This is a genomic window from Paraburkholderia fungorum (assembly GCF_046026025.1).
In the GTDB taxonomy this organism is placed as follows: domain Bacteria; phylum Pseudomonadota; class Gammaproteobacteria; order Burkholderiales; family Burkholderiaceae; genus Paraburkholderia; species Paraburkholderia fungorum_E.
In genome coordinates this window covers 1-228253 of record NZ_JAQQFL010000003.1, presented here as the reverse complement: position 1 = coordinate 228253, position 228253 = coordinate 1, and the positions used below count along the sequence as shown (strand labels likewise).

General features: G+C 60.7%; 211 protein-coding genes and 4 pseudogenes. 90 read left to right on the top strand and 125 right to left on the bottom strand.

Annotated features, from left to right (window positions below):
- Positions 1 to 50 precede the first annotated feature (50 nt).
- Positions 51 to 683, bottom strand: a complete 633-nt coding sequence (locus PQR67_RS05230) for an ankyrin repeat domain-containing protein (RefSeq protein ID WP_408455417.1) — start codon at positions 681 to 683, stop codon at positions 51 to 53.
- A gap of 458 nt (positions 684 to 1141) precedes the next feature.
- On the opposite strand from PQR67_RS05230, the gene PQR67_RS05225 reads away from it, so the two are divergent.
- From PQR67_RS05225 to xylB, 7 genes are all read left to right on the top strand, one after another.
- Positions 1142 to 2362, top strand: a complete 1221-nt coding sequence (locus tag PQR67_RS05225) for an ABC transporter substrate-binding protein (RefSeq protein ID WP_408455875.1) — start codon at positions 1142 to 1144, stop codon at positions 2360 to 2362.
- 107 nt (positions 2363 to 2469) lie between these two features.
- Positions 2470 to 3348 (top strand): carbohydrate ABC transporter permease, encoded by an 879-nt coding sequence (locus PQR67_RS05220; protein WP_408455414.1) that lies wholly within the window; start codon positions 2470 to 2472, stop codon positions 3346 to 3348.
- Positions 3336 to 4148 (top strand): carbohydrate ABC transporter permease, encoded by an 813-nt coding sequence (locus PQR67_RS05215; RefSeq protein ID WP_408455411.1) that lies wholly within the window; start codon positions 3336 to 3338, stop codon positions 4146 to 4148. The genes PQR67_RS05220 and PQR67_RS05215 overlap by 13 nt, the downstream gene beginning before the upstream one ends.
- 10 nt (positions 4149 to 4158) lie before the next feature.
- The gene (locus PQR67_RS05210) at positions 4159 to 5193 is read left to right on the top strand and encodes an NAD(P)-dependent alcohol dehydrogenase (RefSeq protein ID WP_408455408.1); all 1035 of its coding nucleotides are present in this window, start codon (positions 4159 to 4161) and stop codon (positions 5191 to 5193) included.
- A 3-nt stretch (positions 5194 to 5196) separates the two neighbouring features.
- Positions 5197 to 6372, top strand: coding sequence for an ABC transporter ATP-binding protein (locus PQR67_RS05205; RefSeq protein ID WP_408455405.1), 1176 nt, complete (start codon positions 5197 to 5199; stop codon positions 6370 to 6372).
- Between the two features lie 43 nt (positions 6373 to 6415).
- Positions 6416 to 7294: an AraC family transcriptional regulator gene (locus PQR67_RS05200; RefSeq protein ID WP_408455403.1), complete on the top strand. Its 879-nt coding sequence runs from the start codon at positions 6416 to 6418 to the stop codon at positions 7292 to 7294.
- Positions 7295 to 7343: 49 nt separating this feature from the next.
- Entirely contained in the window at positions 7344 to 8804 is a 1461-nt protein-coding gene (gene xylB, locus PQR67_RS05195) for a xylulokinase (protein ID WP_408455400.1), read from the top strand.
- A gap of 180 nt (positions 8805 to 8984) precedes the next feature.
- Here xylB and PQR67_RS05190 read toward each other — a convergent pair whose 3' ends face one another.
- The 4 genes from PQR67_RS05190 to PQR67_RS05175 all read right to left on the bottom strand — a co-directional run bounded on the left by PQR67_RS05190 (position 8985) and on the right by PQR67_RS05175 (position 11636).
- Positions 8985 to 9449 carry a hypothetical protein gene (locus tag PQR67_RS05190; protein ID WP_408455397.1) on the bottom strand — a complete coding sequence of 155 codons (465 nt, stop codon included), beginning with the start codon at positions 9447 to 9449 and terminating at the stop codon, positions 8985 to 8987.
- Positions 9450 to 10012: 563 nt separating this feature from the next.
- Positions 10013 to 10471: a hypothetical protein gene (locus PQR67_RS05185; protein WP_408455394.1), complete on the bottom strand. Its 459-nt coding sequence runs from the start codon at positions 10469 to 10471 to the stop codon at positions 10013 to 10015.
- A 157-nt stretch (positions 10472 to 10628) separates the two neighbouring features.
- Entirely contained in the window at positions 10629 to 10745 is a 117-nt protein-coding gene (locus tag PQR67_RS05180; RefSeq protein WP_408455391.1) for a TetR family transcriptional regulator, read from the bottom strand.
- Positions 10746 to 11636: a LysR family transcriptional regulator gene (locus tag PQR67_RS05175; RefSeq protein ID WP_408455388.1), complete on the bottom strand. Its 891-nt coding sequence runs from the start codon at positions 11634 to 11636 to the stop codon at positions 10746 to 10748.
- Positions 11637 to 11740: 104 nt separating this feature from the next.
- Here PQR67_RS05175 and PQR67_RS05170 point away from each other — a divergent pair, with 104 nt between their 5' ends.
- Entirely contained in the window at positions 11741 to 12535 is a 795-nt protein-coding gene (locus PQR67_RS05170; RefSeq protein ID WP_408455385.1) for an SDR family NAD(P)-dependent oxidoreductase, read from the top strand.
- A 279-nt stretch (positions 12536 to 12814) separates the two neighbouring features.
- Here PQR67_RS05170 and PQR67_RS05165 read toward each other — a convergent pair whose 3' ends face one another.
- On the bottom strand, positions 12815 to 13615 hold the full coding sequence (locus PQR67_RS05165; RefSeq protein ID WP_408455383.1) for a PhzF family phenazine biosynthesis protein: 801 nt from the start codon (positions 13613 to 13615) through the stop codon (positions 12815 to 12817).
- A 519-nt stretch (positions 13616 to 14134) separates the two neighbouring features.
- Between PQR67_RS05165 and PQR67_RS05160 the strand changes: the two genes are divergently transcribed.
- Positions 14135 to 14830 (top strand): nucleotide-binding protein, encoded by a 696-nt coding sequence (locus PQR67_RS05160; RefSeq protein ID WP_408455380.1) that lies wholly within the window; start codon positions 14135 to 14137, stop codon positions 14828 to 14830.
- Positions 14831 to 15465: 635 nt separating this feature from the next.
- Here PQR67_RS05160 and PQR67_RS05155 read toward each other — a convergent pair.
- Positions 15466 to 16392, bottom strand: coding sequence for a LysR family transcriptional regulator (locus PQR67_RS05155; RefSeq protein ID WP_408455377.1), 927 nt, complete (start codon positions 16390 to 16392; stop codon positions 15466 to 15468).
- 117 nt (positions 16393 to 16509) lie between these two features.
- On the opposite strand from PQR67_RS05155, the gene PQR67_RS05150 reads away from it, so the two are divergent.
- The 3 genes from PQR67_RS05150 to PQR67_RS05140 all read left to right on the top strand — a co-directional run bounded on the left by PQR67_RS05150 (position 16510) and on the right by PQR67_RS05140 (position 18593).
- Positions 16510 to 16905 (top strand): DoxX family protein, encoded by a 396-nt coding sequence (locus tag PQR67_RS05150; protein WP_408455374.1) that lies wholly within the window; start codon positions 16510 to 16512, stop codon positions 16903 to 16905.
- A 45-nt stretch (positions 16906 to 16950) separates the two neighbouring features.
- Complete coding sequence (locus tag PQR67_RS05145; protein WP_408455371.1) at positions 16951 to 17823, top strand: NmrA family NAD(P)-binding protein; 873 nt, start codon at positions 16951 to 16953, stop codon at positions 17821 to 17823.
- Between the two features lie 140 nt (positions 17824 to 17963).
- Positions 17964 to 18593, top strand: coding sequence for an NAD(P)-dependent oxidoreductase (locus PQR67_RS05140; protein ID WP_408455368.1), 630 nt, complete (start codon positions 17964 to 17966; stop codon positions 18591 to 18593).
- A gap of 490 nt (positions 18594 to 19083) precedes the next feature.
- On the opposite strand, the gene PQR67_RS05135 is transcribed toward PQR67_RS05140, so the two are convergent.
- The gene (locus PQR67_RS05135; protein ID WP_408455872.1) at positions 19084 to 19974 is read right to left on the bottom strand and encodes a LysR family transcriptional regulator; all 891 of its coding nucleotides are present in this window, start codon (positions 19972 to 19974) and stop codon (positions 19084 to 19086) included.
- 121 nt (positions 19975 to 20095) lie between these two features.
- Here PQR67_RS05135 and PQR67_RS05130 point away from each other — a divergent pair, with 121 nt between their 5' ends.
- Positions 20096 to 20836, top strand: a complete 741-nt coding sequence (locus tag PQR67_RS05130) for an SDR family NAD(P)-dependent oxidoreductase (protein WP_408455366.1) — start codon at positions 20096 to 20098, stop codon at positions 20834 to 20836.
- 86 nt (positions 20837 to 20922) lie between these two features.
- Here the strand turns inward: PQR67_RS05130 and PQR67_RS05125 are convergent, their stop codons facing one another.
- Entirely contained in the window at positions 20923 to 21771 is an 849-nt protein-coding gene (locus PQR67_RS05125; protein WP_408455363.1) for an oxidoreductase, read from the bottom strand.
- Positions 21772 to 21883: 112 nt separating this feature from the next.
- On the opposite strand from PQR67_RS05125, the gene PQR67_RS05120 reads away from it, so the two are divergent.
- Positions 21884 to 22792, top strand: coding sequence for a LysR family transcriptional regulator (locus tag PQR67_RS05120; protein WP_408455360.1), 909 nt, complete (start codon positions 21884 to 21886; stop codon positions 22790 to 22792).
- Positions 22793 to 23456: 664 nt separating this feature from the next.
- Here PQR67_RS05120 and PQR67_RS05115 read toward each other — a convergent pair.
- Together PQR67_RS05115 and PQR67_RS05110 are read right to left on the bottom strand one after the other, a co-directional pair.
- Positions 23457 to 23930, bottom strand: coding sequence for a YybH family protein (locus PQR67_RS05115; protein WP_408455357.1), 474 nt, complete (start codon positions 23928 to 23930; stop codon positions 23457 to 23459).
- Positions 23931 to 24248: 318 nt separating this feature from the next.
- Positions 24249 to 25220, bottom strand: a complete 972-nt coding sequence (locus tag PQR67_RS05110; protein ID WP_408455354.1) for a quinone oxidoreductase family protein — start codon at positions 25218 to 25220, stop codon at positions 24249 to 24251.
- Positions 25221 to 25312: 92 nt separating this feature from the next.
- Here PQR67_RS05110 and PQR67_RS05105 point away from each other — a divergent pair, with 92 nt between their 5' ends.
- Both PQR67_RS05105 and PQR67_RS05100 read left to right on the top strand, forming a co-directional pair.
- Positions 25313 to 26167 carry a LysR family transcriptional regulator gene (locus PQR67_RS05105; RefSeq protein ID WP_408455351.1) on the top strand — a complete coding sequence of 285 codons (855 nt, stop codon included), beginning with the start codon at positions 25313 to 25315 and terminating at the stop codon, positions 26165 to 26167.
- Positions 26168 to 26452: 285 nt separating this feature from the next.
- Positions 26453 to 26680 carry a hypothetical protein gene (locus PQR67_RS05100; RefSeq protein WP_408455348.1) on the top strand — a complete coding sequence of 76 codons (228 nt, stop codon included), beginning with the start codon at positions 26453 to 26455 and terminating at the stop codon, positions 26678 to 26680.
- Between the two features lie 134 nt (positions 26681 to 26814).
- Here the strand turns inward: PQR67_RS05100 and lhpH are convergent, their stop codons facing one another.
- The 3 genes from lhpH to lhpI all read right to left on the bottom strand — a co-directional run bounded on the left by lhpH (position 26815) and on the right by lhpI (position 30059).
- A complete protein-coding gene (gene lhpH, locus PQR67_RS05095; protein ID WP_408455345.1) occupies positions 26815 to 27822 on the bottom strand; it encodes a trans-3-hydroxy-L-proline dehydratase in 1008 nt (335 codons plus the stop codon).
- Positions 27823 to 27855: 33 nt separating this feature from the next.
- Positions 27856 to 28977 carry a branched-chain amino acid ABC transporter substrate-binding protein gene (locus PQR67_RS05090; protein ID WP_408455342.1) on the bottom strand — a complete coding sequence of 374 codons (1122 nt, stop codon included), beginning with the start codon at positions 28975 to 28977 and terminating at the stop codon, positions 27856 to 27858.
- Positions 28978 to 29135: 158 nt separating this feature from the next.
- A complete protein-coding gene (gene lhpI / locus PQR67_RS05085) occupies positions 29136 to 30059 on the bottom strand; it encodes a bifunctional Delta(1)-pyrroline-2-carboxylate/Delta(1)-piperideine-2-carboxylate reductase (protein ID WP_408455339.1) in 924 nt (307 codons plus the stop codon).
- A gap of 370 nt (positions 30060 to 30429) precedes the next feature.
- Between lhpI and PQR67_RS05080 the strand changes: the two genes are divergently transcribed.
- The gene (locus PQR67_RS05080) at positions 30430 to 31173 is read left to right on the top strand and encodes a FadR/GntR family transcriptional regulator (RefSeq protein WP_408455336.1); all 744 of its coding nucleotides are present in this window, start codon (positions 30430 to 30432) and stop codon (positions 31171 to 31173) included.
- Between the two features lie 121 nt (positions 31174 to 31294).
- On the opposite strand, the gene PQR67_RS05075 is transcribed toward PQR67_RS05080, so the two are convergent.
- Both PQR67_RS05075 and PQR67_RS05070 read right to left on the bottom strand, forming a co-directional pair.
- Complete coding sequence (locus PQR67_RS05075) at positions 31295 to 33568, bottom strand: xanthine dehydrogenase family protein molybdopterin-binding subunit (RefSeq protein ID WP_408455333.1); 2274 nt, start codon at positions 33566 to 33568, stop codon at positions 31295 to 31297.
- Position 33569: 1 nt separating this feature from the next.
- Positions 33570 to 34100: a (2Fe-2S)-binding protein gene (locus tag PQR67_RS05070; RefSeq protein WP_408455330.1), complete on the bottom strand. Its 531-nt coding sequence runs from the start codon at positions 34098 to 34100 to the stop codon at positions 33570 to 33572.
- A 149-nt stretch (positions 34101 to 34249) separates the two neighbouring features.
- Here PQR67_RS05070 and PQR67_RS05065 point away from each other — a divergent pair, with 149 nt between their 5' ends.
- Positions 34250 to 35140 (top strand): LysR substrate-binding domain-containing protein, encoded by an 891-nt coding sequence (locus PQR67_RS05065; protein ID WP_408455327.1) that lies wholly within the window; start codon positions 34250 to 34252, stop codon positions 35138 to 35140.
- A gap of 2 nt (positions 35141 to 35142) precedes the next feature.
- On the opposite strand, the gene PQR67_RS05060 is transcribed toward PQR67_RS05065, so the two are convergent.
- Positions 35143 to 36054, bottom strand: a complete 912-nt coding sequence (locus tag PQR67_RS05060) for a LysR substrate-binding domain-containing protein (RefSeq protein WP_408455324.1) — start codon at positions 36052 to 36054, stop codon at positions 35143 to 35145.
- A 242-nt stretch (positions 36055 to 36296) separates the two neighbouring features.
- Between PQR67_RS05060 and PQR67_RS05055 the strand changes: the two genes are divergently transcribed.
- From PQR67_RS05055 to PQR67_RS05020, 8 genes are all read left to right on the top strand, one after another.
- On the top strand, positions 36297 to 37262 hold the full coding sequence (locus tag PQR67_RS05055) for an amidohydrolase family protein (protein WP_120349119.1): 966 nt from the start codon (positions 36297 to 36299) through the stop codon (positions 37260 to 37262).
- On the top strand, positions 37262 to 38188 hold the full coding sequence (locus PQR67_RS05050) for an amidohydrolase family protein (RefSeq protein ID WP_408455320.1): 927 nt from the start codon (positions 37262 to 37264) through the stop codon (positions 38186 to 38188). The genes PQR67_RS05055 and PQR67_RS05050 overlap by 1 nt, the downstream gene beginning before the upstream one ends.
- Positions 38189 to 38299: 111 nt before the next feature.
- Positions 38300 to 39697 (top strand): UbiD family decarboxylase, encoded by a 1398-nt coding sequence (locus tag PQR67_RS05045; RefSeq protein ID WP_408455317.1) that lies wholly within the window; start codon positions 38300 to 38302, stop codon positions 39695 to 39697.
- A complete protein-coding gene (locus tag PQR67_RS05040) occupies positions 39694 to 40308 on the top strand; it encodes a UbiX family flavin prenyltransferase (protein ID WP_408455314.1) in 615 nt (204 codons plus the stop codon). The genes PQR67_RS05045 and PQR67_RS05040 overlap by 4 nt, the downstream gene beginning before the upstream one ends.
- A gap of 64 nt (positions 40309 to 40372) precedes the next feature.
- Positions 40373 to 41482, top strand: a complete 1110-nt coding sequence (locus PQR67_RS05035) for a CobW family GTP-binding protein (RefSeq protein ID WP_408455312.1) — start codon at positions 40373 to 40375, stop codon at positions 41480 to 41482.
- A gap of 198 nt (positions 41483 to 41680) precedes the next feature.
- Positions 41681 to 43030 (top strand): nucleobase:cation symporter-2 family protein, encoded by a 1350-nt coding sequence (locus PQR67_RS05030; RefSeq protein WP_408455309.1) that lies wholly within the window; start codon positions 41681 to 41683, stop codon positions 43028 to 43030.
- A gap of 101 nt (positions 43031 to 43131) precedes the next feature.
- A complete protein-coding gene (locus PQR67_RS05025) occupies positions 43132 to 44511 on the top strand; it encodes an isoxanthopterin deaminase (RefSeq protein WP_408455869.1) in 1380 nt (459 codons plus the stop codon).
- A 37-nt stretch (positions 44512 to 44548) separates the two neighbouring features.
- Entirely contained in the window at positions 44549 to 45280 is a 732-nt protein-coding gene (locus PQR67_RS05020; RefSeq protein ID WP_408455307.1) for a maleate cis-trans isomerase family protein, read from the top strand.
- Between the two features lie 75 nt (positions 45281 to 45355).
- Here PQR67_RS05020 and cyoD read toward each other — a convergent pair whose 3' ends face one another.
- The 7 genes from cyoD to PQR67_RS04985 form a co-directional block, all read right to left on the bottom strand.
- Positions 45356 to 45688, bottom strand: coding sequence for a cytochrome o ubiquinol oxidase subunit IV (cyoD, locus tag PQR67_RS05015; RefSeq protein WP_408455305.1), 333 nt, complete (start codon positions 45686 to 45688; stop codon positions 45356 to 45358).
- Positions 45689 to 46297, bottom strand: coding sequence for a cytochrome o ubiquinol oxidase subunit III (cyoC, locus tag PQR67_RS05010; RefSeq protein WP_408455302.1), 609 nt, complete (start codon positions 46295 to 46297; stop codon positions 45689 to 45691).
- Entirely contained in the window at positions 46297 to 48306 is a 2010-nt protein-coding gene (gene cyoB, locus PQR67_RS05005) for a cytochrome o ubiquinol oxidase subunit I (protein WP_408455299.1), read from the bottom strand. The genes cyoC and cyoB overlap by 1 nt, the downstream gene beginning before the upstream one ends.
- Positions 48307 to 48309: 3 nt before the next feature.
- On the bottom strand, positions 48310 to 49203 hold the full coding sequence (gene cyoA, locus PQR67_RS05000; RefSeq protein ID WP_408455296.1) for a ubiquinol oxidase subunit II: 894 nt from the start codon (positions 49201 to 49203) through the stop codon (positions 48310 to 48312).
- A 300-nt stretch (positions 49204 to 49503) separates the two neighbouring features.
- Positions 49504 to 49950, bottom strand: coding sequence for a PPC domain-containing DNA-binding protein (locus PQR67_RS04995; RefSeq protein WP_408455293.1), 447 nt, complete (start codon positions 49948 to 49950; stop codon positions 49504 to 49506).
- Positions 49947 to 50480 (bottom strand): PCC domain-containing protein, encoded by a 534-nt coding sequence (locus tag PQR67_RS04990; protein ID WP_408455290.1) that lies wholly within the window; start codon positions 50478 to 50480, stop codon positions 49947 to 49949. The genes PQR67_RS04995 and PQR67_RS04990 overlap by 4 nt, the downstream gene beginning before the upstream one ends.
- A 178-nt stretch (positions 50481 to 50658) precedes the next feature.
- Positions 50659 to 51558, bottom strand: a complete 900-nt coding sequence (locus PQR67_RS04985) for a LysR family transcriptional regulator (RefSeq protein ID WP_408455287.1) — start codon at positions 51556 to 51558, stop codon at positions 50659 to 50661.
- Between the two features lie 192 nt (positions 51559 to 51750).
- Between PQR67_RS04985 and PQR67_RS04980 the strand changes: the two genes are divergently transcribed.
- Positions 51751 to 52893, top strand: coding sequence for a sigma-54-dependent Fis family transcriptional regulator (locus PQR67_RS04980; protein ID WP_408455284.1), 1143 nt, complete (start codon positions 51751 to 51753; stop codon positions 52891 to 52893).
- A 66-nt stretch (positions 52894 to 52959) separates the two neighbouring features.
- Here PQR67_RS04980 and PQR67_RS04975 read toward each other — a convergent pair whose 3' ends face one another.
- The gene (locus tag PQR67_RS04975) at positions 52960 to 53865 is read right to left on the bottom strand and encodes a DMT family transporter (protein WP_408455282.1); all 906 of its coding nucleotides are present in this window, start codon (positions 53863 to 53865) and stop codon (positions 52960 to 52962) included.
- 145 nt (positions 53866 to 54010) lie between these two features.
- Here PQR67_RS04975 and PQR67_RS04970 point away from each other — a divergent pair, with 145 nt between their 5' ends.
- Positions 54011 to 54823 carry an AraC family transcriptional regulator gene (locus tag PQR67_RS04970; RefSeq protein ID WP_408455279.1) on the top strand — a complete coding sequence of 271 codons (813 nt, stop codon included), beginning with the start codon at positions 54011 to 54013 and terminating at the stop codon, positions 54821 to 54823.
- A 66-nt stretch (positions 54824 to 54889) separates the two neighbouring features.
- Here PQR67_RS04970 and PQR67_RS04965 read toward each other — a convergent pair whose 3' ends face one another.
- Together PQR67_RS04965 and PQR67_RS04960 are read right to left on the bottom strand one after the other, a co-directional pair.
- Complete coding sequence (locus PQR67_RS04965) at positions 54890 to 56488, bottom strand: acyl-CoA synthetase (protein WP_408455276.1); 1599 nt, start codon at positions 56486 to 56488, stop codon at positions 54890 to 54892.
- A 67-nt stretch (positions 56489 to 56555) separates the two neighbouring features.
- Positions 56556 to 57722: an acetyl-CoA acetyltransferase gene (locus tag PQR67_RS04960; protein WP_408455273.1), complete on the bottom strand. Its 1167-nt coding sequence runs from the start codon at positions 57720 to 57722 to the stop codon at positions 56556 to 56558.
- Between the two features lie 384 nt (positions 57723 to 58106).
- Between PQR67_RS04960 and PQR67_RS04955 the strand changes: the two genes are divergently transcribed.
- From PQR67_RS04955 to PQR67_RS04945, 3 genes are all read left to right on the top strand, one after another.
- Positions 58107 to 59126: a TRAP transporter substrate-binding protein gene (locus tag PQR67_RS04955; RefSeq protein ID WP_408455270.1), complete on the top strand. Its 1020-nt coding sequence runs from the start codon at positions 58107 to 58109 to the stop codon at positions 59124 to 59126.
- A 6-nt stretch (positions 59127 to 59132) separates the two neighbouring features.
- The gene (locus PQR67_RS04950; RefSeq protein ID WP_408455267.1) at positions 59133 to 61013 is read left to right on the top strand and encodes a TRAP transporter large permease; all 1881 of its coding nucleotides are present in this window, start codon (positions 59133 to 59135) and stop codon (positions 61011 to 61013) included.
- A 107-nt stretch (positions 61014 to 61120) separates the two neighbouring features.
- The gene (locus PQR67_RS04945) at positions 61121 to 61921 is read left to right on the top strand and encodes an SDR family NAD(P)-dependent oxidoreductase (RefSeq protein ID WP_408455264.1); all 801 of its coding nucleotides are present in this window, start codon (positions 61121 to 61123) and stop codon (positions 61919 to 61921) included.
- Between the two features lie 64 nt (positions 61922 to 61985).
- Here PQR67_RS04945 and thrS read toward each other — a convergent pair whose 3' ends face one another.
- Positions 61986 to 63191, bottom strand: a complete 1206-nt coding sequence (thrS, locus tag PQR67_RS04940; protein WP_408455261.1) for a threonine--tRNA ligase — start codon at positions 63189 to 63191, stop codon at positions 61986 to 61988.
- 285 nt (positions 63192 to 63476) lie between these two features.
- Positions 63477 to 63917 (bottom strand): DMT family transporter, encoded by a 441-nt coding sequence (locus PQR67_RS04935; RefSeq protein ID WP_408455259.1) that lies wholly within the window; start codon positions 63915 to 63917, stop codon positions 63477 to 63479.
- 196 nt (positions 63918 to 64113) lie between these two features.
- Between PQR67_RS04935 and punR the strand changes: the two genes are divergently transcribed.
- Complete coding sequence (gene punR, locus PQR67_RS04930) at positions 64114 to 65016, top strand: DNA-binding transcriptional activator PunR (RefSeq protein ID WP_408455256.1); 903 nt, start codon at positions 64114 to 64116, stop codon at positions 65014 to 65016.
- A 117-nt stretch (positions 65017 to 65133) separates the two neighbouring features.
- Positions 65134 to 65619: a GNAT family N-acetyltransferase gene (locus PQR67_RS04925; protein WP_408455253.1), complete on the top strand. Its 486-nt coding sequence runs from the start codon at positions 65134 to 65136 to the stop codon at positions 65617 to 65619.
- 77 nt (positions 65620 to 65696) lie between these two features.
- Here the strand turns inward: PQR67_RS04925 and PQR67_RS04920 are convergent, their stop codons facing one another.
- Positions 65697 to 66281 carry a flavin reductase family protein gene (locus tag PQR67_RS04920; protein WP_408455250.1) on the bottom strand — a complete coding sequence of 195 codons (585 nt, stop codon included), beginning with the start codon at positions 66279 to 66281 and terminating at the stop codon, positions 65697 to 65699.
- A 188-nt stretch (positions 66282 to 66469) separates the two neighbouring features.
- Here PQR67_RS04920 and PQR67_RS04915 point away from each other — a divergent pair, with 188 nt between their 5' ends.
- Together PQR67_RS04915 and PQR67_RS04910 are read left to right on the top strand one after the other, a co-directional pair.
- Entirely contained in the window at positions 66470 to 67126 is a 657-nt protein-coding gene (locus PQR67_RS04915; RefSeq protein ID WP_408455247.1) for an aspartate/glutamate racemase family protein, read from the top strand.
- A gap of 6 nt (positions 67127 to 67132) precedes the next feature.
- Positions 67133 to 67939: an aminoglycoside phosphotransferase family protein gene (locus PQR67_RS04910; protein WP_408455245.1), complete on the top strand. Its 807-nt coding sequence runs from the start codon at positions 67133 to 67135 to the stop codon at positions 67937 to 67939.
- 128 nt (positions 67940 to 68067) lie between these two features.
- On the opposite strand, the gene PQR67_RS04905 is transcribed toward PQR67_RS04910, so the two are convergent.
- The 3 genes from PQR67_RS04905 to pdxR (PQR67_RS04895) all read right to left on the bottom strand — a co-directional run bounded on the left by PQR67_RS04905 (position 68068) and on the right by pdxR (PQR67_RS04895) (position 70193).
- Positions 68068 to 68400: a hypothetical protein gene (locus tag PQR67_RS04905; protein WP_408455242.1), complete on the bottom strand. Its 333-nt coding sequence runs from the start codon at positions 68398 to 68400 to the stop codon at positions 68068 to 68070.
- A complete protein-coding gene (locus PQR67_RS04900) occupies positions 68369 to 68578 on the bottom strand; it encodes a hypothetical protein (RefSeq protein ID WP_408455239.1) in 210 nt (69 codons plus the stop codon). Before PQR67_RS04900 ends, PQR67_RS04905 begins: the two co-directional genes overlap by 32 nt.
- 79 nt (positions 68579 to 68657) lie before the next feature.
- On the bottom strand, positions 68658 to 70193 hold the full coding sequence (gene pdxR, locus PQR67_RS04895; protein ID WP_408455237.1) for a MocR-like pyridoxine biosynthesis transcription factor PdxR: 1536 nt from the start codon (positions 70191 to 70193) through the stop codon (positions 68658 to 68660).
- A gap of 107 nt (positions 70194 to 70300) precedes the next feature.
- On the opposite strand from pdxR (PQR67_RS04895), the gene PQR67_RS04890 reads away from it, so the two are divergent.
- Positions 70301 to 71038, top strand: coding sequence for a GNAT family N-acetyltransferase (locus PQR67_RS04890; protein WP_408455234.1), 738 nt, complete (start codon positions 70301 to 70303; stop codon positions 71036 to 71038).
- Positions 71039 to 71059: 21 nt separating this feature from the next.
- Here PQR67_RS04890 and PQR67_RS04885 read toward each other — a convergent pair whose 3' ends face one another.
- Together PQR67_RS04885 and PQR67_RS04880 are read right to left on the bottom strand one after the other, a co-directional pair.
- Positions 71060 to 71596, bottom strand: coding sequence for a GNAT family N-acetyltransferase (locus PQR67_RS04885; protein ID WP_408455231.1), 537 nt, complete (start codon positions 71594 to 71596; stop codon positions 71060 to 71062).
- 190 nt (positions 71597 to 71786) lie between these two features.
- Complete coding sequence (locus PQR67_RS04880; RefSeq protein WP_408455228.1) at positions 71787 to 72653, bottom strand: LysR family transcriptional regulator; 867 nt, start codon at positions 72651 to 72653, stop codon at positions 71787 to 71789.
- Positions 72654 to 72780: 127 nt separating this feature from the next.
- Between PQR67_RS04880 and PQR67_RS04875 the strand changes: the two genes are divergently transcribed.
- The 6 genes from PQR67_RS04875 (at position 72781) to PQR67_RS04850 (ending at position 77529) form a co-directional block, all read left to right on the top strand.
- On the top strand, positions 72781 to 73728 hold the full coding sequence (locus tag PQR67_RS04875; protein ID WP_408455867.1) for an AEC family transporter: 948 nt from the start codon (positions 72781 to 72783) through the stop codon (positions 73726 to 73728).
- A gap of 116 nt (positions 73729 to 73844) precedes the next feature.
- Positions 73845 to 74684: an AraC family transcriptional regulator gene (locus PQR67_RS04870; RefSeq protein ID WP_408455225.1), complete on the top strand. Its 840-nt coding sequence runs from the start codon at positions 73845 to 73847 to the stop codon at positions 74682 to 74684.
- Between the two features lie 171 nt (positions 74685 to 74855).
- Positions 74856 to 75821, top strand: a complete 966-nt coding sequence (locus PQR67_RS04865; RefSeq protein WP_408455222.1) for a quinone oxidoreductase family protein — start codon at positions 74856 to 74858, stop codon at positions 75819 to 75821.
- 55 nt (positions 75822 to 75876) lie between these two features.
- Positions 75877 to 76053, top strand: a complete 177-nt coding sequence (locus PQR67_RS04860) for a DUF1427 family protein (protein WP_408455219.1) — start codon at positions 75877 to 75879, stop codon at positions 76051 to 76053.
- Positions 76054 to 76236: 183 nt separating this feature from the next.
- Positions 76237 to 76815 (top strand): DUF4337 domain-containing protein, encoded by a 579-nt coding sequence (locus PQR67_RS04855; RefSeq protein WP_408455215.1) that lies wholly within the window; start codon positions 76237 to 76239, stop codon positions 76813 to 76815.
- 96 nt (positions 76816 to 76911) lie between these two features.
- Entirely contained in the window at positions 76912 to 77529 is a 618-nt protein-coding gene (locus PQR67_RS04850; protein WP_408455212.1) for a LysE family translocator, read from the top strand.
- A gap of 27 nt (positions 77530 to 77556) precedes the next feature.
- Here the strand turns inward: PQR67_RS04850 and PQR67_RS04845 are convergent, their stop codons facing one another.
- The 5 genes from PQR67_RS04845 to PQR67_RS04825 all read right to left on the bottom strand — a co-directional run bounded on the left by PQR67_RS04845 (position 77557) and on the right by PQR67_RS04825 (position 80832).
- A complete protein-coding gene (locus tag PQR67_RS04845) occupies positions 77557 to 78834 on the bottom strand; it encodes an RNA polymerase sigma factor (RefSeq protein ID WP_408455210.1) in 1278 nt (425 codons plus the stop codon).
- 4 nt (positions 78835 to 78838) lie between these two features.
- Complete coding sequence (locus PQR67_RS04840) at positions 78839 to 79246, bottom strand: VOC family protein (protein ID WP_408455207.1); 408 nt, start codon at positions 79244 to 79246, stop codon at positions 78839 to 78841.
- Between the two features lie 64 nt (positions 79247 to 79310).
- Entirely contained in the window at positions 79311 to 79838 is a 528-nt protein-coding gene (locus tag PQR67_RS04835) for an SRPBCC family protein (RefSeq protein WP_408455204.1), read from the bottom strand.
- Positions 79839 to 79906: 68 nt separating this feature from the next.
- Positions 79907 to 80320, bottom strand: coding sequence for a YciI family protein (locus tag PQR67_RS04830; protein ID WP_408455201.1), 414 nt, complete (start codon positions 80318 to 80320; stop codon positions 79907 to 79909).
- A gap of 164 nt (positions 80321 to 80484) precedes the next feature.
- Complete coding sequence (locus PQR67_RS04825) at positions 80485 to 80832, bottom strand: YciI family protein (RefSeq protein ID WP_408455198.1); 348 nt, start codon at positions 80830 to 80832, stop codon at positions 80485 to 80487.
- Positions 80833 to 81063: 231 nt separating this feature from the next.
- Between PQR67_RS04825 and PQR67_RS04820 the strand changes: the two genes are divergently transcribed.
- Positions 81064 to 81252 carry a glycine zipper 2TM domain-containing protein gene (locus PQR67_RS04820; protein WP_408455195.1) on the top strand — a complete coding sequence of 63 codons (189 nt, stop codon included), beginning with the start codon at positions 81064 to 81066 and terminating at the stop codon, positions 81250 to 81252.
- 264 nt (positions 81253 to 81516) lie between these two features.
- A complete protein-coding gene (locus PQR67_RS04815; protein ID WP_408455192.1) occupies positions 81517 to 83478 on the top strand; it encodes a hypothetical protein in 1962 nt (653 codons plus the stop codon).
- 53 nt (positions 83479 to 83531) lie between these two features.
- Here the strand turns inward: PQR67_RS04815 and PQR67_RS04810 are convergent, their stop codons facing one another.
- From PQR67_RS04810 to PQR67_RS04775, 8 genes are all read right to left on the bottom strand, one after another.
- Positions 83532 to 84671 carry a branched-chain amino acid ABC transporter substrate-binding protein gene (locus PQR67_RS04810; RefSeq protein ID WP_408455190.1) on the bottom strand — a complete coding sequence of 380 codons (1140 nt, stop codon included), beginning with the start codon at positions 84669 to 84671 and terminating at the stop codon, positions 83532 to 83534.
- 70 nt (positions 84672 to 84741) lie between these two features.
- Positions 84742 to 85275: a hypothetical protein gene (locus PQR67_RS04805; RefSeq protein WP_408455187.1), complete on the bottom strand. Its 534-nt coding sequence runs from the start codon at positions 85273 to 85275 to the stop codon at positions 84742 to 84744.
- Positions 85276 to 85313: 38 nt separating this feature from the next.
- Complete coding sequence (locus tag PQR67_RS04800; RefSeq protein ID WP_408455184.1) at positions 85314 to 86141, bottom strand: quaternary amine ABC transporter ATP-binding protein; 828 nt, start codon at positions 86139 to 86141, stop codon at positions 85314 to 85316.
- The gene (locus PQR67_RS04795; RefSeq protein WP_408455182.1) at positions 86138 to 87067 is read right to left on the bottom strand and encodes an ABC transporter permease; all 930 of its coding nucleotides are present in this window, start codon (positions 87065 to 87067) and stop codon (positions 86138 to 86140) included. Before PQR67_RS04795 ends, PQR67_RS04800 begins: the two co-directional genes overlap by 4 nt.
- A gap of 60 nt (positions 87068 to 87127) precedes the next feature.
- Positions 87128 to 88171, bottom strand: a complete 1044-nt coding sequence (locus PQR67_RS04790) for a glycine betaine ABC transporter substrate-binding protein (protein WP_408455179.1) — start codon at positions 88169 to 88171, stop codon at positions 87128 to 87130.
- 86 nt (positions 88172 to 88257) lie between these two features.
- Positions 88258 to 89205, bottom strand: a complete 948-nt coding sequence (locus PQR67_RS04785) for an electron transfer flavoprotein subunit alpha/FixB family protein (protein WP_408455176.1) — start codon at positions 89203 to 89205, stop codon at positions 88258 to 88260.
- 10 nt (positions 89206 to 89215) lie between these two features.
- The gene (locus PQR67_RS04780) at positions 89216 to 89965 is read right to left on the bottom strand and encodes an electron transfer flavoprotein subunit beta/FixA family protein (protein WP_408455173.1); all 750 of its coding nucleotides are present in this window, start codon (positions 89963 to 89965) and stop codon (positions 89216 to 89218) included.
- A gap of 27 nt (positions 89966 to 89992) precedes the next feature.
- Positions 89993 to 92416 (bottom strand): GcvT family protein, encoded by a 2424-nt coding sequence (locus tag PQR67_RS04775; protein WP_408455170.1) that lies wholly within the window; start codon positions 92414 to 92416, stop codon positions 89993 to 89995.
- Positions 92417 to 92750: 334 nt separating this feature from the next.
- Here PQR67_RS04775 and PQR67_RS04770 point away from each other — a divergent pair, with 334 nt between their 5' ends.
- Positions 92751 to 93683, top strand: coding sequence for a LysR substrate-binding domain-containing protein (locus PQR67_RS04770; RefSeq protein ID WP_408455167.1), 933 nt, complete (start codon positions 92751 to 92753; stop codon positions 93681 to 93683).
- Positions 93684 to 93693: 10 nt separating this feature from the next.
- Here the strand turns inward: PQR67_RS04770 and PQR67_RS04765 are convergent, their stop codons facing one another.
- The 5 genes and pseudogenes from PQR67_RS04765 to folD all read right to left on the bottom strand — a co-directional run bounded on the left by PQR67_RS04765 (position 93694) and on the right by folD (position 98528).
- Complete coding sequence (locus PQR67_RS04765; protein WP_408455164.1) at positions 93694 to 94725, bottom strand: flavin reductase family protein; 1032 nt, start codon at positions 94723 to 94725, stop codon at positions 93694 to 93696.
- Positions 94722 to 95969 (bottom strand): aromatic ring-hydroxylating oxygenase subunit alpha, encoded by a 1248-nt coding sequence (locus PQR67_RS04760; protein WP_408455161.1) that lies wholly within the window; start codon positions 95967 to 95969, stop codon positions 94722 to 94724. The genes PQR67_RS04765 and PQR67_RS04760 overlap by 4 nt, the downstream gene beginning before the upstream one ends.
- 152 nt (positions 95970 to 96121) lie before the next feature.
- Positions 96122 to 96220 (bottom strand): annotated as a pseudogene (locus tag PQR67_RS04755) (4Fe-4S dicluster domain-containing protein); the annotation flags it as partial.
- A gap of 124 nt (positions 96221 to 96344) precedes the next feature.
- Entirely contained in the window at positions 96345 to 97493 is a 1149-nt protein-coding gene (locus tag PQR67_RS04750) for a porin (protein WP_408455159.1), read from the bottom strand.
- 177 nt (positions 97494 to 97670) lie between these two features.
- On the bottom strand, positions 97671 to 98528 hold the full coding sequence (folD, locus tag PQR67_RS04745; RefSeq protein ID WP_408455156.1) for a bifunctional methylenetetrahydrofolate dehydrogenase/methenyltetrahydrofolate cyclohydrolase FolD: 858 nt from the start codon (positions 98526 to 98528) through the stop codon (positions 97671 to 97673).
- Between the two features lie 527 nt (positions 98529 to 99055).
- On the opposite strand from folD, the gene PQR67_RS04740 reads away from it, so the two are divergent.
- Positions 99056 to 100246 (top strand): amino acid aminotransferase, encoded by a 1191-nt coding sequence (locus PQR67_RS04740; RefSeq protein WP_408455154.1) that lies wholly within the window; start codon positions 99056 to 99058, stop codon positions 100244 to 100246.
- A 74-nt stretch (positions 100247 to 100320) separates the two neighbouring features.
- Here the strand turns inward: PQR67_RS04740 and PQR67_RS04735 are convergent, their stop codons facing one another.
- Entirely contained in the window at positions 100321 to 100986 is a 666-nt protein-coding gene (locus tag PQR67_RS04735; protein WP_408455151.1) for a TetR/AcrR family transcriptional regulator, read from the bottom strand.
- Positions 100987 to 101620: 634 nt separating this feature from the next.
- On the opposite strand from PQR67_RS04735, the gene PQR67_RS04730 reads away from it, so the two are divergent.
- The gene (locus PQR67_RS04730; protein ID WP_408455148.1) at positions 101621 to 102709 is read left to right on the top strand and encodes a branched-chain amino acid ABC transporter substrate-binding protein; all 1089 of its coding nucleotides are present in this window, start codon (positions 101621 to 101623) and stop codon (positions 102707 to 102709) included.
- A 132-nt stretch (positions 102710 to 102841) separates the two neighbouring features.
- On the opposite strand, the gene PQR67_RS04725 is transcribed toward PQR67_RS04730, so the two are convergent.
- From PQR67_RS04725 to purU, 5 genes are read right to left on the bottom strand one after another with little or no spacing between them, the layout of a single operon-like run.
- Positions 102842 to 103447 carry a sarcosine oxidase subunit gamma gene (locus PQR67_RS04725; protein WP_408455145.1) on the bottom strand — a complete coding sequence of 202 codons (606 nt, stop codon included), beginning with the start codon at positions 103445 to 103447 and terminating at the stop codon, positions 102842 to 102844.
- Complete coding sequence (locus PQR67_RS04720) at positions 103440 to 106439, bottom strand: sarcosine oxidase subunit alpha family protein (protein WP_408455142.1); 3000 nt, start codon at positions 106437 to 106439, stop codon at positions 103440 to 103442. Before PQR67_RS04720 ends, PQR67_RS04725 begins: the two co-directional genes overlap by 8 nt.
- Complete coding sequence (locus PQR67_RS04715; RefSeq protein WP_408455139.1) at positions 106426 to 106746, bottom strand: sarcosine oxidase subunit delta; 321 nt, start codon at positions 106744 to 106746, stop codon at positions 106426 to 106428. Before PQR67_RS04715 ends, PQR67_RS04720 begins: the two co-directional genes overlap by 14 nt.
- 12 nt (positions 106747 to 106758) lie before the next feature.
- Positions 106759 to 108009, bottom strand: coding sequence for a sarcosine oxidase subunit beta family protein (locus PQR67_RS04710; RefSeq protein WP_408455864.1), 1251 nt, complete (start codon positions 108007 to 108009; stop codon positions 106759 to 106761).
- 22 nt (positions 108010 to 108031) lie between these two features.
- A complete protein-coding gene (gene purU, locus PQR67_RS04705) occupies positions 108032 to 108904 on the bottom strand; it encodes a formyltetrahydrofolate deformylase (protein WP_408455136.1) in 873 nt (290 codons plus the stop codon).
- Between the two features lie 448 nt (positions 108905 to 109352).
- Between purU and PQR67_RS04700 the strand changes: the two genes are divergently transcribed.
- Positions 109353 to 109997 (top strand): TetR/AcrR family transcriptional regulator, encoded by a 645-nt coding sequence (locus tag PQR67_RS04700; protein ID WP_408455133.1) that lies wholly within the window; start codon positions 109353 to 109355, stop codon positions 109995 to 109997.
- 13 nt (positions 109998 to 110010) lie between these two features.
- On the opposite strand, the gene PQR67_RS04695 is transcribed toward PQR67_RS04700, so the two are convergent.
- Positions 110011 to 110631 (bottom strand): rhomboid family intramembrane serine protease, encoded by a 621-nt coding sequence (locus PQR67_RS04695; RefSeq protein WP_408455130.1) that lies wholly within the window; start codon positions 110629 to 110631, stop codon positions 110011 to 110013.
- Between the two features lie 191 nt (positions 110632 to 110822).
- On the opposite strand from PQR67_RS04695, the gene PQR67_RS04690 reads away from it, so the two are divergent.
- The 4 genes from PQR67_RS04690 (at position 110823) to aspA (ending at position 116177) form a co-directional block, all read left to right on the top strand.
- The gene (locus PQR67_RS04690; RefSeq protein WP_408455127.1) at positions 110823 to 111731 is read left to right on the top strand and encodes a LysR substrate-binding domain-containing protein; all 909 of its coding nucleotides are present in this window, start codon (positions 110823 to 110825) and stop codon (positions 111729 to 111731) included.
- Between the two features lie 177 nt (positions 111732 to 111908).
- Entirely contained in the window at positions 111909 to 113198 is a 1290-nt protein-coding gene (locus PQR67_RS04685) for a dicarboxylate/amino acid:cation symporter (protein WP_408455124.1), read from the top strand.
- On the top strand, positions 113195 to 114664 hold the full coding sequence (cuyB, locus tag PQR67_RS04680) for a cysteate racemase (RefSeq protein ID WP_408455121.1): 1470 nt from the start codon (positions 113195 to 113197) through the stop codon (positions 114662 to 114664). The genes PQR67_RS04685 and cuyB overlap by 4 nt, the downstream gene beginning before the upstream one ends.
- Positions 114665 to 114758: 94 nt before the next feature.
- Positions 114759 to 116177: an aspartate ammonia-lyase gene (aspA, locus tag PQR67_RS04675; RefSeq protein ID WP_408455118.1), complete on the top strand. Its 1419-nt coding sequence runs from the start codon at positions 114759 to 114761 to the stop codon at positions 116175 to 116177.
- Positions 116178 to 116245: 68 nt separating this feature from the next.
- Here the strand turns inward: aspA and PQR67_RS04670 are convergent, their stop codons facing one another.
- The 3 genes from PQR67_RS04670 to PQR67_RS04660 all read right to left on the bottom strand — a co-directional run bounded on the left by PQR67_RS04670 (position 116246) and on the right by PQR67_RS04660 (position 119178).
- Positions 116246 to 117955 carry a hybrid sensor histidine kinase/response regulator gene (locus tag PQR67_RS04670; RefSeq protein WP_408455115.1) on the bottom strand — a complete coding sequence of 570 codons (1710 nt, stop codon included), beginning with the start codon at positions 117953 to 117955 and terminating at the stop codon, positions 116246 to 116248.
- Positions 117956 to 118301: 346 nt separating this feature from the next.
- Positions 118302 to 118520, bottom strand: coding sequence for a hypothetical protein (locus PQR67_RS04665; RefSeq protein ID WP_408455113.1), 219 nt, complete (start codon positions 118518 to 118520; stop codon positions 118302 to 118304).
- Positions 118521 to 118863: 343 nt separating this feature from the next.
- Positions 118864 to 119178, bottom strand: coding sequence for a hypothetical protein (locus PQR67_RS04660; protein WP_408455110.1), 315 nt, complete (start codon positions 119176 to 119178; stop codon positions 118864 to 118866).
- Between the two features lie 231 nt (positions 119179 to 119409).
- On the opposite strand from PQR67_RS04660, the gene PQR67_RS04655 reads away from it, so the two are divergent.
- The 4 genes from PQR67_RS04655 to phoU all read left to right on the top strand — a co-directional run bounded on the left by PQR67_RS04655 (position 119410) and on the right by phoU (position 123347).
- Positions 119410 to 119781 (top strand): lysozyme inhibitor LprI family protein, encoded by a 372-nt coding sequence (locus PQR67_RS04655; RefSeq protein ID WP_408455107.1) that lies wholly within the window; start codon positions 119410 to 119412, stop codon positions 119779 to 119781.
- A 190-nt stretch (positions 119782 to 119971) separates the two neighbouring features.
- Positions 119972 to 120988, top strand: a complete 1017-nt coding sequence (trpS, locus tag PQR67_RS04650) for a tryptophan--tRNA ligase (protein ID WP_408455104.1) — start codon at positions 119972 to 119974, stop codon at positions 120986 to 120988.
- A 315-nt stretch (positions 120989 to 121303) separates the two neighbouring features.
- The gene (locus tag PQR67_RS04645) at positions 121304 to 122221 is read left to right on the top strand and encodes a CHAD domain-containing protein (protein ID WP_408455101.1); all 918 of its coding nucleotides are present in this window, start codon (positions 121304 to 121306) and stop codon (positions 122219 to 122221) included.
- 427 nt (positions 122222 to 122648) lie between these two features.
- Positions 122649 to 123347: a phosphate signaling complex protein PhoU gene (gene phoU / locus PQR67_RS04640; RefSeq protein WP_408455099.1), complete on the top strand. Its 699-nt coding sequence runs from the start codon at positions 122649 to 122651 to the stop codon at positions 123345 to 123347.
- Positions 123348 to 123408: 61 nt separating this feature from the next.
- Here the strand turns inward: phoU and PQR67_RS04635 are convergent, their stop codons facing one another.
- From PQR67_RS04635 to PQR67_RS04610, 6 genes are all read right to left on the bottom strand, one after another.
- A complete protein-coding gene (locus PQR67_RS04635) occupies positions 123409 to 123768 on the bottom strand; it encodes a copper-binding protein (protein ID WP_408455096.1) in 360 nt (119 codons plus the stop codon).
- Positions 123768 to 126971 (bottom strand): efflux RND transporter permease subunit, encoded by a 3204-nt coding sequence (locus PQR67_RS04630; protein WP_408455093.1) that lies wholly within the window; start codon positions 126969 to 126971, stop codon positions 123768 to 123770. The genes PQR67_RS04635 and PQR67_RS04630 overlap by 1 nt, the downstream gene beginning before the upstream one ends.
- Positions 126968 to 128512: an efflux RND transporter periplasmic adaptor subunit gene (locus PQR67_RS04625; RefSeq protein ID WP_408455090.1), complete on the bottom strand. Its 1545-nt coding sequence runs from the start codon at positions 128510 to 128512 to the stop codon at positions 126968 to 126970. Before PQR67_RS04625 ends, PQR67_RS04630 begins: the two co-directional genes overlap by 4 nt.
- Positions 128513 to 128523: 11 nt before the next feature.
- Positions 128524 to 129819 carry a TolC family protein gene (locus PQR67_RS04620; RefSeq protein ID WP_408455087.1) on the bottom strand — a complete coding sequence of 432 codons (1296 nt, stop codon included), beginning with the start codon at positions 129817 to 129819 and terminating at the stop codon, positions 128524 to 128526.
- A 92-nt stretch (positions 129820 to 129911) separates the two neighbouring features.
- A complete protein-coding gene (locus tag PQR67_RS04615; RefSeq protein ID WP_408455084.1) occupies positions 129912 to 130274 on the bottom strand; it encodes a hypothetical protein in 363 nt (120 codons plus the stop codon).
- Between the two features lie 151 nt (positions 130275 to 130425).
- Positions 130426 to 130899, bottom strand: a complete 474-nt coding sequence (locus PQR67_RS04610) for a hypothetical protein (protein WP_408455081.1) — start codon at positions 130897 to 130899, stop codon at positions 130426 to 130428.
- Between the two features lie 856 nt (positions 130900 to 131755).
- Here PQR67_RS04610 and PQR67_RS04605 point away from each other — a divergent pair.
- Together PQR67_RS04605 and PQR67_RS04600 are read left to right on the top strand one after the other, a co-directional pair.
- Positions 131756 to 132226: pseudogene (locus tag PQR67_RS04605) on the top strand (GNAT family N-acetyltransferase); the annotation flags it as partial.
- Between the two features lie 39 nt (positions 132227 to 132265).
- On the top strand, positions 132266 to 132616 hold the full coding sequence (locus PQR67_RS04600) for a DOPA 4,5-dioxygenase family protein (protein ID WP_408455861.1): 351 nt from the start codon (positions 132266 to 132268) through the stop codon (positions 132614 to 132616).
- Between the two features lie 52 nt (positions 132617 to 132668).
- Here the strand turns inward: PQR67_RS04600 and PQR67_RS04595 are convergent, their stop codons facing one another.
- The 5 genes from PQR67_RS04595 to PQR67_RS04575 all read right to left on the bottom strand — a co-directional run bounded on the left by PQR67_RS04595 (position 132669) and on the right by PQR67_RS04575 (position 137528).
- Entirely contained in the window at positions 132669 to 132980 is a 312-nt protein-coding gene (locus tag PQR67_RS04595) for a high-potential iron-sulfur protein (protein ID WP_408455078.1), read from the bottom strand.
- 39 nt (positions 132981 to 133019) lie between these two features.
- The gene (locus tag PQR67_RS04590) at positions 133020 to 133709 is read right to left on the bottom strand and encodes a nitroreductase (RefSeq protein ID WP_408455075.1); all 690 of its coding nucleotides are present in this window, start codon (positions 133707 to 133709) and stop codon (positions 133020 to 133022) included.
- Positions 133710 to 133830: 121 nt separating this feature from the next.
- The gene (locus tag PQR67_RS04585) at positions 133831 to 134553 is read right to left on the bottom strand and encodes a PepSY-associated TM helix domain-containing protein (RefSeq protein ID WP_408455072.1); all 723 of its coding nucleotides are present in this window, start codon (positions 134551 to 134553) and stop codon (positions 133831 to 133833) included.
- Positions 134550 to 135233 carry a Fe2+-dependent dioxygenase gene (locus PQR67_RS04580; protein ID WP_408455069.1) on the bottom strand — a complete coding sequence of 228 codons (684 nt, stop codon included), beginning with the start codon at positions 135231 to 135233 and terminating at the stop codon, positions 134550 to 134552. Before PQR67_RS04580 ends, PQR67_RS04585 begins: the two co-directional genes overlap by 4 nt.
- 102 nt (positions 135234 to 135335) lie before the next feature.
- Positions 135336 to 137528: a TonB-dependent receptor gene (locus tag PQR67_RS04575; RefSeq protein WP_408455066.1), complete on the bottom strand. Its 2193-nt coding sequence runs from the start codon at positions 137526 to 137528 to the stop codon at positions 135336 to 135338.
- A 455-nt stretch (positions 137529 to 137983) separates the two neighbouring features.
- Between PQR67_RS04575 and PQR67_RS04570 the strand changes: the two genes are divergently transcribed.
- Positions 137984 to 138979: an aldo/keto reductase gene (locus tag PQR67_RS04570; protein WP_408455063.1), complete on the top strand. Its 996-nt coding sequence runs from the start codon at positions 137984 to 137986 to the stop codon at positions 138977 to 138979.
- A gap of 50 nt (positions 138980 to 139029) precedes the next feature.
- Here the strand turns inward: PQR67_RS04570 and PQR67_RS04565 are convergent, their stop codons facing one another.
- From PQR67_RS04565 to PQR67_RS04550, 4 genes are all read right to left on the bottom strand, one after another.
- Positions 139030 to 139830 carry an ROK family protein gene (locus tag PQR67_RS04565; protein WP_408455859.1) on the bottom strand — a complete coding sequence of 267 codons (801 nt, stop codon included), beginning with the start codon at positions 139828 to 139830 and terminating at the stop codon, positions 139030 to 139032.
- Between the two features lie 33 nt (positions 139831 to 139863).
- Complete coding sequence (gene zwf, locus PQR67_RS04560; RefSeq protein WP_408455060.1) at positions 139864 to 141459, bottom strand: glucose-6-phosphate dehydrogenase; 1596 nt, start codon at positions 141457 to 141459, stop codon at positions 139864 to 139866.
- A 171-nt stretch (positions 141460 to 141630) separates the two neighbouring features.
- On the bottom strand, positions 141631 to 144447 hold the full coding sequence (locus PQR67_RS04555) for an MGH1-like glycoside hydrolase domain-containing protein (RefSeq protein ID WP_408455057.1): 2817 nt from the start codon (positions 144445 to 144447) through the stop codon (positions 141631 to 141633).
- Between the two features lie 51 nt (positions 144448 to 144498).
- On the bottom strand, positions 144499 to 146493 hold the full coding sequence (locus PQR67_RS04550; protein ID WP_408455053.1) for an amylo-alpha-1,6-glucosidase: 1995 nt from the start codon (positions 146491 to 146493) through the stop codon (positions 144499 to 144501).
- 210 nt (positions 146494 to 146703) lie between these two features.
- Between PQR67_RS04550 and PQR67_RS04545 the strand changes: the two genes are divergently transcribed.
- Together PQR67_RS04545 and PQR67_RS04540 are read left to right on the top strand one after the other, a co-directional pair.
- Complete coding sequence (locus PQR67_RS04545; protein ID WP_408455050.1) at positions 146704 to 147018, top strand: hypothetical protein; 315 nt, start codon at positions 146704 to 146706, stop codon at positions 147016 to 147018.
- A 62-nt stretch (positions 147019 to 147080) separates the two neighbouring features.
- On the top strand, positions 147081 to 149234 hold the full coding sequence (locus tag PQR67_RS04540; protein WP_408455047.1) for a phosphocholine-specific phospholipase C: 2154 nt from the start codon (positions 147081 to 147083) through the stop codon (positions 149232 to 149234).
- 546 nt (positions 149235 to 149780) lie between these two features.
- Here the strand turns inward: PQR67_RS04540 and PQR67_RS04535 are convergent.
- A complete protein-coding gene (locus tag PQR67_RS04535; protein WP_408455044.1) occupies positions 149781 to 150899 on the bottom strand; it encodes a succinylglutamate desuccinylase/aspartoacylase family protein in 1119 nt (372 codons plus the stop codon).
- A gap of 39 nt (positions 150900 to 150938) precedes the next feature.
- A complete protein-coding gene (locus tag PQR67_RS04530; RefSeq protein ID WP_408455041.1) occupies positions 150939 to 151706 on the bottom strand; it encodes a transporter substrate-binding domain-containing protein in 768 nt (255 codons plus the stop codon).
- Between the two features lie 134 nt (positions 151707 to 151840).
- Here PQR67_RS04530 and PQR67_RS04525 point away from each other — a divergent pair, with 134 nt between their 5' ends.
- Positions 151841 to 152761, top strand: coding sequence for a LysR substrate-binding domain-containing protein (locus PQR67_RS04525; protein WP_408455038.1), 921 nt, complete (start codon positions 151841 to 151843; stop codon positions 152759 to 152761).
- Positions 152762 to 152892: 131 nt separating this feature from the next.
- Here the strand turns inward: PQR67_RS04525 and lysA are convergent, their stop codons facing one another.
- Positions 152893 to 154134, bottom strand: a complete 1242-nt coding sequence (lysA, locus tag PQR67_RS04520; protein ID WP_408455035.1) for a diaminopimelate decarboxylase — start codon at positions 154132 to 154134, stop codon at positions 152893 to 152895.
- A 113-nt stretch (positions 154135 to 154247) separates the two neighbouring features.
- Here lysA and PQR67_RS04515 point away from each other — a divergent pair, with 113 nt between their 5' ends.
- Entirely contained in the window at positions 154248 to 155177 is a 930-nt protein-coding gene (locus tag PQR67_RS04515) for a LysR family transcriptional regulator (protein WP_408455032.1), read from the top strand.
- 104 nt (positions 155178 to 155281) lie between these two features.
- Here PQR67_RS04515 and PQR67_RS04510 read toward each other — a convergent pair whose 3' ends face one another.
- From PQR67_RS04510 to PQR67_RS04475, 8 genes are all read right to left on the bottom strand, one after another.
- Positions 155282 to 155698 carry a rubredoxin gene (locus PQR67_RS04510; RefSeq protein ID WP_408455028.1) on the bottom strand — a complete coding sequence of 139 codons (417 nt, stop codon included), beginning with the start codon at positions 155696 to 155698 and terminating at the stop codon, positions 155282 to 155284.
- 371 nt (positions 155699 to 156069) lie between these two features.
- Positions 156070 to 157059 carry an alpha/beta hydrolase gene (locus PQR67_RS04505; protein ID WP_408455025.1) on the bottom strand — a complete coding sequence of 330 codons (990 nt, stop codon included), beginning with the start codon at positions 157057 to 157059 and terminating at the stop codon, positions 156070 to 156072.
- 141 nt (positions 157060 to 157200) lie between these two features.
- On the bottom strand, positions 157201 to 158439 hold the full coding sequence (locus tag PQR67_RS04500; protein ID WP_408455022.1) for a Rieske 2Fe-2S domain-containing protein: 1239 nt from the start codon (positions 158437 to 158439) through the stop codon (positions 157201 to 157203).
- Positions 158440 to 158631: 192 nt separating this feature from the next.
- Positions 158632 to 160086, bottom strand: coding sequence for a glycosyltransferase family 2 protein (locus tag PQR67_RS04495; RefSeq protein ID WP_408455019.1), 1455 nt, complete (start codon positions 160084 to 160086; stop codon positions 158632 to 158634).
- A gap of 54 nt (positions 160087 to 160140) precedes the next feature.
- Positions 160141 to 160740 carry a cytochrome b gene (locus PQR67_RS04490; RefSeq protein ID WP_408455016.1) on the bottom strand — a complete coding sequence of 200 codons (600 nt, stop codon included), beginning with the start codon at positions 160738 to 160740 and terminating at the stop codon, positions 160141 to 160143.
- Between the two features lie 168 nt (positions 160741 to 160908).
- On the bottom strand, positions 160909 to 161508 hold the full coding sequence (locus tag PQR67_RS04485) for a uracil-DNA glycosylase family protein (RefSeq protein ID WP_408455013.1): 600 nt from the start codon (positions 161506 to 161508) through the stop codon (positions 160909 to 160911).
- A 24-nt stretch (positions 161509 to 161532) separates the two neighbouring features.
- Positions 161533 to 162636: an SAM-dependent methyltransferase gene (locus PQR67_RS04480; protein ID WP_408455010.1), complete on the bottom strand. Its 1104-nt coding sequence runs from the start codon at positions 162634 to 162636 to the stop codon at positions 161533 to 161535.
- A 71-nt stretch (positions 162637 to 162707) separates the two neighbouring features.
- A complete protein-coding gene (locus PQR67_RS04475) occupies positions 162708 to 163484 on the bottom strand; it encodes a DUF1295 domain-containing protein (RefSeq protein WP_408455008.1) in 777 nt (258 codons plus the stop codon).
- Positions 163485 to 163646: 162 nt separating this feature from the next.
- On the opposite strand from PQR67_RS04475, the gene PQR67_RS04470 reads away from it, so the two are divergent.
- The 3 genes from PQR67_RS04470 (at position 163647) to PQR67_RS04460 (ending at position 166350) form a co-directional block, all read left to right on the top strand.
- Positions 163647 to 164711 carry a DMT family transporter gene (locus tag PQR67_RS04470; protein ID WP_408455005.1) on the top strand — a complete coding sequence of 355 codons (1065 nt, stop codon included), beginning with the start codon at positions 163647 to 163649 and terminating at the stop codon, positions 164709 to 164711.
- A gap of 185 nt (positions 164712 to 164896) precedes the next feature.
- Positions 164897 to 165100: a DUF3562 domain-containing protein gene (locus tag PQR67_RS04465; protein WP_408455002.1), complete on the top strand. Its 204-nt coding sequence runs from the start codon at positions 164897 to 164899 to the stop codon at positions 165098 to 165100.
- Positions 165101 to 165246: 146 nt separating this feature from the next.
- Positions 165247 to 166350, top strand: coding sequence for an NAD(P)/FAD-dependent oxidoreductase (locus tag PQR67_RS04460; protein WP_408455001.1), 1104 nt, complete (start codon positions 165247 to 165249; stop codon positions 166348 to 166350).
- Here the strand turns inward: PQR67_RS04460 and pdxR (PQR67_RS04455) are convergent.
- Entirely contained in the window at positions 166347 to 167852 is a 1506-nt protein-coding gene (gene pdxR / locus PQR67_RS04455; RefSeq protein ID WP_408454998.1) for a MocR-like pyridoxine biosynthesis transcription factor PdxR, read from the bottom strand. The two genes, PQR67_RS04460 and pdxR (PQR67_RS04455), sit on opposite strands and share 4 nt — an antisense overlap.
- A gap of 110 nt (positions 167853 to 167962) precedes the next feature.
- Between pdxR (PQR67_RS04455) and PQR67_RS04450 the strand changes: the two genes are divergently transcribed.
- The 4 genes from PQR67_RS04450 (at position 167963) to PQR67_RS04435 (ending at position 172455) form a co-directional block, all read left to right on the top strand.
- Positions 167963 to 168229, top strand: a complete 267-nt coding sequence (locus PQR67_RS04450) for a hypothetical protein (RefSeq protein WP_408454995.1) — start codon at positions 167963 to 167965, stop codon at positions 168227 to 168229.
- Between the two features lie 50 nt (positions 168230 to 168279).
- Positions 168280 to 168741: a GNAT family N-acetyltransferase gene (locus PQR67_RS04445; protein WP_408454992.1), complete on the top strand. Its 462-nt coding sequence runs from the start codon at positions 168280 to 168282 to the stop codon at positions 168739 to 168741.
- 285 nt (positions 168742 to 169026) lie between these two features.
- Positions 169027 to 170736 carry a molecular chaperone HscC gene (locus PQR67_RS04440; RefSeq protein ID WP_408454989.1) on the top strand — a complete coding sequence of 570 codons (1710 nt, stop codon included), beginning with the start codon at positions 169027 to 169029 and terminating at the stop codon, positions 170734 to 170736.
- A gap of 6 nt (positions 170737 to 170742) precedes the next feature.
- A complete protein-coding gene (locus PQR67_RS04435) occupies positions 170743 to 172455 on the top strand; it encodes a J domain-containing protein (protein ID WP_408454986.1) in 1713 nt (570 codons plus the stop codon).
- Between the two features lie 143 nt (positions 172456 to 172598).
- On the opposite strand, the gene PQR67_RS04430 is transcribed toward PQR67_RS04435, so the two are convergent.
- Genes PQR67_RS04430 through PQR67_RS04365 form a run of 14 tightly spaced genes read right to left on the bottom strand, consistent with a single transcriptional unit; the run spans position 172599 to position 186035 of the window.
- On the bottom strand, positions 172599 to 174002 hold the full coding sequence (locus PQR67_RS04430) for an MFS transporter (RefSeq protein WP_408454983.1): 1404 nt from the start codon (positions 174000 to 174002) through the stop codon (positions 172599 to 172601).
- Between the two features lie 25 nt (positions 174003 to 174027).
- Complete coding sequence (locus PQR67_RS04425; RefSeq protein WP_408454980.1) at positions 174028 to 175293, bottom strand: NAD(P)/FAD-dependent oxidoreductase; 1266 nt, start codon at positions 175291 to 175293, stop codon at positions 174028 to 174030.
- On the bottom strand, positions 175286 to 176251 hold the full coding sequence (locus tag PQR67_RS04420; RefSeq protein ID WP_408454977.1) for a VOC family protein: 966 nt from the start codon (positions 176249 to 176251) through the stop codon (positions 175286 to 175288). Before PQR67_RS04420 ends, PQR67_RS04425 begins: the two co-directional genes overlap by 8 nt.
- A gap of 26 nt (positions 176252 to 176277) precedes the next feature.
- Positions 176278 to 177768: an aldehyde dehydrogenase gene (locus tag PQR67_RS04415; RefSeq protein ID WP_408455856.1), complete on the bottom strand. Its 1491-nt coding sequence runs from the start codon at positions 177766 to 177768 to the stop codon at positions 176278 to 176280.
- A gap of 40 nt (positions 177769 to 177808) precedes the next feature.
- Entirely contained in the window at positions 177809 to 178639 is an 831-nt protein-coding gene (locus PQR67_RS04410) for an aspartate dehydrogenase (protein ID WP_408454975.1), read from the bottom strand.
- Positions 178632 to 180290, bottom strand: coding sequence for a thiamine pyrophosphate-binding protein (locus PQR67_RS04405; protein ID WP_408454972.1), 1659 nt, complete (start codon positions 180288 to 180290; stop codon positions 178632 to 178634). The genes PQR67_RS04410 and PQR67_RS04405 overlap by 8 nt, the downstream gene beginning before the upstream one ends.
- Positions 180283 to 181080 (bottom strand): SDR family oxidoreductase, encoded by a 798-nt coding sequence (locus PQR67_RS04400; protein WP_408454969.1) that lies wholly within the window; start codon positions 181078 to 181080, stop codon positions 180283 to 180285. The genes PQR67_RS04405 and PQR67_RS04400 overlap by 8 nt, the downstream gene beginning before the upstream one ends.
- Positions 181077 to 181991, bottom strand: coding sequence for an IclR family transcriptional regulator (locus PQR67_RS04395; protein WP_408454967.1), 915 nt, complete (start codon positions 181989 to 181991; stop codon positions 181077 to 181079). Before PQR67_RS04395 ends, PQR67_RS04400 begins: the two co-directional genes overlap by 4 nt.
- A complete protein-coding gene (locus PQR67_RS04390) occupies positions 181992 to 182882 on the bottom strand; it encodes an alpha/beta fold hydrolase (RefSeq protein ID WP_408454964.1) in 891 nt (296 codons plus the stop codon).
- A 46-nt stretch (positions 182883 to 182928) separates the two neighbouring features.
- Complete coding sequence (locus PQR67_RS04385; RefSeq protein ID WP_408454961.1) at positions 182929 to 183456, bottom strand: cupin domain-containing protein; 528 nt, start codon at positions 183454 to 183456, stop codon at positions 182929 to 182931.
- A gap of 26 nt (positions 183457 to 183482) precedes the next feature.
- Complete coding sequence (locus PQR67_RS04380) at positions 183483 to 184259, bottom strand: SDR family oxidoreductase (protein WP_408454958.1); 777 nt, start codon at positions 184257 to 184259, stop codon at positions 183483 to 183485.
- On the bottom strand, positions 184252 to 185358 hold the full coding sequence (locus PQR67_RS04375; protein WP_408454955.1) for an aromatic ring-hydroxylating dioxygenase subunit alpha: 1107 nt from the start codon (positions 185356 to 185358) through the stop codon (positions 184252 to 184254). The genes PQR67_RS04380 and PQR67_RS04375 overlap by 8 nt, the downstream gene beginning before the upstream one ends.
- 49 nt (positions 185359 to 185407) lie before the next feature.
- Positions 185408 to 185719 carry a recombinase-like helix-turn-helix domain-containing protein gene (locus PQR67_RS04370; protein WP_408454952.1) on the bottom strand — a complete coding sequence of 104 codons (312 nt, stop codon included), beginning with the start codon at positions 185717 to 185719 and terminating at the stop codon, positions 185408 to 185410.
- A 1-nt stretch (position 185720) separates the two neighbouring features.
- Positions 185721 to 186035 (bottom strand): non-heme iron oxygenase ferredoxin subunit, encoded by a 315-nt coding sequence (locus PQR67_RS04365; protein WP_020068683.1) that lies wholly within the window; start codon positions 186033 to 186035, stop codon positions 185721 to 185723.
- Positions 186036 to 186476: 441 nt separating this feature from the next.
- On the opposite strand from PQR67_RS04365, the gene PQR67_RS04360 reads away from it, so the two are divergent.
- The gene (locus PQR67_RS04360; RefSeq protein ID WP_408454949.1) at positions 186477 to 187553 is read left to right on the top strand and encodes a porin; all 1077 of its coding nucleotides are present in this window, start codon (positions 186477 to 186479) and stop codon (positions 187551 to 187553) included.
- A 2-nt stretch (positions 187554 to 187555) separates the two neighbouring features.
- Here PQR67_RS04360 and PQR67_RS04355 read toward each other — a convergent pair whose 3' ends face one another.
- A complete protein-coding gene (locus tag PQR67_RS04355; protein ID WP_408454946.1) occupies positions 187556 to 188527 on the bottom strand; it encodes an IclR family transcriptional regulator in 972 nt (323 codons plus the stop codon).
- Between the two features lie 226 nt (positions 188528 to 188753).
- Here PQR67_RS04355 and PQR67_RS04350 point away from each other — a divergent pair, with 226 nt between their 5' ends.
- Together PQR67_RS04350 and PQR67_RS04345 are read left to right on the top strand one after the other, a co-directional pair.
- Positions 188754 to 189041, top strand: a complete 288-nt coding sequence (locus PQR67_RS04350) for a hypothetical protein (protein ID WP_408454943.1) — start codon at positions 188754 to 188756, stop codon at positions 189039 to 189041.
- A gap of 115 nt (positions 189042 to 189156) precedes the next feature.
- A complete protein-coding gene (locus PQR67_RS04345) occupies positions 189157 to 190842 on the top strand; it encodes an acid phosphatase (protein ID WP_408454940.1) in 1686 nt (561 codons plus the stop codon).
- 42 nt (positions 190843 to 190884) lie between these two features.
- On the opposite strand, the gene PQR67_RS04340 is transcribed toward PQR67_RS04345, so the two are convergent.
- The gene (locus PQR67_RS04340; RefSeq protein ID WP_408454937.1) at positions 190885 to 191559 is read right to left on the bottom strand and encodes a DUF4410 domain-containing protein; all 675 of its coding nucleotides are present in this window, start codon (positions 191557 to 191559) and stop codon (positions 190885 to 190887) included.
- A gap of 160 nt (positions 191560 to 191719) precedes the next feature.
- Here PQR67_RS04340 and PQR67_RS04335 point away from each other — a divergent pair, with 160 nt between their 5' ends.
- The 3 genes from PQR67_RS04335 to PQR67_RS04325 all read left to right on the top strand — a co-directional run bounded on the left by PQR67_RS04335 (position 191720) and on the right by PQR67_RS04325 (position 193429).
- Positions 191720 to 192079: a DUF3564 domain-containing protein gene (locus tag PQR67_RS04335; protein WP_408454934.1), complete on the top strand. Its 360-nt coding sequence runs from the start codon at positions 191720 to 191722 to the stop codon at positions 192077 to 192079.
- A gap of 347 nt (positions 192080 to 192426) precedes the next feature.
- Positions 192427 to 193176: a DNA/RNA non-specific endonuclease gene (locus PQR67_RS04330; RefSeq protein WP_408454931.1), complete on the top strand. Its 750-nt coding sequence runs from the start codon at positions 192427 to 192429 to the stop codon at positions 193174 to 193176.
- Positions 193169 to 193429, top strand: coding sequence for a hypothetical protein (locus PQR67_RS04325; protein ID WP_408454928.1), 261 nt, complete (start codon positions 193169 to 193171; stop codon positions 193427 to 193429). Before PQR67_RS04330 ends, PQR67_RS04325 begins: the two co-directional genes overlap by 8 nt.
- 46 nt (positions 193430 to 193475) lie before the next feature.
- Here PQR67_RS04325 and PQR67_RS04320 read toward each other — a convergent pair whose 3' ends face one another.
- A complete protein-coding gene (locus tag PQR67_RS04320) occupies positions 193476 to 194228 on the bottom strand; it encodes an SDR family oxidoreductase (protein ID WP_408454925.1) in 753 nt (250 codons plus the stop codon).
- Between the two features lie 189 nt (positions 194229 to 194417).
- Between PQR67_RS04320 and pdxR (PQR67_RS04315) the strand changes: the two genes are divergently transcribed.
- The gene (pdxR, locus tag PQR67_RS04315; RefSeq protein WP_408454922.1) at positions 194418 to 195938 is read left to right on the top strand and encodes a MocR-like pyridoxine biosynthesis transcription factor PdxR; all 1521 of its coding nucleotides are present in this window, start codon (positions 194418 to 194420) and stop codon (positions 195936 to 195938) included.
- 108 nt (positions 195939 to 196046) lie between these two features.
- Here the strand turns inward: pdxR (PQR67_RS04315) and PQR67_RS04310 are convergent, their stop codons facing one another.
- Complete coding sequence (locus PQR67_RS04310) at positions 196047 to 196520, bottom strand: GNAT family N-acetyltransferase (protein WP_408454919.1); 474 nt, start codon at positions 196518 to 196520, stop codon at positions 196047 to 196049.
- Positions 196521 to 196680: 160 nt separating this feature from the next.
- Positions 196681 to 197680: pseudogene (locus PQR67_RS04305) on the bottom strand (bestrophin family protein).
- A gap of 414 nt (positions 197681 to 198094) precedes the next feature.
- Between PQR67_RS04305 and PQR67_RS04300 the strand changes: the two are divergent.
- The 3 genes from PQR67_RS04300 to PQR67_RS04290 all read left to right on the top strand — a co-directional run bounded on the left by PQR67_RS04300 (position 198095) and on the right by PQR67_RS04290 (position 200113).
- Positions 198095 to 198976 carry an RNA polymerase sigma-70 factor gene (locus tag PQR67_RS04300; RefSeq protein ID WP_408454916.1) on the top strand — a complete coding sequence of 294 codons (882 nt, stop codon included), beginning with the start codon at positions 198095 to 198097 and terminating at the stop codon, positions 198974 to 198976.
- A gap of 178 nt (positions 198977 to 199154) precedes the next feature.
- Entirely contained in the window at positions 199155 to 199634 is a 480-nt protein-coding gene (locus tag PQR67_RS04295) for a carboxymuconolactone decarboxylase family protein (RefSeq protein ID WP_408454913.1), read from the top strand.
- A gap of 71 nt (positions 199635 to 199705) precedes the next feature.
- Positions 199706 to 200113, top strand: coding sequence for a cupin domain-containing protein (locus PQR67_RS04290; RefSeq protein WP_408454910.1), 408 nt, complete (start codon positions 199706 to 199708; stop codon positions 200111 to 200113).
- 69 nt (positions 200114 to 200182) lie between these two features.
- Here the strand turns inward: PQR67_RS04290 and pdxR (PQR67_RS04285) are convergent, their stop codons facing one another.
- Positions 200183 to 201721, bottom strand: coding sequence for a MocR-like pyridoxine biosynthesis transcription factor PdxR (pdxR, locus tag PQR67_RS04285; RefSeq protein ID WP_408454908.1), 1539 nt, complete (start codon positions 201719 to 201721; stop codon positions 200183 to 200185).
- 297 nt (positions 201722 to 202018) lie between these two features.
- Between pdxR (PQR67_RS04285) and PQR67_RS04280 the strand changes: the two genes are divergently transcribed.
- Both PQR67_RS04280 and flgE read left to right on the top strand, forming a co-directional pair.
- A complete protein-coding gene (locus tag PQR67_RS04280) occupies positions 202019 to 202723 on the top strand; it encodes a hypothetical protein (RefSeq protein WP_408454906.1) in 705 nt (234 codons plus the stop codon).
- A gap of 11 nt (positions 202724 to 202734) precedes the next feature.
- Complete coding sequence (gene flgE, locus PQR67_RS04275) at positions 202735 to 203970, top strand: flagellar hook protein FlgE (protein WP_408454903.1); 1236 nt, start codon at positions 202735 to 202737, stop codon at positions 203968 to 203970.
- A 199-nt stretch (positions 203971 to 204169) separates the two neighbouring features.
- Here the strand turns inward: flgE and PQR67_RS04270 are convergent, their stop codons facing one another.
- Positions 204170 to 204925 (bottom strand): SDR family oxidoreductase, encoded by a 756-nt coding sequence (locus PQR67_RS04270; RefSeq protein ID WP_408454900.1) that lies wholly within the window; start codon positions 204923 to 204925, stop codon positions 204170 to 204172.
- Positions 204926 to 205738: 813 nt separating this feature from the next.
- On the opposite strand from PQR67_RS04270, the gene PQR67_RS04265 reads away from it, so the two are divergent.
- Positions 205739 to 206947 carry an NAD(P)/FAD-dependent oxidoreductase gene (locus PQR67_RS04265; RefSeq protein ID WP_408454897.1) on the top strand — a complete coding sequence of 403 codons (1209 nt, stop codon included), beginning with the start codon at positions 205739 to 205741 and terminating at the stop codon, positions 206945 to 206947.
- Positions 206948 to 207063: 116 nt separating this feature from the next.
- Here PQR67_RS04265 and PQR67_RS04260 read toward each other — a convergent pair whose 3' ends face one another.
- The gene (locus PQR67_RS04260; protein WP_408454894.1) at positions 207064 to 207564 is read right to left on the bottom strand and encodes an Ohr family peroxiredoxin; all 501 of its coding nucleotides are present in this window, start codon (positions 207562 to 207564) and stop codon (positions 207064 to 207066) included.
- 749 nt (positions 207565 to 208313) lie between these two features.
- Here PQR67_RS04260 and PQR67_RS04255 point away from each other — a divergent pair.
- The 6 genes from PQR67_RS04255 to PQR67_RS04230 all read left to right on the top strand — a co-directional run bounded on the left by PQR67_RS04255 (position 208314) and on the right by PQR67_RS04230 (position 215855).
- A complete protein-coding gene (locus PQR67_RS04255; RefSeq protein WP_408454891.1) occupies positions 208314 to 209339 on the top strand; it encodes a LysR family transcriptional regulator in 1026 nt (341 codons plus the stop codon).
- Between the two features lie 760 nt (positions 209340 to 210099).
- Positions 210100 to 210600 carry a lecithin retinol acyltransferase family protein gene (locus PQR67_RS04250; RefSeq protein WP_408454888.1) on the top strand — a complete coding sequence of 167 codons (501 nt, stop codon included), beginning with the start codon at positions 210100 to 210102 and terminating at the stop codon, positions 210598 to 210600.
- Positions 210601 to 210690: 90 nt separating this feature from the next.
- Positions 210691 to 212208 (top strand): efflux transporter outer membrane subunit, encoded by a 1518-nt coding sequence (locus PQR67_RS04245; RefSeq protein ID WP_408454885.1) that lies wholly within the window; start codon positions 210691 to 210693, stop codon positions 212206 to 212208.
- A 34-nt stretch (positions 212209 to 212242) separates the two neighbouring features.
- Positions 212243 to 213556 (top strand): HlyD family secretion protein, encoded by a 1314-nt coding sequence (locus PQR67_RS04240; RefSeq protein WP_408454882.1) that lies wholly within the window; start codon positions 212243 to 212245, stop codon positions 213554 to 213556.
- 105 nt (positions 213557 to 213661) lie between these two features.
- Positions 213662 to 215212, top strand: coding sequence for a DHA2 family efflux MFS transporter permease subunit (locus PQR67_RS04235; protein WP_408454880.1), 1551 nt, complete (start codon positions 213662 to 213664; stop codon positions 215210 to 215212).
- A 31-nt stretch (positions 215213 to 215243) separates the two neighbouring features.
- A complete protein-coding gene (locus tag PQR67_RS04230; RefSeq protein WP_408454877.1) occupies positions 215244 to 215855 on the top strand; it encodes a YbhB/YbcL family Raf kinase inhibitor-like protein in 612 nt (203 codons plus the stop codon).
- A gap of 27 nt (positions 215856 to 215882) precedes the next feature.
- Here PQR67_RS04230 and PQR67_RS04225 read toward each other — a convergent pair whose 3' ends face one another.
- The 12 genes and pseudogenes from PQR67_RS04225 to PQR67_RS04170 all read right to left on the bottom strand — a co-directional run bounded on the left by PQR67_RS04225 (position 215883) and on the right by PQR67_RS04170 (position 226337).
- The gene (locus PQR67_RS04225; protein WP_408454874.1) at positions 215883 to 216398 is read right to left on the bottom strand and encodes an Ohr family peroxiredoxin; all 516 of its coding nucleotides are present in this window, start codon (positions 216396 to 216398) and stop codon (positions 215883 to 215885) included.
- A 167-nt stretch (positions 216399 to 216565) separates the two neighbouring features.
- Positions 216566 to 217597, bottom strand: coding sequence for a LysR family transcriptional regulator (locus tag PQR67_RS04220; protein WP_408454871.1), 1032 nt, complete (start codon positions 217595 to 217597; stop codon positions 216566 to 216568).
- A gap of 123 nt (positions 217598 to 217720) precedes the next feature.
- Positions 217721 to 218725, bottom strand: coding sequence for a DedA family protein/thiosulfate sulfurtransferase GlpE (locus PQR67_RS04215; protein WP_408454868.1), 1005 nt, complete (start codon positions 218723 to 218725; stop codon positions 217721 to 217723).
- 55 nt (positions 218726 to 218780) lie between these two features.
- Complete coding sequence (locus PQR67_RS04210; protein WP_408454865.1) at positions 218781 to 219353, bottom strand: carboxymuconolactone decarboxylase family protein; 573 nt, start codon at positions 219351 to 219353, stop codon at positions 218781 to 218783.
- A 51-nt stretch (positions 219354 to 219404) separates the two neighbouring features.
- Complete coding sequence (locus tag PQR67_RS04205) at positions 219405 to 220676, bottom strand: DUF3734 domain-containing protein (protein WP_408454863.1); 1272 nt, start codon at positions 220674 to 220676, stop codon at positions 219405 to 219407.
- 10 nt (positions 220677 to 220686) lie between these two features.
- Positions 220687 to 221469: a 3-hydroxybutyrate dehydrogenase gene (locus tag PQR67_RS04200; RefSeq protein ID WP_408454860.1), complete on the bottom strand. Its 783-nt coding sequence runs from the start codon at positions 221467 to 221469 to the stop codon at positions 220687 to 220689.
- A 15-nt stretch (positions 221470 to 221484) separates the two neighbouring features.
- Positions 221485 to 222264: an acetoacetate decarboxylase gene (locus tag PQR67_RS04195; protein ID WP_408454857.1), complete on the bottom strand. Its 780-nt coding sequence runs from the start codon at positions 222262 to 222264 to the stop codon at positions 221485 to 221487.
- Positions 222265 to 222538: 274 nt separating this feature from the next.
- Positions 222539 to 222694, bottom strand: a pseudogene (locus tag PQR67_RS04190) (IS256 family transposase); the annotation flags it as partial.
- Positions 222695 to 222726: 32 nt separating this feature from the next.
- A complete protein-coding gene (argE, locus tag PQR67_RS04185; protein WP_408454855.1) occupies positions 222727 to 223890 on the bottom strand; it encodes an acetylornithine deacetylase in 1164 nt (387 codons plus the stop codon).
- Positions 223883 to 224560, bottom strand: a complete 678-nt coding sequence (locus tag PQR67_RS04180) for a DUF1028 domain-containing protein (RefSeq protein WP_408454852.1) — start codon at positions 224558 to 224560, stop codon at positions 223883 to 223885. Before PQR67_RS04180 ends, argE begins: the two co-directional genes overlap by 8 nt.
- 10 nt (positions 224561 to 224570) lie before the next feature.
- Positions 224571 to 225008 (bottom strand): RidA family protein, encoded by a 438-nt coding sequence (locus PQR67_RS04175; RefSeq protein WP_408454849.1) that lies wholly within the window; start codon positions 225006 to 225008, stop codon positions 224571 to 224573.
- Between the two features lie 12 nt (positions 225009 to 225020).
- Positions 225021 to 226337: a flavin-containing monooxygenase gene (locus PQR67_RS04170; RefSeq protein WP_408454846.1), complete on the bottom strand. Its 1317-nt coding sequence runs from the start codon at positions 226335 to 226337 to the stop codon at positions 225021 to 225023.
- Positions 226338 to 226517: 180 nt separating this feature from the next.
- On the opposite strand from PQR67_RS04170, the gene PQR67_RS04165 reads away from it, so the two are divergent.
- Positions 226518 to 227444: a LysR family transcriptional regulator gene (locus tag PQR67_RS04165; RefSeq protein ID WP_408454843.1), complete on the top strand. Its 927-nt coding sequence runs from the start codon at positions 226518 to 226520 to the stop codon at positions 227442 to 227444.
- A 55-nt stretch (positions 227445 to 227499) separates the two neighbouring features.
- Here PQR67_RS04165 and PQR67_RS04160 read toward each other — a convergent pair.
- Positions 227500 to 228253 (bottom strand): DUF3138 family protein (locus PQR67_RS04160; RefSeq protein WP_408454840.1); only part of this gene is annotated, 754 nt, incomplete at its 5' end.

The following is a 228253-nucleotide window of genomic DNA, read 5'->3' as shown; positions in this document are numbered from 1 at the left end:
TGTGTCCGCGGGACCTTCCGGCAGTGGTCACTGAGCCGATGAGTCTGCCTTTACCTCGAGCTGGTCTCTCTCAGGTCCTCCAGGCGCTTGATCAATTGCTCCGGCAAGCGTCGCGCTCGTGCGATGTCGACTGCGTCACGACCATTGAAGTCGGCAATAGAAGAGTTCGCCCCGGCTTTAATCAGGAGTTCCAGTGTCTTGAGCCGCTTGAGCCTCGCCGCGTAGAAAATAGGAGTTTCGCCGTGCGCGCGCAAGTTGAGTTCGGGTTTTGCCTTGAGCAAGGTCCGGCACATCTTGTCGTCATCGCGCCATACCGCTGCCCATAGTGAGTAGCTTGCGTTCGCGCCACGCGCCACAAGGAACTTGGCCAGAGGTACATTCTCGCCGCGTGCGACTGCGTACCAGAGGGGCGTTGCGCGAAAATCACCCTCATCCTCGTCCATTGGCACCACGCCCTCAAGGTCACACCCAGCTCGAAGAAGCGTAGCCACTGTTTTGAGTCCGTGCGATTCAGCGAGCTCGATGCTGCCGGGCGTTACGCTGCAGGCAAGGTGCAGCGCAGTGCGACCCTTGGGGTCGCTCGCGCGAACCAACTCAGGCGCCTCGGCCAAAATCGCCACAACTGAAGCTTCGTCCCAGCGCTTCGCCGCAGCGAAAAGTGATGTCTTGGACGGCTGGCGCATGTGTGTCTCCTTTGGTTGATTTCCATCACCCGGCAGCGCTGTGACCCGAGCGGTCGGGCGTCAGGGCGAATGTCCGAAACTGGCCGCGTGCTGTGTGATGTAGTAGGCGTGACCGCCAGACCAAACACCGCCAATCTCGGCAACATGACGAACTTCCGCACCCTCGTCACAAAAACTTCGCGGCGCTTCCACTAAAAACATCATCTTACGGGGCCCCCCGCTCACTGACACATTTTGTGCACTGCACCCAAAGCGCGAGCAAAAAGTATCAGCGGTTTCCGCCTTTTGCAGTGGCTGGCCATTGGCCGTGACCACTACAGTTCTCCTCACCGTACGCTTGCTCTGCTCCCAATCGCAGCGCCCGTATGGCGATGCCAAAGAACATTCCAAAAGCGGAGACGAGCGTGAAACCCTTTCAATTGTTGACAGCTTGCGCATTTCTAAGCGCAAGTTTTCCGATGCTGGCGACGGCACAGACCTGCAACGTTCCCGTGCTCAAGGTGCTCGCCCAGAAGAGCCTCGGCCTGACCGTCATGGAGAAGTCGCTACCCGACTATGAAAAGCGCAGCGGCACCAAAATTGAAATCAACTACTTTGGCGAAAACGACCGTCGCTCGAAATCACGACTCGACGCATCCACGGGTGCAGGTTCCTATCAGATCTATTACGTCGATGAAGCGAACGTCGCCGAGTTTGCCTCAGCGGGCTGGGTCGTTCCGCTGCTGAAGTACTACCCGAAAGACGCCGACTACGACGACTTCCTGCCGGGCCGCCGCGCTGTAGCAAGCTACAAAGGCGTCGCCTATTTCGCCCCGCTGATCGGCGGAGGTGATTTCCTGTTCTACCGTCGTGACCTTCTCGAGAAAGCGCATCTGCCGGTGCCGAAAACACTCGACGAACTCGTTGCGGACATCAAGAAGCTCAATGCGCCGCCCAACATGTACGGCTGGGTTGCACGCGGACAACGCGGCTCGGGCATGAACGTGTGGCGCTGGGCGCCGTTCATGCTCGCCGAGGGCGGCACCTGGACCGACAAGAGCCAGGCGCCGGATTTCAATTCGCCGGCCGCGGTGAAAGCCACGCTGCTGTATCGGGATCTCTTCAAATACGCGCCGCCGGGCGCGGCAACGTACGACTGGAGCAATGCGCTCGAAGCGTTCCGTTCCGGCAAGGTCGCGTTCATGATCGAATCAACGCCGTTCGCCGACTGGATGGAAGATCCGACCAAGTCTAGTGTCGCTGACAAGGTGGGCTACGTCAGGCCGCCGGCACCGTTGCCCTCGGCCGCCTATGGCCATGGTCTCGCGATTTCTTCTGTCGGCGCCAAGGACGAATGCACACGTCAGGCGGCAGGAAAGTTCATTGCCTGGGCGACGGGCAAGGATCAGGAACAGGCCCGCCTTCGTGACAACGTCTTTAGCGACTACAACCGCTCGAGCACGATCAAGAGCGATTACTTCCAGAAGCACGTCAAGCCGCAGATTCTCGCCGGCCTGAACGATACCAACCCGGTGACGAAGGTCACGATCTGGTCAAGCCCGCAGTGGCCGGACATCGGCGACAACCTCGGTATCGCGCTGGAGGAAGTGTTCACGGGTACGCAACCGGATGTTCAGGCGACGTTGAACGACGCCGTTCAATACGCTCAGGATGCGATGGAACACGGCGGGAAGAAGTAGCGTAAGCGCCCCTTGCTGCACGACCTGTGCACCAAGGGGCAATGCAGATCCGGTCGTGGTCTCACGGGAATACCAAGTTCGCGGACGCTACGCTGTTGGAGAAGTCAATGTTCAATCGGGGCAAAACCAGCCTTCCGTTCGTATTTCTTGGGCCGCCTCTTGCCGTGATGGCGATCCTCGGCCTGGTGCCGACCATCGCGGCAATCAACCTCGCGTTGAAGAATCGCGTGCTGCGCTACCCGGACAGCGAGTACGTCTGGCTGCGCAACTTTTCCCGGTTGCTCTCGGATAGACGGTTCCTCAATTCCATCGAAGTGTCAGCGATCTGGGAATTTGTCACGGTGGTCGGCGCGGTCGCGGTCGGCATTCTGATCGCGATCTATCTGTTCGAGCAGATTCATGGCCGGATGCGTAGCGTCATTTCGCTGTTGCTGATCGTGCCCGTGCTTCTGCCGCGCGTGTCGGCGGCCTTCATCTGGAAGTTCATGTATTCGCCGCTCACGGGCATTCTTAGCTGGTTTCTTGGACTGCTGGGAATCGAGAACACGGCGTTTCTATCCGATCCGCACCTGGCGCTGTACGCGGTGGCGCTCGTCGACATCTGGCAGTGGGGGCTGTTCTTCGCGGTCGTCGTACTGAAACTACTTGAGACGTTGCCGCCCGAACCACTCGAAGCCGCTCGGCTGGACTATGCACGCACGTGGCAGGTCTACGCGTATATCGCGCTGCCAATGCTCAAGGTGCCGATCATGAGCCTGGTGTTCATCAAGATGGTCGAATCGTTGCGCTCGTTCGATCTGGTCTACGTGATGACCAAAGGCGGCCCTGGGATCACGACTGAAACCCTCGATATGTACGCCTATTCGCAAGGTATCGGGTTGTCCGGAAAGGTCTCCTATGCGTCGAGTATGGCGGTACTGATGATGGTTGCGACCACGCTGATTTTCACTTTCATCTGGAAGCGGGTGAACAAATGGGAAGACTGATTTCGCGCAGCGCCGCATGGTCGTTCGGCGCGGCGCTCGCCATCGTGGCTGTGTTTCCGATCTTCTGGGCATTTCTCAATTCGCTGAAAAACCTGCTCGATATCGTCACGCCGACGCCGCGTTTCATTTTTACGCCGACACTCGACAACTACCGGCAAGTCGTGTCGAGCCCCGAGGTTCTGATTGGACTCGCCAATAGTCTTTCTATCGTCGGTTGTGCTGTCTTACTGGGCGCGTTGCTCGGCGTACCCGCGGCTTATGTGATCGCGCGCTATCACGTGCCGGGCAAGCGCGACATCCAGTTCTTTCTATTGTCGCTGCGGTTCCTGCCGCCGGTCGCCGTCGCCATCCCCTTGATCGCGATCTGGGTCGACCTCGGCCTCTACGACACGAAGCTGTCGATGGTGGTGACCTATCTGCTGGTCACGTTGTCGACCATCACGTGGTTGTCCATTCCGGTATTTCAGCGTCTGCCACGCGAAATCGAAGAAGCCGCCACGCTGGATGGTTACGGCCCGTACGGCGTGTTCTGGCGCATTGCCTTGCCGATCAGCGCCACCACGCTGATGGGAGGCATCGTGTTCAGCTTCGTACTGGTCTGGAATGAACTGATGATCGCGCTCGCCTTGACGTCGTCGAACAGCGCGACGCTGCCGGTCGTCGCCTCCGCGTTCACTTCGCTCGGGCAGGAGGTGCCGTGGGGCGTGATCAACGCGTCCACCGTCCTGCTCGCGCTTCCTCCGATCATTTTCGTCGGCGTCCTGAGCCGGCTGTTGAATTCAATGCTCAAAGGCAAGTAAGGAGATCGTTTTGAAAGCCCTCGTACTCGAAGAAGCGCGCCAACTCGCGCTGCGCGATATCGACCTGCCGCTCGAAGCCGGTCCTCGCGACGTCAAGATCAAGATTCATACGGTTGGCGTTTGCGGTAGCGACATCCACTACTACACGCATGGGCGCATCGGACCGTTCAAGGTCGATGCACCGATGGTGCTAGGTCACGAAGCGTCCGGCACCGTGGTCGAAACGGGCAGCGAGGTCACGCATCTGCATGTGGGCGACCGCGTTTGCATGGAGCCAGGCATTCCGCAATTCGACTCACCGGCAACGATGCGCGGCCTGTACAACCTGGACCCTGCAGTGCGTTTCTGGGCAACGCCACCCATTCACGGTTGCCTCACGCCGTACGTCGTGCATCCGGCGGCATTCACCTTCCGGCTTCCCGACAATGTGTCCTTCGCCGAGGGCGCGATCGTCGAGCCGCTATCCATCGGACTGCAGGCCGCCAAGAAAGCCGCGATGAAACCCGGCGACGTCGCCGTCGTGATCGGCGCGGGGACGATCGGTGCGATGACCGCCCTGGCCGCACTGGCGGGCGGCGCATCGCGCGTCATTCTGGCCGACATGGTCAAGGAAAAACTGGCGCTCTTCGCCGACAACCCGGCAGTAACAACGGTGGATGTGCGCGAGCAACGGCTCACCGATGTCGTTCGGGAAGTCACCACGGGCTGGGGTGCCGACGTCGTATTCGAAGCGAGCGGCAGCGCGAAGGTCTACGACGACCTATTCGATCTGCTTTGCCCGGGCGGCTGCGCGGTCCTTGTCGGCATGCCGGTCGACCGCGTGCCGCTCGACGTCGTCGCCATGCAGGCGAAGGAGGCGCGCCTCGAATCCGTGTTCCGCTACGCGAATGTATTCCCGCGCGCGCTGGCGCTGATCAGCTCGGGCATGATCGATGTAAAACCGTTCATCTCGCGCAAGTTCGCATTCGCCGACGGTCTCAAGGCGTTCGAAGAGGCCGCAGCAGGCCACCCGACCGATGTCAAAATCCAGATCGAGATGGACTGAGCCATGGCCAAAATCGTCTGCAAAGGTCTCACGAAACGTTACGACGGCGGCCCGCCGGTGCTGCACCCACTCGATATGGAAATCACCAACGGCGAGTTCGTGGTGTTGCTCGGGCCATCCGGATGTGGCAAGTCCACGATGCTTCGCATGATCGCGGGTCTCGAAGGGATTAGCGGCGGGGACCTTGCGATCGGTGACACCATCGTGAACGACCTGCCGGCACGCGAGCGCAACGTCGCGATGGTGTTCCAGAACTACGCCCTGTATCCGCACATGACGGTGTACGACAACGTTGCGTTCGGCTTGCGTCGGTTGAAGGTACCGGCTGCGGAGATCGATCGTCGCGTGCGGGAAGTCGCTGCGATGCTAAACCTCGACGCGTTGCTCGATCGCAAACCGCGCGCCATGTCCGGCGGACAGCAGCAGCGCGCGGCAATCGCCCGGGCAATGATCAAGACACCTGAGGTATTCCTCTTCGACGAGCCGCTGTCCAACCTCGACGCGAAACTGCGCGCCCAGTTACGAGGCGATATCAAGCGGCTACACCTGCGCCTGAAGACCACGACCGTGTACGTAACGCACGACCAGCTCGAGGCCATGACGCTCGCCGACCGCGTGATCCTGATGCGAGGCGGACGGATCGAACAGGCCGGCACGCCATCTGATCTCTACCATTTCCCGCATACGCTGTTCGCCGCGGGGTTCATCGGCACACCCGCCATGAATTTCCTGTCCGCAACGGTCGAGCGAACCGGTGAAGCGTGCTTCGTCCAGGTGCAGGACCAGCGCTGGGCGCTTGCCGGGCCGCGTTTCGCAGGGCTGCAGGCCGGCCAGGCGGTGAAGCTGGCGATCCGGCCGAACTATCTGAAGGTGGCGTCCGCAGACGACGAGTTCGGCTCGCTAAAGCTTCGCGGCAAGGTGGAACTGATCGAACTACTGGGTGCGGAGGCGCTTGTCACATTCGAGTTCGCCGGCGAACGCCTGGCCGCCCTGGTGCCGGCGGGTAATCTGCCCGTACTGGATAGCGTGGTAACGTTTCAGTTCAAAACCGCTGACCTGCACGTTTTCGATGCCCAGACGGAGCACAACGTTTCATTGCCCGTCCCTCAGAACGACCGAGCAGCGCTCGCCAGCCCGCCGCATCAAGACACCGGCGTAGAGGGCACGGCTTTGCATTAACACAGAAGACGCGGCGTCGAGACGGCCGAGAAGGAGAAGCGGTATGAATCCAGACCTGGAGTTAGTGCACACGCGACGGGACGAGTCGTTCCGTGCCTGGGTGCACGACTATCCGCATACGGTAGCGAAATGGCACTTTCATCCGGAGTATGAGATTCACGTCATCCGGGCGTCGACCGGCAAGTTTTTTGTCGGCGATTTTATCGGCGACTTCGCGCCGGGTAACCTGGTAATCACCGGGCCGAATTTGCCGCACAACTGGATCAGCGAAGTCGGCGAGCGCGACACCGTGCCGTCACGCGACGTCGTTCTCCAGTTTTCGCGTGACGCGGTCGAACGCATGGCGGCCGCGTTCACCGAACTGCATTCGATCGTCGGCCTCGTCGACGATGCGGCGCGCGGCATCCAGTTTCCGGATGCGGTGGGTCTCGCCATTGCGCCAATGATGCTGGAGCTTGCTGTTTCCCACGGTTGCCGCCGCGTCGAATTGTTGATGGCGATCTTCGACAAGCTGTCGTCGTGCACGGAGCGCACCCTGCTGGCGGGACCCGCATACGACGTCAACGCGCAGCGTTACATGCAGTCCACGATCAATCAGGTGCTCTCGTACATTCAGCAGAACCTCCCGGGCACGTTGCGCGAAGCGGATGTTGCCGAGCTTGCCGGCATGAGCGTGAGCACGTTCACACGTTTTTTCCGACGGCATACCGGGTGTACGTTTGTGCAGTACCAGAACCGGCTGAGGATCAACGAAGCGTGTGAACTGCTGATGTGTTCGACGCTTAGCGTGACGGAGATCTGCTACCGCGTTGGCTTTAACAATCTGTCGAACTTCAATCGTCAATTCCTTTCAACGAAGGCGATGCCGCCATCGAAGTTTCGCGCGCTGCATCAGCTTAACGAACACATGATCGCGGCTTGACGTTTTGCTTCGGCGAGACGAGCCGGCCGCACGAACCAGGACGACACTCTTGACCTTCCTTGGAATCGACCTTGGGACCTCCGAGGTAAAAGCGTTACTCACAGACGACGAATCGCACACGATCGCCACCGGCAGTGCACGGCTCGAAGTCGAGAAAATTCACCCCCACTGGTCCGAACAGAGTCCGCAGGCGTGGTGGCACGCCACGCTGGATGCCATCGCGCAGATACGGGTGGCCAATCCAGCCGGCTTTTCGGCGTTGCGCGGGATTGGCCTATCCGGACAGATGCATGGCGCGACGCTGCTCGATCGCGCCGGACAGGTGTTACGTCCGGCGATCCTGTGGAACGACACGCGGGCGTTTGCCGAATGTGTGGAGCTCGAAGCGCTGGTTCCGGAATCGCGCTCGATTACCGGCAACCTTGCGATGCCGGGTTTCACCGCGCCGAAACTGCTCTGGCTGTCTAAATATGAACCGGCTGTGTTCCGCGCCGCGCATAAGGTCCTGTTGCCGAAGGACTACGTGGCGTGGCGGCTGACTGGTGAGTTCGTCTCTGATATGTCCGATGCGTCGGGCACGCTGTGGCTCGATGTCGGGAAGCGTGACTGGTCGGACAGGATGCTCTCCGCGACCGGTCTCTCGCGTGAGCATATGCCGAGGTTGGTGGAAGGCAGCGAGGCAGCGGCGCAGTTGAACGATACGTTGCGGCGCGAATGGGGGATTGCGGGTCCTGTGCTGCTGTGTGGTGGTGCGGGGGATAACGCGGCGAGTGCGATCGGTATGGGCGTCGCCGAGGCCGGTAGCGCGTTTCTGTCGCTAGGAACGTCTGGCGTGCTGTTTGCCGGGACGGACCGGTTTGCACCGAATCCCGCGCAGGCGGTGCATGCGTTCTGCCATTGCTTGCCGGATCGGTGGCATCAGATGAGTGTGATCCTGTCGGCGGCGTCGAGTCTCGCGTGGCTGTCCGACGTGCTTAAGAAGGATGTTGCTGAGCTTGCGGGCGTGGCCGAGAAAGTCGATGTGCGGGACGCGCCGCTGTTTTTGCCGTATCTGAGCGGTGAGCGTACGCCTCACAATGACGCGAATGCCAAGGGTGTGTTCTGGGGGCTAACGGGCGCTCACGGTGAGGCCGAGCTTGCGTACAGTGTGATGGAAGGCGTGGCTTTCGCGATGGCCGATGGTTACGCGGCGCTGCAAGGTGCAGGCACGACGCTGGACACGGCTTCTTTCATTGGAGGTGGTTCGCGTAGCCGGTTCTGGGCGAAGCTTTGTGCGACCGCGACTGGCGTTGCAATGCGCCGCCATGATGGTGGCGATGTCGGTGCGGCTTTGGGCGCCGCACGGCTTGCGCGGTTGGCTGTGACGAACGAGAACGTTACGGAGGTGTGTGCGGCTCCGGCAACGATTGAGGTGTGCGAGCCGGATGCGGGGCAGCGGGCCGTGATTGGGGATCGGCTCGCGCGGTATCGCAGGATATATGGGGCGCTTAAGGACGAGTTTTCCAGATGAGTGCCGCTGTCTGGGTTGTGGGTTGATGCGGACGTTCGAATGTTCGAGTCACTCTGTGGATGAGTGGCCGCGAATGGCCGCTCATGTTGGCACTGAGACGGAGGAAAACCGTCTCAGTGCGCGGATCGTTGAGCGATTCGGATGCAGCACGCTGCCACTTAGCGATCTCTCCCTTATCGCCTAGTGTGACGTGACAACGTGTTCCTGCAATGCTTCGGCTCTTAACTCCGCAGCGTGTTTCTCTGGCGAAGTTTCGCGCTCCAGGGCGTTTGCGGCGGCTACAGGTCCTTTCGCTCTCTGCGATGCCTCTGCAAGCAGGTTTGCCGCCTGACGTGCCGTGATGCGGCTGTGCGCAACGCCCTTCGCATCGAGCGCGATCACCTGGTACAACTCGCGGTCGCATTCGAGTTCCTGCTGATACTGCTCCATTGTGTCCACCAGCAATTCAAGCAGCGTCTGACGATGTCGCCTTTCCTCACTTGTGATTGCAGGATTCCTACATATCGAGGACGCAAATGTGATCAAGGTGTCCAGTTGATCCCGATGCCGGTCGGATAAATGGAATGCCGACAGGGCAAGCTTTTCGTACTGGAGGGCGTCGACAGGCGGACGTGAAGCGAGTTGATTTTTGGTGGACTTGCTCATGGTGCGATCTCCCTGTTACTTCTCGGATCGCCCGACACTCGCTGGAAACGTGGGTGAGCGGGCACGAAGTAGGGTTAGCAGACCGGCGTTCCAACGAACCGGCGAGCCTTGCGGCTCCCCTACCAAGGCCCGCCCATTGAAATATAGACGTGCAGAGGTAGACGCACTACCCGCCGGAGCGGGTGTGCGGTTGGAACGTCAGGCTGCTAAACCTGGTCGCCGGGTGTCTCCCGACGACTTGATAATTATAAATCAGGCGACCTAGGTTGCATTCAACCTTGAAAGCTAAATGTTTAATTTGGCCGAATGGATAAGGGCATGTGAGACGAGGGGGCACGTGTTGGGTCGCGTCAAGCGATTGGTATCGGCTGCGCTCAGGCTCACAAGAGCCACGCACAGCGTCGTAAAGCGGCCGCTCACATCCTGCGATCTCTTAGCTCGCTTGGAGCTTCTGTGCACAAAACCCATAGTCCGATGACGTAGTGCACAGCTTCAAGTGCCTTCCTCGGGCGCCACCGCTATGACGCCCGGCGTACGGAATACATTAGAGCGTCTCTGGTGTCTCAGTGCACCGGTTCGATCTTGAAATCATCGACCGCTACGCCAAGGTCCACGCCCTCACCGCTGCCGCTCAACGCCATCGATGTCGTTCCCTTGGTCAGCACCTGGGCAGTACCGCTCTTCCCCGCGCCGGCCGAAGCGCCGGCCTGCACATAACTGCCGTACACATCCCTGATGCTGTAGACATGGGTGATATCGCCGTGGCCGTTGACGTGAAACTTGCCAGCCGTCAGGCCGCCGCCGTGCACGCTGATCGTGACTCTGGCCTTTTGCCCATTGTCGCAAGTTACTCTGCCGCGTCCTTCGGCGTGCTGATAAATCGCCGACCATCCGGACATGCTGAAGGTCAGATGGCATTTCACCGGCGCGCCGCCTGCCTGAGCCGGGGCGGCGGTCAAGCCCGTCAGGGCACCCACGCACAGCAACGTGGCGGCAGTCGATACAAGGGTATGCTTGCTCATAGAAGTCTCCTGGCACCTGAACATAGGGTAACCAGTGTAACCGTCATTCGCAGTGGGTCGGCTGACGGCCACCCAAATGTCCATGCGGCAATGCGGACTGCCGAGCCAGAGAGCCTGGGAAACATCAGTCAGCCGCCGACGCCATTCGCGCTTGTTCTCATTTGCGACAACATGTCCCGGATGCGAAGCTGCGATACAGGCTGATCTTGGCGACGTTCGCCTGCTTCACGATTTCCTCCACACCCACCGCTCGAAGGTTCTGTCGCAAGAACATCTAAATGCGCTGCGGTATGGCTTCTGCGAAAAAATCGGTGACCCGTCGCACACGCGCCGGTACAAACCGGCGTCTCGGCCAGACGAGGCTTATGTCTCTGGCGTCGCCTATAAATTCGTCGAGAATAGTGAGGACGTCCGGATGCCGGAGATCATCAGTAAGAGAGACCTTGGCAAACCGGCCGATTCCCACGCCGGCTAGAACACCAGCCCGGATCGTTTCGACACTGTTGGACGTGAGATTTCCGCGCACGGACACGCTAAATTGACCTTCTGGTCCTACAAAAGACCAATGCGTTGACTCCGCCAGGCCGCGATATACAAGGCAATTGTGACCAACGAGCTCGGCGGGGGTCTTTGGCATTCCGCGTTGCTCGAAGTAGCGACGGGATCCAACGCATACGAGGGGCGTGCTGGCCACGCGTCTGGCAATCGCGTCGGGATCGTTGACGGGCCCCACCCGGATCGCCAGATCGATCCCGTCCTCCACCATATCTCGCACGAAGTCCGAGAGAATGAGATCGACCTGAAGGCCAGGGTTGAGCGACAACAGGTCGGGGATAAGCGGCAAAATATGAAGACGGCCGAAAGTACCTGATGCAGCGATCCTGATCAGACCCGAGACATTGTGCGTGCTGCTGGTCAGTTCGCTGTCGGCGTCATCCATCTCGTCAAGCAGCGGTTTTGCCCGATCGTAGTATCTCTGCCCTTGATCCGTCAGGGTCACGCTGCGCGTACTTCGGTTAAATAACGCCACCCCGAGGCGTCTCTCGAGCGCGCCGATAGCCTTGCTGATGACCGACTGTGAGTCGCCGGTTCGACGCGCGGCGGCGGTAAAACCGCCTGCTTCAACCACGGCTACGAAGGCGTTTAATTCGTGAAATCGATCCATATTAATTCCCCCTTGGAATTAATATTATTATAATTATCACTATTATCATAGGATCAGGCATCACCCACAATCCAGCTTTCTCCACACGTTGAAGGACTGGTGTCATGAATATCGATCTCACTGGCCGCAGGGCCGTCGTTACCGGGTCAACGGCGGGTATCGGCCGAGCCATTGCAGAAGGGCTGGGGCGCGCAGGCGCCGCGGTCGTGATCAACGGCCGCACAGAGAAGCGCGTCGCCACGGCGCTTCGGGAGCTTCGCGAACTCTTGCCAAAGACGGAGTTCACTGGCGTCATCGCCGATCTTGCGACCCCGGAAGGCGCGGCGGAGTTATTCGCTCAGGCGCCGGATGCGGACATTCTCGTCAACAACGTGGGTACTGGGCGTCCGAAGTCCTTCTTCGAAATTGAGGACAGCGAGTGGATCAATCTCTTCGAACTTAACGTCATGAGCGGCATTCGCGCCTCCCGCCACTATGTGCCGAACATGACGAAGCGCGGCTGGGGGCGCGTCGTCTTCATCAGCAGTGAGTCCGCGCTTGCCATCCCCAAGGACATGATCGACTACGCCACGACCAAGACCGCTCAGCTCGCCATTGCGAGGGGCTTGGCCGAGGTGGTTGGCGGAACGGGCGTCACCGTTAATTCGGTTCTGCCTGGTCCGACGAATTCGGAGATCATGGGTGGTTGGGCGCAGGCGAACGCAGATGCGCAAGGCATTACGCGTGAGGAAGCCGAGCAGCAGTTCCTGAAAACGAATCGCCCGACCACGCTCCTCAATCGCTTCGCGACAACCGAAGAAGTCGCAAACCTGGTCGTCTATGTCTGCTCGGAGCAGGCGTCGGCGACAACCGGTACTTCCTTGCGTGTCGACGGCGGTGTCGTTCGGACAATTGCATAGGGCGCACGCTTTTTCACTCGTTCAACGCGGCTTCGGGAAGGGACCACACCATCGGTTCCCTCCCGGAGTAGACGACAGCCCAATTCAAATGCTCCTACATTCGTACGAGCATTTCCACTCCAACCATCAACCCGGCATATCTCATGAGCGATGCGATCATAGGTTTTGGCGCCATCGGCCAAGCACTTGCTCGGGCGTTCCTGCAGTCGTGTTGGCCGACGTGCGTGATCGGACCGCAGGACTGCGGCGAACGACACTACGGATTGCGAACTTTATATCCTACGCTTCAGGAACATCGATTGTCCCTTCAAGATATTGAACGGCCTGGCCGGAGATATACACCCGGTCGTTCAGTACACGGCAATGGAGCAGCCCGCTGCGGCGTGACGCCTGCAAGGCCACGAGTTCGGACTTGCCCAAACGCTCGGACCAGAATGGTGCAAGCGCTGCGTGAATGGATCCGGTCACCGGGTCTTCATCGCCGCCATTGGCAGGCCAGAAGTAGCGGGACACAAAATCGTGGTCATCGCCGCGCGCCGTCACGACCACATCGAGCGGAGCCAGTGTTGACAGCAGCTTGAGTTCGGGTACGACGGAACGCACTTCGTGTTCGGTTTCGTAGACGGCGACGTAGGCTTGCTGATTGACCAGTATTTCTTGAGGCCGTATCGAAAGCCCCATCGTCAAGTTGTCGGGTATCTCGTTCAATCGCTCAGGCCGACGCTGTGGGAAACTCATTTCAATCAGACCGTCATCCATACGGCGAACAGTAAGCCGACCGACTGCCTTCGCAACAAATTCGATGACTTCCAGATCGTCACATCGCTTGAAGATCACATAGGCACTTGCCAGCGTGGCATGTCCACAAAATGCGATTTCGGTGAGAGGCGAAAACCAGCGCACGTCGAACGCGCCGCCAGCATTTTTCACGAAGAATGCTGTTTCAGACAGATTGTTCTCGGTAGCGATCGCCTGCATCAAGCTATCGGGCAGCCAGTGTTCGAGCGGCACCACCGCAGCGTAGTTACCCTTAAAGACCTTGTCCGCAAATGCATCGATCTGATAGATCGGGAGTTTCATGAAATGCTCCTGTTCAAAGCGATAGGTTTGTCAGCAACCTGCAGTCCAAATCGTTGAACACGATATCAGCCCGTTCGGCTGGCCAACATGTACAGTTTTCGATGCCGGGGACAAAATGCAACCGTGGTCAGTGACCATCCGCCAGAGCCGACGACGCGAGGTATAGGCCGAGTGTGAAGGTCCGTTGTCTGGCTAATGCCGACGCCCGAATGTCCGCGTGAGCGAGCGGTCGAATGTACGTAGATGGCCGGACACGGTCCGACAGCAAGCCTCCGTGGCCGGCCCGTTTCAGCCTACGCGTTGCCCTACGAGGCCTTCGAGCCGCGTTTTTTCCCGACGGTGTCAATTTGATCATCCTGTCATAGTCGTCTGGCACGATGCATGGTTTCCTGTTCGGCCCGAACTGCGCCCTGGCCGGGTAAAAAAACCGCATCCGCGAATTTTGCCCGGATACCCTATGTGCGGACCGCGCCGCGCGTTTGCATCGCAAATCCACTAGGACAACAAGGTATCGAACACATGAGCTTCGTGCACTTTATTGGTGGGGAAAAAGGCGGGGTGGGAAAATCGCTCGTCGCCCGCGTTCTGGCGCAGTACTTCATCGACCGCAAATTGCCGTTTCTTGGCTTCGACACTGACCGCTCGCATGGAGCGCTGCTGCGCTACTACGCCGATTTCACCGCGTCAGCCGCGCTCGACGACCACGACAGTCTCGACCCGGTTATCGAGCACGCTCTCGAACATCCCGAGCGCCGCATCCTTGTCGACCTCGCGGCGCAGACCCAGCAATCGGTCTCGAAGTGGTTCGACGACTCCGACGTGCTCGGTATTGCGCAGGAAAGCGGCATTGCACTTACGTGGTGGCAGGTCATGGACGCGGGCCACGATTCGGTCGACCTGTTGCGGCAATGGCTCGATCAGTTCGGTGGCAAGTTGCGCCTCGTGATCGTGCTGAACGAAATCCGAGGCGAGCGCTTCGAATTACTGGAAGCCTCAGGCCAACGTCAGCGCGCGGAAGCGCTTGGTGCGAACGTCGTTTCACTGCGCCATCTTCCCGACACGACGATGCAGAAAATCGACCAGAAAAATTCGAGCTTCTGGGCCGCGGCACATCATCCGGATCGCGCGAGCACCGGTCTTGGCATGCTTGAGCGCCAGCGGGTCAAGGTCTGGCTCAACCGCGCTTATGAGGAAATCGACAAGGTCGCGCCCTGACCGACGAACAGCCAGAACTCGACGGGCCGGGAAGTTCGGCGCCCGCCCGTAAGTCGCCTGTCCCTCTTCCTACGCGAACTCCCCGTGCCGACCCACAAGGGACCTTCGGTTTCCTCCAGAGCGGTGGTTCGGCATAGTCGACGCCCATGCGAACTAGCGATCTGCGAGGCTATGGTGTCCGTCACCAATTCCCCGTCATTGGACACCTCAGAAGCCAGACGGGGTGGAGCAGATCTTGCAACGACCCCGTCAACGTCACCAAGTCGTAGATGCGTCCGCGGCTATTGCGTCGCAATTTGGCAGCGATTGACTTCAGCGGATACCGCCCGCAGATGGGTAGCCAGGGGCATTGGCAATTGAGGTGTCGACGCCCTGCCATCTGAAGTAGTAAACGCCAATGACGATGCATATCACGCAGATCGCCAATGCTGCTCCGATCATTTTCTTGGTTGGACGACCCATGAATCGAACCCCATAGTTAGCCCTGGTAGCAGTCGCGTTGTCGCCAGGTCCGGTGCAATGGTCCAGCGCTCGCGATTGGCCGAACTCAGCCTGACAACGACCGGCTCAGTTCGACCCAGTGCAGCCCCCGACGAGTGGCAGCTTCGGAGCAGTCAATTTTAGGGCACTCCCGATCAACGTTTATCCACCGCCCCACATTCCAGATACGGCGTAAGCACAACTTCGATCCATTTCATGAATGCGCGGACTCGGCGCGACAGATTGCTCCGATGTGCTACGACGAGGGACACGGCGAGCGCCCGGCGACGAGAGTCGGGAATAACCTCCACAAGCGCCCCACTCTCCAGGTATCGGCCAATCCCCAGGAGTGGCGCCTGAATCAGGCCTAGGCCGGCGAGCGCAGCGGCTTCGTAGATCTGCGCGCTGTTGACGTGTAGCGTACCCGGCAACTGAAGCGTCGCGTAGCTGTCGCCGTTCGGATATTCCCATCCAAAAGGTCTTGAGCCGAGCATCGTCGAAAAATGAATTGCCCGATGTTCCTGACGCTGGAGATCCTCTAGCGATCGAGGGACGCCATGGCGCGCAAGATAGGCGGGACTGGCAGCGTTGACCATGCGCAGCAGGCCCAGTGGGCGGGCAATCAGCGTCTCGTCCCGTATCGGTCCAAGCCGCAATACACAGTCGAATCCCTCTTGAACCAGATCGACTTGCCGATCCGTACTCGACACCTCCAGCTCCAACTCGGGGTGAGTCGCCATGAACTCCGGCAAGGCCGGGACGATCGTGGTGCGCGCCACTTCGGACGGAAGATCCACCCTTAGACGCCCGCGAAGTGCCACGTGCTCGCCTGCGAACATCGAGTGCAGGTCATCGACTTCAGCAAGCAGATCGCGGGCGCGCGCACGAAACGCACGTCCGTCCTCTGTCAACTGCACGCTCCGCGTCGTCCGGTGCAGGAGTCTGACACCGACATCTTCTTCCAGCTTCCGGACAGCCGTTGAGACCCTCCCCTTTTGGATACCCAAGCTGTCGGCCGCGCGGGTGAAGCTCCCCATTTCCGCGACCGTTACGAATATGAGGAGGGGTTCGAGATTCTGCATTTTCGCGCCTCGGAATTGTTCACCACAGAGATAACAGTTAGTTCACTTTATCGGCGTTTATCATAATTCAAAAACACAATAATCTTCGAAATTGAGACCCACATCGGAGAACAACACGTGACTGAAACTATGACCTTGCATCGCGCCCTGTGGGCCGGCCGGGTGATGAGCGCGTTTGTCGTTATCGCTCTGGTGGCAGACGGGATTATTCAGCTTTTCGTGCCAGCACAGATCGCGAGCATGTTGCAGGAAACCGGGTTCGCGATGGACGTTGCCCGTGTCGTGGGTCCGATCGTCCTTGCCTGCGCCATCCTTTACGCCATCCCGGCTACCGCCGTCCTCGGCGCGATCCTGGTGACGGGCTATCTGGGAGGCGCCATCTGCGCCCATGTCCGCATTGGTGAGTTGGGATCGCCGCCAGAAATCATTTCGCTGGTTCTGGGCGCGTTGACATGGGGCGGCCTCTACGCGCGCAACTCCCGTATCCGAGCCATTCTGCCGCTCATTCGTTAAGCCAACCGGGGCAGTCCTCTGTCCCTCAATATCTGGAGAAAGCATATGTTTTTAGTAACGGGAATCACGGGAAACGTAGGTGGCGCAACGGCAGAACGTCTGTTGGCGCACGGCGAGAAAGTACGCGCGCTGGTCCGCAATCGCGAGAAGGCGGCTCACTGGGCGAACCAGGGCGTGGAACTGGTAGACGGCGATTGGAATGATTCGGCAGCCATCGAGCACGCGCTCAAAGGCGTCGAAGGCGCGTTCGTCATGTTGCCGGCTGTCTGGGCGCCCTCGCCCGATTTCAAAGAAGCCAGGGGCGTGATTGCAAACTATGTCGAGGCGCTCACCAGGGCATCGCCCCCGCGAGTGGTTGCGCTTTCGTCGATGGGGGCGAACAGAACCAGCGGGCTGGGGATGATCACGGCGCTGTCGCTTCTGGAGCAAGGATTTCGCGACCTGACATTGCCGATCGCTTATGTGCGCGCCGGCGGATTTTTCGAAAACTTCCTCTACGGCTTGCATGTTGCCCAAGGTGGCACGCTCCCCGTCTACTACAACCCGACCGATCGGAAATCGACCATGGTCGCGACCAATGACATCGGCACCGAAGTCGCAGCGCTTCTGACCGGGCCGGCATGGACGGGGCATCGCGCCATCGAGCTCGGTTCGATGGTCAGTGCGGATGAAGTAGCGACACAATTGGGTGAAGTCCTGAAGGTCGACGTCAACGCTTTTGCTGTACCGCGGGCCGGGTGGCCGGCAGCGTTCGAGCAGCTCGGCGTTCCGAAGGGCCAGACGGGACCGGCCGAAGCGATGTATGACGCCGTCAACTCAGGCTGGATGGACCTCGGCGTCGAGGGTACGGAGCACGTCCCCGGCGCGACGTCTGCCCGCGATGTCTTCGCGGCGGCCCTGAAGGCCGCTACAGAATAGGTCAGCGGATCAGCGATGGGATACGACTTTGGAAATCTACTCCGGATATTCTGACCCCATCGTGATTCTGGCAGAGCAACCAAAAGAACCCATTTCCTTATGAAATGCGGCGTTCATACCAACAACTATCGAGATCGACTATGAAGGTTCTTGTTTTGGGTGCAACGGGCGGAACCGGACGGCTGATCGTCCACGACGCCTTGGAGAAGGGTCATTCCGTAGTCGCGTTGGTTCGCTCGAAGGCGCGCGCGCCCGACTTCCCAGGCGCAGACCTCATTGAGGGGGATGCCTGCGACGAAGGCGCCCTGATGCGCGCCTTGAAAGGCTGCGATGCCGTCGTCAGCTCGCTGGGCACGGGCGTTAGCCCTTTCAGCGAAGTCAGCGTTCTGACCGAAGCGACACGCGCGCTGCTTCCGGCGATGGCCCACAGCGGCGTGCGCCGTCTAATCTGCATCTCCGCCCTGGGGGTAGGAGACAGCCGTGGCCACGGCGGCTTCGTATTCGACCGGCTATTCCAGCCCTTGCTGCTTCGCCATGCCTACAAAGACAAGGGGCGTCAGGAAGCCGCGATCCGCGCCAGCTCACTCGATTGGGTCATAGTCCGGCCCGCGATGCTCACCAACGATCCAGCTCGCGGAAGCGTCAGGGCCATCGTTGACCTCGCCGGCGTCAACGGCGGGAAGATCGCACGCACCGATGTCGCTCGGTTCGTTGTGGAGCAACTGGCGACTAACATCTGGTTGAAGCGGACCCCCGTTCTCCTATGGTGAGGACCGGTCTCGTGGATCACTTTCTTCAACCACCTGGTGGCGAGTGCAGGCTCTGCCGACATTGATGGGTGTGTCGGCAGACGACGCGTTTTCAGTTGTTCTCGAATGTCCGCTTTGCGGCGTCAATTTGAAGCGGTCGACGGGCAGGTATTGGCCGAACCCTGCCCGACGATGAGCGGCCCAGTTCGACCCCGAAGAAACGTTCGTTTCTCCCGAAAGCGGTCGTTGGATCTGCCGAACGAGCTGCCGCGCCCCATCTCGTTCGCATCGCCGGACGGCCACTGCCGATGTTCACGTAATGCTGAGCTGCGCGCGTCAACGGTATAAGGCTTTGCGGCCAACGTGTTCATTCAACGTTGAACCCGCGGCCCACTCAACTTCGAATGTTATTGCTGATTACCTGTGCCCAATCGCCGATTTAGGGGACGCCCACGCGGATGTGGATGAACGTCTCTGAGTGACGCCTGGTGCGGCGGATGATTCCGTTTGCCTAAACGCGCAGTGGGAGGGCCGCAGCAAAAAAGTCAGTCGCGCGACGCACGCGTGCCGGTACAAACCGACGTTTTGGCCAGATGAGGCTGACGTCTCTGACCTCGCTTATAAATTCGTCGAGAACCGTGATCACGTCCGGATGTCGGAGTTCATCGGCAAGAGAGACCTTGGCGAACAGGCCAATTCCAACACCGGCCAGAACCCCAGCCCGGATCGTTTCGACACTGTTGGACGAAAGATTTCCGCGAACGGACACGCTGAATCGTCCTTCAGGTCCTACAAACGGCCAATTCACCGACTCCGTCAGACCGCCATATAAAAGGCAATTGTGATCGACGAGTTCGGCGGGGGTCTTTGGTATTCCGTGTCGCTCGAAGTAACTGCGGGAGCCGACGCATACGAGGGGGGTGCTAGCCACGCGCACGACAACCGCATCAAGATCGTTGACGGGGCCCACTCGGATCGCCAGATCGATCCGATCCTCCACCATATCTCGTACGAAGTCCGAAAGAACAAGGTCGACCTGAAGGCCGGGATTGAGTGACAACAGCTCGGGTATGAGTGGAAGGACATGAAGGCGGCCGAAAGTAGCGGATACGGCGATCCGGATCAGACCGGAGACTTTAAGCGTACTGCTTGTCAGTTCGCAGTCGGCTTCATCCATCTCGTCAACAAGCGGTTTTGTCCGGTCGTAATATCTTTGGCCCTGGTCCGTCAGGGTTACGCTGCGTGTGCTTCGATTGAGTAGCATCACGCCGAGGCGCTTTTCCAGCGCGCCCACCGCCTTACTGATGGCGGACTGTGAATCGCCGGTTCTACGCGCTGCGGCGGAGAATCCGCCCGCTTCAACGACGGCGATAAAAGCGTTCAACTCCTGAAACCGATCCATTGCATTTCCCCCGTTGATCCATTCTCTTGAAGAATAGATCTTATGGGAAATCTGCAGATTATCATTCCCGGCCACCGCAATTACCATGAGCCTGTCATTCACGAACAGACAGAAAATTCCAATGTCCACTCTCGCTGGCAAGATTGCCGTCATTAGCGGCGGAACGACCGGGATCGGTTTGGCGACCGCCCAGCGGTTCGTCGCTGAAGGCGCTCACGTCTTTATTTTTGGCCGTCGGCAGGTTCAGCTCACCGAGGCCGTCAAACTGATCGGCCGCAACGTCACCGCGATTCAGGCTGACGCCGCGAACCTCGATGACCTCGACCGTGTCGCCGCGGCAGTACGGGACGACAAAGGTGTCGTCGACATCATCGTGTCGAACGCGGGCTTTACGGAGCAGGCTTCGATCGACACCCTCACGCCCGACCATTTCGACAAGGCATTCAACCTTATGGCCCGCGGCCCCGTCTTCCTGGTGCAGAAGCTGCTGCCCTTGATGACAGGGGGTGGATCGATCGTTCTGGTCTCGTCGGCCATGCACGTCATGGGCATTCCTGGCCACACCGCTTACGCGGCGACCAAGGCGGCGTTGCGTTCCTATGCCCGCACCTGGGCTGCGGAATTCAAGGATCGCGGCGTCCGCGTCAACATGCTCAGCCCTGGCGTCACTGACACCCCGATTCTCGACTCCCAGTCGGCGACACGCGAGGATCTGGTGAACATGTACCGAAGCATGGTCCCGCTCGGCCGACTCGCTCGGGCTGAGGAGATTGCCAGCGCGGCGCTCTTCCTCGCGTCCGATCAGAGTTCGTACGTGACAGGTGCGGATCTGATGGCCGATGGTGGCATCGGCCAGGTCTGAGACCCCACGCGTTCAAGGCGCGATCGATGAATGCCTCACTCGAATGAAAAGACGGACATGCTCCACCCAATACCGGCGGACCGCACCTACGCCGGTTCGTCAAATGCAGTGCTTCGTGTCAGCGTCTCCCAAGCATCAAAATCCCGGGCCATTGCAGCAAGCTGTTTGCGTGCGAGTTCCAGCGCGTCGGCCCCTAGCAGCAGATGCAACGGCGGTTGCTTCGCTTTCAGCGCCTCGATAATCGCAAGTGCGCCTTTCAACGGATCGTTCTGCTGCTTCCCATCCGCGGCGAGCAGAGCATCGCGTTGCTTACCCAAGGTCGCAGCGAACTCGGGAAGACGAATATTGGATTGCTGCATCGAGCGGCCGCGAAAATCTGTCCGGAATGCGCCGGGTTCTACAATCGTCACACCAATGCCGAACGGCGCCACCTCCTTTGCGAGCGTTTCTGAAAGTCCCTCCAGCGCATATTTGCTCGCGTGGTAGTAGCCGACGTTCGGAAAAGTGGTCAGTCCTCCAATGGAGCTCACGTTGACGAGGTGCCCTTTTGCACGCTGCCGCATACCCGGTAGCACGGCCTGCATCATGGCGATGACGCCATGCACGTTGGTATCGAACTGCGCGCGGATCGCGGCATCCTCGCCTTCTTCGATCGCCCCAATATAGCCATAGCCAGCATTGTTCACGAGCACGTCGATCTGTCCGAAGCTGTCATGCGCGGCCTTAACCGCTGCGTTGATCTGCCGGACATCCGTGACGTCAAGGCCCACAGCGAGAGCCCGATCGCCATAGCGTTCTGAAAGGTCATGCACTGCATCCGGCTTGCGGGCGGTCACGACCGCACGATAGCCATGTTCCAGGACCTTTTCTGCCAACGCGCGGCCCAGACCGGACGAGCTTCCGGTGATCATCCATACCGCATTGTCGTCAATCATCGTTCCTCCATTTCACGTCGAATGTCTACACCTGGCTTCGGCTGGTGCCTTGACGATAAGAAAGCATAGATGCGAGTATTCATTCAATCATCCCGGATAATTCGAATGGGTCATGCAATCAGATAAAACGATATCGTGTGGGATATTGGATGACCTCTCGGCCTTCGTGGCAGTTGCACGGACACTGAGCTTCTCCCGCGCAGCTGCGGAATTGAACGTGTCCAATTCGATGCTGAGTTATACGATCAAGCGTCTGGAACGTCGCCTCGGCTATCCGCTGCTTCGACGAAACAGCCGTAGCGTAGCGCCCACCGCCGAGGGGCAAACGCTGCTGTTGACGCTGCAACCTGCATTGGAAGCGATAGATGGTGCCTTGGGCAACCTCAGCCGAACCCGCGATCGCATTTCGGGCACGCTTCGAATCACAGCCACACGCGAAGGGTATGAGGCGGTCATCCGTCCAGTACTGAGCGATTTCAGTGCGACTTATCCGGGCGCAACCGTCGAAGTCATCATCGACTACGCGTTCAGGGATATCGTTTCCGATCGCTTCGACGCCGGCATCCGGCTGGGTGAGAAGCTCGAACAGGACATGGTGGCGTTGCCGGTCGGACCGTCGCTCAGGATGGCCGTGGTCGCGTCGCCGGCGTATCTGTTGCAACATCGAGCGCCGGTAACGCCGGAAGAGCTTCAGCATCACCGCTGCATCAACTACCGGATGGAAAGCACGGGCAGCCTGTATCCATGGGAGTTTGAAAACGACGGTCGAAAGCTGAAAGTGGCGCTGTCGGGGCCGCTGACTTTCAATGAGCCGGGCCTGATGCTGCAGGCCGCCGTCGATGGTCTCGGCGTGGCCTACATACTGGAGCACGAGGCGGCGCCGCATGTTGAAACGGGGCGTCTGGTTCGGATACTGGACGACTGGTGTCCACCGTTTGCGGGATTCTTCCTCTACTACCCGTCGCGCAAACAGGTTTCGCCGGTGTTGGCGGCGTTCGTGAAGCGCCTGCGGGCGCAGTAACACGGCTCATGAAGACCACTTTCGCAACCCGACAGGTTTTCACGCGCAACCCTCGGCTAACAATGTGAGCTTACATTGTTAGCGATCCATAGGATCGCTGGCGAACGACTATTCGTGGCCGAAGTCTGCCGGATAGCAATCGTCCCAGTTCGACCCTCAGCGAACCTCTGGCAGCCGAAGACGAGTGTCCAATTCCTTCGCAGAACCGAACACTGGACGATTGTTGCGGCTATCATCCTCCATCGTCCGAGTCCGCCTTCACGGAACCGGTAAAGAATCAGACGCATGCAGGCATGGTCGAGATTAATATCAGAGGCTTTTGTCGACCGGGAATGGATGCCGCGTGCGGGGAGCACTGGACTGAGCCAGCGCATTGATTGGGAAGCGTGTCGATACGCTGCAACGGAAATCTCTTGCAAGGTTTTCGGCATGGCCCTCCGCCGTTCGTAACGCGCATCGGTTGAAGCGCCAGCAGTTCAACACGAGCGCCGCGTGGAAGGAGAGGTGCATCCGTCTAGCTAATGTCGGATCGGGGAGCGAATGTCCGCGTTTTGCGGGAGAGCCGCCCTTCCGCCTCGTCCCTCGCCTGTCGGGTAATGGCCGAACTCGGTCCGATTTAATCGCGGCGATCTGGCACGACTCAGCGCGGCCGCGTCCGGCAGATTTAGTCCGCGGGATATGCAATGTAGCGAATGATCTTCCAGCTACCGTTAGCCTGGCGACCGAACACGTCGAGCCCGGTCTCGTCATGGGTGACCTGTTTGCCACCCTCTTCGGTAGCAGTCGATGCCCAGGTGAGGCGGACGATGGCGAGGCGGCCGGAGACGATGACCTCCTTGATTGTCAAGCCGTAGTGGATGGATTGCGTTGTATTGGCCAGCGCGCGATGCAGGCGCTCGCAGAGCAACGGGTATGTCTGCTCGGGCAAACCTTGGAAATCGTAACGGAGATCCGGCGCGAAGAGGTCGCAGATATGCACGGCGCGTCGTGCGTTGAAATCATCCCGCCATTGGTCAAGGGCAGAGCGAACAATCGCCGCGGGATCTTCGGCCACCGTCTTCGCACTAGACACACTGGGGAGTGCGGCGATGGCGATTGCGGTCAACGCGAAGCCGATAGGGTGGATCTGTCGTCTCATTTAGGCTCCTTGCATGCATCCTGATCGACGCAATGCTCACGTCTTTCTGCTACCTCGGCCGGCTGAGTACTTTCTCGCTGACGGAGGCGCAGTATCCCTCTCCAGTTCAGCATGGTTGATCCGCAGGACTCTAGCCTCGTCGGATATAACCTTGATTTAGGCATCGCCGAGCTACCGTCTTGTTGTGTCTATCCGACCGGCGCTGGCCCTGTCGCCGGGCCGCCCCTCACGAGCCCCTCGGTTTCCCCCCCAGACGACGCCCGTCGCCATAGACAAAATCGGAAAGACGCCCCGATTAACCGCAAATGAAAATACCAGTCAAGGGATTAATAACAAGCTGCCGGACGTGCGGCCGCTCTCGAGGTCAGCTTGTGCCGTAGCAGCTTCCGACAGCGCATATTCGCCCCCAATCTCAGCGACAACACCGGCTTGCATCGCCGCGATAAGTGTCTTGGATGCGACGGAATACGTGTTCAGGTCTGCCGAATAGGCCATGATGCTTGGACGAGCGAGCGACAGTGAGCGGCGAGGGCCCAACTGATCGACGCTGATCGGCGGTATCGGCCCAGCCGCCTGTCCTATGCTCGCGACTGTACCGAAGGAGCGAACACAGGCAAACGTCTTTGCGAGCATGCTGCCGCCGATGCCATCAATCGCAAAATCAACACCCTCACCACCGGTCAGGGCTGCGACCTCGGACACGATATCGGCGTCACGTCCGACAATGACATGATCGGCACCATGCGTTCTGGCAATGTGTGCCTTCTCGGCTGATCCAGCCGTACCTATCACCGTTGCACCAAGATGTTTGGCCCAGCGGACCAACATTCCACCGAGACCGCCGGCTGCGGCATGGACCAGGATGGTGCTTCCTGTGCTGACCGGGTATGTGCGCGTTAGCAGCATATGTGCGGTTATACCTTTGAGCATCGAGGCGGCTGCAACGCGCAAGCTGATGTCGTTTGGTAAAAGAATCAACCGTGTTCGTGGCAGCAGCCGTGTTGCGGCGTAGGCGCCAACGGGCGCGCCTGCGTAGGCGATACGATCGCCAGTTGCGATATCGACAACCCCCGCTCCCACGGCTTCGACTATCCCCGCGCCTTCGACACCAAGAACCGCCGGCAGCGAAATTGGGTAAAGGCCGGTGCGATGATAGATGTCGATGAAGTTGACGCCAACTGCCTCGTGCCGGATGCGTACTTCGCCCGGTCCGGGGGGCTGCGGTTCGCAGGAAACGACTTCCAGTTGATCCACGCCGCCAACACCCGTCATTCTGACCATTCGATCCATTGCGTTTCTCCGCTAAATTCAACGCATTTTCAATCATTGCCGCTTGATTGAAAATTCCCTAAAATTTGCCATCGCATGTGAAAAATTTAACAATGGCAGACTGGGAAAATCTTCGGCATTTTGCAGCGCTGGCACAAGCGGGCACCTTGTCTGGTGCGGCCAGGCAGCTTCACGTCGAACATGCAACGGTCGCTCGGCGCATTGCCGCGCTCGAAGCGGAACTCAACCTGAAGCTCATCGATCGGCGTGGCCGTAAGCTGTCGCTTACTGCTGACGGCGAGCGTATTGCGGCGTTGGTTGAGGGTATGGAGAGAGGGGCTCGGGCGATCGACCGCGCGGTGGAAGGTTCACGCTCTGAGCTGACGGGCAGTGTCACCATTAGCGCGCCACCGACCTTCGCGGCAGCAATGTTGGCACGGCCATTGGTGGCGATGCGCAACCAACATCCCGGTATCAAGGTTTGCATTCTCGGCGAAACGCACAGCACCTCGCTGGATCGCAGGGAAGCGGATATAGCCATCCGGCTCAGCCGCCCTACCGAGGGTCATCTCATTGTCGTGAAGCTCACGGAGCTTTCATTCCAGTTGTACGGCAGCGCTGCGTATCTCAACCAAACGTCATCGGACGACTGGGTCTTTGTTGGATACGGCGAAAGCATGGACGCGATCGCTCAACAAGCTGCCCTTATCAAGCAGATGGCAGCACGATCGATCTGTTTCCGGGCGAGCACGCTTGAAATCCAGCATGCATTGGTGCGTGAGAGCGGGGGCGTGGCGATGCTGCCGGATTTCATGGCGGGAAATGATTCAACGCTCGTGCTGGCAGCGTCCGACCAACCCGTAGTGATGAGAGATGTTTGGCTCGCCTTACATCCAGATATGAAAGGTTCGGCCGTCATCCGCACCGTCGTCAACGCTATTCTCGAAGATTTCGACGTGACGCTGTGAACCAGAGTTAAATTTCTCCGGCACCCACCTCACCCAGGCGGTAGACCCGCTGATCTCCGCTCGTGACAAACGATACGTAACCTGTACCGACAAGGGACGATCGATCGGTAAACCTTGGATGGAAAAAATCGCCACGTCCTGAACCTTGCATCCCCAAGGCAGTGCGTTGAGAAAGCAAACAGAGCCCTCACCGGGTTCCTGAACCGACCTCTACGAAGACTACCGTTCTTACGACAATCATCAGAAGTCCGGACTATAAACGAAAGGAAACGACATGGCGACGTCATGGTCTCCGCCCTGCGTGCCACCAACAACGACTATCGGGTGAGCGACTACACGCACTACACCGGCGACGACAAAGTCACGCTGGCCGGACAGACATTCAAGGTCGCGGGAGGCGTGCAGGACGGCGTCCTGCACGGTACCAGGGAGCGCACGACGGTGCATCCGAACGATGGCGTCTACGTGGTGCCGCTGCCGCATGCGAGCGCGGCTATCGTGGAGTTTCGCTAGGCCTGTCTGGTCGGGATGAGATGGTCCCTGCGCGACCTGGCGCACCGGGCATTCCGGCCAGGGTGACAAAAAAAGGCGCGTCAAGCTGATCGCACAGCGTAACGCGCCAACCTGGTACCACTAATGCAATCGGTCTATCGAACCAGAAATCCGTAAGTCAGTGGATCGCGTTCATCCACGATCCAGTTGGCAAAGCCGCAGACAAAGGCGTTGCCTTCGACCTCCGGGATGACAGCCTTGAAGTCACCCACGGTCGTTTCGCTCAGAACACGTCCTTTGAACACGGTGCCAATGATGGACTCGTTCACCAGCGTCTCGTCCTTCCCCAGTTCTCCACGCAGGTACAGTTGCGCCACGCGCCCACCTGTTCCAGAGCCCGTCGGAGAGCGATCGACCTCACGGTCGGCAAAGACGCAGCAATTGGCTTGCGTCGATCCGGGGTGTCGCGGCGCGGCGGCAATGATGGTTCCGTAGATGTGGTTGATTTCAGGGATATACGGGTGTTCAACCGGGAACGCCTTGTTAGCAGCCGCCTTCACCTCCGCACCGAACCGGATGAGTTCTTCGACGGAGGACTCCCGCACTTCGAGACCGTGCGGCTGGCCGTCAGTGTAAAAATAGAACGCCCCACCGAACGCGATGTCGCCGGTAACCGGCCCGAATGACGGTGTTTCCACCGTGACGTCCCTCTTCCAGATAAAGGACGGCACGTTGACGAACCGGACATTGCCCGCGTGCTCACCGTCCCACTGCACGAATGCTTCGATGAACCCGCATGGTGCATCGATACCGATGCGCGTTTCGGGTGTCTGACGTTGCACCCATCCCAACTCGACTGCTGCCGTCGACAACGCAATAACACCGTGCCCGCAGTGGTCGCTATACCCTTCGTTGTGCAGGAAGATAATGCCGAAATCTGCGTTCGGGCTAACCGGTTCTGTCAGGTAACCGCCGTACATATCTGCATGGCCGCGCGGCTCGAACATGAGGGCCTTGCGGATATCGTCGGCATTCTCCTTCAGCCATGCGCGCCGCTTAACGATGGTATCGCCAGGAAGACGCGGCAGGCCACTGGTCACGATGCGGAATGCTTCACCGCCGGTGTGGACTTCAACAGTCGAGATGGTGCGTGAGATTTTCATGTTTGCTTCGGTGAAGTCAGTGAGGCTCGTGCTTTACTCGCCGTACGGAACCGGCAAACCATTCTTGATGGTGTACACGGTGGTCGGCGCACCCTTGAGGTCGCCATACTCGTCAAACGAGTATGTCCCGGCGACGCCCTTATAGTTTTCCTTCGCGAGTTGAGCGGTCAGTTTCGCCTTGTCGGTCGTCGTCCCTGCTTTCACCATTGCATCGGCGAGCATCTTCACACCGTCGTAGTAGCTGACCGCGTAGACCTGCGTATCGATGTTGTAGGCCGCCTTGTACTTCTGCAGGAACTCGCGGCCGGCAGCCGACTTCTCAAGCGCGATACCGCCCTGAGCGCAGTAGACGATGGACGCTGCATCGCCAGCAACCTTACCCATGTCAGCCGAACAGATGCCGTCGCCGCCCAGCAGTTTGGCGCGCAGCCCACGCTGGCGCATCTGCTTGGCCATCGGCGCGCCCTGCGCTGCGTAGCCACCGAAGAAGACCGCGTCAGGATTCTTGCCCTTGATGTTCGTGAGAATCCCGAGGAAGTCCGTTGCCGCTGAATTGGTAAACTCCTGGTCGACAATCTGGATGCCGTTTGCTTTGGCAACCTTGATGAACTGCTCGGCGACGCCTTGGCCGTAAGCAGTGCGGTCGTCAATAACAGCCGCTGTTTTCGCCTTCAGCGTTTTTGCTGCAAACTGCCCCATCGTGCCGCCGAGTTGTTCATCGCTCGCGCCGATCCGGAAAATGTTCTTGAAACCCTGCTTCGTCAGTGCCGGATTGGACGCAACCGGCAAGATGGGAACGCCTCCCGTGTTGAAGACGCGCGACGCCGGAATTGCGACCCCCGAGTTGTACGGCCCAACGACTGCAATCACTCCGCTGTCGACCAGCTTCTGCGCAACCTGCACGCCGATTTTTGGATCGGCCTGGTCGTCTTCCGAGTCCAGTTTGAACGTCACCTTTTGTCCCGCAACGACGACGCCAGTCTTGTTCAACTCGTCGATGGCCAGACGCGCGCCGTTCTCGTTGTCCTTGCCGTTCGGCGCTTGCGGGCCGGTGAGAGGAGCCGAATGACCGATCGTTACAACGACTTGAGCGCTTGCAGACAGGGTAAAACCAGCGGCCATCAAGGTGGCCATTGTTGTTACGAGACGGCGCATATCAAACTCCAAGTGGACTAGAAGGGAGGCCAGATTAATGGAAATCTGGTTGATGCTCAATCAATTTCAAAAACAAAACGACTATTTTGGTTCCATAAAAACCACCTTACGTTAGCGTGATTCGCAACTGGTCAGTGAGCGCCGCGCGGTTGTCTCGCTTAAGAGTCGGCAAGCGCCCTACGTGCGACCCGGCAAGCAGCCAGATCCCACGCAGCACACCCGACACTTTTGAAGAGGATCGGTGCATTGGGCCTCAATTCCGCCGCAAGTGCTTTGGCAAGCGGGGAAACCGAGTTCCAGTCGACCTTCGCCTGGATCAGGTCTCCTGCTTCGTGCCGCGCGCCAACCGGGTCGTCTACGACCACGAAGCTGCCATCCACCGTTACCTTGGCGATTTCCGCCGCGTCCGGTGTGAATGCGCCGACGCCGACGACCAGGCGACCCGGCCGCGCCGGCTCCGTGTAGACCGGCGACTTGCTGGTCGTAAGCGTAATGACCACGTCGACGCTGGTTGGGATTCCATCCCCAACAAGAGCAGTCAGGTTCGGTGCCACCGGGCGAGTCCGTTCCACAAATTCTTCTGTTCCTGCCTGGGAGGCGCCTTTGGCGAAAAGTTTGGCTTCCGGGAAAATCACCGCGAGCGCCTCGGCGTGATTCGTCGCCTGCTTGCCAGTGCCGATGATCACGATTTCGCGCGGCGCTGTAACGTGAAGCGCCTGGATACCCAGCGCGGTAACCGCCGCAGTGCGCCTTCCTGTGACAGTGGGCCCGTCGAGAACGAACAGCATTTCGCCGGTGTGCGCGTCACATGCGATCACCTGACCGTGGATAGTCGGCAACTGCCGCCTTCCGTTCGATGGGCATACGTTCACCAGTTTGTGGATAGCGATGTCTTCCGCGCTGGATGGCATGGACAACATGAGCCCCCCCTCCTGCATCGGAACGGACAGGCGTTCGGGACTCACGATTCGCCCGGCACCGTACTCGATGATGGTCTCGCGAAGTACATGCATCAACTGTGGATAGCCAAGCAGGGCGGCGGTTGCGTGAGCGTCAAAGTTACGGGTGCAGAGAGAAGTCATTGCAGGCTCGCCTAATGAAGCAAGGGATCAGGGATACGCGCTTGCGGCACGATCTAATTGGATGAAAGACAAGCCACTCCGAACTGGACTCCACTTGAGCAATTCGGCACAGGGGCATCTATATTGGACCAAATTTATACCAATAAAATGACGCACACAATCGTGATTTGCGATTTTATGGCAAATCATGGTCGTTTAATAACCACTTTCGCGTGATGACGGCACTAACTAGTCGCAAAACGCGACCAATTTCCGACACCATTCATGTGGCATCGTGAGGATGCGTACCTTCACTCAGTCAAGCGCAGCGGCAGATAACTGGCGCTCAAGTGGTATATTTGGGAACCACATAGCATCCCCGAGAACGACGATGGCTTCCGCCCGCATTGAGTTTGAAAGCGACTTTCGACCGTTGCAGATTTACGAACAGGTCTCTGAAAAAATCCGTGCGGAGATCCGTTCGGGCCGGTTTCTTCCTGACGCGCGCCTGCCATCCGAGCGCGAACTGGCGGCGCTTTTTGGCGTCGGGCGGCCGGCGGTTCGTGAAGCGATCGGGGCTCTGCAGAACGAGGGGCTCGTCACAACAAAACGAAACTCCGGAACGTATGTCGCCTCGACAGCCCCTCAGATACTGGCTGCAGCGTCGTCGGCGGAAATGGCCGAGGCCGGCCTGGCTTCAGATTTCAGTCCCTCCGCAACCCTGGACGTCAGGCTAATCCTCGAGCCCGCCATTGCCCGACGCGCGGCAGTGCATAAGAAGCGCGATCTCCAGGCCGAGTACTATCTGTCGCAGATGGAAACGCTAACCGACGTAGCGGATGCGGAAGAACGCGCGCTGTGGAACAACAGCGACCGGCTCTTTCATCGGCAACTCGCGGTGATGACGGGTGACGCTTTGCTGATCAAGATTGCAGAGGAAATCGCTGCAACGATGGACCAGTCGCTCTGGAAGCGGCTTAAGGATGACGGCATCTATGACCCAACCCGGATTCGTCTTTATGTAGCTGAACACCGCCTGATTTACGAGGCTATTGTCACGGGCAACGCTGATGCGGCAGCGTTCTATGTGGAGCAGCACATTCATCGGGTTCAGCGGGACATCGCGCCGCAATAGAAGCAGAAGCACGCCGACATGTGTAACTCAGGAGGACAGGAGCACTGAGCGTCCGTTTCTGGATGCTCTGACTGTCTCCTGTGGGCCGGGTGCAGCCGATTGCCTGATCGCGCCACCACTCTCAAACCTTCGCTTTCCCGCTGACTTTCCCAAGGGCCGCCACCTTCTCCATCTCAAACGGCGTATCCCTCACCCTCTTCCCCGTCAAACTGAACACCGCATTAGCCACCGCCGGCGCCACCGAAGGACTCGACAACTCCCCAACGCCTCCAGGTCTCGCGGGATCGCCCTGCACGATCAAAATATCCACCTCCGGCATATCACTCATCCGCATCACGCGATACGAATCAAAGTTCTTCTGCTCCACCTGCCCGTGCCGAATATCGATGCGATCCACCGTCGCGTGCCCTAGCCCCCACATCAGCCCGCCATACAACTGTTCTTCAACTCCACCCGGCGACACCGCCAACCCGCAATCCGCGACACACGTCAGCTTCTCAACCACAACCGCATCGCCTTTCCTCACAACCCGCGCCACCACTGCAACATAGCTGCTATACGCCTGATTCGTCGCGACACCCAACGCCGTACCAGCCGGCAGCGCCGTCCCCCACCCAGCCCGCTCCGCCGCCTCGCGCAACACCGCCTTATGCCGCGGATCCTTCATATGAGCAAGCCGAAACTCAACCGGATCACGCCGCCCAGCATGCGCAGCCTCATCCATGAAAGACTCCACCGCGAACACATTCGGGATATAACTCACCGCGCGATACCAACCCGTCGGCACACCCGTCTCATGACGCACCCAACCAATATCGACATGCGGCGCATCGTAAGCGAACTCATACTTGCTGATCGCTTCGGTAGTGCTGTAGTCCATCCGGTCCGGACGATCGAAATATCCTGGCTCCCATTGTTCCGGCGAAGCGGGCATCACGGCACGCAACTGCAACGTAGTGAGATTGCCATGCGCATCAATAGCGGCTTTAGCACGGTGATAACTCGCCGAGTGATAAAAGAGCGCACGCATTTCATCTTCGCGGCTGTTCACCAGCTTGACCGGTTTGCCGACTTTCAGCGCGAGCCACGTCACTTCGAATAGCCAATACTTCGATTCACGCGAGCCGAAGCTGCCACCCGACACAAGCTCATGCAGCACAACGCGCTCGGCAGGAATCCCCCCAATCACCTCAGCCGCTTCTTGTACTGTAGAAGGCACCTGCAAACCACCCCAGTACTCAATGCGGCCGTCTCTCGCCCACGCGGTGACATTGATCGGCTCAAGCGCGTTTTGCGCCTTATAGGGCATCGAATAGGACGCCTCGATAACGCGCGCACCGTGTGGCCATGCAGTCTTCGCGTCACCGGTTTGAATCGTCGGCACAACATGCGCGACAGGATCGTCGAGCCACGCAGCCTGACGTGCGGCGAGCGTACTACTGTCGAAGGTTTCCAGCGGGCTATCCTCCCACTCAACCTTCAGCGCCGCCTGACCTTGATGCGCCGACCAATAATCATCGGCCAACACCGCAACGCCTGCCTGATTCCCACCGAGAAGGTCGGGACGACCAGGAATCTGCAACACCTGCCGCACGCCGGGCACGGCCAACGCGGCCTTCGCATCAACGCTCCGCACACGTGCATCAATCACGGGCGCGCGCGTGACAACCGCCACCAGCATGTCCGGCAACGACACGTCGATGCTGTACGGAAACGCCCCTCGCGCTTTCAGATCGGCGCCACGTTTCTTCTGTAGCTTGCCGATGTACTTGAACTGCGACGGGTCTTTCAACACGATATCTTTCGGCGCTGGCAACTGCGCTGCCACACTCGCCAGCGAGCCATAGTTCGCACGTTTGCCGCTCGCCTTATCAACAACAAAACCGTTCTCCGTCGAACAAGCAGACGGCGACACATTCCATTGTTTCGCGGCAGCGGCAATCAACATCGCACGCGCGGTCGCGCCGGCACGCCGCAAGCGCTCATATTCAAGCGACACGCTCGTGCTGCCGCCTGTCGAAAACACCTTCCACAGCGGATGAATATAGTCACCGAAGAACGGATTCTCCGGCGTGATCACCTCCACGCGAAACGGATCGACATCGAGTTCTTCCGCAACGACCGCAGCCAACGCCGTGCGCGTACCCGTGCCCGAGTCGTGTTTGTGAACCACGAGCTTGATCGTATCGTCAGGCAGCACCCGCACCCACGCGTTCGGTTCGAATCCGCCGGGTTGAGGTTTAGGGTCGCCGCTCGCGTTTGCATTCACGGCAAATGCTTCAGGCAACTGAAATCCGATCGCGAGACCCGAAGCCAGCAACGCCGAGCTTTGTTTGATGAAGCGACGACGTGCGGCACCATGTGCATCTTTCAGCCCTTGCTTGTCATTGTGCATGTCAAGCCTCCTCGTTAGCGGAGATGGAGGCGGAGGCGCAGACCGCCGCGCATACCGGCGCAACCGACACCAACGCCGCCTCACCCGAAGCCGCACGCTTGATCGCCTTCCTGATCCGCGAGTAGGTTCCGCAGCGGCAGATATTGCCGGACATCGCCGTGGCAATCGTTTCGTCATTGACGGTCGGCTTATCCTTCAGGAACGAGGCCGCCTGCATCAACTGACCGGACTGACAGTAGCCGCATTGCGGCACGTCTTCGGCCACCCACGCGAGTTGCAGCGGATGCGTACCGTCTTTCGACAATCCTTCGATCGTCGTGATGCGCTTGCCCGCCACCGCGGCAATCGGCAACAAACAGGAGCGCACCGCCTCGCCTTCCAGATGCACCGTACACGCGCCGCAAAACCCGCCGCCGCAGCCAAATTTCGTACCGGTTAATTTGAGCCGGTCGCGCAACACCCACAACAGGGGCATGTCTTCCGGTACATTGTCGAGCGAGTGCCGCGTGTCGTTGACCACGATCTCGATCATGCGTGTCTCCTGAATGGTGTTGTGCAGCGCGGCGGAGGCAGCGTGGAATGCGTGCAACCAGGGCCGCGTGCTTGCGGCCATTATTGAAAGCCGTTAAGCACAACGCCAGCGACGATTTCTTCCATCATCCGTAAGTCCGGCTAACACCTATGTTGAAACGCTACCCTTCGATCCAGTCGATGCAGGCTTTCCTGCAAGCGGCACGCGTCGGCAGCTTTTCGAGCGCGGCGCGCCAGTTGTCGCTCACGCATAGCGCGATCAGCCAGCAGATCCGCACGCTCGAAGAGTTCGTCGGCCAGCCGCTATTCGTGCGCGAAGGCGGCGGCGTGGTGCTGACGGACGCCGGCGTGCTCTTCGCGAATCAATTGACGGATGGCTTCGAGCAGATCGATCGGGCGTTGTCGTCGGTGAAAGAGCGCACGGTCAAGCAGTCGATCACGCTCGACGTCGACCCTGAACTCGCGCAGAGCTGGCTAGTGGCGCGCTTGCAGGCCTTGCTGGGTGCGTTGACCGGCACGTCGCTGACCATGCTATCCACGCCACGCCACGACCGTAGCGCGTTCGAGCGTGTGGATATTGCGCTGCGGTATGGGTATGGCGAATGGGACGGCTTCGAGAACGCGCTGATTTGCGGTGATCGGTTGACGGCCGTAGGTTCGCCCGCGCTTCTCGCGGCACGCGGGCTGAGCGTGCCGCTCACGCCGGAGCAGGTGCTTGATTTACCGCTGCTCGGCTATACGAAACGCTCGTGGATTCCGTGGCTCACCGCGGCAGGCATGCCTGCGGTCGAACCGGATGCCATCGCCGTATTCGACAACGCAGCCGGACTGATTGCAGCGGCAAGCGCAGGCATAGGCGCAGGTTTAGCGCGCGGCCTGCTCGCTGCGGACGCGCGACGCGAGGGCCGCCTGGTCGAACTCACACAAGTCGAAATTCCAACGCATTACAACCTGTATGCAGTGTGGCCTCGGGAGAAAGCGGCGCGCGTGGCGCCGCTGATCGAAGTGATTCGCGAACTGGTCGCGCAGACGGTCGGCTAGCGTTACCGCTCGCCACCCTCCGTGCCGACGTTCACACTGGCCGCCACCTCGCGCACGGTATCGAGAAACAGCGAAAGCACCGGCGACGCATCCTCAGCACGATAGCGCGCGTGCAACGACACCTCGGGACACGGCGCAGCCACCGGCACAAATGCAACACCACCGGTCGTCAACTGCCGCGCCGACGAAGGCAGCAGCGCCACGCCCAGTCCTTCGCGCACCAAACACAACAGCGTATGCACCTCGACCACCTCCTGATCGATCTGCGGTGTAAACCCTGCTTCGACACAACAGTCCTGCAAGAAACGCGCGAGTTGCGAATGCTGCAAACCGAATGACACGAAGCGCTCCGTCTCCAACTCGCGCAACGCAATCGCTTCACACGCGGCAAGCCGGTGCCCTAACGGCAGCGCCACCACCGCCGATTCACGCATCACCACTTCACTACGAATCTCCGGGTCCTCATGCGACACCCGGAAGAAACACACATCCAACCGCCGCTCCTTGAGCGCGAGAATCTGCGCAGCGGGCGTCATCTCATGCAGGGTCCACTGCACCTGCGGATGTTTCTCCGCAAATACCCGTAGCGCGCGAGGAATCGGTTCGACCATCGCCGAGCTGATGATGCCGATCTCGAGACTCCCCACTTCACCCCGACCCGCGCAACGCGTCAGATCGATCGCGCGTTCGAACTGCGCGAAGATCAGCGGCACTTGCTCCTTAAGTGTTTTCCCTGCATCAGTGAGCTCGACACGGTGCTGCGAGCGCATGAACAACGCAGTGCCCATCTCCTCTTCGAGAATACGAATCTGCTGACTGAGAGGTGGCTGCGAAATGTGCAGCCGCGCGGCTGCCCGGCCGAAATGCAGTTCGTCGGCAAGTACCGCGAAGTAACGCAACAGCCGGATGTCCATATCGCAAACGTATCAAGATCGTGGTTAAAAAATATTGTACAGAGCGTTTTTATCTTGTGAGACTGCATCGCAAGCAGCAGTGCACATCAGTGTGACACTCGATGCCGGCGAGGGGAAGGCGCTCAAAAATGACGCCTTGCAAAGGGCCGCATGGGCAAGCCCGTCTGGGCTCCGTTCCATCGATGCGCCTGCCCGCGATCCGGCAACTGGATACACCAGTTCCTCTCAAGGAGATCGAGTACATGATCATCGACACCAGCTGTTATCCGACCAATCTGGTCGACCTCGCCTGGCGCCACGACGGCGAGCCATTTACCGGCGAGCGTCTGATCGCAACGATGGACGGCCCGTACCTCATCAACGGCAAGCCGCGCCGCATCGACAAGGCATTCATTCAGCCGCCGCAAGGCAACACCATCTACACGTGGACCGACGGCAACCGCACGGGCCGCGAATCGATCGACGACTACATGGCGTACACCGTCGAAATGACGCAGAAGTATCCGGACCGTCTGATCGGTTGCTTCGTGTACAACCCGCGTTGCGGTCCTGAGAACGGCGCCGAGGCAATCGAGTTCTACGCGAAGGAACACGGCTTCAAGATGGTGCAGTTGCAGGCCAACATGCACGCGTATCGTCCCGACCGCGCGCTCGACTGGCTGCGGCCTGCATTGCGTAAATGCGCGGACCTGGGCCTGCTCGTGAAGCTGCACACCGGCGACGGACCGTACAGCATTCCGAGCGAATGGTATCCGCTGATCCGCGAATTCCCGTCGGTGAACTTCATCATGGCGCACTTCGGTGTGCAGACGGGTGGCGTGTATTGCTTCGAGCCGTATCAAATGGCGCTCGATACACCGAACGTGTATTGCGAATCGAGCTGGTGCCTGCAATCGCGGATCGTCGAATTCGCGAAGGTGCTGCCCACGCACAAGATTCTCTACGGCTCAGACACGCCACCGAACGAACCCGGCATGTGGCTGCGTTTGCTCGAAGTGTTGTGCCACGAACCGCCGCAAGGCCTGAATCTCGACGAAGACACGCTCGAGGATTATCTCGGCAACAACCTCGCCCGCATGATCGGCATCGAGCCGAGCGCGCCGCCGAGGAGCGTCGAAGAAGCGCAAGCCTATCTGAAACACCATGCCGGCGCGTCGCACAAGCACGCCGCTCAGGCATCTCAAGCCGCCTACGCAGGAGCCCGCTGATGATCATCGATACCCATCTGCACCCGACCAATCTCGTCGACGAAGCGTGGCGCCACACCGGCGAGCCGTTCACCGGCGAACGCCTGCTGAAGATGATGGACGGTCCGTACATCATCAACGGCAAGCCGCGCCGCATCGACATGGGCTTCATTCAGCCGCCGCCCGGCAACACCGGCTATCGCGACGGTAATCGCCGCGGCCGTGAGGGCATTCGCGATTACATGTCGTATATCGCCGAGCTGACGCAGAAATACCCGGATCGCTTTATCGGCAACTTCACGTACAACCCGCGTTGGGGTCCGGAAAACGGCGCGGCCGAACTCGAATTCCACGTGAAGGAGTACGGCTTCAAGATGCTCAAGCTGCACGCGAACATGCACGGCTATCGGCCGGATCGCGCGCTCGACTGGTTGCGTCCAGCCATGAAGAAGTGTGCGGAGCTCGGCGTGGTGGTGCTGATTCATACCGGCGACGGACCGTACACGATCCCAACGCAGTTCTATCCGATCATCCGCGAATTCCCGATGGTGAATTTCATCATCGGTCACTTCGGGATTCAAACGGGTGGTAACTATTCGTTCGAAGCCTTCTGGATGGCAATGGATACGCCGAACGTGTATTGCGAATCGGGTTGGTGCTATCAGTCGCGCATCGTCGAATTCGCTCGTGAACTGCCGCGCAACAAGATCGTGTTCGGTACCGATTCGCCACCGAACGAGCCGGGCATGTGGCTGCGCGAACTTGAAATGCTATGCGGTCCCGCGCCGCAAGGTATGGATCTGGATGAAGACGGTCTCGAAGACTATATGGGTAATAACATCGCCCGTCTGGTCGGTATCGAACCCACCAAGCCGCCGAAGGATCTGGTCGAAGCGGAAAAGCGTTTGAAGGCGACCTACGTGAATGATGTAACGCAGCCTGCTTAACGCGTTTAACGCGCTGACACGTTTAGCGCTTGCTGTAAGGCCGGTGCGGCTCACACCGCGCCGGCCTCTCACGACGGTCCGCTTTCGTTATCGCTTTCGACGGAGTTCACTATGGCGGATAACCTCTTCCGCGCCACGCAGGATTTTCACCGCTTCGCACAGGCGTATCGCGAGCAGTTTCCCGACGACGTATTGACCATCAGGCAGCCCGTGGCAGCGGATCAGGACGTCACCGCTATCGTGGCCGAATTGGCTGCACGCGGACGACATGACATGTTGATCTGCGAAAAGGTCGACGGCATTGCGACACCGCTGGTCACCAATTTCTTCGCTTCACGCACGCGCATTGGCCGTTTGTTCGACGTCGATGCATCGGGCTTGTTCGACGCCTACCAACAGCGCGCGAACGCCCCCATCGCGCCGGTTTTCGTGCCGACCGGTCCGGTTCTCGACCAGGTTGTCGAAGGCGACGCCGTCGATCTCGCGCAACTGCCGATGATCCGCCACTTCGATACCGATCGGGGTCCGTACATCACCAACGCGGTGATCATTGCCGAAGATCCGGTGACGGGCGTTGCCAACCTCAGCTATCACCGTTCGATGCGGCATGCCCGCAATGCGCTCGCCACCAGCCTGCATTCACGCGGCCACCTCTGGCGCATGCTGCAGACCGCCAAGGCGCGCGGCGACACGTTGAAGGTCGCGATGGTGATCGGCGCGCATCCTTTGTTCATGCTGGCCGCTGCAGCGCGCGTGCCCTTCGGCACAGATGAGCGCGCAATTGCAGGGGGATTATTCGGTGCACCGCTGCAACTGGTCCGTACACCGCGATACGGAATCGGCGTGCCCGCTTCCGCCGAGTTTGTGCTGGAAGGCACGATCGATCCGGACGCTCACGCGGAAGAAGGTCCATTCGGCGAATTCACGGGCTACTCATCGGACCGCTCGACCAACAACGTGCTGCGCGTCGACACGATGATGCGGCGTAACGATGCATGGCTCGTCGATGTCGTCGGCGGCCCGTACGCCGAGCATTTGACACTGGCCCGTTTGCCGCGCGAAGCGGAAATGAGCGAGAAGCTGAAGGCGCGCTTTCCTTCCGTCACCGCGCTGCACTATCCGAACTCGGGCACGCATTTTCACTGCTATGTCGCGCTGGATCAGACACGCGACGGCGAAGCACGTCAGATCATGCTCGCGCTGCTCGGCTGGGACCCGTATCTGAAGAACGTGGTGGCGGTGGATAGCGACATCGACATCACCAACGATTCGCAAGTGCTGTGGGCCATCGCGACGCATTTCCAGCCGCACCAGGACGTGTTTATCGTCGACGGTTTGCCGGGCAGTCCGCTCGACCCGTCTTCGTCCGCGGCGGGCACCACGTCGCGCATGGGTATCGACGCGACGCGCGGTTCCCATTTCGACGGCATTCGCGCGAAGATCAGCGAAGCCGCCGCGCAACACGCCGTCGATATTCTGGCCCGCGCCACCGCCGGAGCCCAATCATGACCCCGCGGCGACTCGTTGTCGGCATCAGCGGTGCGTCCGGATTCACGTACGGCGTGCGTCTGCTGCACCTGCTGCGTGAGCTCGGCATCGAAACGCATCTGACTGTCTCGCGTAGCGCCCTGCTGACGATGACGCACGAGACCGACTACAAGTTCGCCGAAGTCAGCGCCCTCGCCGGTTTCACTTACCGTTGCGACGACATGGCCGCGGCAATCTCCAGCGGCTCGTTCCGCTCGCTGGGCATGATCGTCGCGCCCTGTTCGATGAAGACGCTTGCCGAAATCGCCAGCGGCATGTCGTCGAGCCTGATCTCGCGCGCCGCCGACGTCACATTGAAAGAGCGCCGTCCCCTGGTGCTGCTGGCGCGTGAAACCCCCTACACGCTGGCGCATCTGCGCAACATGATCGCCGTTACTGAAATGGGCGCGATCGTCGCGCCGCCTGTGCCGGCGTTTTACGCGCGCCCGGCGTCCCTCGACCAGATGATCGATCACACGCTGGGCCGTGTACTCGATCTGTTCGATCTCGAAGCGGGCACCGTCAAACGATGGCGAGAGCAGGACACAACAACCGAAGTGGCAACGCAAACACACGCATCGTATATCGCCTGACGCGCAAAGCCACCCGAATTGAGCCGCACGAACCGCAGCACGACCGAAGAAACGGAGACGAGCCATGACCCATATTCACACCACCCACAACGAAATCGAGAAAATCCCCGTCACGGTGCTGACCGGCTTTCTCGGCGCCGGCAAAACAACGCTGCTCAACTACATTCTTCGCGAGAAGCACGGCCGCAAGATCGCGGTGATCGAAAACGAGTTCGGCGAGATCGGCATCGACGGTGGTCTGGTGCTCGAATCGACCGAAGAGATCTACGAGATGACCAATGGCTGCGTGTGCTGCGTCGGCGCGGTGCGCGAAGACCTGGTGAGGATCGTGCGCATGCTGGTGGAACGGCCGGACCGGCTCGATCACATCATCGTTGAAACGAGTGGGCTCGCCGATCCGTATCCCGTCGCGCAGACGTTCTTCCTCGACGATCCGATCGCGAAGCAGGTGACATTGGACGCGGTCGTCACCATGGTGGATGCCAAACACATCGCCGCGCATCTGGACGATCTGGTACTCGACGGTAGCGACAACCAGGCGGTCGATCAGATCGTCTGCGCGGACCGTATCGTGATCAATAAGGTCGATCTGGTGAGCACGGAAGATGTTGCCTCGCTGACCCAGCGTATTCGCGGCTTGAACGCTACGGCGCAGATCGTCGAATCGAGCTACGCCCAGATCGATCTCGACAAGATTCTCGGCGTCGGTGCGAACGAGTTCTCACAGATTCTCGTGGAGACGGACGGTTTGCATGAAGAAGGGCACGGCCACGCGCATCATCACGACAAGCATGACGAGCACGAAGCGCATCACGATCATGAACACGCCCATCATGACGACGATCACGACGACCACCAGCACGACGAAAGCGTGTCCTCGGTCGGCATCGAAGTCGATGCCGATATCGATCTCGACGCGCTGCAAGTCTGGCTCACCGAACTGCGCAGGTCTGACGCCACCAACCTGTTCCGTATGAAAGGCATTCTCGCTTTGCAAGGCCAGTCGCACCGCTATGTGCTGCAAGGCGTGCACAACGTGATCGAACTTCGCGCGGCGCAGGTGTGGGGCACTGAACCACGCTCATGCCGCATTGTATTCATCGGACGCGATCTCGATCGCGCCGCGCTGACCGACCGCTTCCATGCCTGTCTTGCCGTGCCCATTGCGGCCTGACGGGGAGATCCGGTCGGCGTGCGAAGTAACGCTGCACGGCAAAACCGTGCAGCGCGCTCCGGCCAGAAAACTTAATCCAGCACCCTCTTGGATGGACCGGAGTAGCACTAAAGCACTAACGCCGGTCGACCGCAAGTAACTGCATGGGACCGGAGTAAGCGCTAAAGCGCTAACTCCGGTCGACAAAGGAGACACGTCATGAATACCGCCATACATCCCGTCGATCGGATTCTGCCGAAGCGCCAGATGATCACGCTCGGTTTGCAGCACATGCTAGTGGCTTATATCGGCGCGATTGCTGTTCCCTTGATCGTTGCGTCGGCACTGAAAATGTCGTCGGCCGATACCACGGTGCTCATCAGCACCGCCCTGTTTTGCTCAGGCATCTCGACGATTCTGCAGACCGTCGGCGTCTGGAAGTTCGGCGTGCGTCTGCCCATTCTGCAAGGCGTCGCGTTCAGCAGCGTCGGGCCGGTCATCGCGATCGGCCTGAGTCCGGGCGTCGGCTTCGCCGGTGTGTGCGGCGCGGTGATTGGCGCAGGTCTCTTCACGATGTTCGCCGCGCCCCTGGTGGGACGCTTACGAAGATTCTTCCCACCCGTGGTAACCGGCTGCATCGTGACCGTGATCGGTTTGCAACTGTTCCCCGTGGCGTACCAATGGGCCGGTGGCGGCGAGGCCGCGCAGCAGCAGTTCGGCGCGCTGCCCTTCCTGAGCGTCACGCTGTTCGTCGCCATCGTGATTCTCGGGATCAACCGCTTTGCCGGTCCGTTCCTGCGCAATCTCTCGGTGCTGATCGGCTTGATCGCGGGCGGCATTCTGGCGTGCGCGCTCGGGATGGGCAACTTCACGAGCGTGAGCGCCGCGCCGTGGTTCACGTTGCCCATGCCGTTCCACTTCGGCACGCCCGTCTTCTCGGTGGTGCCGGTGCTGACGATGATCGTCGTGATGGTGGTGCAAATGGTCGAATCGATGGGACTGTTCGTCGCCATTGGTGACATCGTCGACAAGAACGTGAGCGAGGAAGACGTGGTGCGCGGCATGCGTGCGAACGGTCTGGCGAGCGCGATTGCCGGCATGTTCGCGGCGTTCCCCTTCATCGCCTTCATGGAGAACGTCGGCCTCGTGATCCTGACCGGCGTGCGCAGCCGCTGGGTGGTGGCGATCAGCGGCGTGCTGATGTGCGTGGTGGCGCTGGTGCCGAAGATCGGCGCGATTGTCGCGTCGACACCCGCCGCCGCGCTGGGCGGCGCCGGCATCGCGATGTTCGGCGTGGTGGTGGCCGCCGGCGTGCAAACGCTGGCTAAGGTGGACTTCGAGGGCAATCGCTACAACGTGCTGATTGTCGGCTTCACGATCGCCACCGCACTGATTCCGGTGATGGCGCCACAAGTCTTCAAGCATATGCCCGACTGGACCCAGCCTTTCCTGCATAGCGGGGTGGTGCTGGCGTGTCTGGTGTCGGTCGTGCTGAACGCGGTGTTGAACGGCGCGCACGAAGAGGAAAAGATCGTCGAAACCCACAGCAATCTGGTGCGCGAATCCTGATGATCGGATGAGCGATCGACGCAGCATGACGAGCGCGGCCGGCGAACCTCTGTGGACCGGCGGCCGCTTCGAAGCATCTGAGAGGACATTGAATCGTGAGCATGCAAACTGAAGCGTTGCTGATCAAGAACCCTGCCGCCGTGATGAGCGGCTTGAGCGGCGATGTGGCGCGCTTAGGCCAGGTCGATCTGCGGATTCGCAACGGCCGCATCGAGGCCATTGCGCCGAACCTGGAACCGCGCGCGGATGAACGCGTGATCGATGCGCGCTCGTGCGTCGTCTATCCGGGCTGGGTGAATACCCACCACCATCTGTTCCAGAACCTGCTGAAGGCGGTGCCGTCCGGCATCAACGCCGATTTGCAGGAATGGCTGGCCGCCGTGCCGTATCCGCGGCTTGCACGCTTCACACCGGATCTGGCGCGGATTGCCGCTCGACTGGGTCTGGCCGAGCTGTTGTTGTCCGGCGTGACGACCTGCGCCGATCACCATTACCTGTATCACGCGGATGGCACTACGGAAACCGGCGATCTGCTATTTGACGAAGCGGCCGAGTTCGGTATGCGCTTCGTGCTATGCCGCGGCGGCGCATTGCAGGCGGCGGGTGATCATCCTGGGTTTGCCAAAGTCGCGCTCAAGCCGGAAACGCTCGATCAGATGCTCGCCGATATCGAACGGCTGAAGTCGCGCTATCACGACGCGGGCGATGCTTCGATGCGGCGCGTCGTCGTAGCGCCGACCACCCCGACGTTTTCGCTGCCGCCGGAATTGCTGCCCGAAGTTGCGCGCGCGGCGCGGCGCATGGGTCTCAGGCTGCATACGCATCTTTCCGAAACGACCCGCTACGTCGATTTCTGCAAGGAGCGCTTCAACAAACTACCGGTCGAGTTCGTCGCCGATCACGAATGGCTCGGGCCAGACGTCTGGTTCGCTCATCTCGTGCATCTGCAGCCGAGCGAGATCGCGATGCTTGCGGAAACCGGCAGCGGCTGCTCGCACTGTCCGGTGAGCAATGCGCGACTCGGCAGCGGCATTGCGCCGGCGCCGCACATGGCGGCGGCGGGCGTGCCGATGTCGCTGGCCGTGGACGGCGTCGCCTCGAACGAATCCGGCAGCATGACCAACGAAGCGCACTTCGCATGGTTGGTGCATCGCGCGGCCCACGGTGCGTCGGCGACCACCGTCGAAGAAACGATTCATTGGGGCAGCGCGGGCGGCGCAGGCGTGCTCGGTCTGGATGCGGTCGGCACGCTTGAAGTAGGCAAGGCGGCGGACTTCGTGCTGTATGACGTCAGCGATCTACGCTTCAACGGCTTCCATGATGTGGCAGTAGCGCCGGTGACGGCGGGTGAACCCGCTCGGGTTCGCTACAACGTGGTGAACGGCCGCGTGGTGGTGGATAACGGCGTGATTCCGGGTCTCGACCTCGAACGGCTTCGCCATGAAGCGGCCGAGGGCGTGAAGCAACTGCTCGCCGACTAAGCCACTCACGCATGCGGGATCAAAGGGACACGCCACCATGCAACACGGAAGAATCCGGCTCGGTATTCTCACGCCTTCGTCGAATACGGCGCTGGAGCCGATGACCGCCGCGATACTAAGCGAACTGCCGCACGTCAGCGCACACTTCGCGCGCTTCACGGTCACGGAGATCGCGTTATCGGAGCAGGCGCTCGGTCAGTTCGACACGAGCCGGGTTCTGGCTGCCGCGAATCACCTGGCCGATGCGCGTGTGGATGTGATCGGCTGGAGCGGCACATCTGCCGGCTGGCTCGGCTTCGAGCGCGATCAGGCGTTGTGCCGCCACATCACCGAAGCGACCGGCATTCCCGCGACAACCTCGGTGCTCGCCCTCAACGAAATCTTCGCCAAAACCGGCGTGCGGCGCTTGGGTCTGGTGTCGCCGTATATCGACGAGGTTCAGCAACGGATTGTGCGGAACTACGAGAAGTTGGGGATTGAATGTGTCTCGGAGCGCCATCTCGGCTTGCAGAACAATTTCAGTTTTGCCGAAGTGCCGGATGCGCAGTTGGCAATCATGATGCGTGAGGCCGCATTTGCAAGACCCGATGCGGTGACGACGTTCTGCACGAATCTGCACGCGGCGCATCTGGTGCGGGCGTTTGAGATGGCGACTGATATTCCCGCTTACGACACGGTGGCCACGGTGATTTGGAAGGCCTTAAGAATGCTGGGAGTGGATACGACGCCACTCGCAAGTTGGGGCAGGCTGTTTGACGACGTCGCGTAACGCTGCTGGGTCAGGCGGCGCGGCGGCCCATCGGTTTCCGCGCGCGCCGCCCCAACCCGTCATCTTGCGTGTGAGTTAGCGTGACATCATGTTCATGCTGACGTTGTGCATCACCCACACCGTGCCGCCGATCAGAATGATCGCGGCGATCACGGTATAGCACAGCGCCATCACATTCCACCGTTGACCGGACGACGTGTTCAGATGCAGGAAGAACACCAGATGAACGACAATCTGTACAAGCGCAAGCACGGCCAGCACAGCCATTGCGGAGCCCGGCTCGAGCATGCCCTTCATCACCAACCCGAACGACGCCGCAGTCAACACCACGGCCAGTACGAATCCGATGACATAGCCCGAGAGACTTCCGTGCCCCTCTTCTTCATGAAGTGATTGTGTATGAGCCATTTAAAGCACGCTCCCAAGATAGACAAACGAAAACACGCAGATCCACACGATGTCTAGAAAGTGCCAGAAGAGACTCAGGCACGTGAGGCGCGTGATCTCACGCTCGGACATTTCCGGCTTCAGGACGATCTGGACGGCGAGCACGGCCATCCAGATGAGGCCCATGGTGACGTGCAAGCCGTGCGTACCGACGAGCGTGAAGAACGATGAAAAGAACGCGCTGCGGCCAGGACCCGCACCTTCGGCGATCAGGTGCGAAAACTCCTGCACTTCGAACCAGAGGAACGCCAGACCGAGCACAAACGTAACCGCCAGCCACCCGAGCACGACACCCGACTTGCGCTTGTGTGCCCCGAGCATCGCGAAACCGTAGGTGATGCTGCTCAGCAGCAACACGGCGGTTTCCAGCGCGACGCCCGGAATGTCGAACAGCTCCTTGCCGGTTGGGCCGCCGGCGAACTGGTGCGCCATCACGGCAAACACCGCGAATAGCGACGCGAACAGCACGCAGTCGGTCATCAGATACAGCCAGAACCCGAATACCGAATGGGACGGCGCGTGTTCGCTTTCCAGCTCGCCCAGCGCGGCGAAATTGGTTTTCTGTAACATCAGTTGACCTCCGCAGCGACAAGCCGCTCTTCACGCTTCGTTTCGCCCGCCTTGCCGCCCTTCTCTTCGGTCTTCCGGACTGTCTCCGCCGAAATGTAATAGCCCTCGTTATCGCCGAAGCTGCGTCCGATCACCGTCGCCATGATGGCGATGAGCGCGGCCACTGCGAGCCACGTGATATGCCAGACCCCTGCGAAGCCGAGCAACAGGCTGAAGATGCCGATAAAGAAGCCCGCGCTGGTATTCGACGGCATATGAATCTCGCGGTACGCGACGTCCTTGCCGAGGCCCTGCCCCGTTTCCTTCATATGGGCGAACGCGTCGAGCTCATGCACCACCGGGATAGTGGCAAAGTTGTAGACCGGCGGCGGCGATGATGTGGCCCATTCGAGCGTGCGGCCGTCCCACGGATCGCCCGTGACATCGCGATACGCCGGCAGCTTGCGATTGCGCACGCTAACAACCACCTGCAGCACCTGGCAGACCACGCCGAGCGCGATGAACACCACGCCACACGCCGCGACAATCAGCAACGGCTGCCATGCCGGGTTGTCATAGTGGTTCAGACGCCGTGTCATGCCCATAAAGCCAAGCACATAGAGCGGCATGAACGACACATAGAAGCCGACGAACCAGAGCCAGAAAGCGGCCTTGCCGAGTTTCTCGTTCAGCTTGATGCCGAACACCTTCGGAAACCAGTAGTGGACACCAGCCAGATAACCGAACACCACGCCGCCAATAATTGCGTTATGGAAATGGGCAATCAGAAACAGGCTGTTGTGCAGGACGAAATCGGCGCCGGGAATCGCCATCATCACGCCGGTCATGCCGCCGATCGTAAAGGTGATCATGAAGCCGATCGTCCACAGCACCGGGGTGGTGAATTCAAGGCGCCCACGATAGATCGTGAACAGCCAGTTGAATATCTTCACACCGGTCGGAATGGCGATGACCATGGTCATAATGCCGAAGAACGCATTGACGTCCGCGCCGGACCCCATCGTGAAGAAGTGATGCAGCCAGACGAGGAACGCCAGCACCGTGATCACACAAGTGGCGTAGACCATGGTCTTGTAGCCGAACAGCGGTTTCTTCGCGAAGGTCGAGATCACTTCCGAATAAATGCCGAACGCCGGTAGAACCAGAATGTAGACCTCGGGGTGACCCCATGCCCAGATCAGGTTCAGATACATCATGGCGTTGCCGCCGCCGTCGTTCGTGAAGAAGTGCATGCCGAGGTAGCGGTCCAGACCGAGCAGCGCGAGCGCAACGGTCAGGATCGGGAACGTTGCCATGATCAGCACGTTCGAACACAGCGCGGTCCACGTGAACACCGGCATCTTCATCAGCGACATGCCGGGTGCACGCATACGGATGATAGTGACGAAGAAGTTGATAGCGGTAATCAGCGTGCCGACGCCTGATAACTGCAGACTCCAGATGTAATAGTCCACGCCCACACCCGGACTGAACTGAAGTTCCGAGAGCGGCGGATACGCGAGCCAGCCGACCTGCGCAAACTCACCGATCACGAGCGACAGGTTCATCAGAATGGCGCTAATCGCGGTCATCCAGAAGCTGAGTGAGTTCAGGAACGGGAACGCCACGTCGCGCGCACCGATCTGCAGCGGCACGATCAGGTTGAAGAGGCCGACCATCAGCGCCATCGCCATGAAGAAGATCATGATGACGCCGTGCGCCGTAAAGATCTGGTCGTAGTGATGCGGCGGCAGATAGCCCGGCGAATCAAAGGCGAGCGCCAGTTGCAGACGCATCATGACCGCGTCGGCAAACCCGCGCAGCAGCATCAGGACCGCGACCACGATATACATCACGCCGATCTTCTTGTGATCGACGCTGGTAAGCCATTCGCTCCAAAGCCATTTCCACTTGCCAAACCACGTCAACGCACCGAGCGTGGCCAGGACAATGATCGCCATCAGGGCGCCCGCGCCCATGATGATGGGCTGATCGAACGGAATCGCCGAAAGTGTCAGTTTTCCGAACATGTGTTACCCCTTCGTACTGCAATTGCTGTTTCGCGGATCAAGAACGTGGCCGTTGTTGTACTTCGCAATGATGTTGTAAAACAGCTTCGGATCGACCGAAGAGAAGTAGCGCACCGGCGCCTTCTCGCCCGGCTGCGACACCGTGCTGTATTCGTTCATGTCGAGCCGGTCTGACGACGCCTTGACTTTTTCCACCCACGCGTTGAACTGCTCGGGGTTGGTGGCGAGCGCACGGAACTTCATATCGGAGAAGCCCCGGCCGCTGTAATTGGCCGACACGCCCGCGTAGTCGCCGGCCTCATCTGCAATGAGGTGCAGCTGCGTCTGCATGCCCGCCATGGCGTAGATCTGGCCGCCCAGCCGCGGAATGAAGAACGAGTTCATGACCGAATCGGACGTGATCACGAAATTAACGGGTGTACCCACTGGGAAAGCCAGTTGATTGACCGATGCGATGCCGAGATCCGGATAGATGAAGAGCCATTTCCAGTCGAGCGCCACCACTTCGACTCTGATCGGTTTCACAGCCGACTCGATGGGCTTGTAGGGATCGAGCTCGTGCGTGGTCTTCCACGTCAGAATGCCGAGACAGAGAATGATGATGGACGGTACAGTCCAGATGACAACTTCGATCGCCGTTGAGTGCGCCCATTTCGGCGCGTACGTCGCATGACGGTTGCTCGCGCGATAACGCCATGCAAACCACAGCGTCATGAGAATGACCGGCACCACGACGATTAACATCGTGAATGTCGCTGTGCCAATCAGCGATTTTTCGGCCATACCGATGCTGCCCTTCGGATCAAGTACATCGAGGTTTCCGCATCCGGAAAGGCACGTGCTCAGCGCGACCGCAATGGGTATCGACGCCCTGTTATGGGCTCCTTCTTTTTTCATATCGTCCGGCTTCTCATAGAACTTTCGCCTAAATTCGCTGCGCCCATTGCTACATGGGACACGCACCCAGAATGCGCATGCCGCAGGATTCTACGAAAGACCGAAGATGTGAAAGTTGATCCTAGGTAAGAGAACCGCACAGAAACCGTGGTTTTCGGCAAAGATTTGTCAACACCCCAAAATTGACTTCCTATGGGGTGTTGCCAGATTCCGTTTCGACCTATTTGATTTGGAAATTTCTGTCAAATCGCAGAAAATGGGTTTCGTTTCGCCCTACGAATTGTTCTATTTTTTTATCTGTCAAACACGTCCCGCCAAACCTTCCGCGTTCGCGAGCCACTCCTGCAGCGTCACCTCCACCGTGATGAACGACAGATTCATCCCGCGCACCACCCGCCCGGCAAACACCTGGCTGTCCGTGCCGGACAGAATCGCGGTGAGCTCCGTGGAGCCAGTATCGTCACGACCCGGCACGGCGCACGCAACTTCGCCGAATAGCCCCACGATCTCGACGCCCGGCCCCGTGACGATCTGTGTGGCCAACGCAGCGCCCACGCCGCTCGTCAGATGTCCGTCGATCAGACTGCCGACCGCGCTGCGCACCACCGCGCGGCCGATCCCATATTGCGCGCACAGCCGCTCGAGCGATTCGACGATGTCTTCATTCGGCTTCAACCGTGCGATCACGGTGCGTCCATAGATGCCGGCTTCGAGTTTGACCTCGGATGAGTTGGATAGCGAAGTCATGCGGCATCCTCCACCGTCGGTCCGAACAAGGTATAGCGGGTTTCCTCGTCGACGTACTGCGTGAAACCGTCGTGTGCAAATGCGCAGAGCCGCAACACCAGCGGCTCACGGCCCACTTCGAGGCGATCGAGAATCACGTGGCCGCCGTGCAGCCGCCCATCAGCGCCGACAAACGCACCGTGGCAATGCAGTGCGACGCCGCCCGCACGGTCCTTACCGATCGTTACCGCGCCGTGCAGCAACGCGACTTCATCGTTCTCCATGTTAGGGGTGCCGTAGATGTAAGGCCGCTCGCCTTGCGCGGCCTTGATGACGACGTGGTATTGCAATGCGCGCGCCGAGCCGCTACAGATCCGGCCGGTCGCGCCACCGAAACCGTGCTGCAACATCAAGTCGCGCAGCACCTTACCGGCGTTGCATCCGCTGGGTATTTCAACGCGCAGTTCGCGCGGCTCCCGCACTACCATGGCCAGCACCCGCGGGTGAGCGGCTGCGCCTGGATGGCGGAAAGCTTCTGTCTTTGACGTCATGGAAGGGTCACGTAAATTACGACACCCCCTATTAGCAACTTCAATGCCATTTGGACGCGCTGCGCAACGCGCACGGTCCGGCAGGCCTCAGCGCGCATGAACCGGCTGACCTGCGCGCAACATCTGTCGCGCGCGGTGCTACAGGTGTCGAGCCCGCGTCATGGCGTGGGATTGCGCGCTAGCTGCCTGAGCGCGCGCCGACCAACCCCAATTGCGCGGCAATATCGACAAATCGCGCCACGCATGGATTCAACGTATCGGGGCTCCACACCAGCGCGACATCGACATAGGGCGCGTGCTGCAACGGCACGAATCTGACGTTGTCCGCGTGCGTGCTGCGCATCGAGCTATGCACGAGCGCAACGCCGAGTTGCTGCGCGACGAGGTTCACGATGGTCTGCTGGAAATTGGTTTCCATGCGGATACGGGGCGTAAACCCCGAACGCCGGCAGTGCTCGACGATCGTGTTGTAGATGAACGGCGAAGCCGCATGGGGGGAGATGATGAACCATTCGTCTCGCAACTCGGCAATGGAAATCGCCGCCCGTGTCGCGAGCCGGTGTCCTTCGGGCAACGCGGCGACCAACTGCTCGCTGAAGATCGTGCGAGTCTCCAGTTCAACCGCGGAGTCCGACGGATACATGATGCCGACGTCGGCTTTGCCGGCGCGAATCTCGGCCACCAGCAAGGTGGGAATGCTTTCGCTGAGCTTCAATTCGACGCGCGGAAAGGCCGATGCATACGCACGCGTCAGCGCCGGCACGATGCTGTACGCGGCGGCGAACATGAAGCCCGCCATCAGCGTGCCCTCCTCGCCGAGGTTGGCGGCGCGCGCATGGCCGCGCGCCTGGTCGACGGTGGCCATCACCGTCTTGGCGTCGCGATAGAAGCGATGCCCGGCTGCCGAGAGCCGCACGCTGCGGCGCGTGCGATCCAGCAGGACGACGCCCAGTTCCGCCTCGAGCAACGCAATCTGCCGCGACAGCGGCGGCTGCGAGATATTGAGCAGCGCCGCCGCCCGACCGAAGTGCAAGGTCTCCGCAAGTACGACGAAATAGCGTAATTGCCTCAGCTCCATGCCTGCCCCAAGTCCGCCTGAAGGAATCCGATTGATACCTATCCGGTATCAGTCGTCGCATCATAATGTATTGGAGACTATTAATGAATCGCACTATGCTTGGTTTCGGAGACAAACCGCTGGCAGTTTTTCCGATCCGCCGGGCCACAAGCCGGGCCGATCCTGCCAATCAGATACATAACGAGAGATGCCATGACCGCCCACGACCCGTTGGACCGCGCCCGTGCAGACTCATCTCGCTCATCGGGGCTGCCGCTTGGCCAACTATGTGGCGACGATCCTACGATGCTGGCCACGCTATCGCGTGCCCGCCTGCTCATCGACCGGCAACTTCCCATTCTGATTCTCGGTGAAACCGGCACCGGCAAGGAATATCTCGCGCGTGCGCTGCACGACTACAGCAACCGCCGGCAGGCGGCGATGGTGTCGGTGAATTGCGGCTCGATCCCTGAGAATCTGATCGAGAGCGAACTATTCGGCTATACACGCGGCGCGTTCTCCGGCGCACTGTCAACCGGCATGAAGGGCAAGGTCGTGCTTGCTCATCGCGGCACGCTGTTCCTCGATGAAATCGGCGATATGCCCGCAGCGCAGCAAACTCGCTTGCTGCGCGCGCTGTCTGAGCGCGAAGTGACACCGATCGGCTCAGCCCAACCGATCGCGGTCGACCTCCAGTTGATCTGTGCGACGCATCAGAATATCGAATCGCACGTCGAAGCAGGAACGTTCCGCGAAGATCTCTATTACCGGATCGCCGTGGGAATCGTGCATCTGCCGCCGGTGCGCGAACGGCATGACCGCGCATGGCTGCTGCAATCTATTCTCGAACGCGAAGCGCCAGGCATGACGCTCGACGCCAACGTCGACAGTGAAGCACGCGAAATTCTGTTGCACTGCAAATGGCCGGGTAATCTGCGCCAGATGCGTGCGGCACTTCAGTATGCCTGCGCGGTGAAGAGCGGTGACCTGATTCGCGCGGGCGACCTGCCGGCCAATGTGCAACCCGGTCAAGGCGTGGGCGGGCATATCGGTCTGCGTTCGACGTTTCATGCCGCGTTGCAGGCAACGCCGCAGCCCTACGCCGCGTCACGTGACAGCGGCGGGCACGCCACGTTGCATAGTGCGCGTTTCGCCGACGCGTCCCGCTTGCCAGTCGCACCGCCGAGCGAACGCGACAACATTCTGCGCGCGCTGTCCGCGAGCCGCTGGAACATCTCAGCCGCGTCGCGCGAACTCGGTATTTGCCGCGCGTCGCTCTATCGCAAGCTCAGGCGGTTTCGCATTCCGCACGTGCGCGACCTTGGCAGCGACATGCTGATGGCGGATCACGGTTGAACGCATGCATCAACGCGGCGACGTGCCTGCCAGAACACGCGCCCCGTCGATCACGATCGTGATGGTTTATTCCCGCGTTGCGGCCGCCTGCGCCGCGGGTCGTTTGAACATTTGCGCAACGATCACGCCGACGAGCGCGGTGCCGCCGCCGAGCACGTGATACAGGTGCAAGGTTTCGCCGAGCATTGCGATGGCGATCAGCGCGGTCGCGATCGGCAGCACGTTCATGAAGAGCGCGCAACGATTCGGGCCGAGATGCTTGACGCCCTGCATCCAGAGAAACGGCAGCACCACCGAGGCCAGCACGCCGGCATACAGGATCAGCGGCACGCTCGCGCGCGTCGGCACAGCTTCGGCTGCCGGCAGGCGCAGCAGCATCGGCAGCATGAACAACAACGCGAACAGCGCCTGCAGGTAGGTGGATTGCCACGACGGCAACCCCACGTGCCAGCGCTTGAGCAGCACGCCGTACAGCGCATACGCGAGCGAGGCGAAAATCATCAGCAGATCGCCGAGATGCGCGCCGTTGGCAAACAGCATCGCCGGATTGCCTTGCGTGATCAGATACACCACGCCGGCCAGCGACAGAATCCCGCCACCCACCATCCCCGTGGTCGGCGCTTCACCGAGCAGCAGCGTGCTGGCGACCATCGTCATCAGCGGCACGAGCGCGGTGATGATCGACATGTTGGTCGCCGTGGTGGTCTTGGCCGCTTCATACGAGAGGCTCTGGAACAAGGCCATCGCGAGAAAGCCGAGTACGGCGAGCTTCGGGAGTTGCGGCACGATCGCCGCCCGGTTGCGCCAGGCCGGTTTCAGTGTGAACAGGCTCATCAGCGCGACCGCCAGCAATAGACGGTAGAACGTGATCGCCGACGGGTCGATGGTATGGGCGGACAACTTCGACACGATGACATTGCCGGCCCACAGCAGGATTGCCACAAAGGGAAACAGGAAATACGATTTCTTCATATCACGCTCTGGCTGATTGTCGACAAGGAATCGGAGGCTCCGACGTGACATGAATTCTTGCGCTCGCACGCAAGGTCCGTCTCACGCCAAAAGGTCTTTATCTGTCGCGAAACGGTCAACCATCCCATGAAGGGCAACACCACGAATGAACGCGCGAACTCCAATGCCCGCGGCACGCCACACTGAAACGCCCACTGCACCCGGCGCGCATGTGCCGTTCGAGAGCACGCCTATGCCGGTGTCGGCCATGGCCGCGTGGTATCCGCACGGCACCGTGATTGCGCCGCACCGTCATCGGCGCGCGCAATTGCTCTATGCGATCGAAGGCGTGATGCTGATCGAATCGGCAACCGGTTCGTGGGTCGTGCCGCCCACCCGTGGCGTATGGCTCGAACCCGAGGTCGATCATTCGGTGCAGATGAGCGGCGATGTGAAAATGCGCACGGTGTTCGTCGAACCCGGCGCGACCGCGCATTTGCCCACGCGCAGTTGCGTGGTCGAAGTCCATCCACTGCTGCGCGAATTGATACTCGCGGCAATCGACGTGCCGCCGGATTACACCGACGGCTCGCGCGACGATCAGTTGATGCGCCTGCTGCTGGCGGAATTGAATGCGGTGCCGTCGCTGCCGCTCTATCTGCCGTGGCCGACCGATCCGCGCTTGCGCAAGGTATGCAACGGCCTGTTCGCCGCCCCCGACGACAATCGCACCATCGGCGCATGGGCCAGCACCCTCGATGTCTCCGAAAAGACGTTTCACCGCTGGTTTCAGCGCGAAACCGGCCTGACGTTCGGTCGCTGGCGTCAGCAGGCGCGCCTTCTGCTCGCGCTCAAACGCCTCGCGCATGGCGAAAAAATCATCACGGTCGCACTGGATCATGGCTACACGAGCCAAAGCGCTTTCGCGGCAATGTTCAAGCGGCATTTCGGCGTGGTGCCGTCAGCGTTTTACGCGTAATGCTCGTTGCTGCCCGGCGCGCAAGCCGGTTCACGGCAGACGGCGCGCCGGGCAAGCTCAAGAGCGTCAGCGGGCGGCCATCCCCTCCGCCGTCACGGCCTCTTGAGGCGCAGCCAGCAACGCCTTGATATCTTTCTTGACGATCTTGCCGTAGGCGGACTTGGGCAACGCGTCCCAGAACACGCAACGTTTTGGCCATTTGTAGCGTGCGAGATGCGGTTCGAGATGCGCCAGCAAGGCTTCCTCCTCGAGCGCCCAGCCCACGCGCCGCACCACCACCGCGACGCCGACTTCCCCCCACTTGGGATCCGGCATGCCGACCACCGCGACTTCCTGCACGGCCTTGTGGGTGAGAATCGCTTCTTCGACTTCGCGCGGATAAACGTTCGAGCCGCCGGAGATGTACATGTCAGACGAACGCCCGGTGATGTACAGGAAGCCCTGTTCGTCGAGATGCCCCAGATCGCCGGTATGGAACCAGCCGTGACGGAAGGCCTTTTCGTTCGCTTCTGCATTGTTGTAATAGCCGACGAACACCGCCGGTCCGCGCACGCAAATTTCACCGCTCGCGCCCGCCGCGAGGCGATGGCCTTCGTCGTCGAGGATGCCGATTTCGATACCGGTTCGCGCGTAGCCACAGGTGCCCACGCGACTGTCGGCGGCATGGTCGTCGGCGCTGTGCAGCGAAGGCGGCAGCACCGTAATGTTGCCGGTCACTTCGCCGAGGCCGTAGTACTGCACCAGCACCTGGCCCAGCTTGCGCAGCGCATGCTTCTGGTCCTCGCGATACATCGGCGCGCCGGCATAGATCATGTATTTCAGCGAACGGTGATCGTAACGGTCCACCGATTCATGCTCCGTCAGCATCTTGACGATAGTCGGCACGGTGAACATATTGTCGACGCGATGCTTTTGCACCAGCGCCCAAGCTTCTTCCGCATCGAGCTTCTCCGAGGCCGGCAAGACGCTGGCCGCCGCGCGCGCGACGTTAACCATCGCGTGAATGCCCGCGCCGTGCGATAGCGGCGCCACCACGAGCGAGCGCGACTCGTGCGTCAACCCGGGCATCAGATCGGCAATGTGATTGGTCAGCACAAAGGCCATCTGCCCATGCGTAAGCACGCCCGCTTTCGGACGCCCGGTGGTGCCGGAGGTGTAGAAGAACCAGAGCGGGTCGTCGCGATCCACGTCCACCGCGGCGAACGGCGGTGCGTCCATCTGCTGCGCGAGTGTCTCGTAGGCAAGTTCGCCTGCCCGTGGCGCGCCGATCGCGATCACATGCTGCAATGCGGGCGATGCCGCGCGCACGGCATCGACGTGGGCGTCGAAGCCGGTTTCGTAGATCATCGCCGCCGCACCGCTCGATTCACCGAGATACGCCGCTTCCGCTGCGGTAATCCGGCAGTTGGTCGGCACCCACACGGCACCGAGTTTGAACGCGACCCACGCGCTTTCGAAAAGCGCCAGGTTGTTGCGCGAATGCACGAGAATCTTGTCGCCCTTGCCGATGCCGAGCCGGCTCAAACCGTGCGCGACCGCGTCGACTCGCGCGTTGATGTCATGCCAGCTCACGCTGCGTTCGGCGTGAATGAAGCCGGGGTGATCGGCGTGGCGTCGGGCTGCATCGGTGAGCAGATTCCCGAGGTTCATGACGGTGGTCAGCATAAGCCCGTGCTTTGAAGAGAGAGAAGGGAAGAGAGGTGCATGGAAGGTCCTGGTGATGGGATGCCTTTTAGCGACGCGCTTCGAGAATGCTCAGATAATTGGTCACGGCGGCGCCGCCCATGTTGAAGACGCCGGCCGTACGCGCATTCGGAATCTGCATCGCACCGGCCTGGCCGCTGACCTGCATCGCCGCCATCACGTGCATCGACACGCCGGTCGCGCCGACCGGATGACCTTTGGCCTTCAGTCCCCCCGACGCATTGACCGGCAAGCGCCCTTCTTTCGTGGTGACGCCGTCGAGAATCACGCGCGCGCCTTGTCCCGGCTCGGCGAGGCCCATCGCTTCGTACTCGATCAGCTCGGCGATCGTGAAACAGTCGTGCGTTTCGACCAGCGACAGATCGTCGAGCGTCATGCCGGCTTGCGCCAGACCTTGCTTCCACGCGAGCCGTGCGCCTTCGAATGCGATCGGGTCGCGCCGCGACAGCGGCAGGTAATCGCTCACCTGCACCGTTGCGCGAAACTCGACCGCCTGACGTGCGTGCCGCGCGATGTCCGGTGACGCAATGATCAAGGCGGCCGCGCCGTCCGAGATCATCGAGCAGTCGGTACGCTTTAGCGGCCCGGCGACGAACGGGTTTTTCTCCGACGGCGTGCGGCAAAAGTCATAGCCGAAATCGCGCCGCATATGCGCATACGGATTCGACACGCCGTTGTGATGATTCTTCGCGGCAATCGCCGCCAGCGCGTCCGACTGATCGCCATAGCGATCGAAATACGTCTGCGCGAGCTGACCGAAAATGCCCGCGAATCCACCGGGTACGTCCGCCTCTTCGCTCGCATACGAGCACTTCTGCAGCACCTTGCCGACTTCGGCGGTTGGCAGGCTCGTCATCTTTTCGTAGCCGATCACCAGCGCGCACGCGGAGCGTCCCGAGCGCACCGCATCGAGCGCGGAGTACACCGCGGCCGAGCCGGTCGAGCACGCGTTTTCGCAACGCACGGTCGAGGTGAAGCGCAATTCAGGAATCGCGTTGAAGACGAGCGCCGACGGAAAGTCCTGATAGACGAACCCGCCGTTAAAGGTGCCCACGTGAATCGAATCGATCTGACCGGCTTCGACGCCGGCATGGTCGAGCGCGCCGCGCGCGCTGTCGGCAATCATGCGTTCGATGTCCAGCGCGTCGAGTTTGCCGAACGGGATATGGCTCCATCCGATGATGGTCGGTTGCATTGCGAACAACTCCTTGGCTTGGGAATGAAGGCTCTTTATGCAAAAGCCAGGCCAGCCGGACCCAGCGATCACGACCACGATGCGGCCAGCACGGCACGCATGAAGCGAAACGCCGCGCCCAAGCAGGCGACGCGTAGCGACGGCGGCCGCTCCCGCACTCGCGCCGCACGCGAACCTGCAGACCGCTCCCACCAGCGTGCGACACAAAGCATGCGACAGGTGTCGCATTCACTCGACACCTGCACGGCATCCGCAGCCTGGCAATAACCCGCCCCTATCGCCTTGATGCCAATGCCCGTAAGGCTCCCGTCGAATGGCATCCAATTTGCTTTTAGCTACCCGCCAGCCTTCGAAGCGGCAAACATAAAACCCAGGAGACAGACGATGAGCGTTACCACCCGGCGCGACTTTCTCAAATGCGCTTCTCTTGCCGCCGCGGCGTCGTTCGCCGGTCTGCACGGCCGCTCCGCGCACGCCGCCGAATTCACCCTCAAGTACGCGAACAACCTGCCCGCCACCCATCCGATGAACATCCGCGCGAAGGAAGCCGCGGCGCGCATCGCATCGGAAAGCAAAGGGCGGGTCGACTTTCAGGTGTATTCGAACAACCAGTTGGGCAGCGACACGGACATGCTCTCGCAGGTCCGCTCAGGTGCGATCGATTACTTCACGCTGTCGCCGCTGATTCTCGGCACGCTCGTGCCGGCCGCACAGATCACGGGCGTCGGCTTCGCGTTCAAGGACTATGACCAGGTGTGGGCCGCGCTCGACGGCGCACTCGGTGCGCGTGTGCGCCAGGAGATCGCGAAGACCTCGGTGTTCGCGTTCGACAGGATCTGGGACAACGGCTACCGTCAGACCACCACCAGCACCAAACCCATCCACCTGCCGGGCGACCTGAAAGGTATCAAGCTGCGCGTGCCGATGAGTCCGATCTGGACGTCGATGTTCCAGGCACTCGGTGCGTCGCCGGCCAGCATCGACTTCTCCGAAGTGTATTCGTCGCTGCAAACGCGCGTGGTTGAAGGCCAGGAGAATCCGCTCGCCACCATTACCGCGGCCAAGCTTTACGAAGTGCAGAAGTATTGCTCGATGACCAATCACATGTGGGACGGTTTCTGGTTCCTCGCGAACAAGCAGTCGTTCGCGCGTCTGCCGAAAGACCTGCAGACCATCGTGCAGAACGCCGTCAACGATGCGGCCATGCAGGAACGCACGGACGTCGCCAAGTTGAACGCATCGCTGATGCCCGAACTGAAAGCGAAAGGCCTGCAATTCAACGATGTCGACATCAATGCGTTCCGCAGCCAGTTGACTTCAACGGGCTTCTACGCCGACTGGCACAAGAAGTTTGGCGACGACGCGTGGACCGCCCTCGAAAAATACACCGGCAAGCTCGCCTGACGCGCCATGCATCTGACCTTGACGAAGAAACTGGAAAACGACGGCCGGCTCGCGCGTGGCCTGACGACGGTCGTCGATTGGGTGATGCACGGCGTAGGCGCGGTGGCGGCCTGCCTCGTGGTTGCCGAGACGGTAATCCTGCTATGCGGCGTGATCTTTCGTTATGGCCTGAGCCAGCCGCTGATCTGGTCCGACGAACTCGCCTCGATCCTGTTCAGTTGGCTGGCCATGCTGGGCGCGGTGCTCGCCTTGCATCGCGGCGCGCATATGCGTCTCACCGCGATCGTCACGCGTTTGCCGGAGAAATGGCGCGGCTGGCTCGAAGCGGTCAGCGCGCTCACCGTCTGCACCTTCGTCGCGCTGATCATCACGCCGGCCATCGAGCACATGAACCTGCAAATGCCGGTCAGCACACCCGCCTTGCAGTTGCCGGACGGCTGGCGTTGCGCCGCGTTGCCGGTCGGCGCGGCGTTGATGCTGATGGCGGCGCTCGCCCGGATCGCGCGTGAAGTGAGTCCCGGACAGTTTGCCGGCGCCTTGCTCACAGCAGGGGCGATCGCCGCCGCGTTGTGGATCGCGCAGCCTTATTTGCTCGCGCTCGGCAACCTGAACCTGATCGTGTTCTTCGTCGTGCTGGTGGGCTTGTGCGTGGCGGGCGGTGTGCCGATTGCGTTCAGCTTCGGCACGGCGACGCTCGCCTATCTGGTGCTGATGACGCATGCGCCGCTCGGCATTGTCGTGAGCAGGATGGATGAGGGGATGGCGAACCTGGTGCTGCTGTCGGTGCCGCTGTTCGTGCTGCTCGGCGCCCTACTGGAATTGAGCGGACTCGCGCGGTGCCTGATCGACTTCATGGCCGCTTTGCTCGGCCATGTGCGCGGCGGTCTGCAATATGTGCTGCTCGGCGCGATGTTTCTGGTGTCGGGCATCTCCGGTGCGAAAGCGGCCGACATGGCGGCCATTGCGCCGGCGCTGTTCCCCGAAATGCAGCGGCGCGGCGCGAAACCCGAGGAACTGGTCGCCCTGTTGTCGTCGACCGGTGCGATGACCGAGACGATTCCACCGAGCCTCGTGCTGATCACCATCGGCGCGGTCTGCGGCGTGTCGATCACCGCGCTGTTCGTTGGCGGGATCATGCCGGCCGTGGTCGCAACCATCGCAATTGGTTTCGTTTGCTGGCGGCGCGCGCGGCACGAACCGGCAAGCAACAGCACCCGCGCGCCGTTACGCACGATTCTGCGCACCTTCGTGATCGCACTGCCCGCGCTCGCGCTGCCAATGCTGATTCGCGTGGTGGTGATCGAAGGCGCGGCCACCGCCACCGAAGTGTCGACCATCGGTATCGCGTACACGCTGATTGCGGGCGTGCTGCTGCATCTGTGCGGACGCCGGATCGAATGGCGCCGCCTCTATTCGCTGCTGCTCGATACCGCCAGTTTGTCCGGCGCCATTCTGCTGATCATCGGTCTGGCCACCGCGATGGCGTGGGCGCTCACGCAATCGGGTTTCTCCGCGTCCCTGGTAGCGGCGATGGAACAGATACCGGGTGGTCCGCGCGCGTTTCTGTGCGTGTCGATCGTGTTGTTCGTGGTGCTCGGCAGCGTGCTCGAAGGCATCCCCGCGATCGTGCTGTTCGGCCCGTTGCTGTTTCCGGTGGCGCGAGCGCTCGGCATTCACGACGTGCACTACGCGATGGTCGTGATTCTGTCGATGGGGCTCGGCCTGTTCGCGCCGCCCATGGGCGTGGGTTTCTATGCCGCGTGCGCGATCGGCAAGGTGTCGCCGGACCGGGTCGTGAGCCGCGTGTGGGGCTATCTCGGCGCGCTGTTCATCGCGCTGCTGGTGGTCGCATTCGTGCCGTGGCTGTCGATCGGTTTTTTGAAGTGAATGCGCTTTGATGCATGGATGGATTTATGCCGATGCTTCGAAGTCTTTGTTCGAGCCTCTGCTAAGCCGATTTCTTCCCGCTGTTTCCGATCATTCGAGAGTTCGCTGTGAATCTGAATACTGAAACTTCCCGCCATACCCCGTCTCCCCTCACTCATCCGCGCGTCGCGCTCGTCACTGGCGGCGGTGCGGGCATCGGCGCGGCCATCTCACAGCAGCTTGCCGAAGCCGGGCACATCGTCTTCATCGGCGACATCAACGCGCATACCGCGAACGATCTCGCCGGTTCGCTGTGCACAGCCGGTCACGAGGCGTATGCCGTGCAGCTTGACGTGTCGGTGCCCGCATCGATCGACGCCGCGTTCGACACCATCGAGAGCCAGTTCGGCCGCTGCGACATCCTGGTGAACAACGCCGGCATCGCGAAGACCTTTCCGTTTCTCGACTATCCGGTCGAGCACTGGCGAAAAGTCTTCGACGTGAACGTCACCGGACCCATGCTGTGCGGCCAGCATGCTGCGCGGCTAATGCGCAAGACCGGCTGGGGGCGGATCGTGAATATCGCCTCCGTCAGCGGCATGCGCGCGAGTTCGGGCCGCACCGCCTACGGCACGTCGAAGGCCGCGGTGGTTGGACTGACGCGGCAAATGGCGATCGAGCTCGCCGAATACGGCATCACGACCAACGGCGTCGCGCCGGGCCCGATCGACACGCCGATGACGCTCGATCTGCATTCGCAAGTCGCGCGCGACAACTACACGCGCGCGGTGCCGGCGAAGCGTTACGGCGTTCCCGCGGAAATCGCCGCCGTGGTCCAATTTTTGTGCTCGGAGCAGGCGTCGTATGTGAACGGGCAGACGGTGCCGGTAGATGGCGGTTTTATGGCGGCGGGGGTGTTGGAGATTTAGACGGACTGCGTCCTCGCGCTATGCCAGCCGCTGCCTCCGGTGCTCGAACCGTCTGCGACAGGCATCAGCGCGTGGCGGGCGGCAGCGCGGCCAACCGTAAATGCTCGACACCTTCCGCGAGCGCAAGCGTCGACTGCTGCCCGTCGCGCAGGCGAATGCTGATCGTCCGGTCGCGCTCATCGCGTGAGCCTAGCGCGACGAAAATCGGCACCTGCTTCTCGCGTGCGTCGACGATCTTCTTTTCGAGCCGCTCCGGCCGGCCGTCGAGCAGCACCCGGATGCCGGCGTCTTCAAGCGCCTGCATCACCTCTTGCGCGTAGACCGCGTTCGCATCGCTGATCGTCGCGACCACAAGCTGCTCGGGCGCGAGCCACACCGGCAGCCATCCTTCGTGGTGTTCGAGCAGCATCGCGATGAACCGCTCCATGCTGCCGAGCACCGCGTGATGAATCATCACCGGCCGCTCGCGCTCGTTGCGCTCGTTGACGAACTCCGCGTCGAGCCGCTCGGGCAGCACGAAATCGAGCTGGATCGTGCCGCATTGCCAGCTCCGCTCACGGCTGTCCGTCAGATGAAACTCCAGTTTCGGGCCGTAAAATGCGCCCTCTCCTTCGAGCACATCGAATTCGAGGCCTGCGGCACGCGCCGCATTGGCCAGCGCCTCTTCCGCACGGTCCCACGTTTGATCGTCGCCCGCGCGCATCGCGGGCCGTGTGGCTAGTGCAACTTTGAAGCTGGGGAAACCGAGGTCCACATAGACAGCACGCAAAAGCGCACAGAAGCGACCGACTTCGGCTTCGATATGCGCTTCCGTGCAGAACACATGCGCATCGTCCTGCACGAATGCACGCGTACGCTTGAGCCCTTCAAGCGACCCCGACGGTTCGTCGCGATGGCACGCGCCGAATTCGCTATAACGAACCGGCAACTCGCGATACGAGCGCACGCGCTGGTTGAACACCTGCACATGACACGGGCAACTCATCGGTTTCAAACACAGCGCGCGCCCTTCTTCCGCGTCGGCCAGCGAATACATCGCCGCGCCGAACTTCTCCCAATGGCCACTTTTCTCCCACAGCGAGCGCGCCAGCAATTGCGGCGTACGGATCTCGCGAAAGCCCGCGCGCCGCATGCGGGCGCGAATGTAGTCTTCCAGCACGCGGTAAAGCTCCCAGCCGCGTGGGTGCCAGAAAACCATGCCGGCCCCTTCTTCCTGCTGATGGAAAAGGTCGAGTTTGTTGCCCAGTACACGATGGTCGATGTCGTTCACGATGACGCTCCATTGGCTTTGAAATTGCACATGCTGCAGATCGATGCCGCAAACGGAGGTCCAGAAACGCCAAAGGCCCCGTCCGTTTCCGGCGGGGCCTTCGGTGGTCTGCCACAGCTTCCTGCTTCTAGCGTGCGCAACCTCCAGACGACCCGCCTGTAAAGGTGGTCGTCGTGGTGGTGACAGCAGCGAAGGGAATCGAGTGGAAGTCCATGGATCGACAGTAAACGATTTTGCCAGGGGACGTCAATCGCAATCTTGGCGGGCGCCGGTTTGTGTTCAGCTTTACTTCGAGGTCAACCAGACGCCGCCAATGATCGCGCCCACGCCGAGCAACCGCGTCAGATCCGCTGGCCGCGCGCTCGCGCCGAGCCAGCCAAAGTGGTCGAGCATCAACGAAACAATGAATTGCGTTGCCACGATAATCGTGAATGCGGTCGTGAGGCCAAGGCGTGAAGCGGTATAGCCAATCGAACCGGCGATAACGAGGCCGAGCGCGCCTGCGGTGAACGCATACCATGGCACGTCCAGCCACGCTCTGGCGTGTCCGTCGCGCATCGTCAGGAGCAGTACGATTGCCAGCACCGACCCGCTTGCATAGTTGATGAAGATCCCTCCGGTCGTCCCGATACTTCTCTCCATGACGCCCATAAATTGACCCTGCAACGCCACCGCACATCCGCCTGTTACCGCGACAGCTGTTAATCCAATCACATTCCCTGACATGACATTCATCCACAAAATTCGAGCATAAGTTGACAGTACCGTTGGATCGCCGCACGCCCTGACAGACATGGGATTCGCAGCGAAGCACCGCGCCATGAGCGTGACCCGCGTCACAGTATCTCTGCCCACTTGAAAAACCTGAAACGCTATATTTTCACTTCTGCCGTTAAATCGTTTCACAGTGAGGAGCGCGCTTGTGCTGTCGATAGAATCGCTGCAACTGGTCGACCTGATTGCCAGAACCGGCAGCTTTACCGCCGCGGCGAAGGCCTTGCACCGGGTGCCGTCGGCGGTCAGCTACGCGGTCCGGAATATCGAGGAGGAGCTTGGCGTCGAGCTGTTTCGCCGTCTGCACCGAACCGTCGTATTGACCGAGGCCGGCCGCCATTTCGTCGACGAAGCGCGCGGCATGCTCAAGAAGATGGACGAAATCAAACGCGAGACGCTCCGCGTGGCCAACGGGTGGCAGCCGAGTCTCTCTATTGCGCTCGACAACATCGTGTGTGCCGACCGGATCAGCGCGTTGATGGCGGACTTCTACCGGCACTTCGACAATGTAGAACTCATCGTGAGGATCGAGGTATTCAACGGCGTCTGGGAAGCGCTCGTCACCGGCCGCAGCGATATCGCGATTGGCGCGACCACCGCCGTGCCGGTCGGCGGAGATTTTCAGTTCAGGGACATGGGTTCGATCGAATGGGCGTTTCTGGTGAGCCGGAATCATCCGCTCGCCACAGTCACGACGCCTTTGAGCAATGACGTCCTGGCGGCGTTTCCGTCGATCTGTCTTGAGGACACGTCGCGGGATATTCCGAAACGCACCACCTGGCTGCTGCCGAATCAACGCAGACTCGTCGTGCCGGACTGGCTGCGCGCGATCAATTGCTTCACCGAAGGATTGGGAATCGGCTACATGCCGGTGCATCTTGCGCGGCTCTATATCGAGTCCGGCGCGCTGGTGGAAAAAACGGTCGAACATCCGAAGGCGCCCGCGCCCTGTTGCGTCGCCTGGTATGGCGGCAAGACGTCGCCGGTGCTGGACTGGGTGCTCGATTATCTCGGTGACAGCGAGAAACTCCATCGCGAATGGATATCGTGAGCGAGCCGGCGTCACTACCCGGAATCTTCAGTCCCACGTACTATAGCGAGCAGAAGACTGGCCGCCTTGCCTGGCGGCCCCTGCGATCCACACTTCAGACCGACCGAGCACTTCACCTTGACCATCCATATCCGCCCCGCCCACGCCTCCGACGCCGCGTTGATTCTCCGCTTTATCACCGAACTCGCGGTGTATGAAAAAGCGGAACACGAAGTTGTCGCAACCGTTAAAGACATCGAAGCAAGCCTGTTCTCCGCCACGTCCACCGCGAAGTCGCTGATCTGCGAAATGAACGGTGAGCCGATCGGCTTTAGTGTCTACTTCTTCTCGTATTCGACGTGGCTCGGCAAACAGGGGCTTTACCTGGAAGACCTCTATATATCGCCGGCAGCGCGCGGCAGCGGTGCGGGCAAGCAGATGCTGCGCCACCTCGCCCAGATTGCATGCGAGAGCGGCTGCGGCCGCTTCGAATGGAGCGTGCTGGACTGGAACGAGCCTGCGATCGGCTTCTATGAGTCGATCGGCGCGAGCGCGCAAAGCGAGTGGGTTCGCTACCGGCTGGCGGGCGATGCACTCACGGCGTTTGCCGACGGCGATGTGTGAGACACGTTGGCCTCCGGCCAAACACGCCAGACATAGCGCGCGAAGCGTAGCCGCTCCGCCGCGCCATCGCGAATCGGCTAGTCTCCCGCTCCGCTCGCGGCCGGCTCGACTTCAAACGCGTCGCCCGTGGCGAAGAATGTGCCGCCGGCCACGTAATGGCACGTGCGCAGATTGGGATCGTCGCCGAAATGCCAGCGATTGTTCGAATACACGCGGCTGTCCGCGTACGCCGCGACCACTTCGCCGATGATCAGATCGTGCCGCTGGCTATCGTCCGGAATCACCTTGCATTCCATCCACGTAATGCAGCCGGCCAGCATCGGCACATCGATTTCCTGGGCAGGGAAGGTCTCGAGGTCGAAGGCCGAGAACTTGTCGAGTTCAGTGCCCGCGTTCGTGCCCACCGCCAGCGTCTGCGCGGCAAATCCACGGCTCGGCAGTTGCAGCCCGAACACGCCGCTCGCTTCGATCAGTTGCCGCGTGAGCGTGCGGCTGTCCACCACCACCACGACTTTCGGCGGGGTGAAATCGAGCGGCATGGCCCACGATGCCGCCATCACGTTCGAGCGGCCGCCGTGCGCGCTGGTAATGATCGTGACGGGGCCATGATTCAGTAACTGCGTGGCGCGCGACAATGCGACCGGTTCCCGGGTGACTTTCATAGGTGCTGTTCCGCGTCAAATGGATCAGGCAAATTGTAGCGGCGACGCGCAAAGCGGATGGAATAGCCCTACGAGCGACATTCGGGCAAGCCGCCGCGCCACGGAATCGGTGTGATTTCCACGGGCAAGCGCTATTTCCAGGCAATCCAGGCGAGAATGCACAACCGCCACCCACCGATGGAAAGACCGTGCGTATCGTGTGCCTGCATACCGCTGACAGCAATATCGCCATATTCGACGCGGCCGCCCGCGCCGCCGGATTCGAGTCGCTCGAGTTGACGCATGTGGTCCGCGCGGACTTGCTCGCTGCGGCTGAGCAGGCCGGCGGCTTGACCGACGAGATTGCGGCGCAAACCCGCGAGGTGCTCCTCACGTTAGCGGACAACGCAGACGCCGTGTTGCTCAACTGTTCGACACTCGGCCCGTCAGTGGACAACGCCCTCGCCGCGCAGGCCGCTCCGGTACCTGTTCTGCGGGCCGACGCCGCGTTGGCTCAGCGCGCGGTAGAAGGCGGCGGCAAGGTTGTCGTGCTATGCACCGTGCCCACCACGCTCGACCCTACAACCCGAGTGTTCGCTCAAGCCGCCACACGTACCGCCGCACAGGTCGAGGTTCAATTGATTGGCGGCGCGTGGGACCGTTTTAGGGCCGGCGATCTGGCGGGCTATCTGTCCGTGATCGCCGCCGCAACGGATACCGCCTACGAAAGCGGCGCGGACGTCGTGGCGTTTGCACAAACATCCATGGCCGGCGCGGCCTTGCTGGTCAAGGGCGGAATGAAGCCGCTGACCACGCCGACCATCGCCCTCGCCGCCGCGATCCACGCTGCCGCGCTCGCCGCCTGACGCACGATGTTCGCGGAGTACATCGTCAAATGGAACTTGCTGCCGGACGGCGAGCCGATTCGCACGCATAGCAGCCGCCTCTTGCCAGTGCGGCAGCACGGTGTCGCCGCGATGCTGAAAGTTGCAGAGGAACCCGAAGAGAAATTCGGCGCGCAGTTGATGGTATGGTGGGACGGCGACGGCGCGGCCCGCGTGCTCGCTCATGATGCCGACGCTCTGCTGCTGGAGCGCGCCGACGGCCATCACTCGTTAGTGGACCAGGTCCGCACAGGCGACAACGAGGTAGACGACCACGCCATCGAGATCCTCTGCGCCGCCGCTGCACGACTCCACACGCCACGAAACAAAGCGCTGCCCGAACTGATCGGCTTGCCGCGCTGGTTCCAGAGTCTCTGGCCCGCCGCGGAGCAATACGGCGGCTGGCTGGCCGGGAGCGCCGCCGCGGCACACGCACTGCTCGCCACACCACAAGATCCGGTTGTGCTGCACGGCGACATTCACCACGGCAACGTGCTCGATTTCGGCGCGCGCGGCTGGCTGGCGATCGACCCGAAAGGTCTGTACGGTGAACGCGGTTTCGACTACGCCAACATCTTCTGCAACCCGGACTTGGCATCCGCGCTAGTGCCGGGAAGGTTCGAGCGTCGCGTCGAACGCGTGGCGCAAATCGGCGGACTCGACAGACGCCGTCTGCTGCAATGGATTCTCGCGTGGTCGGGTCTGTCCGCAGCGTGGATTCTCGAAACGGGCGAGACGCCGGACATCGACATTGAGATCGGCAGAATGGCAGCCGAAGCGCTAAGGCAGAAGTAAGCGCCTCGAACTGAAAAAATGATCGTGGACACAGTCGCCAAGGCGCTGGCGCGATCGCCCCGATCCTTGGCCGTAAGCGGGTATCGTCAGGCGACAGCCGGTCAGCCGCCGCCCAGACATTCTGTCAATCAGTGCGGCGCCTTGCCGTTCGGTATGGCGTCGAGAGGTTTGTGCTGGTCTTCGCCGAGCCCTGGGAAAAACGCGTTCCACGCGGCGCGCACGCCTTGGGCCGCAGTCGCCTCAGCGCCAATCGATTCGGCCTCGCCCTCGGCAGCTTTCGACGGGTCGGCGGAGAGGCCGCGCCAGTGCGTAAACACCAGCAGCGGTTTTTCGGTCCACACGCCGTCGCCGTATTTCGCAAATGCTGTGTCCCCGCTCGTCAACTGCACCTCGTACCAGCCTTCGCGGACGGGGGTATGGGCAGCGAGTTCAAACCAAGCGGTCGGTTCGATTTCCTTCATGTCGTCTCCGGTCAGATAGATCGTCATTGATAAGCACATCAAAGGCATGCTTCATGCCCGAGCCCGGTAGCGGCCCGGCCACGTGGGCGCCGCGTGTCACGCGATATTGCAGGGCGGTGCGCTGGGCATGACCTGCGGGCGATTCGTCGACGTCGCGCACGTCCAGATCACCGCGCATAAGCGACACGATAGCGCGACATGGGCCGCACGGACAAACGTAAAAACTTACACGACGCGTCCGCTTACGGTGTTGCTTATTACCTTGCTCGGGCCTTGCTCGTTTCCTTCCTGGCCGACCCGCCGCTCGACTCGCCGGCCACCTCGCGCGCCAGCCCGGCCAGGACGCGCACAGCGGGCGCCAGTTGTCCGGCTGGCGTGCTGCCGTAGCCAATCACCAGACCATTCGTCTCGTCGCGCTGTTGCAGCGCAAAACCCGACAGCGCGCGTGGATTGAGCCGTTGAGCAAGCGCGCGTTCGGCAAGGGTCCGATCGGAAATAGACGGCGGCAAGCGCAACGTCAGATGCATGCCGCAATTGCCGCCCAGAATCTGCGACGGCGCGAAATGCTCGGTGAGCGCATCGCGCAGCGCCTGCTGGCGCTCCCGATACAAGCGCCGCATGCGGCCCAGATGCCGCCCGAATTCGCCACTGTCGATGAAATGCGCCAGCGCCAGTTGCTCCAGGCGATGCCCACCACGCAGCATCTCCTGCAACGCGACAGCGGTGTGCGTGGCGATGGCGCGCGGCAGCACCACGAACCCGATGCGCAGCGCCGGAAACATCGTTTTGCTAAACGAGCCGACGTACAAAACCGGCGCGTCCTCGACCAGCCCCTGCATGCTGGCGATCGGCTCGCCGGTATGGCGGAATTCGCCGTCGTAGTCGTCCTCGATCAACCAGGCGCCGCAACGGCGCGCCTGCGCGATCAGCTCCAGCCGGCGCGCCACCGACAACACCGCGCCGGTCGGATACTGATGGGCGGGCGACGTGTAGATCAGCTTGGGCGGATGCGTGCGCCAGGCGTCGGGCGGCACCGCGATGCCTTCGGCGTCGACCGGCATCGGCCGCATGCTGAGATCGCCGAGATTGAACGCCGCCTTGGCACCGCGATAGCCCGGGTCCTCCACCCACGCGACGTCGCCCGAATTGGTGAACAGCCGCACGCACAGGTTCAGCGCTTCCTGCGCGCCCTCGGTGATGACCACCTGTGAGCCTTCGCAGCGCACGCCCCGCGCCATCCGCAAATGCGCGGCGATCGCGTCGCGCAGCGCCGGCTCACCAGCCGGGTCGCCGTAGCCAAGCGCGAGCGGCAACGCGCGCTCCATCGACCGTTCCAGCGCGCGCCGCCAGGCGGCCAATGGAAAGTGGTCCAGCGCGGGGGTGCCGGGCGTCATCGGCAAGGTGTTGTCGGCGTGGGTACGCGTCGCCGAGAACTGCTCGACGCGCGCCGCGTAGGCCACATCCGGCGCGGGCGGCAGGGTTTGCGGTTCACCGCGTGCTGCACGACTGGAGAGCGGACTCACGCGCGTGCCCTTTTTGTCGGCCACCACATAGCCGACCGCGGCCAGATGCTCGTACGCGATCACCACGGTATTGCGTGACACGCCCATTTCCGCCGCCAGCAAGCGCGACGACGGCAGCAGCGACCCCGCCGGTAAACGCCCGGCGAGGATGGCCTGCTGCAAACGCTCGATGAGCTGCCTTTGCAGCGGCACGGATTTTTCAACACTGCCGGCAGTGCCTCCGATGCTCGTCGCGGCCGGGTTGGTGAGCGGGCCAATGATCTCGATCATTTCGGCTGGACCTATCAAATGCTGTTCGGCTGGATCTTTTTAACATACCACGTTTGTCGTATCGTTCTCCATCAGTAACGACGATCCCTATCCCCAGGAGAACAGACATGGAATCCAGACATAACGCTTTTGAACAGCCGATCGGCGTCCCCGTGCCGGGCTGGAAAGGCGCCCAGGCGCCGGGCCGCGAGCCGCTGGCAGGCCAGTACTGCCGGATCGAACCGGTGAATGTCGAGCGCCATGCGGTAGACCTGTACGACGCCTACAGTTCGGCAGCCGACGCCCGCGACTGGACCTACCTGGCGGTTGGACCGTTCGAGAGCCAGGCCGCCTATCGCGAGCATCTGACGCGCATGGCCGCGTCGCCTGATCCGCTGCACTATGCGGTGATCGATCTGGCGACTGGCCGGGCAGTCGGCACGCTCGCACTGATGCGAATCGACCGCTCGAACGGCGTGATCGAAGTCGGGCACGTCACCTATTCGCCGCGCCTGAAGCGCACACGCATTGCCACCGAGGCGATGTTCCTGCTGATGCGCCATGTGTTCGACGACCTCGGCTATCGGCGCTTCGAATGGAAGTGCGACTCGCTCAATGGACCGTCGCGCACGGCGGCACTGCGTTATGGCTTTACGTTCGAGGGGATCTTCCGCCAGGCGATCGTGTATCACGAACGCAATCGCGATACCGCGTGGTTTTCGATCATCGACAGCGAATGGCCTGTTCTGCGCCCGGGCTATGAACGCTGGCTCGATGCCGGCAACTTCGATGCACAGGGCAAGCAGGTTGAACCGCTGACGGATCTGATCGCGCGGCAGCGGGCGGCGGCGGGCAAAGGCGGTTAATCAAGAATACGGAAACTGGTTTCAGGCAACGCCTGCCGTTCGCCGCAGTACGGCGGTTGGCTTGCCTTTATACGTCGTGTGATATTGCTCGCGATAGCCGCACTTGTGCGCGACTCGCAGCGACGGCTGGTTTTCCGGCGCGATGATGCAGACGGTCTCGCCGTCGGGCCACTGACCATCGGCCCACGCAAGCGCGGCACGCACCGCTTCGGTCGCGTAACCACGGTTGTGGACATCGGGGTCGAGCGCCCAGCCGATCTCAGGCGTGTCCATCAATGAAGGTTCGATATCACGGTGGTAGTTGGCAAAACCGACTTCACCGAGGAACCGGCCGCTGTCCTTTTCCCGCACCACCCAGTAGCCATATCCCATCATCGCCCAGTGCCCGGCGTAGCGCAGCAGACGCGCCCAGACTTCTTCGCGTGTGAACGGCTTGCCGCCGATGTAGCGGATCACGTCGGGATCGGACCACATTGCATAGCTCTCGAGGAAATCTTCGCGCGTGTGCGGGCGCATGATCAGACGGTCGGTGGTGAGGAGCGTGGGGCGGCTGGACATAGGCGGGCTGGGGTGGGCGTGGACGCTTTGAGGTTGAGAGGCGTTGCAGAGTGCCTGGGATGATCGCAGATTTTTTGCGCGCCAGGTTCACGACGGAAATCCAGCCGGAGAGAACGTCTTGCGCTATCCGGCCGACCCGGTGGAACCACCGGATGCCTCAGACCGCCCGGCGAATTCATGAAACCGACCTTCACGCCAGCTCAAGAAACCGCGCCAGACACGGATTGCGATTAGCCGGCGACCACGCGAGCACCTGCTCGATCAGCGGTGCATCGACCAGCGGCCGGAACACCACACCGGCGAGTTGCACTTTGCGCATCGAGGCCGGCACCAGCGCCACGCCCACCCCTTCGTCGACGAGACTGAGCACAGTCTGCTGCAACTGCACTTCGAAGCGGATATCCGGTTCGAAGCCGCCCGAGCGGCAATGTTCGAGGATGGTGGCGCGCAAGCTCGGCGCGACTTCCTCGGACGCCAGCACAAATGGCTCGCCCGCCAGTTGCGCGATCGTCAGACGCCGCGCGCGGGCTCGCGGGTGGTTGCGCGACAACGCAACACACAAGGGCTCGCGCAGGATCGTCCGCGTCACGATGCCTTTGTCGGATGCGCCTGGAAACATGATCGCCGCGTCGATCTGACCGGACAGGACTTGCGCGGCCAGATCGTTCGACACGACCTCGCGCAGATTCAATGCGACCTCGGGAAACGCAGCGCCGAACGCGCGCGCGTAGCCTGGCACCACGTTGTACGCGGCGCACATCGTGAAGCCGATGGCGAGCTGGCCCGCGTCGCCATGCGCCGCCGCCCGGGCATTGCTGACGGCTTGCTCCACCGACGCAAGAATCGCCTTCGCATCCGCGTAAAAGCGCTCGCCGGCCGCGGTCAAGGTGACACTGCGCGGACTGCGCTCGAGCAGCGTCACACCCAGGCTCGCCTCCAGCGTCGCCAGTTGCCGGCTCAACGGCGGCTGCGACAGATTCAGGCGCGCCGCCGCGCGGCCGAAATGGCGCGTCTCGGCGAGTGTCACGAAGTAGCGTAACGGCTTGATATCGATCACGATGCCCTCAGGCCAGATGACGATGCAGAAAAGGTATTGTCGAAGGCAAAAAACAGTATTGGATTGTATCAACGCAAGCCACTACGCTGGCGCATTGCTGCCCGCACCCACGCCTTCCTTTGCATCGATGTTCGCTACGCTCGAGATTCTGCTTCCCGTATTCGGCCTGATTTTCGCGGGCTTTGCGTGCCGCCGGCGCAACGTGCTCGGACCGAACAGCGCGTCCGAACTGAACCGCTTCGTCGTCTGGCTGGCGCTACCCGCGCTGCTGTTCGACACGATGGCGCATGCCACGTGGCAGCAGCTCTACCAACCGGCCTTCGTCGCGGCATTTTCGATCGGGTGCGTCGGCGCATTTCTGCCGATTCTCGCCCTGCGCATGCTCAGCGGCCGGCATCTGGCCGACGCGAGCGTCGACGCGATTGCGGCGTCGTATCCGAACACCGGTTACATCGGCTTTCCGCTCGGCATGATTGCGTTCGGCTCAGCCAGCCTGACGCCGACCACGATCGCCACGATCCTCGTCGCGTGTGTGCTTTTTGCGCTTGCCATCGTGCTGATCGAAGTCGGCTTGCAGACTGAACGCACACCACACAAGCTGGGTTTTAAAGTGCTGAGCTCGTTGGCGCGCAATCCGTTGATCGTGTCGCCGATTGCCGGCGTGCTGCTGGCGAGCACACACGTCGCGTTACCGCAAAGCGCGGAGACCTTTCTGAAGCTGCTGAGCGGCGCCGCCAGTCCGTGCGCGTTGGTCAGCCTTGGCCTGTTCCTCGCGGAAAAGCGCCCGTCGTCCGAAACCGGCACGCGCGGCATCTCGCTGTTGCTGACCGCTGTCAAGCTGCTCGGGCAGCCGGCGCTGACCTGGTGGCTCGCGGCGCGTGTGTTCGGACTCTCATCCGCGCTGGTCGAGATGGCCGTTGTGCTGGCCGCGCTGCCCACCGGCACCGGTCCATTCATGCTGGCCGAGTTCTACCGCCGCGAAGCGCACATTACCTCCCGTACGATTTTGCTGTCGACGGTGGGATCGGTGGTGACCTTGTCGTTGCTGCTGTTGGTGATGGGGCATCGTACGTAGGCTGAACGGCGCAATATCCACCGCCGCGCGCCTCGCGCTATGCTTCGCACACCGACCACCCGGGTCCGCGCTCTTCGTGCGTGAAGAGCAAACCGTGAACAGCGAAGCGAACCGCCGTGCCCAAAGCCCGCCCACCCGAACTTCAGGACGACGCCGACGCCCGATCCCTCATGCGCCACTATCCGCGTGGGCTGCGCATCGATCCGCATTCGCATACCTGGGCGCAGGTGCTGTACGCGGTCTCCGGCGTGATGTGGGTGGAAGTCGGCCGCGAGGCGCTGGTTGTGCCGCCGCAGCGCGCGGTCTGGCTGCCGGCCGGCACCGTTCATTCCATCCACATGATGAGCGAGGTGGAGATGCGCAATATCTATCTCCACAGGCGCAATGTCGGCCATCTGAGTGATCGCAGCGACGTGTTCGAGATCAACGGCCTGCTGCGCGAACTCATCACGTCGATCGCGGAATATGAGCTCACCCATGCTCGCGACGATACCTATCTCGAAGCCGCCTATCGCCTCGCGATGCTGGAGTTGGGGCACGCGCCGCGCTCGTCACTGCGCATCGCCCTGCCCGATGCGTCGGACCGGCGGCTCGACGCGCTGTGCCGCGCGGTGATCGACAACCCGTCGATCGCGATCAGCTTCGAACAGCATGCGGCGTCGGTCGGCGCCAGCGTGCGCACGCTGGCGCGCCTGTTCACGCGCGAGTTGGGGGTGGGCTTTGCCGAATGGCGGCGTCAGGTGCAACTGGCGGTCGCCGTGTCGGGTCTCGCCGAGGGACGCCCGGTCAGCAGCATCGCGCGCTCGCTGGGCTTCCAGCCGAGCAGCTTCAGCGACATGTTCCGCCGTGAGTTGGGCGCGCCGCCGACGGAGTTCGATCCGAGCGGCACGCTCAGCGGGACGGCCTCTGACGCTTCGCCGGCGCCGGCGCAAGGCAAGCTGCCCACGCACGGCTGAGCCCTTCGCGCCGTCGGCCAGGCGGCCCCCCTCAGCGTGCCCTGTCAGCCGGTCCATCGCCTGTTTTGTCCGAAATTCGAAAGTCTTTGTCTCAACGCTTTTGTACCGGCCATCTAGACTACGCTCATCCGCTGCACGGTGCGGCGCACGATCCGACAGGAGTAACACGCGATGAAAGCGATTCAGTTCAAGACTTTTGGCAACCCCGAGGTGCTCGAATACCTCGATCTGCCGACGCCCCAAGCCGACGCGGACAGCGCTGTCGTGCAAATCAAGGCGGCCTCGGTGAATCCGAGCGACGTCAAGAACGTGTCCGGCCATTTCGAACACACCGTCCTGCCGCGCACGCCGGGCCGCGACTTCAGCGGCGTCGTGGTGGATGGCCCGCAGGCATGGCTTGGCGCCGAAGTCTGGGGCACCGGCGGCGATATCGGCTTCACACGCGACGGCACGCACGCCGGGTTCATCAAGATTCCGCTCACCGCCTTGTCGCGCAAGCCCACCACGCTCAGCCACGCGCAGGCCTCCGCGATCGGCGTGAGCTTCGTGGTCGCGTGGCTCGGCACGGTCGAATACGCCCACCTGCAAGCGGGCGAAACGATTGCCGTGATCGGGGCGGGTGGCGCCGTCGGCGGCGCGGTGGTGCAAATCGCGAAAGCGCGAGGCGCGCGCGTGATCGGGGTGGATCGTCATCCGCTTTCCGCCGGTACACCCGCGGCCCAGTTGATCGACGAATACGTTCCGCTCGACGAAAACGCAGTAGAGCGCCTCAAAGCGCTAACCGGCGGCGACGGCGCGGACGTGGTGTACGACGCGGTGGGCGGCGTTGCGTTTCAGACCGCATTGAGTCTCGTCAAGCGTCGCGGCCGGGTACTGGAAATCAGCGCCACGGGTCAACGCCGCGTGGAATTCGACCTGATCGACTTCTACCATAACGAAACGCAACTGCTCGGCGTGGACAGCGCCAAGCTAGGTGTCGTCGAATCGGCGCCGTTGATGACCGCGCTGGTGGAAGGCTTCGAAAGCGGCAAGCTGCAAGCGCCGGTCATCGCACAGGAATTCCCGCTCGAACGAACCCGCGAAGCCTACGAGGCGGTGGCCGCCGGCGCGCGCGGCCGGATCGTTATCACGATGTAATTGCCGAAGCGATCAGCGGGCGTGGCTGCCCGCATTTCCGATGGGTTTATCAAACATGAAAGCGTACTTGATCTCGCTTATTGCCGGTGTCGTGGTCGGTTTGTTCTATAGCGCCATGCAGGTGAAATCGCCCGCGCCGCCGACGGTCGCGCTAGTCGGCTTGCTCGGCATGCTGGCCGGCGAGCATGTGATCTCGCTCGTACGGACGTGGCTGGCCGCCGGTATTCATTGACGTCCCGTATCGACGCCCCCCCATTGACGCCCCTTCGCGCGATAGCTTTTCCATCACCGTGCGCCACACGCTAAGATTGAGCCCGCCGGGCCGGCGGGCAGCGCTTGCAGCGTCGCCCGCGCATGGGCCACCACCATGCGCGACGCCCGGAGATCACAAGAAAAGCCTCGCTCGGAGAATCAGATGTCTGAAGAATATGAAGTGCATGGTCCGCACGACCATGCGGTCGAACACGCCGGTCACCACGACGAAGACCCCTTTGCCAGCCGCATGGCCGTGATGACGGCGATCCTCGCGACGATCGGCGCGCTGTGCGCCTACCAGAGCGGCAACAGCGAAAATCTGGCGCTGTACTACAAGAACGAAGCCGCCATCAAAAAGACTGAAGCATCGAATCAATGGAACTACTACCAGGCCAAGGGCGAGAAAGAGAATCTCGCTGAACTCGGCGCGGCGCTGTCGCCCGGCAATGCCGACGCCCACGCCAGGTTCCTCGCCGACGTCGACAAGTACAAGCAGCAGAAAGAGCCGATCCGCGCGAAGGCAGAGTCGATCGAGAAAGAGGTCGTGGACAACGACGCTAAAAGTGAAGCGCTGCTGCACGGCCATCATCGCTGGGCGCAGGCGACGACTTTGATTCAGGTGGCGATCGCCCTGTGCGCGATCACGTTGCTGACCCGCAAGAAATGGCTGCGCAATCTGTCGTTCGGTATTGCGGCAGCGGGTGTGGTGACTGCCGTCATGGCGTTCTTTTCGGCCTGATTTTCGGCCTGATTGCTCGACGGGCGCAGCGCACGCAGCTCGCGTGATTAGCGGTTACGCTACGCTTTGCCGGATGGATGAGTTAAGGAGCAACGTGTGATTGATGGATCAGCCGTTCTAGGCGTTTTCTCCGTGTATATAGCCGGCGTTGTGATCCCCGGCCCGAACTTCGTCGCGGTGGCGCACAAGGCCGCTTCGGCAACGCGCGTCGAAGCGCTCGCGATGGTCGGCGGCATTGTGCTCGTCAATCTGTTCTGGGCGAGCTGCGCGATTCTCGGCGTCGGCATCGTGTTCACCGCGTTTCCGTGGCTCGCGCTGGCGGTGAAGATCGCCGGCGCCGGTTATCTGATCTGGTTCGGCGGGCACCTCATTGCGAACGCATCGCCGGGTAGGCCGGCGCAAGACCTGCAGGCGTCGGCCGGCGGCTTTCGCCAAGCATTCGCGCAAGGCTTCGCGACCAACATCGCGAATCCGAAGTCGATGGCATTCTTTGCCGCGGTGTTCTCGTCCGCCGCGCCGCCGCATGTGAGCGTCGGCACATTTGCTGCCATGCTCGGCATGGTCTGCGTGGTCGCGAGCAGCTGGTATGGGTTCGTCGCGCTTACGTTGTCGCATGCGCGGATTGCCACGGCGTACCGGCGCTGCAAGGCGTGGATCGATCGCGTGTGCGGCGGCCTGATCGTCGCGTTGGGTGTGCGCCAGTTGATCCGGTAAGTTGCGTACGATTCAATGCGTGCTGCCTCAATGTGTGCTGCCGCGTGCGGCACGCTCGAGCAACAGCTCGCGCTCGCGCGCGTTGCGCGTCATGGCGGCGGCGCGTTCGAATTCGGCGCGCGCCTCTTCCACGCGGCCGAGCTTCTCCAGCAGATCGCCGCGCACACTCGGCAGCCAGTGATAGTTCGCGAGCGACGCATCGGCCGCTAACGCATCGACGATTTCCAGACCGGCAGCCGGCCCGAACGCCATGCCGACTGCCACCGCCCGGTTCAACTCGACCACCGGTGAAGGCGCCACCTGCGCCAGCGCGTCGTACAACGCGACGATCTGCGCCCAGTCGGTCTCTTCGGCACGGCGGGCCCGCGCATGACACGCGGCTAACGCGGCCTGCAACGCATAAGGGCCGCCCGCGCCGCCCAACGCGTGGGTGGTGGCGAGCGCGGCCAGCCCGCGGCGGATCAGGAGCGGGTCCCAGCGGCTGCGGTCCTGGTCGAGCAGCAACACCGGCTTGCCGTCGGCGTCGGTACGCGCGTGGGTGCGCGACGCCTGGATTTCCATCAACGCGACGAGACCGTGCACTTCGCTTTCGTCCGGTACGAGCCCGCTCAGCACCCGCCCGAGCCGCAGCGCTTCCTCGCACAGCGCCGGACGCATCCAGTCGTCGCCGGCGGTGGCCGAATAGCCTTCGTTGAAAATCAGATAGATCACCTGCAGCACCGAGGCGAGTCGCGGCGCACGCGCATCCGCTTGCGGCACTTCGAACGGCACTTTGGCCGCGGAGAGCGTGCGCTTGGCCCGCACGATGCGCTGCGCGATGGTCGGCTCGGGCACGAGAAACGCGCGGGCGATTTCTTCCGTGGTGAGGCCGCCGAGCAGGCGCAGCGTCAGCGCAACGCGGGCGTCGGTGGACAGCACCGGGTGGCACGCGGTGAACACCAGCCGCAGCAGGTCGTCGCCGATATCGTCGGCGCGTGCTGCATCGAGGCTATCGACGAAATCCGGCACGAGGTGCGCCTCCAGTGCGTCGAGATCGTGGCCCAACGCCTCACGCTTGCGGGCATGCAGCGCTTCCTGACGCAAGCGGTCGAGGGCGCGGTTCTTCGCGGTCGCCATCAGCCAGGCTCCCGGATTGTCGGGCACGCCCGCATCCGGCCAATGTTCGAGCGCTGCCACCAGCGCGTCCTGCGCCAGCTCTTCAGCGAGTCCCACGTCGCGCACGATCCGCGCGACGTGGGCGATGACCTTGGCGGATTCGATCCGCCAGACAGCCTCGATGGCACGATGGGTCGCCGGCGTCGTCACGGGATCAGCCCGCTGCCCTGGCGTTCGGGTCCATGTAGATCAGCTCCCAGATGTGTCCGTCGATATCCTCGAAGCCATGCCCATACATGAAGCCGTAGTCCTGCGGCGCGCGCGGCACCGTCCCACCGGCGGCGAGCGCCTTCGCGACCAGCGCATCCACCTCGCCCCGGCTCTCGCACGACAACCCCAACAACGCTTCAGTACTTTCCTTCGGATTGCAAAGCGACTTGTGCGTGAAGGACTTGAACAGGTCCTTGACCAGCAACATGGCGTAGAGGTTGTCGCCGAGGATCAGACACGCTGCCTGCTCGTTGGTGAATTGCGCGTCGAAGCTGAAGCCGATCGTGCTGAAAAATGCTTTCGACCGTTCGAGATCGCCGACCGCGAGATTGACGTAGATTTGCTTATGCATGATGGAATCCATTGATCCTGCGTTGATTCTGTCGTGTGCTCGCTTGCGCGGCGATCCGGCGTATTCAACTCGCCTCGGCAAGCGTTTTCAGATTGCTCAGGCCGTCTTCGAAATCCTTGCCGACCATCCGGTCCATGCTGACGAATACCTGCATCAGCTTCGACAGAAAGGGAGCGGGTCCATGCATCGCCCAGGTGACCTGAGTCTCGCCCGCCTCCGGCTTCAACTCGAATTCGGCGATGTTATGCGCTTCGAACGGCTTGATGAAATCGAGGTTCAACGTCACGCTCGACGGCGCCGCCGTATCGACAATTTCCATCTGCCCCACGCCGATTTTTTCGCTTTGCCACGCATAACGCGCACCCTTGCCGCCTGGCGTGCCGCTGTAAGTGCCTTGCGTCGCGGGATCTTTGAGCAGGAATGGATTCCAGCGATTGAATTGATGCAGGTCGTCGATCAACGCGTAGACCCGTTCAGGCGGCGCCTTGATGCGCACGCTGCGTTCGATGCGAAAAGTGTCGGGCCGTGTCGCCGCGTAGATGAGCACAAGAGCCACCGCCGCGACGACGGTGATAAGAATGGTTTTAAGCATGATGGATCCTTTCGATGTGACCGGATCGGCGCCTTATGTCGCGCTCGGATCGGCGTGGCGATCAATGATCAATGTTTGGCCGCATCCAGTTTCTTGAAGCGCTCCAGTTCCGGGCCCGGCTCGAAGTCTTCGAGTTCATACAGTTGCCGCACTTCGATTTCGCCGTCGGCCTGTTCGCCGAACGGCGCCGGGAAGCGCCGCGCCCATTCCATGGCTTCTTCGCGGGAACGAACCTGAATCAGCGTGTAGCCGGCGATCAGTTCCTTGGTTTCCGCGAACGGACCGTCGATTACCGTGCGCTTGCCCGCGCTGTAGCGAATGCGCCAGCCTTTCGAACTCGGTTGCAGGCCCGTTGCGTCGAGCAGCACACCGGCCTTGGCCAGTTCTTCGTGGTAGGCGCCCATCGCGGCCATCAGGGCTTCGTCCGGCGACCCGCCGGCTTCGCTGAGGGCCGTCGCCTTCACTATGATCATGAATCGCATCGCAATCGCTCCTTGGGTGGCGTGTAGTAGGTGTAGAGCCGCTCTCTGTTTGCTGGCTCCTTACTCACACGACGAGCGACGCGTGACCGGATCGACATCTTTGCTACCGATCCAGGGAAATCCCTAAGAAAATAGCGCAAATGGATGAACCCGGGCGATTCCGCTTAGAGGAAACAGGGGCCGGTTTTGCGGACTTCGACGGTGCACCATGAAGCGGCCGGACAGGCCTGCGCGATCGCCACCGCTTCTTCACGGGTTTCACAATCGAGCAGGAAGAAGCCGCCGATCATTTCCTTGGCCTCGGCGAACGGGCCGTCGAGCAGCTTGGGCTGACCGTCGCGCACCTGCACACGCACGGACTCGGAGGCCAACGATTCGACGGCGAGCAGCTTGCCGCGCTCCTTGAGGTCGGCGGCAAAACGCACCATCTGGTCATAAACCTCGCGCCCCGCCTGCTCGCCGCGTTCGACGCGCTGATCCGGGGGTTCGACGATAAGTAGCAGGTAGGACATGGTGTCTCCGATTGATCGCGCCGCGGACATAAACGCCAGACCGGCGTACGGCGGCAAAACGGGGTTTGCAGTGGGGTAGCGAAGGCCAGTCTAGCAAGCGCGAATCACTCCAGCAAACCCGTTTCACCGCCCGGATGCCACGGCACCGCGGGCTCTACGGACACTCGTAATACGGACGCGGCATGGCTATTGCTGCCCGGTTGTATATCGACACACCTCCGAGGTGACATCATGCGCAATCTTTCTGGCCTGGGCATCGTTGCAGTTGTATTGACGTTACTGGCAGTCACGACCGGCTGTACCCTTGGCGGCGCGGCGGCAGGCGGCGTCATCGGTAACGAGGCGACCAATCACAGCGCGGTCGGCACGGTCGGCGGCGCAGTAGCCGGCGGGATTATCGGCCACGAGTTGGGCAAGTAATTGAAAACGCTGAAGTTGAACGGCGGTTCCGCGGCGCGCGACACAAGCGCGCCGCTTTGAAGTATTCTCCGAACGCGCTAAAGCCCGCCGTGAATGTGCCGTTTAAGTGCCGTTTATGTGCCCTTTACCGATTAATCGCGGGAGATAATCCGCATTCAATCTGGCGGCATCGCGCGGCATACACAGAACACCGTCAAACTCATCGGCATACCCGGTTTGCCGGGATAACAAACGAATCATATAAACGAAGCAGCGGGGAATTTCATGCATCGATCGTTAGTGCGTAGCGGCGTCGCGGCTGCCGTGGCCTTTGCCTTGTTCCAACTGAGCGGTTGCGGCGGCGGCGGTTCCAGCTCAACGTCATCATCGAGCACGCCGACGGTCACGGCCACCACGGTAAGCGGCACGGTCGCGAGAGGCACCGCCGTGGCGGGCGCGACCGTCACGCTGACCGATGCGACCGGAGCGCAGGCCAGCGCGAGCACCAACGCCCAGGGCGCGTACACGATCTCGGTGAAGGGCATGACCGCGCCGTTTCTGATCGCCGTCACGGACCCCACCGGAGTGCTGGCCCCGCTCGTCTCCGTGCTCGCCAGCCTGCCGAGCAGCACGGCGCCGGCTATCGTCAACGTCACCACGCTGACCACCGCGATTGCCGCCATGCTGACGGCCTCGGGTAATCCGGCCGACCTCGCGTCCACCACGGCGCTGGCCAAGGTGACGCTGCCGTCCGTGCAGATCGCCACCCTCACGCTCGACGCGATACTAGCGAAAATCCTCGCGCAGAACGGCGTGCAGGCGGTGGGCTTCGATCCCATCGGCACGGCTTTTACGCCGAATCACACCGGCGCCGATGCCGTGATCGACACGGTCTCGCTGGTGTCGGCGGCCAACGGCGGCCTGTTGCTGGTGTCGAATGCGGCACCGGGCACGACGGTCGCGCTGAACAACCAGACCACCCAATCGGTCACGCTGGCAGCGCCGGCTGCGGCGGCGAACTATCTGGAACCACTTGCGTCCCTGCTGACTGCCTGCGCGGCAAATGGCACGCTCAATACGTCATGCTCGCCGGCAATCGACACCAGCTTCCTTGAAAACGGTTCGACCGATCTGGCCATCGGCCACGGCCAGGCCGATGCGACTTTCAGCGGCGCGGTATTCGGTTCGCCGAAAACGCTCGCTTTCTTCGCGCGCAACGGCAAGCAACTGGCGCTCGTGCAGTTGCCGGTCACGCTGGCGAGCGGCGCTTCGGGCGGCGTGCTCTATACCATCGCGCAACAGCTCGCCACGCCCGTCACGCTCCCTGGCGGCACGCAGCTCGGCTGGGATCTGATCGGCAATCAGTCGCAATTCGCTGTTTCGATCATGTCGCAAATCCAGCGCCGCACCTTCCTCGATTCGAAACCGATCGATGTGAACCGTTACGAATCGGGTCTCAAGATCGCGATTCCGACCGCTGCGAATCCGACGGTGTATTCGGCTTCCGTCACCGGACCGGGCCTCACTGCGCCGCTCTGGCTGATGCCGCGCAATGCGCTCGGCAGTGACTCGCTGGGTCTGTCGGATCTGCCGCTGAGCGCGGTGCCGGTTTCACCGGCGACCACTGGCAGCAATACGGAGCTGTACCGCTGGTCATGGCAAGCGCTGTCGTCGAGCGCGAGCTTCACGCCGACTTCGAGCGGCTATTACGCGGCGCAAGCGATCGACGCGAGCGCCGTGCCGCTCTACGCAACCTACACCGTCACGTTCTACGACAGGAACGGCGCGCAGCTCGGCCAGTCGTCGATCATCAATCCGGGCAGCCCGTTGAACGCGGCGGCGGGCAGCACGGTCGCGTGGCCGACGCTGCAGCCGGACTTCGCGACCCAGTTCCTGACGCCAGGCGGATCGCTAGCCGGCGTGCAATACGCGATGAGCGTGACATGGTCGAGCGTTGTGACCGGACCCAATCCCACCTATCCGGTGACGTCCGTGCAGATCCAGGCCAACACCGGAACAGGCTCTGGTTCAAGCACCGCGATCTATGGCTTCTCGACCGGCGCGCCGAACAACACAACGGTCGGCCAGTATCAAACCACCGTCCATTCGGGGATCAATTCCACGGGCACGCAGACTTGCACAAATTGCCCGTTCCCGGCGTTGACGACCGGTGGTTCGCGCCTCGTGCAGTTGGGTGGCGCGCAGAGTGGGACCACGTACTACGATATGACGCAGTACAACGACTAGGCCACTGCACATACCGATTGCCGCTGCCAATCCCTCTTGAACCTCCGTACGGCTTACTTCGACACGACGACCGTCTCGACCCCTTTCCAGTGTCCGTCGACGACCTTGAATATCGTCGCTCGGGCAACCTGGAGGTCGCCCTTGTCGTCGAATGAAATCTGGCCGGTTACGCCGTCGAAGCTCACCTTCCTCAGCGCGGTCAGAACGTCGGGCCGCTTCACAGAGTTAGCGGCTTGCATGGCCTTGATGAGCGCCCACGTTGCGTCATAGGCATAAGGCGAATACAGGACAGGTTTCCCATACTTCGCAAACCGCGACTCGAATTCCTTGCCCTTGGGCATGGCATCGAGCGCATATCCGGATTCAGACGAGATATTGCTATCCGCATTCGCCGGTCCACCTGCGAGGTCGATGAACTTGTCGGTCTCGATTGCACAGCCGGCAATCAGTGTCTTGCCCATCCCCAGACCAACCATTTGCTTGCGCATTGGCCCCGCCTGCGCGTCGACGCCAGCATAAATCAGTACGTCCGGATTGTGTGACTTCAATTCCGTCAAGATTCCCCGAAAATCGACGGCCTGCGTGGTGACATATTGCCGGCCGACAGGGCTGACGTTTTTCGCCTTGAGCTGCTCTATCACGTCGTCTGAGAACGACTGACCGTAGGCGCTACGGTCATCGACAACGGCGATGCGCTTTGCCCCCATTCGTTCAAGAACGTAGGTCACCAAAACTTTGACCACATCATGGTCATCGCCAATGACTCGGAATGCTGTTTTGAACCCCTGTCTGGTGTACTGAGAGTTCGTCGATGCGGGCGAAATCTCCGGCATGCCGGCATCCGAGTATATCTTCGAGGCAGGTAACGTCGCCCCGGAGTTCAGGTGGCCGATGACACCGACGACGCCATCGTCGACTAATTTTTGTGCGACCGTCGTTGCCGTCTTCGGGTCTCCCATGTCGTCTTGAGACTCGAGTTCAAACCGGACGGGCTGACCGCCGATGCGGATGTTCCTGGCGTTCGCCTCCTCGATGGCGAGCCGGACGCCGCTCTCCCCATCCTTGCCGATTTGAGCGACCGGTCCCGTCATGGGTCCCGCATAGCCGATTTTGACCATTTGCTGAGCCATCGCCACGCTGCAGCATGTGACCAGCAGCGGCACTACCGTGCCGAGCACAAATTTCGATATCACGGGTCTCCTCCCAGCCTCTGCGTACTATCATTTCGGGCCAAAACATACCCGTCAATGCAAAAGAACTGATTCATTGCATGAAAAAAATCATGCAAGTCTGCTTTCTTAGCCGACGGAGGTACCTGACACCTGGTCTCAACGCGTCGTTGCTCCGGTGAGGTTTGCTGCATACAAACGCTTCAAGAGCGCGTTCATGCTCCACAAGCAGCGCGATGACCTCCAGGTCTGCGGCAGGGGCTTTGTGCAGGAGAGATTCAAATCGAACGACAGCCGGAGCGATTCGTCGCGCCATCTCCACGATCAACGTATCCCACGCAAGTGCCTTGAAACTTTGCGCTAGCGCCAGTCCCCTGGCGATAGAGGCTGCCGGTGGCGGGCACTCAATATGATGTCTTGCCAGTAAGCCTCGCATCAGCAAACCGGTCTCGCGCTCGACCTCAGTCAGAAGCAGGAAGGCGCGCCTACCGTACACATCCTCCGCGTAGTGGCGCGACATCTCGAGAAAAAAACGATGGCCCAGCACCTCGCCTTCGTGCGCGGCCAGTATCTCTTGCTCATAGGTACCGGGCGCTTCCGCTGCCATGCCGTGCGCGACGCGTTCCATGTATTCTCCGTTGACGTCGTCCCGTAGCAGGCTGGCAGTCAGTTGCACCCCTTCTTGAAGAAGCGCCGCACATAATCGGTTGCAGGATTATCGCGAATCTGTTCGGGCGTTCCGACCTGCACGACCTCACCATCCTTCATGATGGCAATGCGGGAGCCAAGCTTCATCGCTTCATCGATATCGTGCGTGATAAAGATAACGGTCTTCTTCAGCTCCGTTTGCATCTCGAGCAACAGGTCCTGCAAATCGCTGCGAATCAATGGGTCCAGCGCTGAAAAAGCCTCGTCCATCAGCAGAATATCGGGGTTGGATACGAGCGCGCGAGCGAGACCGACGCGTTGCCGCATGCCACCGGAGAGTTCGTCTGGAAATTTATCGCCGTAACCTTTCAAGCCGATTCGGCCGTCAAGCCACTTCTTGGCATCAGCGGTCGACTCCCGTTTCGGGTCGCCCCGAAGCGTTCGCCCAAAGATGATGTTTTCCATCACCGTCTTGTGCGGCATGAGCGCGAAGCTCTGAAAGACCATGCCGATATTGCGTCGACGTATCGAGCGCATCTCGCGGGTCGATAGTTTCAGAATATCCTGGCCGCGAAAGAGAAGCTGCCCAGAAGTGGGTTCGATCAAGCGGTTGAAGTGCCGGACCAGGGTTGATTTCCCCGAACCCGACAACCCCATGATGACGAAAATCTCACCCTCCTGGATGGAAAGCGACACGTCGCGGACCGCAACCGTGCAACCTGTCCGTTCCAGAATCTCCTCTCTCGACGCGCCTTGACGGGCTGCCGCCTGAGCTTCGCGGAGGTTCCACGATTCCCGGCCAAAAATCTTATAGACGTTTCGAAGTTCCAACGAAGTCGTGCTCATGCCTTTGCCTCCCGTTGCTCTTCGCTGACCGCCGAAGTCAACTTTGATTTCCTGAGCGAGTTTGCGCCGGATGCAAGGAGTCGTTGTCGCCGCGAACGTCCATACGACTGGGTAATTCTGTCGAACACCACCGCAAGAATCACAATCGCGAGTCCAGCTTGAATCCCCTGTCCCATGTCGAGATTGTTGATACTCGAAAGCACATCTTCGCCGAGCCCTCTTGCGCCAATCATCGATGCAATAACGACCATTGCGAGTGACATCATGACCGCCTGATTGAGGCCGGCCATAATCGAGGGCAGCGCTAACGGCAACTCCACGCTGATGAGCTGTTGGAGCGGCGTCGCACCGAAAGCTTGCGACGCCTCGAGGACGTCGTCGGGCAACTGACGCAATCCGAGTTCGGTAAGGCGCATCAGGGGCGGCAACGCGTAAACAGTCGTCGCAAAGATTGCAGGAACGCGGCCCAGACCAAACAGCATCAGGACAGGAATCAGATACACGAACGATGGCAAAGTCTGCATCATGTCCAGGATCGGATTGAGGATTCGTCGCAGCATGGCGGATTTTGCCATCGCGATGCCCATTGGCAGGCCGATGACCGCGGTGACGACAACAGAGACCAACATGATGGACACGGTCGAGATAAGTTTGTCCCATAGACCGAGACAACCGATCACATACGTTAGCGCGACCAGGGCAGCGGTCGTGCCAATCCGCCTGCAACCGAACCACGCTAGAGCGCCCAGAACCGCGAGAAGCACAATGGGAGGGGTTGCCTGCAATAGATGCTCGACAGGATTCAGTACCCAGACGAGCAGCCAGTTGCTTACCTGGTGAAAATCGTCGGCGTACTTTCGCACAATCTGAGTGAACTCGCGATTGATAACATCAGCAAGATTCACATTAAAGAAGATGTCGTTCACTGCATTGTCTCCACTGGCCGTCCGGATTCGGTACACCGCGCAAAGCCGGACGGCGCGATGCTACTTCGAAATTGACGCTTCAACCTTTTGGGCGACATCTGCCGGAACCCACGTGGCCAAAGCCTGTGGGTTGTTCTTCAGATACTGGATCGCGAGGGCGCGCGGGTCGCTCTTGCCGGAGCCCATGCTGGCCAATGCCTGAGTCACCGACGCCATAGGCAACGACATTTTGCTGAGGAACTCGGTTGCGACCGGGTCTGCCGTAAAGAATTGGGTCGAAACGACGACTTTCAGGTTAGTGACCGGCGACGAGCTCGGACACGGACTTGCGTCCTTGCTGTTGTTAATCGTCTTCCAGCACTCTGCATTGAATGCGGGCTCGTCCAGACGCACCGAGGGGTATCGCGCCAGCAGCGTGGAGGGCTGATAGTAGTAATACACGATCGGCTTGCCACGCTCGTTTGCCGACGCGATGGTTCCATCCATCGCGGCGCCGGTTCCCGGGTGAGTATTGGTGTACGACTTGTCGAGCTTGTAAGCCTTCAACTTCTGTGAGTTGTCCGATTCACATTGCCAGCCAATCGGGCAGTTCAGAACGCTTCCTCTCGAGGGGTCTTCCGGGTCGGCGAAGACGGTGGCGTACTTGCTCAGTTGCGAGACGCTTTTCAGATCCGGCGCAATCGGCTTGATGCCACGCTTCGGGTCTCCTTTGATAACGTACTCGGGGACGTAAAAGCCCTCGACGCTCCCCCCCTGCACCAGGTCGCCGATAATTTTGACTTTGCCGTCTTTGGCTGCGGTCTCAACTGCCGAGGTGCGACCGTTCCAGTATTCGACAAATACCTGTAGGTCATTGGTAGATACCGCACCGAGTGTGATGGCGTTCGACCCGTTGACGGTCTCGGTAGTGCAGCCGTACCCCTTTTCAAGAACGTAGCGGGCAATTTCGGTAAAGAACTTGCCGCTGTCCCAGCCAATCTCCGCAAACTTGATTGGCTTTCCCGAGCTGCACCACGTCGACGAGCTGGCAGCATGCGCGGATAGCGAGACCCCGGTCATGCCAAGGGTGAGGGCAGCAATTCGCAGGACTTTCGGATAGTTCATGGGGTCTCTATTAGCGTTAAATATGTGGATAAATGAGCTACAGACCGCGAGGTTGCCCCAGCAGTTTGACTACCTGTGACGACAACTTATTCGGTTGCAGCCAACCACTCGGGCACTGCATCGAACAGGTCTGCAACGAGGCCATAGTTCGCGACACCGAATATCGGTGCATCCTTATCCGAATTGATCGCGACGATAATTCGCGAGTCGCGCATGCCTGCGAGATGCTGAATGGCCCCCGAGAGGCCGACTGCAACGTAGATTTCCGGCGCGACAACCTTCCCGGTCTGCCCAACCTGACGCTCATTGGGAGCAAAGCCGGCATCAACGGCGGCCCTTGAGGCGCCTAACGCCGCGCCCAACTTATCCGCTAGCGGCTCAAGGATTCGCTCGTAGTTCTCTTTGCTGCCGAGCCCACGTCCGCCCGAAACGATAATGCTCGCCGACGCCAGGTCCGGGCGGTCTGACACGGCCGCCTGGCGCCCGGTCACTTCGCTCCTTTTCAGATCCTGCGTGACGACGCACTGCTCGACCGCCACCGCTGCGTGTTCCGCTGTTGCAGGTTGGAACGCCGTCGAGCGGACGGTAATTACTTTGAGCCGGTCGAGGGCTTCGACCGTCGCGATGACATTTCCTGCGTACATAGGACGGTCGTAGACGGATTCGCTGCGCACGGCGACGACATCCGAAAATTGCGCGACATCGAGCTTTGCGGCAACCCGGGGAGCGACATTCTTTCCAAAATTGCTGGTACTGAACAGGATGTGCGTGTAGCCGCTCTGGACAAGCAACAGAATAGTTGCCGCGAGGTTTTCCGCGCCGCGGTCTGCGAGATGTTCGGAATCCGCGACGAGGACCTTGTCGGCGCCCGCAGATGCCGCCACCGGAATGGACGCATAAAGTTGGTGGCCGGCCAGTAGAAGGTCGACGCGAGCGCTCGTAAAACTGGCAATTTGACGGGCCGCTACGAGGGTGCTGAATGTGGCTGGCAGCACGACATCGTCGACGACGTCTGCAATCACAAGAACTGACATGGCAAACCTGCTAGATAAGAGTTGAGTCGCTGCGAAGCCGACTGAGGAGCGTGTTTACGTCGGCGACAATTTCACCTCCCTTCTTCTCAGGCGGCTCGGATACCGCTATCGTTCTGTAATGCGGATCAATGTCGACGCCGAGTTCAGATGCCTGCACCACGTCGAGCGGCTTCTTCTTGGCCTTCATCAGATTCGGGAGCGTCACATAGCGCGGCTCGTTCAACCGTAAGTCCGCCGTCACGACAGCCGGCAGCGTCATTTGCGCGGTCTCGGTGCCGTCGTCGGTCTCCCGGGTGACCGACAGGCGACCGTCCTTAAGGCTGATGGACGATGCATAAGTGGCTTGGGGACGGTCGAGCAACGCCGCAAGCATCTGCCCAGTCTGATTCGAGTCATCGTCGATTGCCTGCTTGCCAAGCAATATGAGATCCGGCGCTTCCTTCGCGACAATCGATTTGAGCAGCTTTGCAATCGCAAGCGGTTGAAGTTCCGCTTCGGTATGAACGAGGATGGCTCGATCCGCTCCCATCGCGAGGGCCGTCCGTAGCGCGTCTTGTGACGGCGTCGGTCCACACGAAACGACAACCACGTCGGATGCCAGTCCCTGTTCCTTCAACCGGACAGCCGCCTCGACGGCAATCTCGCAGAACGGATTGATGGTCATCTTGATGTTCGTGAGGTCGACGCCGTTTCCATCACTCCGTACCCGTACCTTCACGTTTGGGTCCGCGACCCGTTTAACTGCGACGAGAATCTTCATAGGTGCTCCCTTTCGAATCGTTGTTGGCTACCGCGCGGCCCGCATGCGTTCGCCCTTCGGGTCGTACGGCGCTTCCGGAAGCAACCTTGCGCTCCTGCGTTCGCCCAGGACGTGCACTTCGTAGTTCGAGCCGGGGTCGATATGCGCGGTCTCGATGTAGCCCATGGCAAGGCTCTTTCGAACGGTGTGACCAAAACCGCCGGAGGTCGTGAAACCCACCACTTTCTCGCCGAGCCAGATGGGTTCAAAGCCACTCGGGTCCGCGTCAGTAGCGGCGACTTCGAGCATCACCAGGCGACGGCTTGGCGTCTGATCTTTCGCACGCAACGCTGCATCCCGGCCGATGAACTGCGGCTTGTCGAACGCGACGAAGTGCTTAAGGTCGTTCATGGAAGGCGTATATTCCGGCCCAAATTCCCGGGACCAGATGCCGAACCCCTTCTCGAGCCGCATGGAGAGCAACGCCCATACACCGTATTCCTTGAGACCAAGATCACCACCGGCGGCAAACAGTTGCTTGTAGAGGGCGCGCACGTGCATGGCTTCGCAGTAGAGTTCGTAGCCGTACTCTCCGGTCAAAGACAGTCGTGCGACTGTGACCGGAATGACACCGGCTTCCGCGGAGGTGACCGACAGCAAGGGCCTGGCAGCGTCGACCGCGCTCTTGCCGATGAGACGCTCGACCAACGCGGCCGCTTTGGGACCCGCCACGGCGAGCATCGCGAGCGAGTCGCTCCTGTTCTCGATTCGCACGGACCCATCCACTGGCAAATGCGACTCGAACCACCGCATGTGCCATTCCTGGAGGTAGCCCGAGCCTGTCACGAGGAAGGTGTCGTCGGCGGTCCGGAGAATGGTCAGGTCGCCCATTAGGCGCCCGGTTTCGCTGAGCATCGGCGCGAGTCGGGCACGTCCGACCGCGGGAATTTTTGACGCGAAGAGATTGTCGAGCCATGCGTATGCACCGGTCCCCGTCACCTCGTATTTCGCATAACCGCTGGCGTCGAACAGGCCGACGTTCTCGCGCACATTCGCGCACTCCTCGCCGACAACGTCGAATGCGTTAGAGCGCTTGAAAGTCGGCGTCTCAAAGGGTGTTTCGCCTTCGGGAGCGAACCACATTGGTGTCTCCAGCCCATAGCTGATGCCGAAGACAGCATTCTTCTCAGCCTGCAGGTCGTAGAGGGATGTGGTTTTGAGAGGACGCCCGGCGGGCCACTGTTCATTCGGGCGCGCCAGATAGAACCGATGTTCGTAGAACTCTTGCGCCTTCGCGGTCACGAAGTTCTGGGTCAGTTTCGGGAATCGCGCAACGTCAAATCCGAATACGTTGTCTTGCGGCTCGCCGTGAATCATCCACTGGGCGAGCGCGAGTCCGATGCCGCCGCCTTGGCTGAATCCAGCCATGCAACCGCATGCAGCCCAGTAATTCCCCTTTCCCCGAACCGGCCCGACAAGCGGATTGCCATCCGGCGTAAAGGTAAACGGCCCGTTCACGATGCGCTTGATGCCGGCATTGCCGACGCTCGGGAAGCGCTCGAAGCCCTTCATCAGCTCGTTTTCGAGCTTGTCGAGATTTGGCTGCAGAAGATCGGTCTCGCCATAGTCCCAGGGCGTCCCCGTCAACGACCATGGCGTGGAATTCTTCTCGTAAACGCCGAACAGCACACCCTGATGTTCCTGGCGCATGTAAATCTCGCCATCGAGGTCGACCATCACGGGAATTTCCTTGCCAAACGCCGCGAGCTCCGGAATGGCCTCGGTAATCAGATAGTGGTGTTCCATCGGGATGAGCGGCAGCTTCACCCCAGCCATCATCCCGACCTCGCGCGCCCACAGGCCGGCAGCGTTGACCACATGTTCCGCGTGAATCATGCCCTTGTCGGTGTAGACGTTCCAGGTTCCATCTGGAAGCTGCTCAAGGCTCTCCACCTTCGTCTGCTGATGGATTTCAGCGCCCCCTTTTTTCGCGGCCCGGGCGTAGGCCTGAGTTGCGCCGTAGGGGTCGAGGTGGCCTTCATCGGGACTCCACAGACCGCCGAGCACTTCGCTTGTGTCTGCGAGGGGACAAAGCGCTTTGATTTCCGAAGGGGTTATCAGCTCACTGTCGATTCCCATGAAGCGGTGACGGGACCATTCAGTCCGCAAAAACTCCCAGCGCTCCGAGGTGGCGGCCATCGCGACGCCCCCAGGGACATGCAATCCGACATCCTGGTCACCCACTTCCTGGATTTCCTTGTAGAGCGCGATTGTGTAGGCCTGCAAACGTACGATGTTTGGGTCGCTGTTGATTGAGTGAAATCCGGCCGCTGCATGCCACGTCGAACCTGCCGTCAGAACTTTGCGTTCCAGCAACGCGATGTCCTTCCAGCCAAACTTGGTCAGGTGATAGAGGACCGAGCAACCGACCACTCCTCCACCAATCACGACAGCTTGATAATGCGATTTCATTTTTCCACCAGGACGAAACGGTTTGACTTGCTCTCCCGGGCGCCGGCAATAAGGTTTGCCGTTGCGCGGATGATGAGCCGTGAAGACTCCAAGTTAGGTAGCCAGAAAATCCGGGGAAACCGAAAAGACTTGATGGTTTGCATGTGTTTTCGCATGCAGTGCTGTAAGACGCGCAAACCCTTGAATCGTCGAAAAATTTATCGCAGCCAAGCTGCACAAGGGTTTCGACGATAGGGGTAAGTACCGACCAACATAGGCGCCGCTTCAGTAGCCCACCTTTTTAGAATCCAATACAGTGTCGGGATAGCGGGCATGTCAATTACCTGCCCACGCCATGGAAGTTGGAGGGAATCGAGTGGCTACACAACGCAAGCGTCTCCCGCCTCTGAACACGATCGGTGCGTTCGAAGCATCCGCGCGACTCATGAGCTTCACTCGCGCGGCGGAAGAGCTCCATCTGTCACAGGGTGCGGTCAGCAGACAGATTCAGGTGCTCGAGGAACGGATGGGCGTTGCCCTGTTTAATCGCCGGCACAAGGAGATTCAGCTGACGCGAGCGGGCTTGATATTTCAGCAGGCCATTGCACAAAGCTTGAATTCCATTCGCCGGGCAGTGACGGTAATTGAAGCGCTTGATACGAGCACGGTGACAATCGCCGCGAGCAATGCGATGGCCAGCTTTTGGCTAATGCCTGCAATAATCGACTTTCGCACGCAGAACCCGGAAATCGATATCCGGGTGCTCGCCAGCAATACGCCCGTGGACCCGTGGAAAGATCCTGTCGACCTGGCAATACGATACGGTGATGGGCAGTGGCCGAACGTCACAAAGGTGAAGCTCTTCGAGGAAGAGATTTTCCCTGTGTGCAGCCCGGCATACCTCGCGGCGCACCCCATCAACTCAATCGACGACCTTCCCGCACTCGAGTTAATCGAGCTTGACAGTAGTATTTCAGCCTTCAACTCATGGGACTCCTGGTTGGAGCTTGCCGGCCAGCATTCTGGGAGGCTGCACAAGAACCTGACGCTGTCCAACTACGATCTGGTGTACCGGGCCGCGTGTAGCGGCAAGGGCGTCGCCCTGGCATGGTCGTATGGCATACCGCATGACGCTCGCGAGACGCTCCTGGTCAAGCCGCTCAAGGTGTCCTACAAGACGGGGTTGTCGGAGTACATCATCCATACGGAAAATGAGGAGTTGAGCGCTCCCGCAAAAATATTCCTGGATTGGCTTATCGATTTTGGGAAGCGCAGCATCTGGACCTGAGCGTCCCCCTTTAGCATTCGAGAAGGAGGTCGGTGAGCGGCGTGGAGCAACAAGCCAGTACGTAACCTTCATCGACCTCTTCGTCCGTTATCCCGCCGTTGTGCAGCATTTCAACTTCGCCGCTCAGCTTTCGCAGTTTGCAGGTGCCGCACACACCTGACCGGCAGGCATTGGGTATCTTGATTCCCTGCGGGGACGCATGCACTGCTTCAATGATGGTTCGGCCGGGTGAGCAAGACAGGTCAAGATTCGACAGCGCGAGCCGGACCGAGAAAGCCCCCCCTGTCGGCGACGGCATCTTCTTCACCTCAGCCGGCAGTTCGAAACTCTCCTGGTGAAACCGCTCCGACGCGCCGCCGCGTCGCTCAAACAGATTGCGCATTGATGCCATGAATCCGTCGGGCCCACAGCAATAGACACTACGCGACGTCCAGTCGGGAACGGTCTCGTCGAGCGTCTGTTCGCTAAGCCTGCCACGGTGGCAGTCGGAATCTGCGCGGGTTGAGGCGAAAAAGTGCGTGCGCAAACCGTTGACGGCTTCTCCAAGGTCCTTGAGCTCCCCCTGGAACATGATGTCTTCCGGCAAGCGGGCGAACTGGATGAATTGCACGTCGACCGAATCTCTCGATGTCCGCAGCGCGCGAACCATGGAAATGAACGGGGTAATACCCACGCCACCGGCGATGAACAACAGTGGCTGACGATGCCCCTCCGGCAAAACAAAATCGCCCGTTGCCCTGGAGACCCTGAGCTTGTCACCCTGAGCAAAATTCCGGTGCAGCCAGGTGGACACGACACCGTCAGGCGAATGTTTCACCGTGATGCAGAAGTCGCCTGGCTGAGTGTTGTGTGGCGCGGACGAAACCGTGTAGCAGCGATAAATCGTCTGTCCGTCGATTTCGAATTCCAGCGTGACGTACTGTCCGGCCCTGAACTCGAGTGTCCGGTCCGCACCGTCGAGCGAGAGATGGAACGTCTTGACGTTCCACGTCTCGCTGGTAACGGCGGCACATGTTACCTCCCGGAATGGACTATCCGTCATGATGCGACACGCTCCACTCGAATCGTGGCGGGCGCGGAGTGCAGCTCACGAACAAGGGTCGACAGATACCAGTCGATAAATTCAGTTACGCCACTTTCAACGAGCGATGAGTATGGACCAGGTTCGTAGCCCTTCGAGTTGATGCCAAGCTGATTGGCTTCAACCAGGCGCTGGTCTTGGGCGTTGGTAGCGGTCCAGACAGCGGTGAGGTCTTCCAGCGAGTAGTCGACGCCTTCGACTGCATCGCCGTTCACCAGCCACCACGTGGTCACCTGAGTTTCGGTCGCAGATAGCGGGAGCACGCGAAACGCGATCGCGTGGTCGGAAAGTGCGTGGTTCCACGTATTCGGGAAGCGGAGCAATCGCAGCGAGCCGACGTCTGCATCATCGAGCGTGCCCATGAGCTTCTTGCAGGCAAGCTCGCCGCTCATGGTGAAGGACAGTCCGCGCTCCATCGCTACGCGGACGAGGCGATACCCCTCGTCAGTTTCAATTGGCTCATGGGGAAGGCCGGCCGCGGTCCAGCGTCCCTCGTCCTTGATGCATTTTTCTGCGTAATCGCCGCCAAATCGAGGGTCCGTCGGGCCGTCGAACTCGGAGATTGTGCGCAAAAGCTCAGGGTGACTACCCGTGCAGTGGTAGCACTCCCGATTGTTCTCCAGAACAAGCTTCCAGTTACCCTTTTCGATGATGGTTGTCTCGTATGCCACCTTCCCGTTTTCCAACCCATGGGGACGGATATAGGGCGAGACTTTTTCGCGGAAGTCGTCGAACGCCGGCGGCTCTTCCGCCAGGGAAATGAAGATGTAACCTTCTACCGTCTCACAGTGAACAGGCTTCAGGGAAAACGCCGACGTGTCGAAATCTACCCCCATTTCTCTCGCGAACATCAGCTTCCCGTCAAGGCCGTATGTCCATTGGTGATAGGGGCATACCAGTGTTGCCGACGAACCTTTCTCGCCGGCGCAGATCCGCGAGCCTCGGTGACGGCAGGTGTTGTAGAACGCCCGAATGCCTTTGGACCTATCGCGAATGATGACCACCGAGCTACGGCCAACCTGCATCGTGAACCAGTTTCCCGGCTTCGGAATCTGCGCTACGACGCCGGCGAGAAGCCACTCACGCTCCCAAATCAATTCGAGCTCACGCTCGTACACGGAAGGGTCGTTGTAGAACGGCTGGGGAAGCGACCGACCGGGTACACGGGAACTGACGAGTGACTTGAGTTCTGAGTTCGACAACATGATTGGAGCCTGAAGATGTAAATGGTTGGCTGCTGATAAGCGCTGGCTACGTTAATTTGAATCGCAACGCAAATACGGCGCAACTCACGAAAACTGATGCTATGCATGTCATTCTTGAGGCATGACGGCTTACCGAGCTGAGTCCGCGAACCTCACATGTTTGAGTAGTTCGGTCTGCAGCCGCCCCCAGAAACCGTCCGGACGATTTTCTGCTTTGGGTCATTCACGTCGCATGTTTTGCTGTGAGTGAAACAACAACCGGCCCAACGTCGAAGCGAGACGTCGGGCCAGCGTCACTTACTCGTGCGGTGTCACCGCCGGTGTGGCTCGTTGACCTTCTGGTGTAAAAGCTGCCGTTTATCGAATCACGTGACCTCAGAAGAGGTGACGCAGTGCAACTCGGCCGACAAACTGCTTATTGCTCGACGAGGAATTGTCGGTCCCGGTGATATAGGCCTGGTCCAGGAACGTGCCTGTGGAGCCTGATACCTTCTGATAGACGGCTTGAACGTAGATGTCAGTGCGCTTCGAAAGGTTGTAATCCGCCATCAACCCGGCCTGATTCCACTTGGGACTGGAACTGCCGTTGCTGCCGTTGTATTTGCCGGTCGTGTAGGTATACATTCCCCCGACGAAGAAGGCGGGTGTGAAGTAGTACTGCGCATTGAGTTCGAAATTGTCGAATCGAAGTGAACTCACACTAATGCCCGCGGGAAACGCGGAAGGCGTGAGGTAACCATTGCCGGTAGGATTGTCGAGTTTCGTATGCGTGTAGACAAAACCCAGCGTGGCAAGGCCAATTTTATAGTTGATACCCGCGCCAAACTCCCGCTGATGGCCCGCAAAGAAGCTCGCGTCATTCGCAGCGACAGCACCGGTAGAGCCAATGCCGACGTTGTTGATGTCCATGTAGGCGGCGCCGATGGTGAATGCGCCACCAGAATAGGTCGCACCCACACTCATCGCTCTGTTGTTCGCGAACTGGCCGGCGGTATTGCTAAAGCCGTACAGTCCACCAAATTTGAAACCACCGTAATTGGCACTGGTGTACTTGACCGAGTTGCTAACGCGGAAAGAGTTATCCGTATTGTCATTGTCGTACGGATGAGCGAAGAGATAACCGGCCCAATTACCGTTCGCAGTGGTCGGCCCCAGGAAGTCGACCACTGAATCGTATTGACGCCCGAAGGTGACCGAGCCGTATTGGTCGCTGGAGATACCGACGAGCGCTTGCCGACCAAACATCCTGCCACCTTGGTTCGCGCGGCCGCTGCTAAGGTCGAAACCGTTTTCCAACGTGAAGATTGTCTTCAACCCACCGCCCAGGTCTTCGGCGCCCTTCAGACCCCAGCGATTTCCGTAGGCGTAGCCGGCGGCCATCTCATAGTTCTTGTTGCCGCCAGTGTTGTTCGTGAAGTTGATGCCTTCGTCGAGTACGCCGTACATCGTCACGGTCGATTGTGCAAACGCAGTCGACGAGGTGACGACCCCCGCCAGCGCAAGCATGGTCAGTTGCTTCTTCATTTAGACGCTCCAAACGCGCATGTCACTTAATTTAGTTTGTTCCCTCTCAAGTCGTTGGGACCTGAAGGGCGTTGCGGGTAACCCAATTGAGAGCCTAAGAAGACGAAAAATCGCGCGCAAACCAAAGAATCACATGCACAGCATTCGAAAAAGCATCCAAGCGTTGCGGAGGCGCGATCAGGCGAGCGCGGCGCGCTCAGCGGATTCCAGTGTGTTGACCAGCAACATCGTAATGGTCATGGGTCCCACCCCACCCGGTACAGGGGTAGCAAAGCCCGCGACCTCGTTGACGGACGCGAAATCGACGTCGCCGCACAGCTTCCCTTCATCAGTCTTGTTCATGCCCACGTCAATCACGGTGCTGCCCGGCTTGACCATGCTCCCGGTGACGATGTTTCGCTTCCCTACCGCTGCGACGACAATATCGGCGGATTTTGTATGCTCCGCGAGGTTTGGCGTCTTGCTGTGGCAGATAGTGACGGTCGCGCCCGCCTCGAGCAACAGGAGCGCCATCGGCTTTCCTACGATGTTGGATCGCCCGATTACCACAGCGCTCTTACCGGCCACCGGAATGTCGTACGCCTCAAGCATCTTCATCACGCCATAGGGTGTGCATGGCCGGAACTGCGGGCGGCCCGTCATCAGCGCGCCCGCATTGGCGACGTGAAATCCGTCGACGTCTTTGTCAGCGGCAATGGACTCGATGACTTTGTGAGCGCCGATATGCGGCGGCAACGGTAGCTGAACGAGTATGCCGTGTACGCTCGGGTCGGCATTCAGCTGCTGAATTCGCAGCAAGAGTTCGGCCTCCGTCACGGTGGCCGGCAATCGGTCCAAGGTAGAGGCAAGTCCGTGTTGTTCACACGCCTTGACCTTATTGCGTACATACACCGCGCTTGCTGGATTGTCGCCAACCAGTACGACCGCCAGCCCAGGCTTCATGCCCTTGGCGGTCAAGGCGGCCGCCCGCCGAGATACGTCCTCGCGCAACTTTGCCGACAGCGCGACGCCGTCGATGATTTTCGCTTTGGTCATTTCCTGCTCCACCCAATGAGTTCTTCCGAAGCCGATAGCCCGATGCCACCGAGCGGCACTTATCATGTACATTTATGTATATAACGTCAAGTTGGCAAAATCCAGCCTCTGTTCCTCCGAAGATTGTGCCTCTATCTTGGATAAATAGGGCCATAATACGATGCTTTTTCAATTAAAACCGCCAGTGTCCACAAACCTTGCCCGAGAAATTCCTTGCCGCTATATTGAGTACAGATATGTACATTAAATTCAAAAAAATACTCGAGTGACGAACCCAACGGGCTGCAAGCATTTCGGCGAAATCGGAGCGAACTGCGCCATGACAGACATTGATGTTGCGACGAGCTGCCGACGGCTTTTCCTTCATGGTTGGAGCTGCAGCGAAAGTGGAGCCGGGCACGGCCGCGCAAATTGCTGACGCGTGAATGTTCGCGTCATAGGGAGCACAAGTATCCGGGCTCCGACATAGATATCGTTACCCACTGCCCGTCGGAAACTACGCACAGTCTGATCTTAGGAAGTTAAAAATGTTCTCACACGTTGAACCCTATGCCGGCGACCCAATCCTCGGATTGATGGAGAAATTCGCCCAGGACGACCGCCCGAACAAGGTCAATCTTGGTGTAGGCATCTACTACGACGACTCGGGCAAGATTCCCGTGCTCAATGCAGTCAGGAAGTCAGAAGAACGGGTGTTCGCAGCGCACGCACCGGTTTCGTACCTGCCGATGGAAGGAGATCGTACTTATCGGAATCTTGTTGCCCGGCTGCTATTTGGTTCCGAGGCTGCGCCTTCGTCCGAGTCACTCGCCATGGTCCAGTCTCTTGGGGGCAGTGGAGCGTTGAAGGTTGGCGCTGATTTTCTAAAGCATTACTACGCTGACAGTACCGTCCATGTCTCGGACCCTACCTGGGACAACCACATTGGCATCTTCGAAGGCGCTGGGTTTACGGTTGGCCGGTACCGCTACTACAACTCGACGACGAAAGGCCTCGATTTCAACGGGATGCTGGAAGATCTACGGGGCCTGAAACAGCGCGACATCGTGTTGCTGCATCCCTGTTGCCACAACCCCACTGGCGTGGACCCGGACCAGGAGCAGTGGCAAAAAATTCTAGACGTAGTCGAAGAGCGAAACCTCATTCCGTTCGTCGATATCGCGTACCAGGGGTTCGCGGAAAGTTTGACACTCGATGCGTTTGTCGTGCGTGAACTGGCTCGCCGCCAACGCAACTTTCTCGTCAGCAACTCGTTTTCGAAGATTTTCTCTCTCTACGGCGAGCGGGTCGGGGCTCTTACCGTGCACTGCGCAGATTCAACTCAGACAGCAAACGTGCTGGGACAACTGAAGTTCAACGTGCGGCGCAACTATTCGAATCCGCCGACGCATGGCATGCGCCTGATTTCGGGGGTGCTGTCGGACGAGGCGCTATATAAGCAATGGGTGGGCGAGCTTGATGCAATGCGGTTGCGGATTGCCGAGATGAGGCAGAGGCTCCATGCAAGCCTGAGCGCTGCGGTGCCAGGCCGAAGTTTTGAACACATCGTCAAGCAAAGAGGCATGTTTGCCTACACCGGCCTCAGTGCAACAGAAGTTGCAATGCTGCAATCGGATTTCGGAGTCTACGCTGTCGCCAGTGGCCGCATAAGCGTCGCTGGATTGAACAGCAACAATGTCGACTATGTTGCGGAGGCGTTCGCGCGCGTCATCAAATAGCAGTCTTGGGGATTGCGCGACGCGACTGCATACGGCCGCGCAATTGTTGATGGCAGTGCAGCAGCCTCGGTCTCCTACAGTTTCAGTCCGCTGAGCAACTCCAGATAGCGCGGCGCAACCCGTTTGCGCACTTCCTCACTCTCCTTGATGCCTGTGAGGTAGTAGCCGAGTTGATGGAAGTAGAGAAGCTTTGCCCGAATCAGGCTGTCGGGCTTCGAATGACCCATGTCCTCGAAGATTTTCTGAAGGTGAGCAATGCGCTGCCGATCGATGCGGGCAACCCGCTTCGCAACGGCAGGGTCTTTGCGCGCCCACTCGCGCATCGCCATGTCGAAGTCAGACGAAAACTCGCGTTCATCGATAAACAGATTCATCAACTGACGAAGACGCTTCCTGGCCAACTGCTCGCGCTCCTTCGGGTCTTCCTCGTGCGGCTGGACGAGTTCGCGCAAAGCCCGGTCATTGAACTCGGTCCAATATTCAATCAGTGCGTCCAACAATTCCTGGCGGCTCTTGAAGTTCCAGTAAAAGCTGCTGCGGCTGATCTCCAGCATCGCCGCCAGTGGTTCGACCTTCACCGCATCGATGCCCTGGTCGACAAGAATCGAACGCGCGGCGTCGAGCCACACAGTACGGTCAACGGCCGGCCGGGAAGCCTTGGTCATTCTCTTCGTCGATTTCTCACCAGTCATTTCTGCAGGCATGCGTGTTTCGATAACGGTTAATTTCGGAGCAAGCATAGCATTCCCGGCTTCTGAACCAGAATCAGCACGGCTTCCGCTGAGCCCCCTCGGGGCCGCGCTCGCGAATGCGAGCCGCTATTGTCCGAAGTTCCGAGCCGCGCCACACAAAAGATCGCGTTTATGGGCAGCTGTGCTCATTCCAAATTCCACAACGACCTGCAATGGAATGGCTTGGACTTGCCAGGCGGAGCGCCCAATTGGAGCACCCATGTTTGAGAGACAACACCGATTATCCAGAATGGCCCGCGTCTGCCAGAGGCATTGCGCATAGACGTTTCGCGAAAAATGTATGTTCCGCCGCGGGAACCTTGCCAGGCTCAGGGAACGCAGCGTAAACCACTATGCGTGACCCGTTATAAAAGTGTTGCTCAATGATTTTGAAGAATTTACTGTAAGTACAGTCATGTACATTATGCAGCACAGAACAAACCGGTTACTCCTTGCCGGCCTGACTGCGGAGTCTGAATTCGTACGGACAGCTGGTCGATTGGATGAGCGTTTTTCGGCTTCGAGCCTACGTTTCACGTTGATGCCGACCGTCTCGCTTGTGACTAGCATCTTCCTTAGGTTTATCTGACGAGGTAACGGAATGAAATTAAGAGAACGTTGCACGCTGGTGCTAGGTTGTTCAGTGGCATTGGTCACCAGCGCGAACGCGGACCAGACGGTGACGATTGGATACTCGGGCCCTCTAACCGGGCAGGTCGCCCACATCGGCAAGGACGCCGAAAGCGGCGTCAAGCTGGCAATTGACGAGGCAAACGCGGCGGGAATCAAAATCAAGGGCTCGCCCGTTCATTTCGTCCTCGATTCCGAAGACGATGCGGCCGACCCGAAAACAGCCGTGGCCGTCGCACAGAAGTTCGCTGACGCAAAAATCAGCGGTGTCGTGGGCCACCTGACGTCGGGAGCGACGATCCCGGCCTCCAAGGTGTACGCCAATGCCGGCATCCCCGAGGTGTCACCGTCTGCGACCAATCCCATCCTGACGCGACAAGGCTTTGCCACCGCGTTTCGCGTAATTGGCGACGACAGCTATGTCGGTCGCGTGGTCGCCCAGTATCTGGCAAAGACCAAGGGCTACAAGCGGATCGCCGTGGTGGACGACCGCACGTCGTATGGACAAGGACTGGCCGACGTAGTCGTCAGCGAGCTCAAAGCGGCAGGTGTCGACATCGTCGACCGCGAATACGTCTCCGACAAAGCAATTGATTTTCGCGGCATCCTGACTTCCATTAAGTCGAAGAACGCACAGGCAATCTTTTATGGCGGTGTCGATGCTCAGGCAGGTCCGATGCGCAAACAGATGAACGCGTTGGCCATGAACGTCCCGCTGGTCGGCTCCGCCATCGAGACGGACAAGTTTATCGAACTGGCTGGCGCCGGCGCTGCGGAAGGAACGGTCTCGGCGGAATCCGGCCAGCCGCTGGACAAAATGCCGAAGGGCAAGACGTTCGAAGGGAAATTCAGGAAGTACGGCTCCGTCGTGCTCTATGCCCCATACGCGTACGACGCAACATGGGCGCTCATCAATTCAATGAAGCTTGCGGACTCGACCGTCCCCGCAGACTATCTGCCAGCAATGAAGAAGGTTGACTTTGATGGCGTCACCGGGAAGATTGCGTTTGATTCCAAAGGCGACCTACGCGCTGCGAACGTAACCCTTTATGAAGTGAAGAACGGCAAATACGTGCCAACGACAACCGTCGCGTTGAAGTAAAGATGGTTGTATTGACGATGCACGCATTGCTGAAGACCCCGCCAGGAGACTCAGGAATCGGATAGACGGTGCTTCAGAAACGCGCACTGACAAAGTCGAGGGAGGAACCACCGGGCCTCCCTCGACAAACCACTATTGCAGGCCTGCGGAAAGGTCGTCCCTGAACTCCTCCGCCGCATCCAGCATCCAGCTCAATACATACGCTGCTGAGCCAACGTCAAAGTAAGCGACATACTCGCCGACCGTTCGGTGCATAAGCATGGACGGAAGACCCGCGAAACGCGTGGTTACGACGTGTCCCGCAGGGAACGCCACCGGGTTCAGGTCAATCGCGCACCCCTTGGCTAAAAATGCCGGCGCATCGTCGCCGGAAAAGATAAACGCCACCCTGCTATCGGACACCTGGGTGACCGTCGCAAATTGCCCGGCTAGAGCAGCAATAAGCGCGGAGAGCGCAATTTCTTCTGAAGACAATTGGCAGAAGTAGAGGAACTCATTCGGACCAGCCCATGCAAGCTGCGCGTTGCCGCTGACCGAGAATCCCTCCGATACAGGAAGCGGAAGATCAAGTGCAGCGGTTACTGCTGCCCCAAACGCCGCGTCCTTCGCATTACCCTGCAGCCGGAAGATGCCGTGGAGCGGCAGCTCCGAGACCGTCAATCCGCGCGAGCAGATTGGAAAAGGCCGCCCCTGCACAAGTTGGTCCGAAACCGTAGACCTGGCCATGAGCTTATCCATTCAGACGTTCTCCTTTCGGGTCGAAGTGGGCCGTAGGAACGACCCGCGCTGAGATGATGCGTCCCTTGGCGTAGATATTCACTTCTTCGCCAAGGCGCGACGCGCCGTTGCGCAGAATGCCAAGACCAATCGATTTGCCGAGCATGGGACTGGTACAGGCGGACGTAACATAACCGTCGGACGCTGCCGGAAGCTGCGGAGCAGATCCGTTCACAAAGTGCCCACCAACCGGAAGCGGCACCTTAGGGTCGGCTGATTCGAGGCCGACAAACTCGAGGCGCCCAGTTGCTTTATCCGCCGGGCGTTGCAGGGACCGGCGGCCAACGAAGTCGTCCGTTTTCTTTTCGATTATCTTGCCCCAGCCAATATCGAGCGGATTGGAGCATCCATCCGTATCGGCGCCGACGTGAAGGTAGCCTTTCTCCGTGCGCATCACCTCAAGCGCCTCAATGCCGTATGGCGCAATTCCGAACGGCTTGCCCACGTTGTAGATATGCTCCCACAAGGCTTGGGCATAGCGTCCGGGGACGGAGATTTCGTACGTGACCTCGCCGGTGAAACTCGCCCGGAGAATGCGGGCCTGAACCCCTGCAAGCGTTCCCGCGCGAAAGTGCATGTGGGGAAAACTCTCCGCCGAAAAGTCGATATCTGACTCGAGCTGTTCCATCACGCTACGCGCTTTCGGTCCCGAGACCGTTACGTTCGCCCATTGGGTCGTGACGTTGTTCACATGCACCCGCAAGTCCGGCCATTCACATTGAAGGTATTCTTCCAGCAGCAGGAACACACGGCCTACCGCACCGCTGGTCGCATGAACGAGAAAATGGTCACCGGCGAGCCGGACGACGACACCGTCGTCGATAAGGACACCGTTGTCGTTCGTCAGCATCGCATAACGAGCAAACCCGGGTTTCAGTGTTGCCAGGTTGTTCACATACACACGGTTCAGAAACGTACCTGCGTCTGGGCCTTTCACCTCGATCTTTCCGAGCGGTGAACCATCGAACATTCCCACGCCGTTCCGTACAGCAAGGACTTCGCGCCGGGTTGCTGCGACGATATCTTCATTGCCTTGTGGGTAATACTCCGGTCGATTCCATCCATAATCGCCGAAGCGGGCGCCATGCGCGCGATGGAACGCGATTGCGGGCAAAGTCTGCCACGGCGCGTACCGCTCGCCAACGGTGCTGCCTGCAAACGCTCCGAGGGTCACGGGCTGATAAGGCGGACGAAACCGCGTGGTGCCGACCTTCATAATGGGCTGCCCACTCAATTCGGCCATGATTGCGAGAATGTTGAAATTGCTCGATTTCCCCTGGTCGATACTCATCCCGCCCGTCGTGTATCGCTTCACATGCTCAACCGAACGGAAGTTTTCGCGCATCGCAAGTTCGACGTCCGACACTTTCACGTCGTACTGAAAGTCCAGCCACTGCTTGTCTGTGCGCGTGTTCTGCGTGAACCAGAACGGCTCAATGCGCAGAGCTTCTTCGCTGGCACCGTGAGTGCTGGGCACTCCGACCGTGCCCGACTGCCTGCCGTCCAGTTGGCGGACGACTTTTTCACCCGCCTGAAGACCGTCTTTGAAGCACTCTGGCAGCGAGAACTGACCGTCGGCAGCGCCGATAACCTGAACATTCTGTGAGCACGCATCCGGCACGAGACATGCGCGATCTTCGCTGTACCGCAGCGAGCCTCCCGCCTGGCTGTACAGATGGATGGTCGGTGTCCAGCCGCTCGACATACCAACCAGATCACACGGCACACTTATCGTATCGCTCGCAAGCAGCCCGTCGCCAAGATGCTTCGACAACTTGACGGCTTTCACCCGGCGCTTGCCAGCAACGTCGCGAATGCTGTGCCCGGCATAGTGAGCTATGCCCAGATTGCCCAAAGCCCGGACAAGAGCTTCGTCAACCTTCGGGCGCGTGTCGACAACCGTAATTAACCTGACGCCAGCGGCATGCAAGTCGAATGCAGTCCGGTAAGCATCGTCGTGGTTTGCTGCAATCACGGCCCGTTGACCAGGTACAACGCCAAACCGGTTCACGTACGTACGTATCGCAGAGGCCAGCATCACACCTGGCCTATCGTTATTGCTGAACACGAGCGGACGCTCGAGCGCGCCGGTGGCGAGAATCACAGAAGTCGCACGGATGCGCCAGAGTCGTTCGCGCAGACGTCCGTTCTGCCCAATCGGTCCGAGGTGATTCGATACGCGTTCTGCTGCTGCAAGTACGTTGTTCTCGTAGTAGCCGCTCACGTTCGTGCGCGGCAGCAATTGCACGTTCGGCATGTGCTGCAACGATACAAGGGTTTTCTCAACCCAACGCGCGGCAGGTTTACCATCGACCTCGAATCGCTCAGAGGTCAGCGCGCCGCCGAATTCTTCGCGGTCGTCGGCGAGAATCACGCGTAAGCCAGCCCGGCCGGCAACCATCGCAGCCGTCAACCCGGCAGGGCCGCCGCCTACGATAAGCAGATCACAGTGAGCATTACGTTTCTGGTACTTCTGAGCGTCCGGCGCTTTCGGTGCTTTGCCGAGACCGGCAATGGGCCGAACAAAACGCTCGTAGAAGTGCCAGTTCGGCCACATCATCGATTTGTAATAGAACGAAGCAGGCAGAACGCGCTGAAACACATCGAGAATGCCCAGAACGTCGTGTTGCGCATTCGGCCACGAATTCTGGCTCGCCGCACTAAGGCCACTGTAAAGAGGCGTCAGCGTAGCGCGCACGTTCGGCTCTTCGAATGCGCCCGATTCCAGTTGCACCAGTCCATTCGCCTCTTCGACCCCAGCGCTCATGATCCCGCGCGGCCGATGCAGCTTGAAGCTGCGACCTACGATATCGACCCGGTTGGCTATGAGCGCGGTAGCAAGCGTGTCGCCTTCAAGGCCTTCATACTGTTTTCCGTCGAAACTGAAGGCAACCTTCTTCCGCGCTTCGTCGGGTCGCGCGCCATAGACAGGAACGCGGTCAAGCGGTTTCATGAAGACCTCCCTTAGCCGGGTCAACTGCGTTCAATTGGCATGCTGCGCGGTCCAACGTAAAAACACGGAGCAATGCATGGCTCACGGTGTCGCGCTCGATGCCGAACCATTGCCGGCAACCAAACGTGTGCCGCCACCTTTCCACGGAAGGCCCCCGAGCGTTTTCCCGGGTGAACATATAAGTCGCCCAGTCAGCGTCGCTCAGATTCTGGGGGTCTGCCGGGCGAACGCGAGCGAGCGGCCCGCCGAATGTGAACTCTTCTTCGTCCCGGGTGCTGCCGCAATACGGACAGGGAATGCGTAACATGATGGTCCTTGCTTAATGCTCGACGCCGGCGGCGGCAGCTTCATTGACGAAGCGACCCGTAACGAAGCGGTCCATACCGAAAGGTTCGATGAGCGGATGCGGTCGATCATTAGCGACGGTATAGGCGAGCGTCTCACCGCCAACCGGTATGGCCTTGAAGCCACCCGTTCCCCAGCCTGTGCTGATATACAGCGCGGTCACCGGGGTCTTTCCGAGAATCGGGCTCGAGTCGGGCGATATGTCGACGATGCCAGCCCATTGCCGCATAAGCTTGAGGCGGCTGAAGGTCGGAAAGAGGTTGACTGCAGCGCTCACCGTTTCTTCCAGAGCGGGCAACGTGCCCCGTTGCCCGTACGATGGGTACGCGTCAGCGCGGCCGCCCATCAGAATTTCTCCGCGATCAGACTGGCTGACATAAGCATGCACGAGCGGGGAAACGACGATGCCATCGAGGACGGGCTTGATTGGCTCGCTCACCATGGCCTGCAGCGGAACACTCGTGATGGGCAGTGAGATACCGACCATCTTCGAGAGAACAGAAGAGTGCCCGGCAACGGCAATCACGACCTTGTCCGCCTCGATGACACCGGCCCTGGTTTCCACGCCTCTGATGCGATTGCCGCTGCATTTGAAGCCCGTGACTTCACAGTTCTGGATAATGTCGACACCGAGGTTATCCGCGCCGCGGGCATAACCCCATGCAACTGCATCGTGACGCGCCACGCCGCCTCGACGCTGGACGAAGCCGCCGAGAATCGGAAAGCGTGCATGCGCGCTCGTGTCGAGCAGCGGCATAAATTCACTAACCTGCTTGCGGTCGAACATTTCCGCGTCGATACCCTGTAGCTGGATTGAGTTCGACCAACGCTCGAGACCGTCAAGTTGATGGGGAGTATGAGCAAGCGTGAGCACACCGTGCTGGCTCAGCATGATGTTGTAGTTCAGTTCCTTGCTCAGCCCTTCGTACAACTTTAACGAGCGCTCGAAGAAGTTCGTGCTTTCCGGATAGAAATAGTTGGAGCGGATTGCGGTGGTATTGCGCCCGGTGTTGCCCCCGCCCAACCAGCCCTTTTCTATAACGGCCACATTCGTGATGCCGTGATTCTTCGCGAGGTAGTAGGCCGTGGCCAAACCTTGGCCGCCGCCGCCGACGATGACCACGTCATAACGCTTCTTCGGTTCAGGCGAACGCCAGGCCGGTGTCCAGCGGCGATGACCGGTCAGCGCATGCTTGGCGAGCGACCATAGTGAGTAATTTTCCAAGCGACACCTCTTGCGCGTTGGATTAAAAAACGACGGTGCGGTGACCGTTGAAGAAGATGCGACCTTCGCTGAAAAGCCGCACAGCATTGGCCAGGGCAATTGCCTCGGTGTCGTGACCCACCAGAACCATATCGTCAGCCGTGTAGGAGTGATCGATTGCCTTAACCTCCTGCGCAATGATGGGCCCTTCGTCGAGGTCGGCAGTCACGAAGTGCGCGGTTGCGCCGATGACTTTCACGCCACGGTCGTACGCCTGGTGGTAAGGGCGAGCACCTTTGAATCCTGGCAGAAACGAGTGGTGGATGTTGATAGCACGCCCCTCGAGCTGACGGCTCATGTCGTCGGACAGGATTTGCATGTAGCGCGCGAGAACGAGAAGTTCGGCGCCGGTCGTGCTGAAGAGGTCGAGAATCTGCGCCTCCTGCTGAGGCTTCGTTTCGCGCGTAATCGGGAAATGGTGGAACGGAATGCCGTACCACTCCACGAGACTGCGGCAATCGTCGTGGTTAGAGACGACGCCGACGATGTCGATAGTTAGCGCGCCCGCACGCCATTTTGTGAGCAGCAGATTGAGGCAGTGGTCGTACTTTGATACGGCAATCAATACCTTCGGACGGTAGTCAGCACGCCGCAAAGAGAACGTCATGTCCATCTCTTGAGCAAGGCCGCCCATCATTTCTTGCAGGATGCCGACCGACGACTTGAGAACGTGGTCATCGAAAACCATCCGCGCAAAGAAAGTTTCCGTTCGCGGGTCTCCGTAATGGAACGACTCGGTGACAAACGCACCTTGCTCGAACAACAGGTTAGACACCTTCGCGAGAATGCCCAGACGGTCCGGGCACTGGAACGTGAAGAGATAGCTGATCGGCGTGTTTTCGGACGCGAGGGTCATGGAAGCGATTCCTTGAATTTCAAAAAGCGATATCAATGAGTGGGCAGCCGCACGATGCTGCGAAAACGTTCTTCACGTTGCTTCAGTCGCTCGCGGCATCTGTCGGCGGCTCGGCAAATCAGCTCGCTGGAGGTGAGCGGCGCCGGTATCGCGCGTGCACAGATGCCGGTGTCCGGGCGAGTGGCACACGCGGGTTGGGGCCGCCGCCGTTGCAAAACACAATGTCCTTGCTGTTTTTGACCAATCGTTGCATCAACGTGCATGAGCGCCCGCTTCCCAATTCCGGGAGGACCTAACCGAGGCAAGTATATGTACAGAAGTGTCCATTCGCAAACAAAAAATAATTATTACTTGTTTTTGTTGTACGCTGGGCCATCAGTCTCAGGCACTCCTTCGAGTGGCGGCGCCCGCGCGGACGCCGTCCGACAATCACGATTTGTGTTTCCTCATGAACATCGCCACCCCAAAAAAGGTCTCTCGCCGAACACCCGCCCGCCGCACGCAGGAAGAGCGCAGTGAGGTGACCCGTGCGCGCATCGTGCAGTCGGCCATGCGCCTGCTTCACCAAAAAGGGTTTCGGGCGACCAATCTTCAGGACATTGCGCGTGGGGCACGAGTCACGCTCGGCGCTTTGCAACACCACTTCGCAAACCGTCAGATTCTGATGGAGCGGTTGATTGACGAAGTTATGGCCCCGTTATCAGACGACGGAGTCGTTTGGCCATCGGCCAATTTGCCGCTGGAAGAACGCGCTCGCAGTTTTGTTCGCGTCGCATGGGAGACCATTTATGGCGTTCCCAGCTACGTCGCGGCATGGAGTCTCTTCTTCGGATGCAAAGCAACGCCTGAGTTGTTTGCGCGAATTGACGCCAATCGTGCGAGGTCCGATCCAGTTTTCTTCGCCCGGTTCATCACGTATTTCCCAGAAGTCGAAGCACGGCATCCGAATCCTCAGCAGTTCGCTGGTTTTGTTTTTGCAACCTTACGCGGCATGGGGATGCTCGACCTGTTCGATGTTTCAAAGGAAGAAGTCGACGGGCAGCTAGAAGTCCTCGTTCAGGTGATTACGCAGGCCGGAAACGAACGTATCTGAATGTCGAGGGAATTCAGGGCGTAGTCCGCGAACCGCGCACGGCGAACATGCGCGCCGCAATGATGCCGCCAATCGCGCCGCCGAGATGGCTTTGCCACGATACGCCCGGATAGTTGGGCAGCAGGCCATACAGCATACTCAATCCGTAGCTGCTGGCGACAAATAGTGCGACCAGAATTGGGAGAACGCCGCGCGTGTAGAAGCCGCGTGCGACGAGATATCCGGCGTATCCGAACACCACACCACTCGCGCCGATGTGCACCGAATACGGCGCGCCGAACAGCCACGCACACAATCCTGCGCCGAGCATCGCGCCGACGGTCGCCTGCCAGAAATTCGCGATGCGTGGCCACATGGTCAGCCAGCCGAGCACCAGCAGTCCGCCTGTGTTAGCCGTGATGTGCCAGAGTCCGGCGTGCAGCCAGGGAGCGAACAGGATGCCCTGCAGGCCGCCCAGTGTGCGCGGAACCACGCCATGACGGTTCAGATGCAGGAATGGCATCGCGACCGACAGGAAGAACGTCGCCCACATTGAGCCGACATAGAGGGCGAGCAGCGCGGCCCGGTCCTTGAGCTGGCCGACGAAAGAACCCGCGGTCCGTGATGAGCCGGTTGAAACACCGGGTTGCGACATGTTCGATTCTCCAGGGTATGGTGTCGGCGGGTTACCGGTAACTACGTCGACGGGTCGCGTACGAACAAAACAAACCATAGCCGCATTCGAGACGGAACCCGTGGGCAGTCCGGGACCCAGGGCCACAAGACAGCGCCCCAGCGTAGAATCTCCCGGTCTCGCAGGCGCTACGGCATGTCACAGGACCCGATATGGAAATCAAGTGGATTGAAGACTTCATCGCGCTTGCACGATATCAAAGCTTTTCACGGGCAGCAGAATTCCGGAACGTCACGCAGTCTGGCTTTAGCCGGCGAATCCAGTCGCTCGAGCAATGGGTGGGCGCCGACCTCATCGACCGGAGCAGCTTTCCCCCGACGCTGACGCCCGCCGGGCGACTGTTCCAGGAAGCAGCGGAAGACATTCTCGAGAAGCTGTTCGACACGCGAGCCATCATCCGCACCGAGCAACGAATGGCCGGCAAGGGCCTGCAGATCGCGGCCGGCCACACCATCGCGCTGAGCTTTCTGCCCGCTTGGCTGAAGGCGCTCACCGCGCATTTTGGCGAGGTGCGCGCCCGGGTCATTCCGACGAACGTGCACGATTCGATTCTGATGCTCGTCAACGGGAACTGCGAACTGATGTTTGCGTACCACCATCCGGAGTTGCCGCTGCATCTCGACCCCGCGCGATATCAGCATCTGACCGTGGGCGTCGATACGTTCATGCCGGTCTGCCGACCCAACGAACGCTCGGCGCCTGCGTTCCGGTTGCCCGGCACGGCGAACCGTCCACTGCCGCTCATCTCCTATACGGAAACCAGCTATTTTGGCCGCTGCCTCGCGCTACTTCTTGGCCAGGCAGCGGCTGCCCCAGCGCTGCAACTTCATTACGAGTCGGACATGGCGGAAGTGCTGAAGAAACTCGTCATGGAAGGCGAAGGCGTCGCATGGCTGCCCAAAAGCTCCATGGCTGCCGAGCTCGAATCGGGCGAACTGGTCCCCGCTGGGCGCGCCGAATGGCATCTCGAGGTCGAGCTCCGCGTGTACCGCGATGCTTCAAATCGCAGCGAATTTCTGGAGAAACTCTGGGGACATATTCGCGCCGCCTCACCTTCCTGATAGGGTTTTCACGGGTTATGCGAAACTCGCATAACCACATGCAGTACTAGCATCGACATCTTTTTGACGTTCCTTAATATCCGTCCAACCACGAAAACCTGCTGACTCAGCGAGTTTTTGCCACGCATGCGCGCGGTGTGCAGTCGAGCGCCGTACGCCCTCCCAGGACGGGTTCAAATGAAGAATCGGCTCACGCTCTATATTTTTGTCGGCATGGTGCTCGGCGTTGTTGTCGGCTACCTCTGCCACCGGTCGGTCGCGGATGCCGCTGAAGCGAAAACCATCGCCGGATACTTTTCAATCATCACCGATATTTTTCTTCGTCTCGTGAAGATGATTATCGCGCCGCTGGTCTTCGCAACGCTGGTTTCCGGCCTTGCAGGCATGGCGGGGACGAGCGACGTGCGCCGAATCGGGTTCAGGTCGGTGGGATGGTTCCTGTGCGCGTCGCTGCTGTCCCTCGCCCTCGGTCTCGTCCTCGCGAATCTGTTTCAACCGGGAGCGGGGCTGCATATGGTGCAAACCAGCGCGGATGTCTCTACAGGTCTGAATACCGCCGGCTTGAACTTCAAAGACTTCGTGACGCATGCGTTTCCCAACAGCATCTTCGATGCAATGGCCCGAAATGACATTCTTCAGATTCTGGTCTTCTCGGTCCTGTTTGGCATCGTGCTGAGCGTCATCAAGACCGACTCACGCGTGGCGCCGCTGATTGCAGGCGTCGATGCCCTCGTGCCCGCCATGCTGAAGCTGACCGACTACGTGATGCGTCTCGCGCCGATCGGTGTCTTCGGCGCGCTCGCTGCGGCCATCACGGTCCACGGTCTGGATGTATTGACCACCTACGGCAAGCTCATCGGCAGTTTCTATGTCGGCCTGGCGCTTCTCTGGACGTTGCTCATCGCCGTTGGCTATTGCTTCCTGGGCAAGCAGATCTGGGCGCTGTTAAAGGCGATTCGGGAGCCTGCCATGCTCGCGTTTTCGACGGCGAGCAGCGAGGCGGCTTACCCTCGTCTGACTGAAAAACTCGAAGAGTTCGGGGTCGACAAAAAGGTGGTCGGCTTCACCTTGCCGCTCGGATACGCATTCAATCTGGACGGCTCGATGATGTACCAGGCATTCGCTGCGATTTTCATCGCTCAGGCCTTCGGGATCGATATGCCGCTAGGCGCCCAGATCATGATGCTGCTCGTACTCATGGTGAGCAGCAAGGGGATGGCAGGCGTCGCCCGAGGCTCGGTGGTCGTGGTTGCTGCCGTCGCACCGATGTTCCATCTGCCGCCATCCGGCGTCGTGCTCATTCTCGCCATCGACCAGATCCTCGACATGGGGCGAACCGCCACCAACGTGATCGGCAACAGCATCGCGACGGCCGTCATCGCGAAGTGGGAAGCGAAGCGCTCAGCCAAACAGGTCACGCACGCCAGCGACGCTGTTTTCGTTCAACTGCAAGGTGAGACGGAATGACGGAAGTGAAGGATAGAAACGCGCGCAAGTTCGGCGTGGTGGGTGGCCTGGGGCCTCTGGCCAGCGCGGACGTATTCTTCAAGGTCGTCAAATCGACCCCCGCTACCCGCGACGCGGAGCACTTCGACGTGGTATTCGAACAGCACCCTTTCGGGAGTTCGGATGCCGGGACTGAGGCCACGACACAGCGAAAGCTCTATATCTTCGACCTGATTAGCCGCTTCGAGAAGCAAGGGGTCACGACGGTTGTGCTGCCTTGCTTCCTCAGCCACACCTTTATCGATGAACTGAAGGCGAATTCACCGCTTCAGATCGTCGATATGGTCGAGGCTGTTCGCAGCCATGTCCGGCGGAAATTCCCTTCCGTGCGTCGAATCGGCGTCCTCGCGTCCGACTACACGCGACGGAAAGAATTGTTCGAGAAGTACTTCCCGGCGCCGGAGTTCGAGATTGTTTATCCCACCGTGCGAAACAACCTCGACCTCGTCACGGAGGCCGTCTATGGGTCAGAGGGAATCAAGAGCGGAAACCTGAATGGCCGGCCCGTGGACCTGTTGCGCGAGGCGTGCGAAGACCTCATCGCACAGGGCGTCAACCTCATCGTCCCGGGGTTGACCGAGATCGCTCTGGTTGCGCAGGAGATGGGGCCGCTGCAGGTGCCGCTTATCGATTCGAATCTGGCGTACGCACAGTACGTCGTATCGGGCCAGTATTCTTCGCCTGAAACGCTGTTCAAAGTCGGGGTGGTCGGCGGGGTTGGCCCCGCGGCAACCGTGGATTTCATCCACAAGATCGTCAGGAACACGCCGGCTAAACGCGACCAGGACCACATCAAGCTACTGGTCGAACAGAACCCGCAGATTCCGGACCGCACAGAAAGCCTGATTGGCGATGGACCCGACCCGACTATCTCCCTCTACGCGACATGCAAGAAGCTCGAGGCCGGAGACGCGGACATCATCGCTATCCCATGCAACACGGCGCACGCATTCGTTGAGCGTATCCAGCCGTATCTCAGCATACCTATCGTGAACATGCTGACGGTGACCGTCAGCTACCTTCGCGAGACCTTTCCCTCGCTGCGTTCAGTAGGTGTACTGGCAACCTCCGGAACGGTCGAAAGCGGGGTCTACGAAAAGGCGCTCAACGCACAAGGCTTGCAGCAGGTCGTTCCTGGACCCACGTTGCAAGCGCGCGTGATGGATGCCATTTATGGCAAGGAAGGCGTGAAAGCCGGATTCACGACCGGGCAGTGTCAGTCGGACATCGCGGCTGCGATCGACGATCTCATTGCCCAAGGCGTGGAAGTTGTCATCCTGGGTTGCACCGAGTTGCCGCTACTGCTTCCGCAGGCGGATTTCGTCCGTACCACTGGCAGATCGGTGCGCCTGGTGGATCCTACAGATGTACTTGCGCGGCAGTGCGTCACTTACGCCACCGCAGCATCGGAAACGCGCCGCCCATAGGCGATCGATCGAATCATTCTCTGACCCGGCCCGTGGTATACATAGGCGTCGGGTATTGCACTTCGTCCAGGTTTTTTACCTATCAAGGATCGTTATGCTCACGGCCATCGAACGCATCGAACACGACCTTCTCGGCGACCTCGCCGTACCCGCGGCAGCCTACTATGGCGTCCACACGCTGCGCGCGCTCGAGAATTTCCCCATCACGGGCATTCCCATCTCCGTTTATCCGAATCTCATCAACGCGCTGGCGAGCGTTAAAGAGGCGGCTGCGCTAGCGAACTACGATCTCGAGCTGCTCAGCGAGCTCAAAATGTCGGCCATCGTGCAGGCCTGCAAGCAGGTCCGTTCCGGTGTCGCACACGACCACTTTGTCGTCGACGTGATTCAGGGCGGCGCCGGCACCTCAACCAACATGAATGCGAATGAGGTCATTGCCAATCTTGCGCTTGAGCACCTCGGGCACGAGCGTGGCGAGTACCACATCCTTCATCCCAATGAGGACGTCAACCTCGGGCAAAGCACCAACGACGTCTACCCGACTGCATTGAAAATCGCGACGTACGCGGGAATCATGCAACTGGTCGACGCCATGGCCGTGCTCCGGGCATCGTTCGAACGCAAGGCCGCTGAGTTCAAGGACGACCTGAAGATGGGGCGCACTCAACTGCAGGATGCCGTTCCCATGACCTTGGGACAGGAGTTCAGCACGTTTGCCGTCATGCTCGGCGAAGACGAGGAGCGTCTCCGGGAAGCATCGAAGTTGATCTGTGAGATCAACCTGGGCGCAACCGCCATTGGAACGGGCATCAACACGCATCCCGAGTATGCGCAACTCGTATGCCGCCACCTGAGCGACGTCACGGGTATTCCGTTGACAACATCGCCCAACCTGGTCGAAGCGACGCAGGATGTCGGATCATTTGTGCAGTTGTCGGGTGTGCTGAAGCGTGTTGCCGTGAAACTCTCCAAAACGTGCAATGACCTCCGGCTCCTTTCGAGCGGCCCCCGCGCAGGTCTTGGGGAAATCAACCTGCCACCGGTTCAGGCCGGCTCCAGCATCATGCCGGGCAAGGTCAACCCGGTCATACCTGAAGTGGTCAATCAGATTGCGTTTGAAGTGATCGGCAATGACGTGACCGTCAGCTTTGCCGCTGAGGCCGGGCAGCTTCAACTCAACGCATTCGAGCCCATCATCGCGCACAGCCTCTTCAAGAGCGTGGCCCATCTGCGGGCAGGATGTTTGACGCTGGCGTCCAGATGTGTCGACGGCATCACCGCCAATCGGGACCGGCTGCGGTCAATCGTTGAAAATTCGATTGGTATCGTGACCGCGCTTAACCCGTACATTGGGTATACGCATGCGACGGAAGTTGCACAGGAAGCCCTTGCGACCGGTCGAAGCGTAGCGGAGATCGTGATTAGCAAAGGGCTGCTGAGTCAGTCCCAGCTCGACGAGATATTGCAACCCGCCATGCTGACCCAGCCGAGAGAAGTCACGCCGACAGCTTAAAGAATGGACGACCGGAGTGGATGGCTCGCTCCGGTCCAACGGCCCAAGCGTGCAGACACCCACCGACCTTAAACAATGCCTCGCAGCGTGCCGCCGGCGCGATTTGCCAGGATGTATTGCAGCTTATCGAGCGAAAGTGGCTTGGTCAGATGGAAATCGAAGCCGGCCGCCAGTGCCCTCGACTTGTCGGATTCGGATGCATAGCCCGTCAGCGCTACAAGCACCATGTCGTCGAGTCCGCGATTCAGGCGAACCGTTCGTGCCACCTCGAAGCCGTCGAGATCCGGCATCCCCACGTCGACGATTGCAACCTCAGGGTGCTTTTCAGACATCAGCCGTATAGCATCGCGCCCGTTGTCCGACGTTGTTACCTCGTGACCCTCGAGTTCGAGCAAGGTGCTCAGCGCCCGCAGCACATCCTGATTGTCGTCGACCAGCAGCAGACGCGCAGGCTCGGCTGTCACGCCGGACACCTTGCGGGCTGCGCCGTCTGTATCCGCCGCCATCCGGAGTATCGGCAAACGGAGCGTCACAACCGTCCCTTTGCCTGCCCCTTCACTCTTGAGAGCGATGGTTCCGCAGTGCAACTCGACCATCCGCTTCGCCACGGCGAGCCCGATTCCCAGCCCCCCCTCGGAACGCGCGTGACCGTGCGCGGATTGCGCGAACAATTCAAAGACGTGTGGCTGAACTGCGCTATCGATTCCCATGCCGTTATCCGCGACGTCGATCATGACCAGCCCGGCCGATTCTTCGCTCGAGTCGTTTGCCTCGACGCGCACGTCGAGTTCGATCGTGCCTCCGACCGGCGTATATTTCGCGGCGTTCGACAGAAGGTTGCCCAGCACCTGGCTCAAGCGGACGTGGTCGGCGCGCACGTAGATGGGCTCGTCCAGACCGGTGATTTTGAGCGTATGCCTGCGGGACACGATGTGATGCCTGATGGCTGTCACGGCATCGAACACAATTTCGCTAAGCGAGGTATCGCTGTGCTTGATAGCGAGCTTGCCATGTTTGAGACGGGCGGCGTCGAGCAGGTCATCGACCAGCGTGCGCAGATGCCTCATCTGGCGTTGCGCGACAGTCAGCACTTCGACGGCTCTTTCGTCTTCAGCGCACAGCCGTTTGGCTGCACTGATGGCGCCATCGATCGGCGTCATCGGGTTTCGCAACTCGTGACTGAGCATTGCGATGAACTCGTTGTGCCGCCGGTCACTCTCTTCACCGCTGTCGCGCGCGTTGACAATTGTCAGGCCAGAACCGGCGAAAACGGCGAGATTCGAGAGCAGCCTGACGTCTTCGAGATCGAATCTGCGATCCTCCGCATGCGACATCACCCAAATGGCACCTAGCGCTCCGTTGTCGGCCGGAATCGGAACGACAATGCCTTCAGGCACATTCACACCGGGAAACCGCAGGCACGGGAACTGGGCCTGCGGGTCGATGAAAAGTTGCGGAGCGCCCGACTCCAGTGTGACGCCGCATGGACATTCATCCCACGTCGTGGTTTTGCCGCGCAGTTCGGCACACAGTCCGGCGACGGCGAACCACCGAAAAACCCGCTTGTCGTCGGGTCCTTCGACAAGACTGATACCCGCGCTATCGGCATGGCAAAGCGACAGAGCCGTGTCGGCGATGGCCTGCAGGAACTCGGAACGCGGGCCGGCCTGGACTCGGGCGAGTGCCACAAGCGCCCGGTTTTCGGCCGCATAGTCTGCGGCGCGGGCCGGCCTGCGGGCGAGCTCATCCGTTTGACTGGGCGCGCGATTGCTTTCCATGGCTGACAGAGCGATTGAAGAAGTAGAGAAAGTTCGAAGGTGGGGATGCCGGGATGCTGCCAGCTCGATAGGTGGGCGCAAAAACGATGTGCTTCACAGCGGCGCATTTCACATTACGGGAGGGGCAGCACAAAGTCAACGAGGGTTCGTACCCGCTTGCCTGCCGGCAAAGGCGGCCCCGGTCTACGAAGGGCACCACGCTGGAATTGCTCGCGACCCATCGTCCTCAGACGGCCAGCGCGGCTAAATTTTAAAAGACATGTAACGCATAAAGAATGAACTGTTCACCGGGCGTTTCCGGGTTTGAAGACATCGGCCGCGGTCCGGTTAAAAGACAGTCCAACTGTCAACCGTGTGCATCGACCCAGGCGCGAGCCCAGTCCCGTCCGGCATGCTGCGCTTCTTCATCGGTATCGAAATAGCCGAGGATACCCGACGCTTCAACCAGCTTTCCCCCGACAGTAATAGTCCCGCTGGCCGCGTAGCGTTCCGGCTGGAGAATGTCTTCCTGCTGCAGGATGGCGTGCCCCCACACGCTATAGCCGTGGTAGGACTCCGATTCCATCACCGAATGACCTCAGCCGCCAGGCCGCGAGAGTCAACCCGAAGCACGTTTCCCTCAGGCGTGATCTGCCGCGGAATCTGGGACATATCCGGCTCGCTTGCGGGTGGGTCCTTTTGCAGGTTGCTTTGCTTCGCCATGAGTTTCGGCGCCGGCATAGGGGTGTGCCGTGCGTGAACTTTCATCGTACGAGGAACCGCGGGCCGATGGACTGTCAGCTTGCGTGCGGCACCGACCCTATGGGGGGCGGTTGCACGGGCCTCCGGCGGATTCCAGACTTCAGTGTAGCCAGCCGCGTGCACGACCGGCCCGAGCGTCGCCATCAGTACGGCCAATCCAATGCGTTTCACGAATTCTCCTTGCCTGCTTTCCGTTGCAGCCACGCTTTGCAACCCATACCCTGTCCCACACAGCCACCATCGCACCCGGGACAATAATGCCGGTCTCGTATGTCAGCATTAACGCGCCAGACATTTTCGCTGACCGGACTTGCTGTGCCGACCGCGTTGCCGTTTTCGCAGGCATAGAAGGCTGGCTCCCCGGATTTTCCGCGCCTGACTGCCTCGTCAATTGCCTCGTTACCGAAGGCTGCGCGCAATTCCATGATGAAGGCGGCCATCTCGGGCATAGGATGGTCGGGCCCGCGAACACGTGCATCCATGGCTCAACCCTCCAATTAAAAAGTGCCAGTTCAGTGACGCGAAATTGCACGCTTGATACTGTATAAATATACAGGTTTCTCGAGTGCCATGTCCACTTCCGCTCTGTGGCGTCTGTGCAAATTGGGTTACCTTCAGGTGTCTGCAAAAAAGACTGAAAGGCTGGGCTTGCTCGCACGTCTGAGATCGACCAGCCGAATTGTGTCAGGTGTCCAGTCATGTCATGAACAACGATGAATAAACACCGCAATCACCGCATGGGTCAGTACTTGCGCCTGGCGCTGCTGGCAGCGATCACGGCCGGCTCAGTACCTGCCTCGGCGGCAAGCTTCGACTGTAATCGCGCGCGTCAGCCGGACGAAAAGGCGATATGCGCATCCCGGCAACTCAGCGAACTGGACGTCGAGATGTCGGTGCGCTACCAGATGCTGATGGGTCTCGTTGCCATGGGTACGCGCGGGGACATGGGAGAAGAGCAACAGTCCTGGTTGAGCGCGAGGAAGCAATGCGGTGCGAACCAGGCGTGCCTGCTGAGCGCATATCGGCAACGAATCCAGACGCTAAAGGGCGAGTACGCCAACCTGGCTAGCCGTGGGCCATTTTAGGCGCCGTGCTGCGCTATACTCGTCCTATGGAAACGAACCCGACCTCGCTGACCCTGTATCGTTGGTGGCGCGCCTAACCTGGGCGGCCCGTTTTCACACGTACATCTACAACGTGATGCCGCCAGTCCTGGCGGCATTTTCGTTTTTGCGCGCGCATGACTGGTGGTGTCCCCAAACACCAAAGCTCACCATGTCACACGCGAAACAACCCGTTATCCTCACCGGCGACCGCACAACCGGTCCCTTGCACCTCGGCCACTACATCGGCTCGCTGCGCGCCCGCGTGCAGCTTCAACACGAAGCGCAGCAGTTCCTGCTGCTCGCTGATGCGCAGGCCATGACCGACAACGTCGGCCGGCACCAGAAAGTGACCGACAACGTAATCGAAGTCGCGCTGGACTACCTGGCTGTCGGCATCGACCCTGCCAAATCGACCATCGTCATCCAGTCGCAAGTGCCGGAACTCGCGGAGCTGACGCAATACCTGCTCAATCTTGTGACAGTGGCGCGCCTGGAGCGCAACCCGACCATCAAGGCGGAAATCGTGCTTCGCGGGTTCGAGCGCGACATCCCCGCCGGCTTCCTGACGTACCCGGTCAGCCAGGCGGCCGACATCACTGCGTTCAAGGCGACGCGCGTGCCCGTCGGTGACGATCAGTTGCCGATGATCGAGCAAACCAATGAACTGGTGCGCCGCTTCAACAATACGGTCGATAAGGAAGTGCTGGTCGAATGCGAAGCCGTGCTCTCACACGTCGCGCGGCTTCCAGGTATCGATGGCAAGACCAAGATGAGCAAGTCGCTGGGTAACGCCATTACCTTGGGTGCAAGCCCGGACGAAATCACCAAGGCCGTGAACAATATGTACACCGACCCCAACCACCTGCGCGTCAACGATCCGGGCCAGGTTGAAGGCAACGTTGTGTTCGCGTTCCTCGATGCGTTCGAGCCGGACGTACCCATGGTCGACGAACTGAAAGCGCACTACCGCCGCGGCGGTCTTGGCGACAGCGCGGTCAAGCGCGTGCTCAACGAGCGGCTGCAGTCGATGCTCGCCCCGATTCGGGAGCGCCGCCGCGAGTTCGCGACTGACCGCGCGGAAGTACTGAACGTCCTGCGCCACGGAACCCTGCGCGCGCGAGAAGTGGCGGGTGCGACGGTGTCAGAGGTTAAAGGTGCACTCGGCTTGAATTATTTTCAGAACTGAGCGAATAAGGTCCGGGAGGTGGGGGTTCACGCTTAAGCGCGCAGCAACCATTCCACCCCTATTTTCCATGGGTTGTCCTCACGGACCTACGATTTAAGCACGTAGAGCGCACAACGAACGTTCCGGGGACACATGGGCACGGACGGGAAGGCGCATTGGCTTTCGGGAATGTGTCGTTGTACGATTTGAGTAAGTGACCAGAGAGCAAGCGCAATGACGGCGCGTTGCGGAATCCCCTGGCGCGTCAATAGTCGTTGCCTGTGTCAGTCACTTGTGGCCTCCGCTTATCCTGCCGAATTCGAGGGCGTCCCGGAAATGAACTCCCAGATTTTCGTATCGGCAGCGCCAGAAACAGGTACGTCCGCATCGACCGCCGGCGACGACAGCGGGAAAGCGGGTTCGATCGCCCCGTCAATGTCAGCGGCAGACGGATTCGCGTGCCTGGCCACGTCAATTTCCGCGGATGCCGCCCGGCGCGCCCACGCATTGCATCTGAAAGCGGACCCCGAGGTATTGCACAAGCTTCGTGTCGCGCTGCGTCGTTTGCGTTCGCTCTGGTGGGCGTACGAACCACTACTCGACAAGAAAGACTCGGCGCTGCAGCGTAGCGAGTTCAAATCCCTGGCCAACGCCGCAGGCAAAACGCGCGACTGGGATATCCTGCGCGACCTGCTGGCAGCCGACCGGTCGATGCAACACACATTTGCCGCGCTGCTCGAATCTGTCGACGAGCATCGCGCCGACGCGCTGTCATTCAGTCGAAGAACCATCGGGAACGCCGGTGTCGAGCAGATACTCCAGCGCGCGTTAACGGGTGCGCAACAGCAACTGAATTCGCGATCCACGAGTCCAACGCTTGCCTCGTTTGCCGAGGAGCGCGTGAAATCAGCCGAGAAGGCTTTGAGAAAACGCGTGAAGCAAGCGGCGTCGGAGAAACATTCGGGCTACGTTGCGCTTCATGAAGTGCGCATTGCCGGGAAGAAGCTGCGATATCTGCTGGAGTTCTTTTTGCCGGTACTCGGGGGCGATCATCAGGTCGCCATTGAACGGTTGGCGTTGGTGCAGGACGAACTCGGGAAGCTCAACGACCTTGTCACGAGCGAAACCTTGCTGCGGGAGTATGCGTTCCAGCTTGGCGAGTCGAAGGCGCTCAAAGAGGCCGTTGGGTATCTGCAGAACCAGAAGAAGTATCACATGCACCACGCGCACGAGGCATTGCGCACGGCCTGGTAGCCGTTCAACCGCCGCCTCGCTTCAACCCTCGCCGGATATCGTGAAGCCACCTGATGACCACTGTGGTCACCCGGCAAATGCACGCGCTCAGCGCGCCCGGTACAAATCCAATCATTTCAGCAGCTTGTGGCGCTTGCCCGTGAGTTTTCCACAGCCTTGCGAACATTTTATGTGGACAACTTGCGCGCCGTATCGGTTGTGCGCCCGCGCCAAAGCATTCCTGAAAATGTCATAAACTGTATATACTGTTTATATCCTTTACTGATCGGGACATGCACCGCCGCTCATGCCGGCGCGGGTTTACGGAGATTCGCATTCCTCGGGCCTCTGCTTGAGCAACGCAACGTAGCCGCGCCGCCGTTCGTACGAATCAAGGCATTGTGTAACTGAGCATTGCGTCGCAGGCAAATTTGCCTGAGGAGTGAAGATGTCGGATAAGCATCTTTCCAGCGGGTTTGACTTTGATCTCAACCTGCTTTTAACCCGGTTGCTCGAAATGGGCGGCTTGGTGGAGGCGCAGATTGCGTGCGCGATGGAGACATTGAACACGTTCGATTTGACACTTGTTGAGCAGGTTCTCGAGAGCGAACACCGGCTCAACGCGATGGAAATAGAAATCGACGAGGAAGTGAGCAACATCATCGTTCGCCGGCAGCCCACCGCCCGTGACCTGCGACTCCTGATGGCCGCCTCGAAGTGCATCACCAATCTGGAACGTGCTGGCGATGAGGCGCGGAAGATTGCAAAGCGCACGCGCCGCATTGCGATGGGGGCTACCGCCGCGCAGCCCGTCAACATCTCCGAAATCAAAGCCTCCGGCAAAATGGCCGCGGATATTCTTCGCCACGCGCTGGATGCTTTTGCGCGGATGGATACTGTTGCCGCCGCACAGATCGTGCAGGATGACGAAGCCATCGACAACGAGTTCGTGGCGTTCATGCGCAGGCTCATCACATCCATGACGCAAGACCCCCGGACCATTGCAACGGGGTTCGATTACCTGTCCATAGCGAAGGCCATCGAGCGTATCGGCGACCACGCCACCAACATCGCCGAACTGGTCGTCTACATTGTTAAGGGTACCGACGTTCGCCATACGCCACGAGAATTGATTGCGCGTTGCTAACTAACCATGGGCAAACCCGCAGGCCAAAGCAACCGGCCCGCGAGTCTGCATCAACAACGCATCACGACGCTTTTTCCAGTTTCACGATAGTCAGCGTGCCGTCGACGTCCTCAACGCGGACCTTGACCTTATCGCCTTCGTGAATCTGCTTGATCATCGAGGTATCCTTTGCCTTGAAGGCCATGGTCATGGCGGGCATTCCAACGTTGCGCAGCGCGCCGTGCTTCAGTGTGACCATGCCGGAGGCGGGGTCGATCTTTCTCACCTCCGCGTCAGTCAGCGCCGCGTTAGACGACTCCGCTGAAGCCGCCGGTTTCGTGGACATATTCATGCCCGCCATATCATCGCCAGCAAACGCAGGCGCTGCAGCAAGCGCGCCAAAAGCAGCAAGCGCGGCAAACGAAACAATCGTTTTCTTCATCAAATCTCTCCAGTTTGAGGTGTTGGCACGGTTGTGCCGGAAGGTACTGCATGAGGAAGCCGCGCGTCGGGCAAACGCTTCGCGCGGCGGCGTTGCAGCAAAAACCACGCTGCGGGAATAACCAGCATCGAAAGAAGAGGGGCCGTGATCATTCCGCCGACCATCGGTGCGGCGATGCGCTGCATGACCTCCGAGCCGGCGCCGTGTCCGACCATGATGGGGATGAGACCGGCGAGCACGACGGCGACCGTCATCGCTTTGGGACGCACGCGCTGCACAGCCCCTTCCCGGATCGCATCGAGAAGCAGCGCTTCACTCAGCGGCTCGCCTGCGTCGAGTCGGCGATTCAACGCGCCCTTCAGGTAAAGCAGCATCACGACGCCGAACTCCGCCGCCACGCCCGCGAGCGCAATGAATCCCACGGCAGTCGCGACCGACACGGCATGGCCCAGCATCCAGATGAACCAGAAACCACCGACCAGTGCGAACGGCACCGTCGACATCAGCAGCAGCGCATCGGCAACGGAATTGAACGTCAGGAAGAGCAGCACGAAAATGACCACCAGCGTCACAGGAATAACGGTGCGCAACTTCGCCGCCGCTCGCTCCAGATATTCGAACTGGCCGGACCACGCAATCGAATACCCGGCAGGAAGCGTCACCTTCTCAGCGACCGCGCGCTGCATGGCCTGCACGGCCGAATGCAGATCGGTATCGCGAATATCGACGTACACGTAGCCGGCGAGCCGCGCGTTCTCACTGCGAATCATCGGCGGCCCATCGGCAATCGTGATGTGCGCCACGTCGTCCAGGCGGATTTGCGCGCCACGGTCGGTCACGACCGGCAGCTCGCGCAGCTTCTCGAGCGAGTCGCGGATCTCGCGCGGATAGCGGATGTTGATCGGAAAGCGCTCCCGCCCGGCAATGACCTCGCCGACGTTTTCGCCGCCAACCGCCGTGGACACGATCGACTGGATATCGGCAACCGCAAGGCCGTAGCGGGCCGCTGCCAGCCGGTCGATATCGACGTCGACGTATCGGCCACCGTTCAACCGTTCAGCCAGCGCCGACGTCACACCCGGCACGGTCTTGACCGCTGCTTCGACCTGCGCCGCGACCTTGTCGATTTGCCCGAGGTCAGGACCCGAAATCTTGACCCCAACCGGCGTCTTGATCCCCGTCGACAGCATGTCCAACCGATTGCGAATCGGCGGAACCCACACGTTCGAGAGCCCCGGCACCTTGACGGTGCGATCCAGTTCGTCGACCAGTTTCTCCGGCGTCATGCCCGGCCGCCACTCGTTGCGCGGCTTGAACTGGATCGTGGTCTCGAACATCTCGAGCGGCGCGGGGTCGGTCGCCGTATCGGCGCGGCCGGACTTGCCGAACACGGTCTGCACCTCCGGCACGGTCTTGATGAGCCGGTCAGTCTGCTGCAGCAGTTCACTCGCTTTTTCCGCCGAGATGCCAGGCAGCGCCGTAGGCATATACAGCAGATCGCCTTCGTCGAGCGGCGGCATGAATTCGCCGCCGAGCTGCGAAAGCGGAATCACCGACGCAGCGAGCGCTACCGCCGCCAGGCCTATCGCGAACCACGGACGGCGCAGCGTCGCCTCCAGCAACGGCCGGTACAGTCTGATCAGCACACGATTGATGGGGTTCGCGTTCTCGTGCGGAATGCGGCCGCGGATCAGCAAACCCATCAACACCGGCACCAGGGTCACCGACAGTCCCGCCGCCGCCGCGATCGTGTAGGTCTTGGTGAACGCCAGTGGAGCAAACAGCTTGCCTTCCTGGCCTTCGAGCGAAAACACCGGGATAAACGAGAGCGTGATGACGAGCAGCGAGAAGAACAGCGCCGGTCCGACCTCGGCGGCCGACACCGCAATCAGTTCCCAACGTTCAGCCGGGGTGATGGCCCTGCCGGGATGCGCATGCTCGAACGCTTCGAGATGCTTGTGCGCATTCTCGATCATCACAATGGCCGCGTCGATCATCGCGCCGATCGCAATCGCAATGCCGCCGAGCGACATCAGATTCGCGTTCACGCCTTGATACCGCATCACGATGAACGCGGCCAGCACGCCTAACGGCAGCGACAGGATGGCAACGAACGCACTGCGCAGATGGAACAGAAAGACCGCACACACGAGCCCGACGATGATGAATTCCTCGACGAGCTTGTCTTTCAGATTGTCCACCGCGCGTTCGATCAACTGTGAGCGGTCGTACGTCGTCACGATTTCGACACCGGCGGGCAGCGAACGCTTCAGCTCGGCAAGCTTGGCCTTCACCGCGTCGATGGTGGTCAATGCGTTCTTGCCGGAGCGCATCACGATCACGCCGCCCGCGACTTCGCCCTCGCCGTTCAGCTCCGCGATGCCGCGCCGCATCTCAGGTCCGATCTGAATCCGCGCGACGTCGCCGAGGAGCACTGGCGTCCCTGCTTCGTTCGTACGCAGAACGACCTGGCGGAAGTCATCGAGCGAGCGCAGATAGCCGGACGAGCGGACCATGTACTCGGACTCGGCCATCTCGACAACGGATCCGCCCGACTCCTGATTCGCCTTGCCTAATGCGTCGGCAACCATCGTCTGCGTGATGCCGTACGCGCGCAGTTTGTCCGGATCGAGCACAACCTGATATTGGCGCACCATGCCGCCGATACTCGCGACCTCGGAGACATCCGGGACTGACTTCAGCTCGAACTTCAGGAACCAGTCGTTGAGGGCGCGAAGCTGCCCGAGATCGTGCTGTCCGCTCCGGTCGACGAGCGCGTATTCGTAGACCCAGCCGACCCCGGTGGCATCGGGTCCGAGCGAAACCGTCGCGCCGCGCGGCAGCCCGCTCTGCACCTGGTTCAGATATTCGAGTACCCGGGAGCGCGCCCAATACTGATCGGTTTTGTCGTCGAACAGGACATAGACGAACGCATCGCCGAATGACGAATACGCGCGAATGGTTTTCGCGCCCGGCACGCCGAGCAACGTCGTGGTGAGCGGATACGTGACCAGGTCCTCGACGACCTGCGGCGCCTGGCCCGGGTACGAGGCCTTGATGATAACCTGCGTATCGGACAGGTCGGGCAGCGCATCGAGCGGCGTTTGAGTCACCGAGTAGACGCCCCATGCCGTAACGAGCACAGTGGCCAGCAGGACCAGAAAGCGGTTATGGATAGACCACCTGATCACGCGCGCGATCATTTGGCACCTCCTACCGGTTCGACCGTCGTCAACTGGTAGCCGCTGTCGGTCTGGCGGAATCGGAAGTGCACGACATCGCCGGGCTTTGCGTCCGGAAAGGCCGCCGCCGACGGTTTGCCGAATGCCATCGTCATCTTGCCCCAGCCAAGGGCGGGAACCGGCTGGTGGGAAAATGTGATGTCTTCGGCGGTCACCTTTTCGACCTTGCCGGTGGTCTCGTAGGTTTGAGATGCGGCGTTTGCGTCGGTTACGGCAGGAGCGGGGGCGGCAGGGTTTGCGTTTGCGCTCCCCGCGAGGCGAGGAAGAACCGATTTCAGGCTGGCCTCCGAATCGATCAGAAACTGACCGGACGCCACAACCTGATCGCCGTCGGCCAAACCGCTCAGCACTTCGGTTTCGTCGCCGGTATCTTTGCCGACCGTGACAGTCACCGGCTGCAAGCGGCCATCCCCGTTCCTGACGATGACGACGGTGCGCTTGCCGGTTGCGATGACCGCCTCGGACGGGACAAGCAGGCGCGGGGCCGCGTTTTGCGCACCGACCCGCACACGCATCAGCATGCCCGGCGTCAGCTTGTACGCGGCATTGTCGATCTCGAGACGCGCCTGCAAGGTGCGGCTGTCGGTACTGATACCCGGCAGAATTTCGCGAATCCGCCCTTTGAAGCGTTGGGTGGGATCGCCCGCGAATGCCGCATCCACCGTCATGCCAGGCTGCACGCTCAGTGCCAGGGATTCCGGTATCTCGACGATGAGCCACAACGTCGACAGGCCCGCGACCTTGGCAAGTGTCTGCCCGGGCGTCACCATGGCGCCGTCGCGGACGTTCAGTTCGCTGACAACGCCCGTTTCGGGCGAGCTCAGCACGACATGCGTCTGCGCCTTGCCGGTCCGGTCGAGATTCGCGACGACGCCGTCGGGAATCGACATCGCCCGCATGCGTGCACGAGCGGCCTCGAGCATGCTGCTGTCCATACCGCTGCGTTTAAGCGCTAGGTACTCTTCCTGCGGCGCCAGCCAGTCCGGCACAAACAGCGACGCGATCGGCGCGCCTTGCGCGATCCGCTGCATCGGTGCGCTCGCATACAGGTGGTCGATGTAACCCGTGACGCGCGACTGCACGACGTCGGCGCGCGACTCGTCGAACTGCGTGGTGCCCACGGCATCGAAGCCTTCGGCAATCTCCTGCCGTCGCGCCGTTGCGTAGCGGATGCCGAGGTTCTGCTGCAAGCCCGGGTCGATTTTGATGCCGCTCGCGCCTGCGTCGTCGGCGAAGACCGGGTCGAGTTGCATGTCCATGAATGGCGACTTGCCCGGTTTGTCGAAATGCTGATTCGGCACCATCGGGTCGTGCCAGTACAGCACCTTGCGCCCCGTTTTCGGATCGATCCTGTCGCCCGCCACGGACTTCGCGGGCGTCGCGGCGGCAGAGGTTGAACCCGCCTGCATGGCATGACGCGCGCCGGCCAGGTAGCCTGCGCCTGACAAAGCCACGGCAGCGAACGTCACAAGGACCGCGCGCACCAGTTGTTTCTTTTGCATGGTGTTCTCCTTCACTGGCTCACCGACATCGACGGGGGCACCACCTGATATTCGAGCTGTGCCCATGTCTGGGACACCTCGCGCCGAAGATCAAGCACCTGTAGCTGGACGTCGAGCAACGCACGCCGCGCCGCGAACGCGTCCGCGAGCGACCCGGTGCCCGCCCGATAGGCTGCGGCAGCAAGCTGGACACGGCGATCCGCGGCGGGCAGCAGGAAATCGGTGAGATGGGCGATGCGCTCGCGGCCGCCGGCGAGCAGGGTCGACTGCGTGCGGATATCCGCTTCGACTTGCCGCTGCGCGTCTTCGTACATCAGCCGCGCCTTGGTAGCGAGCTCCGCCTTCTCCGCAGCGTCGCGGTCCTGGCGATTCTTGCGATTGATCGGCAACGGAATGCTGACGCCGACTGAAACCATGTTCGAGTACTGGCCGCCGCGCTGCTGATAGGAGACTTCCCACGTCCAGTTAGGACTACGGTCGCTATTGGCGACGGCCGTATCGGCGTCGGCGACTGCGATATCGCGCGATGCGGCCATGAGCACCGGTTGAACGTCGCGAAGCGCGTCCGGTGGCAGGGACGCCACGTACGATTGCGGCGCGGGCGGATCGCCGCTCACATCGAGAACGGACGTGGCGGTCCAGCGAGACAGGCCAATCAGCGCGGTTTGAAACGTCTGTTGTGCCTTGAGCTGCTGATCCTGCGTCTGCGCGAGCATCGCCTGAGCTTGTACGACGTCGGCTGCCGTCGCCTTGGCTCCACGATAGGAGGCTTGTGTCGCCTCCAGTTCGTGCTCCATATGACGCAGCAGATCCTGCTGCAACGCGAGTGCCTGCTTTGCATAGACGGCGTTTAGCCACGCCTGCGCCGTTTGCTGCCGTGTATTCGCGAGCTGCAGCAGATATCCGGCTCGCTCGCGGTCCACCACATCGTTCGCCCGTGCGGAACTCAGGCGGCGTTTGTCAGCGGAGACCCATTCCTGTTCGATGCCGATACGGCGCATCGTCATGAAGTCCTGACCGATCGTGAACCGTTGCCCGCCGTTGACCGGCAAGTTGTCGATACCTGCTTTGAGCATCGGGTCGGGGAGCAGCCCCGCCCGCACCGCGGCATTGGCGCTGGCGCGCACGGATGCCTGTGCGGCCCCCATGGCGGACGAACTGTCGGTCGCGGCCTGAAGCGCCGCATCGAGTGTGTAGCTTGTTTGCTGAGCGTGTGCCGCGCCGCTCGCGAGAATCAGCGCGGCGAAAAGCGAGCGCGCGCGCAGTGGTGCACGCCGGTTTGACGGCGTGCGAAGAATGAATGGCATGTTCTAACCCCAACGGCGAACTCCCAAAGGGAGTCCACGTCCTGGACACAGGACGACCTCACCGCAAATGCGGTGAACCTGTCAGCAAGGGATTAGATGGCGCGAGGCGGCCGCCACAGGCCAGTCGGCTCACGGACCGGCAGCGACTGCGTGTAGTGGAAAACAACGGTGCTCGACAACCCGGCAGGCCGGGTTATTCCGGTTGGAGAAACCGGGTGATACAGACTGCCAAGCTGGCATTGCGCCGTGACTTTGCAGAAAAAGCGCTTCACCTTTTCGGGCTGCGATGAATGCATGGACTCGCAACCGGGCATCTCAGCCGACATCGCGTCACCCTCGTCGGCGCTCATGCTCATCTGCATGGGACACGCTCCCGTCAAGCCGCTGGCCGCCAGCCCACTCATGGGCAGCGCAGCACACAGCAACAGAAGGAGCAAAGTCCGCAGAAATTTCATGACCGGGATTATAGCCGCGGCATTTCAATCGCGTGCGTCACGGATACGCAGGATTTGCAGGCAACGAAATATGCGCTGACGTGAAAAAACGCCCGATTCTGGGCGTTTTTTGTGTGCGCGTGAGCCGTCGCAGCGATGCGATGCCGGTTGATTAAACCACCGCTTCGACAATCGCCTGCGTACGAGCCGATCTCATCAGCCCCTCGACCATCTTCGCTTCCGCGTTCGCGATTTCGCTCAACGATGCGGCGGACAACTGCCCGTCGAGAATCGCCAGCGCCGTGCAGAGACGGGCGTATTCGCCGTCCTCCAGCAACCAGGCACCGTCCTGGTGCTCACGCGTGTCGAGCTCCACCATTGCCGCATGCGCGCTTTCGATATCGGCCAGGACGTCCTCTCCAAGACCCAGACGCGCCAATTCTTGCGACACCAGCAAATGCCGGCTCAAGGTCAGGTGCAAATCCCGCGAACCCCGACCGCGCCGGAACGCATCAAGAGCGGTGTAGCACTGCAGGAGCATCGCCGCGGTGATCGGCTCATGGGCGGTGCGGCTAAAGGTCAGCGCGCGCAGCAGCGGGGACATCGCCGACTGGGTGTGCTTGCGGACTCGCGATTTACTGGACATAGGGATTCAACCTCCTTCGCTAACTCTCGGCTTTGCCACCGAATGGTGTGCTCTCCGGCGGCAAACGCCGCCGATGGGCCGGCGGCTTGACAGGCCCAAACTGTGAGTCTGTGCAGCCATCATGGCAAGCAACTATTAAGACAGACTTAAACAACTTAAAGTCTCGATTGCGCGTGACATCTCGCTGCGCACGAACAAACTTTTCGCTGTAGCGGCACCGAAATGCAACGCTGCCATATAGGTTCGGACGGGTTAAATACAAGTCGCATTTGCCGCATCGACGAAAAAAAACCCTATTCCCGCGAGGGAACAGGGTTTGACAGGATGGAACGGTCGTACAGGCGCGTGGATGCTTGCAGACCTAAAACCCACCACAAACTAACAAAGCTGTTGCTGCTTGCACTGCTACGTTGTTACTTGTACTGCTACTGCGTCACAGCCCGGTCCCTCGCCATCAACATCACCGCACTGCAACCCCCTGCTGATTCGCGCGCATTGGTACTGCGATTGCGCGTTGTTTGCATTGCTTCGACTTCCTACTGCTTTACTGCCTTGCCACGTTAAACAACCGCGGCAAACTGCCATCAACGGTACGGTTCAAAACAACGCGGGGGAAGACCGCGTCGATGGGCTCGGTGACTTGTCGCTCCATGGAAAACAGTTTATGTGAGCATGCGCGAATGCAATTGCGCGAAACGAGGGGCATTGGCAGGCCAGTTTGCCGAATCGGCACAGCGTGGATTTCTTCAGACGTGAGCGATGAAATTGAAGGGTCGAAACACAAGCACGTGGTAAAAAGGGGCGGCTAGCAGCGACCATTCTTATTCGCCACCCACGCGCCGGAGACGTTCCCCGCATGTCCGACCAAGAGCCTGCCCTTACCCTGCGTCCAGCGTTAGAAGCCGATGAGCACTTTCTCTTCGAACTGCGCAAAGCCACCATGACCGAGCATCTGGCCCAGGCCGGCGAGCCCATCGACGATGCACAACATCGCGCCCGTCTGCTTCACCGCTACGATGCGGCGCGCGTGATCTGCCTCGACGGCGCGCCGGCTGGTTTGCTGAAAGCGTATCGCACCGAGACGGAATGGGTCGTCGTGCAATTGCAAATTGCGCCAGCTCTTCAAGGGCGCGGCATCGGTGAGCGCGCGCTGCGCACGGTCTTGCTGGCCGCGCAGGCCGACGCATTGCCGGTCGCACTCAAGGTGCTCAAAGGCAATCCCGCAAGGCGGCTCTATCAACGCCTCGGCTTCGACATTGTCGACGAAGACGAAATACAGTTTCACATGAGATGCACGCCGCACGCGTCGGCGCAAACTCAAGCAGAATGGGCGTCTGATAAAGACGGAACCGCAACGGACCTGGTTATGACCTTTCGCGACACTTCAGCCATTCAGAGCTGGCACGTCCACGTTTACTTCGATTCAGGCAGCCGCGACGCCGCCTGGACCTTTCGTGAACAGATCGAAGCGCACTGGAACGGCAAACTGCAATTGGGCCGCTTTCACGAACGCCCGGTCGGACCGCATCCCATGTGGTCGTATCAGCTCGCGTTCGAGCCGGACCAGTTCGCCGAACTCGTCGGCTGGCTCACGCTGAATCACGGCGCACTCGATATTTTTCTGCACCCGAATACCGGCGACAGCTTGCGCGATCACCGCGACGCGGCGATATGGATCGGTCACTCGCATGACCTGGTCCTGAGCGCGTTGAACTAACGGGCCAAAGCGTTTTTAATCACACAGCGCAATGCGTAGGCCGCTTGCGCGGTCACATATTCGAATACGAACTACACCAGCCGCGCGCAGCGACCTCCTTGTCGCCAAACAGCGTACAGCCACCGTATGCGTCCGACGCCTTGCCCTGGAATAGCGAACAGTTGGCGCAGGTTTGTCCGGCGGCATAGCCAGGGAATTTCGCCTTGTCGACCCTGGATGCGTCTTCGGTATAGCCGACGGCTTGCGCCTTCGGATCGGCTTCGCTCAATCTGTTCGCGGTGTCGGCGAACGCGAGACGGGACAGCACGAGCGATGAGCTCGCGCCCACACTCAGCATCAGAAAATGGCGGCGTGAGGTTTTCATCTTGGTCGGCAGGGGAGTAGGGATGCGCGTCAATTGGGATCAATCAAGGAATCGCGCGAACCGTTCAACCGGTTCGCGCTCGGTGCGCAGCGTATTGACCACTGCGCTCTCGTCGGCGAAACCGAGCGACATGCCGCACACCAGTTGTTCTTCCGCCGGCAGGCCGAGATGCTCGGCAATCACGCGGTGAAACGGCGTAAATGCGGCCTGCGGACAGGTATCGAGACCACGTCCGCGCGCCGCCGTCATGATCGCTTGCAGGAACATGCCATAGTCGAGCCAGCTGCCGCGCGCCATCACCCGCTCGATCGTAAAGAACAGGCCAACTGGCGCGCCAAAAAACCGGTAATTCTGCGCGTGCTGTTCATGCATGCGCGCCTTGTCGCTCTTTTCGATGCCCAGCAGGCCATACAGATCCCAGCCGATCTTGCGGCGGCGATCGATATACGGCGACACCCATTGGTGTGGGTAGTAGCGATACTCTTCCTGATACAGCGCATCGCGCTGGGGGTCGTCATAGGCGGCAACCAGAGCCTGCGACAGTCGCGCGAGCGACTCGCCCGTCGCCACGTACACTTTCCACGGTTGGGTATTGGTGCCCGACGGCGCGCGGCTGGCCGCTTCGAGAATCGCTTCGATCTCGGCGCGCGCAACCGGTGTGGGCAGAAAAGCGCGGATCGAGCGCCGCGAGATCAGCGCGGCGTCGACCTGATTGGGGGATGGGGTCATCGGCGGAATTCCGGCAGAGCCAACAGTTTTGGCGGTCTGCGAAGATTCTAGCGTGACTGTCTACTTTCCCGCTGGCGGGCGTGCAGGATGCGGGATGGGCGAACCACGGCCGCAGCGGCGTCTAGCTCGACCCCATACACACCGCAGCGACGATCGATCCGATCACCAGCGCCGCGCCGACGGTTTTGCGTTTGTTCAGCTCCGTCCAGAGCAGCACGCCGGTGAGCGACAGCAGAATGATGCTGCCCGCCAGGGTATCGATCAGCAACACCCAGCCGACGCTCAAGCCGACGCCCTTGTGCAAATTCGTGAGCGTCGCGAGAACCGAGTTCTCGCTGCGCTTGACCGTCACGTAACCGTTGCCAACCCAATACTCAGCGGCTGTGTTTTCATGGGGCGACGCGAAATTGAGCTGCCAGCGCTCCGGCTGGACCATGCTGTGCTCACCCCATGCGACCGGATGCGCGGGCTCTTTCTGCGCGCGTCCCGGGTTGCCGGTCAGTTTCAGTTCCTGCTTCAGCCACTTGCCGAGTTCGCGCGGCGTTTGCGGCGCCGGTTGCGGCAACGGCACCTGCACGACCGACACCTGCGGCTCGCCGGTCGACACCCTGAGCGGCCCGCCGCGATGATTCAGCAGAAAGCCGGTGGTGCCAAACAGCAAACCCAACGCCGCGCCCCACAAACCGATCCAGCCATGCACTTTGCGCAACCATTTGACGAAGGTGGCGCGCCGCGAGCGCTGCTGCCGTGCCTTCAGTTCGCCACGTTCGAACTGCTGCGGCCCGCGCGCGGCGGCGTCGATCGCCGCAGCCGGTTGAAAATCAATAACCTCGGGTCCGCTCACGTTTCGCTCCAGGTGCGCAACAGGTTGTGATAGCAGCCCACCAGGCTGCGGTGCGCCGCATCGTCGGCCTGGGTGGCGTTCAGACGTTGGATCGCCGTATCCATATCGAATAGCAAGGCACGCTGCGTGTCACTGCGCACGAGGCTTTGCACCCAGAAGAAGCTGGCGAGGCGCGCACCGCGCGTGACCGGCGTGACCTGATGGAGGCTGGTGGCCGGATACACGATCATGTCGCCCGCCGGCAACTTGACCTGCTGCACGCCGTAGGTGTCTTCGACAACGAGTTCGCCACCGTCGTATTCACCGGGTTCGGAGAGGAACAGCGTCACGGACACGTCCGTGCGCAGCTTCACGCCGTTGGGCAACACCCGCACCGCACCGTCCACGTGGCTGCCGAACTGCATGCCGCCTTCGTAGCGATTGAAGAGCGGCGGATACACCTGGTTCGGCAACGCCGCGCTGATGAACAGCGGGTTGCGCTCGATCGACGCGAGAATCACGTCGCCGAGCTCACGCGCGAGCGGTGAATGCTCGGCGATCTGCTGATTGCGTTTGACCGGTGCGCCCTGATAACCGGCGGTCGCCCGGCCGTCGACCCATGCGTCGCCCGCGCTATCGAGCCGTTCACGCACAAAGCGCAACTGCTCGGCGTTCAGTACATTCGGAATGTGCAGCAGCATCTTGAGTTTCCTTGGCCTCTTTCCTTAGCCTCGTTCCGTGGCCTCTTACGCCGGCCTGCCGTTTGTGAAAGCGGCAAGCCTACCGCATCAATGAGGCATCCTTCAGAACCGGTAATCGACCGTCGCCAGCAGCGTGCGTCCGATACCCGGCACGGAACGGCCGCCGTCAGACTGGATGAGCGCGTCGTAGTACATCTTGTTGGTCAGGTTCAGCAGATTCAGCCGAACGTCGTACTTCTTCGCGTGATACGCGGCGGTCGCATCCCAACGGGTGTAGCCCGGCACCTGCACGTAGTTCGTATTCGACGCATAGCGCGGCGACATATAGGTCGGACCGCCGCCGATTTCCCAGTGCGGCGTGATCGCGTAGGTGGACCAGAGCGTGAGCGTGTTGCGCGGCGTGTTGGCCGGCGTGTGCCCTTGCGTGCCGTCGAGCGCCTTCAGGACGACGGCGTCCATGTATGTGTAGCCGCCGAAAATCTGCCACTTGTCGGTGATGTGGCCCGTCACGCCGGCCTGGAATCCGTCGACGCGAATGTCACCATCGAGTTCGTATTCGGTCGGCGAAACTTGCGTACGCGCGTTGGTCATCTCCTCGCGGAAGAACGCGGACGTCACTGAGATATTGCCGCCCAGCAGATCCCACTTGCCGCCAACTTCATACGACCTGGTCGACTCCGGCGCAAGGTTCTGCGTCAGGTTGGTCACCGTCAAGGCTTCGAGCGACGGGTCGAACGACGTGCCATACGACACGTAGTACGACTGCCAGTCGGCGGGCTGGTAAATCACGCCCGCGCGCACGCTAGTGAAGAAATTGGTTTGGCTCGCGTAGAGCGGCGCCGTGATCGAGTTATGAATCTGCGCCTGGAAGCGATCCCAGCGCAGGCCGCCGATCACCTTCCAGTGCTGGCCAAGCGACACCGTATCGTTCACGTAACCGGCGATCTCATTCGAACCCGAATTGGCGTAGTTGCCGACCGTGGTGGTCACACCCGCAGGCGACGACAGATAAGCCGGGTCCACCATCGAAACGACCGGCAAGTTGTTGCGCGTGTATGCCTGGTTCGAATAGCTGTCGTGACCGAGTTCGATGCCGGCGATCAGGTCGTGCTTGATCGCGCCGGTGTTGAATTTGTATTCGAGCGTCGTGTCGTTGTACAGCGCGTGGTTCTCGATCACACGGTCGTGGCTTTGCAACTTGATGAACAGTTGCGAGGGCGACAATGTCGTGTAATTTCCGTTGGTCAGTGCGGTACTGCTGGCAAGCGGCCCCGTCAGTACGGCTTGTGGTGCGGTTTCGCGCGCATCGGTCAGCGAATGCGAGAACTGTGTCTGGTTCTGCAGCGTGAGATCGTCCGAGAACTTGTGCTTGATGCCTGCCGTGAAGGTCTGGACGTCCTGGATCGTGCGGTCGGTGGTAAGGCCGTAGAAGGTGTTTTTCGGCACCGGCGAAGGACGTCCGTTCAACGCCTGCACGCCGTAGTCGGGCATGTCGTAGTTGTGCTGGATCAGCGCCGAGATCGTCACTTCGGTCGGGGTACCGATGCCGAAACGCACCTCCGGCGCGATGCCGTAGTCCTTGTTCTTCATCTCGTCGCGCGTCGAACCGAGACTTTGGCCGAATGCGTTCAGGCGGATCGCGGCCGTATCTGTCAGCTTATGGTTCACGTCGACGGTGCTGCGATAGCGGTCGTCGGTGCCGATCATTCCCGTCACTTCCGCCGAGTCTTGCAGGTTCGCTTTCTTGCTGACCTGGTTGATCACGCCACCCGTCGAACCACGGCCGAACAACATCGACGACGGTCCATACAGCACCTCGAGTTCTTCGAGATCGAAGGTGTCGCGATAGTACTGGTTGCGGTCGCGGAACCCATCCAGATAGATGTCGTTCTGCGCGGTGAAGCCGCGCAAGTTGATGTTGTTGCCGATCTGGCCGCCTTCAGCCCCGCCGATGGTCACGCCCGGTGCATTACGCAACGCGTCCTGAAACGACGTGGCGCCCTGGGAGGCGAGCACCGCCTTGTTGATCACCGTCACCGTCTGCGGAATGTCGCGCAATGCGGTGGGCGTCTTGGCGCCGACTGTCGAGCGCTCGGCCTGGAAGTCCGGTTGTTCAGCTTGCGCCGCGACGCCGATAGTCGGCAAGGTCGCGTTATCGGCCACGGTATTCGTCGATGCGCTCTGAGCCGACGGCTGCGATGCGGCTTGCGGCGCGGTCTGCGCGACTGCGGGCGTGGCGAATGGCACGGCAAAAGCTAGCGCTAACGCAGTCGCCAGCGGCGTGTGATTGAACATGGGAAATCCGGTCAGAAGTGCGCTTGCCCGATCCGCATGTTCAGCATGGAATCGATGACAAAACCGCAATTGGCTGGCTGACGGTCCCCTGCTCAGAGCAAAGACGACGCGGTGGCTGGCTGATTGTTAAATGAGAATCGGTATCATTCCATACGCATAACAGCGCATCAATCGCGCCAAAGCTTACCTGGCGCAATCGAATTATTTCGGTTTTTTACCAACGTATGGCATTCGTAATTTTCAATGTGCCATCGCCAGTCCTGTATTACGCATTTGTAATGCACAGAGGCCCTCTACAAAGACGATGCTTGCAATTCGCCGGATTGAGAACTTTCTAGATACTGACAATTTACGCGCCCCGCATACACTGGCCATCGAACGCGAAATCGCCGCACCGTTTATCCTTTTTGCAACACTGCAACCCGCAACCGTTCCGTCCTGCTTCGGAGTTGACCATGCAATACCGCAAATTCGGCCGCACTGGCCTGACCGTTTCGCGCCTATGCCTCGGCACGATGACCTTTGGCCTGCAGACTGAAGAAGATGCCTCGCATCGCATTCTCGATACGGCGGCGGACGCCGGCGTGAACTTCATCGATACCGCCAACGTTTATCCGCTCGGCGGCGGCGAGAACATTGCCGGACGCACGGAGGAAATCGTCGGACGCTGGCTCAAGGGCAAACGCGACCGCTTCATTCTGGCGACCAAGGCGGTTGGCAAAATGGGACCGTCCGCGTGGGACCAAGGCGCGTCGCGCAAACATCTGCTGGATGCCATCGACGCATCGCTGCGCCGCCTCGGCACGGATTACGTGGACCTGTACCAGCTCCATTCCGACGACGCGAATACGCCGCTCGATGAAACGCTGGAGGCGCTGGACGTGATCGTACGGTCGGGCAAGGCGCGGTATATCGGCGTGTCGAACTTCCTCGCCTATCGGCTGGCGCGGGCGCTGGGCCGCGCCGACGTCTTGCGCGCAGCGCGGTTCGTGTCGGTGCAGCCCCGCTATAACCTGCTGTTCCGGCAGATCGAGCGGGAGTTATTGCCTTTGGCGGCCGAAGAGCAACTGGCCGTGATGCCGTATAACCCGCTCGCGGGCGGCTTGCTGACGGGTAAGCATAGGGTGGATGCGGCGCCCACGTCGGGGCGATTCACCGAAACCGTCGGCAAGGCGGGGGCGATGTACCAGGAGCGGTACTGGCACAAGCGGGAATTCGAAACGATCGAAAAGCTGAAGGCGATTGCGACGACGACAGGCGAGTCGTTGACCCGGGTTTCGCTTGCCTGGGTACTGGCGAATCCGCTGATTACCTCGGCGATTATCGGCGCCAGCCGCGCTGAGCAATTGGGCGACACGCTGGCGGCTTCGGACCTTGTGCTCGATGCGCAAGTCAAGGCGCAGCTTGATGAGCTGACTTTGGAATATCGCTGGGGTGATGCGGCGAGGTAACGCGTTGCCTGTAACGGCGTCGGCCGATTGCCCGGCCGACGCCGCACGCATCACTTGAACTGGCCGGTCCGCGCATTGGCCTCCGGCAACTGCCGGGTCTCGCGCAGCGACTTGGGATGCCACAGGCGCGCACCGCCTTCGATTCCCGCATCGTTCGATACGGTCGCGACGTTCGCGGGCAACTTGAAGGCTAGCCGTGCCGCGTTGCCACCGCCGATCCACAGCTTGTCGTAGTTCACCAGCGAATCGAGAATTTCGATCACCTTCTCGACCCGGCGATTCCAGCGCTTATTGCCCGCCTTCTTGCGCGCCGCGTCGCCGACGTATTCGTCGTACGCTGCGCCCTTCTTGCTAACCGGATGATGCGCAAGTTCGAGGTGCGGCATCAACTCGCCATCGCGGAACAGCGCTGTGCCCGCACCTGTGCCGAGTGTCAGCACGAACTCGAGCCCATGACCTTCGATCGCGGCAAAACCCTGCATCTCGGCGTCGTTGATCATCCGCACCGGCAGGCCGCCCAGGCGCTTCGCCAGCGAATCCGCCAACGGAATGTCGTGCCAGCCTTCAACGCCGAAATGCGGCGCGGTCAGAATGCGGTTGTTGCGTACCACGCCGGGAAAGCCGATCGACATCAGCGAGGGCGGCGCCTCCTTGACAAGCGGCGCGACCAGCTTCGCCAACGCATCCACCAGTTGATCCGGCGTGCACGGATGCGGCGTTGCCACGCGCAAGCGCTCGGTTTTCATCTTCCCGTCCGCATCGATGATCGCGGCTTTCAGGCCCGTGCCACCGACATCGATCGCCAGAATTCGCTCGGTACTGCTTTTTACTTTCGTCTTACGTGTGGCCACGGTACCCCCGATTGTGTTGGTGCGTCTCACGATTTACTTCTTTTCCACGGCATCCTGCTTCAGAGGCCGCCATGCATGGCCGTCGCGCGCGAGCAGCGCATCTGCTTCAGCCGGCCCCTCGCTGCCAGCCGGATAACCGCGCACGGGTATCGCGCCGCCGGTCTTCGGGTGCAGCACGTCGTCCACCGCGCACCAGCTCGTCTCGATGCTGTCGGCGCGCTGGAACAGGGTCTCGTCGCCGAGCATGCAGTCGTACAGCAAGGTTTCGTAGCCAACGTTGGCCCGTTCAGCGAAGAAATCGGCATAGTCGAATGACGACTGAACCGCGCCGATCTGCATCACCGGCCCCGGTGTCTTCACGTTGAAGTCGAAACTCGTGCCGTGTGCGGGATCGATACGCAAGGTCAGCACATTCGGCGTCAACGCGTCGACCGGCGTGTCGCGGAACAGACGGAACGGCACCGGTTTCAGTTGCACCGAAATCTCCGTGCGGCGCGCAGCAAGCCGCTTACCGGTGCGCAGATAGAACGGCACACCCGCCCAACGCCAGTTCTCGATATAGACGCGCGCGGCCGCGTACGTCTCCGTCGTACTGCCGGGCGCGACGTCCGGTTCCTCACGATAGCCGACACCTGCCGGCCCTTTTTCGTACTGACCGAAGACGACGTCGTCGGCGGTTAGCGGCTGGATCGCGTCGGAGATCTCGGCCTTCTTGTCGCGCACGGCTTCGGCGTCGAACGAATTGGGTGGTTCCATGGCGACCATGCCGAGCAACTGGAACAGGTGGTTCGGCAGCATGTCGCGGAACGCGCCAGTCTGCTCGTAAAACTTGCCGCGTCCCTCCACGCCGATCGTTTCGGCCGCGGTGATCTGCACACTGTCGATATATTCGCGCCGCCAGATCGGTTCGAACAAGGCATTCGCAAAGCGCACCGCGAGAATGCTCTGTACGGTGTCCTTACCGAGAAAGTGATCGATGCGATACACCTGCGACTCGTCCGCGTACGACAGAATGTGCGCGTTCAGATCGCGCGCGGTGGCAAGATCGGTGCCGAACGGCTTTTCGATCACGATACGGCGGAAGCCGCCGCCCTCGGCTTCTTTCAACAGGCCCACGTTGCCGAGATGCTCGACGATCGGCTTGAAAAAGCGCGCGCTGACCGCCAGGTAAAAAATCACGTTACTGCCGGGCGCTTGATCGAGTTTCTGCTTGAGCTTCGTGAACGTGTCGTCGGTTTCGAACTCGCCGGCCATGTATTCGAGCCGTTGCGCGACCCAGTCCCACGCTTTGTCGTCGAGCTTGCCCGCGTGGAAAGTGCTGGCTTTGTCGGCGGCGAACTGTTGCAGCGACGTGTGCAGATCCTCGCGCCACACGCTCGTCTCGCGCTCACCGTGATTCACGCCGATGATCTTCATGCCGTCGTCGAGCAGCCCGTCCACCGCGAGGTTGTACAGCGCGGGCATCAGCAGCCGTTTGGTCAGATCTCCGCCCGCGCCGAAGATCACCAGCGTGCAAGGCGGCGCAGGCCGCTTGCCGGCCGGCGATGACGGCGCCTGATGCGGACCCGCGCTGACTTTGCAACTGGGTTCGTGGCTGGCGGGATTTGGGGTGTTCGGAGTAGTCGACATGGGATTCACTTAAGGAAGCCAATGGAACGGACGTGGCGGTACAGGAAAGACCACGCTTGAACCCACTCAGTTCAAAAACTAAGGCTAAACCTGCCCGGCGCGCACGCCGCATGGCTTGTGTAACCTCACGCGCGGCCGGGTCGCCGCCCGGCACTCGCGACTCAACCCTCGCTACTTGGTCGCGGCCGCCGCCAGCGCGGACGCAGGTTCGGGCACAGACTCGGGGGGGCTTGCCGGAGCAGGCGCCGAAGTTGCAGAAGTCGCCGTTGGCATTGGCGCCTGATCCGGCTCGCCGGCGAGCGGCACATTGCCCGAGGCGCCCATCGCGCGCGGTTGCAGGAGCAACGCCACCAGCCCGGACCAGCCGGTTTGATGCGAAGCGCCCACGCCACGCCCGTTGTCGCCATGGAAATACTCATGGAACAGCACGAGATCGCGCGAACGCGGGTCGGCCTGCAGGAGTGGATACGCGCCCATCACCGGACGTTCGCCGTTCTTGTCCTTCAGGAACAAGGTGGTCGTCCGCCGCGCCAGTTCGTCGCCGATTTCGCTAAGCGAGAACTTATGCCCCGAGCCGGTTGGATACTCGACACGGAAATCGTCGCCGTAGTAGCGATGAAATTCGTACAGCGATTCGATCAGCAAATAGTTCACCGGCATCCACACCGGCCCGCGCCAGTTCGAATTGCCACCGAACACACGGGTGTCGGATTCAGCCGGCAGATACCGGACGGTGACGCTGGTGCCGTTGTGATTGAACTCGAACGGATGGTCGCGGTGGAACTGCGACAGTGCCCGCACGCCATGCTCGGAGAGGAATTCGCTTTCGTCGAGCGCACGGCGCAGCAAAGCTTTCATCCGATGCCCACGCAAGAGCGAAAGCAGCAACGCATTGCCCTTGCCGGGTTGGTCCCAGCGCGAAACCAGCCTCGCCAGATCGGGGCGATGTTCGAGGAACCACACGAGCCGCTCGCGCAGACCCGGCAAATGACCATGCAAACGTTCTTCGAGTACATGCACGGCAAACAGCGGAATCAGGCCGACGATCGAGCGCAGGCGCATCGGAATGTTGCTGCCGTCGGGCAGGCGCAGCTTGTCGTAGAAGAATTCGTCTTCGCTGTCCCATAGACCGGTATCGCAATCGTCGTCGCAACTCACGGCTTCGGCGATATACAGGAAGTGCTCGAAAAACTTCACGCCGATATCGACGAACACATGGTTCGCATACGCGAGCTCGAGCGCGATCCGCATCAGGTCGAGCGCGTACGCCGCCATCCACGCCGTGCCGTCGGCCTGGTCGATATGGCCACCGGTGGGTAGCGGCGACGAGCGGTCGAAAATGCCGACGTTGTCCAGCCCGAGAAAGCCGCCCTGGAAAATGTTGCGGCCGTCGGCGTCCTTGCGATTCACCCACCACGAGAAATTCAGCAGTAGCTTGTGGAAGACGAGTTCCAGAAAATCGCGATCCCCTTTGCCCGTGAGCGCACGGTCGATTTCATACACGCGCCAGGCAGCCCAGGCATGCACTGGGGGATTCGAGTCGCCGAGCGCCCACTCGTAGGCGGGCATCTGGCCGTTCGGATGCTGATAGCGATCCTTCACCAGCAGCAGCAATTGACGCTTGGCGAACGCGGGATCGATCAGCGCGAACGCGGCCGCATGAAACGCCAGGTCCCACGACGCGTACCACGGGTATTCCCACTTATCGGGCATCGACACGATATCCGCGTTGCACAGATGCCGCCAATCCACATTGCGACCGTGTTTGCGGGACTCAGGCGGCCTGGGTTGCAGCGGATCGCCTTCGAGCCAGCGCTGCACGTCGTACTGGTAGTACTGCTTGGACCACAACATGCCGGCAAGCGCCTGGCGCTGTACCAGGCGCGCGTCGGGGTCGGCGATTTCGTGTTGCAGCGCGCCATAGAATTCGTCGGCCTCGGCGATGCGGTGAGCGAACACCGCATCGGCATCGAGTTGCGCGTCGTCGGGACTCGACTGCGGACGCCAGCGCATGTACACCACGGCGCGGCCATGCGGGCCCAGTTCGATCGACGCGCGTGCGCCCGCCTTGGTGCCGGCGTCGCGGCGTATCGCCTGTTCCTCGCCGTGGACGAGGAAGTCGTTGAAACCGTCCTTGAACGGCCCCGTGCCATCCATGTTGAACAGGCGTCTGACGTTGGTGTCGTTTTCACAAAACAGCCACGCCATCTGCGGCGCGTCTTTCGACCACGCTGTCACGACGATCGGCTCGTGGCCATGCTGACGGCCGACCACATGCGCTCCACCGTCGTGGTCCAGGCCGGCGACGAGCGACGGTTTGTCCTTGTTCTCTTTCCACGACCACGAATTGCGCGCCCAGATCTGCGGCAGCACATCGAGCGAAGCGGCCTCGTCCGCACGATTCTCGATGGTTACGCGCATCAGAATGTCGTCGGGCGCATGTTTCGCGTATTCCACCTGCACGTCGAAATAACGCAAATCGTCGAACACGCCCGTGTCGAGGATCTCGTATTCCGGCATGTCGCCGCCACGCCGCGCGTTTTCCTGCACCAGGTCGTCGTACGGAAAGGCGGCCTGCGGGTACTTGTAGAGCATGCGCATGTACGAATGCGTGGGCGTACCGTCGACGTAGAAGTACAGCTCCTTTACATCCTCGCCGTGATTGCCCTGCGCGTTCGTGAGGCCGAACAGACGTTCCTTCAGGATCGAGTCTTTGCGGTTCCACAACGCGAGCGATACGCACCAGCCGAGTTTGTCGTCGCCGAAACCGGCGATGCCGTCTTCGCCCCAACGATAGGCGCGGCTACGTGCATGGTCGTGGGGAAAAGAGTCCCATGCTGTGCCGTCAGGGCTGTAATCCTCGCGCACCGTACCCCACTGACGCTCGCTGAGATACGGCCCCCAGCGCTGCCAACGGGCGCAGTCGGCGGAGTGCAGGCGGGAGCCTTCGATCGTGGCGAGCAGATTGGCAGCGCGCAGCGGTGGCATGACGGTGTCCTTGCGTCGGGCCTGGCGGTGGGATACACATCGTAGCGCGGTTTACGCGGCGGTGGGCCCCAACTGGGCAAGCAGGTTTTCAATGCGCAGCATTTCCCCCAGCGACCACGCCTGAAATGGCGTGCCGGCGGGCGTATGCGGCGCGTCGCCGTCGGCGATTTCAGAAAGATGGTCGAGGCCGGTGTGATCGAGATGCGCGTACAAGGGGTCGAGAAAGCGCGCTTTGGCTTGTGCATGGGCATCCGGCTCGGCGCCGTGAACCCGCAACCACGCTTCGACGAACGGACCGAGCAGCCATGGCCAGACCGTCCCTTGATGATAGGCGCCATCGCGCTGCAGCGGCGTGCCGCCGTAGTGCCCGCAGTAGGCCGGATCGGACGGCGCGAGCGTTCTGAGGCCGAAGGGCGTGAGCAAGTCGGCTTCGACCTGATCGACTACCACGCGCGCCGCCGCGCCTTCAAGTAACGGAAACGGCAAACCGCCTACGGCGAAGATCTGGTTCGGGCGAATCGAGCGGTCCACGGCGCCTTTGACGAAGTCCACATCGACATTATCGACAAGCGCTTGCGTCGATGGATCGGTAAAGCGCTCATGAAACGCTTGCAAGGCTCGCTGCGCAGGCGGCTGCCACTGCGGGTTCCACATTGCTGCAATGCGCAATGCGTTGATCCAGAGCGCCTGCACTTCCACGGGTTTGCCGATACGTGGCGTGACCACCCAATCGCCGACCTTGGCGTCCATCCACGTGAGTTGAACGCCAGGAACACCGGCGCTCAGGAGACCGTCGTCGGTAGATGCCTTGATGTTGAAGCGCGTGCCGTTCGTGTAGCCCGTGAGGATGGTTTCGACTGCCTGCTGCAAGCGTGTTCGAGTGTCCGTCTTCGCGTGGTTCGTCGCGAGATAATCGTGGACGGCGACGACGAACCATAACGATGCATCGACGGAGTTGTATTCCGGCGTGTCGCCATAGTCGGGGAAACGATTCGGCAGCATGCCGGCGGACAATGTGCCTGACCATTCGAGCAGGATCGCTTCGGCTTCGTCGAGGCGGCCTGCCGCGATCAGCAAGCCGCGCATGGCGATGAACGTGTCGCGGCCCCAATCGGTGAACCACGGAAAGCCGGCGAGAATCGTGCGGCCTCCGCTGCGCGCGACGATGTAGGCATCCGCGGACCGCTGCAAACGCGAGCCGAGCAGGCTACGGCGCTGCTGTTCGATGCGCGCGAGTTCGGTTGCGTGGGCGGCGGCTGGCGGACTGCTTGCGGGTGCGGTTGCCGACACCGACGCCAACGATGGGATCGACGCACTGAGGATCATCACCGCTTCGCCATCAACGAGATTGAAACTGAACACGCCCGGTGTGGCGAGGTCTTCACTGAAATCGAGGCCACGCTCGCGCTCGCGAACGTAGCAGAAGTTCCGGTACCAATCGGGCGCGTGCGTGTAGACGCCGTTCGTCACCACGTTGATGACCGGCAGGTCGCCATAGGGCTGCCAACTCACGCAGGCCTGGTCGCCACTTGTCTGCGCGTTGAAGTTAAACGCGGGATTCTCGTGGTGCAGTGCGTGGTAATCCCGGCCGGAAAGCAAAGGCCGGACTTTCAGAGTGAACGTGCCTGCGGGTAACGCTGCGTCCAATCCTTCCAGCCGCCAGCGCAAAACCGTTTCGCGCGTCGCCTTGCTCACGAATACTTCGGCCGTCACCACGCTCTGCGGATCAAGCTGGAAGCGCCACGTGGGCCACGGCTGCGTATTGAACGCGAGAAGACTCGTCGTCAGATCGGGATAGATTACGTCCGGCACGTATCGCTGCATGCTCAACGGGTAACGCTTACCGTTCGCTTCGAGCCACGCTTCGACTCCGTTGACGAGCACCACGCGCCCGCCAGGCGCGCGCGTGGCCGTGAGCAGCAAAGCGTGATAGCGGCGCGTGCGCAGCGTGCCCACGGTTCCCGAGGCGAAGCCGCCGAAGCCGTCTGCTTCGAGCCATTCGTCTTCGAGACGCGTGATGTCGAAGGGTCTGTCGATGGTTGTCATGCGTGTACCGGAGTTATGCAAACCGCAATTCATTCGGTGTGCCTGGACTTCAGGCGCGTGGCGCTACTGTGACCATTCTCCTGCTTATCGCTTTCCATTTCCTTTCGTCTAACTGACGAATTTAATAAGCTTCGTTCACTCGCAAACGTTTCACAATTATTTCTCGAAAGGATTGGAGACTGCATCCGCCGCCACAACCTGGATGCAGACATGAGAACAGACACTCGCCTCGCCGGCGTCGTTCTGGTTGCGCTCGCAACTTGCGCGTTAAGCGGTTGTGGCGCCGACGACTCCGCTTCGGCTTCAACGTCTTCATCGCAAACCGCCGCGAATAGCGCTGCCGCGCAAAGTCCCACGACGGTCCCCGCAGCCGGCATGCCTAACGCATCGGCACCCCTCGCAGCCGGTCCAGCTGCCGCGTCCGACGTCATTACCCAGAACATGCAAGCCGGCCTTGCTGCCGACAGCCAGCAAGTCGCGCCCGTGATGCATTACGCACCCGGCGACAACGCCAATAGCAACTGAGCAGAATCCCCGGCGCGCGCGAGGCGCGCTATTCTTTCCCCACCCGCAGAAGGTGATATTCAATGACATCAAATAGCCGTCGCCGTTTCCTGCAGACCGTGGCTTCATCCGCCGGCGCTGCCGCCGCGTTGACCGCCCTGCCCGAGTCCATTCGCAATGCGCTAGCCGTGCCTGCGTTCTCGCGCACCGGCACGATCCGCGACGTCGAGCACATCGTCGTATTCATGCAGGAGAACCGTTCGTTCGACCACTACTTCGGCCATATGCGCGGCGTACGGGGTTACAACGACCGCTTCCCGATTCCGCTGCCGGGTGGCCAGCAACCCGTGTGGTACCAGCCGTCGAAGGAAAACGCGGCGCAACCGGTGCTGCCGTTCCATCTGAACACGACGACGACCAGCGCGCAATGTATTGGCGATCTCGACCACTCGTGGTACGCGACGCACTACGCGATCAACAACGGCGCGTTCAACCAGTGGCCGCAGTACAAGACCGACATGACGATGGGCTACTACCTGCGTAGCGACATTCCGTTCCACTACGCGCTGGCCGACGCCTTCACGGTGTGCGACGCTTATTTCTGTTCGCTGCCGGGACCGACGCACCCGAACCGCTCGTATCTGATGACCGGCATGGTGGACCCGACCGGCACGATGGGTGGCCCGCTGCTCGACAACAACGATTTCGTCGATGGCGACGGTCCGCCGAACTATCAGTTGCTCTCGTGGACGACGTATCCCGAGCGTCTGCAAGCTGCGGGAATTACGTGGCAGGTGTATCAACAGGGTTTGACCGGCGCCGATCCGTTGAACGGCAACTACGGCACGAACGTTTTGCAGAACTTCGCGAACTTCATCAACGCGCAGCCGGGTTCGCCGTTGTATGAGCGCGCGCAAACCGTGCGCACGATCGCGGACCTGAAGAACGACGTGCTCGCGGGTAATCTGCCGCAGGTGTCGTGGCTGTGCCCGCCCGCTGCGTACTCCGAGCACCCGAGCTATACACCGGCATATGGCGCGGAATACACGTCGCAGATTCTCGATGCATTGACGTCGAATCCTGAGGTGTGGAGCAAGACCGTGCTGTTCATCATGTACGACGAGAACGACGGTTTCTTCGATCACCTCGTGCCGCCGCAACCGGCGACCACGCCGGCTCAGGGTCAGTCGACGGTCAGCACCGAAGGCGAGATTCACAACGTGGTGAATCCCGCGCGCGGCGGCAGCTACACGGCGGACGGCCTGCCGTACGGCCTCGGCCCGCGCGTCCCGATGACGATCGTATCGCCGTGGAGCAAGGGCGGTTTTGTGTGCTCGCAGGTGTTCGATCACACGTCGGTGATTCGCTTCATCGAAACGCGCTTTGGCGTCTACGAGCCGAACATCACCGCATGGCGCCGTGCCGTGTGTGGCGACCTGACCACCGCGTTCGACTTCCGCACGCCGGACGCTTCCGTGCCGACGCTGCCGGACACGAGCAATTACCAGCAGATCGCCAACGAATGCTCGTCGCAGCCGAAGCCCACGGTACCCACCACGCCGGTCGCATTCGACCCGCAGGAAAGCGGCATCCGTTTCGCCCGTGCGTTGCCGTATGAGTTGCACGTGAACGGTCACGCGGACGTGAAGAAGAACACGTTTGAAATCGTGTTTGCCAATAGCGGCCGTCAAGGCGCGCATTTCTACGTGTACTCGACGAATCGCACGGATGGTCCGTGGCGCTATACCGTCGAAGCTGGCAAGTCGCTCAGCGAGAGCTTCGACCTGACGACGACGAACGGCGTGTACACGTTCGAGGTGTTTGGGCCGAACGGTTTTGTGCGCAAGTTTGCGGGTAACACGCAAACGGCGACGGCGCAGACGGCACAGGCAGCGGGTTGGCACGGCCACAACAAGCCTGCAGAGCCGGAAATCAAGGTGCAATACGACGTTGCGAACGGCAATGTGTTTATCAAGTTCAGCAACAAGGGCGGCGGCATTGCACGCCTGACGGTAACGGACAACGCGTATGGTGCGCGGACGCGTCCGGTGCTGGTGCCGGCGGAGGCGCATATCGAAGAGGGTTGGGTGCTGGCGTCGAGCCATCACTGGTACGACTTGACGGTGACGAGCAACGACGACGCGAGCTTCTCGCGTCGTGTGGCGGGGCACGTTGAGAATGGGCGGCCGAGTATTAGCGATCCGGCGGCCGTGGCGCCGGTGTTAGTGGTGAGTTAAGGGCGAGCGGGGGAAGTAGATAGGCCTCGATTGGGCGGTAGCTTGTGCGCCGCTCGATCGAGGTTTAAACATGCGATGTTGTTGTGCGTGAAGGACGTTGGGGATGTCTTAGGCCGATTGGCTAAAGTCAGATAGTTAGCTTAGCAAAGTGAATTTTAAGAGAAGAGCACACTTATAATTTCGCGGTCGTCAAAACAACAACGACCGGTCCGATGTGATGGCGTCGGCATAACATGCTGCGGCACCGGCAATCGTTTTCAGAAGTACCGCATCGGCGCGCGCAGCGCCGCCGGAAGTATGACTGCTGTGTCACTGACGCGAAGTGTGCGAGAGCACGGATTCCAGATGAGCCACTACCGTGGCTGTGCGGGGGACCCGCTTATGAGCTGGCGGTGTGAGCCGCGTTCTTTGCTTATCTTTCTTTGCGGCGGCAAAGAAAGTAAGTGCCGCCCCGCACAGGGGCAACACTAATACACCACGAACAAATCAAGGAAAGGCCAAGCTCATAAGCACACCGACAACGCCGTCGCCAAGAGCAAAAAACCCTCAAGCCCCCAACAAAACCCCAGTCCGAAAAGCCTTCTTCCCAGTCACCCGCCCTAACGGCGCCCCAGCCGTCACAAACCGAATCGCGCGCCGCATATAAAACACCCCTTCGGTGTTGCTACACAGCGTAGTCGTCTCATCAGTCAACGGATCGACGATATCAAACAAAGCCTGCCCGATACCAATGGTGTCCCCAATCTTCGCGCGATGAACAAGAATCCCGCTGACAGGCGCATAGAACTGCTCACTACCGGCAAGCGGCGTCGCAGGCGACAACAACTCAGGCAACGGCTTAACCACATCAAGCTTGATAGCCTTGCGCCAAGCAAGATAATCAACCAACGCGTCGGCATCCTCCTGAGCCGCTTCATAAGAAACATCCCGCTGCCCGCGGCACTCCACAGTCACAGCAATCACCCCATTAGGCACCGGCTTATCGACCGGCATTTCCTGCTGCAACGTCCACCACAACAAGCTATGCGTCTCATCAAACGACTCACCACCCGAGTTAGTCGCCAGCAACGAAGCCTGCGCCCCCAAATACCGTGACAAAGGCTCAAACTCAGGCCACGCGGCCTCACTGGTATAGAGATGCATCGCCGCTTCCAGGGAGCAATGCAAATCGATCACCACATCCGCATCGAAGGAGAGCTTCAGTAACGCCAATTGCAGCGACTCGAACTCCGTCAACGGCTTCTGCTCCGACAACTCAGCAGCGATCAACTCACGAACAATCCGCCGATTCTCCGCAGCATCCGAACCTAGCATCTCTTTAGCCCGCGCCACGAGCTTGGGAAACTGCATGAAGTGTCGATTGAAGTTCTTGCCACTCCCCAGATCGAAGCGCCCAAGAAACTGCCCGAGCACGTACTGCCCAAGCCCGACAGGATTCGCCACCGGCACCAGCACGATTTCCGCATTCAACGCGCCCTGCTTCTCCAGTTCAAGCAATCGACGCTTAAGCAAAACCGTCGTCAACATCGCAGGCGTTTCGTCAGCATGCAGCGACGACTGGATATAGATCTTCTGTCCGCTATCCGCGGGACCAAAATGAAACGACACCAGTTCGCGGTGCGTGCCGATAGCCGGCGAGAGAAGCGGAATCGATTGCCTGTTCATGAACGAAAGATTTGAAGACGAAGAATAGGAATAAAAAAATCAATTGCCGTACGGATCGAAGTCGAAGTACTTCTTTGCGATCTGCGCATACGTACCGTCCTTGCGCATCGAAGCAATCGCTTCGTTAATGGATGCCTGCACCGCGGTCTCATCCTTGCGTAAGCCGATACCCACGCCACGATCGCCCATCGAAAGCGGCTCGCCGACAAACGCAAACCCCTTACCCGCCGGCGTGCGCAAAAAACCGTAGTCCGCTTCGACGGAACCGAGCAACGCACCGTCGAGACGGCCGTTCTGCAAATCAGCGAACACCTCATCCTGACTCTTGTACGCGACTACATGCACGCCGAGCGGCGCCCAGTTCTTCAATGCGTATCCCTCGAACTGCGTCCCCGTCTGCACGCCGATCTGCTTGCCGGCCAACGCATTCGTCCCGCCTGCGAGCGCGGAACCCTGACGCGCGATCAGCCGCGATTTGAACTGGAACAGCTTCGACGAAAACAGAATCTGTTGCTCGCGCTTCTCCGTGATCGCCATCGACGAAAGGATCGCGTCGATCTTGCGCGCCTGCAGCGCGGGAATCATCCCCGAGAACTCGAGCTCGACCCACTGGCAATGCGCATGGATGCGCCGGCAGATTTCGTTGCCGAGATCGACGTCGAGACCTTTGAAGCTGCCGTCGGGCGCCTTGGCGTCCATCGGCGGATAGCTCGGATCGATGCCGAGACGCAACGTGGTGGGGTCGGCGGCAAACGCAGCGCTGCTGAAAGCCAGCGCAGCGCTCAAGATCATCAGCGGGATTTTCATGGGGACTGGTGTGAGTTGGGCTGTGAGTTGGGCGGATTAGTACAAGGTACGGGGTCATCCTATGCCGCCGCTGCGCCTTAAAGAAGCCCCGAAAGTAATATCATGATCACTTTTACCGATCATAGAGGCTCTTGATGGCGTTGACGATATCCCAGCTACGCGCGTTCACCGCCGTGGCCGAGCACGGCAGCATTCGCGCGGCGGCGCGGGCGCTCGGCATCGCCCAGAGCGGCATCACGCAGCAGTTGCAGCACCTTGAATCGATGCTGGGCGCGACCTTGTTCACTCGCACGAACCGCGGAATCGCACTGACCGCGCTCGGCCAGCGCCTGTTGCAGCGGGCCGGCGCGATTCTCGGCGAATGCGAGCGGGCCGAACAGGAAGTGCAGCAATTGCGCGGCGACTACGCAGGCGAGGTCACGTTCGGCATGACCACCGAGCCGCTCGTCGACGCCCTGGCCCCCGTGCTGACCGAATTCCGCGCGCGCTTCGAGCGAGTCGCGGTGCATTTGCGCACCGGCACGTCGCGAATGATGATTTCGCGGATTCGCGAAGGCACGCTCGATTTTGCCGTCGCGCTGGTGTCGAAACATACCGACACGGCCGATCTGTCCGTCACGGCGCTCTATCCTTCCGATCCCGTGATTGTCTGCCGTCGCGGTCATCCGAAAGCGGGGGCGACGTCGCTTGCGGAGCTCTCTGACTGCACGTGGGTGGCGACGCGCTCGCCCAATCTCACCAACGACCCACGAGTCAACCGCCTAACCCATCTGTTGGAAAGTCACGGCTTGTCACCGCCGAAAATCATCGCGACGGTAGAGGGTTTGTACGAAACGCTGCATCTGGTCGGCGCGACAGACTGCCTGTCGCTGGAGGCGTCGATCGTCGCGAAACGCGGGCCGTTTGCGAGCGTGCTCACCTCGATCAACGTGCGCGAGCGCGCAGTCGAACAGAACGTGTGCCTGCTGCAACGCGCGGCGATTCCCATGACGCCCGCCGCTCAGGAGCTCGCGACGATGATCGCGTCGTACACGCGCACGGTGCGGGCATGTTGAGTTGACGCCAGGTTCGTGCGGCGTGGTGCTGAGAGCGTTGACGAGCCGCACGCCGATCTCGCGCGGTACGGCTGGCATGCACCAAGCTCGCCGCAGCCCGCTGGCGCGAAGCCGCCAGGCTATCGACATGCTCAGCCCAGCGCTTCGAGCGCGATCAACTCCTCGATGGTCTGCCGACGCCGAATCAACCGCGGCTTGCCATTCTCCAGCAACACTTCAGCCGCCAGCGGCCGGCTATTGTAGTTCGATGACATCGACGCGCCGTACGCCCCTGCGTCGTGAAACACGATGAAGTCCCCCACTTCCGGCGTTTGCATTGCGCGGCTCGTGACTACGCTTCCGGCTTCCTGCGTGAACACATCGCCCGCTTCGCACAGCGGCCCGGCCACCGCGAAAGTGCCAGCCGGCGCTTCGCTCGGCAAGCCATTGGCTTTCACCACCGTCATCTCATGATGGCTGCCGTAAAACGACGGCCTCACCAGATCATTGAAACCCGCATCGACCAGGGCGAACTGCCGGTTCGGCCGCCGGTTCAGCGCGTGCACCTCGGCGACCAGCACACCGGCTTGCGCCACCAGAAAACGGCCTGGCTCGATTTCCAGCCGCACGTGATGCCCGAGATGCGCTTCGATCTGCTTGCGCGCCGCATCCCAAAGACGAAAGTAATGCTCGGCGTCGATCCGCGGTTCGCCTTCGCTGTATGGCACCGATAGACCGCCGCCAGCCGAAATCGCCTCGATATCGTGCCCCAGGCTTTGCACCGCTTCGACCATCGCATCGCACACGCGCGATAGATGCGTGTAGTCGACGCCGGAGCCGATATGCATGTGTAGCCCGACCAGCTTCAGGCCATAGCGCCGCACCATGGCTATCGCCAGCGGCACGTCATCGAGCCAGATGCCGTGCTTGCTATGTTCGCCGCCCGTGTTGGTCTTGTTGCTGTGTCCGTGGCCGAAACCGGGATTGATCCGCAGCCACACGCGGTGGCCTTCAGGCGCGTGCTGTCCAACCCGCTCAAGCATATCGAGCGACCCCGTGTTGACCGTAATGCGATGCTCGATCACGGTGGCGAGCGTCGCGTGATCGACGAGATCCGCCGTAAAAACCACGCCCTCGGGATCGCTATCCGGCGTGAAGCCCGCCGCGAGACTACGGGTGATTTCGCCTGAAGACACCGCATCGACCATCGCCCCTTCGTCTCTCATCAGCTTCAGGATATGCACGTTCGAACACGCCTTCTGCGCATAGCGGATCACGTCGAAACTGCGCAATTCGGCGATCCGTTGGCGGATCATGGCGGCGTCGTAGACCCAAAGGGGCGTGCCGTGCTGACGCGCGAGTTCAACAAGTTGTTGTGAATTGAAAGGGGTCACGGTGCTCGGCTCGTTATCTCGTTGGCATGGATATGAGCAACATGATGCTGAGAACCGGTCATTCAGTAAAATACCTATTCTTTGCGAACCCATTCATTTCTGATATAGATATCATGGCGCTCACTCATCGGCATATCGAAGTCTTCCGCGCGTTGATGACGGCCGGCAGTGTCACCAAGGCGGCCGAGATGCTCTTCACCTCGCAGCCCACGGTAAGCCGCGAACTCGCACGCATGGAACTCATCATCGGCTTTGCCCTGTTCGAACGCGTGCATGGACGGCTGCGTCCAACCATGTCCGCACTGACGCTGTTCGACGAAATCAAGCGCGCATATATCGGGCTCGAACGGGTGGCGTCCACGGCGGCAAGCCTGCGCGAATTTCAGGGCGGCCAGCTTTCCATCATCGCGTTGCCGGCGTTTTCGCACTCGATTCTGCCCGGCGCATCGAGACGTTTTCACGATGCACAGCCCGGCGTCAGCGTCTCGATCGCGACGCAGGAATCGCCGTTCCTCGAAGAATGGCTGACCGCGCAGCGCTACGACCTGGGCTTGACCGAACACGGCGCGCCGCCCGCTGGAACCCGCCTGACGCCCTTGCTCGAAGTGGACGAAGTCTGCGTGCTGCCTGATGGGCATCCCTTGCTTGCCAGGCGCGTGATCGAGTTGAAGGACTTCGCAAATCAGCCGTTCATCAGCCTGTCGTCGAACGATCCTTACCGCATTCAGATCGACGAAGCCTTCACGCAAGCGGGCGTCGCGCGCCGCCAGATGATCGAGACGCCCACCGCCGTCTCCGTGTGTAGTTTCGTGCGGCAAGGTCTCGGTGTGGCGATCGTCAATCCGCTCACCGCGCTCGATTTCGCAGGCCGCAATCTGCATATCCGGCCACTCGCGGTGTCGCTGCCGTTTCGCGTGAGCGTGGTTCATCCGGAGCATCGTCCGGGCCATCCGCTGGCGAGCGTCTTCGTCGAAGCGCTGCAAAGCGAAGCCGCTGCGCTACGACTCCAGTTGAAAACCCACAAAAAACGTAAGCAGCAGTAAGGGTGCTGTTCGACGATCAAGTAATCAATAAGGGTGATCGGCGACTTCGATGGCTGGGAAGCCACAACGGTCAGCGCGGATTTTCCGCAAGAGGCGGGTTAAGCTTAAAACTCGACCAGCGCAAAATCTTCCTTGCCCACGTCGCACAATGGGCAGCGCCAGTCGGCCGGGACATCTGCCCAGCAGGTGCCCGGCGCGATACCTTCTTCCGGCAAACCAGCGGCTTCGTCATAGATCCAGCCGCAGATCACGCAGACCCATTGCTTGAAGTCGTCCACGGATACGGTGCTTTCCACCGCCGCTTGCGTCGCCGCGGCCGCTTGCAACGCCGGTGTCTCGTCGAGACTCACCACCAACGGCGCGGCCGTCCCCACACTGCTTTCAGCGAGGCGTGCCTGCAGGCTTTCCAGCAACCGTTGCGCTTCAACCTGCGTCAAATCGATCCAGTACGGATCGCCGGCGCCATCGTTGAGCCGCTCAGGAGAAAACTGGATTTCTACGGCTACGCCCTTCTTGTACATGGCAAATCGGGATATCGATGAAGCCGGCGACAAGCGCCGGCATGGGGTCAGATGCTAGAAGCGAACGCTTCGTGGCGGGGGACTGGCTTAGACGAACTGGTTCAGCACGATCGCTGCGATCAGCCCGGCGGCGCCGATAATGCCCAGCAATTGCAGCAGCGTGAGGGATTTACGGGATGCGGTGGGGATGTGTTGCGTAGTCACGGAGTGTTCTTAAAAGTCGGAAAAACCGAAATGGTACACGGGTCGGAGGTCCGCGCATCTCGATTGGCGCAAACCTCGGTGTGTCAGATGCCATTATCGCTGCTCGACCGGCCCGGATTCCCTACCGGGTGGAGATGGATTAATTCCCCACCGGGCGCAAAGCCGGCCTACGAAAGCACCACGTCGCCAGCATGCTCGGACACCGCCCCTACAATCGCGGCGACGGCCTCCGCATTAAGCGTCAACGTGATATGCGCCACGCCCGGCACGATCGTGACCGGCACCACGCGCCCCGCTTCCTTAAAGACCCCGGCAAATGCCTCGGCGTTAAACGCTTCGTCGTTCGCGCCGACCAGCACTTCAATCGGCTGCCGCGTCGCCCGGATATCCGCGCGGTAATCCGCATGCGGACGAAAGTTCTGCATCAGGTTGTACGAGTATTGTGGCGTGAGCCTGGCCGCCGCCTCAGGCGACAACGCATAGGCCACGGTCGGCAGATGATTGAATAGCGTGATGTGCAGCTTGTTGAGGATCAGCAGCACGATCACGCGCGGCAACCCGACATTCACCCAGCCGCCGACGGAAGGCACCGTGGTCGGTGCGTCCTCGTGAATGAACGGCGCAAGCAGCACATAGCGGTCGAATGCCATTTGCCGCACATCGCCCGCGAATCGCAGCGCGAAGCCGCCGCCCGCCGAAAAACCGGCCAGCGTACGCGGACCAATCGGCTGAACCGCGTCGATAAAGTCGCTCAGATCGTCTTCAAGCTGGCCGATGTACGCGATCGTGCCTTTCTTGTCCGATTCGCCGTGCCCGCGCATGTCGGGCACGTAGACCTCATAACCGGCCGCGGCGAACGCCTTCGCCAGGGTATGCAGGCTCTCGCTACTTGCCGATGAGCCATGAATCAGCACCACGCTGCCTCGCGCCGGCGTTATCCCGCCAGCGTAGTGCCGGTAGGCGAGCTGCGTGTTATCGCGCGCGGTGTAGCGCTCAAGGAGAGGTAAATCGGAAGTATCGACCGACTTGAAAGGCTCATTGATCGACGCAAGTGTCGGCGGCTGTTTGGGGCCGCCCTTCACGAGCGCCACTGCCATGATGGCGAGGCCCACAAGGAACACGGCAACCGGCATCACTGCATGCAGTTCGGTACTCATCGAATGGACCCCTCAAGCGAATCGTTATGATTTTGGCTTTCCCGATCGATGAGCCCGCGCTTTATGCGTCTTGTTTTATCCGGCGCCGCTCATCGTCGCCGACGATTGTACGGTCATGCGCGGCGCCAAAAGACTCGAATATCAGGTATTCGACAATGGGTTGCCGTGACGCGAATCCCAGAAACGGATCACCGCGGTGTCACCCGTACCGGCCCCGACCACCTGATCGGGCGCGCCGCTCTCACGCAGCAAGTCGCGCAGTTCGTTGATGACCGGAAACACTTCGTGATTCCAGTCCGCGCCCTGCGCGTCGTGCGCGCGTTGCTCGGCTTCGACGATCTCGCGGTCTTCCTTGAAAATGCGTTCGGTGAACCACACGAGCAGCGGCCACGCGAGATTGAGCACGCCGGGAATACCCGGTTTGCGAATCGACAGCAGCCCGAACGTGCGGTTCGTGCGCTGCTCGCGATCGAGCGGCACGTAGACAATCCACAAATCCATCACCAGCGTCTGATCGGACGTGCGAATCTGCAGCGTCTGATACGGATACTCGGTGCGGATGGTCATTACATCCTTGTCGTTGTCACCACCGGTCTTGCGGCTCTGGCCGAACACGATCGCTTCGCCGATCGGCTGCTGGCCGGCCATGCGCGCAAACGTGTAATCGACTTCGACCCAGCCTTCGCCGCGCCGCCGCCCCAGCGAACGCGCGCGCATCTGCCCCATCTGCCGGCGATGCAGGAACTGATGGTTCATGTCCATCAGGTTCTCGTGCATGAACGAGTAGTGGCAATTCACCGGACGGCCGAAACGGCGCGTCTTGTACTTCTTGTCGGAGACCGAGCCGAACGCAGGTAGCGGCCGCTCGTCAGCCAAAGCGGCATTGCCGGGAAACACGAAAATCAGTCCTTCAACCTCGCGGCATGGATAAGAACGCACGCCATTCGGCAAACGTTCGCGGCCCAGATACGGCACGTCGATGCACTTGCCCGAGCAGTCGTAGGTCCAGCCGTGATAGCCGCAACGGATCGATTCACCGTCCACCACGCCCTGGTGCAACGGCACCTGGCGATGCGCGCAGCGATCTTCAAGCGCGAACACCTTGCCGGACTCCGTACGCGCCAGCACGATCGGCTCGCCCGCGAACGTCACACCATGCGTCTTGCCCCGCTTCACTTCATGCGACCACGCGAGCGGATACCAGTAGTCGGGATGAATGCCGACGCGGCGCAGATCTCGCACCGGGGCCTCATAGGTAGCCTGATTGGGCGCGCCTGCATTCCCGGCTGCTGGGGCGTAGGTTTGCGCGGCTGCCTGAGCAGCCGACGCATCGACCGGCGCATCGACGATGTCTTGTTCGAGCGGGGGAACAGCATGCATGTATGGAGCCTCCGTGCACGAGCGGATGGAAGGTCGCCGCCCTGCATTTCGCGGGCCGGCATCGTGGCACAGTCTACTAGAACCCGAAGCCACATGGTTCCATAGAAGGCCAGCACGCCCTGTTCCCGCCGCGTGGCCCATGGCCGCAGCGTGCCTGTCTGTCAGTCAGAGTGCGTCAAATAAGACGATTGGCTAGTGACTTTCGTCGTGCGCGATGAGACCGGAGCGGCGTTGTACGCCCCACGAGCGGCCGCCGCGCAGGAAATGCAGCCAGCCGAGTAGCGCGCCCACGTGCCGCACCAACTGGAACGTGAACGGCTCGGCGATCGCCGCGAGGACCGCCATCCGCAAACTGGAGCCTGTGCGCAGGCCGGTCCAGCGGCGGTACAGATGGATACACCAGAGATAAAACGCGAGATCGATCGCCGTTTTGATGCCGATCACGCTGAAAATCGACACGACGATCGCGCCATGCCCGCCGAACAGAAAACCGAGCAACAGCGCGAAGGCGGTCAGCCCGTAGATCGGCTGCATCGTATCGATGGCCTTGACCGGCAGCATCAGCATGCCCATCGTGCCGTAGCGTGGGTTGCCGGTCATGTCGCGATTCCAGTATTGCGTCTGCAGGAAGCCCGCAAACCAGCGGCGGCGCTGCCGCAGGAAACTGCCGAGGTTGCCCGGCGCATCGGTACGCGCGCGCGCATCGCCGACCACGCGTACGTCCCAGCCGAGATCATGGTCGACCGAATAGCGCCGCAGCCGATGAATCAGCTCATAGTCTTCGACCAGACACTGCGGATCGAAGCCACCCACATCGACCAGCGCGTCGCGCTTGAACGAGGCGAAGGCGCCCGAAATCAGCAGCAGACTGTCGGCGCGCATCCACGCAAAGCGGGCGATGAAGTTGCGCATGTACTCGTAGGTCTGGAACCACTGGAACACGCGGCCCGAAACCGATTTACCGCACACCGGCACCAGAATCCCGGCCGCCGCGACCAGCTGCGGCTCTCTCGCGAAGGCGGCGCGCATCGCATAGGTGGCGTCGTCCTCGAGCAGCGTGTCGGCGTCGACGGTCATGACGGTGTCAGTGGTCATGACCGTGATCGCGGCGTTCAACGCACGCGCCTTGCCGCCGTGCGGCACGCGCAGCCAGTACAAGTTGGGGTAAAGCGTACTCGGCGCGCTCAGCACGCCGTCGGCGGCGGCAGCCAGGCCGAAGCGTTCGGTGAGCAGCGTGTGGGTGGCGTCGGTGGAACCATCGTCGGCGATCACGATTTGTGCGGGGCCATGCGTCTGACGCAGCAACGCCGCGAGTGTGACCGGCAACACCGCCACCTCGTTATGCGAAGCGACGATCACCCCCATGCCCGGCAAGTCGCGCGGATCGACATCAGGCGAGAGCGGCGAGGTGGGTCGCATCAGCGGCAGCGTTTTCCACGTGACGAACGCGAGCAGCAACGTGTCGTACACGACGTACGCAATCCCCGTCGACCACGCCACCACCCCTTGCAGAAAAAACGCGCGCGCGAACAGCAGCAGCCACACCACCACCACGCTGAGATGAATCAGCGTACTCAGCGGCGTGGTGGGACGCGGCAGAATGCGCGGGGAGGCAAGGGCGAGCGCCTGTTCCAGAGTTTTCTTCAAAATGACTTCTGAGTCGTTGGTACGGTTATTAGGGTGAACGCAGCGCGATGGTGCTTACGGCACCATGCGTTTCAGAACCGACTTGCGATCGATCCATTGATGCTTCAACGCGCCGCCGATATGCATCGCCAGCAGCGCATACAGCGCGTAGCCGAGCCACGTATGCAAGGCGCCGAAGCGGTCGTGCAAGGTCTCCTTGAACGCCGGGTCGAGATGCATCACATAGCCGATGCGCGGCCAGGGGAACAGGTTGAACAGACGCATCGGATGCGTGGCCGCATCTTTCCACGCGGAGTCGTGCAACCAGCCGGATAGCGGCAACGCGATCATCAGCAGATACAGCAGGAAATGGGCGGCATGCGCGGCGATCTTCTCCCACGACGGAAACTCGCGCGGCAACGGCGGCGGTTTGTGCGACACGCGCCACAAGATGCGCATCAGCACGAGGCCGAGCACCGTGATACCGATGGACTTATGGGTATCGACCACCGGACGCACCCAGTCGTCAGGCCATGATTCCGCGCTCAGGCCGAGCACGACGTTGCCGATCATCAGCAGCGCGATCAGCCAGTGCAGCACCATTGCCGTGCGGGTGTAGCGTGACGGCTGCAGCATGCCGGTCGAATCGGTCATAGAGTCCGCGTGGGTATTCATGGGTCGTTCCATCTGCAAAGGCGTTCTCAGCGAAAGCTGTTTGAAAATTCGGCCATGCCGGAACAGGTCCGGTCGCGCCGCCGTATCAAGCTAACGCGCCAGTGTGCCGTTTTATTCCGCCGGACGCTTAATTGTGTGTTTCAGTTTATTTCGACCGCGCGGGGCGAATCATGCGTTGAGCGCCGCCGCAACCCGCGCCTGCAAAGTCGGCAACACCTCCGCTTCAAACCACGGATTGCGCTTGAACCAGGCGACATTGCGTGGCGACGGATGCGGAAGCGGCATCACGTTCGAGCCATATTCCCGCCAACGCAGCAGCGTATCGGTGAGCGTCGGCCCGAACCCGTCACCAAGACCAAAACGCTGTGCATATTGACCGATCAGCAACGTGAGCCGCACCTCGCGTAGCTGGGCGAGCAAGGCCTGATGCCAGTGGGCGGCGCATTCAGGGCGCGGCGGCAAATCGCCACTCGCGCCTCTGCCTGGAAAACAGAACCCCATCGGCACGAGCGCGAATTTCGAGGCGTCGTAGAAGGTCTGATCGGAGACGCCAAGCCAACTGCGCAAGCGTGCGCCGCTCGCATCGCTCCACGGAATGCCGGAAGCATGCACGCGCGCGCCGGGCGCCTGGCCGATGATCAGAACGCGTGAGTCAGCCGACGCCACGACAATCGGCCGCGGCGCGTGCGGCAGCACCGGCGCGCACACCGTGCAGGCACGAATGTCGTGCAGTAGCCGATTGAGGGGAATGGGTTGCCTTACGGTCATGCTGTCGCGGGGATCGGGATTCAGTTAGCGCTTCGCAAACCGATAGTGTCCCACGCCCCACTCATTCCCGTTCGCGTAACCGAACAACTCGGCCACCGCCATATAAAACATCCGCCAACGCTGCAGCCACACAGCCGCATCACGCGCGCCATAAGTGTCGACCAGGAGCGGCATCACGCGATCACGCGCCGCATCGAGCGCGGCGAGCCATTGGTTCGCGGTGCGCTCGTAATGCGTGCCGCTCACCCACCATTGCCGCTCCATCCGCAGATCGTCCTGGAAGTTCAGCAAGAGCGCTTCGGACGGCATCGTGCCACCGGTAAAAAAGTACTTCGACATCCAGTCGCTGCCGTCCTGCACCTGAAAGTGATACGCCAGCGTGCGATGTACGAAGATATGCACGAACAGCTTCGCGTCGTCGCGCATCCAGCGCGAAATTTTGGCGAGCAGCAGCCCGTAGTTCTTCATATGCTCGAACATTTCGATCGACACCACGCGATCGAAACCGCCCCCAAGCTGAGCCGCGTCGAATTCGAAATCGACGACATTGCCCGTGACCACCGAGAGGTTGCACAACCCCCGCTCCGCCGCGCATGCTTCGATGAACGCGCGCTGCCCGTGCGAATTCGATAACGCGACGATCTGCGCGCGCGGATAACGCGCCGCCAGCCACAGCGACAACGAACCCCATCCGCAACCGAGATCGAGAATCCGCTGACCGTCCGCCAGTTCCGCGCGTTCGGCGTAACACTCGAGCATCGCCGCTTCGGCTTGCGCGAGCGCATCGGCACCGGTCTGGTACAAACAACACGAGTACTTCAGATGCGGCCCAAGATGCGCATGGAAGAACGACGCCGGCACCTCATAGTGCTGCGTGTTGGCCGCCTGCGTTTCGATGGCGATCGGACTCGCGCGTAAATCGTCCAACAGACGATTGAGCCGTTGCGCGCGCAACTCGCCGTTGTCGATCGCTTCGTCGCGCAAACGCTGGCGCATCAGTTGACGCATACCGGAACGGATCAGGCCGTCGGGCAGCCAGCCGCGTTCGCAGCACTGGATCAACCAGGCGTCGCCCGGCTCGGCGGGCGACGACGGCGGCAGTGTGTGGCCAGTGGTGGAAAGGCTCATGAGGTTGACTCCCTATCGTTGTTCCGGACTGGTCTGAACAGTTCATTCGCGCGCACCTTGGCCGGCTCATCTCAACGTCGCGGCGGCCACGGAATCAGCGCGCTGGTGGTGCGCATGTAGTCGGCGTAACCTGGGCGCCTTTTCGCCATGCTTTCTTCGAGCAGCGGGATGCCGGAGAACTTCATCAGCAGGAACGCCATCAACACCGGCGGCAACACTGTCAACCCGTACCAGGGCGTACCGACCGACAGCGCGAGGTAAGCAAGCCAATGCACGCATTCAAAGAAGTAATTCGGATGCCGCGAATAGCGCCACAGGCCCACCCGGCAGACGGCGTTGTGATTGGCCGGATCCTGCGCAAAGCGTTTTAGCTGCCGGTCCGCAATGCCTTCGCCGGCTACCGAGACGATCCAGAGCGCGATGGCCACCACGATCCATCCGACAGCCGGCGGGCGGGTCCGGTACGACGGCACCAGGAATGCGATCGACAACAGCATCGAAACCACGACTTGCGCCTGAAAAAACCAGAACATCTTGCTGGCCGCCTGGTTACCCCACGCTTCGCGAAAGCGGCGATAGCGCGCGTCTTCGGGCTTGCCGTAATTGCGCTTCCACAGGTGCATGCCGAGCCGCGCGCCCCAAACCAGACCACCCAGCGCGGTCAATACACGCGAGACCGGCTCGCCGTTGCCGAGCACGGCGTAGAGCACCGCCACGAGGCCAAGCGAATAAGCCCAGACCGGGTCGACCATGCCGGCGTTCCGGGTCTTCAACTGCCACGCCCAGACGGCGCTGAAGATCGCGACAAGCCCAATCAGGGCAATCACGGCGGCGGCAAGGGGCGGCATGAGATCCTCGTTCAGAAGCGATACGGGTTATACGCTGTAAGGGTGTGATCGGATGCGCACGGGCCGCATTTCCAGTCCGGCCGCCCTTCAGCAAAGTAAGGCGTTCGCAACCCGGTCGCGGTATCGTGTCGGCAACGCCCGCGTTCACCGAATTTTCCGCCCATGCCTAGCCGCTTCAACGCAGCTTTCACCGCACTGCTCGCCGCCGCCTTGTTCGGCGCCACCACCCCGCTCGCCAAGGCGCTGCTCGGCTCGCTGTCGCCTTTTCTGCTGGCCGGACTGTTTTACCTCGGCAGCGGTCTCGGCCTTGCGGCGTTGATTCTGGCGCGCCGCCTGAAAGGTTACGCGGACGGGCAGCCGGCCAGCCACCCCCGTTTCCCTCTGCGCGAAGTCCCGTGGCTCGCGGGCGCGATCGCGGCCGGCGGCATCGCGGGGCCGGCGCTGTTGATGCTGGGATTGAAGACGACACCGGCCGCCACCGGATCGCTCCTGCTGAATCTCGAGGGCGTGTTGACCGCGCTGATTGCGTGGATCGTGTTTCGGGAGAACGTCGACATCCAGGTGTTCCTGGGTATGGTCGCGATCGTCGCGGGTGGCGTGGCCTTGTCGTGGCAGCCCGGCGCGGCCGGCTTGCCCGCGGGCACGTTGCTGCTGGTCGGCGCCTGCGCATGCTGGGCGGTCGACAACAACCTCACACGCAAGGTGTCGACTCACGACGCCATGTTCATTGCCTGCGTAAAAGGGCTCGTGGCCGGTTCGGTCAACGTGACACTCGCGCTCACTTTTGGTGCAGCATGGCCCAAAGCCGCGACCGTCGCGCTCGCCATGCTGACGGGGTTCGCGGGCTATGGCGTGAGTCTCGTGCTATTCGTCGTCGCGCTGCGCAATCTCGGCACCGCGCGCACCGGCGCCTATTTCTCGGTCGCACCGTTATTTGGCGTAACCCTGTCGTGGCTGCTGTGGCCGGAAATGCCGCCGCCGCTGTTCTGGGTGGCCGCTGCATTGATGACCCTGGGTGTCTGGCTGCACATCCGCGAACGTCATGAACATCCGCACACGCACGCGCCGCTGGACCACACGCATCGTCATCGGCACGACGCGCATCACCAGCACGAGCATGATTTCGCGTGGGACGGCGACGAACCGCACACGCATCCGCATTCCCATGCGCCGATCACCCATGCCCACGCACATTTCCCAGATATTCATCACCGGCATACACATTGATTTTCCGCTCCACTGCGCGGCACGGGCGCCTGCTGCAGTGCAAGACAAAAATCTCTGTGGAACGGTTCATACGATAGGTCGATTCAATTGGCATCGCGGCCAAACGCATCCTCTAATGAAACTCCTGTCGTGCGCGCCCGTTCATGGCAACCCACCTGTCCACCCCGCTTGTCCCGGAGATATCCATGTCCCAACCCGAGCCTAATGTCGACGAAGTGGTGAGAAGCATCGCAGAGGAGACCGACACGCCCGCAGAGACGGTCTCGAAGATGTATGCAGACACACTGGCCGACTACCGGCACGAAGCGCGTGTGTTCGATTACGTGCCGCTGTTCGCCGCGAAGAAAGTACGCGACAAGCTGCGCCATACCTCGAAACACAAACACTGATACGGCGGCGCGCGGAGACCACCGCCTGCTTGATAGCACTCCGGATCGACCTCGCTGACTCGCGCGGCGATTCGCAAGAACGCGTATCGATTTATTTTTCCCACTGCTAGACTCTGACCCGGATACATCGACTCGGGGAAGATGGCATGCGGGTGACAATCGTAGGCGCGGGGATTGCCGGTTTGAGCACAGCGTGGTCGCTCGCGAAACTGGGACACGACATCACGCTGATCGAGCAGGGCTCGATTCCGAATCCACTCGCCGCCTCGGGCGACCGGCATCGCATGATCCGTCGCGCGTATGGCGACGCCGACGGCTACGCACGCACCATCGCCGAGGCGTTCGATAGCTGGGATCTGCTGTGGAATGACCTGGGTGTCTCCCACTATGCGAATTGCGGCGTGCTCGGTATTTCGCAGCAGGCAAGCGATGGCGCCGAGCAATTCCGCACGGGCCTCGACCGGATGAAGTTCGAGTATGAACTGCTCGATCCGCGTGAAGCGGCCGAGCGCTATCCCTTTCTCGACCCCGCCACGTTTCGCTACGCCTACCTCGATCACGACGGCGGCGCGCTGTTCAGCGAACGCATCGCACGCGACATGAAGGCGTGGCTCAGGATGCGCGGCGCGGACATTCGCACCCACGCCAAGGTGCTCGCAGTCGATGCGCATGCGGCCTCCGTGCGAATCGAGGACGACACCATCATCCGTGCCGACCGGCTCGTGGTCGCCGCCGGTGCGTGGACGCTGCAGCTATTCCCGGCGCTCGCCGAAAACCTGATGACGTATCGCAACGCGGTTGCCTATATGGAGCCGCCCGCGGATCTGGCGGACGCATGGCTAAATGCGCCCGCTATTGTCGATATTGGCGGCGGCAGTGGCGGCTACGTGTTGCCGCCGAGCGACGACATTGGTCTGAAGTTTGGCGCCGGCGTGCACAAATCACGTGCGCCCGATCCCGACGCCAATCGTGTCGCGGCGCCCGGAGAAGGGGACAGCCTGCGCCGGTTGTTTTCGCCGCCGCTCAGCCGCATCGACGAATATACGGTGACCGAAGTAAAAACGTGCATCTACACGTTCACCGCGGACAACCGTTTCTTTTCGAAGCGCCTCGGCAACACGCTGGTGCTATCGGCCTGCTCCGGTCACGGCTATAAATTCGGCGCGGCGGTTGGGCGCCGGGTCGCCCAGGCATTGGATACGGATGACGACGCCATGCTCGCGCGTTGGCTCAAGGCGGAAGCGGACTAGTTTTGTTTCTTCAGAACAATACTGCGTTCGCGATCTAGCCCACGCACTACGTCGGCAAGTCGCGCCACCAGCGCATCTGCTTCGTGCGGCTTGACCCCTGCGTAGCCGAGCATGAACCCGTTGTAGCGTGCGCCGCCTTCAGCAGAGGACTGACAAAACCCACTGAGCGCGGCGATATGCAAACCGTGCTCGCGCGTCGCAGCACTCACGTCCTGATCGCGCAGGGGCACGTCGAGCCGCATGGTCAAATGTATGCCGCCGCCATCGGACGAGACCGTCACCAGGTCATGCATGTGCCGCTCGATCGCATTCACCAGCGCGGCGCGACGCTGCTGATAGAGCCGCCGCATCCGCCGTAAATGCCGCGCATATTTCCCGCTATCGATGAAATCCGCCAACGCGATCTGTTCGGCCACGCGTCCTTGCCGGGCGATTTCGCTGAGCGCCTCGTCAATATCGCCGACAAGATGCGCCGGCACGACCATGAAGCCCATCCGCAGCGCCGGAAACATCGTCTTGCTGAAAGTGCCCAGGTAAATCACCGGTGTATCGGCCGTGAGGCCCTGAATCGACGGCAGCGGTGGGCCGCTATGGCGCAGCTCACTGTCGTAATCGTCTTCGATGATCCACGCACCGCGCGCCACCGCGTTCTCGATGATCGACCAGCGCCGCTCCAGGCCCAACACGCTGCCAAGCGGATATTGATGCGAGGGCGTGATGTACATCAGGCGCGGTGGCGTCTTGTCCCAGTGATCCGGCGTCGGCGCGATGCCGGCGGCGTCGACGGGAATCGGCACCAGTTGCAAACCGGCGGCCTGAAACGCGGCCTTCGCGCCGTGATAACCGGGATCCTCGACCCAGACGCTGTCGCCGGGGTCGGCCAGCATGCATGCGCATAGATCGAGACTCGCCTGCGTGCCCGAGGTGATGAACACCTGCTCCGCCGAACACCGCACACCGCGCGACACACGCACGTATTCCGCAACCGAGCGGCGCAACGCGGGGTGCCCGGCGTTATTGCCGTAGCCGAGTTCGCCCGGCTCGACCAGGCGCCATGCGCGCTCCATCGAGGCACGCCATTGCGCGAGCGGAAATTCATCGAGCGCGGGCACGCCGGGACGAAACGGCGTGGGATCGTCCGGGCTGCTCCGTTCGCGCGGCAAAGCGGCGACGCGGCGCGACAGGCGATTTGCCGGCGTCTGCGCGCCGCCGCTTGCTGTGACGAGTGAGCTCCCTGAACCACTCACTGCGCAGACGATAGAACCATGCCGGCTTGCCGTGATGAAGCCTTCGTCGGTTAACCGTTCGTAGGCGTAGAGCACCGAGTTGCGCGCAATGCCCAATTGCTCGGCGAGCGCTCGCGTGGCGAGAAGGCGACTGCCATGACGGATATCACCATCGAGAATCGCGCGACGCAGACTCTCGTAAAGCAGGTCCTGCTGCGTGAGCTTGCGCCGACCCATTGCGCGCTCGACATTCGACATCAACAGACCGTAGTCCAAATTCGTGGCTCCAAATTCTGGCTGTATTGTGGCGCTAACAATGGTGCCACAAATTTCTTATGCTGGCGGTTCCGGAGTCGCCACCGAATACTGCGAGAGAGGTCGATGCCATGAACACGCCTGCGCGCCGCGCCATAACCGCACACCTGAGCTATGGCGCCGCGGTGAAGTGGTGCGTGGCGCTGGCATGCGCGGCTTATGCCTACGGACTGCTCGAGCCCGCGGCCACTGCCCGCGCGAGGCTGGATGCCTGCGTGAACGAGATTCTGGGGCAGCGCGGTAGTGTAGTGGCTGCGGCACCCGCGACAACCGCCAGCGAAGAAGACCGCGAACAGGCGTTCAGCGCGGCCGTCTACGCCTGTTCGACCCAACCCTAGCGGGGCAGAGCGACTCGCCCACAACCCTCACCCAACAAGGAACCACACTCATGTCCGAAGCCATTCAAATCCGCCCTGTCACGCCCGCCGACTTCGACGCCTGGCTGCCGCTGTGGGACGCCTATAACGCGTTCTACGGCCGCTCGGGCGAGACGGCATTGCCGCGCGAGATCACACAGGTCACATGGGGACGTTTCTTCGACGCCTACGAGCCCATGCACGCGATGGTCGCCGAGCGCAACGGCCAGTTGCTCGGCCTCGTGCACTTCCTGTATCACCGCCACACCACCATGGTGGCGCCGACCTGCTATCTGCAAGATATCTACACGCTGGACACCGAGCGCGGCAAAGGGGTCGGCCGTGCACTGATCGAAGCGGTGTATGCGCGAGCCAAGGCCGACGGCTTGCAGCGGGTCTACTGGCAAACGCACGAGACGAACCACACGGCGATGAAGCTGTATGACAAGGTCGCGGACCACTCTGGCTTCGTGGTCTATCGCAAGGCCTTGTGATAGACCGCAGCAGGCCCGCCTCGCGGGCTTTGCATCCCCGTTTCACGCCGCCGTTCCGGGCCACCTGTTTTGCGCGGCCTGGCACCGCATTCGCATGTCCGGCGGCCCCTCCGGCCGGCATGCGCACCGCATCGCCGCTCCCGCTTCTCACCCCATTCGTTCCCCTCGCGGCTCAAGTTTGCATGCAGCTTGCCGTTATCGCCATTGGACGGAGCACCATCTGGCTCCCACGCGACCTTGGGCGATCTCCTCATGGAGGGGCGCAAAACGAATCGGAAACTGTACATGCCTTCGATCATCGGCATCGATCTTGGAACCACGCATAGTCTTGCAGCCGTCTGGCGCAGTAACGAGGCGGCCCTCATCCCGAACGCACTCGGCGACGTACTGACACCGTCTTGCGTCTCGATCGACGACGACGGTTCGATCCTCGTCGGCCGGCCCGCCCACGACCGGTTGCATACGCATCCCGAACGCACCGCCGCCAACTTCAAACGCTACATGGGCACGAATCGCAACGTGTCGCTCGGCGGGCAGACACTGCGTCCGGAGGAACTGTCTTCGCTGGTGCTCAAATCGTTGAAAGCCGATGCCGAAGCGTTTCTCGGCGAAACGGTTCAGGACGCCGTGATCGCGGTACCGGCCTATTTCAGCGACGCGCAACGCAAAGCCACACGCATCGCCGGCGAACTGGCCGGGCTCAAGGTGCTGCGCCTCGTCAACGAACCGACCGCGGCCTCGCTCGCGTATGGCGTGCATCAGCGCGACAGCGAACGCAAGTTCCTGATCTTCGATCTGGGCGGCGGCACGTTCGACGTCTCGGTGCTCGACTTCTTCGAAGGTGTGATGGAAGTGCGCGCCAGTACGGGCGACAACTTTCTGGGCGGTGAAGACTTCACCGAGGCGCTCGTCGAGTTGTTCTGCCAGCGCAATAGCCTTCGCATTGGGTCGCTCACGCCGATTGCCGCACAACGTCTGCATCAGCAGGCCGAACGTGCGAAACGTCTGCTCACGCAAAACGGTACCGGGAGCGTCACGCTCAAGCTTGTGGTTGCCGACCACGAGCATAGCCTCGAACTCGATGCAGCCGTCGCGGAGCGGACCTGCGAGCATTTGCTGCAACGGCTGCGCAAGCCGGTCGAGCGAGCGCTGCGCGATTCGAAGATCGCCGTCGATGCGCTCGACGAAATCATCCTTGTCGGCGGCGCATCGCGCATGCCGATGGTGCGCAAACTGGTCTCGAAGATGTTCGGCCGTTTGCCCGCCGCCCATCTGAACCCGGACGAAGTCGTCGCGCTCGGCGCCGCCGTGCAGGCAGGGCTCGTCACGCGCGACGCCGGTCTCGACGAAATGGTGCTGACCGATGTCGCGCCGTATAGCCTCGGCATCGATACGGCGATGCAGATTGGCGCCAATCAGTATGTGCCGGGGCACTTCCTGCCGATCATCGAGCGCAACACGATCGTGCCGGTAAGCCGCCTGCAGCGCGTTTTCACCGTGAGCGACCGTCAGCAGATCTTGAGCATCAAAATGTTCCAGGGCGAAGCGCGCTTGACCGCTGACAACGTGCCGCTCGGCGAATTCACGCTCGACGTACCGGTCAAACCGGCTGGTCAGGCGGGCGCGGATGTGCGCTTCACCTACGACATCAACGGTGTGCTGGAAGTCGAAGCCACCGCTTTCCCCGGCGGTGTGAAGCGCGCGATGGTGATCGAAGAGAACCCCGGCGTGTTGACGCCGGAAGAAATCAGCGAACGGCTCATGGCGTTGAGTGCGCTGAAGATCCATCCGCGTGATCAGTTGGAGAATCGCACGCTGCTCACGCGAGCGGATCGCGTCTATGAGGAAACGCTCGGCGAGCATCGGCAATATCTCGCCTCGCATATCGCGCGGTTCCAGTCGCTGCTCGAACGGCAGAACGCCGAGGAAATCGCCCATGCGCGCGGTGAATTGAGCGCACTGCTGGATCGCTTCGATGTGCATGTGACTTATTGATCGGCTATGGATACGACTTCTGCCTATCACTGGCCGTGGGATGTGCTCGGCATTGCCGCGAACGCCGACGAACGCACCGTGCGCCGTGCTTATGCGCGTCTTCTGAAACAGCAACGCCCCGATGAGGACGCCGAGGCGTTTCAGCGTCTGCGTTATGCGTATGAGTCTGCTTTGCAGATGGCGAGCAGGGGCGCAGCGGGGGAGATAGCCGCGGCGTCTGTGCAGGAGCCGGCGATGTCGACGCACACGCCGATCGCGACGCCAGAGCCCGTGTCAGAGCCAGTGCAATTGCCGGTGCCTGTGTCGCCGCCTGCGGCCCACCTTCGCGAACCGGACGCCTTCGAAAGCGCTGTCCAGCTCTGGCAAAACTTCGTCTCGCAACGGAATCAGCTCGAGTCGCGTCGCTCCCTGCAGGATCTATTCGCCGACGTCGTCAACATTCAGACCCGCGACGAACTTGAATGGCAAGCACTGGTTCATTGTCTGAACGAGGATGCACCGGCCGCGCTGCGCATGAACCTGAGTGCGGTGCTGGGATGGCGGGACAACGCTGCCCATCTGCGCCGTCGCAACGCCGCCATTGCAACGCTCGCTCTGGACCGCGTGTTCGCCGACGAGGACTACAACGCGCTGCGTCTACGCTCCCCGAACGCCATGGCGCTCCTCGAAGAGCCGCAGCCTCCGTTGACCGCCGGCGCCCGCGCACTGCTGCGCGCGGGTGTGCGCACCGAGATGGAACAGTTGCTAACTGCGCTTAGCCGCTACCATCCGAATGTCGTGCGTTTGCGACTCGACGGCGAGAAGGTCGAATTCTGGACCCGTTGCCTGACATTCCAGATCGGCGCGGGCCGCCTGTTCGGTCCGACGCTCGCGTTGAGCGCCTGGTGCGGCTTGCTGTTCGCCAATGCGTCGATGACTCTGAATGGCGACCGGTGGTTCGATCAATGGACGCCGGTCCAGTTGGCCGTGTTTCTCGCCACGCTGATGGTGACGCTGGTTGCCGGCGCTGCGTCGGCGGTCTTGTTGTCCGAACCGCAGCAACAGCGGCTGCGGGCGCTGCGCTCGGTTGGCTGGCTGCGTTACGGCTGGGTTCCGGTGTGGCTCGGCGCGACGGCCGCCGCGCTGTGCGACGGAGGCAGCGGACGCCTGACCTCGATCGCAATGGACACACTCGGCGTCTGCACGATCTGGGCCGCGTTGATCCATGGATGGCCGCGTATCAAGCAACTTGCGATACTCGCCGCCCTCGGAGCGGTCGGGTTCGGCTTTGTCGGCCATTGGCTTTCCACCGATCCTCTCGCATGGCCGATGCCGTTCGCGCACGGCGTGCTGTTCGCTTTCTTCTTTTCTTTTGCACAACTGGAGTGGCGCGGCTGGCTCGCACGCCGACCGCGTCTCGCGTGGGTTGGTGTGACGATGTGGTTTGCAGGTTTTGTCGCGCTGATCGTTTTGCTGTTACAGCGCGAAGATCGTTCGACGCAATTCGCTTGGGCGGTGTTTACGGTGATGGCGGCAGCAGGTGGTGTGTTGGCGACAACGCGTTGGAATGATCTGCGCCGCGCCGTGCCGGGGTTCTTTCGCGGCTATGTGCACCTTGTCTGGTTAGCGGTTGCTGTGTACAAGCCGGACATCATCGCTTGTGTGAGCGTGGGGTTGATGAGCGTGTGGATTATTGAGGAGGTGAAGCAGGGGCGACTCTCGCGGGAGACGGCGCTTTAAGATCTCACTTCAAGGGTCAGCAAAACAAAAGGCGCACCACCCGGTGCGCCCTTCGTCTCCCTGCTATTGCGGTTCCGCTACTGCGCTACTTCTACACCAACCGCCCACCAAACTCATCACACGCCAATAAACACCAATAAACATCAAGCCTCGAGCTGCTCAAGCACCTTTCCCTTGGTCTCAATCCCAAGAAAGTGCACCGCAATCGCCGCAATAAACGGCACGGCCGCGAGAATATAAAACGCCACCTGCAGATTACCGCCGATCATCGTCTTCGACACGATGGCCGGCGCGAAGATCGCCGCCACCTTCAGCCACGCGCCGCCCACACCACAACCCATCGCGCGAATGCTGGTCGGATACAGTTCCGGCGTGTACACGTAAGCCGTGATAAAACCGCAAGCGAGAAAGCCGAGCGAGAACGCGCAGCACGTCGCCACCACATATACCGACGAATCGTGGAACACACCCGCAAGCAGCAACGAAAGCGCACACGCCACGAACGACACATTGATAATCGGCTTACGACCCACCTTGTCGACCAGCAGCGCACAGGTCAGTGAACCCACCACACCCAGCACCGAAGCCGCCACCGCCAGATTCAACGCCAACTGCAACGGCGCGTGATAAACCGTGCGATAGATCGTCGGCAGCCACGTCGACAGACCGTATTGAATGAAGCCGCACGTAATCCACAGCATCGCGACCGCCAACGTGCGCTTCAGATAGGCCGGTCCGAACAGATCACTCATACGACGTTTCGGATGACGATTGGCCATCGCTTCAAACTCGGCCGCATTGGCAACCGGCGGTAACGAACCCTTCACAGCGCGTTCGAAAGCATGCACCGCTACATCGGCATCGGCCATCCGTTCGCGTTCCGCCAGCCAGCGCGGCGATTCGGGCACCAGTTTGCGCAGCACGAAGAACAGAATCAACGGCATGCCGCCGATGAAGTACATCGCCTGCCAGCCGAAACGCGGCACGATCCATGCACCCAAGGCGTTCGACGCAAGCAAACCAACCGGAAAAACGATTTCATACAACAGCACGAAACGGCCACGGCCATGCGCGCGGCTGATCTCGTTGATATAGGTCGCGGCTACTGGCAATTCGCCACCAAGCCCGAGCCCCTGAATCACGCGCAGCGCGACAAACACCGCGAAGGTCGGTGCAAAGCCACACGCAATACTCGTAATGCCGATGATCCCCGAGCTCAACGCAATCGCCTTCACCCGGCCCTTGCGCTCCGCGTACCACGGAAACACGAAAGCGCCGATCAACTGGCCGATCGAACCCGAGCCGATCAGGAAGCCGATTTCCCACGGCGTCAGATGCCACTTCGCGATCAGGATCGGCAGTGTGGCCGCGATCGCGATCACGTCGAAGCCGTCGAAGAACGTCGCTAGACCGATCAGTATGCGCGCGCGTACCTGCATCGCATTCTTCGGCAGGCGCTCGAGACGCGCGATGATCGAGCCCCGGGTCACGGGGCCTGAGACACCGGCGCTGCTGCGGTCCCCCATGGTGTTGTCGATGGTTCTCATGCCGTGGTGCCGTCCGTAGATGTGGTTAGGCAAGCGCCGTTGAGGCGTCAGTCAGGGTGGCAAGGTCGATAGTCCGGCCCTGGTTCATCCACTTGCGCGACAGTTTCAGTTCGCGCGGCGTGTTGATGGCGATCACGCCGCGAATCGCGCCGTCTTCCAGATGGAACAACGTGGCGCGTTTGCCCTGCAAATCGCCGCGTATGGCGAGCTGCGCGTCACCGGGAATGTCACCGAGGATTTGCAGATTGACGTCGTATTGGTCGGACCAGAACCACGGAATATCCGCATACGGTTCGAAATTGCCGAGCAACGCCTTCGCCGCCGAGATCGCCTGGTTCTGCGCGTTCGCCCACGATTCGAGCCGCACGCGGCGCTTCAACCACGCGCTCGGATGATTCGCGACGTCGCCGCACGCAAAGATACGCGGGTCGTCGGTCGCGCCGAAATGATCAACAACGATGCCGTTCTCCACCCTGATACCCGCGCCTTCCGCCAGCGCCGTGTGCGGCGCGAGACCGATGCCGGCGACCGCGAAATCGGCGTCGAGCGTGGAACCATTAGCGAAGGTTGCACGAATGCGGTTGGCGTCGTTCGGATGATCGGCGATCGATACCAGCGATGCGTTCAGCCGCACGTCCACGCCATTCGCGCGATGCAGTTGCAGCAGGAAGTCCGACACCATCGGCGGCAACGAGCGAGCGCACAAACGCGGCGCGCCTTCCACCACGGTCGCGTCCACGCCGAGCTTGCGCGCCGTAGCCGCGACTTCAAGGCCGATCCAGCCACCACCCACGACGAGCACGCGCTTGCTTGCGCGCAGCCGTTCGCCGAGCGCAACCGCTTCGTCCAGCGTGCGCAGATAGGTGACGTGCGAGGTCTTCACGAGCGAATCCGGCAAGCGGCGCGCCGCGCCGCCGGTGGCGATCACAAGCCGGTCGTAGTTCAGTTCACGGCCCGACTGCGTGCGCACGATGCGTTGTTCACGATCAATCGACGTCGCGCAGTCCGGCTGCCATGCCTCGACGTTCAGCGCATCGAAATCGCCGGGCGTCACAAGCCGCACGGTTTCGATATCGGCTTCGCCTGAGAGCACAGCCTTCGACAGCGGCGGGCGCTCGTAGGGCAAATGAATCTCGTCGGCGATCATCACGAGGCGGCCGTCGAAACCTTCCTTGCGCAAGGTCTTCACCACCCAACCCGCCGCCTGGCCGCCGCCGATCACGACGATCGTGCGCGGCGTTTCGAGTCCGGCATGCGCGGCTTGCGCTTTTTCAGCAGCAGCGTCAGTCATTTTTCCGCTCCGTCATGAACTTGCCTTCCGGCGCCTTCGCGTTTTTCTGCCGACGCGTATTACCGTCGATGCCGCCGTCGATCGCCCATTCGGCGAACACGGTCGGACCCGGTTCGAAATCACGCGGCTGCCATTCGGGTGTGAGCTGATCTTCGTCGGCGTAGTACTCGATCAAACCGCCGGCCGGATTCTGGAAGTACCAGAAGTACGCCGACGAGACCGGATGACGTCCCGGACCCAGTTGCGTATCCCAACCGCAACGGCTGACATGCATGCCGCCGCCGAACACTTCGTGAATATCGCGCACGGTGAACGCAACGTGATTGAGGCCACGCTTACCGCCTGGCAAGGCCAGCAGGAAAATGTCGTGGTGGCCGCCGTGCGGTGCGCAGCGCATGAATGCGCCGCGGCCAGGATAGCGATCCGACATTTCGAAGCCGAGCAGTTCCTGATAGAACTTTTCCTGTTCCGCGAGTTGGTTCGTAAAGAACACCACGTGCCCCACTTCAACGGGTTCAGCACGTTCGTAGATCGGCGACGGCTGATCGACGCGTAGCGTTTGCCCCCACACGTTCGAAGGCGAACCGTGAATATCGAGCGTACGCTTGCGGGTTACTTCAACACGAATCGCCATACCGTTCGGATCGATACAACCCACAGCGTCTGCCGTTTCGAAATGACCCGGCTGGCCGGCGAAGCGGCCGCGTAATTCGTCGAGTTCCGCTTTCGTTGCCACGCCCCACGTCACTTCACGCAGCGTTGGACCTTCTTCGAACGCTGGCGGCAGCGACGGGTCGTTCGCGTCGACGGCGAGAATCGTGCAGCCGTTCAGCGTTTCGAAGCGGGCGTGCGTTTCGTCGTGCGCGATCTCTTTCAAACCCCAGTCCGCGAAAAAACGGCGGCAGGTGGCGAGATCCGTCACGCCGTAAATAATCTGTTCAATGCCGAGAATCGTCATACCGTGCCTCTTGCGTATCTTGCGTATTAGTTCGCCCACGCCAGCGGCGCGTCGTTCAAGCCCCAGTAGAGGCTCTTCTGTTGCATGTACTCGCGGATGCCCAGACGGCCCTTCTCACGTCCCATGCCGCTCTCCTTCCAGCCGCTGAACGGTGTCGAGATCGAGAACAGCTTGTAGGTATTGATCCAGACAGTGCCCGCTTCGAGCCCGCGCGCAATCCGGTAGGCGCGTTTGTAATCGCGCGTCCAGATGCCGGCGGCGAGGCCAAACACGCTGTTGTTGGCTTCTTTCAGTAGCGAGGCCTCGTCGTCGAACGGCATCGCAACCAGCACCGGGCCGAAAATTTCTTCCTGGCAAATGCGGGCGTCGTTCGTGAGGCCTTCGAGAATCGTCGGTTGAAAGTAGGTACCCTGTTCGCGGCCATCGCCAACCGGACGCTCACCGCCGCACAGCAGACGGCCGCCTTCTTCCAGACCCAATGCGACGTAACGTTCGACGGCTTCGCGATGCGCCGCGGTAATCAGCGGACCCATCTGCGTTTCAACACGCGACGGATCGCCGACGCGCAGCTTGCGAGCGCCTTCCGCGAGACGCTTCATGAACGCGTCATAGATCGAGCGCTGCACGAAGAGGCGCGAGCCCGCGATGCACGCTTCGCCTGACGAACTGAAAATGCCGTACAGCACGCCGTTCACTGCGTGGTCGAGATCGGCGTCGTCGAACACGATGGTCGGCGATTTGCCGCCGAGTTCGAGCGAGACCGGCATCAGCTTGTCCGCCGCGATGCGCGCAATGCCGCGCCCTACTTCGGTGCCGCCCGTGAATGACACTTTCTTGACCAGCGGATGGCGCACCAGCACGTCGCCGATTACCGAGCCTTTACCCGGCACCACGCTCACAACGCCCTTCGGCACGCCGGCTTCCTCGCAGATACGGGCCAGCGCCAGCGAGACCAGCGGCGTGACTTCGGCCGGCTTCAGCACCACCGCGTTGCCGCCCGCCAGCGCCGGTGCGAGCTTCTGCGCGTCCGAAGCAATCGGCGAATTCCACGGCGTAATCGCCGCGATCACACCGATTGGCTCGTGGATACTCATCGTCAGATAGTCGCCACGCGAAGGCGTGACTTCTTCGTCGAGCGTTTCGAGGCACGCCGCGAAATAGCGAAACGTGTTGGCGGCGCTCGCCACCAGTACGCGCGTTTCGCTGATCGGCTTGCCGTTGTCGCGACGCTGCAATTGCGCGAGCGCTTCGTGACGCGCCATGATCAGATCGGCGATGCGATACAGAATCAGCGCGCGTTGATGCGGCTTGAGACCCGACCAATCCGCGCGACGCCAGGCGATATCCGCCGCTTCCACGGCGTCGCGGGCGTCGTCGGCGTTGGCCGTCGAGATTTCCATGTTGACCGACTGATCCGCCGGATACAGGCTTTTGTATGGGTTGCCACGCCCCTGCCGCCATTCGCCGCCGATGAAAATATCGCCGGTGGGCACGAGGCTGGTATCGAAGTGAGTCATGTCGGTCATTCCGGTTTGCTTCAGCTAATCAGCTAATGTCTTAAATCACGCAACGGGCCGCGCGATTGCGGAGCGCCCGAATCGCGCTGAACGCGGTCAATGCGGACGTCTTGGGGTTGTCCGGCAGCGGCTTGCCGCACATTTCCAGCGACATCTCGCCGAATGCGCCGCGCGCCACGATCCGGTGGACGTTGCGCGTCGCGTTCGGGTCGGCGATCAGGCGGACCGTGGTGTGATCCAGACCCAGGCCGGCCAGCGCGATCGTCGCGGCGACGTTGGCGTTTTTCGGGTACAGGCGCGCCGCTTCGCGCGCGCTGCCTTCGAAAATCACGGTCTCTTCGCTCAACGCGTGCAGATTGCAGACCTGCTCCGCGGGCGTGCCGAGCCAACCCGTGGGCGGCTTGCGGCCCGTGTACAGCACTTCGTCGAGGCCGCCCAACTTGGCGGCGGACAACGCATCCACGCCGCCGATCGCACCTGACAGCAACGTCAACGTCGCGTCGCCTTGATCGGCCGCGGCGGCAAGCGCATCGAGCAACATCATGTCGGACAGCGCGCCGATCGAGGCCACCGCGCAATCCGTACCGGCTTTCAGCAGCGGCACCACGTGATCGACCAGCGCGCTGTGCCCCGCGCATTCCAGCGCGAAATGCGGGTGGCTGCTCAACGCGGACACCGACGAGACCACGTCGACCGACGCGCCCACCACGTCACGCACGGACGCCATGTGGCGCTCCGGCACGATCACGTGCGACACGCGCACCGTCGGGTCGGACTCGACCGAGCGATACACGGCCTGGCCGATCGCGCCGAAACCGATCATCGCGACGTCGACGGGTGCGTGATGCCCTGCGTAGCCGGGTTCATGCATGTTCCGGCTCCTTTTCCTTGACCGGCGGCCCCGCGAACGCGGTAGCGAACGAGCCGACCGACAGCATGTCCACTTCGACCAGCACGGGGCCCGTCTTCGCCATGCCTTCGCGGATGATCTCCTCGGCCTGGTCGAGCGATTTGATGCGGTAATGCGTCAGCTTCAGGCTTTCGCAGAACTGCGCGAAATCCGGCTGGTGCAGATCGACGTAGCAGCGACGGCCGCCGTATTGCGCGTCCTGAATGTTGCGGATCACGCCGTAGCACTGGTCGTTCATCAGCACGATCATCACGTTGGCGTTTTCCTGCACGGCCGTTGCGAGTTCGCCGACGTTCACCATCAGGCCGCCGTCGCCGACCAGGCACACGGTTTTAGCGGCATTGCCGGCGAGCGCCGCGCCGATACCCATTTGCATGCCCTGGCCAATGCCGCCGCCAAGTGCATGAACGCCTGCGCGCGGCGAGAAAATCTTCAGCATGCGGTTGCCCCACGTGCTGTTCGAGATCGTGACGTCGCGCACCCAGTTGTAGTCGCGACCCACGGCCTGTTGCAGCGCGTCGACGAGGCGCTTGTACGGGCCGAGGCCCTTGCCCACATCGGCGACGGCGCTTTCGCGGGCGGCGGTCAGATCCTGGGTGAATGCCGGATCGACCTGCAGACGGCCTTCGAGCAACGTCGCGAGTTCTTCGAGTACCGCCGATGCATCGCCGTGCACGAACATATCGTTGCGATAGCCGCGGTTGTCGGCCAGCGCGTCCGCGTCGATGCGATACAACGGTTCCGGCAGCGCCAGCTTGTACTTCAGCGTTTCATTGCCACGCAGACGCGAACCGACTACCACCAACGCATCGCAAGTCTTGTAGAAGCTTTCGACGGCGGCATGCACGTTGAACGCGCCCAGCGTTGCCGGATGATCTTCCGGCAGTACGCCGCGGCCTTGCACACTCGTCACCACACCAAAGCCCAACGCCACGAGACGTTCAACGGCAGCCCGTGCATGACGCGTGCCGCCGCCGAGCCACAGGAGCGGACGCTTCGCATTCGCCAGTTGATCCGCGAGTTGTGCGACACGCGCACTGCAATGCGTGAGCGTGGTGACATGCGGCGCCGCCAGATCGGCGGGCCATTCGATTTCGGCCGCCTGAATGTCGATTGGAATTTCGACGCTGACCGGGCCGCTCGGCGCCGTTTGCGCGACACGCACGGCTTCGCGGATCGTCGGCAGCGCGGTTTCGACCGAACGCACGCGGAACGCCGCCTTCGAAATCGACTGCAGCATCGACAATTGATCGGGTGCTTCGTGGATGTACGCGAGATCCTTGTCGAGATATTCCGTTTCGATCTGACCGGTAATGTGCAGAAGCGCCGTCCCCGCCGTCAGTGCTTCGACCATCGCACCCGCTGCATTACCCGCAGCGGTGCCGGTGCTGGTGAACGCGACGCCGAGACCACCGGAGACACGCGCGAGACCATCGGCCATATTCACCGCACCGGCTTCGCCGCGTGCGCCGACATAGCGAATCTTGCCGCGATTGTGGATCGCGTCGAGAATCGGCATGTTGTGGATCGAGATCACGCCGAATGCGGTTTGAACGCCACATTGTTCGAGAAAAGCGGCGATCAGTTCGCCAACGGTGGTTGTGTTAGACATGTCGTGCAACGCCTCCAGAAACATCGATGTGGCTGCCCGTCGTATAGGACGACAGCGTCGTAGCCAGGTAAAAGAGCGCTTGTGCGGCTTCTTCGGGGCGACCGAAGCGGCCTAGCGGAATGTTTTTCTTGCGTGCCAGTTCGGCGGTCCAGTCTTCCCAGCTCTGGCCCGGCTGCGCTTCTTTCGCGTAACGGCGGCGCCATTGGCCCGATTCGACGATGCCGATCAGAATCGAATTCACGCGGATACGTTGCGGCGCGAGTTCGACCGCGAGCGATTTGATGAGACTCAGCACGCCGGCGCGCGCCGACGAAGTCGCCACCATATGCGGCTCGGGTTGCAGTGCCAGCAGCGAGTTCACGCAAACCACCGTCGGGTTTGCAGCGTCGCGCAGCATCGGCAGAAATGCGCGGGTGGGGCGGATCACGCTGAAGTACTTCAGATCGAGTTCTTCGCGCCAGGCGTCGTCGGTGGTGTCGGCGAAAGTCGACACGCGACCCTGACCGGCATTGTTCACCAGCATGTCGGTGCGGCCAAAGCGTGTTTGCACCGCTTGAGCAAATGCAGCGACTTCGTCGGCGTCGAGTACGTCGCAGGTATGCGTCAGCAATTGCGCTTGCGGAAACCGCGCCTTCAATGACGCTTCGGCTTGCGCGAGGCGTTCGGTGTCGCGTCCGCAGATCGCAACCGAGGCGCCTGCGCGCAGAAACAGTTCGGCGGTCGCAAGGCCGATGCCGGATGAGCCGCCCGTCACCACCGCTACCTGCCCAGTCAAGTCGAATTGAATCATTTGAGCCCCAGTGCCTTCATGTATTTCGTACCCGCGTTCGGGCTGCCCTTCGGCCGATAGTTGAGCCGCTGCGAGAGTTCGTCGGCCGCGCGCCGGACCTTGTCGATCAGACCGCTGTCGAGCAGCGAGGCGTCGATCTCGTGGCGCGGAATCGTGGTCGTAATCACCGCGACGATGCGGCCGGTGTCGTTGCGCACCGGTGCGCTCACCACTGAAATGCCGCGTTCGAACGACGACTCGCTGATCGCGTAGCCGCGTTTGGCGTCGTCGCGAATCCGCTCATACAAATCGTCGATCGTGGCCGGCGTTTGCTTCGTGAAGCGTTCCAGTTCCGGCTCGGGATAGAGTTTCTTCAACTCGTCGAGCGTCATGTCGCCCATCAGCACCTGGCCGTGTGTCGTCGCGTAGGCCGGCAGACGCGTGCCGACATTCACCTTCACCGAGCTGAAAATCGGCGCATGGCTTTGCGCTTTGGCGACGAACACGACGTCGCGTCCATCGCGAATCACGATGTGACTCGTGAGGCCGGTGTCGTTGCGCAATGCTTCGATGATCGGCAAACCAAGGTCGGTCAGTTCAAGCGAGCTCAGATACTCGAAACCGAGCCGCAGCACCGCGACGCCGAGGCGATAGTTGCGGTCTTTATCGGCGCGCTCGAGAAAGCCGAGCGACTCGAGCGTTTGCAGCAAGCGGAACACTGTCGTGCGGGGAATCTTCAGGCGCTTTGATAATTCCGGTGCCCCAAGAACCGGCTCGCGCGGCGAGAACTCCGTCAGAATCTTCAAACCGCGCTCGAGACCCGGCACGCGATAGCTGATATCGCTGTTCGTGTCTGCGTCGCTGCGGTCGCTGCGGTCGCTGTAGTCCGCGTCGCGCTCGGCGTTAATGGTGGCGGGCGTGTCGGGCGTCATTCATTGGCTCCGTTGTCCGTCGCTCGCGCGACAGAACGTGTCGATGATCGCGGTGTACGCGGCGGGTGCTTCGATATAACCGGCATGTCCCGCGCGTGGCACGACCTGCAGTTTCGTGGCGCCGGCTAGAGCGAGTCGCTCGCAGGCTTCAGGCGGCGTGATGGCGTCGTCCGCGCCGACCGCGATGCTAAGGCGCCCTCTGTAGCGTGCGAGGTCGCTGGCGAGATCGGCGTTCGCGAGCAGATGCGTTGCTTGCGCATAGCCGTGCGGGATCACGTGCGACATGTTCCAGCGCACCCACGCGCGCGCTTCGTCGCTTGCGTTCGCGGACACCATGTTGGCGCTGCGTTTTTCCGCGAGACCTTGCGGGCCGAGTTCGTTAATCATGGCGAGGCGTTGATCGCGTTTGGTCTCACGCACTTGCGCCGGCGCAGCGCCATATCCACCCGCCGGCGACAACAGAAGCAAGCCCGCCACGCGCTGCGGATTCGTCACGGCAAACGCGCCGGCGATAATCGCGCCAAGCGAATGACCCAGCAGCACGCAGCGTTCAATGCCAAGCGCGTCGAGCCATTCCTTCAATACGCTTGCGTAATCGCTTGCGACAGGTGAATCGGCTTCTACGGGTGTCGACGCGCCATACCCCGGCGCATCCCACGCGAGCACGCGGCGCGTTTCGCCCATCGCCTCAAATTGCTGCCCCCATGAAGCGGCTCCCGATCCGATACCGTGAAGCAGCACCAAAGGCAGCGCTTCGCTTTCGGCGCTATCCACATCGCGATAACTCACCGCGCGTTGCGATGCCAGCCAGACCTGCTGCGCGGGAAAGCGTGCAAGGCGCGCTTCGAGCGTAGCGTTCTGATCGACGGTAGTGGACGGAACTGCGGACATGATTTCCTTCGCGGGTGTTTTCAAAACGGCGCGGGTAGCCGAAGGCTTAGCGCTTGAGCCTGGCCAACGGCGAATCCGGCGGATACGTCGGCGTAATCGGCTTGGCGGCACCGAGCATCACGCACATCAACGCGTCTTCTTCGCCGATATTCACTTCCGTGCGGTACACGCCCGGTGGCACCGAAATCAGATCGCGTTCGCCCAGCACGGCTTCCCACGTCTCGCCGTCTTTCTCGCAGATCACTTTCATCTGGCCACGCAGCACGAAGAAAATTTCTTCGACGTCCATATGAATATGGCTCGGACCGATGTTGCCGGCCGGAATCACCATGGTCGAAAACGTGAAGCCGCCCGCCGGTACCGTGTTCATATCCTTCACGACGCCCGTGCCACCCGTGCCGACATAGCGCATTTGCGCGCGGCGATACTTCGGGTCGTAGTCGGCCTGGAACTTGAGGGCATCCCAGTCATAACGGCGCGTTTCGAGGCGCGCAACGCGGCCGTCCAGCCATTGTGCAAAGCTCGCGTCCGCGGGTTGTTCCCACGATTTGCGTTCGAGTTCGGCATCCGCCATCTCTTTCTCCTTTCGATTCGACAAGATCAATTCATCACGAAGCCGCCGTTGACCGGCAGCAACTGGCCAGTCACGAAGCGCGCGGCATCGGACAACAGGAACAGCACGGGCCCGGTGACGTCGTCGGGCACTTGTGCGCGCGTCAGCGCGCGGCCTTGCAGGTAATACTGGTGACGCTCGGCAGGCACGTAAGCGGTGGCTTCGACCTCGGTGAGACCCGGGGCGATCGCGTTCACAGTCACGCCGTGGGCGCCGAATTCGCGCGCCAGCGAGCGGGTCATTGAAATCACCGCGCCCTTGCTCGCGACATACGCGAGCAACTTCGGCGCGCCCCACATCGCCGTATCCGAAGCGATATTGACGATGCTGCCGCGGCCCGAGTCGCGCAGATACGGCAGCGCGGCGGTACTCATGAGCCACGTGCCGCGCACGTTGACGTTCATCACGGCGTCCCACGTGTCGACCGACAACTCGTCGGCAAACTTGCCACCCGAGTTGGTGATCGCCGCGTTGTTGATCAGTGCGTCGAGACCGCCGAGTTGCGCCACGGCCTCATCGGCGAACTGCCTGATGCTGACGGGGTCGGCGAGATCGAGCGGCAGATATGTCACCGCGCCGCCTTGCTCGACCAGCGATGCGGCGAGCGCACGGCCTTCGTCATGCAGCACGTCGCCGAACACCACGTGCGCATCCGCTTGCACCAGCGAGCGGACGAACGCTGCGCCGAGACCGCGCGCGCCGCCCGTCACGAGGACGCGCCGGCCGTGGAGTGCCGGCAATGCCGGTGACGCTTCGTTATGCATGGCTGTGGCCTGCTGCTTCGTTTTGGGCTGTACCGGCTTCAGCGGCCTGAGCGGCTTCAGCGCGATGTGCATCCAGTTCAGCGAAATGCTGCTGCGCGCGCTGACGGAACATGCGGCGCACACGCGTCATGCCGACGTCGTGCTGATAGAGGAATTCATGCTCGCGTGCATTCGGCGCCATGCTTTCGAGCACATAGCGGTCCTGTTCCAGCACGGCCCAATGCAGGCCTTCGAGACGGTTGCGATACATGAAGCGCCACGCGTCGCGCCGCCAGCCCGACACCTTGCGCGTGCGCCAGAAGTAGACCTGGCAGTTGTTTTCGTCGACCGGCGTAGCAAAGCCGATGATCCCGAAGTTGCCGCCCGGGCCGAACTTCTTCTTGTACGGAATCGCGAGGCGCATCCACAGCGCGCCGGTTTCGCCGAGTTCGACCCAGTCGAAGTTCACATCGCGCTGGCCGACCTTTTCGAACATCAGACCGGTTTCCGTCTTGCGCACACGCATGTCGGCCTGCTTGTCGCCTTCGGCCATCGAGTGCGACGTCGCGTGCAGATACGCGCCGTGCATCGGGTCCATCACGTTGTCGATCGCGTACTGGTAATTGCACTTCCAGTTCGACATGCACAGGAAGTTCGCGTATTCCTCGCCGACCAGTTCTTCCGGCAATACGAGCGGGGTGGGTTCTTTGTGGGCGTCGTCGCCGAACCACAGAAAGATCGCGCCAGCGTGCTCTTCGACCGGATACGACTTCACGCACTTCTGGCCTTCCAGCGGGCAGTTCGAGACCGCCGGGACTTTCGTGACCGTGCCGCCGCCGTCGATTTCAATGCCGTGATACCAGCACGCGACGCTGCCGCCGAGGTTCCAGCCCAGCGACAGACGCGCGCCGCGGTGCGGGCAGCGGTCTTCGAGCGCGCGCACTTTGCCTTCCTTGTCGCGCCACAGCACGATCTGGTCGCCGAGGCGCGTGATGCCGACCGGCGCGTCGCCGACCTGCCAGCTCGGTGCGACGGGATACCAGTAATTGCGCAGGCCACGGTTCAGATAGGACTGGATCGGGTCGGCCGCGCCTTGAGTCGTTGTATTGGGGGACGTCATAAAGAGACTCCGGAGACGGAAGCGATGAGACGTGTTCGGAAAAGCGCGCTTATTCGGCGAGCAGACGGAATTCGGCGGCGAGACGCTCGGCGTCCCACGTATTGCCTTCCGGGGTGCGGAAACCGACCCGGTTCAACCCGTCGACGACTTCCTGCAACTCGCTCGCGCCGGCTTCGAACACCTTTTCGAGCGCATCGCCAAAATCGTTTTCGTACTGGGTCGGATCGGCCTTACGCGTTTGCCAGATGAAGTTTTCCGTCTCGCCCGGCTTTTCAATCACGCCCTTGCCTGCAACGTTGTTCGGCTGCGGCGCAAGCCACGGCTTCAGGAAGGGATTGAAGTTCACGGTTTGCTCTCGCATGTCATTCCACCTTGATCTGGATTTCTTCGCCGGCGAGACGTACCGAATACATCTTCAGGTCGCGGCCTCCGGGCTCTTTCAGGCATTTGCCGGTCGGGATATGGAACACGGCTTCGTGCAGCGGACATTCGACGGTGTCGCCGTCGACAAAGCCCTGCGTCAGCAATGCGTACGCATGAGGGCAGACGTTTTCCAGCGCGTACAGCGCATCGCCCACCTTGTAGATGCCGATTTCCGTGCCGTCGAGTTTGAACTCGAGCGGCGCGTCTTCGGACAGGTCGCCGGCATGGCCGGCGCAGCGCCATTGTTCAGTCATTTCTCGCCTTCTCCTGAAGCTCTATGTTCCATACAAGGAACATCAGTTCGTGTATGGATAATTATAGGAGTGGCTTTGACTTGAGAAAATAAAAATCTGGGTTGGTAGGGGAAAACACCGACTGTCGTGTTCGCGACACAGCTTTGCGTGAAGCGGCATAGATAGCTGTAGCGGCTGGAGAGCCTTTATGGGTATGAGTTTGTTCATTATTTTCAGACAAATCCCGAGATGCTCATGCGGGTTTGTACGGGGTCCGAAAATTTATTTTGACCACTTCCAGACTCACTATACTTTTCCATAGGCGATACAAACGCCCATAGGTGGAACACAGAGCGACGCAGTTTTGGCGCATAAACCCGAAGCTGCATTCAACCCAAAGCAAAGGATCAGGGACGACGAATTCGGCGCGAGCTATCCGTCGTGTGATCAGGAGAACCAACGGTGAAGCACATCATTGCGGCGGCCGGCTTGACGGCAATCTGCGCAACGACTGGCGCATGGGCGCAAAGCAGCGTGACGCTATACGGCAGCCTGGATGCCGGTATCGCGTATATCAGCAATGCAGGCGGCAGTTCGAAGTGGATCGAGGAGCAAGGCAACATGCAGCCGGACCGCTGGGGCCTGAAGGGCGTCGAGGATCTGGGTGGCGGTCTGAAGACGGTTTTTCAGCTTGAAAATGGCTTCTATACGAACACGGGCGCATTCGCCAAAGCGGGCACGCTGTTCAATCGCCAGGCGTTTGTGGGCTTAAGTTCGGATCAGATCGGCACAGTGACGCTGGGTCATCAAACGCCGTTCAGCTTCGACGTGCTGGACCCGTTTAGCACGGCGTACCTGGCCGCGAGCTGGTATGCGTTCCACCCCGGCAACATCGACGAACTCGCCGACACCGGCGTGGTGCCGTTCGACAACTCAGTGAAGTTTCGCTCCGCGAGTTTTGCCGGCTTCTCGGTCGGCGCGATGATGGGTCTCGGCAACACGACCAATTTCTCCACCGGCAAGACACTGAGCTTTGCGCTTAGTTATGCGAACGGCCCGTTCAAGGCCGGCGCGACCTATGCGAACGAGCATGACCGTACGCCGTCGATCGTGACAACGGGCATCGCCAGCTTCCAGGGTGTCGCCTCGGCGAACTACACGGCCGACAAGGTCGAGAACATGGGCGCCGGCGCGTCATACCAGTTCGGCAAGCTGCTGGTGCACGGTTTGTACACGCGTGTGAAACTGGAATCGTCCGGTCATTCGGATACGTACCAGAGCTACGACGTGGGCGCGAATTATCAGTTCACGCCGTTCAACACAGTCGCGGGCGGCGCGGCGACGACGACGTTGGCGGGCCATCGCTGGACGCAGTTCGAGATCGGCGATATCTACTCGCTGTCGAAGTCGACACAGTTGTATGTGAATGCGCTATATGAGCGCGCGGGCTCGAATACAGACGCCGCGTTCTTTACGGCGGGGGTGTCGAGTGGCCGGAACCAGACGATTTTCCTGACGGGTATCCACCACTCGTTCTGATATCAGTTTGCCGCAATCAGTCTGCGGCGCGCTTGAGCCGCGGTCGGATCGTCCGGCCGCGGACGATAGCTGAGACGCTCGGACAACTCGAGCGCCGCCTGGCAAACCGCGATGATGAGCGGCTCGCGTTCTTCCGCTTCGCCGATGTCGGAACGCGGAATGGTGACCGTCAGAGCGGCCGTGATCTTGCCGCTTTGATCGCGCACCGGCGCGCTCACGACCGAAATGCCCCGTTCAAAAGACGCCTCGCTCAATGCATAGCCAAGCGCCGCGCTTTCGCGCACGCGTCCATACAGTTCTTCGACAGTCGCGGGCGTGCGCTCGGTGAAACGTTCGAGTTGCGGCTCGGGATACAGGTGGCGCAATTCTTCGAAACTCAAATCGCCCATCAGCACCTGACCATGGACGGTGGCATGCGCGGGCAGGCGCGTGCCGACATGCACCTTCACCGAACTGAACATCGGCTCATGGGTTTGCGCCTTGGCGACGAACACCACGTCGCGCTGGTCGCGGATCAGCAGATGCGTGCTGAGGCCGGTTGCGTCGCGCAAACGTTCGAGAATCGGCGTGCCGACGTCGGTGAGTTCGAGCGAACTCAAGTATTCGAAACCGAGCCGCAACACCGCGACGCTCAAACGGAAATAGCGGTCGCCGTTCACCCGCTCGAGAAAGCCTAACGCCTCAAGCGTTTGCAGCAGACGAAATGTGGTGGTGCGCGGAATGCCGATGCGTTTCGACAATTCGGGCGCGCCCAGAATCGGCTCGCGCGCGCTGAATTCCGCGAGGATGCGCAGGCCGCGCTCCAGCCCTGGCACGAGATAGGTTGATCCGCCGGCGCTCTCTTCATCAGTCGAATCGGCTGAATCAGCGCCTTGCGCGTGAGACAACGCCGCTTCGTCCTGCGAAGCCGGGACGGTCGCGCCACGAGGCTTTGCTTGCTTGCGTCCCGCTCCTGTCTGCTCTTCTTTTGCCATCTTGGCTGCCGTTTCTGCTGTTCATCGGGTACAGATCAGCATGATAGCGCGAAGCACGCGGCGATCAGTCATCAAGACGTGCGGCAGACGGTACGCTCGGGTGTGGCGCTCCATGCCTCCCGCGTCACCTTCAGCGCGTTGCGCGATGCTATCCTGTGCAGCGGTCCACCGCGCGAGGTCTCACCGCCGCGCTTTGGCTCCCGCCAGGTGTCCGGAGGCCCCGCTCATGTCCGATTCCGTCCAGATCCAGGTTGCCGACTCACATCTTTATCCGGGCTGCGCCGTGCATATCGCGGACCTGCCCGAACCGGCCGGCGCGGCCGCGGCTATCGTCGAATTCGCGGACGGCTCCGGCGCGCATGCCACCTGTCATCGGCGGACTTTCGACGAACTCGAATTGACCGTTGACGGTTACGCGACGCGCAGGCGTCATCCCGTGGATGCCAAACATTGGCTTCTGTTCGCGGTCGATTCGACGCACAACAGTTGGCGTGTGAAGCGACGATTACCCTAGCCGCACCCAGGCCTTCCGGCCACCTCGACCCTGAACCCCGTGCCGCGCGCACGCCGCCCCGAGCGGCAACTATCTGGCTGTTATGCGCCCGTCACGCTAACCTCGGAACTGACCGATGACCGACAACGACTCCACCCTGCCGCCGAACCCCGACAACGCCCCCGACGATCCCGAACGCCGCCGTGTCCTGACCGGGCTCGCGGCGGTCGGGATCGGACTCGCGCTGACCGGCTGCACGACCGAGCAAAATTCCGCGAGCGGCACGAAGCCGCGTAGCGCAGCGGACTTACGGCTCGACGCCGCGCTTCACGATCAGGTCAAACAGATCGTGGTGATCTACGCCGAGAATCGCAGTTTCGCGAACCTGTACGGCAACTTTCCGGGCATCCAGCATCCACTCGATACCGTGAGCGCCGAGCGTTCCCTGCAACTCGATCGCGACGGCAAGACGCCGCTGCCGCGCCTGCCGGCAATCTGGGGTGGCCTCGTGCCGCAAGCGCAGGAGGTGGACGGCAAGCGCTACATGATCGGTCAGAAGGACATCGGCCACCTGCGCAACGGCCCGTTCCATCTCACCGACGCACAGGGCGCACCGTTGCCGACGGGCGTGATTACCCGCGATCTGGTGCATCGTTTCTATCAGAACCAGATGCAGATCAACGCCGGGCGTAACAATCAGTTCGCCGCGTGGGGCGACTCCGGCGGCCTGGTGATGGGGCACTACCGCAATTCCGCCGACACGTTGCGTCTGTGGAATCTCGCGCAGCAGTACACGCTGTGCGACAACTTCTTCATGGCGGCCTTCGGCGGCTCGTGGATGAACCACATTTTTCTGATCTCGGCGCAGGCGCCGTTCTATCCCGACATCCACAACAGTCCGGCGAAGAAGATGGTTTCGGTGGTCGAGGGCGACGACCCGACCGGCACGCGGCTCAAGCTGGCGGCCGACTCGCCGGCGTCCGCGCTCGACGGCCCGCCGAAATTCGTCAACGACGGCGCGTTTACCGCCGACGGCTACGCCGTCAATACGATGGCGCCGCCCTACCAGCCGAGCAATGTGCGTGCGGCTGAAGGCGGCAATCCCGCGTTCGCCGACCCGTCGAATCCGCGCGTCATGCCGCCACAAAACTATGCGACGATCGGCGACCGTCTGACGGACAAGGGGGTCGACTGGGCCTGGTACAGCGGCGCGTGGCAGTACGCGCTGGACCATCAGGACACGGGCGCGGTGCCTGACTTCCAGTACCACCATCAGCCGTTCAACTACTTCGCCAATTACGCGCCGGGCACGGCCGCCCGGCGCAAATATCTGCGCGATGCGGGCCTCGGCGACGACGCTTCCACCAATCGACTGATTGCCGATATCGATGCGGGGCGCTTGCCGGCGGTCACGTTCTACAAACCGCAGGGCGACCTGAACATGCACGCGGGGTATGCGGACGTCGCATCGGGGGATCGTCACATCTCGACGATCATCGAGCATATTCAGCGCGGCCCGCAGTGGGCGAATACGGTCGTGGTCGTCACCGTGGATGAAAACGGTGGCTGGTGGGATCCGGTCTCGCCGCCGAAGGGCGACCGTTGGGGGCCAGGGTCGCGGATTCCCGCGTTGGTGATTTCGCCGCTGGCCAGGAAAGGCTACGTCGATCATACGGTGTACGACACCAATTCGATTCTTCGCCTGATCAGCCGCGTGCATGGGCTGGCACCACTCGATGGGGTGGCCGCGCGAGATCGTGCATTTGCGCAAAATGGCCTGGCGCCACTGGGCGATTTGACCGGTACGCTCGATCTGGCCTGAGACGCTTTTACCTATCGCGAAGGGGTGGACCGCCGTGGTCAATCACTGCGCCACCCCGTGCAGTTTCGCGATCACCGAATCCGAGATCTGCTGCGCGGTTTTCTTGATCGTCTTTTTCTCATCGCCGCCCGCCATCACGAATTTGGCCGCGATCACGTAGGGATTGAGCTTGATCACCGCGCCGGGCTTGTCCTTGCTGTCGGCCTCTTCGACAGCCTGATAGAGCGGCGGCAAATTTGCCGCCCCCAAGCTGTCGCACGACACCGCGACCTGAATATCGTTCTGACCTGCACCAAAACCGACCATCGCGCGTCTTAGACGATTACCGTCGTCGACACTCAGAAACACGCCTCGCACTTGCCAGCCCGCAGCGGGTGCGGGCTGGCCGGGCGCAATGCGGCGCGCATCGACACCGCCTTTTTTCAGATCCGCCGTGAGCGCGTCCGCCATTTCGTTCACGATGTCCCTGGCATGGTCCTGCGGATTCTTGTCCTTGCCGAGCGGTCCCGGGCCGGCGGGCAGCAGACCGCGCAAGCGGCGCACGCGTTGCCCCGGTCCGCTGTCGGGCGTCACGTTGGCCACGTCGAGTTCGAAGTCCGACACATAGACAATCGGCGCCGGCGCTGCGAAGGGGGCGCTGTCCGCGGCGGCACCGAGTGCCGATACCGCGCCCAGACATCCCGCCACCATCGAGAGTTGCAGAAATCGATGCAGCATGACGCGCCTCCGCGAATGTTTTTTTGACGCGGCTATCGTACAACCACGTGCAGTACGCGTACGTTTTTTCGTGTCCGATCGTCGTACCTTTTGCCTTGCATAACGCGCGCTGCGGCCTAGACTGTTAGGGCATCACTTCGCACTTTGTACGGAACCTGCCATGCGCCTAACCATCCTCATCAACGGTTCCGATCCCACCGTCAGCCACGACTACGCTGTGCTATGGCTCGACACCGACGAACATCGGTGGTCAAGGGAAGCACATCAAGGGATCGATCTGCCCCCCTGGGGTGAATTACACGACGACAATGGCGTGACCACCCTGTGTGCACCGAGCACGGATGCACCGTTGTGCACGCTGCGCGGCCTGCACGTGGATCGCAAGCAGCACGTGAGCGCCGCACAAGGCGCCGCCGCGTGGACAGCCTTGCCTGCGCGCGCGCCAACTAGCGGCTTCTGGCGTCTGCAAGCCGTCGACCGCCAGAATGTTCATGCCGAGCACAGCGTGTTCGGTAATTAAGTTCGAGCGCTTTTTTCGCCGATCGAAATTCTTACTCGTGCAAACCACGCGGCTGCGCGCGGGGTGATCTCGTGCGCGGGCTCGATCTTCAATCGCACGCCATTTTTCCGCAGCGCGCGCGCTTAAGTCCATCTTAAGTTTGCGTGCGTAGAGTTGGAACTCCACGCATTAGGGTCGCTGCAAAGCGGCCCGTTTTTTTTGGTGCAGTGCTTTTCGGCGTTTGCGCCGTGAGCTTCTTCGGCTCGCCAAACGCAGCTTCCTTCGCACCTGTTCGCCTCCATGCCACGTCGCTCGATAAGGGCTCGCGACGCTATACTTGCGCCCCCGATCCTTCAACTGACTGACACATGAAGAAGTGGTTTGCCTGTCTGTTGTTCGCCGTTGCCGCCCACGCGAGCGCGGCGCCTTCCTGCACCCAGTTCACCCCGAATGCGCAGTGGCCGGTTCTGACCAATCAGAAGATGGCACCAAAAACGCGCATGCTGTGCTACAGCGATTTCGCGGTGCTGCATTCGGGTATTACGCATGGTCCGCTGTGGTCCGCCGAGCATCTGACGCGTGACCATATCGAAGCCGCCAAGGACACGGTGCGCACCAACAAATTCTTCGAAGACGCGCGTTTGCCCGACGGCGAAGGGGCAACGCTCGCGGACTATAAGCGCAGCGGCTTCGACCGGGGGCATATGAGCCCGGCGGGCAATCGCTGGAATCAGGAAGCGATGGCACAATCGTTTTCGCTGGCCAATGTCGTACCGCAGAACCGCGAAAACAATCAGCGCTTGTGGGCACGTATCGAAACGTCGGTGCGCAAGATCGCGACGTCGTACGACGATACGTATGTCGTCACCGGGCCGATTTTCAGCGGCCAGCAATTGCAGACCATCGGACCGACGCGCGTCTTCGTGCCGACGCAATTGTTCAAGGTGGTCTATGTGCCGTCCCGCAAAATGGCGTTCGCGGTCGTCGTGGATAACGTCTCGACCAGCCGTTACGACATCCGGACAATTCACGAACTCGAGGCGGCCTCGGGCGTCCGTTTTCCGGGCATTCCGGAGCAACTCAAAGATCAGCGACCGGGAGGACTGAAAGGTGTTTAAACCCTATTCGAACGATGACGAGGTGCTCAACATCCAGGGCGATGCACTCACCGTCAGCAACGGCACCACGCGCGTGGTGCTGAACGGAACGCTGGAACTCACGCAAGACCAGCGCGGGCTGAAGGCGGCACTGGCCTTGAAAGAAGCGATCGATGCGGTAGTGGCGGCGTTGCAGGCGCAGACTAACCTGCCCGCTAAAGTGAAGGATGAGCCGGATGCGAAACCGGGGGTCGTGCAGAATCCGTTTCAATAGCGCGCTCATGATGCCGCGATGATTCAGATTGCGTATAAACCTGCAATCACCCTTTTTTAGCCTGTGCCAGCCACTGGTCGAGACTGACGCGGCCGATCCGCGCGTCACCGAGCGGCACGAGCGATTGCTCCTCGACACGGCCGCCGTAGTACCGCGCATCGCGATCCGTTACCACCGGGCGCGCGTCGCCTACCGCTTTCAGATAACGCGCCACGATCTCCGCGAAGGGACGACGGTCCGGGCCGGCGATCTCGACCGTGCCGTTTTGCGGCGCCGCGAGCGCGACCTGCACGAGGCTCGCCGCGACATCGTCCGCGGCAATCGGCTGAAACAGTCCGTCACCGATGCGCACCGTGCCACCATCCGTGCCGAAATCCGCGATACCGCCGATGAACTCCATGAACTGGGTCGCGCGCACGATCGTGTACGGCACGCCCGCCGCTTCGATCACTTCTTCCTGCGCGACCTTGGCAACGAAATACGCGTTCTCCGGCGTGCGGTCGCAACCGACGATGGATAGCGCAACGTGATGGCGCACGCCTGCGGCCACTTCGGCCTTGCCGAGGTTGCGTGCCGAGGTGCGGAAAAAGTCGAGTACCGCCTGCGGCTCCCATGACGGCGCGTTCGTCACATCCACTACGACGTCCGCGCCCGTCAGCGCTTGGCTCACGCCCTCGCCCGTGACGGCATTCACGCCAGTACGCGGCGACGCAGCGAGCGCCTCGTGACCCGCCTCGATGAGCAGTGTGACCACACGCGAGCCGATCAGGCCGGAACCACCGATTACGACGATTTTCATGGCAGATTCTCCAGATGATAGTAAGTGCGCGCGCAAGGCGCGCGGCGGGCGTCGTAGCGCATGAAAGTGTTCGCCGACATCGCATCGCGTGAGGCTATTGTGGAAGAATCGTGTTCTATCGAAAAGTGACAAGAATCGTCGAGCCGACTAGTCCAAGTCTTCTTCGCGCCGCTTGTCCGCGAGACCGTCATGACCGCACAGACTCCCGCATTGACCATCGAAATCGACCGGCAGCAGCTGTTGCCGATCTATCTGCAGATCTGCGAGCGCTTCAGGACCGCGATCACCGCGGGGCATCTGCGTCCCGGCGATCGCGTGCCCGCCTTGCGCAGCCTCGCCACGCAACTGAACACGGCACGCGGCACGGTCGAGCTTGCCTACACGATCCTCGTCGACGAGGGCTACCTGCAGATGCGCGGCGCGGCGGGCACATTCGTCTCGCCGTCGCTACCCACACCGGTGATGCGCTCGTCGCCTGCGCAGGGCATTCAGGACGCGCACGGCAGGCAGCGCAGGGAAGGCATGGACACGCCAGGCGAATCACGCGGTGCTCGACCGGCATTGCGCCAGCAGGCCATCGCCGTCGCAATGAGTGGCAAGCCCAAGCCGTTGCAACCAGGAATGCCCGCGCTCGACGCGTTTCCGGTCAAGGTATGGAATCGGTTCGTTTCGCATCACGCACGCAGCGGCGAACACGCGATGCTCGCGTACCCGGATCCGGCCGGCTATCGGCCGCTGCGCGAACATATCGCCACCTATCTCGGGCTGTCGCGCGGCGTGACCTGCGTGCCGGAACAGGTGTTCGTCACCGGCGGCTACCGTGCGACGCTCGAACTCGTGTTGCGCAGTCTCGCCGGCCCGACCGATCGCGTGTGGTTCGAGGATCCCGGCTATCTGCTCGCGCGCGATTTTCTGGCCGAGACCGGCGTGCAGCTCGTGCCAGTGCCGGTGGACGGCGAAGGGATCGATGTCGAGCGCGGCACACTGCTGGATGCGCAGGCGCGCTTCGCTGTGGTGACGCCCTCGCATCAGAGCCCGCTCGGGCACACGCTGTCGCTCGCAAGACGCATGGCGCTGCTGGACTGGGCAGGCAAAGCGTCCAGCTGGATCATCGAGGACGACTACGACAGCGAGTTCCGTTATCTGGGCCGGCCGTTGCCGGCTTTAAAGAGCCTCGACCGGCGCGATCGGGTTATCTATTGCGGCACGTTCAGCAAGGTGATGTTTCCCGGCTTGCGGCTCGCGTATGTGGTGGTGCCGGAGCGTGCCGTCGAGCGTGTTGGACGGGTGGCGCACAGCATGAACGCCGGATCGCCGACGCTATTGCAGGCCGCCATGGCGGATTTCATTGGGCAGGGGCATTTTGCGCGGCATCTGAAGCGGATGCGTGCGTTGTACGGCGAGCGGCGCGTGCTGATCGTACACGCGCTGGAGCAGGCGTTCGGCGAACGGCTGATTGTCGATTTGCCGCCCGGTGGCATTCAGTTCGCGGTGCAGTTCGCCGAAGGCTCCGATGGACCGATCGACGACGTCGCTGTCGCCGCGCGCGCCCGCGAGGCGGGGCTCGCGGTGCTGCCGCTTTCGATCTGGCATGCGAACGGCCGCGCGCGGCGCACGCTGCGCGGCCTCGTGATGGGTTTTGCAAACATCACCAATGCGGATGAAGCAGCCCGTCTCGCACGAACATTGCGCGCGTGTCTGGACGGCTGACGTGCGAGGCATGTGTCCAGATCTCGAATCTGCCCAGCACGGCAGGCCTTCGCACGGTGCGACAAGAACTCGTTCGGGACGCATCCCGTCGGGCGCGCTTTATGCGCTCTACACCGCCGTACCCGTCGCTATGGGATGCGAAAGAGGCGCGAGTGGTTCGACGAAATGCATGCCGCGGGCGAGCAGCCCATTGCGGAAATAGAAGCGTTGCGCAAGCGGCATGTGCAGGCCCGTGTCGAGTACGAATTGCGCACAGCCGGCTTCACGCGCAATCCGCCGTACCGCGTCGAGCAGTTCGGCGCCGATACCACCTCGCTGCAGCCTGCCATCGACCACCAGATCGTCGACATAGACAAAGCGGCCATACAGCAAATTGGTCAGCGTGCGATAACCCGCGAGGCCGACAACGCTGCCCGCGTCGGACGCGGCGAGCAGGCGATAGCCTTCGGCGTGCTGCCTGGCCACCTGCGCGGCGAACGAGTGCGCGTCCGTCAGATGCGGGCGCAACTGACGCATGACGTCGAATGCGGACAGCAGCGAATCGGGCGTATCCAGGTGAACGAAACGAAGCGAGGCGGGCATGGTGCGTCTCCACGAGGAACGACGCTCACGATACCCAGCGCAGGGCCTGGTCGATAGAGCCAAGAATGTGCGATTCGACCAAGCCATCAGGCAGACGCGGTGTGTCTCTAACCGAATTCGACGCAGTCAACGTGTCTGACAAACGAAGACATTGGACTCTCTATAGCGCAATGATTGTCTCGCCCGATGGATTGTCGGCATGCTCTCCGAGCATCTCTTTCAGATCGCGCTCGATGATGCTGCATAGCGTCGAAATGGGAACGTCATTTGCGCCCCCTTCAAATGGATTCTCCGTGCTTTCTCCAACCTGCGCGAGCGACGTGTACATCCACGATACTGCGACACTGCATGGCACCACCAGCCATACCATGTTGCCATGCATGAAGCCACTCACACCATCATTCAGCTTATCGAATTCGTGCAGCAGCCCGAATGGGAAAAGCAAACAGAAAAACCTCACGAATAGCGAACTGACCGTTGCATATTGACGTGGATAGGGGAAATTCTTGAAACGTTCCGATCTTGACTGGAGATCGAAGAAATCCCCTACCGCCTTTTGAAGCTCCATGTAGAAGCTTGAATTCAGGTGTCCCGCTATGTGAAGCATCTTGAGCGAAGCGCCTTGCAGGCTCAGTACGAACGTAGGGATAGAAATGGAAGAAAGCGCTTGCGCTGTTTCCGCGGGAGACAAATATTCTGGCAACAATTCATTAATGTCTCTTTCCCACCGGTACACGATAGAACCGACGATATTCAACGTTGAAACGCCGGCTCGTACTTTCCCAGACACGGGGTCGACGTAGCTCATATCGCAGCGCGGTCAACCAGGCAAGGTGTCGATACACCAGCATTCGGGAGATTTCTTCGTCTTTGACAAAATCGCGCGCGATTTGGCCCCAGCGACGGCTTCTGCTCAATATGTCAATCCAGATGTCGAGGGCTTCCATTGCCCTGTTGTAGGTTTGAACGTTTTTGAAGCCGACGATAAACGACGTCGCGGTTCCAAGCAAAACCACAATCGTCAGCGGTACCGACAACCATGTAAAAGCGAAGACCTTATACAGAACGACCGGTACAGAACCGCAAATGAGAAGTCCGTAGATTTGTCGTCGAGTCCAGATCAAAAACTCCCATAACTTATACGACTTTCCAAGGTGCATTTTGTGTATCTCAGGCTACCGCAGATGAGTAATGAAAAAGGACACGGACAACGTGAGCGCCCAGCGCCACGTTCCGCGCCCAATTGACACTGACCGGACCGCTCCTCCCCTAAGACGTTGCGCACTCGACTTTTGTGACGTACGACAGAAAAAATCTTCGATCAGACTTCATGCTACGGTTGATTCGAGCTGTGATTGTTGTTCTTCAGACAACACGGAGGCGTCCGTTTTTGGTCTTCTGCTGAGGACCAGACATGCATACGATGCCGGTCAGGTTCGACTCCGGCGCCGCATTATGTTCGGACCATCCGGCCCCCCAACACAGCGATCGCAATTCCATACGTGGCAATATCCTACTGTCAGCGAGTTGATCGACTGACGCTCATGTTTTCACACGGCTGGAGAAATCTGTTCATGAATGACGACGCGCGTGCCTTCAATGGGCTTCGCCCTCGGCTGCACAAGATTGCGTATCGGATGCTGGGGTCGATTGCCGAGGCCGAGGATATCGTGCAGGACGTCTGGCTGCGCTGGAATGCGGCGCCCCGGGAGACCATCGAAAATGTTGAAGCGTGGCTTGTCGCAGTTGCGACGCGCCTGTGTATCGACCGTCTTCGCGCGGCAAAAATTCAACGTGAGCATTACGCGGGTATATGGTTGCCGGAACCTGAAATGACCGACCCGTCTGCTACGCCAGAAGGGGTTAGAGAGCGCGCCGACGACGTCTCCGTGGCATTTCTGATGGTGCTTGAGCGGCTTACGCCGGAAGCACGCGCAGCGTTCCTGCTGCGCGAGGTCTTCGACGCGGACTATGACGAAGTCGCCGAAGCCATCGGCAAGACGGAGGCCGCGTGCCGCCAACTGGTCAGCCGTGCCAAAGCGCAACTGCGGGACGAACGTCCACGCTATGCCGTGCCGCGCGAAACCCACCTCCGCCTGCTGCAGACCTTCGCGCAGGCACTGGAACGCGGCGATTTCACTGCGATCAATGCCTTGCTGGCCGAAGACGCGATGCTGATCGGCGACGGCGGCGGCAAGGTGCCAAGCTTCCCGAAACCGATGGTGGGCGGACAGCGCATCGCACAGCTTTTCTACGCTGCGTGCCGGCGCTACGGCAGCGAACTCGGCATCAAACTCGTGATGCTCAACGGTCAATGGGCGCTGCTGCGATTTGTCGAAGGCAAGCTCGAATCGGCGCAGTCATTCGAAACGGACGGCGCGCGCATCGTCCGTATTCTCGTGCAGCGCAATCCTGACAAGCTGACACGTATCGCCGCGGCACACCGCGACACCTGAACGCTGATATTTCTCCGCCCTGCCCGCGCCAGCTTCCATCTGATTGGTGTCAACGGGGCAACACCGTGATCCCGCTGGCGGGTCTACCGCGCCACGCCACGTCAGCCTACGATGAATTCGTGCGGTGCATTGCCGCTAACGACATCCGCTAAGCGCGAGTGTTCACCAGGAGAAATCAATGACGCAGCGTATCAACTACATTCAGCAATCGCCGGAGCTGTTCAAGAAACTCCTCGAATTCAGCAATCAACTGAAGGACTGCGCAATCGAAGAATCGATCCGTGATCTCGTTTCGATCCGGGCTTCGCAGATCAACGGCTGTGGCTTTTGCGTCGACATGCACGTAAAGGAAGCACGCTTGCACGGCGAGCGTGAACTGCGCCTCCATCACCTGACGATCTGGCGCGAATCGACGCTCTTCGCGCCGCGCGAGCGCGCCGCACTCGCGTGGACTGAAGCGCTAACCACGCTTGCCGAGCTTGGCGTGCCAGACGACATCTACGAACGCGTGCGTACGCAGTTCTCCGAGAAAGAACTGTCTGACCTGACGTACGAGGTGATGTCCATCAACGCCTGGAACCGCGCGAACGTCGCGTTCAGGACCGTGCCCGGTTCGGCCGACAAGGCATTCGGCCTCGACAAGGCGAATCTCGCCTGAACCGTCTGGTTCTTCCATTCTTCTCCAACTTCGTCCCGCATACGCGGGACGCATTACCTGGCAGGCACACCATGTTTCGACTTAAGAACACCGCAATCGCAATGCTCGCCGTCGCAGGCGCGCATATCGGCGTGGCTTGCGCGGCAGCTCCCGAGGCCGCCGTGACACCGCTGATGACAAAGCCGCTCGACGATTATCCCGGCAAGGAAGCGCTGATGATCACCGTGACCTATCCGCCGGGCGCCGTCGATCCCGTTCATCGGCATCACGCGCACGCCTTCGTCTATGTGCTGGAGGGATCGATCGTGATGCAGGTCAAGGGCGGCAAGGAAGTCACGCTCACGCCTGGGCAGACCTTCTATGAAGGCCCGAACGATGTACACACTGTTGGGCGCAACGCAAGCCAGACTCAACCCGCGAAGTTCATCGTGCTTCTTCTGAAGGACAAAGGCGCGCCTGTTCTGGTGCCGGAGAAGTAAGCACGTTCGTGTGTTCAGACGTTGCCATACGCGGCGGCAACACCTGCCAGCTCGCCCCGGTTGCGCCGCTCATGTGCTCTCGCGCAAGGCCGCGGCCATGCGTTGCGCGGCCCGGTCCATTTCATCCTCATTGAAGGGCGCGAAGCCCATCACCAGACCTTGGCCCACGCTATGGCGCCGAGTGTATCGGCCCAACGGCGCCGCATCGACGCCGGCCGATTTCAATCTTCGAACAGCAGTGAGCTCGTCGAGTTGCGACAGGCGGCCCACGACGTCCAGACCGGCGGAAGCCAGCGGGACGTCGATCAAGCCCTGCCAGTGTTTCCGAGCCGTGTGTTCGAACGCCCGTGCGCGAGCCGCATAGATCTTTCTGGTGCGACGCACGTGCCGATCGAAATGTCCGTCGCCGAAAAAGTCCGCCATGACGGCCTGTGTCAAGCCGTTGGCACTTCGGTCAGTGACTGACGTCGCCCGGATAAACGGCTCGACTAGACGCGGGGGTAAAACGACAAAGGCAAGCCGTAGCGAGGGAAACATCAGCTTACTGAATGTTCCCGCCAATACGACGCAGGAATCGGCGCCCGGCAGGCTCCGGAGCGCTGGAAGTGGTCTTGAGTGAAAGCAGTACTCGCTGTCGTAGTCGTCCTCGAAAATGATTGCATCGTTCGAAACCGCCCAGCGAAGCAAGGCAGAACGCCGTTCTGCGGACAACGGCATGCCGAGCGGAGCCTGTCGCGACGGAGTGACATAGGCGAGAACCGCGGACGGTGCCATGCGTATGCCCTCCTGCACGCAAAGACCGTCCGGGTCAACGGGCACATCAACCACTCGAGTGCCGCTCGCATGCATGATCTGACGCGCGCCGATATAGCCTGGGTCCTCCATCCAGACGGAATCCCCCGGCTCGCTCAGCAGGCGCATGCAAAGGTCGAGAGCCTGTTGCACGCTGCCGACAATGACGATCTGGTCCGGCGACACTCTCACCGCGCGCGCGATTGCCAGATGTTCCGCGATGGCGAATCTCAACGCGGGCAACCCGCCGGGACTTGTGTCATTGAGAGTAAGCAGACGCGAGGGACGCAACTGCCGTACATGAAGCTGCCGCCATAGATCGACTGGAAACAGGCGAATGTCGCCACGGTGCGGAAAGAATGGCTGCGGTAGTGAGTTCGCCCCAGAGAGCGGAAAGGGGGGCTCATGTTCCCTGAGTCGTCTGATCCATGGAGCGTGTAATTCCTTTGCGGGTTCGTCACCCGCGAAAGTTAGTCGCGGAGCCACTGTCTTACACGGAAATGTGTGATCGGGCAAAGCGCTGCTCACCCGCGTACCACTTCCGGTGCGGGCAACCAGATAACCCTCCGAGAGCAATTGTTCATACGCTCCGGCGACTGTGCCTCTCGCAAGACCGTACTGTTGCGCCAGTGTGCGCGTACCCGGGAGGAGACCACCTTGGGGCAAGCGGCCAGTGACGATCGCCTGGCTTAGTGCCTTATATAACCACTGCTGCAAACTTTCGTTTGCATTGGGTGCCCCCAAAGGAAGGGACCATACGACGGTGGACCGCTCGCGTCTGCGCTTTCCCGTTGGAGCTTCACATCGGCCGTTCATGACGTTGGAATCTACCGCTTACGTTAGGGCAAGAAAGGCACCGGATGCAGATGCCAACTGCACGCGCTTGCTTTCAAGACGTTCTGGGCGCAGAAATTGTGACATCCAGACTGGCTGTATTGAGGGGAATTTTGTGAGAGGAGCCGGCGCGCGCAGACGCGAAAAGTGGCTCATCGCACCAATCCAAAACTGGCACATTACACGTGAGCCCTTTGGCGGCAATATCTGCGACATCCACGCGCTGACTTCGACTTGATCGGACGTAGTCAGCGGGTCAGCCTGTGAACCGTTGCAAAGATGATTGTTCGTCCATCAGTGACACGTACCGCAACCACGAAAATTACCGCGTCATTCACGCGCCGTGACCACAATCGAAGCCATATTCAAGGCCGCGATGCAAATATCGGTCGTGGAAGGCTCGCAACGGACGAGCCCCAGACACGCACCCCCAACGTGGAGCCGAAGATCAAAACATTGTTCTTTCCGGCGCAGATGAGCGAACTGGAATCTACGCTCGCAAAGAACAAACACTCAGCAGTGCCATTAACTACGGTTGACGACGATCCAGCCGAATTGAATGGCTTCGAAACCTGTCTCGTGTGCGTCAATGAATGGAATATCGACTTCGCAGCACCCTGCTTCGTCGCGCAGAGGCGTGACAGTCAAGGAATCATTGATACGTTGTCGTTGTCCGTGACAACCATGGAAGTGACCACGTACCCCGTCAAAGCAACCGCATATTTGTACAACGGAAGTTCTGGCGCCTATGTCGGGTCGCTCGATCTCCGGTATTTCGGAATGCACATGCCGCGTACGCTTGTTTTCGATGTCGCAGAGCACCGTTTCCCCATATCGACACTGATTGAGGTCCGCTTTGGTATTGACGGAGGGGGACCGCCGAGGATTCCGCGGCCACCGACCATTACCAGCGTAGCTCTTCTTCTCGTGGAACGTAAATTCCACGTACAACAAAGCGTTCGTACCGCGATCGCCACCCCCTGAAGGAGATACTCATGAGTTACCAAACAGGTCTTAGCGGCTTATCAGCTGCATCCACAGATCTTGATGTGATCGGCAACAATATCGCAAATGCAAATACGGTGGGATTCAAGAGTTCGACAGCACAGTTCGCGGACATGTACGCGAATGCCGTCGCTACATCTGTGAATAACCAGGTTGGAATCGGCACGCAATTATCGACCGTTCAACAGAATTTCGCCAACGGTACGTTCACGCAAACCAACCAGGCACTCGATGTAGCCATCAACGGAAACGGCTTCTTCCAGTTGTCGAATGGCGGCTCTGTGGTCTATTCACGAAATGGCGTGTTTCATCTGGACAAGAGCGGTGCAATTGAAAACGCCCAGGGTCAACAACTCATGGGCTATTCCCCCGGACCCAACGGGAAGATGAATACAGGCAGCGTTGGGCCGATAATCATTTCCACGGCGGACGTGCCTCCTGTCGCGACGAAATCAATTGCAGCCGCTTTCAATCTTAATTCCACCGATCCTGTCCCTTCGAAAACGCCATTCGATCCATCCGACTCGACGACATTCAACTATAGTCAACCCGTACCGATCTACGATTCACTCGGCGGCGCTCAGACTGTATCGGTCTATTTCGTGAAAAAAGCGACGGGTTCTTATGAGGTGTACGCGACCTCGGGTTCGTCATCGACTCCAGTCGGTCCGAACCCAACGGGCGATCTGGGAGCCATCACGTTCGACAATTCGGGTCGCCTGACTTCGCCAGGCGCTTCCAACCTTAGCTTCACCATCCCTAACGGTGCGGACGGTGGGGTCACGACGCAATCCTTGTCGCTTGATTTGACAGGTACGACTCAGTACGGCGGGAAGAACGGCGTAATCAGTTTGCAGCCAGACGGCAATAGTTCAGGGCAGCTCACGTCGTTCTCCGTTGGACCTGACGGGGTATTGACCGGCTCGTTTTCGAACGGCACCACGCTTGCTCTCGGCCAGGTAGTGCTCGCGACGTTCGCCAATCCGAATGGTCTCGTGAATCTTGGAAACAACGCGTATGCGCAGACGTCTGAATCTGGCGTTGCTCAAATCTCCACTCCCGGTTCGACCAATCACGGGGTGCTGCAAGGCGGCGAGACCGAAGACTCAAACGTGGATCTGACATCGGAGCTTGTCGATTTGATTACGGCGCAGCGTAACTACCAGGCAAATGCACAGACGATCAAGACTCAGCAGACGGTTGATCAGACGCTCATCAATATGTAGTTGATACTCGTGCGATCACTCGAGCCGGTTCATCGTCAGGAGCGTCAAGCGGCTGAACCGCGCAATCGACTAGTCGTCGTCGCCCGGCATCCCGACTTCGGCGCATTCGTGAGCGCGCAGCCGAAGGACAGGATGGCGGTGAGCACCGAATAAAGAATCCGTTCATGGCGCCCCTATCATTCGGCTGGCCGATGCGGAATCAGGCTCGTGCCTGCGAGTGGCGGAGCCATTCGTCGAGACAGATGTGGCCGATGCGCGCCTCGCCCAACGGCACGAGCGAATACTCCTCGACCAGGCCGCCGAAATATCGAGCCTCGGGGTCTCTCACGACCTCACGTGGATCGCCCGCGGCCTTCAGATAGCGGGCAATGATTTCGTTGAACGGCGCTCGTTGCGGGCCGGCGATCTCGACGACGTCGTTTCGCGGCGCCGTGAGCGCCACATCGGCAACGATCGCAGCAACGTCGTCAGCCGCGATGGGCTGGAACAGGCCCGGTGAAACCCTGATTACGTCTCCATCCGCGCTTGACGCGGCGATGCCGCCGAGGAATTCCAGGAACTGGGTGGAGCGGATGACGGTGTAGGGGATGCCGGAGGTCCCGATCAGCTTCTCCTGCGCGACCTTGGCGCGGAAATAGCCGTTAGCGGGCGTCCGGTCGATTCCGACGATGGATAGCGCGACATGATGCCGGACGCCCGCTGCTGCCTCGGCCGCGAGAATGTTGCGGCTGGAAGCCTCGAAGAATTCCAGCACCGCCTTGTCTTCAAACGATGGTGAATTAGCGAGGTCGATCACCACCTGGGCGCCGGCCACGGCCTCCTTGAGTCCCTCTCCGGTGATGCTGTTGATTCCGCTTCTGGGCGAGGCAGCGACGACCTCGTGGCCGTTCTGGCGCAGAATGGCCACGGCCTTCGAGCCAATCAGGCCGGTGCCGCCGATGACGACGATCTTCATGGTTTGCTATCCTTTGTCGACCACTCGATACCCCAATCGGGCTCGAATGCAGGTGAGGAAAAATCCGGGATTTTTCGCGGATGAATCGACCCGATTCGCGATATTCCCACGATCAACTCGCACTTTAGTGACCGGCGTTCGGGCTGCCTCGAGGCCGATGACCACGGGTGGCCGGCGCGTGGGTCCAACTGTCCGTCGCAGCGCTGGTTGCTGATGGACAGCCATCCCCGGTGTTGCTGGTTGGGGTGGGCTCCGAGGGTGCATTTTTGCGGGTTGGATGTGCCCTGAGCATGCGCTACGCCCGTCAAAGCACATCGCGATCGTAGGCGGGCCCGGCCTGTTGCGGTAGCCACGCAAACAGACACACGGCGTTTCCCGCCCGGCAACAATCAAAAACCGATCAAGGGCTTCACCCACCGGAAAGTGCAGCCCTTTCACTGCGTACGTTATCTACGGACAATTACCCACACTCACGCCCGGTCATTCGAACATCGGCTCCGTTTCTGGCAACGAACGTAAGCGGGGCAATTGATACCGATGTCGCTCCATCTTGTTGATTGTTGTTGCCGAGGCAACATGGTGAGTTCGCTCGTGGGGCTACTAGCCCTCGATGTCCGAGTCTACGATCTGTCCTGACGGTGCCGCGCAAGCGATGTGTGTGATGTCGCTTGAGCGCGCGGCCACCATCGTTCTCCGAGTTCGGGAATCATGCTCAACGATCTCGATACTCGCCGCTGAATAAAGCAGGCACCCGTTGCTATGAGTTCGGTGCTTATCGTCGACTTCGTAATTTTCCAACCGAAGGCAATAATCATGTCGCAGAAAATCCTGATAGTGGGTGCCGGCTTCGCTGGAGTGTGGGGTGCACTAGGCGCGGCTCGCGTGCTCGATGGTGCAGGCGTAAGGAACAGTGACGTTGAAATCACCTTGATCTCCCCGAAGCCGGAATTGCAGATCCGCCCACGGTTGTACGAAAGCGAGCCGCAGCAGATGGCTGCACCGCTGCGTCCGCTGCTTGACGCCGTGGGCGTGAATTTTCTGGAAGGTAGCGTCGAAGCGATATCCGTTCATGACAAGACAGTAAGTGTCGTGTCGGCCAACGAGTCGACGCGTTCGCTCGCCTATGACCGGTTGCTGTTGACCAGCGGCAGCAAGTTGAACAGGCCGCCGATTCCGGGCCTGGCGGAGTACGCATTCTCTGTCGATCGCATTGAAGACGCGGTAGCGCTCGACAACCACTTCGCAGAACTGGCAAAACTGCCGGATTCGCCAGCACGCAACACTGTTGCAGTTGTCGGATGCGGCTTTACGGGTATCGAGGTCGCAACCGAATTGCCCAAGCGAATGCGCGATCTGTTTGGTGCTGACGCGCCAGTCCGTGTGGTTGTGATCGGATCACAGGACGATATCGGTCCCGATCTCGGCCCGAATCCGCGGCCGTATGTATCTGAAGCCTTTGACTCGCTAGGTGTCGAGACTGTGCTTGGATCCGGCGTGGTGTCGGTCGAAGCTGATGGGGTTCGCACTGCGTCGGGCACCCATATCGAAGCCATGACTGTGATCTGGGCGGGCGGAATGCGCGCCAGTTCGCTGACAGCGCAAGTTTCCTCGCATCTTGACCCGCTTGGACGCGTCGAGGTGACACCTGATCTTCGCGTGGCAGAAGCTCCTGAGGTATTTGTAGCGGGTGATGTTGCGCGGGCCCGAAGCGACGACGACGGGCACTATGCATTGATGTCCTGTCAACACGCTATCGTGATGGGGCAATTCGGTGGGCACAACGTGGCAGCAGACCTGATCGGCGTCCCGACACTGGAATACAGACAGCCGTTCTATGCGACCTGCCTCGACCTCGGCGAGTGGGGTGCGGTTTACTCGGAAGGCTGGGATCGACAGATCAAACTGACGCACGCCGAAGGAAAGGCGCGCAAACAGATAATCAACACGCAGTGGATTTACCCTCCGGCGCCGAACCGTACTGAAGCGTTGGCAGCGGGTAACCCGCTAGCTTCCCTCGGCTAACCTGTTGGTGCCCGCCCAAGCTGTTGCGTTGGGCGGAATGGTCAGCGCCGTGCGGCAGCGGCAACGAACGTCTTCAACAGACAATCACGCGCTGCTGCCGCACAACGGGCGTTGAGTCAGTCAACAACGGTCACGATATTGACGCTCCCTTGTCTGGCCATCTTTGCATACGGGCACAGGCGTTCCGCGCTTCGAACCATCTCTTCCGCCACGCGCCGGTCAACGCCCGGCATCCGGACCCGGAGATCGATAACCAATGCATAGCCTCCATCCATGGGATCACGACCAAACGAAACCTGCACCTCCACGACGGCATCGCTGATCTCCATTGCAGCGCGCTTCCCAATCAGGTTTAGCGCCCCGTGAAAACACGCGGCAAAGCCCGCCGCGAACAACTGCTCGGGATTGGTGCCGTTACCGGGTCCGCCGAACTCGGTGGGTAGCCGCAGTTCCACGACAAGATTTCCGTCATCTGAACGCGCCACGCCAGATGCACGACCGTGTCCCGTCTCGCCACCAGAAACGGTGACAGTCGTTGTGTACAGGGAATGAAAATCACGGCCCCGATACCTGTCGAGGAGGGAAAGCGGGGGAGCTTGCAGCTTCTTGTCGTCCATGGTGCGGTCTCGAGTTCAGTGATACGCGTTCCGGCTCTCAGGCGTCAATTTGTCGAAGCCTGCCCTACCAGGGCGGGCTGCACCTGCAGGAGCAAGCACGGTCTCCGGGACTTCGAGAAATTGCATGGAACGAACAATCGTATAGTAAATGAGGCGACCTCTCGCCCACCCAGATTTCTTGGGGGGCGACGGGGCAGCGCCGTCCCCATGGTAGATGAGCGCGGATGGCAACGGTAGCGCCGTCCAGGGAGACATGATGTTTCCCGTTTGGCACCAATCCAAATTGGTCACACGAAACCGGAGTGCCTCGTCACGAATTCGACACGGCTGATTGGCAATTTTTTTGCAACAGGCAAGTGCTAGACTGCTACACGCCAGATTTCAGTGTGACGGCGCCGCATGCGAAATGCGTCCACCTCGACGAGTATTAATATTCGGGCGTCAAACTTCTGTGGCTATACGAAGGTCGGGCGAGACAGTGCGGAATAGGAAAACCCTGTAGGGAATTCCTGTAGGGAAATCCTGACACTCTTTAATGCAGTCGCTGGTATCTGTCCAGCTGAAGGTTGCGTCCCGGACTGTGGCGCGAGGGTCGTCCCGGGCTGCATTCATAGGCGTTTCCCGTCTTGCCAGGGCAGCGTCAATCACGGTCATTTCATAGCTGCAACACGATAGTCGTCGTCGCCGCCAGAACGCATGCTGGCGCCCCGGACGGCTTACCCGTTCATGTGTCAGTAGTGGGGCCATCAATGGATCAACCGGATACATCGCAGCGCGGCTTTCGCGTTGGCTTACCAAATAACACCGACGCTTTGTCTACCGGTTTCGCGACGAGCTACGCGGGGATCATCGCATTCATGGCGGTCGCGACCGAGGGAAGCTTTGCCAAAGCCGGGGAGCGATTGGGCGTCGGACGCTCGGCAGTCTGTCGAAATGTTCAGAAGCTTGAAACGCAGCTAAGCACTCGTCTGTTTCTCCGAACGACAAGGACCACAAACCTGACGCAGGAGGGCGAAAGATTTTTCGAGAACTGCAACCGCGGCGTGACCCATATCGTTGAGGCAATGAACGACCTGCTGGATCTCCGCCAAGGTCCACCTCGTGGCTTCGTTCGAATCCGCTCGACAGTTGGATTTGGACGCAAGGTGGTTGCTCCGTTGCTTTTCAAGTTTTCCGAGGTCTACCCGGATATCGCGGTAGATCTGAGCCTGGATGACAGGCCAGCCGATTTCGCTGCAGAGCAGATCGATGTTGCGTTTCGCGATGGTCGCATCGAGGACTCCAGCATCATCGCGAAACAGTTGATTCCCATGCAGATGGTGCTCTGCGCGTCCCGTGCCTATGTCGAAGAGCGGGGACTGCCGTCTACGCTGGGAGATCTGGCGCAGCACGACTGTATCAATTTGAGATTCAGCGGTCGCGTCGTAGAGTGGGATTTCAAGGTCGACGGCCTCATGCGAAAGTATTTGCCAACCGCCAGATTGACTTTCAATGATGCAGATCTGGTATTGCAGGCAGTCCTGGAAGGTCGCGGAATCGCCCAGATGCCGGGGTATCAGATAGGTGATTACATCGCGAGCAATGAACTTGTCATGGCCTTAAGGCGATATGTGCCGGACGACCGGGGCCACTACATCTGCTATCTCTGCCGACAGAATTTGCCGTCACGCATTCGCGTGTTTGTCGATTTCATGACGGAGGAGATTCGGGCGCTCAACCCGTTTTGTCTGGGAGAATTCAATCCGGACTTTTTGGAAAGTGTGCGTCAGGCCTGAAGGTATTCATTGCAAATCGGCCTATCCATTTACGTGCACTTGCTCAGCCGCCCGGCTTGAGCGAGCTGCGTGCCGGGATCGAACCAGGTTTCGATATTCACGTGCCGTTATTTTCTCGCCGGCTCGCGTCATCATCTTCATGATCGAGCTTCCTCACACAGTTTTGTGGGCGATGCATAGCGTCTAGCTGAAACGCAAGCGACGCAAATTCTCCGATGTCTTTCTACCGAGCGAGCCTCCGGTGACGAGATCACGCAGCCTCACTGACTTCTGGAGCAATACCGTGGCGGCACCTATTGGTGTCTACGCGGCAACAGTGAGTGTTCTGGTGCGTATCTACCGAGGTGGGGACTCGGCGCCTACTATTCCGACATGGCTTCATGATCGAATCGATTGAGTTGAAGGTCGTTGAGGTCGTTAGTGGAGAGTGCCATGTTTCGTCTCGGACCCCTATCGGTGTTTGTAAGCTGGATCATGCTATCCGTGGTCAGTGTCGGACTTGCAATTGCTGTTTCGTTCAGCGGCATTTTCTGAAGTCTGATACCGGCCTCCCAGATCGCGATCTTCCTGACAGCCCATTTGCCGGCGGCGGGTGGAAGTAAATCACCGTTATGAAGTGATCATTTTTCCTGAGGGGAGCCTCCTCGGAAGGACTCGCTTTGTCTTCGGTCCGGGGAGAGTGATTGGCTCTTCGGTGCGTTTATGAACGAGGTTCCTGGCGGTATTGAACCTATCACGGATATGACATTGGCGGCTCGCCATGGAAACTCCACATATTGAATGGCTCGTAGCGTCGCTGACGTTGATCAGCACAGAGCGCGCTATCGCAATTGGCGCCCATCTTGTTAGTGAGCGTGACGGCTATATGCACCACGGAATTTATGCGGGGAATGGGCAGGTTATTCATTACGGAGGTTTTCATCATTCCGCGAAACGGCACCCCATTGAATACATTCCGTTGCACGGCTTTGCAGCAGGAAAAGGCATACAAATTCAGCCTGAACCAGGCGCCATTTATACCGGCATTGACGCCGTGGAGAGAGCCAGATCCCGCCTCGGCGAAGACCGGTATCAGTTGCTGACCAATAACTGCGAACACTTCTGCACATGGTGTGTATTAGGCGTCGCGCGTAGTGAGCAGGTACGCCGGTGCTTAAGGAATCCGTGGACAGGTATCAAGATGCTGTTTGCGCTTGCGAGTGGAGAATGCATGCCCTCCGTGTCCGCGCGAAGCGGACTCGTCGGGACAATCACAGTTTAGGTCGCGCGGCATGATGCCGAGGCCGCAACAGATGTACTCCGTGATTCTCAACGAAGAACTCTTTTACTCAACGATCTGATAGGCCAGAAAATGAGCATTCAGTCAAACACCAGACAGCGCGCTTCACGCGCACTGAAACTGGGTGTGTCGGCGACGTTCGCGGCGGTGCTATCGGCGTGCGTGAACTACGCCGGTATCCACAGCGACGCGAAAACGGCTGAGCCGCAACAGTATGCGACGCAGCAAAGCCTTCCCGCCGAACAAGGCCATTGGCCCGCCGCCAACTGGGCCGACCAGTTCGGCGACGCGCAACTAAAGGCGCTAATTGACGAAGCGTTGAGGAGTAGCCCGACGCTCGACCAGGCGCGTGCCCGCGCCGCGGCTGCATCGGCATACAGCGAAACCGCCAAGGCGAGCACAATGCCGCGCGTCGACGCGAGCTACTCGCTCGCGCGTCAACAGTTATCGAACACAACATTCCTGCCGCCTCCATTTGGCGGCTCGTGGCAGACGGAGAACACGGACCTGCTGAGCGCTTCCTATGACCTTGACCTGTGGGGCAAGAACCGTGAAGCGCTGAAAGCGGCAATCTCGCAGCTTCAGGCGAGCCAGGCCGACGCGGAAGTCGTCAAGCTGACACTGACGACCTCGATTGCCCGCACGTACAACCAGCTTGCGCGTCTCTATGTGTTGCGCGATATCGCGCAACAGGAAATCACGCAGCGCGGGCAGATCGACCGTATCACGGCGGGCCGCATCGCGACCGGCCTGGAAACGGAAGTCGAACGCAAGACCGCGCAAGCCAATCTTGCGACGAGCCGCGCTGCGCTGAAATCGCTCGACGGGCAGATCCTCACGACGCGCTATCAGATTGCCGCGCTGCTCGGCGCGGGTCCCGACCGTGGCCTGCAGATCGCGCGCCCGGCGCTCGGCACAGGCGACGAAGTGCGCCTGCCCGATAACCTGCCCGCCGATCTCGTGAGCCGCCGCCCGGAAATCATCGCTGCGCGCTGGCGCGTCGCCGCGATGACGCACGACGTGAAGGAAGCGAAGGCCGAGTTCTATCCCGACATCAACCTGAGCGCCGCAATCGGGCTCGACGCTTTCGGCTTCGGCCGCTTTCTGACGGCGGCGAGCCGCACGGCATCGGTCGGTCCGGCAATCCACCTGCCGATCTTCGACGCAGGCGAACTGCGTGCGCAACTGAAGGGCCGCTATGCCGATTTCGATTATGCCGTCGCGACCTACAACCAGTCGCTCGTGACAGCGTTGAGCGAAGTCGCCACGCAACTCGCCGACGTGCGTTCGACGGATGCGCAGCTTATCGATGCACAGACCGCGCAAGACGCCGCCCGCAAAGCCGCCGAACTCGCGCTTGTGCAATACAAGGCCGGTCTCACGAACCAACTGACCGTGTTGAACGCCGACGTCAACGCGCTTTCCGCCAATCAGAGCGTCGCGAACTTGCGCATGAACCGCCTCGATCAGCAGATTGCACTGGCTTCTGCATTGGGCGGTGGTTTCGTCGACACCTCGAACGCAGACTCCGGCGCAGCGCCGCGCGCCGATGAATCCGCATCCAACACGCCTGTCGTCGCCGCGCGCTGAGCGGCTGCCTACCGAATCTGTCTGGAGACTTGAAATGAGCGAAATCGATGCAACGGAGCGCCAAACGACCCAAGCGGCGGGCGCGAAACATGACGCGGCACAGACGAAACCTTCTGTTGCAAACGAACCCAACACACGCAAGCGCGAGCTGCTGCTCGCGCTGCTCGGCGTGGCTGTCGTCATGTCGGCGGCGGTTTATGGCGCGTACTACACGACCTATGCGCGCTACCATGAATCCACCGATGATGCGTACGTCAGCGGCAACCTCGTGCAACTGACGCCGCAGGTGGCAGGCACCGTCGTCGCCGTGAATGCCGACGATACGCAGATCGTGAAGGCGGGCGGTCCTGTCGTTACGCTCGACAACGCCGATGCGAAAATCGCACTCGGCAACGCCGAGGCAACGCTGGGGCAGACCGTGCGGCAGGTGAGCAGCCTGTACGTGAACAACGATTTCTATGCGGCGAACGTCGCGCAGAAGCAGTCCGATCTGACCCGCGCGCAGGACGATCTGCGCCGCCGCCAGGCCGTCGCCGATACGGGGGCCGTGTCGGCCGAAGACATCGCGCACGCGCGCGACACGGTAACGGCCGCGCGGGCCGCGCTCGACGCCGCGCGTCAACAGGCGGAAGCCAACCGCGCGTTGACCGATCGCACGACGATCGAACAGCACCCGAACGTGCAAGCCGCCGCATCGAAAGTGCGTGATGCGTATCTCGCCTATGCGCGCAACACGTTGCCTGCGCCCGTCACGGGCTATGTCGCGAAGCGTTCGGTGCAGGTCGGCCAGCGCGTGTCGCCGGGCACGCCGTTGATGGCGATCGTGCCGCTCGACGGCGTGTGGATCGATGCGAACTACAAGGAAAGCCAGTTGCGCAACATGCGCATCGGTCAATCCGTCACGCTGACGGCCGATGTATATGGCGGCAAGGTTAAGTATCACGGCCGCGTCGTCGGCTTCTCGGCGGGTACAGGCAGCGCGTTCGCGAGCTTGCCGGCGCAGAACGCGACGGGCAACTGGATCAAGATCGTCCAGCGTCTGCCCGCGCGCATCCAGCTCGATCAGAAGGAACTCGAAGCGCATCCGCTGCGCATCGGCCTGTCGATGGATGTCGATGTGGATACGCGCGACAACACGGGCCCGCAGCTCGGCGCGGCGATGAACACGTCGTATCGCACGGATGTCTTTGCCGAATACGGCGCGCAGGCAGATGCCGAGATCGGGAAGATCATCGCGCAGAACATTGTCCCATTGCATGCGGGGTCCACGGGCAACGCCGTATCGTCGATGCCGTCCGCAAAGCGCGACGCAAGCGACAAGAGTGGCCCCAAACAGCGAGCAGGTTGAATCGCATCCCGGGGCGCGCCTCGTAGTCGCGCCCTGGCTTATTCAATAGTCTGACAGGCCAGATCAATGCGCCGGGCCTGTCGAATACTTCAGACTGGAAGCGAGATGAATTCCCCAATGCAACTTGCACCGCCTCCGCTGACAGGCGGAAAGCTGATTCTCGCGACAATCGCCGTCGCGCTCGCGACGTTCATGAACGTGCTCGATTCATCCATTGCCAACGTTGCGATTCCAACCATCTCGGGCAACCTCGGCGTATCCGTCGACGAAGGCACATGGGTGATCACGCTGTTCTCGGCGGCCAATGCCGTCGCGATTCCGCTGACGGGGTGGCTCACACAGCGCGTCGGCCAGATCAAACTGTTCGTGGCTGCCATCGTGCTGTTCGTGTTCTCGTCGTGGCTGTGCGGCATTGCGCCGAACCTGATCGTGCTACTGGCTGCGCGTGTATTGCAGGGCGCCGTCGCGGGCCCGCTGATTCCGCTCTCGCAGGCGATTCTGCTCGGCTCGTATCCGAAGGAAAAGAGTTCGACGGCGCTGTCGCTTTGGGCGATGACAGCGACGGTCGGGCCGATCGCGGGTCCTGCGCTGGGCGGGTGGATCACCGATAGCTACAGTTGGTCGTGGATCTTCTACATCAACATTCCAGTGGGCCTGTTTGCCGCGGCCGTGACGTGGATGATCTACCGCGACCGCGAGACGCCGGCGCGCAAACTACCCATCGACAAGGTCGGCCTGATGTCACTTGTCGTGTGGGTCGCGTCTCTGCAGATCATGCTCGACAAAGGGAAGGATCTCGACTGGTTCAGCTCGCCCGTAATTTGCATTCTTACGGTCGTCGCGGCGGTCAGCTTCCTGTTCTTCCTGATCTGGGAGTTCACGGAGAAGAACCCGATTGTCGATCTTCGCCTCTTCGCAGGACGCAATTTCCGCGGCTGCACGATTGCGATCTCGGTCGCGTACGCGGTGTTCTTCTCGAACCTCGTGATCTTGCCGCAGTGGATCCAGGGCTATCTCGGCTATCGTTCGGTGGATGCGGGTCTCGTGACCGCGCCGCTTGGGATTTTCGCTGTGCTGCTTGCACCCGTGATGGCGAAGATCATGCCGAAGTCCGATGCACGGGTGCTCGCGACGCTGGCCTTCCTTGGCTTTGCCTGCGTGTTCTTCATGCGCTCGCACTACACGACGGGCGTCGACCCCTATACCCTGGTGCTGCCGACGCTGCTGCAAGGCATTCCCATGGCGCTCTTCTTTACGCCGCTTACCGCGATCATCCTGTCGGGGCTGTCACCCGACAAGATTCCGGCGGCCGCCGGCCTGTCCAACTTCGTACGCGTGTTCGCGGGCGGCGTCGGCACGTCATTGATCGCGACGGGCTGGAACGACCGCACGATCCTGCATCATGCGCAACTCGCCGAACAGTCGGGCGTGAACAACCCCGACTATATGAGCGCCATCGCGAACCTTCACGCGACGCTCGGCGGCGGCATGGACCAGGCCGTCGCGTTTTTCGAACGCTCGCTGAATGCGCAGGCTGCGATGCTCGGGTTGAACGACATTTTCTGGCTCTCATCAATGATCTTTATTGTGATCATTCCGCTAGTCTGGCTCACCAAGCCCGGCAAGGGCGGCGCTGGGGCGGCGGGCGCTCACTGAGTAAGACCACTTCACATACGCGAGGAATTCAATGAAGCTACTTTGCCGTTTTTTCTCTGCCACAAGCCTGTCCATCCTTCTGGCAGCGTCAGCCGTTGCGCAGCCGCCGACCGACTTCAAGCTCTCGAGCCCCGACATTGCTTCGGGCGGCAAGATCGATAACAAATTCGTGCTCCACGCTTTTGGCTGTGCCGGTGAAAACGTGTCGCCCGCACTGGTCTGGAAAAATGCGCCGGCGGGGACGCGGTCGTTCGCACTACAGGTATACGATCCTGATGCGCCGAGCGGTAGCGGCTGGTGGCACTGGACGGTCTACAACATTCCCGCAGCCGCTACACAACTGCCGCGAGGCGCGGGCAACGATCCGTCCCGTTTGCCCGTGGGCGCCAATCCCGGCATGAACGACTTCCAGGACACTGGCGCGGCAGGAGCTAACGGTAACTATGGTGGCCCCTGCCCGCCGGTAGGCGACAAGCCACATCATTATGTCTTTACGTTGTATGCGTTGTCCGTCGACGATCTCTACGCCGCAACGGGCATTCCAAAGACGGGTACCGCTGCTCTGCATGGCTTTGCACTGAACAAGGCGTTGGGTGACAAGGTGCTCGGCAAGGCGTCTTTTACTGCCTACTACGGCCGGTAACTTCCTCGATACATCAAGCACGCGGCGTTATGAGTTGCTGTCGTCGTCCGGTGGCGCAAGCGCGACGACGTTCTCAATTCCGCGCCGCGCCATCTTGGTGTAGGGACAAAATCGTTCCGTGTGGCGCACCAGTTCCCCGGCGACGGCGCGCTCGACACCGGGCAAGCGGACCCGGGTGTGCGCCGTCAACATGAACAAACCATCGACCGGGTCGCGGCCGAAGTCGACCGTGACGTCCACGGAGGCACCGGGAATCGGAATGCCCGAGCGCGCTGCAAGCAGACTCAGCGCGCCATGAAAGCAGGCCGCGTAACCCGCCGCGAATAGTTGCTCCGGATTGGTGCCGCCGCCAGGGCCACCCAGTGCCTCCGGCATTCGCAAGTCGACTGCGAGCTGACCGTCATCGGAGCGGGCAATGCCCGACGCACGTCCGTGACCCGCTTCGCCGCCTGTTACGGTGACAGTGGTCGAATACAGCGTTTGCGCGCCTTGCCCGAAATACTTGTCGAGCAATGTCAGCGGCGGTGGACGCAATGTTGTCATAGCGCGCCTCGTATGTGCTTGACAGTGTTTACCGGACTGGCCGCAATTAGCGTGCCGTCTGTACAGGAAGCATCTTAGGCCTGCCCTACGTCATGCGGTAGGGCCGCCGAGGGACCCGCTGTGTTGCATCAGAAACATCAGTCAACACAGCGTCGTTCGGAGCGTCATCATTCGACGGCCGATAACGTCGTCATTGTCGTCAGACAATGCAGATCGAGTGCTCTCGTGTGCTCGGTCATGTAATCGATGAACACACGGATGCGGGCCGGAAGATGCTTGCGGCTGAGATAGCAGAGGTAGTGGCCGCCGTCTTCGGGTGCATTCTGAGCGAGGCAAGGGAGGAGTTTCCCGCTGCCGATCAGATCACAAACCTGATAGGCGGGTAACTGCGCGACGCCCTGTCCATCGAGCACCGCCTGCAAAATCAGATCTGCGTCGTTGAACGTGTGTAGCGCGACAGGCTGGCACCGCTGCGCGAGGCCGTCGACCTTGAATTCCCACGCCCTGACGCGGCCGGACGCCGTCCGGAAGTTGATGCAGCGATGATTCGCCAGTTCATCGACATGGCGTGGCAAGCCGTGAATCCGCGCATAGGCGGGCGATGCACAGACAATCATCTGCATCGGAATCAACTGCCGCGCGATGATTCCGCTGTCCTCCATGCGTCCGTCGCGAAACGATACGTCGACGCGATCGGCAGTGAAGTCGGCGTCGGCGGGGTGATCGTTCAGCAACAGTTCCAGGGCGATCTCGGGATATTGCTTGTGAAAGCCTCGCAGCAGCGGCGCGACAATCTTGCGGCCGAAGCCAGGCGTCGAGCCGATGAGCAGATGGCCGCGCGGCGGCCCGTTGCGCAGCTCCCGCATGTCTTCCAGCGCCTGGGCGATGCGCTCCATACCTGGCTGGCAGTTCTCATAGAAGAGTTCGCCCTCGCGCGTCAGCGACGTACTGCGAGTCGTGCGCAGAAAGAGACGCGTGTCGAGCTGGGCCTCGAGTTTCTGCACGTTGCGGCTAACCGAGGAACGACCGATGCCAAGGCGATCGCCCGCGCGGGCAAAGCTGCCTTCGCTGGCAACGGCCAGAAAAGAAACGACGCCAGCGTAACTGGTCGCAAATCTGCTTGCAAACGGATCGTCGGCGCCGGCGGCGGGGGAGCGTGATGGGAAAGCCAAGATGGGAGCGCGGGTCGGGGAGTCCATGCTAGGCCAGACGTATCAGCACCGTCATTTGTGACATCGTGCGCAGTTTTTTTTCGGTGGATGTGTGAGCGTGCGGACGGCCTTACTTTCCCGGTACGAGGCGCTTTGTGGACGCACCTGTAATCAATGCGCGAAAAGTTTTCTCTCTTCTCCACTGATTACGGCGTCGTTCATCGCTATTATCGGCTCGACGTCGAAGCCCGCCACACGCCACGCATCGATACCGCCAGTGAGCGGCAACGCAAGCTTGACGCCGGACAGTCCCAACCGCTTGGCCATCCACGCGGCAGAGACTTCGTTTGGACACGAACAATAGATGACGAGCGTCCGGTTCACCCCGTAGCGCTCCACGATCTGCGGCAGTTTCCGTTCATCGGCAAATACGGCGCCTGGAATGACAAACGGATCGAGCATTCTCCGTTCAGCGGAGCGGATATCGAGCAGGATTGGCCGCGGATTGTTCGCGAGCAATGCATGCAATTCGCCCACGCTGATCCGCGCCTTCTCGAGCGCTTTTGCCAGCATGATTCTCCGGCAGTATCGATACAACACGTAAAGCACCAGTGCGATGCCGATCACGATCAACGCCTGCCAGCCAAGATGGGAGATAAGTACGAAAACCACGTCGATCTGCGACGCGAATAGCGCACCGATAGCCAGTCCGACCGATACCCACAGCGCAACGCCCGTGCAATCATGCAAGACAAAGGAACGCAACCTGACGCCCATCGCGCCGCACAGCGGCACGGCAACGAGCGACAAACCAGGTACGAAGCGCGCAACGACCAGCACGCGGACTCCCCAGCGCCCAAAGAAGCGCTCAGTTTTCCTGACGCACGTTTCGCGCGAAAGCGACAATTTGCAAACGGTATGGAGCGTGCGTTCGCCGTATCGCTTGCCACCCTGAAACCAGATCAGGTCGCCCAGCACACCCCCAATCACAGCGGCGCCTAACATCGTCGCGAAATGCAACAAGGTCGATGACGCAGCGTGCATGGCGAGCACCGTGCCAGCTCCAACGGTGATCAATGTCGGTATGACAGGCAACGGCAGGCCAAGCGAAGAACCCAGCACATTCAGGAATACGACCACCATTCCGTACCGTGCGATCAATTCATGCGACAACATGGTGCGCTCCTTGTGACTTGCATGTACCCGTCCTGAAGATTGTTCATCGCTCCGCCTAATCCGGGCTGCCCAACGTTCGCCCCATACTGACCGTGCAGGAACGAAGAACGCCATCGCCCGACCACAACTCGCTGCAACGCCAGTACATAAACAATGCGGCAATCTGCATGTCGCTGAAGTAGCCATGCAAGCTCGGCCACACTGCGTCCGGAGCAGACTGCCGGACCATGGCCGCGAGATGTTCGGCCCAGGAAAGCACCGCTTTCTCACAGGGAGAAAACACACCGGCGCAGCGCCATGCGCCGATGTTCTCGGCTTTTGCAGCAGACACCCCTGCCTTACGGGCACGGCAAAGATGATGTTGAACGCACAACAAACAACCATTGATTTGTGAAGCGCGCAGATCAAGCAGCGCGATCAGGCTTTCGTCAAGCGTGTTGGTCGCAACAAAACAAGGAGTATTTCGCGACACCGCCGCGTCCGGCATCAGACGGGTGAAGTCCTGATACGACTCACCGGATGCATGTAACGCCCTGCCGCCGCGATCGTCATATGACCGGACTGTCGTCATTCTGGTTTGCCATGACGCCGCGTCATGATGCAGTCGAGACATGAATGTTTGATTCATTTTTGCTTGACCACCAGAAATAGAACGACCGAGGGAGGGCGTCGATACGCGCTACTTTGCGCCAGACAGTTCTTCCTCTGGCGAGCGTTTCAATGGCGGCAAAGCTTCGTTGCCCGGCCCGGCGATTTCGTTGACATCCTGCCGATAGCGGTGCACGTCCCGCGTGACGAAGCCGATTTCGCGGCTCGGGATATCGAACCACTCGGGGTGTCCGAACGAACGGCGAATATCCTCCAGACCGCTCGCCCAGTGCTCGCGCATCGTATCCTTGCTGAATTCATAGTCTTTGTAGTGCCCCTCGAACGACTTGTTCTTGTAGATCAGGTGCACGACATTAACCGCACTACCATCCGCCGTTTTCTGTGCTTCCCGCAACAACGGGTGCGCAAGCCGTACCTTTTCGGGAATGTGCTCGAGTAGCGTCTTGATCATCTGCGCGTGCTTCTGGTTCTGCGACATGAACGCGGTGATCGCTCGCGTACGGCTTGAATATTGAATGTCCTTGGTGCGCTCGCTGACGTCGAGGAAGTCGCCAGGCAGCTTGCCTCGCGAGCTCCACAGATCGATCTGGAAAACGAGTGTGTCCTTATGCTGGCTTTCCTTGATGATCTCGGTGAGTGGCGTGTTGGAAACCAGCCCGCCGTCCCAGTAGAACTCTCCATCGATCTCGACGGCCGGAAAACCCGGCGGCAGCGCGCCGGATGCGATGAAATGCTCCGGTGCCAGACGCATTGTCGAATTGTCGAAGTAGACGAGATTGCCCGTTCGCACGTTGACCGCCCCAACGGATACGCGAATATTCCCGTCATTGATGCGATCGAAGTTTGCGTAGCGCAAAAGCGTTTCGCGCAACGCCGACGTGTCGTAGTAGCTAACCTGGTCAGGACGTTTCCTGCCGAGCCCTGCGAAAGGCACATTCATGCGCGGGGAGAAGAACCCCTCCTGACCTTCCACCAGCGTACGCGTCGCGGCCCATGCGCTCGACCACCTGCGCCCCATATTTTCAAGTCCCGGCCACGCTGGAATGCGCGCACCGATATGCGAGAAGAAATCCGCGGGCTGACTGATCGTGTTCCAGAAGCCGCGCAGCGCCTCCACCCGATCCGCTGGCGCATTGCCGGCGATGATCGCCGTATTCAGCGCACCGATGGATACCCCGGATATTCGCGTCGGTTCCACGCCGACTTCGGCCATACCTTCATACACGCCGGCCTGATATGAACCCAGTGCGCCGCCACCCTGCAGCACGAGTCCAATTTCGTCATATGCGGGGAGCTTGATGCGATGGGGCTGCTGCAACTTGTTACGCTGGCTCGGATACATGGTTATCTCCTTACTGCATGAACCAGCCGTGGCTGACCACAATCGATTGTCCGGTAAGCGCGCTCGACTCGAAGCCGGCGAGGAATGCAACCGTGTTCGCGACATCGTCTAGCGACGTGAATTCGCCGTCGACCGTCTCCTTCAACATGACGTCCTTCACGACCTGCTGCTCGGAGATTCCCAAGGCTTTCGCCTGCTCGGGGATCTGCTTGTCGACCAGCGGGGTTCTGACGAAGCCCGGACACACGACATTGGCGCGCACGCCACGCGGTCCGCCTTCTTTTGCGACAACCCGGGCGAGACCGAGCAGCCCGTGCTTCGCGGTCACATACGCCGATTTAAGCTGCGACGCCTCATGCGAATGCACCGAGCCCATGTAGATCACCGCGCCACCTTTGTTCGACGCGTACATATGCTTGATGGCCGCCTTGGTCGTCAGGAACGCACCATCGAGGTGAATGGCCAGCATCTTCTTCCAGTCGGAAAACGCGTAGTCCTCGATCCGGTTGACGATCTGGATGCCTGCATTCGACACGAGCACGTCGATGCCGCCCAGCCGGCTCACCGTTTCTGCCACACCCGCGTTGACCGCTTCTTCGCTGGTTACGTCCATTGCAACAGCGATTGCTTTACCGCCGTTAGCAACGATATCTTCAGCGACCTTTTGAGCGTTCGCGAGATTCAGATCCGCGATCACGACCATCGCGCCGTCTGATGCGAGCTTGCGTGCGCACTGCTCGCCGATACCGCTTGCTGCACCCGTAACGAGCGCGACTTTGTCCTTCAATGCCATATGTCCTCCGGGAGCTTACTGGTTGACTGCGAGTTTCAACGACTCGGCAGGGGTGAGGTAGTCATAGACCACTTCGCCGACGTCGAGCGTGAGATTTGCAATGATGTGACGTGCGCCGATCACCTTGCGAACCGGCAGGTCGGCCACCGATGCGAGTGCGTGCGGATGTAGCTCGAGCGCGGCAGGTCCCTCCCACGCGCCGATCACATCGACGTCACGCAGGAAGAAGCGCACCAGTTCGCAAATACGTACCGAGCCATCGACGTGGGGAATGACCTTGAGCAGGTAGTTGGGCGTGTCGGCGATCTTGCGGCGCTCGGCCGCCGTGTCGAGCGCGCAATACTTGTAGCCCATCGTCCCGGTGGCGATGCGCTGCGTTCCGTAGTCGAGCGTGCCGAGCAGCGTGTCCTTGCCATCGACGCAGAGCTTCGGCGAAGCCAGCTTCTTGGGAAACCCCCAGATTTCGCGTCCGCCCGCGATCGGGCCTTCGTCGTCCAGATACATCGCGTGCGTGAAGTTGGCGCGATTGCCATCCTCATCCAGCACCGAGATCACCTGGCCGCTTTCCGTGTAGTCGCCGAACCCCGACGAATCGGGCATGCGGATAAATTCGTAGTGGACGATTGCGTTGTCGACCGTCAGCGGTTCCGGAACGACGGCCTTAAGCGCATCCATATCCGTTTCGTACGAAATGATGAAGTATTCCCGATTGATGAAGCGGAAGGGAGGACGCGGATACGCCGGATTGTGTACGGGCATCGCAAAGGCGTTGTTGCGGATATCTTCTTCTGTCACGGATCGTTCCTCGGTTGGTGAGGTGCTGCGTAACGCGCATCGCGACAGCGTTTGCTGCCGCGACCAATGACGTGCGCACGCGAGGCAGTGAAGACCTGCTGTGCGCGTTTGCACGTTTCTTTTACGGTGTCGTGTTTTCCGGCTTGCATCAGGCCGCGTGTGCGGCCACCGTCAGGACAAAGCGTAAGCGTGGTCGTCTTGCAGCAGTAGCCCCGCAAAGGAGTCCACCGTGTTGTCTCGGCGACAACAATCAACGACAGTAGGACAGATGCATAGCGCCCATCCAGATCGCCTGCAGGTCTCGCTTTGCGCGCCCCTGTTGCGACTTCGGCAGTGCATTGCGCACATAGCCCATCTTGTGAAACCAGCAGCGCTGGCCGCGCGTTGCAGGAAATACTTCCGCCAGCGCTGCCCAGAATCCCATCGCGCATTCATTGATGCCGCCCCGGCGCGGCGATCAAATCAGAAAGGGCTCCCGAGGTATTCAGCCAGGCGAACCAGCATGCCATCGCATCGCACCAACTGCTCAAGCGTAATGAATTCGTCCGGCTTGTGTCCTTGATCCATGCTTCCCGGTCCGCAGACCACGGTGGGAATGCCCACCTGCTCGAACAGTCCACCCTCGGTACCGAAAGCTACTGTACCGAACTCGGTGGAACCAGTCAGCCATGCAAGCAGGCGCGCCGCCTCGCTGTCCGGCGAGGTGGCCAATCCCGGGTAGGCACTCAGCGACTGCAGGCTAATACCGGTGTCGGGCTGCACCGAATGCATCTTCGGCAGCAACTCGGTCTCGGCGTAGGTCTGCAATTCATCCGCCACTTTGTGCGCCTGGAAGCCCGGTAAGGCGCGCACCTCGAAATCGAACTCGCATTCAGCCGGCACGATGTTCAACGCACGGCCGCCCTTGATCAAGCCGGTCTGCACCGTCGAGAACGGTGGATCAAAACGTCGATCGTGATGATCCGACTGTGCCAGCCGCGCACCGATCTCGCCCAGCCGGCCAATCAGGCGCGCCGCATATTCAATGGCGTTGACCCCATAGGGCGCGTAGGCCGAGTGACAGGCCGCCCCCTTCACCTGGCAGCGCATGGCGAGCTTGCCCTTGTGGCCCAGCACCGGCTTCAACCCGGTAGGCTCGCCAATCAGGCACAGGCGCGGCTTGTGCGGACGCTTTGCCAATTCCGTCAGCATCGGCCGAACGCCCAGGCATCCCACCTCCTCGTCATAGGAGAAGGCAAAGTGCACCGGCAGCTTCAGCGCCTGCTTGAGAAACACCGGTACCGCCGCCAATACCGAGGCGATGAAACCCTTCATGTCAGCCGTGCCGCGACCGTACAAGCGCCCATCGCTCCCGGTGAGACGGAACGGCTCGACCGTCCAGGCCTGCCCGTCCACCGGCACCACGTCGGTATGGCCGGACAGTACAACGCCACCGCGGTCGCGAGGGCCGATGGTGGCGAACAGGTTGGCCTTGGTACGCTCCGCGTTATAGAAAAGCTCGCTCTCCACGCCGAGTTCCACCAGGTAATGCTGGATGAAAGCGATCAGTTCCAGGTTGGAGTCCCGGCTGACTGTCGCGAACCCGACCAGCCGTTCAAGCAGATCACGGCTGGACATTTCATTCATCGCCAGGCACCCCGTAGCTGGGCGCCGCGGTCGGATTCAACGCGCGAGCCAGGTAGTCCTGCATCTGCGGCCGATAGGCTTGCCAGAGCGTATCCAGTTGACCGATGGGGTCTTCATCCGCCCAATCGACTCTCAGATCGACGATCGGCCAGCTCACGTCTCCTGCTATCTCGAGCGCCGCCGAGTGCACGGGCCCCGCTTCACCACCGGCTGCCATCGCGGCATGCATGGCCGCCAGCAGACGCTCGGCGAGCATGCCGGGCGTATTCTCGAACGCTTGCACCATCGCCTCGATGACCTGGACGCCGGCCAATAGATTGCCCGCGGCTACGCATTGCTCACCTGCGACAGCGCTATGCACGCCCAACGCTTCTTCGCCGCTGAAGAACGCGGTGCGGCCCAGGCTATCGATCGCCGTCACCTGCCGATACTGAGGCCAGCCGTTGGCGCCGAGCGCCCGGTCCAGGGCTGCCGAGGGCTCGATCGGCTGGTTTTCGAGGAGATCGAGAATCTGCGAACCGAGCGCCGGCAAGGTCACGTTCTGGGTCGCCACCGCACCCACACCCGCACGCACCCAGGGGCATCGAGCACCCACCGCGATGCTGGAAGAGCTGATGGCGATCCCAAGCTGTCCGGTTTCCCGGCAACGTCCGACGATAGAGAATGTCATGTCGTGTTCCTTAGACCTGATCGGGCTTCCAGCCATCCGGAATCACCGCGATCACATCGATCTCCATCAGCCACTGCGGTTGGCCCAAGGCGCTCACCACCAGGCCGGTGGAAATAGGGAACACACCCTTAAGCCACTTGCCCACCTCCTGGTACACCGGCTCGCGATAACGAGGGTCGATCAGGTAGGTCGTGGTCTTGACGATATGAGACATATCGCTGCCCGCCTCTTCCAGCAGTTGCTTGACGTTCGTCATTGCTTGCTTCGCCTGCGCGCCGGGGTCGCCGAGTCCTACCAGGCGGCCTTCGAAATCGGTGCCCACCTGACCGCGCACATAGACGGTGTTGCCGGCGCGCACGGCCTGACAGAGATCGTTATCCAGCGTCTGGTTCGGGTAGGTGTCCCTGGTGTTGAACATGCGAATACGCGTGTGCGTAGGTTGGCTCATCAATGCACCTCATTACTCAGAAAAGGAAACTGCCTTGCAGATTTCGTGGCCGTCTTCCGCCTCGCGTTCCGAGGCGTCACGGTAGGAAAGATATTGGCGCTGCGTGACGATGTGGTCGGCAACATGCCGCGCATCGTGCCAAACGCCCCAGATGAAAGCGGAGCCACGACGCGACAGCCACGGCAGCCCAAGGAAATAAACGCCAGGCTCGGTGGACACGCCACGCTGATGCCGCGGCTTACCGTTCGCGTCGAATGCGTTGACCTGCAGCCAGCTGTAATCGACCGCATAGCCCGTTGCCCAAACGATGGCGGTCACGCCGGCCTCGGCCAGATCGAGTTCAGGAATGGGATGGGCCACGCATTCCGGATCGGGAAGCGTGTGGCGGGCCTCAGGTTCTTCTGGAAGGTCGAGACCATTGCGGGCAACATAGGCATCGGCTGCATTGAGCAGCGACAGATAGTTCTCATCGCCGCGAGCGAGGTTGTCAGCGAGATCCGATTCGAAACTCATGACGCCGTCACGGAACGATTTCGTCAGGCCAACCAGCGTCACCCCCTGATTGGCGAGGCGCCGGAAGTCAACTGTATGGCCACCACGCGCACCGCTGACTGCAATGGTGACGTGTTCCTTTCCAGGTCTCATGACCTCCGCGTCCCATTCGCCCAGCACGCCCAGCCACCAGCAGAAGTCACGGTTGCGATAGCTGCGTGGAGGACGATCGTGCGGCCCAACCGAGAGGTAGACCCGCTTGCCTGCGCGCTGCAGTTCATCCGCGATCTGCACCCCCGACGATCCGGCGCCGACTACCAGAACCGCACCCTCCGGCAATTGATCAGGATTGCGATATTCCGCCGAATGGATCTGTGTGAGTTTCTTCTCGCCTTCAGGCACGATCGGCGGGATAACCGGGCGCTGAAAAGGTCCGGTTGTGACCACCACGCGTCTGGCCTCGATCACGCCGTTGGTTGTTTCAACAGTGAAGCCCGGCCGGCCACCATTGCGCACCACCTTCGTCACTTCCACACCCGTGCGGATGGGGGCATTGAACTTCCTCGCATAGGCTTCGAAGTAATCCGCAACCCGCTCTTTCGAGGCAAAGGCGTCGGGATCGAGATCGTCGAACTCCATTCCCGGGAAACGATCGTGCCAGGCCGGACCATTGGCAACCAGCGAATCCCATCGTCCCGTGCGCCACCGCTCGGCGATACGATCACGCTCCAGAACGAGGTGGGGCACCCCGAGTTTGCTCAGGTGTTCACTGATGGCCACGCCGGCCTGCCCGGCGCCAACAACAAGCGTATCGATTAACGCTCTTTCAACTGTCATGGTTACCTCCTTCCAGGATCTACCGATGAAGGAAATCTACGCGGAATCACATCATCTGAAAAACACATTTAAAAAATGCAAGGCATCTGTTTTAACTATGCAAAAGGCGAGATAATCGGCCTGGAGACAAGCGTCGTGTTCAGCGCTTACAGAATGATTTTTGCTCAAGGGGACAGTTCAATGGAAAGCCCGCTGCTTCGGTATTCGCTGCGCCAGTTGCGATACTTTGTTGTGACGGCAGAAGCGCTGTCGTTTACCGGCGCGTCGAAAGTCCTGCACATTTCGCAGCCCTCGATTTCTACGGCGATTGCCGAACTGGAGGAATCCTTTGGAGTGCAACTGTTCATCCGTCACCACGCCTCAGGACTTTCCCTGACTCAGGCGGGGCGCGAGATGCTCGGCAAGACACGTGATCTGCTAAAGAACGCGGAGGAACTGCAGGTTGCAGCGCGCGGAATGGACACCGGCATATCGGGCGGCATTGCGCTCGGCTGCCTGGTCTCGCTTGCGCCGCCGCTGCTGCCGGGCCTCATCAGCCGCTTTGTCGCCGAACATACCGGCGTGGTGTTCCAGACGCTGGAGGCGCATCAGGAGGATTTGTTCACGAGGCTGCACGACGGATCGCTCGACCTCGCGCTGACCTACAGCATCGATCTGACCGACGAGATCGAATTCCTGCCGATGCTGACTTTGCCGCCGTACGTCATCTTGCCGAAAAATCACCATCTGGCTCAGCATCGCTCGATCGCGCTCGCGAATCTCGTGGGGGAGCCCTATGTGATGCTCGACTTGCCTCATAGCCGCGAATATTTTGCGGCGTTGTTCGACGCGGTGGGCGAGCGTCCGGTCCCGGCGTTCAAGTCTGCGCAACCCGAGGTGGTACGCGGCATGGTGGCGAACGGTCTGGGATACAGCATCCTGAACTTTCCGCTCAAATCGACCCATACCGTGGACGGTGAGGATTTCGTCGTCAAACGGTTCAAGGACGACGTGGCGGCGGCCACGCTGGGCATCGCGCAGTCGCGCAACATGAAGCCGAGACAGGTGGTGCGGCGCTTCGCATCGTTCTGTGAAACGCAGATAAAGAAGCAGCACACGAAGCGCTGAACGCTTGCGCCGAAGCCCCTCTCGACGGGCAGTTTGCTTCGGCGCAGGGCGTGAGTTAGAACGAGTAGATGAACTGCGTCGCGAGGATGTCGTTGGACTTGCCGTACGAACCGTCGTTCTTCAGGAACACCTGCTTGTTGGCCCAGTCGTGACGATATTCGACCTTCACAGTAATCTGCTGGGTCGGATAGAACAGCACGTCGAGCGCCACGTCCTGGTGGATCGCACCCTTGCACTCGAAGCCAAGGCCGCCGTTCGCCTTCGAATTGGCGAGACAGTCCGCGCCGATACCGAAGCCGTCCGCCGTGTCCATGCCATTCGAGTTCAACGCGACGCCACCACCACCGCCGCCGTTCTTGCTGTCGACCAGCACGTCATAACGTGCCGTCGCGCCCATGCGGCCCACCACCGGCAGCGAGAACTTGCGGTGCGCGAGCAGCGAGAGGCCGTACCACTGTGCCTGGCCGCCGTTGAACGCCGCGTTCTGCTGTTGACCGTAATCGACTTCAGCGTTGTACTGGACGTCAGCCTGCGTGTAGGCCAGATCCGCTTCGCCGAAGAAGAACGTGCCAAAGGCGCTAGGCGCCTGGCCACCCACGCCATACACCGGAATCGTGTTGCCGTTCACGTTCTGCGTGGCGGCCGACAGCGTCTGACGGCCGATATTGAACGAACCGCCAATATCCAGCGCGCTCGACCACGTGTAGTCGACACGAGCCGTGAACGTCGGGATCTTGTTGCTGCTGGTGATCGGATCGCCCAGCGCGTTGGTGCCGGTCTGCACCACCGAGCCATACGTGCGGTACTGC

Excerpts from the sequence above, each read along its gene's own strand:
- PQR67_RS04910 (WP_408455245.1), top strand. The coding sequence starts at position 67,133 with ATGTTCGCGGAGTACATCGTCAAATGGAACTTGCTGCCGGACGGCGAG.
- PQR67_RS04965 (WP_408455276.1), bottom strand. The coding sequence starts at position 56,488 with ATGCTGACCACCGTCATGAACCTCGGGAATCTGCTCACCGATGCAGCC.
- PQR67_RS05130 (WP_408455366.1), top strand. The coding sequence starts at position 20,096 with ATGTCCACTCTCGCTGGCAAGATTGCCGTCATTAGCGGCGGAACGACC.
- PQR67_RS04685 (WP_408455124.1), top strand. The coding sequence starts at position 111,909 with ATGAAGAATCGGCTCACGCTCTATATTTTTGTCGGCATGGTGCTCGGC.
- PQR67_RS05020 (WP_408455307.1), top strand. The coding sequence starts at position 44,549 with ATGCAACACGGAAGAATCCGGCTCGGTATTCTCACGCCTTCGTCGAAT.
- PQR67_RS04450 (WP_408454995.1), top strand. The coding sequence starts at position 167,963 with ATGAACACGCCTGCGCGCCGCGCCATAACCGCACACCTGAGCTATGGC.
- PQR67_RS04280 (WP_408454906.1), top strand. The coding sequence starts at position 202,019 with ATGATTGTTCGTCCATCAGTGACACGTACCGCAACCACGAAAATTACC.
- PQR67_RS04385 (WP_408454961.1), bottom strand. The coding sequence starts at position 183,456 with ATGGCGGATGCCGAACTCGAACGCAAATCGTGGGAACAACCCGCGGAC.
- PQR67_RS04670 (WP_408455115.1), bottom strand. The coding sequence starts at position 117,955 with ATGGAAAGCAATCGCGCGCCCAGTCAAACGGATGAGCTCGCCCGCAGG.
- PQR67_RS04485 (WP_408455013.1), bottom strand. The coding sequence starts at position 161,508 with ATGACCGTAAGGCAACCCATTCCCCTCAATCGGCTACTGCACGACATT.
- cuyB (WP_408455121.1), top strand. The coding sequence starts at position 113,195 with ATGACGGAAGTGAAGGATAGAAACGCGCGCAAGTTCGGCGTGGTGGGT.
- PQR67_RS04715 (WP_408455139.1), bottom strand. The coding sequence starts at position 106,746 with ATGTTACGCATTCCCTGTCCGTATTGCGGCAGCACCCGGGACGAAGAA.
- PQR67_RS04405 (WP_408454972.1), bottom strand. The coding sequence starts at position 180,290 with ATGTCTAACACAACCACCGTTGGCGAACTGATCGCCGCTTTTCTCGAA.
- argE (WP_408454855.1), bottom strand. The coding sequence starts at position 223,890 with ATGAATGAAATGTCCAGCCGTGATCTGCTTGAACGGCTGGTCGGGTTC.
- PQR67_RS04785 (WP_408455176.1), bottom strand. The coding sequence starts at position 89,205 with ATGTCAGTTCTTGTGATTGCAGACGTCGTCGACGATGTCGTGCTGCCA.
- PQR67_RS04690 (WP_408455127.1), top strand. The coding sequence starts at position 110,823 with ATGGAAATCAAGTGGATTGAAGACTTCATCGCGCTTGCACGATATCAA.
- PQR67_RS04545 (WP_408455050.1), top strand. The coding sequence starts at position 146,704 with ATGAGAACAGACACTCGCCTCGCCGGCGTCGTTCTGGTTGCGCTCGCA.
- PQR67_RS04550 (WP_408455053.1), bottom strand. The coding sequence starts at position 146,493 with ATGACAACCATCGACAGACCCTTCGACATCACGCGTCTCGAAGACGAA.
- PQR67_RS04180 (WP_408454852.1), bottom strand. The coding sequence starts at position 224,560 with ATGACATTCTCTATCGTCGGACGTTGCCGGGAAACCGGACAGCTTGGG.
- PQR67_RS04950 (WP_408455267.1), top strand. The coding sequence starts at position 59,133 with ATGCATCTGACCTTGACGAAGAAACTGGAAAACGACGGCCGGCTCGCG.
- trpS (WP_408455104.1), top strand. The coding sequence starts at position 119,972 with ATGTCACACGCGAAACAACCCGTTATCCTCACCGGCGACCGCACAACC.
- PQR67_RS04500 (WP_408455022.1), bottom strand. The coding sequence starts at position 158,439 with ATGCATGCTGTTCCCCCGCTCGAACAAGACATCGTCGATGCGCCGGTC.
- PQR67_RS04615 (WP_408455084.1), bottom strand. The coding sequence starts at position 130,274 with ATGAAATTTCTGCGGACTTTGCTCCTTCTGTTGCTGTGTGCTGCGCTG.
- PQR67_RS04990 (WP_408455290.1), bottom strand. The coding sequence starts at position 50,480 with ATGACGTCAAAGACAGAAGCTTTCCGCCATCCAGGCGCAGCCGCTCAC.
- PQR67_RS04320 (WP_408454925.1), bottom strand. The coding sequence starts at position 194,228 with ATGAAAATCGTCGTAATCGGTGGTTCCGGCCTGATCGGCTCGCGTGTG.
- PQR67_RS04625 (WP_408455090.1), bottom strand. The coding sequence starts at position 128,512 with ATGCAAAAGAAACAACTGGTGCGCGCGGTCCTTGTGACGTTCGCTGCC.
- PQR67_RS04600 (WP_408455861.1), top strand. The coding sequence starts at position 132,266 with ATGACCTTTCGCGACACTTCAGCCATTCAGAGCTGGCACGTCCACGTT.
- PQR67_RS05110 (WP_408455354.1), bottom strand. The coding sequence starts at position 25,220 with ATGGATCGAATGGTCAGAATGACGGGTGTTGGCGGCGTGGATCAACTG.
- PQR67_RS04210 (WP_408454865.1), bottom strand. The coding sequence starts at position 219,353 with ATGAATCAAACATTCATGTCTCGACTGCATCATGACGCGGCGTCATGG.
- PQR67_RS04270 (WP_408454900.1), bottom strand. The coding sequence starts at position 204,925 with ATGAAGATCGTCGTCATCGGCGGCACCGGCCTGATTGGCTCGAAGGCC.
- PQR67_RS04620 (WP_408455087.1), bottom strand. The coding sequence starts at position 129,819 with ATGCCATTCATTCTTCGCACGCCGTCAAACCGGCGTGCACCACTGCGC.
- phoU (WP_408455099.1), top strand. The coding sequence starts at position 122,649 with ATGTCGGATAAGCATCTTTCCAGCGGGTTTGACTTTGATCTCAACCTG.
- PQR67_RS04790 (WP_408455179.1), bottom strand. The coding sequence starts at position 88,171 with ATGAACTATCCGAAAGTCCTGCGAATTGCTGCCCTCACCCTTGGCATG.
- PQR67_RS04935 (WP_408455259.1), bottom strand. The coding sequence starts at position 63,917 with ATGTCAGGGAATGTGATTGGATTAACAGCTGTCGCGGTAACAGGCGGA.
- PQR67_RS04655 (WP_408455107.1), top strand. The coding sequence starts at position 119,410 with ATGAATAAACACCGCAATCACCGCATGGGTCAGTACTTGCGCCTGGCG.
- PQR67_RS04505 (WP_408455025.1), bottom strand. The coding sequence starts at position 157,059 with ATGAGTACCGAACTGCATGCAGTGATGCCGGTTGCCGTGTTCCTTGTG.
- cyoC (WP_408455302.1), bottom strand. The coding sequence starts at position 46,297 with ATGTTACAGAAAACCAATTTCGCCGCGCTGGGCGAGCTGGAAAGCGAA.
- PQR67_RS04170 (WP_408454846.1), bottom strand. The coding sequence starts at position 226,337 with ATGACAGTTGAAAGAGCGTTAATCGATACGCTTGTTGTTGGCGCCGGG.
- PQR67_RS05160 (WP_408455380.1), top strand. The coding sequence starts at position 14,135 with ATGAGCTTCGTGCACTTTATTGGTGGGGAAAAAGGCGGGGTGGGAAAA.
- PQR67_RS04630 (WP_408455093.1), bottom strand. The coding sequence starts at position 126,971 with ATGATCGCGCGCGTGATCAGGTGGTCTATCCATAACCGCTTTCTGGTC.
- PQR67_RS04245 (WP_408454885.1), top strand. The coding sequence starts at position 210,691 with ATGAGCATTCAGTCAAACACCAGACAGCGCGCTTCACGCGCACTGAAA.
- PQR67_RS04535 (WP_408455044.1), bottom strand. The coding sequence starts at position 150,899 with ATGAACAGGCAATCGATTCCGCTTCTCTCGCCGGCTATCGGCACGCAC.
- PQR67_RS05070 (WP_408455330.1), bottom strand. The coding sequence starts at position 34,100 with ATGATCGAGATCGTGGTCAACGACACGCGGCACTCGCTCGACAATGTA.
- PQR67_RS05040 (WP_408455314.1), top strand. The coding sequence starts at position 39,694 with ATGACCCCGCGGCGACTCGTTGTCGGCATCAGCGGTGCGTCCGGATTC.
- PQR67_RS05165 (WP_408455383.1), bottom strand. The coding sequence starts at position 13,615 with ATGAAACTCCCGATCTATCAGATCGATGCATTTGCGGACAAGGTCTTT.
- PQR67_RS04995 (WP_408455293.1), bottom strand. The coding sequence starts at position 49,950 with ATGACTTCGCTATCCAACTCATCCGAGGTCAAACTCGAAGCCGGCATC.
- PQR67_RS05190 (WP_408455397.1), bottom strand. The coding sequence starts at position 9,449 with ATGAGCAAGTCCACCAAAAATCAACTCGCTTCACGTCCGCCTGTCGAC.
- PQR67_RS04365 (WP_020068683.1), bottom strand. The coding sequence starts at position 186,035 with ATGACTGAACAATGGCGCTGCGCCGGCCATGCCGGCGACCTGTCCGAA.
- PQR67_RS04525 (WP_408455038.1), top strand. The coding sequence starts at position 151,841 with ATGGCGTTGACGATATCCCAGCTACGCGCGTTCACCGCCGTGGCCGAG.
- PQR67_RS05065 (WP_408455327.1), top strand. The coding sequence starts at position 34,250 with ATGTTGAAACGCTACCCTTCGATCCAGTCGATGCAGGCTTTCCTGCAA.
- PQR67_RS04725 (WP_408455145.1), bottom strand. The coding sequence starts at position 103,447 with ATGGATAAGCTCATGGCCAGGTCTACGGTTTCGGACCAACTTGTGCAG.
- PQR67_RS04420 (WP_408454977.1), bottom strand. The coding sequence starts at position 176,251 with ATGACGATTCTCGGCATTGAACAGATTATTTACGGCGTGACGGATCTC.
- PQR67_RS04390 (WP_408454964.1), bottom strand. The coding sequence starts at position 182,882 with ATGTCCGCAGTTCCGTCCACTACCGTCGATCAGAACGCTACGCTCGAA.
- lhpH (WP_408455345.1), bottom strand. The coding sequence starts at position 27,822 with ATGAAAATCTCACGCACCATCTCGACTGTTGAAGTCCACACCGGCGGT.
- PQR67_RS04865 (WP_408455222.1), top strand. The coding sequence starts at position 74,856 with ATGAAAGCGATTCAGTTCAAGACTTTTGGCAACCCCGAGGTGCTCGAA.
- PQR67_RS04205 (WP_408454863.1), bottom strand. The coding sequence starts at position 220,676 with ATGTATCCGAGCCAGCGTAACAAGTTGCAGCAGCCCCATCGCATCAAG.
- PQR67_RS05230 (WP_408455417.1), bottom strand. The coding sequence starts at position 683 with ATGCGCCAGCCGTCCAAGACATCACTTTTCGCTGCGGCGAAGCGCTGG.
- PQR67_RS04435 (WP_408454986.1), top strand. The coding sequence starts at position 170,743 with ATGGATACGACTTCTGCCTATCACTGGCCGTGGGATGTGCTCGGCATT.
- PQR67_RS04460 (WP_408455001.1), top strand. The coding sequence starts at position 165,247 with ATGCGGGTGACAATCGTAGGCGCGGGGATTGCCGGTTTGAGCACAGCG.
- PQR67_RS04780 (WP_408455173.1), bottom strand. The coding sequence starts at position 89,965 with ATGAAGATTCTCGTCGCAGTTAAACGGGTCGCGGACCCAAACGTGAAG.
- PQR67_RS04250 (WP_408454888.1), top strand. The coding sequence starts at position 210,100 with ATGGAAACTCCACATATTGAATGGCTCGTAGCGTCGCTGACGTTGATC.
- PQR67_RS05205 (WP_408455405.1), top strand. The coding sequence starts at position 5,197 with ATGGCCAAAATCGTCTGCAAAGGTCTCACGAAACGTTACGACGGCGGC.
- PQR67_RS05055 (WP_120349119.1), top strand. The coding sequence starts at position 36,297 with ATGATCATCGACACCAGCTGTTATCCGACCAATCTGGTCGACCTCGCC.
- PQR67_RS04465 (WP_408455002.1), top strand. The coding sequence starts at position 164,897 with ATGTCCCAACCCGAGCCTAATGTCGACGAAGTGGTGAGAAGCATCGCA.
- folD (WP_408455156.1), bottom strand. The coding sequence starts at position 98,528 with ATGACCAAAGCGAAAATCATCGACGGCGTCGCGCTGTCGGCAAAGTTG.
- PQR67_RS04970 (WP_408455279.1), top strand. The coding sequence starts at position 54,011 with ATGAACGCGCGAACTCCAATGCCCGCGGCACGCCACACTGAAACGCCC.
- PQR67_RS04220 (WP_408454871.1), bottom strand. The coding sequence starts at position 217,597 with ATGGACTCCCCGACCCGCGCTCCCATCTTGGCTTTCCCATCACGCTCC.
- PQR67_RS04380 (WP_408454958.1), bottom strand. The coding sequence starts at position 184,259 with ATGCATAACGAAGCGTCACCGGCATTGCCGGCACTCCACGGCCGGCGC.
- PQR67_RS04695 (WP_408455130.1), bottom strand. The coding sequence starts at position 110,631 with ATGTCGCAACCCGGTGTTTCAACCGGCTCATCACGGACCGCGGGTTCT.
- PQR67_RS04920 (WP_408455250.1), bottom strand. The coding sequence starts at position 66,281 with ATGAAAGTCACCCGGGAACCGGTCGCATTGTCGCGCGCCACGCAGTTA.
- PQR67_RS05120 (WP_408455360.1), top strand. The coding sequence starts at position 21,884 with ATGCAATCAGATAAAACGATATCGTGTGGGATATTGGATGACCTCTCG.
- cyoB (WP_408455299.1), bottom strand. The coding sequence starts at position 48,306 with ATGTTCGGAAAACTGACACTTTCGGCGATTCCGTTCGATCAGCCCATC.
- PQR67_RS04735 (WP_408455151.1), bottom strand. The coding sequence starts at position 100,986 with ATGCTTGCTCCGAAATTAACCGTTATCGAAACACGCATGCCTGCAGAA.
- PQR67_RS04875 (WP_408455867.1), top strand. The coding sequence starts at position 72,781 with ATGTTCGCTACGCTCGAGATTCTGCTTCCCGTATTCGGCCTGATTTTC.
- pdxR (WP_408454922.1), top strand. The coding sequence starts at position 194,418 with ATGACCGCACAGACTCCCGCATTGACCATCGAAATCGACCGGCAGCAG.
- PQR67_RS05175 (WP_408455388.1), bottom strand. The coding sequence starts at position 11,636 with ATGGATCGATTTCACGAATTAAACGCCTTCGTAGCCGTGGTTGAAGCA.
- PQR67_RS04395 (WP_408454967.1), bottom strand. The coding sequence starts at position 181,991 with ATGACGCCCGACACGCCCGCCACCATTAACGCCGAGCGCGACGCGGAC.
- PQR67_RS04490 (WP_408455016.1), bottom strand. The coding sequence starts at position 160,740 with ATGAATACCCACGCGGACTCTATGACCGATTCGACCGGCATGCTGCAG.
- PQR67_RS04900 (WP_408455239.1), bottom strand. The coding sequence starts at position 68,578 with ATGCGCGGTGATCTGGACGTGCGCGACGTCGACGAATCGCCCGCAGGT.
- PQR67_RS05080 (WP_408455336.1), top strand. The coding sequence starts at position 30,430 with ATGGCTTCCGCCCGCATTGAGTTTGAAAGCGACTTTCGACCGTTGCAG.
- PQR67_RS05200 (WP_408455403.1), top strand. The coding sequence starts at position 6,416 with ATGAATCCAGACCTGGAGTTAGTGCACACGCGACGGGACGAGTCGTTC.
- PQR67_RS04425 (WP_408454980.1), bottom strand. The coding sequence starts at position 175,293 with ATGACTGACGCTGCTGCTGAAAAAGCGCAAGCCGCGCATGCCGGACTC.
- PQR67_RS05030 (WP_408455309.1), top strand. The coding sequence starts at position 41,681 with ATGAATACCGCCATACATCCCGTCGATCGGATTCTGCCGAAGCGCCAG.
- PQR67_RS04840 (WP_408455207.1), bottom strand. The coding sequence starts at position 79,246 with ATGCATAAGCAAATCTACGTCAATCTCGCGGTCGGCGATCTCGAACGG.
- pdxR (WP_408454908.1), bottom strand. The coding sequence starts at position 201,721 with ATGAACGGCCGATGTGAAGCTCCAACGGGAAAGCGCAGACGCGAGCGG.
- PQR67_RS04340 (WP_408454937.1), bottom strand. The coding sequence starts at position 191,559 with ATGCTGCATCGATTTCTGCAACTCTCGATGGTGGCGGGATGTCTGGGC.
- PQR67_RS04700 (WP_408455133.1), top strand. The coding sequence starts at position 109,353 with ATGAACATCGCCACCCCAAAAAAGGTCTCTCGCCGAACACCCGCCCGC.
- PQR67_RS05105 (WP_408455351.1), top strand. The coding sequence starts at position 25,313 with ATGGCAGACTGGGAAAATCTTCGGCATTTTGCAGCGCTGGCACAAGCG.
- PQR67_RS04165 (WP_408454843.1), top strand. The coding sequence starts at position 226,518 with ATGGAAAGCCCGCTGCTTCGGTATTCGCTGCGCCAGTTGCGATACTTT.
- PQR67_RS04590 (WP_408455075.1), bottom strand. The coding sequence starts at position 133,709 with ATGACCCCATCCCCCAATCAGGTCGACGCCGCGCTGATCTCGCGGCGC.
- PQR67_RS04570 (WP_408455063.1), top strand. The coding sequence starts at position 137,984 with ATGCAATACCGCAAATTCGGCCGCACTGGCCTGACCGTTTCGCGCCTA.
- PQR67_RS04255 (WP_408454891.1), top strand. The coding sequence starts at position 208,314 with ATGGATCAACCGGATACATCGCAGCGCGGCTTTCGCGTTGGCTTACCA.
- PQR67_RS04355 (WP_408454946.1), bottom strand. The coding sequence starts at position 188,527 with ATGGCAAAAGAAGAGCAGACAGGAGCGGGACGCAAGCAAGCAAAGCCT.
- PQR67_RS04595 (WP_408455078.1), bottom strand. The coding sequence starts at position 132,980 with ATGAAAACCTCACGCCGCCATTTTCTGATGCTGAGTGTGGGCGCGAGC.
- PQR67_RS04750 (WP_408455159.1), bottom strand. The coding sequence starts at position 97,493 with ATGAAGAAGCAACTGACCATGCTTGCGCTGGCGGGGGTCGTCACCTCG.
- cyoA (WP_408455296.1), bottom strand. The coding sequence starts at position 49,203 with ATGAAAAAAGAAGGAGCCCATAACAGGGCGTCGATACCCATTGCGGTC.
- PQR67_RS04635 (WP_408455096.1), bottom strand. The coding sequence starts at position 123,768 with ATGAAGAAAACGATTGTTTCGTTTGCCGCGCTTGCTGCTTTTGGCGCG.
- PQR67_RS04480 (WP_408455010.1), bottom strand. The coding sequence starts at position 162,636 with ATGAGCCTTTCCACCACTGGCCACACACTGCCGCCGTCGTCGCCCGCC.
- PQR67_RS04540 (WP_408455047.1), top strand. The coding sequence starts at position 147,081 with ATGACATCAAATAGCCGTCGCCGTTTCCTGCAGACCGTGGCTTCATCC.
- PQR67_RS04260 (WP_408454894.1), bottom strand. The coding sequence starts at position 207,564 with ATGGACGACAAGAAGCTGCAAGCTCCCCCGCTTTCCCTCCTCGACAGG.
- PQR67_RS04470 (WP_408455005.1), top strand. The coding sequence starts at position 163,647 with ATGCCTAGCCGCTTCAACGCAGCTTTCACCGCACTGCTCGCCGCCGCC.
- PQR67_RS04235 (WP_408454880.1), top strand. The coding sequence starts at position 213,662 with ATGAATTCCCCAATGCAACTTGCACCGCCTCCGCTGACAGGCGGAAAG.
- PQR67_RS05145 (WP_408455371.1), top strand. The coding sequence starts at position 16,951 with ATGTTTTTAGTAACGGGAATCACGGGAAACGTAGGTGGCGCAACGGCA.
- PQR67_RS04240 (WP_408454882.1), top strand. The coding sequence starts at position 212,243 with ATGAGCGAAATCGATGCAACGGAGCGCCAAACGACCCAAGCGGCGGGC.
- PQR67_RS04815 (WP_408455192.1), top strand. The coding sequence starts at position 81,517 with ATGCATCGATCGTTAGTGCGTAGCGGCGTCGCGGCTGCCGTGGCCTTT.
- PQR67_RS05100 (WP_408455348.1), top strand. The coding sequence starts at position 26,453 with ATGGTCTCCGCCCTGCGTGCCACCAACAACGACTATCGGGTGAGCGAC.
- PQR67_RS04975 (WP_408455282.1), bottom strand. The coding sequence starts at position 53,865 with ATGAAGAAATCGTATTTCCTGTTTCCCTTTGTGGCAATCCTGCTGTGG.
- lhpI (WP_408455339.1), bottom strand. The coding sequence starts at position 30,059 with ATGACTTCTCTCTGCACCCGTAACTTTGACGCTCACGCAACCGCCGCC.
- PQR67_RS04830 (WP_408455201.1), bottom strand. The coding sequence starts at position 80,320 with ATGCGATTCATGATCATAGTGAAGGCGACGGCCCTCAGCGAAGCCGGC.
- PQR67_RS04200 (WP_408454860.1), bottom strand. The coding sequence starts at position 221,469 with ATGGCATTGAAGGACAAAGTCGCGCTCGTTACGGGTGCAGCAAGCGGT.
- PQR67_RS04215 (WP_408454868.1), bottom strand. The coding sequence starts at position 218,725 with ATGTTGTCGCATGAATTGATCGCACGGTACGGAATGGTGGTCGTATTC.
- PQR67_RS04860 (WP_408455219.1), top strand. The coding sequence starts at position 75,877 with ATGAAAGCGTACTTGATCTCGCTTATTGCCGGTGTCGTGGTCGGTTTG.
- PQR67_RS04295 (WP_408454913.1), top strand. The coding sequence starts at position 199,155 with ATGACGCAGCGTATCAACTACATTCAGCAATCGCCGGAGCTGTTCAAG.
- PQR67_RS04765 (WP_408455164.1), bottom strand. The coding sequence starts at position 94,725 with ATGACGGATAGTCCATTCCGGGAGGTAACATGTGCCGCCGTTACCAGC.
- PQR67_RS04300 (WP_408454916.1), top strand. The coding sequence starts at position 198,095 with ATGAATGACGACGCGCGTGCCTTCAATGGGCTTCGCCCTCGGCTGCAC.
- PQR67_RS05115 (WP_408455357.1), bottom strand. The coding sequence starts at position 23,930 with ATGAGACGACAGATCCACCCTATCGGCTTCGCGTTGACCGCAATCGCC.
- pdxR (WP_408455237.1), bottom strand. The coding sequence starts at position 70,193 with ATGATCGAGATCATTGGCCCGCTCACCAACCCGGCCGCGACGAGCATC.
- PQR67_RS04230 (WP_408454877.1), top strand. The coding sequence starts at position 215,244 with ATGAAGCTACTTTGCCGTTTTTTCTCTGCCACAAGCCTGTCCATCCTT.
- PQR67_RS05090 (WP_408455342.1), bottom strand. The coding sequence starts at position 28,977 with ATGCGCCGTCTCGTAACAACAATGGCCACCTTGATGGCCGCTGGTTTT.
- purU (WP_408455136.1), bottom strand. The coding sequence starts at position 108,904 with ATGACCCTCGCGTCCGAAAACACGCCGATCAGCTATCTCTTCACGTTC.
- PQR67_RS05075 (WP_408455333.1), bottom strand. The coding sequence starts at position 33,568 with ATGCACAATGACAAGCAAGGGCTGAAAGATGCACATGGTGCCGCACGT.
- PQR67_RS04335 (WP_408454934.1), top strand. The coding sequence starts at position 191,720 with ATGCGCCTAACCATCCTCATCAACGGTTCCGATCCCACCGTCAGCCAC.
- PQR67_RS05180 (WP_408455391.1), bottom strand. The coding sequence starts at position 10,745 with ATGTTCTTGCGACAGAACCTTCGAGCGGTGGGTGTGGAGGAAATCGTG.
- PQR67_RS05125 (WP_408455363.1), bottom strand. The coding sequence starts at position 21,771 with ATGATTGACGACAATGCGGTATGGATGATCACCGGAAGCTCGTCCGGT.
- PQR67_RS04905 (WP_408455242.1), bottom strand. The coding sequence starts at position 68,400 with ATGAAGGAAATCGAACCGACCGCTTGGTTTGAACTCGCTGCCCATACC.
- PQR67_RS05045 (WP_408455317.1), top strand. The coding sequence starts at position 38,300 with ATGGCGGATAACCTCTTCCGCGCCACGCAGGATTTTCACCGCTTCGCA.
- PQR67_RS04370 (WP_408454952.1), bottom strand. The coding sequence starts at position 185,719 with ATGCGAGAGCAAACCGTGAACTTCAATCCCTTCCTGAAGCCGTGGCTT.
- PQR67_RS04515 (WP_408455032.1), top strand. The coding sequence starts at position 154,248 with ATGGCGCTCACTCATCGGCATATCGAAGTCTTCCGCGCGTTGATGACG.
- PQR67_RS05035 (WP_408455312.1), top strand. The coding sequence starts at position 40,373 with ATGACCCATATTCACACCACCCACAACGAAATCGAGAAAATCCCCGTC.
- PQR67_RS05225 (WP_408455875.1), top strand. The coding sequence starts at position 1,142 with ATGCTGGCGACGGCACAGACCTGCAACGTTCCCGTGCTCAAGGTGCTC.
- PQR67_RS05025 (WP_408455869.1), top strand. The coding sequence starts at position 43,132 with ATGCAAACTGAAGCGTTGCTGATCAAGAACCCTGCCGCCGTGATGAGC.
- PQR67_RS05140 (WP_408455368.1), top strand. The coding sequence starts at position 17,964 with ATGAAGGTTCTTGTTTTGGGTGCAACGGGCGGAACCGGACGGCTGATC.
- PQR67_RS04775 (WP_408455170.1), bottom strand. The coding sequence starts at position 92,416 with ATGAAATCGCATTATCAAGCTGTCGTGATTGGTGGAGGAGTGGTCGGT.
- PQR67_RS04805 (WP_408455187.1), bottom strand. The coding sequence starts at position 85,275 with ATGGAACGCGTCGCGCACGGCATGGCAGCGGAAGCGCCCGGTACCTAT.
- PQR67_RS04980 (WP_408455284.1), top strand. The coding sequence starts at position 51,751 with ATGACCGCCCACGACCCGTTGGACCGCGCCCGTGCAGACTCATCTCGC.
- zwf (WP_408455060.1), bottom strand. The coding sequence starts at position 141,459 with ATGTCGACTACTCCGAACACCCCAAATCCCGCCAGCCACGAACCCAGT.
- PQR67_RS04575 (WP_408455066.1), bottom strand. The coding sequence starts at position 137,528 with ATGTTCAATCACACGCCGCTGGCGACTGCGTTAGCGCTAGCTTTTGCC.
- PQR67_RS05155 (WP_408455377.1), bottom strand. The coding sequence starts at position 16,392 with ATGCAGAATCTCGAACCCCTCCTCATATTCGTAACGGTCGCGGAAATG.
- PQR67_RS04665 (WP_408455113.1), bottom strand. The coding sequence starts at position 118,520 with ATGGAATCGGAGTCCTACCACGGCTATAGCGTGTGGGGGCACGCCATC.
- PQR67_RS04835 (WP_408455204.1), bottom strand. The coding sequence starts at position 79,838 with ATGCTTAAAACCATTCTTATCACCGTCGTCGCGGCGGTGGCTCTTGTG.
- PQR67_RS04430 (WP_408454983.1), bottom strand. The coding sequence starts at position 174,002 with ATGAGAACCATCGACAACACCATGGGGGACCGCAGCAGCGCCGGTGTC.
- PQR67_RS04770 (WP_408455167.1), top strand. The coding sequence starts at position 92,751 with ATGGAAGTTGGAGGGAATCGAGTGGCTACACAACGCAAGCGTCTCCCG.
- PQR67_RS04400 (WP_408454969.1), bottom strand. The coding sequence starts at position 181,080 with ATGATTCAATTCGACTTGACTGGGCAGGTAGCGGTGGTGACGGGCGGC.
- PQR67_RS04330 (WP_408454931.1), top strand. The coding sequence starts at position 192,427 with ATGAAGAAGTGGTTTGCCTGTCTGTTGTTCGCCGTTGCCGCCCACGCG.
- PQR67_RS05135 (WP_408455872.1), bottom strand. The coding sequence starts at position 19,974 with ATGGATCGGTTTCAGGAGTTGAACGCTTTTATCGCCGTCGTTGAAGCG.
- PQR67_RS04350 (WP_408454943.1), top strand. The coding sequence starts at position 188,754 with ATGTCCGATTCCGTCCAGATCCAGGTTGCCGACTCACATCTTTATCCG.
- PQR67_RS04345 (WP_408454940.1), top strand. The coding sequence starts at position 189,157 with ATGACCGACAACGACTCCACCCTGCCGCCGAACCCCGACAACGCCCCC.
- PQR67_RS04415 (WP_408455856.1), bottom strand. The coding sequence starts at position 177,768 with ATGACTCACTTCGATACCAGCCTCGTGCCCACCGGCGATATTTTCATC.
- PQR67_RS05220 (WP_408455414.1), top strand. The coding sequence starts at position 2,470 with ATGTTCAATCGGGGCAAAACCAGCCTTCCGTTCGTATTTCTTGGGCCG.
- PQR67_RS04825 (WP_408455198.1), bottom strand. The coding sequence starts at position 80,832 with ATGTCCTACCTGCTACTTATCGTCGAACCCCCGGATCAGCGCGTCGAA.
- PQR67_RS04475 (WP_408455008.1), bottom strand. The coding sequence starts at position 163,484 with ATGCCGCCCCTTGCCGCCGCCGTGATTGCCCTGATTGGGCTTGTCGCG.
- PQR67_RS04410 (WP_408454975.1), bottom strand. The coding sequence starts at position 178,639 with ATGCATGAACCCGGCTACGCAGGGCATCACGCACCCGTCGACGTCGCG.
- PQR67_RS04265 (WP_408454897.1), top strand. The coding sequence starts at position 205,739 with ATGTCGCAGAAAATCCTGATAGTGGGTGCCGGCTTCGCTGGAGTGTGG.
- PQR67_RS04955 (WP_408455270.1), top strand. The coding sequence starts at position 58,107 with ATGAGCGTTACCACCCGGCGCGACTTTCTCAAATGCGCTTCTCTTGCC.
- PQR67_RS04855 (WP_408455215.1), top strand. The coding sequence starts at position 76,237 with ATGTCTGAAGAATATGAAGTGCATGGTCCGCACGACCATGCGGTCGAA.
- PQR67_RS04310 (WP_408454919.1), bottom strand. The coding sequence starts at position 196,520 with ATGCCCGCCTCGCTTCGTTTCGTTCACCTGGATACGCCCGATTCGCTG.
- PQR67_RS05170 (WP_408455385.1), top strand. The coding sequence starts at position 11,741 with ATGAATATCGATCTCACTGGCCGCAGGGCCGTCGTTACCGGGTCAACG.
- PQR67_RS05185 (WP_408455394.1), bottom strand. The coding sequence starts at position 10,471 with ATGAGCAAGCATACCCTTGTATCGACTGCCGCCACGTTGCTGTGCGTG.
- PQR67_RS04960 (WP_408455273.1), bottom strand. The coding sequence starts at position 57,722 with ATGCAACCGACCATCATCGGATGGAGCCATATCCCGTTCGGCAAACTC.
- PQR67_RS04645 (WP_408455101.1), top strand. The coding sequence starts at position 121,304 with ATGAACTCCCAGATTTTCGTATCGGCAGCGCCAGAAACAGGTACGTCC.
- PQR67_RS04820 (WP_408455195.1), top strand. The coding sequence starts at position 81,064 with ATGCGCAATCTTTCTGGCCTGGGCATCGTTGCAGTTGTATTGACGTTA.
- PQR67_RS04985 (WP_408455287.1), bottom strand. The coding sequence starts at position 51,558 with ATGGAGCTGAGGCAATTACGCTATTTCGTCGTACTTGCGGAGACCTTG.
- PQR67_RS04580 (WP_408455069.1), bottom strand. The coding sequence starts at position 135,233 with ATGCTGCTGCACATTCCGAATGTACTGAACGCCGAGCAGTTGCGCTTT.
- PQR67_RS04510 (WP_408455028.1), bottom strand. The coding sequence starts at position 155,698 with ATGTACAAGAAGGGCGTAGCCGTAGAAATCCAGTTTTCTCCTGAGCGG.
- PQR67_RS04660 (WP_408455110.1), bottom strand. The coding sequence starts at position 119,178 with ATGGATGCACGTGTTCGCGGGCCCGACCATCCTATGCCCGAGATGGCC.
- PQR67_RS04445 (WP_408454992.1), top strand. The coding sequence starts at position 168,280 with ATGTCCGAAGCCATTCAAATCCGCCCTGTCACGCCCGCCGACTTCGAC.
- PQR67_RS04375 (WP_408454955.1), bottom strand. The coding sequence starts at position 185,358 with ATGACGTCCCCCAATACAACGACTCAAGGCGCGGCCGACCCGATCCAG.
- PQR67_RS04890 (WP_408455234.1), top strand. The coding sequence starts at position 70,301 with ATGGAATCCAGACATAACGCTTTTGAACAGCCGATCGGCGTCCCCGTG.
- PQR67_RS04720 (WP_408455142.1), bottom strand. The coding sequence starts at position 106,439 with ATGAAACCGCTTGACCGCGTTCCTGTCTATGGCGCGCGACCCGACGAA.
- PQR67_RS04225 (WP_408454874.1), bottom strand. The coding sequence starts at position 216,398 with ATGACAACATTGCGTCCACCGCCGCTGACATTGCTCGACAAGTATTTC.
- PQR67_RS05215 (WP_408455411.1), top strand. The coding sequence starts at position 3,336 with ATGGGAAGACTGATTTCGCGCAGCGCCGCATGGTCGTTCGGCGCGGCG.
- PQR67_RS04175 (WP_408454849.1), bottom strand. The coding sequence starts at position 225,008 with ATGAGCCAACCTACGCACACGCGTATTCGCATGTTCAACACCAGGGAC.
- PQR67_RS05050 (WP_408455320.1), top strand. The coding sequence starts at position 37,262 with ATGATCATCGATACCCATCTGCACCCGACCAATCTCGTCGACGAAGCG.
- cyoD (WP_408455305.1), bottom strand. The coding sequence starts at position 45,688 with ATGGCTCATACACAATCACTTCATGAAGAAGAGGGGCACGGAAGTCTC.
- PQR67_RS05060 (WP_408455324.1), bottom strand. The coding sequence starts at position 36,054 with ATGGACATCCGGCTGTTGCGTTACTTCGCGGTACTTGCCGACGAACTG.
- PQR67_RS04740 (WP_408455154.1), top strand. The coding sequence starts at position 99,056 with ATGTTCTCACACGTTGAACCCTATGCCGGCGACCCAATCCTCGGATTG.
- PQR67_RS04760 (WP_408455161.1), bottom strand. The coding sequence starts at position 95,969 with ATGTTGTCGAACTCAGAACTCAAGTCACTCGTCAGTTCCCGTGTACCC.
- PQR67_RS04555 (WP_408455057.1), bottom strand. The coding sequence starts at position 144,447 with ATGCCACCGCTGCGCGCTGCCAATCTGCTCGCCACGATCGAAGGCTCC.
- PQR67_RS04440 (WP_408454989.1), top strand. The coding sequence starts at position 169,027 with ATGCCTTCGATCATCGGCATCGATCTTGGAACCACGCATAGTCTTGCA.
- flgE (WP_408454903.1), top strand. The coding sequence starts at position 202,735 with ATGAGTTACCAAACAGGTCTTAGCGGCTTATCAGCTGCATCCACAGAT.
- PQR67_RS04800 (WP_408455184.1), bottom strand. The coding sequence starts at position 86,141 with ATGAGCACGACTTCGTTGGAACTTCGAAACGTCTATAAGATTTTTGGC.
- aspA (WP_408455118.1), top strand. The coding sequence starts at position 114,759 with ATGCTCACGGCCATCGAACGCATCGAACACGACCTTCTCGGCGACCTC.
- PQR67_RS04290 (WP_408454910.1), top strand. The coding sequence starts at position 199,706 with ATGTTTCGACTTAAGAACACCGCAATCGCAATGCTCGCCGTCGCAGGC.
- PQR67_RS04530 (WP_408455041.1), bottom strand. The coding sequence starts at position 151,706 with ATGAAAATCCCGCTGATGATCTTGAGCGCTGCGCTGGCTTTCAGCAGC.
- PQR67_RS04610 (WP_408455081.1), bottom strand. The coding sequence starts at position 130,899 with ATGTCCAGTAAATCGCGAGTCCGCAAGCACACCCAGTCGGCGATGTCC.
- PQR67_RS04885 (WP_408455231.1), bottom strand. The coding sequence starts at position 71,596 with ATGTCCAGCCGCCCCACGCTCCTCACCACCGACCGTCTGATCATGCGC.